Genomic DNA, 229,628 nt, shown 5'->3' on the forward strand with positions numbered 1-229,628 from the left:
AAGAATGGTCAACTTGTTGATGATTTCTTTATTATTCCTGGCAAAAGATCCATTCATGTTTGCAATGCACCGTCTCCTGCTGCGACAGCATCATTAGAGATTGGGAAGATCATTGCAGGGAAAGTGCCTTCGCCTACGAGAAAGATGATTCGATTATCGTGAACGAAAAGCCATCGAGGAAACTCGGTGGTTTATTTTATGGAAGAGGGAAAAGGAGCCTACTACGAGAAGAATACTTCTAGAAGTGGAGGGGTTGGAGCATGTTAGTAACGAAACAATATTGGATTCCAGTGTTTAATGAAGAAAGAACGGTTAGAATTTATTTACCAGATACATATGAACATACGAATCAAGAATACCCAGCTCTCTATATGCACGATGGACAAAATGTGTTTGAAGATAAGGACGCAGTAGGGGGAAGGTCGTTACGTTTAAAGGACTATCTCGAGCAGAGTCATGATCAGGTTATCGTTATTGCGATTGATTCGGGAGCTAATCGGATGGAGGAATATCGCCTATGGGCACCGGGAAAAATGAGCGAAGAACTTACAGGGAAAAGTGATTCTAGGGAAGCGAAGGGTAGGGATTATCTGGATTTTATCGTGAGGGATTTAGTACCGTCAATTAATGCTACGTATCGCATACAGGTGGGATCGAATTATATGGCTGGTATTTCACTTGGCGGTTTGCTTACAGTCTATGCGCTATGTCGCTATCCAACTGTTTTTAGAAGAGGAGCTGGGATCTCTTCCGCTTTTTTTCGTAATCAGGAAAAGTTAGAGCAGTATATCTTAGAATCCGAACAAGTTGCATTTGACGGTCTTTATTTGGATTGCGGCGATAAGGAGTCGGGAGAAGAGCGAATCGATCGAGCGTTTCTGAAATCGAATGAACGGATATTTGGATTGTTAGAGGAAAGAGGAAGTAGTGTTGAATTTAAAGTGATTAAGGATGGCAAGCATCACTATGAGTCATTTTCTCGTAGAGTACATGATGTTCTGACTTTTTTGCTAGGGTGTAGAGGTTACAAGCATTAGTAACTTAAAAAGGACCCTGGATGAGGTCCTTTATTGATAGAATTTACATGAATAATAGTAATCCTGCCGATATTCCAATCGTAAGACCAATCGGGACTAATTGGATTTTCAGTAACAAACCAGATGTACTAGCATAGTGATCAAGTGGATTTTGAACGGGTTCACTCATAAAATCCGCTACTCGGTCTGATTTCTTCTTTTTGAAGGAAAGAGGGGGAACGTCAACGGTGTACTGATCAAGTTGTTCACGCAGTTCTTTCGGTAGCGAATGGTTATTGTGTGAATTCATCGTAATGTCCCTCCAATAAATCTCTTAAACGTTTAATTGCTGTCGATAATCTTGACTTAACCGTTCCAACTGGAATATCTAAAATGTTTGCAGTATCTTCTTGAGTCATGTCGTGATAATAGATTAAGAGGATAACCGCTCGCTGCTTTTCAGGTAGCTGTTTAATCGCCCACTGAATCGTCATCTTCTCCACAGAATCGTTAAAAGAAAATTCTTCTTTTTTGATCAGAAAAGGGAGCAGCGTTTGCCATTTTGCTCTTCGTTTTATTTTGTTAATCATCAGTTGATAACCGATTTTTAAAAGATACGTTTTTAGAGACGCCCGTGTAACGTCATAGCGATCCTGATACTTGTGAAATTTAACGAATGTATCCTGAACAAGATCGATACTAAACTGCTCATCACGAGTATAGCGAAATAAGAAACGGTAGAGTGAATCTTTGTGTGTAAGGTAAATGGTTTCGAACGTCATCGCCAATGATTTCTCGAAAGGAATCGATTCGCGTTCGTTAAAATTCATTTGGCCAGCGCTCTTTTATCCCTTTGTAAGTGTAAGCGAGTCGGAAAATAAACCAGAGAAATGTGAGAAGTGGAAAAACAAAGGTCTGATGCAGAAAGAACTGCACAAATGGATTTTCAATGTTTTCTCCCTTAATTAGAAAAACAAATAAACCTGTAATACATAAGAAAGAATACGCTGAGGAAGCAATCATGACATAATCCCACCGCGACCAATAAAAATAGAGATTTGTCTTCTGAAAATCAATTCTTCCATTTGTTTTGTGAACATGTTTTTGAAGCGTTGCAATTAAGACGGCAAAAATGGTTCCAAGAACTCCTGCCATCACTAACCCCATGATCCAACCGATTGCCATGTATTTCACACCTTTCATTTCTATATTTTCACATATTTATACAAATAAAAGGGAATGAAAGTTCATTAATAAATGAGTTTTTTTTTACTGGATTTTTGATTTAACTTTAAAAAAGAGGCGCGACTAGTTGTCGCACCTCTCATATATGAAGATTAATTTGAAGCCTTTTTAAGAAGCATTTGATTCTTGCATAATTTTATTAATCTCATTTTTGTATAAATCAGATCGCCCACCGAAAATGGCCTGAATGTTTTGATCGACTTTCACAACACCAGCTGCTCCAAGTTCCTTTAGGCGATTTTCGTCAATTGCTTTTACTTCCGCTACTTCTACACGAAGTCGAGTAAAGCAGGCATCAACATGCTTTAAGTTGTTTTCGCCTCCAAGTGCTTCCATGATTTCCAATGCTAGTTCTTTGTTCTTGCCTTTTCCTGGATTTTTCTTGTTGTAGTCTTTTCTGGTGAAGAGTTTGTTCTCTTGTCCACCTCGTCCAGGGGTAACTAAATCCCATTTCTTGATCGCAAAGGAAAACGTGAAATAGTAGATGAAGAAAAAGACAGCACCGAGAACAAGGTTCATCCACCAATTATTCGTTCCGGGAATAGCGTTAACAAGGACAAAATCGATTAATCCAGAACCACCAGCCCAACCAAGATGGACATCTAGCATGTACGTTACGGCGAAAGAAATTCCCGCAAGGATCGCATGCACAAAGAATAGTACAGGCGCTACAAATAGGAAGGTGAATTCGATTGGTTCAGTAATACCAGTCAGGAAAGCAGTACCTGCTGCAGCGATTAGCATCCCTTTGACAACTGGTCTGTTATTTTTATCAGCCTGACGATACATAGCAAGTGCTGCACCTACGAGACCGAACATTATCACAGGGAATTTACCTGCCATGAATCGACCAGCTGTCACATCAACGCCTTCTGCGATTTGAGCAAGAAAAATGTACTGATCACCTGATACCATGCTGCCTGCAACTTCTGTCGTTCCACCAAGTGATGTCCATAGGAATGGCGCATACCAGATATGATGAAGACCTGTAGGAATTAATACTCGTTCTAAAAATCCATATAAACCAATGTATAAGGGATTTGTTGAACCATTTGCAATCACATTTGCGACAGCATTGATGCCAGTTTGGATCGGTGGCCAGACGACCATCATAGCCATGGCTAGGAAGATCGAGGAGAAGACCATTGCAATGCCGACTGAACGATCTCCTGCAAAGAATCCAAGAACTTCAGGAGGATCGAATTCGTGAAATTTGTTATAAATAAATACTGCAAGCAACCCGACAATAATTCCTCCGAGTACACCCGTTTCAAGTGTAGGAATTCCCAGAGCCATTCCATAGGCACCATTTTCAGCAACCATTTCTGGTGTGATCCCTAAGGCAAAGGAGATGGTTTTGTTCATAATGATGTAGCCAAGTAGGGCTGCAAGTGCAGCAATACCGGAGCCACCCGTTAATCCAATTGCCACGCCAATTGCAAATATAATGGCTAGATTATTAAAAATACTAATGCCGATATCTGACATGCCTTGGCCTATAAACTGAATCGTATCATTTTGTAAGAAAGACATTGTATCTGCGAGTGGTCCAGTTAAAGCAGCTCCAAGTCCTAATAAAATACCAGCTGCTGGAAGAAGAGCAACAGGGACCATTAATGACTTTCCGAACCTTTGTAAACTACCAAAGTATTTTTTCACTGAGTAAAGCCTCCTCTGTTCATAAGCAAGCGTTTTCTTATAGTTCTGATAGAAAGACCCGGATCTTAATCCTAGGTCTTTCTGTTATTATTTTGTTTTAACGAGTTCTTTTTTACGATGAAGTTCAGGCCATAGTTCTTTGTTTGTTTCAATTAAGTCATCAAGAATTTGACGAGCCACAGGCGCATCTACAACTGTTCGATTTAATGTTAGGGCCTGAAGTGCTTTCTCATAGCTATTCTCGAAATAAGCGTCTACAACAAGTTTCTCATATGCAAGCTGTCCTTCAATCAATCCTTTGTAGAACGTTGAAATGTGACCTACCGCAAATGGCTTTGGTCCTCGATTCGTCATCATCGCTGGAACTTCGACCATAGCATCGTCAGGTAAATTAGCGATAATGCCGTTATTTTCTACCATTACGATGAAGATATCTCCATTGTTGTAGGCCATTGAAGCAGCTACTCGGATCATATATCGTCCATGGATATCAACTTCGAGTTCAACATTTTTAGTAGAGTTATCCTGAATAATCTGATCCGCTAGGGTGTGAACACGCTTCTCACGGCCATTGATTACCTGACGTGCGCGCGTGTTTGTCACATCTTCTTTCGCTACCATATCAGAAGGATAGAGGTAATATTGCAAATACGTATTTGGTAGATATTCTGGGAAATCAGTTACCATTTTTTCAACCTGTTTGAATGTTTTAATCCAAGATGGGTCGTTTGCAATTTCTGCATCTTCCGGCATGAACCCTTTGTCTGTTATGGCATTTTTAATCGTATCCGTGTGATCGTTACCTTCTTTATCATAGATCTTCGTAAACCATCCAAAGTGATTTAAACCAAAATATTCAGGGACCAGGTCAAATACTTCTTTTCCAAGAATTCCAGCGTAGCTTACCATAATGGCTGCTGGCATATCACATATGTTTAAAATCTTCTTATCATCTGGAAATTCGCGTCGAAGTGCTTCAGCAACAATAGCTGCGGGATTTGTATAATTTAATATCCATGCTTCAGGCGAATACTCACGAATATCATTAACTAACTCAATCATATCTCCAATTGAACGGAGACCATAGGCCATCCCACCTGGCCCACATGTTTCTTGTCCAACTGTGTCGTATTTAAGAGGGATTTGCTCATCCTTTTCTCTCATTTGTAAACCGCCAGTTCGAATTTGGACAAAGACAAAATCTGCATTTGTCAGCGCTGTTTTTTTATCTGTTGTGTAGGAGAAACTCTCAAGCTCAGGGTATTTTTCTCGCAAAATGATCTCAGATGCTTTAGCAACTTTTTCTTGTCTTTCAGAGTCAGTGTCATAAAAAGTAATCGTTTTCAAAGGAAACTGTTTTTTTTCTGCAATTAAACTCATAATCATTCCGATTGTATAAGTACTGCCGCCGCCTACTACTACAAGATTTTGTTTTTTCATATGATTAGCCTCCGATAGGTATTATATTTGTATTAATAATTTTATAATATGAATATAATACATATATTGAATTTGGTCAATATCATTATTGGTTTTTAGTCAGTTTTGGTTATAATATAATGAGAGATCATACTGGAGGAATTTATATGTCTACGCCACTGTACCGAAAAATTGCCGGACAACTTAAAGAAGATATTACTAATGGAACATTAAGGGTTGGAGAAGCTATTCCAACCGAAGCGCACTTGTCTAACCTTTACAAAGCTTCGCGCGTTACGATTCGTCAGGCGATCCAAACCCTTGTAGAAGAAGGGCTATTAGAGAAGGTTCAAGGCAGCGGAACTTATGTAAGCGAGAAGAAAATTGAACACAACATTTTTGAACTGCAGAGTTTTACTGAAGAAATGAAGAGACTAAATAAAACCCCGGTTAACAGAGTGATCGATTTTCAATTAACAGAGCCGTCTGATCAAATAAAACGAATGCTTCAAATTCCAGAGGGCGAAAAAGTATTCTACGTAAGAAGACAGCGTCTGGTTGATGATGTTCCTTATGTTTTAGAGGATACATATCTTCCTGTATCAATGTTTCCAAACCTCTCTTATCAAATTATGAGTGGTTCAAAGTATGACTACATTGAAAAGGAAAAGGGAATGAAAATTAAAGAAAGTTTTCAAGAAATCATTCCGATTTTACCTGACGAAGATATATCCAAATTTCTTGAGGTAGATTCAAATTTACCGATTTTAAAGGTGCAATTGTATAGTATCTTTCAGGATTCTACTGTATTCGAATATAGTGAAATTTATTTTAAGAGTGATGAGTATAAATTTACGTTACGTGCTTCGCGACCTGGGAATTAATGTGAAGGTTACTCATAAATGCGGCGGTGGTGTTAAAGCCCCTGCCGTATTTTTTTGTAATAAATCGCGTTTTACAATGAAAACATAGTTAGTTAAAGGAATGGGGAATCTAATTAAAAAACCGAGGGGAGAATGCAATTTGAAGAAGTTGGGTTTCCTATTTATTTGGACCTTTATGGTTATCAGCTTAGTTGGTTATATGGATAAGGTGTATGCTACGAATCAAATGGAAGCAAGTACGCAAATAGAACGAGATCTCAGTGAAGTTACCTATCTCAAATCAGAAACGAAGAAAGACGCTGCCCTTGAAGAAGCGTTTGCTAAAGAGTTCGGTCTTACGAAGGGGGCAGACTCCATTCGTTATTACTACAATAAAATAGACTTTAACAATGATCAGATACCTGAAACATTTGTCTATTTAGTCGGTCCAATGGTTTGTGGAACAGGAGGATGCAGTGGACTTTTGTTAGAAGAAAAGAACGGGGATTATACGGTGAAGTCTCGATTTTCTTTAGTCAGAACCCCAGTCATCATTCAAAATGAAACAACGAACGGATGGAAGAACATTGTGATGTATGTGGCGGGTGGAGGAATAGAGCCTGGCTATCACAAGCTAAAATTTGATGGAGAAAACTATCCTTCCAATCCATCTGTTCAACCGATTGTGGAAGAGGGTAAGATAAAAGGGATAGGGATCATAAACGATGAAATTGCTGAAGATACTGGCATTGTTTTTTAAAGAGAAATAGAGGACAAATGAGAGAATTTGTCCTCTACTCTTTTTTATGTGTTAAGAGGTTCAGGATGCAGCTCGTATTGCTTGTGAGCATCCTTAAGAGCAGCAGCAAGAGCATTGCCGGCTTTTCCGAGATAGCCCTCTTTTAACTGATGGAGAGGGTCTGTAATACCATCTTTTAAACTGAATCCTTTGAGTAATTGTTTAACGAACTGTTTGCTATGTTCAGTTGCGAGTGTGCAAGATGCGTCGACGATCACGCCATACTTTTTATCAACTTCAAGAGTGAGGGTTAAGGTGTCTGAAATGTTGTTAGCGGCCATGCCAGTTGGGAGTTTTGAGTGGCCGGCGACGAAAAGGGTGTTCATTAATCAAATTATCTCCTTTCATTTGGTAACGTTTTCAATAGTGTAGCATAACAAGACTTGTTAGAGAGTGGTAGAATAGTAGAAAATGTCATTTAGAATGGAGTGGATATGAATGGATCTCAATCTAAAAGGAAAATCAGTCGTCGTAACAGCTGCAAGCAAAGGACTTGGAAGAGCTTCGGCCCTTGCATTTGCGAAAGAAGGTGCGCATGTTATTTTATCAAGTAGAAGTGATGATGAACTAAAAAAAGCATGCGAAGAAATCATCGAAGAGACAGGGAATGAGCACGTTACTTGGATCGTTTGCGATATGACAAAAGCGGATGATATTAATCGATTGATGAAGTTTGCTGCAGAAACGAATGGTACAGTCGAAGTGTTAATTAATAATGCGGGCGGTCCTCCAGCTGGGGGATTTGAGGATTTTAGTGATGATGATTGGCAAAATGCGTTTGAACTGAATCTATTAAGTTTTGTTCGAACGTCAAGAGCAGCTATTCCATATATGAAAGAAAATAGATGGGGAAGGATCTTGAACATTGCTTCATCCTCCATTAAACAGTCACTAGATAACTTGATCCTCTCGAACACATTTCGAGCAGGAATTGTGGGATTAGCTAAAAGTCTTTCCCAGGAGTACGCAGAGCATAATATTCTCGTCAATACCGTAGGCCCAGGACGTATTGCTACGGATCGTGTGGAGCAACTTGATCAAATCAAGGCAGATCAGTTAGGCATCAATGCTGCTGAATTAAAGAGTCAGGCGGAGCAATCCATTCCAATGAAAAGATACGGGGAACCTGATGAATTTGCAAAGGCGATCGTATTCCTAGGCTCAGGAGCAAATACGTATATGACCGGGCAATCACTCGTTGTTGATGGTGGACTTGTAAAGGCACTATAAAGTGGAGAGGAACGCAGCTGATTGCGTTCTTTTTCTTTGTGAATCTCCCCCTAATCATTTTTCTTTTAGGAAGAAACCGATATAATAGAAGAAGATGAAAAATGACTAAATCTGGTATTGCTAAACCCTTTGGTTTCAAAGCAATTGTCGGTACAGGGAGGGTGATTGGATGGTAGATGCGAAAGAACGGATTCTAGAAGCGACGGATATTCATAAAGCAACTGAGATGATCAGCATTGCGACGAATAAGCCGGTAATTATCGAAAATAAAAATTTCGAATTGATTTCATACAGCACGGCGTCAGAGAGCTTTGATCAAACGCAGCAAAAAACCATTTTATATAAAAAATGTCCCGTTTTTATTATTGATCGTTTAAAAAAAGAAGGGATCGTGCAACAGCTTGAGAGCAATGAAGCTCCCATTCGCATTGCCCCTATTGAAGAAATCGGTTTTTATCAGCGTGTTGTGGTGAAAGCCATCTATGAAGGGCGGACAATGGGGTATCTCTGGGTACAAGAAACAAATAGTCCGCTTACGGAAGAAGAGGTTGATTTTCTTACTGAAATCACCCCTCACGTTGGCAAGCTTATTCATGATTCGTATCAAAAAGGGAAAGAGCATGAGGGGAAGCAGGAGAAATTGCTTTGGAACGTGCTTCTTCATGAATATGAAAGTGAAAATCAAATGAGGCGTAAAGCCCAGGTGGCAAGCTTGCCATTGCCTGAGCGCTTTTCTGTACTTGTTATGTCCATTGCAGAGCCATCTCAAGAATCGCTTTTGAATGAAGTGCTCGAGCTTCTATCTCGGTTTAAGCGTCATAAAATTCAGGTGCTGAAAACCGAGCTTCAAGTGGTTGCTGTCATTTCTGGTGATAAAAGTATGAAGGGATCTGCCATTGAGCATACCCGCGAGCTTGTAGAGTACGTGAAAAGTGCGTTAACGCACGAAGAGTTTTATTCTTTCTTGATTGGAATTGGAAAAGAATACGTGGAACTCATTGATATGAGGAAAAGTTTTCTAGAAGCACTGGAAGTCATTGAGACAGCTGACTTTATTGGTCCAAGGCCAGATGTGATGCCGCGAGAGTTCTCGAAGCTTGGCGTATACCGGTATCTTGCCGCTCTTTATGAGAAAAACAATACGGAGCATTACTTTAATCAAAATTTACTTAACTTGATGGAAAAAGACTCGGTTAGCCATTCTAGTTTGTTGAAGACGCTAGAGGTGTATTTATCGAACAATGGTAAGGGTAAAAGCACCGCCGCTGAACTGTTTATTCATCCCAATACGCTGAATTATCGCATGAAACAGATACAGGATTTAACCGACATTGATTTTGATGATTTTAATATGAAAAGTCATATTTATATTGAGTTGTTGTTGTTAAACAACATACCGTCTTACTATAACCGGTACCTTTCGGCTGTAGAGGAGCAGAAAAGTACGACGAAATAGCCGTTTTGAGTGGGTATCTGGCAAGTTTATGGCACAAATTGAGAAGCTGCACAAGGTGCAGCTTCTTTTTCGTAGTTAAAAAGGAGAGAAGTGTGCGTAGTAGCTGGTGTGAGTGTGGGAGGGAGTGGTAAGAGAGTAGGAGGAGAGTGGTTTATTGGCCAAAACTTAGATTTATTGGCCAAAATCAGAATATATTGGCCAAAGTGGAAAATCAGTGACGGCCGTCTCCGCTTTTCCAAGATCCAGCTGCAGTGGGCAGACACTTGGTCACTTCACCATTTCATCCGAACACAAAAAGCGTGTTCAAATGAAATGGCTCCAGTGCCTGTCGTGTCTAAACGGCCACTTCCGCTTCTCCTGAGATCCAGCTACGACTCGCAGAAACTGCGATATTTCACTCTTTCACCAGAACACAAAGGGCGTGTTCCAGTTCAAGAGTTCCAATATCTCCGTTACTAAACGCTCGTCTCCGCTTTTCCCTGATCCAGCTGCAGTGGGCAAACACTTGGTCACTTCACCATTTCATCCGAACACAAAAAGCGTGTTCAAATGAAATGGCTCCAGTGCCTGTCGTGTCTAAACGCCCACTTCCGCTTTTCCCAGATCCAGCTGCGACTCGCAGAAACTCCGATATTTCACTCTTTCACCAGAACACAAAAAGCGTGTTCTAGTTCAAGAGTTCCAATATCTCCGTTTCTAAACGCTCGTCTCCGCTTTTCCCTGATCCAGCTGCAGTGGGCAAACACTTGGTCACTTCACCATTTCATCCGAACACAAAAAGCGTGTTCAAATGAAATGGCTCCAGTGCCTGTCGTGTCTAAACGCCCACTTCCGCTTTTCCCAGATCCAGCTGCGACTCGCAGAAACTCCGATATTTCACTCTTTCACCAGAACACAAAAAGCGTGTTCTAGTTCAAGAGTTCCAATATCTCCGTTTCTAAACGCTCGTCTCCGCTTTTCCTATTGTGTTTAAACCACAAAATCTCTGCTAAACTATTGTGCTTTGACCACGTTGCCAGATGGCCCTTAAAATCGATATAATTTTCACAAGAAAACAAAAACTTTCTTTGGAGTATTACACAAGCTTGATGAATGATTGGAGATATAGGGTGAAAAGGAGCGTGGTAGAGTTGGAAGCCATCAACAAGAGTTTTTTCCTTTTTCTCGCTAGTAGGCCCTCGCTTGATCGGCTCGCGAAACGATGGGGTAGTAAGTTTGGGGCAGACAAGATAGTAGGGGGTGAGACCTTTGAGCATGCGGTGCCTCTTATTCAGAACTTGAATAGTCAGGGGCTTCGGGTCACGGTGGATCATCTTGGGGAATTTGTTTCTTCTGAAACAGAAGCGAAGGAGCGGACCCAGGAGTGCATCGATACAATCCGCATGATTAGTGCTCATCAACTAAATTCTCAGATGTCTTTGAAAGTCACTTCACTTGGTCTTGATATTAGCCATGATCTCGTCTGGCGTAACATGATTGAGATAATGGAAGAAGCGGTGAAACATGATGTGTTCGTTACGATCGATATGGAAGATTCCACACGAACAGAGGCAACGCTTCAGCTTTACAAAGATCTGAAGAGAAAGTACGAAAATATTGGAACGGTTGTTCAGTCTTATTTATACCGATCCGACCAAGATTTAGATGATTTAAATGAAGTTAACCCTAATTTACGTCTTGTGAAAGGGGCGTATAAGGAAGCCGCGAAGGTTGCTTTTCCAGCGAAATCAGATGTCGATCATAATTTGAAGCAGCTGATTAAGAAGCATTTATTGAATGGGAATTTTACAGCCATTGCTAGTCACGATGATGCCATCATTAACTTTACGAAAGAATTCGTGAAAGAGCATGATATTCCGAAAGACCAATTTGAGTTTCAAATGCTGTACGGCATGCGAAGCCAGAGTCAGCTCGATCTTCTAGCTGAAGGTTATACGGTTAGAGTATACCTACCTTATGGGAACGATTGGTATGGGTATTTTATGCGGCGGTTGGCGGAACGACCTGCGAACATCGCCTTTGCTTTTAATGGAATCTTTAAAAAATAAACTTCTTATATTTGAAAGGGGAATTTACTCATGGTAGTACCATACAAACACGAACCGTTTACTGATTTCACTGTTAAGGAAAATAAGAAGGCTTTCGAAGAAGCACTGAAACTAGTAAAAGAAGAGCTCGGAAAAGATCACGATCTTCTCATCAATGGTGAACGTGTCAGCACGGAAGATAAAATTGTTTCCATTAACCCTGCGAACAAAGAGCAAATCGTTGGCCGCGTATCGAAGGCAACGAAAGAGCATGCGGAACGCGCGATTCAGTCTGCAGATGAAGCGTTTGAAGGATGGAGAAAATGGTCGGCTCGCTCTCGTGCTGAACTTCTGTTCCGCGCAGCTTCGATTGTTCGTCGCCGTAAGCATGAATTCTCTGCTTATCTTGTCTACGAAGCAGGTAAGCCATGGAAAGAAGCGGATGCAGATACAGCTGAAGCGATCGACTTCATGGAATACTATGCGCGTCAAATGATTGAGCTAGGTGAAGGCAAAGCGATTGAAAGCCGCCCTGGTGAACAAAACCGTTACGTTTATACGCCAAGTGGTGTTGCACTCGTTATTCCACCATGGAACTTTGCATTTGCGATTATGGCAGGTACGACGGTAGCTCCTCTTGTAACAGGAAACACAGTTCTTCTTAAGCCAGCAAGTGCAACTCCGGTTGTTGCAGCAAAGTTTGTTGAAGTGCTTGAAGAAGCTGGTCTTCCTAAAGGTGTCTTGAACTTTGTGCCAGGTAGCGGAGCTGAAGTAGGGGACTATCTAGTTGATCACCCGAAAACATCGATCATCACATTCACAGGTTCACGTGAAGTCGGTACACGTATTTATGAGAGAGCTGCGAAAGTACAGCCAGGTCAACAACACCTGAAGCGAGTGATCGTTGAAATGGGTGGTAAAGATACGATCGTTGTGGATAAAGATTCAGATCTAGAACTTGCTGCTCAGGCAATCGTTGTCTCAGCATTCGGCTTCTCAGGTCAGAAATGTTCTGCAGGCTCTCGTGCGGTCATTTTGAAAGAGGTATATGATCAGGTTCGTGATCGCGTTGTTGAACTAACAAATGAGCTTACACTAGGTGAAACGACAGGTCCAGATGTGTACATGGGACCAGTTATTGATCAAGCATCATTTGATAAAATCATGAGCTATATTGAAATTGGGAAAGAAGAAGGCCGCCTAGTTGCTGGTGGAGAAGGCGATGATTCGAAAGGGTTCTTCATCAAGCCAACTGTATTTGCAGACCTTGCTCCTAAATCACGCATGCAGCAGGAAGAAATTTTCGGACCGGTTGTTTGCTTAACGAAAGCAGATAACTTCGATGAAGCGATTGAAATTGCGAATAATACAGAGTACGGCTTAACTGGTGCTGTGATCACGAATAATCGTGCACACATTGAGCAAGCGAAAATGGACTTCCATGTAGGTAACCTATACTTCAACCGTAACTGTACGGGCGCAATTGTTGGGTACCACCCATTTGGAGGATTCAAAATGTCTGGTACAGATTCAAAAGCAGGTGGACCAGATTACCTTGGACTTCACATGCAGGCAAAAACAGTTTCTGAAATGTTTTAATCGGATAGGCTAAAAAGGCTGTCACCTTAAGTGGGTGACAGCCTTTGTTTTGTTCTAAAGTAGAAGGGAAAGTGATGAGAAAGGAAGTGGTTTTATATGGGAATTTGGGCGGCTGTTGTGATCATGATTGGGACTATTTTGGTTCGCGTGATTGGTTTCTTTTATCCATCTTTCCTTGAGATAAAAGGAAAACCGTTAACGGAAGGGCAAAAGTATGTTATCGACGCATTAGCGATTGGAATTTTGCTCGTTACGTTTATCATTGTATGGACGTTGTAAGAGGTAGGAAGAGAGACTTAGCTCTCTTCCTTGTGAAGTGGGAGAAAGAGGTTGGCCATTGTACCGGCACCTTTATCAGAATCAATGACGATTTTTCCGTGATGAGCTTTCATAATATCAAAGCAAATCGAAAGTCCAATTCCAAGCCCACTGCTTTTCGTACTAAAAAAGGGCGTTCCGAGCTGTTTCACCTCTTTTTCACTCATCCCCTTGCCATTATCCTTAACTGCAATGATGGCGTGTTGATCTTTTTTAGACAAAGAAACCGAAATTTCTCCACCCTGAGGCATTGCTTCAATAGCGTTTTTGATGAAATTAATAAGCACTTGTTTAATTTGAGAAGCATCCATCCAGACGGTTATTTGTTCCTCTTCGGCATGAAAGTTAATCTCAACATTATGTAGGTGAGCATTGCTTTTCATTAATTCAACCGTTTCACATATGAGAGGATATAATTGGCTGGATTTTCGTTCACTAATTGTTTGTTTTCCCATCATAACGAATTGGTTGACGAGGTTTTTCATTCGTTCAAGCTCAGTTCTAATAATATCGATATAATGGGTTTGTTTTTTATCCACATCCAATAGCTGTGTAAAGCCGATGATGGATGTGAGAGGATTGCGGATTTCATGTGCTAATCCAGCCCCTAATTTCCCGATAGCAGAAAGTTTCTCAGATTGAATGACCTGTTCTTGTAGTTGATAATAAGAGGTCATATCGCGGAACTGAGCAAAAGCACCGCTTAGCCGCTGATTGTGATCATATAGAGGTAAAATATCAAGTAAACACTTGCGTTCATCAAGCCTTGAGAAGGTGATTTCGATATCCTCGATTCCTTTTTCTTTCGTAAGCACATGATCGAAAAATGGTTTAAGAGCAGAAACCTCTGAAATATGAGACCCGATCATGTTTCGCTTATTCATGCCTGTTAGTTGAGCGGCGCTTTGATTAAATTCTCTTATATGACCAGTCTGATCTGAAATAACAATGCCAATTGGCGTGGTGCTCATCAGCATTTGATTGTAGAGATGAAGCTGTTCGTTTTGTTCATGAACCCGAATTTCGCGTTCAATGGTGTCGATTGAAGATGAAAGCAAGCCAAGGTGTAACGGTGAGGCGTGCTCTTTTGGTGTCATAATTGAAATGGTGCCGATCACTTCACCGTTACGATAACGATACGGTGCCGAGTAGCACGCCACCTCGCTAAAACAATAATGGTAATGATCCTCTCCAATTAAATGAAAGGGCCTGTTGTGTTCTAGTGCAAGGGTAATAGCATTCGTACCTGCCGTTTCTTCATCGAATTTAACACCGTTTTGAATGCCGAGTGACGTTGTCATTTGTTTAAGATGCTCGTCTCCATAGGAATCTAATACATACCCCTGGTCATCGGTTGTTACGATAACAGTAGGGATATCGGTTAGAAAGCTTAAAAGCTTTGTCATGAATGTTTGAATAATGGAAAGCGCACGTTCGTAATGGTGCATGCGCTGATTTAACTCTTCTTCCGTTAATAAAACGTGAAGAACAGGAACTGAGTTTGGATCCATATGGTAAACATGCTCGCAGGTGGTTTTTGAGTTTTTGATGTACGTTTCACGTTGCGTCATGGGGCATCCTCTTTTCCTGGTAATAATGATATTAGCTTTATATAAAAAGTATTGAAAGTGTGTTTTTTTATAGATTATCATACTTTTGTATGGGTTGGTTCGTTTTTACCATAAATAAGGATGAATGAAAATCAGGTGAAGGGTGATGGCTCCTTAAAAAAGGATGACAAGATAAGCCAAACATTTACGAAGGAGGAGATAGTGGGTGAGGACAATTCTCTTATTTACTTTAGCAGGTCTTGCTGAAATTGGAGGAGGCTATCTAATATGGCTTTGGCTTCGAGAAGGATATTCAAGCTTACTAGGTTTAGCAGGAGGGCTTGCATTGGTTCTATATGGTGTCATTGCCACCTGGCAAGTTTATCCTGATTTCGGAAGGGTGTATGCGGCATATGGAGGGGCGTTTGTCGTGATGTCCGTTCTTTGGGGATGGGGAATTGATAAAAAGGTTCCTGATCTTTATGACATACTTGGAGGTGCGATTTGCCTTATAGGGGTAGCTGTTATGCTCCTCCCCCGTCACTAGAGGTTATAAATGAGAAAAGGAATTTCATCACATGAAGAAGAATGAAAGAAAGGGGGATGAAAGGAGAGTAAAGATCGATGAAAACCAATGAGCACAATCGCATTGTATGGGATAAAAAAGTGGCCGATGGCGTTTCATATACAAAGCCTGTCACAAGTAAAATGATTGAAGAAAGTAAGAAAGGAAATTGGCACATCACCGTAACGACGGAAAAGCCTGTCCCACGTGAGTGGTTTCCCACTACGCTAAAAGGGGTTAAGATTCTTTGTCTCGCTTCTGGCGGTGGGCAGCAGGGACCGATTCTTGCCGCTGCAGGAGCTGAAGTAACCGTTGTTGATCTTTCTGAGAAACAATTGGAGCAGGATCGTTTTGTTGCTGAAAGGGATCATTTGCAGCTTTCGATCGAAAAAGGAGATATGACGGACTTATCATTTATTCCTAATAACACCTTTGATATGATTGTTCATCCAGTTTCGAATGTATTTGTGGAACATATTTGGCCCGTTTGGAAAGAGGCAGCTAGAGTACTAAAAGACGGCGGCACGCTTATTTCAGGATTTACAAATCCTTTGCTTTACCTTTTCGATGATGAGCAGGAAGAGAAAGGGATTCTTGACGTAAAAAACAGCATTCCGTATTCCCCGCTCGATCAATTAAGTGAAGACGAGCTTCAACTATACAAGGAAAGCAATCAAGCACTTGAATTCGGCCATACGCTAGAAAATCAAATTCAGGGACAGATTGATGCCGGATTTCTGATCGCTGGTTTCTATGAGGATGATTTTGGGGGAAGGCGCCTAATCGATCGCTATACTCAAACGTTTATTGCAACAAAGGCGATAAAAACAAAATAAAGTTGCGAGTCAGATACAATGGACAAGGGGTGATTTAAAATGGAATACGGTGGATCATCGGTGTACGATCATAATGATTTCTATGAGCAATATATGGCCAGGCGCCATCGAGAAGAAAGCCCAAATAAGGTGATCGAATATCCTGCGCTAATGTCTTTACTCGGAGATGTTACCGATCAGACAATTCTTGATCTCGGTTGTGGAGACGCCTCGCTTGGAGAATCATTACTAAGCAAGCAGTGTGAAGAATATGTCGGTGTGGATGGCTCTCAGAACATGGTGAAGCAAGCGGAATTAAAGCTACAAGGGACGAAAGGAAGCGTCGTGCACACATCCTTAGAAACCTATTCTTATCCAGCAGGTGCTTTTGATCGGGTTGTTTCCCAATTAGTCCTACATTACATAGAAGATCTAGAATTGATTGTTAAGAACGTATATGAGACGTTAAAACCTGGAGGGAAGTTCGTTTTCAGCGTTCTTCATCCGGTTATGACGGCTTCTTTCAAAAGCATGACGGGAAAACGAACGGATTGGATTGTTGATGATTATTTTGACACAGGGAAGAGAATTGAACCATGGATTGGGGAACAAGTGGTGAAATACCATCGGACGATTGAAGACTATTTTCTTATCCTTCAGGGCGCTGGATTTACGATACAGGGCTTAAAAGAAGGAACGCCAGAACGAGAGCATTTTCAAAATGAAGAAGAGTTTAAAAGAAGACAGCGTATTCCGTTATTTTTAATCATTTCCTGCATAAAATAACAATTGACAGCGATGAAGAATTGAATTATGATCATCTCAACTAATTAAATAACGCAACTCCTAAAGGGGAGTAGCTTTTACAGCAAAGTCGTCATTCCAGAGCTTGTTAGCTCTCGGCTTTGTTGGCAACATTCGTGTTGTTAGCAAGACCTTTACTTTTACGGTAAAGGTCTTTAATTGTTTCAATAGACCTTTTTGCCAAGCGGCAGAGGTCTTTTTTTATGCAAGATCATTTATTTGAAAAATAAGGGGGATTCAGTAATGGATGTGTCAATGTTGTTGGAATACGGATGGGTTTTGTTACTTCTCATTGCACTTGAAGGGTTGCTTGCGGCAGATAATGCTCTCGTATTGGCGATTATGGTAAAACATTTACCAGAAGAAGAGCGTAAGAAAGCATTGTTTTACGGGCTAGCTGGTGCCTTTGTTTTTCGCTTTGCCTCCCTATTTGCGATTTCTTTTCTCGTTGGTGTATGGCAGGTGCAAGCGATCGGTGCGCTTTACCTTTTATTCATTGCCATCAATCATATCGTTCGAAAGCAGCTGATGAAGAAGGGGAAAAGTGATGTTGAGAAAAAATCCAAAAAGCAGTCAGGGTTTTGGGGAACAGTCATTAAAGTGGAATTAGCAGATATTGCTTTTGCGGTCGATTCTATATTAGCTGCCGTTGCTTTAGCCGTTACGCTTCCCAACACACCTCTTCCACAAATCGGTGGACTAGACGGTGGGAAATTTCTTGTTATCTTTGCAGGTGGGCTAATCGGATTAATTGTGATGCGATTCGCGGCCAATTATTTTGTGAAACTTTTAAAAGCAAAGCCAGGGTTGGAGATTGCTGCTTTCATGATTGTTGGTTGGGTAGGTGTGAAATTGTCTGTTTACACTCTTTCTCACCCAGAATTAAGCATTCTACCTGAATCATTTGCGAAATCACCCGAATGGAAAGTAACGTTCTATGCGGTATTGCTACTCATTGCAATCGGAGGTTGGTTTTTATCTAGTTCGAAAAAATCAGAAGTGTCAAAAGGAGAAACAATGTGATTTACGAGCGCTTTCTCCCAAATCAAGCAGAGAACCTGGTAAATTAGATAAGTAGAAAATGGTAACGATTCAGATGAGGAGGAAGCAAATGATTAGAGTGGACGTGGTGTATACGCTTCTTTATAACGAAAGGGACGATCAAGTGTTAATGGTTCAAAATAAGAAGCATGACAATTGGTCACTCCCTGGTGGAGCTGTCGAAGAAGGAGAGACGCTCGTGCAGGCGGCTAGTCGTGAAATGAGAGAAGAAACGGGATTAACGGTGGAAGTGGGAGGCGTGTTGAGTGTAAATGAAGCATTTATAGGAAATCATCACGCTCACTTCTTTACCTTTCAAGGCAAAATCACGAACGGCACGATCGTCATTCAAGACACAGAAACGATTGCGGATGCAAAGTGGATGAATCGAACTGAAGCGGATGAGTGGATGCCTTATTATCAAGGGGGGGTTCAGACGTTACTTAAAGCGTCTGTACCATACGTCTTTCAAGGTTAAATGGAACAGCGGTAAGGGCAAAACCCTTACCGCTGTTTTTATATAAAAGTTTAAAAACGGAAGGAGATGCTTTCTTCTTTTCCTTCATTTAATGACTTCACGATAATCTTGTTATTCGTTACTTCTTCGTTTCCAATAAGAATGACTTTTTCGATTCCTCTTTTACTCGCTCGTTCAAGAGATTTCCCAATTCTCTTTTCACTCATATCAACTTCAATTCGATAACCTAATTTCCGATAAGTGGAGGCAACCATTAGGGCTTCACGATTGGCATCGATCGGTATGATCATATAATCGGGTTGTGAATCTCTAACGAGTGATGATTCCTTTCCTTTTAATGCTGTGAAAATCACATCAAGACCGAATGAAATGCCAACGGTTGAAAAGGAGTCTTCACTGCCTAGTAAACCAGCAATAGCGCTGTCATAGCGACCGCCACTGCCTATGCTGGATGAGATGGACTGATCACTGAGGAAAATCTCATAAATGGTTCCGGTATAAATATCAAGACCTCTTGCAAGAAATGGGTTAAAGGAGCAATTCTTTAGAACGTTAAGTCCATCCAAATAGGAAGTTAGTTCAGAAAGCTCATTTACTCCTTTTTGCACATTCTCATTCTCGGAGGCAAATTGTTGGAAATAAGTGAGGTCTTGACCGCTCCAGTCTTGCGCGTAGCGCTCAACGTTCCGAATGGCGTCTGCAGAGATGTCTTTTTGTTGAAGTTCTTTTTTAACACCTTCTATTCCAATTTTCTCGAGTTTATCCATTGTCAGGATAACATCGTTTAATCGCGAGGAAGGGATCGATAGGGTCTGTAGCATGCCGGCAAGAAGCTTGCGATTGTTATATTGAATCGTTACGTTAAGTTCAAGTTGATTGAAAATATCAAGTGCCATTTCCATTAATTCAGCTTCTGCCATTTGGGAACTTACGCCGGTGATATCGACATCACATTGAGTAAATTCGCGGAATCGTCCCGGTTTCACAGGTCCATCTCGAAAAACTTTTCCAATTTCATATCGCTTGAATGGCATACGTAAACCTGGATTCATTGCCACTACTTTTGCAAATGGAATGGTAAGGTCGTAACGAAGGGCAAGCTCTCTTTTCCCACGATCGCTAAGTGTGTACATTTCTTCTAGGATTTCATCGCCGCCGGCGTATTTGGAAGCCATTAGTTTTTGTTCATTTAGAATAGGTGTTTCTAGCGGAAGACAGTTATATTGGATAAATGTATCTTCTAGGGTTCGCCTCACTTTTCTACGTATTTGCTCATCCTCCGGTAAATAATCCATTGTTCCTTTTACATTTTGATTTTTTAGCTTTTTCAAAACGCTCATCCCTTCGTTTTTTGAATACAAAAAAACCGCATGAATGGGAGAAGATTTCTTCTCAATTCATGCGGTTACGAGTAATAGCCTTCCTATACGCGATTTTTTATCAATCGGATAGCAAGGCTAACTGTGATGATGAAGTTGTACGATGAATAACTGTTTCATATCGCTCACCTCTTATTGTCAAATATAGTAGCATACGAAAATTATTAAGGCAATCTTTCTTTTCTTCTGAATATTTGATAGGATAATATTTCCTTTAGAAAGGTGGGGGAAAATGCAAAACCTTACAAAAGAAAAAATCATCACAATGATCCCTGGGTTAACTGCAGCGACACTGATTCCAATAACAAAAGGGTATTCGTTTGATTTAAAATACATCACACAATGGAATGGAAAACGAGTATTGCTTCGAATTTATGAGCTGGCTTTAAGTGAGCGCGTACAAGAAAAAGTAGCAAAGATGCGTGCGTTCAGGGAGCGTGGTGTTCGATGTCAGGAAGTGTATGCCTTTGGTGTGATACCGGAAGAAAATTTCTGTTACACGATTTTTTCTTTTCTTGAAGGAGAAGATGGCGAGGTGGCGTTACCTAGCTTAACGGAGGCTGAACAATACAGAGCAGGGTATGAAGCGGGAGTAGATCTTTTGAAAATGCACGAATTGCCCATCGTTTCCTCTAAATCCGAGCATATAGCTTTTTTGAAAACGAAGTTTGAGAAGGCGGTAGAGCGGTATTTGAAGCTCGAAACACGTATTCCACATGATCAAGAGATAATTGATTATGTAAGAAGAAACTTGTCACTTATTGGAGAGAGTAAGCTTGTATTTGCGCATCATGATTATCATGCAGGAAACCTGATTATTCAGCATGGAAAGTATGCTGGTGTGATTGATTTTAACCGATGTGGTGTAAACACAGCTTATTCTGAGTTTGATAAGCTTGAATTGTTTTCGAGTCGCTTGAGCATTCCTTTTTCAAAAGGGATGATTCAAGGATACTTTTCTGATGAAGTTCCTGATCTTTTCTGGAAAATTCGTTCCGTACATATGGCCCAGCTTCTGATCTATCATATGAATTGGGCAACGGATTTCTTTCCGCAAGATCTTTCACTTGCCGAAGAAGCAATAGAATATGTTTTAGAGACGTATAATGGTTTTCATCGAATGGTTCCAAAATGGTATGAAGAAAGCCAGGCATAGGCCTGGCTTATCACATCGCTTCTTTTATCCCCTTTTTAACGAGCCACCAATTTGCTGGATAGCTTGTTGCAAATCCAAGAATCATCGCAATTTGCATCATAAACCAGTATACGGCTGAGTTAGGTTTTGGAGGTTCGGCAAAGAGGACGAAGTGTACGATGGCCATCCAGCCAAACATTCCAACTTCAAAAGCAATTAAGGAAAGCGTGTCTGCTTTGGTGGCTTCTTTAATCGCACTCCACGCGCCATCTTCTTTGTTCATTGGATAAATCGCATAAAATTGAAACAGGATACCGAATCCATATGCCAGTATAAATTCAACGAGATAGTGAGTGTAAAGAATAGAGCCCAGGAGAGCAAATCCAGTTAAGGCAACGATCGGAACGCCGACGGCATCTCCTAATGTGCAACCTGCTGAGCAATGACTCGTAGACATAAAAACTTTTGCAGGTTCACCTCGATGATCGTCATAATCCAGATTTTTTGCTTTCAAGCGTCCCCATTTAAAATATGACCAGATGGCAAATGGACCAAGAAACCACCCGTTAATTGGCCAAACAACGTTCATAATTCGCATCATTTGTGGGTGACGGATAATATCAACAAGAATCACGAGCGATGAGAGTAATCCAATGGAAAGAGCAAGAATTGAAATAAGCTGAAGTGTATTCAAATCAATCATCCCCTTGGAGTATTAAGTCTATATACAAACTTTACCCACTAGGGGTATTTACAAAACAGGGGTTATCCTAATGAATAAAAAAACCGCTCTCGAGACAGTGAGAGCGGTTTTTGAGAGCGAATTATTCGCTAACTTTCGCAACAATCTTACCAGTTACATGACGCTTCGATAACTCAACTAAAGCTTGTGGCACCTCTTCAAGAGATATGGTTTTTGAAATCATCGGATCAAGATGGCCACCTAGAAGAAGTTGAATCATTTCATCCCCCATCATAGCAAGATCAGCTTGTTCTGCTAAGTTAGAGGATTGATACACGCCTCCAAGAGCGATCTGATGGAAAGAGAGGGGTCGAGCGAAAGAGACACCCTGTTGAAAATCTGGGGCACCGGCAATATAGGCAATTTGCCCGTTAAATGTTAAGGTTTCAAGTGATTTTGTCGCATTATCTCCGCTTACAGCATCAAGAACAGCGTGAACGCCAATACCGTTTGTTAGTTCGAGCGTACGTTCCACGAAGTCTTCTTCTTTGTAGTCAATTGCATAGTCAGCACCAAGTTTTTTTACAAAATCGTGATTATGACTTGACGCTGTTGTAATGACGGTTAATCCCATATACTTCGCCATCTGAATCGCAAAGCCACCTACACCACCAGCACCAGCATGAATCAGAATCGTTTGCCCCCGATGAATATGTAGCTTACGGAAAAGGGCCTGGTAAGCAGTGTATCCTGCTGTTGGGAGTGCTGCAGCATCAACGAAAGAAATCGCTTCAGGAAGCTTAGCAATCGTGTGAGCTTGTGCAATCGCATATTCGGCAAATGTTCCCTTTTTCATGAGGTCGCCATGGTACACAACACGATCACCTGGCTTCCAATCCGTTACTTCTTCGCCTACTTCCTCGATCACACCAGCGCCGTCAAGGCCAAGGATATGAGGGTATTCCCAGTTAGGATTTCCGTTAGTAGCGGTCTTATAATCAACGGGGTTTAATCCCGCAGCATGAATGTTAACAAGAACTTCACCTTTTTTGGGTGATGGGGCTTCCATTTCTTGCACTTTCATGGAATCCCATTGATTTTTATCTTTAAGTAAAAGAGCTTTCATCTTAATTCCTCCTCTAGTATGAATATGGATATGATTCACCTGAATTCGTTTTTGTAAACCTAAGCGTTTTGCCATTATAAAACAGATGATTTTTTTTGATAAGTAGGCACTTTTTAGTAACTATGTGAAACAAAACAGCTTGCACAATCGTAGAAAGAGTAGAGAGTTCAATAAGGAGTGAGTAGATGACACTGATCGGATGGGTATTTTGGGGAACAATTGCAGCGTTTCTAGTGGTTGGCTTTCTCTTCCAAAAAGTTTTTGGAACAAAAGCACCGAATCGAACGAATCACGAACTAGCACAAGAAGAAGTGAAAAGCCATACAAGTCAATACGTTCATAATGATTTAAACTAAAGGGTGAATGTTCATGCGAGAATGGATTGGAGCAGCGGCAGTTTGTACAAATGATCAGGGGGATTTGCTGATGATTCAAAATGAGAAGGAGAAATGGGCCGTTCCTTCTGGAGAAGTAGGAAAAGATGAAACCCCTGAGATGTGTTGCATTCGTGAAGTGAAAGAAGAAACAGGCTATGATGTTGCGATTGAAAAGCCACTATTTGTGAAAGATCAGGATGTGAATGGCGTTCATGTCACGACTTATTATTATGAAGTAAATGTGGTTGGAGGCATGATTTCTCTTCCGAAATCTGAACAAGACGTAACTGAAATTGAGTGGAAAACAGTGGAAGAAATGGAAGCGTTAGCTCATGCTTATCCTGAAGACGCTTCTTATTTAACGAATTTCTTATATGAAAAGACTCCTTAACATGGTTTAAGGAGTTTTTTATGTTTCAACCTCATTTTATAAAAGGATGTGAACGATTTGAAGTGGATGATTCCTTTAGTGACCTTCTTTTTAGTGATTGATCTTATAACAAAACGTTGGATTGACTCTGTCCTAACTATCAATGAACGGATTGAAGTGATTGATGGTATTTTAGGGTTCCAGCTTTACTATAACGCTGGTGCCACGATGGGGTTATTAGAAGGATACACGGGCTTACTCCTCTTTCTACAAACAGGGATCATTCTTCTGTTGATTTACGGTTACATACGTGCAACGCCAAAACGTTTTGCCATGCAAATAGCTTTTAGCTTTTTGATTAGTGGTGGGATTGGAAATTTGGTTGATCGTATTCAATATGGTCATGTCATTGATTTTCTTTCCGTGAAGTGGAGTTCAGGTATTTTTAATGTAGCTGATATGTTTATTCGATATGGGTTTATTTTAATCGTTATTCTTTACTTTATGAAGAAATTTAAGATCCAGGGGTTGGATGAAGATCCAAATCAAGAGCCACAAAAAAGCGAGAGAGGGTAATCCTCTCTCGCTTTCATTTATTGCGCTTCTTGAAGAATTTGTTCAAGTTGAAATGCGCGAACTTTCCTCGGTAGGAAGCTTCTTATTTCATCTTCATGGAAACCAACCTGAAGACGTTTCGTATCAAGTAAGATCGGTCGCTTCAAAATGCCAGGGTTTTCTTTAATTAAGCTATAAAGTTCCTGAAGCGTCAGTTCATCGAGCTCTTTATCAAGTGATTCAAACGCTTTTGAGCGCTTTGAGATGATTTCTTCTGTTCCTTTTTCAGTCATACGTATAATCGCTTTAATTTCATCCTCAGAGAGTGGCTTTGCAAACATGTTCCGCTGTTCATAAGGAAGATTGTGCTCTTCAAGCCATGCTTTCGCCTTTCTGCAAGATGTACAGCTTGGTGACGTATAAAGTGTAATCATGTGTTTGACCTCCAAACGGATTTTACATGGTTCATCTCCATGTTAAGTATACTAAAAAAGTGGTTCGCTGACTGTAAGTTATGTTACACATTTTTGACGATTATCTATGTTTGGTTTCATTTCCTAATAATAAAATAGCGAAGTTGATGTAGGAGTAAATGTTGTTTCATTATAGCCAGGTTTTACTAGGGTATACCCACTAACAAGAGCAGGCAAACTACATATGAAGTAGAGATCTTAATGGAGGATGCTCATGGACAATAAAAAGAAGTGGGATTTGATTTCTCTTGCTTCAATTCCACTTGTGATGACGCTGGGGAATTCAATGCTTATACCCGTTCTACCTCTTATTGAAAAAAAGCTAGGCATCACATCCTTTGAAGTATCGATGATCATCACGGTCTACTCAATTGCAGCTATCTTATTAATTCCGATTGCCGGGTATTTATCTGATCGATATGGAAGAAAAAAAGTGATTATCCCTAGTTTATTTATTGCAGGAGCTGGGGGACTGGTGACGGGTTGGGCATCATGGTCTCTAGAAGATCCGTATAGCATGATTCTCATTGGAAGAGTTCTTCAAGGGATTGGGTCTTCAGGAGCAGCCCCAGTTGTCCTTCCGCTTGTAGGAGATTTATTCAAAAGTGATAAAGATGTAAGTGCAGGACTTGGTTTGATTGAAACTTCGAATACAATCGGTAAAGTACTTAGTCCTATACTTGGAGCGCTTCTTGCTTCTTTTCTATGGTACTTACCATTCTTAGCCATTCCGGTTTTCTCACTTATTTCAATATTGCTTGTTATTTTCCTTGTGGAGTCACCAGAGAAAAATGAGAAGCCGCAAACATTTTCATGTTTTTTGTCGTGTTTAAAGAACATTTTTCATAACGATGGAAAATGGCTGACAGCGATATTTGCGATCGGTGGCGTAATCATGTTTGTTCTATTTGGAATTTTATTCTACCTCGCCGGATTTTTGGAAAAGGAGTTTCAAATTGTAGGTGTCAAGAAAGGAGCAATCATTGCCATTCCGCTAGTGGCCCTATCTTTGACTTCTTATATCGCTGGAAAACGAATTGGTGAGAACAAAACGACGATGAAATGGTGTATCTTTGCAGGTCTTTCCTTGCTCGCTGCTGCTACAATAGGTGTATCTTTTACGGAAAGACTGTGGTTCATGTTACTAATATTGTTTGTAGCTGGGATCGGGATAGGGATGTCGCTTCCATGCCTTGATGCGCTTATAACAGAAGGCGTGAAAAAAGAAGAGCGTGGCACGATTACATCGCTTTACAGTTCAACGCGTTTCCTTGGGGTAGCGGCAGGACCACCGATCTATGCCATTCTTATGAAGCAATCGCATGAAATCGTCTTTTATACCTCTGCAGCTGTAGCTGTAGCGGCCATTCTACTTTGTTTTGTTTCGATAAAGCCTGAAGCGGATGTTTAGAGTGCCGAAATAACGGGTAACTATATAATCCCCCACTAAATCCTAAAAAGGGAATCGAAACAAGAGTACAAAGAGAGGGATGAAAGAATGTCATTAGAATTAACTTTACAATTTTTAATGTTAAGCATAGGGTTCATTGCAGTAGCAGCGCTATTTCTAAATGTCGATAAGAAACGAACTCAGAAACGTTTGGAAGTCGAGCTAGCTGAATATGAACAACAGCATGAACAAAATAACCAGAAGCATAAATAAGATGGAGACTCTGAAATGGGTTTTCATCTTTTTTTGTGCTTTCAAATGCGATAATAAATTCAAGCAGAAAAGTTTGATATTTGAGTAGGGTGGAATGTAAAGGTTAGCTAACCAATTCCGCATCGGAACAACTTAATGATAAAGGAGAGTATTCGCTATGAACGATACAGACCATTACTTTGCTAAAAATTACGATGAGTCAAGAGTAACATTCCGCAGTCTTCTCGATAAAATTCAAAAGAAGTGGCCGGATGCAACCTTAACAACAAAAGCGATTGGAAAAGAAGAAAATAACACAATTGATATGATTTATTCAGAAGCGCTAACTTCAAATGATCAGGTGCTTTTTTTTACAACTGGTGAACACGGAATTGAAGGCTATGCAGGTGCAGCCGTTATTCAACTATTCGTGGAAAATTATCTTGACCAAATTGATGCATCCAAAACAGGTATTTGCTTGATTCATGCCATTAACCCGTGGGGAATGCGCCACTTTCGCCGTGTAACCGAAAACAACGTTGACCTTAACCGAAATTATTTCTATGATGAAAATTCCATTCGCAGAGACGTGAATAAAAATTATGCAAAAGAAAGTGACTTATTTTTACCGGATGGAAAAATCACTGATTTAAAAGAAGAAAGGCATAAGTTGTATGCCCAGTTAATGAAAGGTCTAGCAAAAGAAGGATACGCCGGACTGAAAAAGGCAAAGGGAATGGGGCAATTTGAATTTGATCGAGGGGTCTACTATGGCGGTTCTACAGCTGAAGAGTCAGCTGTCTTCTTAAAAAGTATTCAAGAAAAGTTGCTAGGCACTTACCCGAGCGTGATTCATATGGATTGGCATACGGCACTAGGGCCAACGAATGAAATTACGATGGTTATCTCTGAGAATGACGGCAGAAGCATAGATGAACTGAAAGAAGCTTATCAACTTAAAAATGTTGAAACCTATACCCCTGAGAAAGTAAAAGGTGACTCAACAAACCATTTCTATAAGCTCAAAAAAGAAGCGTATCCGGAAACATACCTTCTTTCCGCTCTCTTTGAGTTTGGAACGTTTGGAACGGACAAGCAGGCGGAACTTCGTGAATTTATGACGATTATTTTAGAAAATCACTTGTATCATGAAGGTGCAGAGTCTGTCGATGACATCCAGTGGATTCTTGGAGAGTTTGAAGCGATGTTTTATCCAAATGACGAAGAGTGGAAGAAATCAGTTCTAAATGAAGCGCGTAAAGGTATGGAAGGTGTATTAAAGAAAGAAGGTATCTTAAAATAAATGAAGGAGGTAGCAGATGATCCGCTACCTCCTTTTGCATGTTTATCCAATTGAACTTCGAACTTCATTTACTTGCCCATCAATTGTAAGTGCCTTGTCTTCTCGATCCTCAATCTTAATATTCGTGATTACGCGATCTGACCCTTTCCGAAGCGCACTCGTATGAATGTCTCTCGCCAATTCAAAAAGTTCATCTACGTTTCCTTCAAAAACGGTTGAAGTGGGTCCAATATGGTAAGTGAAGCCTTCTTTTTCAGCGATTTGAATGGCTTCTGTTACAAAATGACTCATACTCGTCTGACTTGTTCCTACAGGTGTTACGCTGATTTCTAAAAGTGCCATATACACTCGCCTCCAGTTTATTCATGATAGTAGACTATTGACTGATCTGGCATTTTTTAAACATTTATTGTTTAAGATCACGTCGAAAGTGCTAAATTCCTTATTTTACAAAAAAATTGAAACGTCATAGGTTTCTTCTTCGTATTAAGAATATAAGCTACAGGAGGGATGCTATATGTGGAACTTTTTTCTTATGATCGCTGTTATTGTTGCTTCTTTAACTGGATTCAATTGGCTGATGGGGTATCGGAAAAACCATCTCCAAATCGATTTGGACGATCGCTATATGGATTACAATGAATACGTGAGAGCCTTAAAAAGTGAACTGAGATCTCAAGGGAAAGACGTGGCCTATTTAGGTGACCGAACGTTTAAAATTGATGGGAAACCGTATATGTTTATTGAACGGAACGTAACAATGGGTGGGGTGCCACTACAGAGAGCAATCTTCAAACCGATAAAATCCTAGCAAGCAAAAAAATTGCTTTGATAAGTTCTTGCCACTATGCTTATCCTATTCGTAAACGAGCATTGGAGGTAAGAAACAGATGGAGCAAATTGCAGTTACCGCTATTTTAAAGCCAAAAGAAGGACAAGAAGAAGCCGTTTTACACGTTCTTCAGGAAGTGTTAGTAGGCTCACGAAATGAAGAAGGAAACATTCAGTATGACGTGCATCAATCAATAGAAGATTCAACGTTCGTGATTTATGAAGTGTGGAAAGATCAACAAGCCATTGAGACGCATATTAAATCGGCTCATTATGAAAAGTATCGGCAGGATATTGGTTCTTTGCTTGAGAGTAGAGAAGTATATAAAATGAAAAAGCTCGACTAACTTCAATATTGTCTCTTTTCATTTCCGCGGAAATAACTGTGAAATCGTGGATAACTTTCGATTTTCGCGGAAAAAATATCGAGATTCGCGGAATAATCTTGATTATCGCGGAATGAACGACTTATTTCATACAAAAAAGCACGCTGGATGGTGATCCAGCGTGCTTTTCTTCTAAATTAGCGTCCTTCTTTCGCAAAACGAGCAATACGTTCTTCGATTTCATCGCGTACGCGCTGAAAGAAGGCCCATTTTTCTTCTTCTGTTCCTTCTGCTTTCGCAGGATCATCAAATCCCCAGTGATCACGTTTAACATGAGGAGGAGTCATCGGACATTTGTCGTTTGCATCACCGCAAAGTGTGACAACGAAATCAGCATTGTTTAACAATTCCATATCAATTTTATCTGATGTTTGCGTTGTGATATCAATTCCTGATTCGTTCATCGCCTTCACAGCATTAGGATTAAGGCCATGTGCTTCAATACCTGCGGAATAAACATCGTACGTGTCACCGAGGTGTTTTTTGCCAAACCCTTCCGCCATTTGGCTTCGGCATGAATTACCTGTACATAAGAAATAGATTGATTTTTTAGTAGACATAGTGAGCTCCTTTTGAATCGGAATTTAAAGTATAAGTAGCCAGAAATAGAGGCCAAGTAACGTAATAAGTAACGTTGGTACAGTTAAGATAACGCCAATTTTAAAGTAGTAACCCCACGATATTTTGACACCTTTTTGCGAAAGGACATGAAGCCATAATAACGTTGCCAGCGATCCAATTGGAGTGATTTTTGGACCTAAGTCAGAGCCGATAATATTGGCATAAATGAGCGCTTCCCGAAGCGTACCTGATGTGGTAGTCGCTTCAATAGCAAGAGCGTCAATCATAACCGTTGGCATATTGTTCATGATCGATGACAAAATCGCTGCGATAAAGCCCATTGAAAGGGTACCAACAAGTAATCCCTGGTCAGCAGCAGCTTGAATCACGTTTGCGAGAATATCAGTTAGTCCTTGATTACGGAGACCATAAACAACCACGTACATGCCGATTGAGAAGAAAACAATCGCCCATGGCGCCCCTTTAATGACCTTCTTTGTTTCTACAGCTTTGCTACGTCTTGCCATTAAAAGAAAGAAGATCGCAACGATTCCGGCTATGATTGAAACTGGAACACCGATAAACTCACTTGCGAAGTAGCCGATCAGAAGTACAGCTAGAACGATCCAAGAAAGTTTAAACATGTGAATGTCCTTAATGGCCTGCTTCGGAATGCGAAGCTCATTGACGTCATAGTTCTCTGGAATATCTTTACGGAAGAAGAGATAGAGCACTAGTATGCTTGCACCAAGTGAGAAGAAGTTCGGCACGATCATTCGCGAAGCATACTCAACGAATCCGATGTTAAAGAAATCAGCCGAGACGATATTAACCAGGTTACTAACAACAAGTGGTAGTGACGTAGTATCAGCGATAAAACCACTTGCCATAATAAACGGAAAAATCATTTTTTCTTTAAAATTTAAATTTCGCACCATTGCGAGAACGATTGGTGTCAAAATAAGTGCGGCTCCGTCGTTGGCGAATAATGCTGCGACAATTGCTCCAAGCAATGAGACGTAGATAAACATCCGAAGCCCATTTCCTTTTGCAGCTTTCGCCATGTGAAGAGCAGCCCATTCAAAGAAACCAATTTCATCAAGAATAAGAGAGATGAGGATAATCGCAATAAATGCAAATGTGGCATTCCATACAATGCCTGTTACTGTGAGAACATCTTGAAAGTCAACAACTCCCACAAGCAAAGCGAGTATAGCTCCCCCGCATGCAGACCAACCAATGCCAAGGTTTTTAGGTTGCCAAATAACAAGCACTAAAGTTAAAACAAAAATAAGTATAGCTAGCGTAACGGTCAAACAAATTCCCCCATTAATCGCAACAAATGCGCAATCCTTTTTTTTCTAGATCATTCAGTTTTTCCATTTGGTCAGGAATGATGGTTAAAATACGCTCAATCAGTAATATAGCTTCATGATCTGGATTTAACGAATAGAATACCCACTGCCCTCTTTTACGCTCCTTGACTAACCCAGCGTCTCTTAGTTTCCTTAAATGCTGACTGATCGCAGGCTGGCTCATTTGAAGAACTTCTACAAACTCGCACACACAGCATTCGCCATCTTTTAATAGTCCCATAATCGTTAAACGAGTTTTATCTCCAAGCAGTTTAAGAACAGAAGCTGCGGGTTCTAGTTCGATCACTGATTTCTCCATCGCTTCACCTCCCTGAATCAGTATATAAGCATACGCTTATATATGCAAGGGGTTTTAATCAGATCAATACCACAAGGAAGAGTTTATGGTCCTTATGAGAAGAAGGAATTGAAAAGTATCGATCAAAACTAAACAAACGCCCATCCATCAGATTGGTTTTTGCATAGTATGTATTAAATCCATGATGGAAAGGAGGTCATACTCCATGGGATACGGTTACGGCAGTGGGTTTGCTCTAATTGTAGTGCTGTTTATTCTCCTTATCATCGTAGGTGCAGCTTTTGTTGGAGGAGGCTACTAATTCTCAAAACATAAGCTGTATTTGACAGAACAACTCTGTTGAAAAAGCACGGGTTGATAAATAAACGCGCAAGAAGGCTGATATCATTCGAGTCAGCCTTTTCTTGTAGGATTTTTTAGGACAGCCTCTTTTAATCGCTCACTGTTTCTAGAAATAGATTTCAAACTTAAGTTATTTCCAAGCGAGCCATAGGTTTTGCGGTTTTTTGGATCAATTAGGTTTGTGTGCCTTTGATAAACACGAGGTGTTTGCCAGAGTGCAATCAATGCTTTCGTCATTGGCATTTCATGGTAACGTTCTGGCCACATTGCTTTAATATGTTGTTTTACCTTTGGATAGTATTTAGGATTCATGCCAGGGAAAAGGTGATGTTCCGTGTGATACGAGAAATTAAAGTGCAGGATATCCACAATTTTCGGCACCGTTACTGTGAGACTGTTAGCAAGTGGATCATTGACAGGAGTCAATGGATTTAATCGATGATTGGTTGAAATGTAAGCCATCACAATAAAGTTCGCGATTAGAAGGGGGACAAGATAAGCGAATAGCCAGTTCCGAAAACCAATGACAAAGATGAGACTAAGCCAAGAGATCCATGGCAAAATCATTTGCATCCAGATATCACGTTGTTTTTTACGATTGAATTCTGTTACATAAGTAAAAAACATTTTCAAAGAATGAGCGCTAAATTGAACTGTAAGTGATGCAAAAGCAAAGAACGACCGGATAAACAGGGGAAGACCATAAATCCACTTAAACATTCTCATTTTTGATATACGCTCGAGTGTTGGCCAGGCGTCAGGATCGTTTTCTTCATGCTGTGTATGGACATGGTGATTGAGGTTGTGCCATTTTCTCCAAAGCGTTGGTCCGGTGTTTAGAGGCCAAAAAGCCATCGCTCCCAAAAGGTCTCGAAGCCACGCTTTTCGTACGACAGTTCCATGTAAAATTTCATGACCAAGAAAACCTAGGCCGGCAAAACAGGCACCAAGGATAAAAGAGAAAATCAGCAAAACGAGTGGATGAAAATCGTTCAAACCAATGAGAGAAATAACAGTAATCGTGATGATGAGATATGTAAGTCCACCGAATAATCTAGTTGGAACGGGCTTAAAGGCTTCGGGTGGAAGAAGCTTTTTAAGTTTAGCAGCATACCAGCTAAATGAATGCAGGTCGTCCATCTTAATCCTCCTAACAATTGTTGAATTGGTGATGTTGTTCTTTTGAATAAAAAACATGTGAGATAAACTAACGTTCTGATGCATGTCTTTTACATTTATTAAGCATGCCCAATTTATTTTGAAATAGCCTTTTTTCATTGATTTGTGGGATATTTCACCAGGGGATCAACCATTATGAAGGTGTAACTTTGTGATATGACTAATTTTAAAGAAGAATAGTATCGAAAAATCATACTTTTTCTCAAATTTCAATATTGTTATTATAAAAGCGTTGTGTATAATTTAAAATATTAGAATATTAAAAAAATAGTTCAGGGGGGAATTTGATGAGAATGTTCACGAAAGGGTTATTGATTACGGTATTAGCGTGCTTGTTAGCGATCATGACGGCATGTGGTCAGAATGAAAGTAGTTCGACAAGCAATTCTGAAGGGGATAGTGAGAAGAAAGAGAAGTTAATTGTTGGGACAGACGCTGCGTTTGCGCCATTCGAATACATGGATAAAGGCGAGATTGTTGGCTTTGATATGGACTTTCTTGATGCTGTGATGAAAGAAGCTGGTTATGAATGGGAACCGAAAAATATAGGTTGGGATCCACTATTTGAAGCTGTGCGCCAGGGGAAAGAAGTAGACATGGCAATCTCAGGAATCACGATTAATGAAGATCGAGAAAAAACATTTGATTTCTCGAACCCATATTTTGAATCAACGCACATGGTGATGTTCAAAGAAGGAACAGATATTCAAACGGCAAAAGATATTGAAGGCCTGACTGTAGGTGTTCAAAACGGAACAACTGGACAAGCAGCAGCAGAGAAGATTATGGGAGATAAGAGCTCTAGTATTAAAAAGTTTGAAAACAACGTTGTTGCCATTATGGCACTGAAAAACAATGATGTTGAAGCGGTAGTAACGGATAATACGGTCGTCAATGAATATGTGAAGAATAACCCGGATGATAATTTCCAAACAATCGAAGATCCGGAAAACTTTGAATCTGAATTCTATGGCTTGATGTTCCCTAAGGACAGTGAATTGAAAGCAGAATTTGATGAAGCGATTAAAAAAGTAATCGAAAGTGGAGAATACGCTAAGATTTATGAAGAGTGGTTTGGAAAAGAGCCCAATACAGATACGTTGCTTGAGCAAGCAAAATAAACGACTAAATCGACTTACTACGGCTTAAGTGATACACCGGCCGTAGTTCATTGTCGGTTAATCATCGCAGAAAATCATAAAGGAGATCGAATATGGGCGTATTTTCATTTGAAATTGTTCGTGAGTATCTTCCTTTCTTTCTGAAGGGAGCTATGGTTACGGTTGGGGCGTCTTTAGCTGGGATACTAATTGGAAGCATTTTAGGATTATTTATGGGAATTGGACGAATCTCAAAATCATGGTGGATTCGCTATCCATTTATCTGGTACATCAATGCTTTTAGAGGAACGCCGTTATTCGTTCAAATACTCCTCATTCATTTCGGCTTAATTCCGTTAATTATGGAGTCAGTTAATCCACTTGTTTCTCTTATTGTTACGTTATCCTTGAATGCCACCGCATATATTGCTGAAATATTCCGCGCAGGAATTCAATCAATCGATCGAGGGCAAATGGAAGCAGCAAGATCGCTTGGCATGACGCATGTCCAGGCGATGCGACATGTGATTCTGCCACAAGCATTTAAGAGAATGATCCCTCCACTTGGCAATGAATTCATTGTGCTATTAAAGGACTCTTCTCTTGGAGCAATCATCGCAGCACCAGAATTAATGTACTGGGGTAGAGCCGCTCAAGGACAATATTATCGCGTTTGGGAACCATACTTAACTGTAGCAATCATTTACTTAATCCTTACCCTTTCGTTGACGTATTTATTGAATTACATCGAAAGGAGATTGGATACAGCATGATTAAAGTCGAACGTCTGAAGAAATCATTTGGTGATTTAGAAGTTTTGAAAGAAATTAATGTCGAAATTAAACCACAAGAAGTTGTCGTTGTGATTGGTCCATCTGGCTCGGGCAAATCTACTTTTCTAAGATGTTTAAATCTTCTAGAATCGATCACTGGTGGCAAAGTGACGATTAAGGATCAGGATTTAACAGCGAAGGGGACAAATATCAATCAAGTGCGGACGAATGTAGGAATGGTTTTTCAACAGTTTAATTTATTTCCTCACAAAACCGTTCTTGAAAACATCATGATGTCTCCCATGAAAGTGAGAAAGTGGCAACGCAAGCAAGCTGAAGAGAAGGGACTTGCTCTTCTTCGTAAGGTAGGTCTTTATGAAAAGGCACATGTTTATCCTGACTCTTTATCTGGAGGACAAAAGCAGCGCGTTGCCATTGCGAGAGCACTGGCGATGGAGCCTGAAATTATGCTGTTTGATGAACCTACTTCTGCTTTGGATCCAGAGATGGTTGGAGAAGTGCTTGAAGTGATGAAAGATTTAGCCAAAGAGGGGATGACAATGGTCGTCGTCACCCACGAAATGGGATTCGCAAAAGAAGTAGGGGATCGCGTTTTGTTTATGGACGGGGGATACATCGTCGAGGAAAATGTACCAATTGAACTATTTGAACATCCTAAGGAAGAGAGAACAAAAGCCTTTTTGAGTAAAGTGCTTTAACTAACACAATATTTGTGAAAAAAGACTTGCTCTTTTGTTCAGTAAGATTTAAGATAAGAAAAAAATAACGTTGCGATGAGGAAGAAGAGTAATCTTCAGTGACACTTTAGAGAGCTGATGGTTGGTGGGAATCAGCGTGTGCGACAGATGAATGGGCTTCTGAGCTTCCGGAACTGAACAATTTAGTATAGGATTCGGCGGAGCGTCTTACCGATACAAGAGACACCTTATCGAAATAGGTTTCTGTAGGGATAAGTGCGTTTACGTCTGTAAACGAATAAAGGTGGCACCACGGGGTCTCTCGTCCTTTTTTTAGAGGATGAGGGGCCTTTTTGTGTTGTACTTAAATGGAGGGGATCTTATGCGGAAGACGATCGTAACAGGAATTAAACCAACAGGACGTGTGCATTTAGGCAATTATATTGGTGCCATTAAACCTGCGTTAGAGCAAGCACGAAATGAGGAGCTAGACCCAGTCTATTTTGTTGCCGATTATCATGGATTAACGAAAGTTCGAGATCAGAAACAGATGCAAGAATTATCATATGGGATTGCGGCCACATGGCTTGCACTCGGGCTCGATCCGGATAAAGTTATTTTCTATCGCCAGTCAGATGTACCAGAAATTTTTGAACTATCATGGGTTCTGGCCTGTTTTACACCTAAAGGTTTGATGAATCGGGCTCATGCGTATAAAGCCATTGTCGAAAAGAATCGTAAGGAAGATCGTGAAGAGGACGAAGGAGTAAACATGGGGCTATTCACTTACCCGATCTTAATGGCTTCAGATATATTATTGTTTCAATCCCAATACGTTCCTGTAGGCAAAGACCAAATCCAACATGTAGAGATTGCACGTGATTTGGCATCAGCTTTTAACCATCAATTTGGAGAAATATTTACAATGCCGGAGCACATCGTCGATGAAAACACATCGGTGCTCCCTGGACTGGACGGTAGAAAGATGAGTAAAAGTTATCATAATACGATACCACTGTTTGAAGAGCCGTCTAAGCTTAAGAAGTTAATTAATCGTATTACAACGGATTCAACCGGGCCAACGGATCCGAAAAATCCAAACGACTCGACTGTTTTTACACTGTATAAGGAGTTTGCAAGTGAAGAACAGACGGTTAAAATGAGAAAGAGATTTGAAGAAGGAATAGGATGGGGTGAAGCGAAAAAAGAGCTTTTTCTCGTAATGAATGATTTCCTTACCGAACCACGCGAAACGTTCCGCTATTATATGTCTCACAAGGATGAACTTGACCGCATCCTTGAAGAAGGTGCAAAGAAAGCAAGGGCAAAAGCGCAACCGTTATTACATGAAGTGAAAAGAAAGCTTGGTATTCGGGGGCACACTTAACCTCTGTTTCGTTTATGCCGATAAATAGACTGAACAGATTTTTTAAAGTCGGAGGCACAGAATCATGATTGAAATGTCAGGACAGTACAATTGGTGGATCGTTTTACTGTCTTTAATAAAAGTAAAGAAACATACGGTTAAGAGCTGGGAGCATTTTGCTGATTTAGCACTAGAGGGGAAAACATTAACAAAAGAACAGGCTTTAACGATTTTATCATCATCAGACGAGCAGTTATTACCCCTTTTACATGCGGCTTTTAGAGTACGAAAGCGCTTCAAAAGAAGCGATGCATCGTAAAGCAGGCACTTACTGTATCGTTATGAGTGGACGCGGTGCAACTAGATAACGTGATAAGTGCCGTCGAGCATATAAAGTCAGAAATGCCGCTAAAGATTTGTGCGTGTCTCGGTATTCTCTCTGAAGAACAAAAAGAGCGGTTAAAACAGGCAGGGGTCGATCGTTATAATCATAATGTTAATACAAGTATAGGGTACCATGAGAAGGTTACCTCAACACATACATATGGTCATCGTGTAAAAACGGTAGAAAATGTGAAAAGATCTGGGCTCTCACCTATGTCATACACATCCTCAACTGTTTCTCCCATGCCAATAATGCAACCCGAGCCGATCATCAGATGATAGAGGATCTTGGATTTGAAATTGAATCATAGACAAAAAGGACTGCCTTTACTTACGGGCGGTCCTTTTTAGTGCTTAATAAGCTCGTATCCAATCCAATTTAAGGCCTGTTGAAGGTTTGATTTCACTACAATTTGATCGAAATCACTCGTGGCATGAACCGCTTTAATCGCAAGTTCTGGACGAATACCGGTTACAATCATCTGAACACCGATCAACTTAAGAGATTGTCCAATCTTTAGCAAGTTTGTTGCACTTTCAGTATGAATATTGACCAGCCCTGATAAGTCGAAGATCAAGTAGTCAAGCTGATTTTTTGCACTCTCAGCAAGTGCTCTTTCCATTAATCGTTCCGTTCGTATCTCGTTCACGTCACCAATAATTGGAAGAATCGCCACTTCCTCTGAGATAGGAACAACAGGGACAGAAAGGGACTCTATTTCTGTATTCGCTCTCTCTAATTCAAGAACATTCCCTAAAAGATTGGCCATCGCTTTAAATAAATCAATATGGTCCTGGGTATAGTGAAATGGTTTTAAATCAAGTCCGCATAACGTACCGTAATTATCGCCATTTCGGTAATAAATTGGTGCTCCGATTAACGAGCCACCACCAAGGTTTTTCGTTACTTCCATATCTTTTGTTGAATCGTGAGTAGCTAAATCATCAATGATAAGGGGTTCACGACCGCCTTTCACAATGAATTGTCAGTAAGAATCTCGATATAGGGTTTCAAAACCTGATTCGAGAACCATTTCATCTCTGTTAAAAGAAGAAATAATATCGACATCCGTTTTATCATTTTTTGCTATAAAAAAAGTATTAACACCTACAAATTTACTGATAACCTCTAGTACATCTCTCGAAGCATCCTCGATCGAAGTATAGGTAGGAGTATTTGACTGAATCACTTCATTCACCTCTCTTCATAAGACCTTATAACACTTATGTCTCTATAGTATCGTATCATTGATAGGATAGATATGAAAAAATAAATCACTATTAATGGAAAACGATTCTTATTAGAAAGAATTGTGCTTGAAATAAATTTTCATTCATTTTAAATTTATAGCTTAAATGTTGATGAATAGGGTAAAAGAAGAAAAGAGAATTTAGAACTTACATAATGGTAGACGAAATTTTCGCGAAAAATGAAGAGAGATCTGAATGTTTTCAATCTGCTTCGTTCGTTATACATAGGAAGTTCATTTTTTGAGAGGTGAGTTAATGAAAAAAGCAACACTTGTTTTTTGGTATAGTCTCATTGTTTGTACGTTAGTTGTGTTATGGGGAGCGATCTGGCCAGAGCATTTACAGTCAGTAACGTCCACAGCAACAGCTTTCATATCAAGTCGATTTGGATGGTATTATCTCCTTATCATCATGGGGATTCTTGTTTTTTGTGTGTACTTGATTTTTTCCAGATTTAAAGACATTAAACTTGGCGGCAAAGATGATCAACCTGAATTCAGCTTACCTACATGGTTTGCGATGCTGTTCAGTGCAGGCATGGGAATGGGAATGGTATTCTGGACGACGGCAGAGCCAATATCCCATGCGTTTAAAAGCAGCCCCAGTGGCGAATTAGGAACGGATAAAGCGATTGTCGAATCACTTCAGTACTCCTTTTTTCACTGGGGTGTTCACGCCTGGGCTGTCTATGCCCTTGTTGCGCTTGTATTAGCTTATTTTAAATTCCATAAAGGGTATCCGGGATTAATTAGTGCTACACTAACGCCTTTGTTTGGAGAAAAACGAATGCAAGGGTCGCTCGGACACATGATCGACACGCTTGCTGTTGTTGCGACAGTTATAGGTGTTGCGGCAACGCTTGGCTTCGGATCAGCACAAATTAATCAAGGACTGAAGTTTTTATTTGATGCTCCAGCAAACTTCTCAGTTCAGCTGCTCATTCTCGTGATTTCAACCGTGTTGTTTATTGCTTCGGCATGGTCTGGGTTAAAAAGAGGAATTAAATATTTAAGTAATATTAATATGATTCTCGGCTTTGCTCTTATGATTCTTCTCCTTATTGTCGGACCAACGCTATATATTATGAATATGTTTACTGGATCTTTAGGTGGTTACATATCGAACTTTTTCGATATGAGTTTTCACATTGAACCCATCAACAACGATCAGCGCTCATGGGTTGATAGTTGGACGATTTTTTACTGGGCATGGTGGATTTCATGGTCCCCTTTCGTTGGAATCTTTATTGCGAGAATTTCAAGGGGGCGTACGATAAAAGAATTTATGCTTGGTGTATTATTTGTTCCTTCGATCGTCTGCTTCATTTTCTTTGCGGTCTTTGGAGTCTCAGCTCTCGACTTGCAACAAAGTGGAATTGCAACGATTTCCGATTATTCGATTGAGACGGCAACATTTGCTGTTTTACAAGAGTACCCTCTTGGTACATTAATGTCGTTTATTACGATTTTTGTTATCGCGATTTTCTTTATTACATCAGCAGATTCGGCAACATTTGTATTAGGAATGCTTAGTACATCAGGATCATTGAATCCTTCAGCAGTGATTAAGATTGTATGGGGCTTATCGCTTTCTGCCATGGCAGCAATCATCGTCTACTTCGGTGGAACGCAAGGCTTGCAAAATATGCTAATCCTTGCCGCTTTACCATTTTCAGTCGTTGTCCTAATGATGGGTTATTCCTTCTATCGAGCGGCGAGTAAAGAAGTATTATCGAAAAGAAAAAGAGCAAAAACACAAAAAGAAGCGGTGTAATAAGATGAAAAAGCTGTGTTCCTCTAGGGGGACGCAGCTTTTTTGCAGGAAAAAAGGAGAAGATCGGGAATTTCTTAATGAAAGGTGACTATGGAAGGAATGAGGAAGTTGAAGCAAATTATCGCGATGGGTGGCGGAGGTTTTTCAATGGAACCCGACAACCCGCTATTGGATCGCTATATCTTAAAGCAAGCTATCAGCAAGCAACCGAAAATCTGTTTTATCCCGACTGCTAGCGGTGATGCAGATGGATACATAACAAAATTCTATACCTTTTTTGAGAAGCAGATATGCGTGCCGTCTCATCTCTCCTTATTTAAACCACATGTGAAAGATATCGAAGGCTTCTTGTTAAGTCAGGATATTCTGTATGTAGGGGGAGGAAACACAAAAAATCTTCTCGTCCTCTGGAAAGAATGGGGACTTGATCAAGTAATGAGGAAAGCATGGGAGCAAGGCATTGTTTCAGCCGGAATAAGCGCAGGGGCGATCTGCTGGTTTGAAGAAGGGGTCACGGATTCATTTGGAGATGAGCTTCACGCGCTGGATTGTCTTGGCTTTCTACCAGGGAGTAGCTGTCCTCACTTTGATGGAGAAGAGAAGCGACGATCTGCCTATCATGATTTGATTGATTCAGGTCACTTGCAACCAGGAATAGCGCTCGACGATGGAGCAGCTGTTCATTATGTGGACGATTCGATGAAGGTGGTCGTAAGTTCACGAAAAGAAGCGTATGCCTATAAAGTTGAGAGACTGCAGGTGGGTGAAGAGCGGTTGAAGACAGTTTATCTCGGAAATGAAAAGGAGAATACATAAAGATGAAATTCCTTGCTACACAAAATGTTTCAGAAGTTGATCTGATGAATCAAGCTTTAGCAAATGAAGGGTTACGTCCTTTATCGGATCACGGTGAAATCCAACTCTTGGGAGAAGGTGCCTGGCACTTTGCCTTTTTTCTGGAGAAGGAACAGCTCGTTCTCCGGATTCCTAAGAAAGTGGCCTATGAGAAAGAGGTCCATTTCCAACAAAAAGAGTTAACGACAGAGTATGCTGCAACAAAAGCTTTTTATCAACATGCTAATCGAGCAAAAGAAGGCGTATGTCCTGAGTTCTTTACATTTTTCGTTCAACCAGAATTAACGTATACGTTAGAATCGTACTTGGGGAAATCTGATAAACTTAGTGATTTGACAACAAACCAATCACGTCAATATGGAAGGGAATTAGGAGACTTTTTTCTCGCTCTAGCATCGATGGAATCTCCCTATAATGGGATTGGGTACTTGAAGTGTGATCAGAATGGTAAGTTAAAAGGTGAGCTAGATATGGATCAAAAAGAGTTCGTTATGGAAGAGACGAGGGAGTATGTTGAGGAGTTAAATCTTTTGCTTGCAAGCGACTATATTTTTGATAAGCAAAGAGTTGAAGCAGTTGGAAGAGAGCTGATCTCTGCTCGTTCCTTAAGCGGTGAAAAAATAACGTTTACGAATCAAGATACATCTCCTGAAAACCTGATCTTTTCAGAAGGTGGCCTTAAGATGCTTGATCCGTATCCCCTTCTTTCTCCAGGTGTTTCGCTAGCTGCGAATCACGTTTTCAATTACCATTATCTCTTTCCTTCTCTTCATAACACGCTTAGATACCGGAAAGGGAATTATCTTCAATCTCTTCCGCAATTAAGAGCTAACGCTGAAGGGTTTAAAAAAGCCTATACTGTCCGTTCGAACCAGGATAACCTGCACATTGAAGTTTTCTTAAAGCTTGTTACGATGACTTATACTCATTATCAGTTAATAAATGAAACATCATTACGTCGTGAACAGGTGATTCGTTATGGTACGCAAGCGCAAATTGAAGAGCGATTCTTCTATTTTTTAAAACAGCTTGAGCAATTTCCTGAATGGTAGAGCAAAGAGGAAAACCTTTCTTTTTTAAACTCAAATTTAAAAACCACACCGAAGTGTAGTTTTAATTTGAGGGTATGATCTCATGTCAGTCGAATAGGTGATCTATCCTTCCAACATTCCAAGAGATTTTAAAGCGCCTTCTAAATTCTGTTTAATTGTAAGGGATTGCAAATCAATTCCCAATGAGACAACGCCGATTGCAACTTCAGAACTAACCCCAGTTACAATGATATCCACACCCATTACTTCTAGTGAATCAACGATTTTGAAGAGGTGTTGGGTCATCATTGTATCAAGTGTTGCGACACCCGATAGGTCAAGAATAAGAGAGCGAATCTTTTTTGCACTGGATTCCATTAATGTTCGTTCAAGAATAAGATTTGCGCGTTTTTCATCAATTTCTCCGATGATTGGGCAAATCGCTACACGAGAAGATAGTTTAATAATTGGTACAGATAATGCATCATCTTGATAGTATTCTGATCGAAGGCTATTTGTTTTTTGTGTTAAATAGCTTTCGGTAAAATGATGAATGAAATAATCAATCAACGGATCGACGATTTTTGTAATGGCAATGATGTCTGAAACCGTAAGCGAGAAAGTATGCTGATTCTCTTCTATATAACTAAGAAGCGATTGTTTAACGGTTGAAATGCTCATTAACACCGTATCCAAATAAGCGGGAATAGCATCCATTTCTTTAAAGCTTGAAATGTGCTCTGTTGGATAAGAAACTTCTTCAGCTTCAATCGATTCACCTAATGGTACGATGATCTGTTCGGTAAATGTGTAAGGCACAATGTCTGGAAGACCCTGTTCTTTGACGGAAATTTCGATTTGATGCCGAGCGTTTGCTGCGATTTGATCTATGTTTTGTAGGATGGATTGCCCTATAGATTGGACATTGTGTGATATGTTTTCGGACATAGAAACTCCCCTCTAACTTTGTAGTTAACTTATGATAAAATAAGGTTATTATATGCTATCTTACTACAATGAACGTTTTTGTGAAGAAGTATATTACTATATACCTGGAGGTGCAGGGGGAATTTGAACAAATCCGTGGAGGATATGAAGACGACGCTTGATGTAGTCTGTGGGAAGTGGAAAGCCGTTTTGCTGCTAGAATTAGTGGAGGAGCCTCTTCGATTTAGTGAGATAAAAAAGGCGATCCCACGCATTCCTCATCAAACGTTAATTAAACATCTCAAAGAACTGGAGCAGGATGGATTAATTAACAGAGTAGAATCGGATGATGTACCGCCAAAAGTCGAGTATTCGTTAACTTCATATGGTTATGCTCTTGAACCATTGCTTCAAGAAATGGAAAAATGGGGAAGAGTTCACCGCTCTCGTTCCGAAGAAACGATTGCAAACTAAAAGGAACGTGCAGATGCACGTTCCTTTTGTATGTTTATCTTGACTCTCTTAGAGGAATATCTGGATTTTTATCCTGGAACCATCTAAGCGCAAAGTCGTTTTGGAACAGAAGAACAGGACGCTTAAGCTGATCGTAAACAAGCATATTACGAACGCTGTCTACTTTCTCTTCTGGATTATCCGTTTCAATCCATCTTGCATGCTGATGCGGCATTGTATCAAATTGAATATCGACGTTGTATTCACCTTTCATGCGATATTCAAAAATCTCAAACTGTAGACGTCCTACTACACCAATGACGATCTCATCCCAGTGAGCGGTACGATAGACTTGGATAGCACCTTCTTCTGAAAGCTGCTGAACCCCTTTGTAGAAATGCTTCTGCTTCATCGCTTTTTGGGCACGAACCTTCGCGAAATGCTCTGGTGGGAAAGTTGGTAGGGCACCGAAGGAATAGACGTTTTTCGAACCAACAAGTGTGTCACCGATTTGATACGTTCCTGAATCATAGAGTCCAACAATATCACCAGGGTATGCTTTTTCTACATTGCCTCGAGAGGAGGCGAAGAAAAGTTGACCTTGTGATAGCTTCAAGCTTTTTGCTGTACGCTCAAGCCAAGCTTCCATTCCTTTTTCAAATGTACCTGACACGATACGTAAGAATGCCACGCGGTCACGGTGAGCCGGATTCATGTTTGCTTGAATTTTAAAGATAAACCCTGAGAACGTTTCGTCATCTGGCTTTACTTCCCCTTCAGAGCTCTCACGAGGTGCTGGAGAAGGAGCTAGATCAAGAAAGTGGTTTAAGAATGTAGGCACACCAAAGCTTGAGATCGCACTTCCGAAGAAGACAGGCGTTTGCTTACCAGATTGAAGGGCTTCTTCGCTATATGTTGCGCCAGCTTCGTCAAGTAGCATCACGTCTTCTTGTAGCTGATTCACAAGTTCTTCACCGGCTTTTTGTTTAAGGACAGGGTCATCAAGATCTGAAATTTGGATCGCCTGTTTGTTGTCGCCTTCTGTATCATAAAATTCGACTGCTTTTTGATGACGATCATAAACCCCCTGGAACGATTGACCGATACCAATTGGCCAGTTCATCGGATAGGACTCAATGCCTAGAACATCTTCAATTTCTTCAAGTAGCTCAAGCGGTTCGCGACCCTGCCGATCCATTTTATTAATGAAGGTAAAAATCGGAATGCCGTGCTCACTAACAACTTTAAAGAGCTTCTTTGTTTGTGACTCCACCCCTTTAGCAGCATCGATAATCATGACCACGCTATCAACGGCAAGGAGGGTGCGGTACGTATCTTCACTAAAATCTTCGTGTCCTGGTGTATCTAGAATGTTAATGGTATGACCTTTGTAGTTGAAGTTCATTACACTGGATGTAACGGAAATACCACGCTGTTTCTCGATTTCCATCCAGTCAGATGTGGCATACTTAGATGATTTTCGAGATTTAACGGTTCCGGTTGAGCGAATCTGTCCACCTAAAAACAACAGTTTCTCAGTTAATGTTGTTTTACCAGCATCGGGGTGAGAGATGATCGCAAAGGTTCGTCTCTTCTTTATTTCTTCTTGTAATTCTTTATGGTTACTCATTATGTCATTTAGTCCTTTCAAAATCACTTCTTATGTAATATAACATATTCTTACGGTTGTTCCTATTGCTTAAAGGGTACGAAAAGAGAGAGAAGGGATTCCGCGAACGGAGCATGAATATGTAAGAGAAAGGAGAGGGAAATAGTATGAGTGGATTTCAAGAATTTTTGGATGATTTTCTATCAAGCTGGCAGAACTCTTCATTAGATGAAATGAAGGTTAAAATAAGCGATTCGTATCAGGCGAGAGAGATCTCCAGTCAATCTGAATTATACGATTTTGGATATGATGAATCGATTGAAGGCTGGGATCAAGCGTTTACGTCCTTTCAAAAAGATGGGACGAAGTGGATTCTAAAGAAGCTGGCCGTTACCCCACTTCGAAGAAATGAAATGCTTGCGATTATCTTTGCTTCTATTGAAGTAGATGGCAAACAAAGTGAAACGGGAAATGTCTTTTTTAATACATTTCGAAAAGAAGTACAAGGAAATTGGAAGCTGGTTAGAAGTTACATTGAAGCCGGGATTCCAGGTGAACATGTAAACGCGTTTGATTTAAAAAAAGAATAGAACACGAACTTAGAACCTCTCGCTAAAATTTAGTGGGAGGTTTTTTGGTGTGCAGCTCTTGATTTGAGCCATTAGGAACTTGTAGGTGCCTATATTACAACAAAGTACGTACTTCTATTATTGTCTAGAAGATTGCATAATCAGTTGTACCGCCGAAAAGGGAGGCGCCTCCCTTTAATCTCGGCACTAAAAAATTCAAGGAGGAATTCGCTTTATGAGTTCTGAAACACATACAATGTCACATTCGAAAGAAAAATCAAGTGGTACTCTTGCTCTTTTAGCCCTCGCTATTAGTGCATTTGGAATTGGAACAACCGAGTTTGTTCCTGTTGGTCTTCTTTCTTCTATTGCAGATGACTTATCGATTTCAATTACACTGGCTGGCCTGCTGATTTCAGGCTACGCCATAGGGGTAGCCATTGGAGCTCCGGTTCTAACGGCTTTAACTGGAAAAATGAATCGAAAAACGCTCCTTATGTCCTTAATGGTCGTCTTTATCATCGGTAACCTTGTAGCGGGGATATCCACATCGTTCGGTTTATTACTCGTCGCCAGGTTTATTACCGCTTTTTCACACGGAATCTTCTTTTCAATTGGTTCAACAATTGCAGCAGACCTCGTTCCAGAAAATAAGCGCGCAAGTGCGATTGCCTTTATGTTTACAGGATTAACCGTTGCCACAGTGACGGGAGTTCCACTTGGTACGTTTATTGGACAAGCGTTTGGTTGGAGAGCAACATTTCTTGGCGTTGCCTTACTAGGTGTGATTGGGATTATCGCGAGTGCGATTCTCGTTCCAAAAGATTTGAAAGAAGCACCACCAGCGAAATTTAGTGAACAGGTGAAGATCTTAACGAACGGAAAACTACTATTAGCTTTTGCAATTACAGCACTAGGTTACGGTGGTACGTTTGTTGCCTTTACGTATTTAGCGCCGCTCCTTGAAGATGTGACAGGGTTTAGTGCGAAATTTGTTAGTGTCATTTTACTTGTGTATGGTGTGGCCGTTGCGATTGGGAATATGATTGGCGGTAAAGCGTCGAATAAAAATCCATTAAAAGCGTTATTCTGGATGTTTGTCCTGCAAGCGATCATTCTTTTCGTAATGACATTTGCACTCCCATTCAAAGTGGCGGGGATTATATCAATCTTCTTTATGGGATTGTTTGCTTTTATGAACGTTCCTGGATTGCAAGTACTTGTTGTTAACCTTGCTGAAAAGTATGTTCCTTCAGGGGTAAACGTAGCATCCGCACTTAATATCGCAGCATTTAACGTTGGGATTGCGATTGGGTCATTTGTTGGTGGGGTCATCGTTGATTCAATTGGGTTAATCCACACCCCGTGGATTGGTGGCATTATGGTTGTAGGAGCGGTCGCTCTTACAGGTTGGCTTCGTGCGAAGGAAAGAAAAGCGTAGAAAGGCTAAATGCTTTTTTTAATTAGTTAATTTTTTGTTGCGTTCCATATGAAGGAATTATGGATGATTTCGTTTCGTTAATTAATGAAAGCCGTTAGGGAATCTCCTTAACGGCTTTTGTTGTGTAACTTAAGCTGAGCTAAATACTGCTCGCCTTCCAATGTAATTTGTGTTCCTGTACGTCCACGTCCTTTTACAATATACCCCTTGTTTTCCAGATCGTTTAATCGCAGTCTGATTTGCTGAGGAGAGAGAGGGTGAGATAAAGTAGCGCTTTCTTTAGAAAGTAAATCTCGACTTGCTGTTTTGCCTTCATCATTTCGGTCTTTCATGATCTGCAAGATGACGTAATGATCCTTCGCATCGATGCTACTTACTGGAAGTGTCGCTGGCTTCTCGTTCATTGGTTCTAAGCGATGATGAGGGAGGTCATCAAGTGTAATCGTAGAGCCGCCTGAGACCACAAGCGCGTAATCAATCATGCTTTTCAGCTCGCGAATATTTCCTGGCCAATGATGAGCCATAAACGCTTCAATCACTTGTTGGTCCACTTTCATCCACGTGCCGCTTTTTGTAACAAAATAGTTTGTGAGTGATTGAATGTCGCTCAAACGTTCACGAAGTGGAGGGATCGCAAGTTGAAGGACATTTAATCGGTAAAATAAATCCGAGCGAAACGTACCTTCTGTAATTTTTTGTTCAAGTTTTTTATTTGTAGCGGCAATGACTCTTACATTAATCGGCGTAATTTTTCTACCACCAATCCTTCTAATTTCTTTTTCCTGAAGAACGCGCAGTAAGTGGGCTTGGACCGTTGGACTAATATCACCAATCTCATCGAGGAAAATCGTTCCGTTATCTGCAAGCTCAAATAGTCCTTTCTTTCCACCGCGCTGAGCTCCTGTAAATGTGCCTTCCTCATACCCAAATAATTCACTCTCTAAAAGACTTTCCGTCAAAGCGCTACAATTAATCGCGATAAACGGTCCGTTTTTTCGAAGAGAGTTACGGTGAATCGCATGCGCGAAAAGTTCTTTACCAACGCCTGTTTCTCCGTTAATCAAAACAGGGTGCTCAGCGATGGCGAGCTTTTTTGCGATACGAACGCGTTCAAGAAGGAGGGGGTGCTCACCAAGAATATCTTCGAAGTCATATTTTGCAGCGAATCCTTTCTTGTGCTGCTCTCGCTGTGCCGTTTTTTCAATTTCAAACGCCTGGTTGACGCTCTTAAAAGTAACAACTGTGGTATGTTCCTCTGGGATTGATTGACGAAAGGCGACAACATCTACCCCGTTCATTGAAACGAATTTATTTTCCTCTAATCCATTAATGATAAAATCTTGAAGATCGGTATCCACTACATATGAAAGATCACGACCAATGACAGCTTTGGCGGGCATCTGGAAGAGTGCCTCAAGTCGGTGGTTAAACAAGGTAATCTCTCTTTCTTTATTGATGGCTAGAATACCATCATCGACGGTATTAACGACATTTTGATAATGTTCTGTTGTTTGAAGCGCCTCTTTCTCAGCACCAAGAATCTTGCGGTGTAAGACGATCATACTTCGAATGTAGCGCTCGGAAACTTTGGAAGAAACGGAATCGTCCAGTTGAAAATAATCCATTACTTTAATAATCGTCGCCATATCAAAAGGTCTTACTCCGATATCAATGATTTGAGGAATATAAGATGGGCATAAGTGCGTTTCGCCAGGAGAAACGGCTACGTGAATATTGTCGTAAAACATTTGTCCTCGTTTAAATGGAAGAAACGTCACGTGGTTAATGCCAAGTTGGTAGAGTGATTCAATAACATCAACTGTGGACGGATCGTCATCATTCACCATTAAGACTCTTTCGCCATGCGGAATCGTAAGGAGACGATCGATATAGTCATGGCGAATGGTTCGTTTGCCTACAATGGATTCTTTTCCTGAGATGTTACTTATCGTAGCAGCTTCCGTTTTAGTTGCTTCGGAAGAATACAAGATAACGTGATCTTCAAGTTGATGTGGTAACGATTCGTCAATCGCAAAAGCTCTTACGACGATGTAATCGCCGGCCAACTGATGCAATTGATCATAGAGTACTTTTTTCGTTTGGGTACTTCCGGCAATTAGCGTTAAGGTAGGTCGCTCCAAGTGGTTCACATCTTTTCTATTTTTGGTTTTATTGTAACACCGATAAGAACTTAAAAGAACCAATTCCGATCTTTATTTAATGATTTTTCGGACAATTCATATCTTCATCAAGTTGGCATGAAACTTGCTTCTCTATAGAGTAGGTAATGATGATTAAATCGGAAAGAAGGGGAAGTATGGAACAAGAAAAGAGAAAAAAAGAAATGAAGATGCCTCATACGTTTGTGATTGTATTTTTTGTCGTACTTGCTGCTGCTGCTTTAACGTACTTTATTCCAAAAGGAACGTTTGAAACGGAGGATGTAACGTATGTACAGCAGGGAGAGGAGCAAACGAAAACGGTTCTTGTCCCGGACAGTTTCAAGTATGTAACGGACGATGGTGGAGATGCGGTCCGAGAAGGGGTTTCACTATTTGAGCCTTATGGTGGTGCGGGTTTTCTTAATTATGTGTTCGAAGGGCTAGTATCAGGAGATAAATGGGGATCTGCTGTAGGTGTTGTCGCTTTTATCTTAATTATTGGTGGTGCATTTGGGATCATCATGCGCACAAAGGCGATTGATCAAGGAATTCTCTCCATTATTGATAAAACAAAGGGTCGAGAAGTGCTTATTATTCCGATTATGTTCTTTTTATTTTCGCTTGGTGGGGCAGTTTTTGGTATGGGGGAAGAGGCGATTGCCTTTGCGATGATACTCATACCACTTGTCGTAGCTCTCGGGTATGACGCTATTACAGGGGTAATGATAACGTATGTTGCAACACAAATTGGATTTGCCACTTCGTGGATGAACCCGTTTAGCGTAGCGATTGCTCAGGGAGTATCCGGCATTCCAGTTTTGTCAGGGTCACCATTCCGAATGGTAATGTGGGGAGTTTTTACGATTATAGGTATTGCGTACACAATGTGGTATGCGAATGGTGTTCGTAAGGATCCAAGGAAATCGCTTAGTACAGATGCGAATCGCTACTTTAGGGAGTACAATCAGAATCAAGACCTAGCTACCAAATTTACGCTTGGCCATGGACTTGTTGTCCTCACCCTTGTAGCAGGAATTGGCTGGATTATATGGGGTGTTATTGAACATGCTTATTACATTCCGGAGATTGCAACACAGTTCTTTACAATTGGGATCATTGCTGGTGTGATTGCTGTGATCTTTAAGTTAAATGGCATGACAGTAAATGATATTGCAGAGGGCTTTACAGACGGTGCAAAAGATTTGCTTCCGGCCGCGTTAATCGTTGGGATGGCCAAAGGAATTGTGATTATTCTTGGTGGCGATGCTGCTGGTGAACCTTCTGTATTAAATACAATGTTATATAGTGCAGGAAATTTAGTTGATGATTTTCCAGCTGCGCTATCAGCGTGGTTTATGTTTGTCTTCCAGTCTGTCTTTAATTTCTTTGTCGTTTCTGGAAGTGGGCAAGCGGCCCTCACAATGCCTCTTATGGCCCCACTCTCTGATATTGCAGGGGTTACGCGTCAGGTTGCTGTTCTAGCTTTCCAGCTAGGGGACGGACTGACAAACATTATTGTTCCTACATCAGCGGCGCTAATGGGTACACTTGGTGCAGCTAGAATGGATTGGGGTACGTGGTTTAAATTTATTATTAAGTTTCAAATTGTGCTGTTTGTTCTCGCGTCTGTCTTTGTGATTACAGCTTCGCTCATGAACTTCCAGTAACAACCGTTTGGAGGAAAGACAATGTTTACAGTCATAAGAAATGCCGAGATTTATGCGCCGGATCATATAGGTAAGAAAGATATGCTAATCGCGTTTGATAAAATCGCGATGATTGAGGATCAAATTAAACTACCTGATTCGATTCCACATGAAGTAATCGATGCGATTGGGAAGATGATCTTTCCGGGATTCATTGACTCTCACGTTCACATTACAGGTGGTGGCGGTGAAGGAAGTTATCGAACAAGGACACCGGAATTAACGTTATCGAAAGCGACGAGTGCTGGGGTAACGACGATTGTTGGAGTGATTGGAACAGATGGCACAACACGTACAATGCCTGACCTCATTGCAAAAGCGCGAGGACTAGAAGAAGAAGGCATTACGTGCTATGTGCATACAGGAAGTTATCAAGTACCGGTAAAAACGTTAACTGGAAAAATTGAGGATGACATTATCCTGATTGATCGCGTGATCGGAGCGGGAGAGATTGCGATTAGTGATCATCGCTCTTCTCAGCCAACGGTAGAAGAAATGGCCAAGATCGCTTCGGCTGCAAGAATTGGTGGAATGCTTTCTGGAAAAGCGGGCATCGTCAATATTCATCTTGGGGACAGTCCGTCTAAACTATCGCTCCTTGAGCAAGTGGTGGAGACGACGGATATCCCGATTAAGACGTTTCACCCAACGCATATCAATCGGACAGAAGAACTTTTCGAAGCCGGGGTCGCCTATGCGAAAAAAGGTGGGAACATTGATTTCACGACAAGTACCATTCCTCAATTTCTTGAAGAAGGCGAAGTGAAATGCAGTACGGGGTTGAAGCGTGCTCTTGAGGCTGGTGTTCCCGTTGAGCGGATTACGTTTACATCAGACGGACAAGCAAGTTTACCTGCTTTTAATGCTTCAGGTGAGTTTGAAGGGCTACAGATCGGTTCTGTGGCTTCACTTTATAAAGAAGTGCGAGATGCTATTGTTGAAGATGGCGTACCGATTTCGGATGCGATTAAAGTGATAACGAAAAATCCGGCATCGCTATTGAAGTTAAGTCAAAAAGGTGAGATTGCGGTGGAGAAAGATGCGGACCTTGTGATCGTAGACTCGGATTTTCAGATTGATACTGTTTTTGCGAGAGGACGGAAGATGGTTGAAGCACAAGAGTGTCTTGTAAAAGGAACATTTGAATAGAATCGGAACGAAGCGATCCCCCTCATTTCTAAGTGAGGGGGATCGTTTATTCATTGATACTGACTTAAGCCTTGCTTGAATGCAGCCAGATGGTTTTTTGAAGCGTCTCCAAGCCTGACCATGACGGATTGTACATCCTGCGGCAGATCAGGCAAATTAGCTAATTTTTGGTACATGGCAATGTTATCAATTTCTCCTTGTACGCCAGCTTCGAACGCTTCTTTGAGCGTTTTTGGTGTTGTTGTATACTGACTAGCCTTATTTTCTGGAACGCTAATGTTGTACCTTGTAAATAAGGGAAGAAGTGCAGTGATGTGCCTTTGTTCTGCCACTTTTATTTGCGTAAAGGGTCTAATCTCGCCATATTCTTTAATAATGTCATCGTATCGCGCCTGAGCGAGGTATTCATCTTCCAATGCATAAGTTAATGCTTCTTCAAGCGTAATAGAAGAGTCTTGTAATGCTCCTTTTGCACCGTAGTTTTCTGGAAGTGCTTCTGCCTTGACTTCAAGAAGATTGAAGTTGAAGAAAATAAAGCTGATGATCGCAACAATCGCAACTTTTTTCACTTTACTCACCTTGCCTTTTTGTTGATTAACCTTCCTATAAAGGTGGAGTTTTATGTAATTTTTATCAGTCGAAGTCATTTTGTTTGATTTCCCTTTAAGAACAGCTTATGATCTTAACTGTAAAGTTCATAATTACAGTAGGAGGAACAGTCATGAGCAAACGTATATTAATGGTTGTTACAACCGCAGATACAATGAATGAAGGACATAAAACAGGTTTATGGTTATCGGAGTTTGGGGAAGCGTATGTCGAATTTGAAAAGCGTGGTTATCAAATCACAGTGGCAAGTCCTCTTGGCGGAAAAGCGCCTGTTGATGAACGGAGTCTTGAAGGTGGAGAAACACCTCAAAAAATTCTAGATACTGCGAAATACCTTGAAGATACAGAGAAGCTAGAAAAAATTGTTGGTGCATCTACTTTTGATGCGATCTTTATGCCTGGTGGACATGGCACAATGTTCGATCTTCCAGAAAATGATAAGCTCCAGCACTTGATTCGTGAATTTTATGAGTCCAACAAAATTGTTGCTTCTGTCTGCCATGGTCCTGCTGGGCTTGTTGGTGTTACTCTCTCTGATGGTACGCCATTAGTTTCAGGTAAAACAATGACGGCGTTCACAGACGATGAAGAAAGAGAGACAACTCTTGATCAATTCATGCCTTTCTTGCTTGAATCACGCCTTCGTTTACTAGGTGCCAATGTTGTGACGAAAGAGAACTGGGCTGAGCATATGCAGATTGATGGAAATTTAATTACTGGTCAAAATCCTCAATCTACCACAATGGTTGCAAAGGAAGTTACAAAAAAACTAAGTTAACTTATTAATGATTAGCAAGATAAGCGAAAAGGACTCCAATATGGAGTCCTTTTCGTATTTATTCTTACTCTTTCTCTTTTTTCTTTCCAAATACTTTTTTAGATGCGCCTTTCATAATATTTGAAGCCGTATCCACTGACTTTCCAACTACTTTATTCCCTGTTTTACTTACATTTTTGACAAAGTCAGTGGAAGCATCAGCGGCTTTACCAACAAGGCCACCTTCTCCGCTTACTGACTTTACAATATCGTTCGCTGTGTCAGCGGATTTATTCACAAGATCACTTGCGGCTTTAGATGTCTTCTTTACGAGGTTTTCTTCCTTCGTTGAATTTTTTTCAGACATCGCAATCCCCTCCCTAAGCGAATTTGATACATCTCTATGCTTATGAAATGGATTGTTCGAATATGTAATGGATTTTTCAGATAGGAGTTATTTAGGAGCGAAAAAAAGAAATAAACCCGCATATGCTGCGGGTTTGTGCTTTAAAATGACAGGGTTTGACCGTCGTCAGGAATGAGAACTTTATTAAGAAGATCTTTTTCTTTGATGAATTGCTTTAATTCGTCCCGTGTTAACAGACAGTGATTGAGTGACTCCATATGCACGGCAATGATCGTTGCATCTGGCGCTTCTTGATACGTTTGCACGACGTTTTCTTTTGTCATTGTAATGGGACCACCTTCAAGAAATTGGGCAGCACCAGCATTCACTACAATGATTTCTGGTTTATGTTTCTGAATCGCTTCTTGAACATCTTCGTTGAAAAGAGTATCTCCAGCAATATAAACGGTTTTTTCATTTGGATGTGAAAATGATAGTCCGGATACTTTTCCCGTCTGCTTTAAAATTTCACCTGCTCCGTGCTTCCCGTCTGTACGTGATATAGTAACATCTGCAAAAGAGGATTCTATCTCAAGGGAAACGACGTTTGGAAAACCTTCTTCTTTTATCACTTCGACATCTTCTTGGTTTTGCGCATAGATCAGGATCTCTTTTGGAAGAACCTGTTTCGCTTTCTCGTCAAAGTGGTCAGGATGCAGGTGAGTGACGATCACTGCGTCAACATCAACGATTTCATTGATTGATGTTGGTAAATCGACAGTAGGGTTTGAAAGGTGCTGGTTTGCTGTGTTTGGGAAAGGCGGCATTGCTCCTTTATCAGATAGGAATGGATCAATTAGAAATTTTTTATCAGCATAATGAAGAACGATTGTTGCGTTACGAACAAATTGAATTTTCATTGTATCTTCCTCCTTTTGATCTGGGTCTCTTATAGGATAATATAGATGTGGACAAGGAATACATAGATGAATTCAAGTCTTTAAGATAAGATACTTGAATTGTGAAAGGAGTTGATGGAATGATCGATCAAACGGACCTACGGATTATTAAAGAATTAACGAAGAACGGTCGCATCACAATGAAAGAGCTTGGTGAAAAAGTTCATTTAACGGGTCAGGCCGCTTCATCTCGAGTGTTGAGATTAGAAGAAGAAGGTATTATAGAAGGTTACTCAATTAAAGTAGATAAGTCGAAAATGGGTTACGCTGTGCACTGTTTTCTGACGATCTACACCCGAAACATTCCTCACACCACATATCTTTCTTATATCAAGACAAAAGAAGAATATGTTCTCAAAAACTATAAAATCAGTGGTGATGGATGTTATTTGCTAGAATGTCGTTTTCCTTCCAATAAAGAACTTGATGAATTTCTTGTTCAATTAAATGAGCACGTGAATTATAAACTGTCGATTGTGATTAACGAAGCAGCCGCTAGTCTTGATAATCTCCAAATTAAATGGAAACATTAAAAAAAGGTTTGTTTACTTCTTTCCAGGGTAGTAAGAAGAAGTATTTAAAACTTTGAGGAACGGTGGCTACTATGGGGTTCATTTACTATATAAAGAAATATTTAAAAATGTCGAGGCGACAGCGGAAAAGCGAATTGAACTCAACCATTTGGTTTATGCCGTTTTGGTATATTGTTGGAGCGATCGCTCTTTCTGCTTTTACCTATTATCTCGATTATGTGGTGGATGTTAGCTTATATTTACCGATCGGGATCGGTTTCAGTGGACAGACACTGCAGGTGCTTCTAAGTGCACTCGTTGGAGGGGTGCTAACGTTAAGTGCCTTTACACTTAACTCTTTGCTCGTCGCACTCACGACGTTTAGCGGTCAGTTCTCTTCCAAAATGCTAGTAAACTTCGTCAGTGACCGGGCAACCCAACACGTACTTGGTATCTTTAATGGAAGTTTTATTTATGTACTCTTAAACTTTTTATATGTGACACATGGGGAAGAGGAATACGTTGTTGCGACACCGGTATTATCCATTCTGACAGCTATTACAGCTGCGGTAACCTTTATTTATTTTATCAACCATACAGCAACCTGGATGCAAGTTCATAACATCAGTTTTAATATGAATGTTAAGTCGAAATCCGTGCAGGCTTCCCTAGAAAAAGAATTAAACTCTTACCATCTTGAGAAGGAAGTGGAAAGTGAATCTCTTCCTCTTGAGTCTGATGGAAAGGTAATGAAAACAAGTCAATCTGGTTATTTTCAAGTCGCTGACTTTGCGAAACTTATTAAACAAGCGAATAAAGACAACTGCCTTTTAAGGTTTGATGTTAGAATTGGCGAATTTGTAGTAGAAGGAACGCCGCTACTTACTTATTGGGAATATGGACAAAGCATAAATCCTGAACGCTACGTTAAGTCTATTGAGATCGGAGTAAAACGTACAGAAATTCAAGATTTGGAGTATGGATTAATGAAGCTTGCCGAAGTAGCGATCAAGGCTTTAGGCCATAATGACCCGCTTACGGTTACGAATACAATTCATCAAATTGCTGATTTGTTGAAAAGCATTGGACAGTCTACGAACTTTTCTCCCTATCTTTTCGATCAGGAAGAGGAGCTTCGCGTTATCTTAAATCAAAAGAATTTTCCTTATTACCTTCATAAGGGATTCGCATCTATTCGTGAGTATGCAAATCAAAATTCTACAGTGATGACGGAGCTTTTAACGATGATCTCCCTTCTAAGTAAAACGTTGGATAAGGATGTACACGAAGATCTATGGGAATTTGCCCGCCAGACGATTTTAGGATTTGATAACTATAGTCTGTATGAAAATGATTGTTTGTATATTTTAGAGCAACTGTCCGATCTTGCTAAAAACACAGGCAATCAGGAGGATTATCTTTTCTTGCTTGAATATATGCTCCAGAGAGTTAGTTCAAAGAGTGCCTCTAAGGTGCTGAATAATCCTAATAAGGAATAACCATAGGCTATTTTAGCAATATGGCGGTAACATACATGATGAGCATTTTCCTATAAGGAATTTGCTCATTTTTTAGGTTGTTTTTGGGTCGGTTAAACAACCAGATAAACGTGACCAAAAGAAACTGGCCTTTACATTACGGTGTTCCTCAGTTGGAATGAAACTTGCATAATAGTTTGATAACAATGAAAAAGGGAGTGTGGAAGTTGGGAAAATGGAAGCATGTTATCGCTGTTACAGCAATGCTCGCAGTTTGTATGGTGTTAGTCATCCTAGGGAAGCAGTTGGAAACGAATGCCACTGGCGCAAATGAAACAAAAGGATCACTGGTAATAGTAGGAGGGGCTTTAAGCCCGGATAATGAAGAAGTATATGACTCGTTTCTTTCATTAGGGATGGATTATCGAAACAAGACAAAGGATAAATTGAAAATTGGCATTATGCCAACTGCCAGTGCAACGCCAATAGAAAGTGCATCTTCTTACAAAGCAGACTTCGTACGCTATGGTGTTAGTGAGGAGAATATTGATATTCTACCTATTGCTGTAAGTGATGATCCGTCTACAGAAGAAGATGAATCGAAGTGGAATGATGGTGCATACAATGAAGATCTTGCTGACAAAGTGAAGAAGTATGATGCAATTTGGTTTGTAGGGGGGAATCAGTTAGATTATACGAAGACTCTTATAAATGATGGGGAGGACACTCCTGTCTTAGCTTCAATCAGAGAGACCTATCAAGATGGTGCCGTTTTAGGTGGTTCTAGTGCTGGGGCAGCGATTATGAGTGATCCGATGATTGGCGCAGGGACAAGCTCTGGTGCGCTAAATGAAGGGGTCACCTATGAAGATAACTATGGTGATGCTGATGACAATCGCGTTTTCCTTACACAAGGGCTTGGTTTCTTTGAGGGGGGTACGGTTGATCAGCACTTTGTGAAGCGTGGCCGCTTTGGGCGACTAATCGTTGGGGCATGGGATGCTGGTAACGAAATGGGCTACGGTATTGACGAAAACAGTGCAATGATTGTTCATAATGACGATCAATCAATTGAAGTTGTTGGAGAAAGTGGGCTTGTCGTCGTTGATCTTTCTAATGCTAAGAAAACAACAGATTTTCCGACGGCGATGAAAGATGTGAACATTAGCTACATTGAAAAAGGAGATCGGTATTTCTGGGAATCAAAAACGTATGAGATCAACGAGGACAAACCGCTTATCGAACTACCTTATTATCCGGAAAGCGCTACGAATACAGGGATTTTTGGTGAAGATGCACTAAAACAAGTTCTTACGTATGATCTCGTTGATAGTGACTCCAATGAAGCGATCGGCCTCGCTTATGAACTGACTGGCGACAAGAGAGGAGAAGGGTTTAAGCTTGTCTTCTCAGAAACGAGACAAACGAAAGGGTACTGGGGGAAAATCAACGGCGAAGAATCTTATGCGGCGATTAACGTTTCCCTTGATGTAACACCAATGAAAGTGAAGTTAAAAATCGATAAAGTAAATGAAAAGAAAATGGAAAAATTTTAGAAGTTCGTTTATGAAAAGAAGGATGTGCCAACGCACATCCTTCTTTAGTATTCTACTCGTTCGCCATGTTTTTGCCAGTTTTGAAAAGGCTCGTTCTTTTCTTTCATCTCAATATGATGGAACGGGATGGTTCTATGTTCAGGTTTTTTCTCGATTTCATCATAGATGACAGCATCATCAAATCCGGCATCGGCAGCTTCGTGTCTTGAAGCTGCGAAGTAAACGCGATCAGGCCGTGACCAGTAAATGGCGCCAAGGCACATTGGACATGGTTCACAGCTTGCGTAAATGACACAGCCGTCAAGCTGATGCGTCCCGAGTTTTTGGCAGGCGTTTCGAATAGCGACAACTTCTGCATGAGCAGTTGGATCGTGGTCGCTTGTCACTTGATTGAACCCTTCCCCAATCACAACGCCATCTTTTACAACGATAGCCCCAAATGGACCACCACGATAATCTGTAACACTTTTTGATGCTAACTGAATGGCATGTGTGAGCCAATCTTTCTCTGTCATTTCACCACACTCCTATCTAATAGGTATTAGACATATCTATCATCATTCCCTTTCAGCTTAGAAAATTTCAGGGAAAGAGCCGAAAAATAATAAATCGGTAGTCTCGTTTATAAGTAGTGATATGCTAAAATCAGTTTTAGGCTATCGCTGTCTGTGATAGACCTTCATTCAACAGGAGGTTTATATGATTTCCTTTCTTCTGACGTTAAAGAGAATGCTATCCGCATTATGGTGGGCTATTAAAGATAAAGAATTTCAGGTGCTATTCTTTTTAACAACGATCACCCTCGTCTCAGGAACGATTTTCTATCACACGGTAGAGAGTTGGTCTGTGTTAGATTCGCTGTATTTTAGTGTTGTTACTCTAACGACCGTAGGCTTTGGTGATTTTAGTCCACAAACCGATTTTGGTAAGATTTTTACTATCTTATATTTGTTTACTGGAATTGGCCTTATTTTAGGATTCATTAATAAGCTTGCTTTACATATGGGAAGAAGTAAATCAAGAAAACAAGATGAACGTGAAAGGAAGGGCTTAAACAAAAGGTAATCTCTTCCGAAGTTCTCTTTCTTGCGTTATAACGAATAGAGGCTTATAATACAAAACGTAATTATTACGATTTATGAAAAGTGATTGATCATTATAAGTTGTGGATAACTGCTTAGTGCTCAAATCGCAACGATTATAATAGAGAAAGGAATGCATTTATTTGGCTAAGAAGTCGAAAGTAGTAAAAGAACAAAAGCGTCAGGAGCTCGTCTTGAAATATGCTGAGCTTCGTCAGGAGTTGAAAGCGAAAGGTGATTATGAAGCTATGCGTAAATTGCCACGTGATTCTTCACCAACTCGGTTAAATAATCGCTGTGAAGTGACTGGTCGTCCGAAGGGGTACTTACGAAAATTTAAAATGTCTAGGATTGCGTTTCGTGAATATGCTCATAAGGGGCAGATCCCTGGAGTGAAGAAGTCAAGCTGGTAAAAGGGTAGGGGAAGATGAATGGAGTGCAATGAATATTTATTGAAGATGCTCGTTCGTGATATCGTGGCAAAACTCCCGGAGAAGGAGAAAGCCCTCTATCAGTTCATTGATGAATTAGAAGTAAGGTTGATTGAAGCGGCTGCAACACCCGATCAATACCTGAACCTTCTAAAAAAATATTCTCCTTATCATGAAGCAGCGAATCAATTTGACATCTCTCCATATAAGGCGAGAACAATGATGCATCGAATTGAATGGAAAATTGCCGCGAAATTGGAAGAGAAACTTCAGCATATCAAGTGGTTGGAGCACCCTTCTCACGGAAAAAGAGTGAAAAAAGGATATCTAGTGTTTAAATGAAAAGAGCTGCGAATCATTGATGTATTCGCAGCTCTTTTTAAGTTCACAATCACGCTGTTTTTTCATCAATACCCTTATAACACAGTGAACGGATCAAAAAACGAAGAGGAAGTATAACGTTCTACTGTACAGTTCACGCATTTTAACTTAAAATGATGGTGAGGTGATCAATCTTGGGGTGTTGTTAAAAATAGGGGAGTTAGCTGAATTGTGCCATGTTTCGAAACGGACAGTTGACTATTATACCAAAATGGGATTATTGCAGTGTGAGCGCTCGGAAACGAATTATCGCTTCTATGGGGCAGATGCGATTGATGATATTAAATTCATTGAACAATGCAAAGAAATGCAAATGACGTTAAATCAAATCCAACAACGTCTAACGGTAAAAAAGTCTAGTCAAGTTGATACAGAAATGATTCATAGTCAGGTGAAACAAGTAATTGATAAAATGGAATATTTAGGGGCAGAATTAAAGGACATTTACGAAAATGTTGAGAAATTAGATGAAGAAGCTCAAACGAAGATTAAGAAAAATCTTTCGCCTCAAACTGTCGCACTTATTCAATCGTTACTTCTTTACTCAACTTGACCGGGTGAAAAGTAGAAATGCAATTTTAAAAAAGTTAGGATAAACAACAACTCAGGAGAGTGAAATTTTTTGAATGATATACCACTGGATTCGATTCTTTTATTAGGTTCCTTATTACTGTTATCTGCTTTTTTCTCATCAGCTGAAACAGCCTATTCGAGTGTTAACAAGATTAGGTTAAGAAATTTCGCAGATGAAGGAAGGCGTGGAAGTAAAAGAGCTTTAGCCATTGCTGAGAACTTTGATAAAGCCTTATCAACGATTCTTATCGGAAACAATATAGTCAATATTGCTGCTGCTAGTATTTCAGCTGCTGTAGCAACTGAAATATTTGGCGGGAATGCTGGCCTCGTGATTAGTACGGTGTTCATGACTATTTTAGTCTTGATCTTTGGTGAAATACTTCCTAAATCGTTAGCAAAGGAACACGCAGAATCTTATTCATTAATGATCGCAACGGTGTTATATGTTCTCATTAAGCTGCTTGCACCTCTCAATTTCTTTTTTGTTAAATTGAAAGTGTGGGTATCAAGTCTTTTTGCGAAAAACAGCACAATGCCATCTGTTACAGAAGAAGAGTTAAAAGTAATGTTAGACATTAGTGAAGAAGAAGGGGTCATCGATAAAGAGGAAAGAGACCTCATTCATCGATCGATGGATTTTGATGATACGCTTGCAGGTGAGGTTTTAACACCGCGAATTGACATTGTGGCCATTGATATTGATCAATCCGTAGAAGAAATGAAAGAAATCTTCTTTGAAGAGAGGTTTTCAAGAATACCTGTCTATCAAGATAGTATTGATAATATTATTGGGATTTTAACGGAGAAAGAATTTTTTACTCACTTGATTAAGTATCAAACTGTTGATATTAAAGAATTAATTCGAGAGCCTCTGTTTGTGGTAGAATCAATGAAGATTTCCACTCTGTTACCAAAATTGCAAAAGGAAAAGGTACACATGGCCATTGTGCTAGATGAATTTGGTGGTACGTCAGGAATCGTTACATTAGAAGACGTACTAGAAGAGATTGTGGGAGAAATCTGGGATGAGCAAGATGAGAAATTCAGTACGATGCAGCGAATCTCTGATAGCAACTATCGTTTTGATGCTCAATTTCAGCTAGATGATTTCTTCGATTTAATGGAGGCGGCTACACCTGAAAGTTCTTATCACACGATAGGTGGATGGGTCATTGAGAATCTCGGAACAGTTCCTAGTAACGGGGATTCCTTCTATTATGAAAATCTTAAAATTATCGTCGAACAAGTTGAAGAGCGTCGCGTAAGAAAAATACTGGTAGAAGTGCTTCCAAAAGATCAAACATACGAAGATATGATGGTAAGAGTTTAGATTCTTATTCATCTCACATAAAAAACAACAAGAGCAGCTGATCCAAATGGCTGCTTCTTTTAATGGGGTAAGGTATGAATAACTGGAGAAGGCGATTGAAACACCTTTATCGTTTTTTTATCGATCGACCCTACAAGCCGCAGTTTCTTATTGCTAATCAATATGACGTGAAGCGTGTTATTGGGATGGGAAGTTACGGAATAACTTATCTCTGTAAAAATAAAAAAACGAGAGAGCGATGTGTCGTAAAGCAAATACGTCCAAGTAAACTGAAAAACAGTGACACTTCTTTCTATCAAATGGAGGCAGAGATACTGGCTTCTTTAGACCATATTAGTATTCCTAAGCTTCATGATGCTTTTCATTTTAACAGGAATCAATTTTTAGTAATGGACTACATTGAGGGTGTGAATCTAGAAGACGTCCTGTTTGATCAGTACAATCAATTCAATGAACTGGAATCTCTGGAGTTTCTTAAAGGTTTGATTGAGAGTGTCGTTTATCTACATACGCACGGAATAACTCATGGTGATCTACGAATACCGAATGTGATGGTGAAAAACGCTCAGATTTATGTTATTGATTTTGGATTAGCAGTCTCATTGAAAGATAAGTCAGATCAGGAGGCGCTTGAGCTCATTCAAAAGGATTTATACGATCTAGGTGATTTTCTACTCTTCTTGCTTTACTCTTCTTACGATCCCATCAGTAGAAAAGACCGTCCATGGACAGAAGAACTAACCATTCATCCCGCTACGGAACATTTCATAAAGCGACTGCTACAGATTGAGACTAGATTTGAAAGTATCGATCAGGTTCGCGATCACCTTCATAAAACAATAAGTATCATTCCTAATAATAAAACCAGCACCTGATCAATTAACCAGGTGCTGGTTTTATTATTAGCTACTACTACTTGAGCCTTTACGCTTATAACGATGACTGCCGCCATAAGGCGAATGTTTCCGCCCGCTTGAGCTGCTTCTATGATAATGTTTTCTTTTGTGGCTACTCCCACTCGACTTCTTGATTTGTTTTTCGACTCGTTTTAATATTTTTTTAAACATGATCCTTGGTCTCCTTTCAGTTTCAAATCGTGTTCGCATACAGAAAAGAAAGATAGACTAGATTCTTTATAGCTTATCATAGAGTTACTAAAATCCATACAACGAATATGGGCGTTTATCCTAACGGTGAAATAATTTCATCAAATTTTCATATAACCTACTTATACTAAATTCTTAGATACAGTTAAATGGAGGAACGACGGATGGTGAATGCAAGCAAATTAATATCAATTGGCATCTTTAGTTTAAGTCTAATGATCGGACTTGGAACCTTCTATGTGATAAGTGATCTATCGAAGCAAAAGAGAAGAGAACATATCGAAGAAATCGTGTCACAACTGATTAATTTTATTCTCTACATTTGGATGGGGAAAATTATTTTGAATTTTTCTCTGTTTATTAAAGATCCACTGGCAATATTAGCTTACCCGAGTAATTCACATGCTTTTTATTTTGCGATTCTACTTAGTACACTTGTCAATCTCTTGAAATCCAAGTACCCGTCTAAAAACAAGCCCCACTTTATAGAATCTCTTGTATTTGTTTTATTAGTAATGACATTTGCATATGAATTTATCCAAATGTTTTGGAATAGTAATGCCTATACTTATGAAACCTTAATTGTTGTTGGTTTTCTCCTCGTCTTATTCATTAGCTTGCGGGAAAAAATAGCATCCTCTACGCTACTCATCGTGACGATAACGGCGTGGTCAGGAGGAATGGTGTTACTAGATTTCATTCAACCAATAGTAACTTTGTTTGGTTATATAATCACTCCATGGTTTGTTGGATTATATTACTTAATTAGTATGTTCATCATCATAAATAAGAGAAGGAGGGAAAGACGTGGTAGGAATTGAAGCAGATACAGCTCTACTTGTAGGTCTGTTCCTCGCAATGGGAGCAGGAGCTTTATCTTTTTTATCTCCCTGTGTATTACCAATTTTTCCAGCCTACCTGTCGTACATAACTGGAATAAGTGTGAATGAGTTGCAAGGAAATAAGAATTCGAAGATTCGTAGTCAATTAATGAGCCATTCGTTATTTTTCTTATTAGGGGTATCACTTGTCTTTATTAGTTTAGGTGCTAGTGCATCATTATTAGGTCAATGGGTTCAAAACTTATTACTAGGTGACTCTGGTTTATTAATTCAGCGTTTTGCGGGAATTTTTATTATCCTCATGGGATTTTTTGTTGCAGGATGGATAACGATTCCAGCTTTAATGAAAGAAAGACGTATTCGCTACTCTAAAAAACCGGTTGGATACCTGGGCACTTTTTTTGTAGGGCTTGGTTTTGCTGCTGGTTGGACTCCTTGTATCGGCCCTATTTTTGGATCAATTCTATTATTGGCAGCAAGTAATCCAGGGCATGGCATCGTTTATACGGTGATGTATGTAATTGGATTTTCTCTACCTTTTATTGTTTTAACATTCTTTCTCGGTTCTACCAGATGGATCGTTCGACATAGTGAGGTCATTATGAAGTTCGGTGCTGTGATCATGATTCTTATGGGAATGGTATTATTTTTTGGGCTATTGCCGCGAATAACCGGCTTTCTGCTTGATTTAGTACAAAATACATGGTTATCAGAATTAGGATAAAGGGGGATGAGGAATGAGAAGAACACTTCTTATTATCGTTGTTATAGGTATGGTTGGTTGGGCGGTATATGATTCTACTAGCTCTACTGATGACGCTGAAGGAGAAAATAGCAGTAGTGATCAGGTAGCCGACTCTCAATTTTCAACTCAAGCGGTTGAAGGTGATGATTTAGTAGAATCAAATGATGTTGGGATAAATAAAGGGCAGATTGCTCCTAACTTCAAACTGCAAACGTTAAATGGAGAAGCGGTGCAATTATCTGATTATAGAGGGAAGCGAGTAATCGTGAACTTCTGGGCTACCTGGTGTCCTCCTTGTAGAGCAGAAATTCCTGATTTTCAAAAACTGTACGAGAAAAAAGATGTCGAGATCTTAGCCGTAAACCTCACAGAAACAGAAGAGAGCACTGAAGGAGTGGAAGAATTTGTAAAAGAATTCGAAATGACCTTTCCAGTTGTGATGGATGTGAATTCTGATGTTTCTAATACGTATCAAGTGAGTGCATATCCAACTTCATATATGATCGATTCAAATGGTCGAATCCAATTCGTTGCAATGGGTGCATTAAATTATGACCTCATGATACAGGAATATGAAAAGATGAAATAGTCTTTCATATAGTACAATAGCCAAGAGGTGAGTTTGGTGAAACAGACAATTTTAGTCGTAGAAGATGATCAAATGATTCGAAACCTTATCGCGATCTATCTGAAAAATGCTGGCTATGAGGTAGTAGAAGCTGCAAACGGTGAATTAGCGAAAAATGTTTTCTTAGAACACCACCCGTGTCTAGTCGTTCTTGATTTAATGTTACCCCTTTTACCTGGTGAGGAATTTTGCAAGTGGGTACGGGAGCAAGAACGGAATGAGGTTTCGATTATTATGCTATCAGCCAAAGCGCGAACAGAGGATAAAATCAAGGGATTAAAAATAGGAGCAGATGATTATTTGACGAAGCCGTTCGATCCAGAAGAACTTCTTGCTCACGTTGAGGCCGTTTTGCGACGTACGGGACAGTTTTGTCAAAAAGTCACTTACAAAGGGTTATGTATCAAACCTCGAAACGGTGAGGTATTTCTTTACGATAAACAGATAAACTTAACAAAACACGAATTCAATCTACTCTATCATTTTATGGAAAACCCAAATGTTGTTAGATCAAGAGAAGATTTGATTTTACAATTATACCCCTATGTCGATAAAACGGTTATGGATCGGACGATTGATGCCCATATTAAGAAACTACGAGCGAAAATTGAGGTTAATCCTGGTATTCCTGAACGTATTCAAACAGTTCGAGGAATGGGGTATAAATTTGTTGTGGAATAATAAACGAGCAAAGACCTTCCTTCCAAATAAACTTTTATTACGTCTGACATTTGTTAATGTCATTGTCGTTGGTATATTTATCGCATTAAGCAGTTGGGCGATCTATCATACTGCCTGTTCTTTGGCTAATGGATTGGGATCGTGGAATGACCAGAAACAACAACTATTTAACTCCATTCTTTTTCAATATTTATGGATATTTAGTATAGCTGCCATTTTAATTGGAAGTTTAATACATTATCGCTTGGTAAAGGAAATCATACGACCGTTAAAAGAGCTAATTGAATCAACGAAAAGAATGAAAGCAGGTCATTATCCCAACCCCATTATTGTGAATACGAGAGATGAAGTTGGAGAATTAATTGGTCATTTTAATGATCTGGTGAAACAATTAAAAGAGATGCAACAACATAGAAAAGAGCTGGTTTTGGATTTTTCACATGAATTTCGTACCCCATTAGCTAATTTGAACGGTTATTTGGGCGCTTTGAAAAATGGTGTGATTGAAGGAGATCAACAAATATACCATTCTCTTCAGAAGGAATCGGAACGACTTATTCACATGGTGGAACAGCTTGAACAAGTGAAGGAATGGGATTATCTATCTAAACAGACGTATACCGAGAAAGAACCAATCGATATGCAATTTCTAATACATCAATCGGTTGCAATGTTTCGTTGGTCATTAGAAAATGCAGGAATTAACGTGGAGGTACAGACTGAATCTGGTGCAGTGAATGTTTCTACTGAGGGGATTTCGCAGGTGATCAGTAATTTAATTGATAATGCAATTAGATACTATCAAGGAACAGGACCAATAATGATAAAAGGAGAATTAGTAGAAAGTCACTATAGGCTATCGATCTCCGGTCCTGGACAAGCAATTCCTATTCAAGAAAAAGATAGAATTTTTGAAAGGTTCTATCGTGCAAATTCTTCACGCGAAAGAGATAATACAGGCGGAACAGGACTTGGACTTGCGATATCCAAAGAAATTATTGTACACCATCAAGGGCAGATTGGATTAAAGTCAGAGGGAGAGACTCACACCTTTTGGATTACACTACCGCTTATCTAGTTGGTCAATTTAAAAGACGGAGATCCTGATGACCTTGGCGAAAATTAACTAAGTTAAGAATGAACATAAGCGGCATCTCAACTCCTGCGTAAGGGAGGAAGGTGCCGCTTATTTTAAAATCATTATAGTAATACTAGTGTATTTAAACGTGGCATGAACATAAGTTTGACGATAGCGTATGAAAAGCCACTATGAAAGTGACTTGAAATAAGTACAAACGGTTTCGATGCCTTTTGTGAAATTATCAATATGAAAATGTTCATTAGGCGCATGTAAATTTTCTGATGGGAGTCCGAAGCCCATGAGCACAACAGGCGCTTCAAGAACACGAGCAAATACTTCAACGATTGGAATCGATCCACCCTCTTTAGGAAAGAGAGCACGCACGCCATATACCTTTTCATAAGCATCAGCCGCTTTTTGAATCATCGGATCGTTTGAATCAAGCGAGACGGGACGGGCCTGAATAAATTGATTTATGGTTATGGTTGTACCGACTGGTTGATGATCAAGAAGGTGTTTTTCGATACGTTCATAAATTTGTTGTGGATCTTGATCTCCGACGAGACGACAGCTAATTTTACCTGTGGCTTCTGAGGGGACGATTGTCTTAATGCCGTCACCCTGGTATCCTCCTGAAATCCCGTTCAATTCAAGCGTTGGACGAATACCCGTCTGTTCCTTGAAAGTGAATCCTTTTTCTCCAAATAAAGAAGTTAATCCGAGCTCTTGCTTCATTCCTTCATCATCGGACGGAATCTGAGCGATTTCTTCTTTCAATTCCTCTGTAAGTTCTGGCACACCTTCGTAAAATCCATCCACGGTAATGGCGCCATCTTCGCTGTGAAGACTATCGAGTAGACGAACAAGGGAATGAACTGCGTTTGGAACCCCACCGCCGTACACGCCAGAATGGAGATCCGTATTCGCTGTTTTCACCTTCACCTCCATCGCAAGGGCCCCACGTAAAGATGTACAAATCGCAGGTAAGCCTTCTTTAATAAAGGAAGTATCTGAAATCACAACAGCGTCAGCAGAAAGTTTCTCAGTATTTTTTTCAATAAAAGGTCCAAGGTGTGGGCTGGCAATTTCTTCTTCCCCTTCAATACAGAACTTCACATTAACGGGGAGCTTGCCACCTTCTTGCATCAAGAGTTCCATCGCCTTGATATGAATAAACAGCTGACCTTTATCATCTGTTGCACCGCGCGCATAGATTTTGTTGTCGCGGATAATAGGTTCAAATGGTGGCGTTTCCCAGAGGTCGAGTGGATCAGCGGGCTGCACATCATAATGGCCATAGATCAGAATCGTTGGTTTACCTTCTGCATGAAGCCAATCAGCGTAGACGATCGGATGACCGTCTGTTTCGATAACTTCAATGTTTTCCATGCCGGTCTTTTCCAAAGAGTTGGCTACCCATTTAGCTCCTTTTTGAACATCTGATTTATGGGCAGGTACGGCTGAAATGCTTTGGATTTTCAGAAATTCCTCTAGTTCTTTCAGGTAAGAATCTTTATGTAATTCGATGGTATTTTTCATAAGTATAACCTCCTTAGTTAGGTTGTCTTTATTATAATCCAGAGACGAAGATTTGCACATGAAACGCGCGATTTATATTGGGAAATTAAGGCGATTTAATATCAGGACATTAACTTTTATATTAAAATTATGACATTGCAGTTAAGTGGTTGTCATATAAGGTGGGTCTAAATGCCTCTGTGTGGAATCGATTCCTGATTCTAAAGAACTATTTATTTTTGCGATGAAAGCCTTTTCGATAACCAGTTGATAACCGCTTTCTTGATTGACAGAATAAGGTTTTCCTATCTAAAGACCTGCAAGATTTCTGCTTTTTCGGGCGTGTTGACGGGTTCACATATTTTCCATACAGTTATGGCGAATGAAACATTTTACTAAATTTTGAGGAGTGTGGCAGATGGGGAACGTGAAAAAGTCTTCTGTTTTTAAGGGGATTGCACTATCGACAATTATGCTTGTAAGTGGATTTGCAGGCATGCCGTTATCTACGAATGCGGCTGAGGAAGCTGAGACAGCAGTTTGGTCTCGTCAAGATGCACAGGGTTATGATTTATCGAAAGACAACACTGCACCTAACATCGACAACGTGGATGAAGTGGCTCCAGATTATTGGGTTTGGGACACATGGCCACTACGTAATCGTGATGGATCGATTGCACAGATAAATGGTTACCAGGTTGTCTTTGCTCTTACAGCTTCTAAAGAATATACATGGAGCGGTCGTCACGACGAAGCTCAAATTCGCTACTTCTACTCGAAGAACGGAAAAGATTGGAAAATGGGCGGACTTGCATATGAATCAGAAGATGCACTAGGCGCTCGCCAATGGGCAGGATCAGCAATGATGGATGACGATGATAAGGTTCACCTTTTCTATACAGCAACTGGACGTAAAGGTGAAGAACAAACAACATTTGAACAACGTCTTGCGAAAACAACGTTTGATATTGAAGCAGATAAGAAATCTAAATCTGTTGAGCTAAGCAACTTTGGTGAGCATGAAATCCTTGCTGAAGCTGACGGTGAGTACTATGAAACGCAAGAACAAAAAACAGGAAATATTATTTATTCATTCCGTGACCCATGGTTCTTCCAGGATCCTAAAACAGGAAAAGAATACTTAATCTTTGAAGGAAATACAGCAGGAGACGATAAGTCACTAGACCCAGAAAACATTGGTGATGCTGATTTCCGTGAAACTCACAATGTACCAGCTGGCGCTGAAGATTACAATGGTAACGTTGGAATTGCTGAAGCACAGAATGAAGATCTAACAGACTTTGAATTGCTTCCACCACTACTTGAAGCAAATGGTGTCAACCAGCAGCTTGAGCGTCCACACATCCTTGTTAAAGGTGGAGAGTACTACCTCTTTACAATCACACATAAATTTACGTTCGCTCCTGGATTAACGGGCCCTGATGGTCTTTATGGCTTTACGAATGATTCTCTTCGCGGTGATTACGAGCCACTTAACGGCAATGGTCTTGTTGTAGCAACCCCTGAAGATGATCCATTTATGACATACTCTCACGCAGTTATGCCGAATGGTACAGTGATCAGCTTTGTGAACGAGTATCGTGATGAGAACGGTGAGCTTCAGTTTGGCGGTACGTTTGCTCCGACGCTTAAACTTTCGATTCATGGTGATGAAACAAAAGTAACTGGCGCACTTAAGCCAGGCCAAATCATGCCTTCACACTAAAACTGGGAAACCAGACTAAAGGAGACTTACCCACATGAATAAGTTTTCAAAAACAGTAGCGACTTCCGTTCTCGGATTCGCTACCCTGTTTTCAAGTTTTGCCCCTGCAACAAGCTTTGCAGCAGAGAGTGAAACATCGAACTGGACAAGAGAAGATGCATCTAAAATTGTTCAAAACAAAGATAATACGGCTCCAGAAATTAACACAAAAGACCTTGAACAAATTGCGCCAGAGTACCATATCTGGGATACGTGGCCACTACGTAACAAAGATGGTTCGATCGCAACATTAAACGGTTATAAAGTGATTTTCTCGCTAACAGCTCCAAGTGATGTATTACCTGGTAAGCGTCATGATATCGCTGAAATTCGCTACTTCGTTTCAAAGAACGGGAAAGATTGGAAGCTTGGCGGTACCGTTTTTAATGAAGAGCAGGCACTAGGTTCCCGTCAATGGGCAGGTTCAGCTATGATTGAAGATGGCGAGATTAATTTCTTCTATACGGCAACAGGTCGCAAAGGCGAAGAACAGCTAACTTATGAGCAGCGTCTCGTAAAGGCTTCTGCTGATGTGGATGCTTCAAATAAGGGAATCGAATTCAATAACTGGTCTGATCATGAAGTGATTCTTGAGCCAGATGGCGAATACTACCAGACAATGGAACAAAGTAAGCAGGGAGACATTGCTTATGCATTCCGTGATCCGTGGTTCTTTGAAGATCCTAAAACAGGCGAAGATTACATCTTGTTTGAAGGGAACTCTGGCGGTACACCTGCCGAACGCTCTGTTGAACAGGAGCACATCGGTTCTGAAGACTTCGCTACAGTAGACGAAGTACCTGAAGAATCAAAACTCTTTAACGGTAATATCGGAATCGCAAAAGCTGAAAACGATGATTACACAGAGTTTGACATCATGCCTCCACTGATGGAAGCGAACAGCCTCAATCAGGAGCTTGAACGTCCGCATATCGTAACAAAGGGAAATAAATATTATCTTTTTACTGATACGCACAAAAACAAGTTTGCTCCAGGAATAACTGGTCCAGATGGTCTTTATGGCTTTGTATCGGATTCTCTAACATCAGACTATGAGCCTCTTAACGGAAGTGGTCTTGTTGTTGCAAATCCAGAGAATGAGCCTTATCAAACCTATTCATGGATGGTTATGCCGAATGGTACAGTGATTAGCTTTGCTAACTTCTATGACCTAAACGGTTTAACAATCAATGAACTTGGCGCGCAGTCAGAGCAATATCAATTTGATCACTTTGGCGGCACATTAGCTCCATCTCTTAAACTTTCGATTCACAATGATGAAACGAAGATTACAAAAGAAATGGATGCTGGCGTATTTAAATAAGAGTGATGGTAACTGTCGAGGATAAGCTTCGACAGTTACTTTTCTATTTAGAGGCATTATTCGTTTGACAGACAGGAGAGCTGGATACTATGAGAAAATGGTTGCTAGCTGTAGGCGTTTTTGTCGTGATTGGCATTCTTATCTTTGCGAGCTTTAATGGCAAAAATGAATCGCCACAACAAGAAGAGAAAGAGCCTGAGATACCAAAAGAATACAATCAGTCGCTACGTCCCCAGTTTCACTATACGCCAGAACAAAATTGGATGAACGATCCAAACGGGATGGTGTATGTTGAAGGGAAATACCATTTGTTTTACCAGCATAATCCTACAGGAAATGAATTCGGAAACATGGGTTGGGGTTATGCGGTCAGTGAAGATCTTTATCACTGGGAAGAAAAACCGATGGCGCTAGAAGCGGATGATCAGGGGATGATTTTCTCTGGTGGCGCGATTTATGACAAAACCAATACGAGCGGCCTTTTTGCAGAAGGAAAAGCGGGTCTTGTGGCTTTTTATACAATAGCGGGCGAAGAACAAACGCAGGGTCTCGCTTATAGTGAAGATGGTGTAGAAACGTGGAAGAAATACCGGGGGAACCCGATCCTTCCGAACCCTGGGATAAAAGATTTTCGAGATCCTAAAGTGGTCTGGCACGAGGAGTCTGAAAAGTGGATCATGCTTCTTGCAGCAGGAAATAAAGTCATTTTCTATGGCTCAGATAATTTGATCGACTGGGAGAAATTAAGTGAATTCGGCGTTGATCAGGGCGCACAAGGTGGCGTTTGGGAGACGCCAGAACTTTTCCAATTACCGGTTGATGGCGAGTCTTCTAATGAGAAATGGGTATTGCAGGTGGATATGAATCCAGGAAGTATTGCTGGCGGATCGGGTGGACAATATTTTATCGGTGATTTCGATGGAAAGACGTTCACGAGAGAAGGGGCAAAAGACGACATTAACTGGGTTGATTATGGAACCGATTTTTATGCGGCACAAGCTTTCAGCAACCATGAGGGCAATCCCATATGGTTTGCCTGGATGAGTAACTGGATGTATGCGTCTGATTTACCGACTGATCCATGGAAAGGTGCCATGTCTTTACCACGTGAGGTTTCTTTGAAAGAAGTGAACGGAGAAACGCGTCTTATCCAAGAGCCGGCGGGTGAGGTTGAGTCGAATCGTTCTAAGAAGTTAGTGGATTTATCCGATAAAGAAGTGGAAGGTCGAATGCCGCTTGATGATTTTAAGGCAGATACGTATGAAGTCGTTGCCGAATTCGATTTAGATACGTCAGGTGAATTCGGCTTCCGCGTTCGAAAGGGAGACGAAGAGGAAACGATTGTAGGATATGATTCAAAAAATAATCTTGCATTTGTTGATCGACAGAATAGTGGCGATACAAGTTTTCATGAACAGTTTCCTGGTGTGTACAGGGCACCGTTAGAACCAACGGAAGATGGAAAAGTAAAGCTTCACCTGTTTGTCGATCGCTCTTCTGTTGAGCTGTTTGCGAATGATGGAAAACGTGTCATGACAAATCGAATTTTCCCATCAGAGGATAGTGATGGTTTTGAAATCTATGCAATGAATGGAAAGGTGACGCTTGAATCTCTAGAAGTGTATGAGCTTGAATCATCTTGGAAGACGAGTGAAAAAGAGTAAGAATTTATATTGAGAGCGGTCATCTGCAATAAAGATGACCGCTCTTTCTTATACGTGATCTTTTGTTGAGAGTAAGAACGCGTTATTTCCGCGAATTTCGGAATATATCCGCGATATTTATTTTTATTCCGCGAAAACCATGATAATTCCGCGATATTCTCAATAATTCCGCGAAATGCTCGATAATCGAAAATAAATAGGTCCTTAGAAGTGGTTTCCTTTTCCTGGATTGGGGAACAAATAGCTATCTTGTAAATAATGGGGGATGTATGGAAATGGAAACATCATTTTCAAATTCAGAACAGCAAAAGTTTGTCAGGACTCTTCAGTCATTCAAGGAAAATCGCCAGAATCCAGTTGTGTTAGAAGAATTGTTATCAGACGCTGCCGTTCTCATTGACCAGAATAAGCTCGAATCCCTTTATCAACTTGCTGGTGACTATGATAAGGCGGGCATTTTTGAAGGTGGACCATGGGAAGAACCTCGTAAATTACAACCGCCTCTTGTAGGTGGATCATTTAAAATAGACGGAAACTATTCGATCTTTGAAGTACTAAGTGAGCTTCGTATGCTTGCAATTGCGAAAGAGGACTATACACATCCAGATGTTTCACGCGAGCAAGCCCGCACTTTTCTAAACAAAGTGATGGCGCTGAATCTCCAAATGATTTTTCCAGCTGAGACGGAGGAAGCAAGAATTAATCAAGGGCAAGAACAAAAGAGAGGCATCCTCCTCTTTCAATTTTTAGCTGAAAAAATGTCGCTCGGATCGCTATCAGCTACGTTTGTTGATGAAATCGACCGATTGACTGCTCAGCGCCCGATTATGGTGAAACGAATTAAAGAGATGATCGGCTATGCTGAAAATCTCTTATCTTCGGAGGACTTAAGCGTAGAAGGACGTGAAAGCATTCAGCGCTACCTTGATAGCGTGCACGCACCAACAGAACTGAGCAAGAAATACCCTAACTTTGCTGACTACCAAAATCAATTCAATGCGTTATCTGAGATGGAAAAAGAATTAGAAGCGGAGCGATTTGCAGAAGTGATGCGTGATACTGGCCTCGTCTCACCGGTTCATGCCAAACTTGCACGTACTCTTGCAGAAGAGGACGCGTCTCATTTACTCGTCTTAACACTTGGGTTGACTGAAAAAGGGGAAGCGAACTTAAATGAGCATTTTTCCTTAGTGAAAGAGTTGGCTTCATTAGCGATTTATCCTGTCACTGCTCAGTCGCTTTACGGACTTGCGCGCATGCTTGAGCGCGGCGTATTATCCTCTCCGCCTGTTATTCCAGGACTGGAGCGTATAGTTGAAATTGAGATGCTCCCTGAAGTCGAAAAGGATTTACTCGCATCACGTGATAATCCAGAGGACATCACACCGGTAGGTATTCTATTATCAGGACTTCTAAGCGTATTGGGACAACCGCTTGGTATTGGACAGGGAATGAACCCAACCTGTCAATCAGCCCGAGGCATCAGCCTCTGGTCACAGCACGATCCAGGATTTTTGCTAGAGCTTGTAGCAAGAGCGTGTCGAGATGGGGAAATTGATATCTCGTTTGAAGGTGCTGAAATTAATTCGTCGCTTATCGCGGGAGGCCTTGCCCCGGATCTTCATAAAGAGCTTGATGCTGTTTCACTTTTTCTCGTTCCGCATCTTGATCGCGTTTACGATGAAATGATGAAGCGAAGCGCTCTACGTGGTGAAGATGGTCATAAATTTGTGAATCCGGAATTTTATGGTCAGTGGATTTCTAAGGAGTTTTCATCCGTTATTAATCCGGTAACCGGAGCCGTAACAAACTATGAACAGTTTGCACGACTCTTTTATGCAACGCATCATCCGGATTACAATGAAGGTCATCAGCTGATTTACCCAAATCCGGTCGGGATCTTCGTCACTACAGCGAACGCCGATTTACTCGGTCTTCATGCGATTAGCATCCAGCGAATTGATGCTGATCCATCTGGAGAAACGAGAGTCTACTTTTATAATCCGAATAATGATAGCGGACAGGATTGGGGCCAGGGCATTAAGTCAACGGTCCGAAATCATGGGGAAGAGGAAGGAGAAGCCTCTCTTCCATTTGATCAGTTTTTATCCCGTGTGTATGCCTATCATTATAATCCGAATGAAATGGGAGCCGTCGAAACGGTTCCACAGGAGATCATTGATCGGGTAACGACGCTCGCAAAAGAAAGCTGGGGACAAAAATACCAGTGGACCGATTTAGCTAATCCGTTTTTAATTTAAAAAGGCATGGGTTCCCTTCTTATACTATAGAAGGTGGACCCTTTTCTTATTAAGGGTTAAAGTAGAGAGAATAGAAGATTCACTAATCAGGAGGTACAGTTTATGGAAGCAAAACTAGTCATTGATGCACGCGCAATACTCGGGGAGGGACCCTGCTGGGATGATCAGAGTCAGCTTCTTTATTGGGTTGATATTGAAGGAAAGAAGGTTCATGCCTACAACCCGATGACGGCAGGTAATATCGAGATGAAGCAGGAGCAAATGGTTGGAACGATTGCACCACGTGAATCAGGTGGTCTTGTGATGGCGATGGCTGGGGGATTTTACGCTATGAATCTTTCAACTGAGAACGTAGAGGCGATTACCGATCCAGAGAGTCATTTGCCTGATAATCGCTTTAATGATGGAAAATGCGATCCTGCTGGGCGATTCTGGGCAGGAACGATGCATATGGAAGGGTTAAAAGGGGAAGGCGCGCTCTATTGTCTTGAAGAAAACCTTGAAGTGACAAAAAAAATCGATCATGTGAGTACGTCCAATGGACTCGCCTGGTCACCTGATACGCGCTATTTGTATTTTATTGATACGCCGACGAAAAAAGTCGTTCGCTATGACTACGATCTTTCCACAGGCGATATCCGAAATCCTGTTGAAGTGATTACGATTCCTGATGGCGAGGGTATGCCAGATGGTATGACGAGTGATGAAGAAGGAAATCTATGGATCGCTCACTGGGGAGGTTCTAAGGTAACAAGATGGAACCCAGATACTGGAGAAAGACTGCTAGAAGTTAGCGTACCAGCGTTGAATGTGACGTCATGCGTCTTTGGCGGAAAAGAGCGAAATGAGCTCTATATCACCACAGCGCGAACAAATACGAGCGAAGATGAACTGAAGCAGTTTCCGTATGCCGGCGGAGTGTTTCGTGTGAAAACAAATGTAAAAGGAAGTCGCACTTACGCATTCAAAGGATAACCTGTTTCCCTTTCTTCCTGTCTTAAAGTCTTTTATAATAAGAGGAAAATAATAGAAAAAGAGGGGCAGAGTGTGAAACTAAAATCATTTATCTCAATGGGGCTATTTTTACTGTTTTTAGCGGGCTGTTCGGATCAACCATCAGCGGTTGATGCGTTCGATACATACGTAAAGGACTGGAACAAGCAGGAGTTTAGTAGCATGTACGATCAATTATCTCCAGCAACACAAAAATCGATTTCGCAAGACGAATTCGTCGAGCGGTATCAGTCTATTTATGATGATGTAGAAGTTGAAGATTTGAAAGTAAGCTTTGAAAAACCTGAAGAAGAGGCTCAACCAAATGAGGAAGGAGAAGTGACCTTCCCTTTTTCAGTGTCGATGCAAACACTAGCTGGTGAAGTTTCATTTGATCATGAAGCAACGCTTGTCCTAACTGAAGGAGAAGATACAGACTCTTACGGCGTAAACTGGGATCCTTCGTTTATTTTTAAGGAATTAGAAAAAGGCGATGAGGTTGCGATTCGTTCTTCTGTTCCGGTTCGCGGTGAAATCACCGATCGGAACGGTGAAGCGTTAGCCGTTAATGGTACGGTTAAGCAAATTGGAGTGGTGCCGCAAGCCATTGAATCTGATCAAGAAAAGATTGTGGCTGAGCTTAGTGACGCTTTGAAGATGAGCGTAGAAGATATTGAGAATGAGCTTAATCAGGGCTGGGTGCAGTCTGATCCAACGCAGTTCGTTCCGCTAAAAAGCGTGATGGAAACAGAAGAAGAGCTTATTGCTGACGCTAGGGAAATTACAGGTGTGCAGATTAATGATACGACTGAAAGGATTTATCCTTTTGGTGAGAGTGCTGCTCATTTAACGGGGTATATTCGACAAATGCAGAAAGAAGATCTCGAGAAGTATGCAGGACAGGGCTATTCCAGCTATGAGAGCATTGGAAAAGCTGGCCTTGAGCAAGTGTATGAAGATGAGCTTCATGGTGTAACAGGCTGGTCCATTGAAGTGAAGGGAGCAGATCCTAAGAAAGTGATCGCTAGTAAGGAAAAGGTTGATGGTGAGAACATCCAGGTTACGATCGATGGCTCAATTCAACAGGAATTATTTGAGCAGCTTGGAAAAGATCCAGGTACAGCGGTGGCGCTCCATCCAACAACGGGTGAGACGCTTGCGTTAACAAGTTCACCTTCCTATAATCCAAATGATTTTACACTTGGATTTGACGAAGGCGAGTATGCGAAGTTAGCTGATAATAAGGACCTCCCATTTTCAGCTAAGTTTAATAAAACGTATTCACCAGGCTCAACGATTAAGCCGCTTACTGCTTCGATCGCACTTCGAGATGGTGATTTAGATCCGAAAGCCGTTGAGAAAATTGATGGTTTGAAGTGGCAGCCAGACTCAAGCTGGGGCGGATATAAAGTGACGCGCGTGAAGCCGGCAGATCCGGAAGTCACACTTGAAGAAGCGCTTATGCATTCGGATAATATTTATTTTGCACGAAAAGCGCTGGATCTTGGCGCTGAAAAGTTCCAAAAAGGTTTGGAATCATTCCAAATTGGTCAGGAAGTCGAGTTCCCTTTTCCAACCGAAAACTCGTCAATCTCTAACGGAGGTCTTGGTGAAAATGACATTCTTTTAGCAGACTCTGCCTATGGACAGGGAGAGCTACAGATTTCTCCCTATCAGCTCGCTATGACGTACACGACGTTTGCTAACGATGGCGTGATGCTGAAGCCAACGCTTCGAGTGAGCGAAGAGTCCGCTGAAGCGTTTGAAGTCATCTCATCTGAAATTGCCTCAATTGTGAGCGATGATCTTGGGAAGGTAGTTTCAGATCCTGAGGGTACCGCTTATGATCCAGTAGTAAAAGGTATTTCGCTCGCTGGTAAGACAGGAACGGCCGAGTTAAAGGCGGCGGGTGAAGAAGAAGGCCCTGAAAATGGACTTTTTGTTGCGTATAACACGGATGAGAAGGACTTGTTAATCGCGATGATGGTTGAAGGCGCCTCAAGTCACGATATTACAGGAAAAGTGAAAGACGTTTTCGTGGAAATGCAGTGATTTCTTTGGTTGCTGTGGTGTCGGGAGGACGGCTGTTCGACGTTTATTGCCCAAATTTCGGATATATTGGCCAAACTGCGTTTTTATTGTCCAAACTGCGTTTTTATTGTCCAAAATTCAATTATATTGTCCAAAACCAGATTTTATTGGCGAAACACACAAAAGCCCTCGATTCTATGCTAGGATCGAGGGCTTTTTCTGGGAAAGTAAGGAACTAAAGAGGGATTTTCGACTCTCCTATGGAAAGTAGTAAGAATAAGCTACATTTGATCAAAAGGAGGAAGTCGAACGATGCCACATCATGATCTTTGTATGATTGATCGTAAGAAAGGCTTTACGCCTGAGATTGGTAGGTTAGTGTCGATGATGGATTATGCCAGACACACAACAGAAGAGGCAATCAGAGGCTTAGCGGTTGATCAACTCGATTTTCACATGGATGACAAGAGTAATTCCATTGGGATGCTCCTTCATCATATGTCTTCAATCGAAAGAGCATTTCAAATCATGACGTTTCAAGAGCGGGAATTAAATGATGCGGAATGGGAGGAACTTGAAACAGGCATTGAGCTTGGAGAAAAAGCGAGAACCGTGATTCAGGGGCGCGACCTTGATTATTATTGGAGTGAGCTTAGTCTTGTTCGTGCTAAAACGCTTGCTGATTTAAGAGAAAAAGACGACACCTGGCTAGAAAAAGTAACGCCTTTTGGCTGGGATGAAAAGGCGAATCATTATTTCAAATGGTTCCATGTTATGGAGGATGAAATTAGCCATCGTGGCCAAATCCTCATGATAAAAAGAAGACTAACGACTTAGAGGAAAAACAAGGTACATAACGGAAAACGGATGACAAGACGAGACAAAGTCTTAAGGTGAAAAAAGAGGAGAATAGGAACATGTTTACATATCAACTTAACGAGGATCTTTATTTACGTATGTATACAATTAACGATGCAGAAGCGCTTTATCACTTGATTGATGAATCAAGAGATCACTTAAAAAAGTGGCTTGCATGGGTCGATTACAATACGGATGTTGAGGCTTCCCGGGACTTTATCCAAAGTACGTTAAATGGTGTTAGTGAAACAGGAGGGTATCCGAAAACGCTCGGCATCTTTTATAAAGGTGAGCTTGCAGGAACGGTGGGTTTTAATGAAGTGAATCAAAACCATCAATACGCTACGATTGGCTACTGGCTTAGTGAGAAATTTCAGCGGAAGGGGATTGTGACTGAGGCGTGCCGGGGAATGATTCATTTAGGATTTAAGGAAATGGGATTAAATCGAATTGAGATCCGTGCGGCGTCTGCCAATAAGAAAAGCCGTGCCATTCCTGAACGACTTGGGTTTACGAAAGAAGGTGTGCTTAGACAGGTGGAAATTGTAAACGGAGAATTCTATGATCACGTTGTCTATAGTATGCTGGCGAGTGAGTGGTTGGAAAAGGGTAGATAGTTGCACAAAAAAACATCTCCGGCACTATCCTCTGGAGATGTTATGGTAGCTCAACCATATGAACAAGTCGTTCTAATTCTTCCATTGTGCATTCATAAAGTTGTTTGTCTTTTAATTTATATACACCGCGGTCTAATAAACGTTGAATGAATGATTGTTTTTGTTGGGGATCATGTTGTTTCATTAGGTGTGACACGTTTCATTCCTCCTGTTAAGTATATCCAGGTAATATGTTCCACTATAGTGTGATGTTTAAACCTCGATTTGCACATTGTTATAAAGGGATAAAGCGCTTTCGTGACGAATAACAAAATTCATTAGGAGGGATTTAAATGGAAAAACACGCTGTTCAGCAAGGCGCAGAGCCTTTTTACTTTGAAGGAAATCAAACAGGCGTTTTGGTTCTTCATGGTTTTACAGGCTCAACGCAAAGCATGCGTTATCTAGGAGAGCAACTGGCTTCGGAAGGTTACACGGTATGTGGCCCAAGATTAAAAGGGCACGGGACACATTATGAGGATATGGAACAGAGTACATATGAAGAGTGGATCGAGTCCGTTGAAGAGGGCTACCAATGGTTGAATGAACGGTGTGATACGCTTTTCATCACTGGGTTATCAATGGGCGGTACGCTAACGCTTTATTTAGCTAGCAAACACCCAGAAGTAAAAGGGATTATGCCGATTAACTCAGCAATTGACTTGCCTGATCTAGAACAAATGAGAGGAAAAACAGAGCCGCGCTTCCTTGGTGCCATTGGATCAGATATTAAAGCGGTAGGCGTCGACGAACTTGCTTATGAGAAAACGCCGACAAAGTCCATTCAAGAGATTTTGAAGCTAGTAGAGATAACAAGAAAGGATCTTTCAAACATTAAGATGCCAGCGTTAATCTTTAAATCAATCGAGGATCATGTTGTACCGCCAGAAAATTCGACTACTATTTATGAAGAAATTGCTTCAACGAATAAAGAAGTGATTGAGTTGAATGATAGCTACCACGTGGCTACACTCGATCATGATAAAGAATTCATTGTAGAAAAATGTAAGGCATTTATAAAAGGACTCGTGTAAGTTAAGGAGGTTTTGACATGGAAGTAAGACAGTTAACAGCAAATGATGCAGAAGCTTATTGGGAGCTTCGGTTAGAAGCATTAAAGAAAAATCCTGAAGCGTTCGCGTCAAGTTACGAAGAGGCGATCCTAAAGGATGACCCGATTAAAAGCACAGCGAGAAACATGGAATCAGGCGCTACTTTTGGCGCTTTTGATAAAGAGACGTTAGTTGGTGTGATTACGTTTGTCAGAGGGTCTGGGATTAAGGTTCGGCACAAAGCGGATTTATTTGCTGTCTACGTTACACCGGAATATCGTGGCAAAGGGGCAGGCAGAGCGCTTTTATCTCGCGTCATTGATTATGCAAAGAACCAGGATGCGCTGCTTAAATTAAGTGTATCTGTCGTATCAACGAATGAACGAGCAAAGCATCTGTACAAGAGCTTCGGTTTTAAAACCGTTTATATTGAAGAGAAGGCTCTCTATGTGCAGGGTCGGTTTCTAAACGAAGAGCATATGGTTCAATATTTCTAATCATAAGCAGACGTCTACGAGGCGTCTGCTTTTTGATTGATCAATCCAGAAGCTAACGTGTTGAGAAAGTATCGTTATACAGGGCAACGCTGTAAGGAAAAAGCTCTGCTGTCATAATCCCTTCTCGTACGGCAGGATCACTGTTCATTAGTGCTTCTGCCTCATCTTCTGAAGGGACTTGAATGACAACAATTCCGAATGAAGAAGGGTCATTGTTTAGGGTTCGTCCTGCCATAATGAGCGTATCATTTTTCAACAGATGTTGAAGGGCGTGAAAATGCTCTGAGACGATGTTGTTTTCTTTGTCGGTCCAGTTGCTTTCTTCAAGTAGTTCAGGAATTAACGTAAGCTTGTATAGAAATTGCTTCATAAAAAAAACCTCCATTTGTTCGTTGTACTTTACTTCTCTCCTGATTAAACGAAATCCTTTTTAGATGTGGGAGAGGTGAGAAGGTTGTGTCGGCGGTATAACTGAACGATTGGCTGGACCAAATCAACTAAAGGAGAAAGTCGCTACTCGATAAGGGGAGCGGCTTTATTATGTTATGGTTAAGAAAGTGACCGTCGAGCCCATTCTGGTTCATATTCATGATTTTGTATATAATGAAACCTGATACGAGAAATGATTTCGTGATTTACAGGAAAATGGGAGGGGAAGCGGAGTGGATGAACTACTATATTTAAGCGTTTTCCTCATTTATACCATTGCCATTCTTATTCTAGGAAAGCATGGGTTTGATAAAACGGACGAATTGAAGGGATATTTTCTAGCAGGAAGAAATCTTCCCTTATTTCCAAGCGTGGCTTCCTTCTGTGCAACATGGTTTAGTGCAGCCTCTTTACTTGGATTGCCGGGATTGATTTATGAAGGTGGGGTTTCGGTCATTTGGACGACTGCCGTTGCCTGGTTACTTGGACTTGTCGGGTTGTTTTTTCTCGCTTCTAAACTTTATACATATAACGTGGTTACCGTTCCGGAATTTTTTCTCGTGCGCTATGATTCAAAGCTTCTTCAAATTTGGGTCGGCATCATTCTGAGCGTGAGCTACCTTCTCTATGTTGTGATTCAAATTCGAGGATTCGGGATTGTGGTTAGCCAGATGCTTGAAATTCCTTATACGGTTAGTGTGTTTTTAATTTATCTTTTCGTTCTCTATACGACGTTTGGCGGTCTTCACTCTGTGGCACGAACCGATATTTTTCACTTTTGCTTAATTCTCTTTGGAACCATTCTAGGTGCCGTTTTTATTGTTGGAGAAATTGGCGGGCTTGGAGAAATCACGAGTGGTCTTTCAGCTTTAGACCAAAATGGATCCACCTCTTATTTGGCGCTTTTTCCTGAAGGCGGCTTATCTTTTTGGGCGTTGTTAAGTGCATTCTTTTCGCTTGGACTTGGCGTTGCGGCGAACCCTCAATATGCGGTTCGTATTCTTTCCGCGCGCTCGAAACAGGTGGCGCTAAAAATGGTTGGCACCAGTACTGTTTTTCTTGTCCTTATCTATTTTTCTATTTTTGTGATTGGAATTGGGTCACGTGTGCTTGATCCTAGCGTTCCATTCAGGAGTACGGATGAAATCTATCCGTTCATTATTGCTTACCTACTCGAAACACCGTTAAAAGGCGTACTGTTAATTAGCGTTGTCGCAGCTGCCATTTCAACAGCAAATTCACAGCTGTTGATCATGGCGACGAGCTTTGTCTATGATATCACGCTCCCTATACGGAAAAAGAATACCGTTGATCTCAAAGTGATTTCCTGGACGCGATGGATGATTTTTATCTTTGCGACCTTTTCTCTTATGATTGCCTTTACACCACCGCAGGGGATTGTCCAATTCAGTGGTCACATATGGGGAATTATTGCGGTATCCTTGTTCTTTCCGCTATATGGAGGTCTTTATACGAACGTCGATCATCGTCAGGCACTTCTCTCGACATTTGGCGGATTGATCACGTATGTACTGGCTTTCCTCCTTATTCCAAATGCGCTACAGCCAGTGTTTCATCCCGTTCTCCCTTCGCTTGTGGTAGCAGGCATTCTTTTCTTTCTAAAAGGAAGGGGGCGATCATATGCGTCACTCCATTGAACGAAAGATTTTAGTGCCCTTCTTAATTATTGTACTCGTGCCGATTTTCATTATAGGTGCCGTCTCTATGTGGTCAAGTTATCAATCAGAAAAGCAGTTAAAGCAGGCGACGGCTCAAGAACACTTAACGAGTCTTGGTCGGTATGCGGAGAAACTTGATGATCGTGTGAAAAGCGGGAGTATGGACGAAGAAGAAGCTAAATCACTCATTAAAATCATGATCAATGAAACGAAGAGTTTGTACGTGGAAGAAGCCGATGGCACCCTTTCATCTGAAGGAGAAGTTGTTCAAGCAAGTGAACTTGATTGGTATAATGGCGAAGTGAAAACGAGCTTTTCCACCGAAAGTACGGTGCTTACAGAACAAATTGAGCAGTGGAATTGGACGCTTTACCAGCCGATGTCTTTTTCCTTTTATTCAGGTTCACTTCCTAATATTCAGAAATACACCCTTCTCATCAGTATTTTTACTGGTGTGATTGCGGTTCAATTTACGATTATTCTTTCTTATCATCTGTCAAAACCGATTAAGAATTTAGCGGCTTTTTGTAAGCAAATTGCGTTAGGAGAGAGAACGAAGCACATCGAGATGAATGATAATCGGAAAGATGAAATAGGCGTACTTTCCTCATCATTGAAAGAAATGGTGGAAACGCTTGATGAGCGTAATGTGCAAATTGATAAAATCAAAAAGCTGAATGAGACGATACTAAATAGCGTTCACGTTGGCATGGTGCTTGTGATTGAAGGAGCCAATTCCGTTTATAATGAAGCAGCACAGACAATGATGAAAGAAGATCCGCTATTAAAAGAACGGCTTGGCAAGTTAACGATTCATGAAACGAAAAGAAGAAGCGAGGAAATTTGGGATCATAAACGGAAGGAAGAGAAAGTGTTCTATGCCGTAAGTTACAAAGTATTGGGGACGTCAGAAAAGCAACGTTCCATTATTACCTTTGAAGATATTACGCATCGACGAAAATTAGAGCAGCGCGTGGAAAGAATGTCCCGTCTTGCCTCATTAGGTGAAATGGCTTCAGGTATTGCCCATGAGATTCGAAACCCACTTGCAGGCATTAAAACAACGACGGAATTATTAACACGCAGGCTTGAGCTAACAAAGGATCAGCTTACATTAACGGAAAATATGCTGCTGGACATTGATCGTGTGAATAAGATCATCACCAATATTCTACAGTTTTCAAGGCCAATGGAAACAAATCCTTCTGTGTTGAAAGTAGATGAAACACTCCATTCTCTCGTGTTACTCATGAAAACGATCGCGAATGAAAAAAATGTGGTCCTTCATCATTTCGAAAACGATACAGAGGTTTTCGTGGATCGTGATCATCTTCGGCAGATTCTGTTAAATCTTATCCTAAATGGGATGAACGCGATGCCAGAGGGCGGAGAACTGATTCTTTCAAGTTATCAAAGGGATTGTGACGTAACGATTATGATAGCAGATACGGGTGTTGGAATGGAGGATACTGTGATGGAAAAGATTTTTGATCCATTTTATACAACTCGTGCAGAAGGAACGGGGCTTGGTTTGTCAATTGTTCATCAGTTAGTCGTTCAAAACAATGGAGAAATTGATGTAAAGAGTATACGTGGAAAAGGGACGGAGTTTTCGATCACATTTGCAACAGGAAGGGAGGAGAAATAAGTGGCTGTAAAAGTAGGCATTATTGACGATGAAACAACGCTTCGGCTCACGCTACAAATGTTTTTAGAAGATGAAGGGTACGACGTAAGAGCGGCAGCAACGCTTGAAGAAGGATGGCACATGCTTGATGAATTTAGTCCGCACGTACTTTTATTAGATATTCGCTTACCTGATGGAAACGGGCTCGACTCGCTCCATGAATTTAAAGAACGCTACCCTGAAATGGCCGTGATGATGTTAACGGCGTATGGTGATGCAAAAACAGCCGTTCGCTCGATTAAAGAAGGCGCTTTTGATTATTTAACGAAGCCCTTTGAGTTAGAGGAGCTAAAGATCATCCTTCAAAAATGGATCAAACAGCACCATCTCGAGAAGGAAGTCGAACGCTATCGAGAGGAAGAGCGACGGACGAAACTTGTTCAAATGATCGGTGAAAGTAAGCAAATGCACGAGTTAAAAGATAAAATTTCCTTAATCTCTGAAAGTAATGATACGACGGTTTTAGTTCGAGGCGAGACAGGTACGGGGAAAGAGCTTGTTGCAAGAAGCATTCATCAGCAAAGTAAGCGTCATGAAGGGCCGTTTGTTGCCGTGAATTGTGCCAGCATTCCAGCGGACTTAATTGAAATTGAGCTTTTCGGTCGAGAAAAAAATAGCGTGACAGAACAAGTGAATCCGAAAGTTGGCTTAATGGAGTGGGCCGATGGAGGGACATTGTTTCTTGATGAAATTGGAGATCTTTCACTGGATATTCAAGTGAAGCTTCTTCGTTTTCTTGAAGATAAGAAAATTAAGCGCCTTGGAAGTGTTCACGATATTGAGGTTGATGTACGCGTCATTGCCGCCACCAATCGATCGCTCGAAGAAATGATTCAAGAGAAGACGTTTCGATCCGATCTCTACTATCGCTTGAATGTCGTTCCAGTAAAGTTAACGCCTTTGCGTGAGCGAGGCGATGACATTGTGATGCTAACAGAACATTTTCTCCATGAGTTCTGTCAGCAAATGAGAAAGGAAAAACCAGCATTACGAGCTGATGCGAAAAAGCGTTTAGTGAGCTACGATTGGCCCGGAAATGTCAGGGAACTGAAAAATACAATTGAACGAATCGCGATTCTTCACCAGGAAAAAGAGTTAGCAGCTTATCACTTTGATTTTCTAAATCCGGTTGAAGGATACGTAGAGGGTTCTAAATCAGTTGACGACGTCGTCTTCGATGATCGCTTTTCATTAGAAGACCATATTGAAGCGATTGAAAAGAAATACATCGAGAAAGCCATTCAAGATGCGAGGTGGAATATCACGCAGGCTAGTAAGTTATTAGGGATGAGCCGCTACGCCCTTCAACGTAGAATTGATAAATATGAGATTACATGAGCGAAATCGCCCGAAATGGGCGGTTTTTTTGTGCGGAATCTTATAAAATTATCTGAAAATTACGTGATATCGTAGAGGTAAGAGAAAAAACGCATCGATTCAAGCAAAGAATGAATCATATAGAAAAAGGGGGAATTTGATGGGTATTGAAAAGCAAAAGCCAACAGAGTTAGAGGGCGGTCCAACGAAAAGCAAATGGGGCGTTATCCTCGGTGCCGCCTTCTTAATGGGCTCATCTGCAATCGGACCAGGCTTTTTAACACAAACGGCTGTCTTTACTGAGCAGCTACTCGCAAGCTTTGGATTTGTTATTTTAATGTCAATTATTTTAGATATCGGGGTTCAAGCGAACATCTGGCGGATTATTGCTGTTTCTAAGAAAAAGGGACAAGACATCGCGAACATGGTTGTTCCTGGACTCGGTTATTTTCTCGCGTTCGCAGTAGCACTTGGCGGACTGGCTTTTAATATCGGTAACGTCGGTGGGGCAGGACTTGGGATGAACGTTCTCTTCGGCATTGATCCACGGATTGGCGCAGCGATTACCGGAGTCATTACAATCGGGATTTTCCTTTCAAAAGAAGCAGGAGTAGCGATGGATAAAATCGCACGCATCCTCGGTGGAATTATGATTTTACTAACATTGTACGTTGCTTTTCAAAGTAATCCGCCAGTCGGAGATGCGATTGTTCATACATTTGCACCAGATAAAATCGATGTTTTTGCGATTATTACACTCGTAGGTGGAACAGTAGGAGGCTATATCACGTTTGCTGGTGGACACCGTTTACTTGATGCAGGTATTTCAGGGAAAGAGAATTTACATCAGGTAACGAAAAGCTCGGTTTCAGGCATTCTAATTGCGTCGATTATGCGCGTCTTTTTATTCCTAGCGGTGTTAGGTGTTGTGGCCACAGGGTTTAAACTAGACCCAGCAAACCCACCAGCATCTGTTTTCCAACAAGCAGCTGGAGCAGTCGGATATAAAATGTTTGGTGTTGTTCTTTGGGCAGCAGGAATTACGTCAGTCGTTGGTGCGGCGTATACATCCGTTTCGTTCCTTAGAACGTTATCCAAAAAAGTGGATCGTCATCACTCAGGTGTAACGATTGGGTTTATCGCCGTATCAACCATCATTTTCGCGTTTATCGGTAAACCGGTTCTGTTACTGATCCTTGCCGGAGCTTTTAATGGATTGATTTTGCCCGTTGCTCTTGGAACGCTTCTTGTAGCGGCGTATAAGAAATCCATTGTCGGAGACTACAAACATCCGCTATGGCTCACGATCTTTGGCGGTTTTGTCTTCCTTATTACCGCTTACTTAGCGATCGTGACGCTAATTGATAAAGTACCACAGCTTTTTTCTTAATGATTAGGAGGAACATGTGTGAAACTTGATTATTATCCTCTTGGGGATACAGGCATTCAGCTTGTATTTGGTACCGAGATTTCAGAAGAAACGAATCAAAGAATTAGAATGTTTGCTAATGAGTTAGCGCAACATCCGATTGACGGAGTTGTGGAATGGGTACCAGCGTATACAACGCTAACGATCTATTATTTGCCGAATAAAATTTCTTATCATACGTTGAAAGAAAAGCTAGAAGAGATGAAAGAACAACAACATGGAAGAGAAGCAGATGCTGCTTCTCTTGTTTATATCATCCCAACTTATTATGGCGGCTCAGATTTAGCGTATGTAGCGGAACATAATGGATTGAGTGAAGAAGAAGTGATCTCGATTCACGCCAATAAAGATTATCTCATTTATATGATGGGATTTGTTCCCGGCTTTCCTTATCTAGGGGGAATGCCGGAAGAAATTGCAACGCCGAGACGTGAAAATCCGCGTGCTGAAATTGAACCAGGATCCGTTGGGATTGCTGGAGCACAAACAGGGATCTACCCACTTGAATCGCCTGGAGGCTGGCAACTTATTGGGCAAACTCCTGTTAAACTATATGACCCAACAGGAGAGAGACCGATTTTACTCGAGTCAGGTCATTATTTGCGGTTTGTTCCGATTAGTAAAGAAGAGTTTTTAAACATAAAAGAAGCGATTAAACGTGGAGAATATGAAGTCGAAACCGAAGAAAAGAAGGTGAGCGTACATGAAGTCGGTTGATTTAAATAGCGATTTGGGAGAAAGCTTTGGAGCTTACATGATTGGAAACGATGAGAATGTACTCGAATTTATTTCATCAGCAAACATTGCCTGCGGATATCATGCAGGCGACCACAATGTCATGATGAAGACAGTGGGACTAGCGAAAGAGCTTGGCGTTAGCATTGGTGCACATCCGGGATTTCCTGACCTTGGAGGATTCGGCAGGCGTGAGATGAAACTGTCACCTGAAGAGGTGTTCAACCTCGTTGCTTATCAGATTGGGGCCATTCAGGGTGTTGCGAATGTTCACCAAACAAAAGTCCACCATGTGAAACCGCACGGAGCGCTTTATAATCTAGCAGCGAAAGATCCAGCCATTGCAAAAGCGATTGCAAACGCTGTCTATGCAGTGAACACTGAGCTGATCTTGTATGGTTTAGCAGGGAGTGAACTGATTAAGGCAGGACGAGAGCGAGGACTAACGGTTGCGCAGGAAGTTTTTGCAGATCGTACGTATCAGCCTGACGGTACCCTCACACCAAGGTCTGAACCGAACGCCATGATCCACAATGCCGATCAAGCGGTTGAGCGTGTCATTCGCATGATCAATGAGCAGCAGGTGAAAGCCGTAAATGGAGAAGACATTGCCATTCAAGCCGATACGATTTGTGTGCATGGCGATGAGCCTGAAGCCCTGAAGTTTGTACAACAGTTAAGAGAGCGCCTTATGGATGAAGGCATTCATATTCAGCGGGTTGGAGTGAATGCCCATGTCTAGACCAATTTTTAAAGTTAGAAAATCCGGCTTACTTTCAACAATTCAGGATAGTGGAAGGAAAGGCTACCAACAATACGGAATTGTTGTATCCGGTGCAATGGATCCTTTTTCAATGAACGTTGCGAATTTCCTTGTAGGAAACAAAGGCGATGAAGCTGTTCTTGAAATCACGGTTATGGGGCCAGCTTTCGATGTGCTTGATGATGCAGTGATTGCTATTTGCGGCGGCGATCTTTCACCGAAAGTGAACGGAGAAAAAGCACCAATGTGGAAAAGTTTTACTGTGAAAGAAGGCGATCGGCTGGAGTTTGGTCAGCCTCTCTCTGGTGCTCGTTCATATATTAGTGTCGCAGGTGGTTATGATGTACCGCTTGTGATGGGAAGTAAGTCGACCTATTTGAAAGCTGGAATTGGTGGCGTCGAAGGACGAGCACTTGTAAAAGGAGATGTCCTTCAAACTTCTGGAAAGGTAAAAGGAATCAGCGGACGTGCTCTTCATCCGGATGAAGTTCCTTCTTATAAAAAAGAATTAACCGTCCGTGTTGTACTTGGACCGCACCAGTCTGCATTTACGGAGGAGGGGGTTCAAACATTCCTTTCAACACCATATGAGGTAACGCCTCAGTCCGATCGAATGGGCTTTCGTTTAAAAGGGGAAAAGGTGGAGCACGCAACGTCTGCTGATATCATTTCGGAAGCGATTCCGCTTGGCGGGATTCAGGTTCCGGCAAACGGTGATCCAATTATTCTGATGTCAGATCGGCAAACGACCGGTGGCTATACGAGAATTGCCACGGTCATCTCAAGTGATATTCCGTATTTAGCGCAAGCGATGCCAGGTTGTACAATCCATTTTCGTGAAGTGACCGTTGAGGAAGCTCAGGAAGTATTTGAAACGAATGATCGTTTTCTTCGAACGTTAGAAAAAGTATCTGTGAGATAAAGGGAGGACACAGCATGTTAAGTTCAAAAGAAATCATTGAGATTATTAAATATGTCGATGGGTCAACAGTTGATGAAGTGCATTACGAGCATGATAGCTTTGTCGTTAAGGTGAAAAATCAGAATCCGGAGAGTGAGAAAAGGGAACCACAGGAAGCCCAGGTTCCAATCGCTGTTGCAGAGCGAGGACAGGAGGATCTAACTCCTGAGGTGGAGGCGCCGCAGGAGACACCTGAAGCACACACGGTGAAAGCCCCTATGGTTGGCATGTTCTATTCATCCCCTTCTCCGGATGATCCAGCTTTTATTCAAGTAGGAGATGCGGTGAAGGAAGAAACCGTCGTTTGTTGTCTGGAAGCGATGAAAATGTTTAACGATGTGCAGGCAGATGTGAACGGTGAAATCACTGAAATTTTAGTAGAAAACGGAGATCTTGTTGAATTTGGCCAACCGCTCTTTATTGTCAAACCAGCTTAGGAGGGAATCACATGGGAATCAAAAAAGTACTGATTGCAAATCGCGGTGAAATTGCTGTGCGAATTATTCGTGCCTGTCATGAGCTAGATTTAACTGCCGTCGCCGTCTATTCTGAAGCAGATCGTGATGCCTTGCATGTGCAATTAGCAGATGAACGTTATTGTATCGGTCCTACATCCTCTAGCGATAGCTACTTAAACGTAGGAAATATCATGACAATTGCTACGAATAGTGGCGTTGATGCCATTCACCCAGGCTATGGCTTTCTTGCTGAAAATGCGGACTTTGCTGAGATGTGTGAGGATTGTAACATTGCTTTTATCGGTCCAAGCAAAGAATCGATTCGTCAAATGGGGATCAAGGATGTCGCAAGAAAGACGATGCAAGATGCGAACGTCCCGGTTGTTCCAGGTTCAAAAGGCATTATTCAAAGCAAAGAAGAAGCGCTTGAACTAGCTAATGACATGGGGTTCCCGATCATCATTAAAGCAACAGCAGGCGGTGGCGGTAAGGGGATTCGCGTTGTAAGAGAAGAAGAAGAACTAATTAAAGCGATTAACATGACCCAGCAGGAAGCAGAAAAGGCATTCGGCAATCCTGGTGTTTATATGGAAAAGTTTATCGAAGACTTTCGTCATATTGAAATTCAAGTGCTTGCGGATCTTTATGGCAACGTGATTCACCTCGGGGAGCGCGACTGCTCGATTCAAAGACGGATGCAAAAGCTTGTCGAGGAAACGCCATCTCCTGCCCTAACAAAATCGATTCGATCGGAAATGGGAGAAGCCGCTGTTCGAGCAGCGAAAGCCGTTAATTATGGCGGCGCTGGAACAGTCGAATTTATCTATGACCAGGATGGAAACTATTATTTTATGGAAATGAATACGCGCATTCAGGTCGAACATCCTGTCACGGAAATGGTCACGGGTGTTGATTTAATTAAAGAACAGATTAAAATCGCTGACGGCGAACGACTATCCCTTACGCAAGAGGAAGTGGAGATGAGCGGATGGTCGATCGAGTGTCGCATTAACGCAGAAGATCCGGATAACGGCTTTATGCCTTCTCCAGGAAAAGTCGAAACGTATCTCCCGCCAGGTGGCTTTGGCGTTCGAGTGGATTCGGCCGTTTATCCAGGATACGTAATCCCGCCATTCTATGATTCGATGGTAGCGAAGCTGATTACATACGGCGCAACTCGGACAGAAGCGATGCAGCGCATGAAGCGTGCGCTAAGTGAATTCAAGATCGAAGGCGTAAAAACAACGATTCCGTTCCATCAGAGATTATTCAACCATGAGAAGTTTGTAGAAGGCGATTTTAATACAAAGTTTCTTGAAATCTATGAACTTAAGGAGATGGTCTAATGGAAACGCCTCATACACAGCGACTAAAGTATCGCGACAATCTTGAAAGTGGCACAACATCAGGCGTATGTGATGGCTACTTGCAGGCGAATATGATTACACTACCTTCAAAGTACGCTTTCGAGTTTCTCTTGTTTTGTCAGCGCAATCCGAAGCCCTGTCCGATTGTGGATGTTCTTGAAGCGGGTCAGGTCACACCTCGCATTGCGGATGCAGACATTCGAACGGATCTTCCGAAATATCGCATTTATAAAAATGGGGAATTGGAGCAGGAGCCGCTTGATCTTAAGGACGTTTGGCAAGATGACTATGTCACGTTCCTATTAGGATGCAGCTTTACATTTGAGAAAGCGCTTGTGGAACGCGGCATCAGTCTACTTCACCAGGAAATGGATCTTGTAGTGCCAATGTATCAAACAAACATCCCTTGCGAAGAAGCGGGGCAGTTTAACGGGAATATGGTCGTTAGCATGAGAGCGATTCGAAAAGAAGAACTTGATGAAACCATTGCGATTACATCAAAGTTCCCTCATGCGCACGGTGCACCTATCCACGTTGGTCATCCTTCTGAGATTGGAATTAAAAACATTGAAAAACCGGATTACGGAGAATTCCCTCCTTTTGATGAAGAAGAACGAATCCCCGTGTTCTGGGCGTGCGGAGTCACACCTCAGTATGTTGGCTTGAACGTAAAACCAGAGATCATGATCACGCATGCGCCGGGGCATATGTTGATTACAGATCAAAAAGAATAGCCCGTGAAAGCCGTTTAGTCGAGATTTGCTTCTGACTAAACGGCTTTTTTGTACAGAATAAATACTTAGAGACGTATGATAAAATGAAGGGATAATCGCGTTGATTTAAGTAGGAGGAAAGTAGACCATGACAATCGTTAGCTTCTTACTTATAGCTTGGATTTTAAGCTGGTTTAAATTTGAACAGCTATTTATTCAAGCTTTTCAAGAGCTTTTCAACAAATCGATAACCAAAGCAAGCTATTATTTTATCTTTTTTTGTATCGGCGCCCTGGGAGACATCGTGCTTCTATTGAATGGAACGTTTTATGATAAGTTGTAATTGTTAAAAGGCTGAAGGTGTATCTTTAGCCTTTTTTTTGCGTTAATCAATAGTCATTTTTAAAAACAGATGACAAAGCTGCCTGGAAGTGAAAAAATGGAAATAGATGATGAGCATTATTGAAAGAGGGGCGCTCTAAAAAATGAAAAAAGCAAATCGACTGTCATTACTTTTATTTAGCTTGATGCTATTGAGTTTAGTTGTAATGGCCTACTCTGTGTATTGGAATGATTCCTATCCATATGGCACAGAAGTAATTATTGGGTGTTTAGCTTACTTTTTCCTGTCCATTCTGTACTTCCTTGTTATGGCGGTATGGAATACGACAAAGCTAAACAAGTACGAAAGGAAGGAGAGAGTCGGTACATTTATCAAATGGTTTGCCGGGCTAAGCGGTATTCACGTGCTCGTCTCATTACTCACTTCCTCCAGTATTAACGGGTATCAATTGTTTACTTCCTTTGGGCTAGCAGCGGGTATTGCATTTAGCGATATGATGTTTCAAAAGAAGAGGTCTTACAAAACCACATTGTGAAGGGAGATGAGTAAATGAATGTAACTCTTCGACTGATTAAAGAAGAGGATCTTCCACATATTCAACATTACTTATCCATAGAAGGTGTTTCGAGAATGACAAATGTACCAGAACCTTACCCAACAAATGGAGCAAGAGAATGGTATGAGATGGTTTCGGAAGAACATCAGGCAGAAAATCACTACCCCTTCGCAATCATAGCTGATGGTGAATTTGCAGGAAGCATTTCCGTTAGACGTGAACAAGGTGATATCGGCGCAATCGATTATTGGGTGGCTCCTCCCTTTTGGAAGAAGGGAGTTGGAACACAAGCTGCTGAACAAGCCGTAGACTTTGGTAGAAATGAGTTAGGATTTAAAAGCTTTGAAACGTGCTGTCTTATTGAAAATAGAGGATCTGTCCGTCTTCTCGAGAAGATTGGTTTTCAGAGAGGGAAAGAATTTCTGATTGGAAGTGGAGAAAAGCATGGAGGGAAAATGGCTAGGGTGTATTATTTGAAATGAGGGGTTAGTAGTGTTCCGTAATCCGGGCAGGATTGTTGAAGACTCAGTTTCGAGATAATAATGTCATTTCTATCTTTTTGACTGAATATTGAGTAATTATGTTACTATTGGTAATATGTTCAAATTGGAGGAGGTTTTTAAATTGTTATCTAAAAAACAGGCATTAGCAGGAATACAACAACATCTCATTGTTGATGAAATAATTGAAGATAGTATTATGACTCATTACAAAGCTGAAAGTGGATTTTCTGGACTAGCTGGTAATGCTTCTACTTCAGGAGTACCGGTTAAAGGCGTACTGGCATCTACTAATCTACGAATTTTATTCTATGGAGAATTGGCTCAAGAATTACCTGTTTTTCGAGAAGTGTATTATAAAGATGTTACTGATATAAAGGAAAAGAAAGAACCGTTCGCTTTATTCAAATCTATTCCTGTTTATATTATTTCACACAAAGACAGAGATACATTTACCTCAAGAGGTTATCCTGATGAGTTAACAAAACTCCAAGCCTTTTTTAAAAAGGTTCAAGATAATCATTTGAAGCAAGAAGAAAATATTTAATATCCATAATGAGATATTACATAATCTCGGAGCTTATCTTTAATAAGATAGGCTCCTTTTAGTGCGAAAGAAAAGATTGAGCCGTTAGCAAAAATTTGGAATATTTGGTATTGAAGATATGGGGGATTTACAGTTTAATGGAATAATGCAAGAAGGTATATCAATTCATCCGTTTTGTAATCAAATATTGGAGATGTGGAAAGATATCAATATAACAGAGGTGACTTACTTGCTAAAAGAAGAATTAAAGAAGCGTGCAAAATCTCTGGTTCAAATTCCTAGCCATTTTCAGCCTCTCATAGAGGAGTATGTTGAGGGAGAGAATGGAGAAGAGAAAGCGATGTTTTTATGGGCAAATGAAGGCCAAGATGAGGGTATTACGTTAAATCTGGATTCCTCTGGAAATTTGACAAGGCTATCAATTGAGATGAATGATATATATTCAAATGTAGTCCCTCTAAATAAAGAGCAAAAAAGAGAATATGCAGAACAATTTTTACTTAGCCATTATCCTGCAGCATTAAAAGATTTAACCTATTATAATTCAAAAGAACTTACTGGTGCAGACCGTTTTTACTATGCACAACTCGTAATGAACTTACCGTTAGAACATGCAGGTTGTTATATTGATGTAGACTCTGGAGGAGGTATTGTTACTTTTACATATGAAGGTGTGAAAACGGCTCCTGAAATTCCCGAAATGTTGATTTCAAAAGAGAAATTGGTTAAGCACGTACAAAACAGTCTTGATTTTCAACTGACAATTGTAAATTTGTATATGGATATTCATAATGTAGCAGAAGATGGACTTTGCCTTGTGTATGAATCTGAGCAATATTTTATGAAATATAAAGCGGATGTTTTGAAACCAACGTTAACGATTGTACATGACGAAGACGTGCCGCAAACTTATGTCTCGCCTCCTCCTCATTCGAATACAACAGTACATAAAGATTTATCTATTGAAGATATCATTGGTATTACCGAGAAGATGGAAGTCATTCGAGAAGTAGATATGGGAGAAGAAACAGGTATAGTTTGGCGTGATCGTAATTGGGGGGAGAAGGAAAAAGATTTGTCTATAAATGGCTTTTTCACAACACAGTCAGGAGATACAGTTAAAGCCTTCATTTCAAAGAAAACTGGTAAAGTCCGAAGCTTTATGTGGTTTAATGAACGAAGTGGTCTTCTACGTCTTAGTCGTGAGGAATGTTATCAAAAAGCCATTGCTTTTTTACAAATGATCGCTCCAGATTATTATCAGTACCTGCAACTAATCGTTCAACAAAATGAGGAAGATGAGGACGATTCTTCAACGAAAGAATCATTTACCTTCCATATGTATAATAGTCATGGTATACCAATTCAACTAGAATTAGTTGTGGTTGCTGTTAATCGTCAAACAGGACAGGTTGATCATTATAGCGGACCGAGTTTTGATCTAGAACAATTGAACCGAGTTCCTGTTGAACCGGTGATATCTAAAAAAGAAGCAAGTGAAATCTTTATCAATAATTTGGATTTTGAATTAGTTTGGAATAAAGATTATGCTAGTGAAACAGAATCCTATATCCTTGTTTATCAAGCATGTGATCGGCATTCTAGGAGGCCAATTCGGTACATCGATGCCAAAACTGGCGCAGTTATTACCAATAAAGATAATTAACCTATTTTGATGTTGAAATAAAATGATTTTTTATATTTATTTCACAATCTCAGAGCGATGGTTTAAATAAAAAATAAACCTTCCTTAGAAGTTGGATCAGGACTAAAAACCTCTGATTTGGATATTTTTCCGTGTAAGGGCGGGGTACATATATTTGGTGTAGAGAAAGGGTTTCGTATAGAAACCATTCTCAAAAAAGCAGGCATTCTGAACGAGTGCCTGCTTTTTTATTGACTATAACGTTACTTATTTGTACAATGTGTTACATAGTTGTAACGTCGAGGGGTGAAGAAATGAACAAAACACAAACCAACATCGTGAACGTCGCAATTGATGTTCTTTCAAAAGACGAAAGCGCATCGATGGAGACAATCGCGGAACAGGCGAGCGTAAGTCGAATGACGATTCACCGTTATTTCAAGAACCGCGAGCGATTGTTTTCTTCCATACATGAGGTGCTGATTGAAAGGACGTTAGTTATTTTCAATGAATCGATAGACAGATTTGAGGATCCGCTGGAGCAGATGGAATCGATTATTAAGACGAATGCGGGAAAACAAGGATTTCATCTTTTATTCCGTGAGCATGGGCATCATGAAGAGCATGATCCGGAAACGTGCAAGTTTTCAAAGGTCAACCAAGGGCTGTATGAATTGATCGGTCGTATGAGGGAAGCAGGGCATATTGATTCTTCTATGCCAGATGCGTGGGTGTTCCATATGTATGACGGGGTGCTGTTGACGGCTTGGGAGACGTTGCACAACGGGACGGTGGCTCCTAGAGAGATCCCGGAGCTTGCATGGAGAACATTTAAGAAGGGATTGTTGTCATGAGTTTTGACGAGGAATATCAACAGAACAAAACGCGTTGGACCAGACCAGATGAGCGGGTTGTTGAATGGCTGGAGGCTGTTCCGGCAGGGCGTGCGCTTGATCTCGGTGCCGGGGAAGGCGGCAATAGTTTTTGGTTGGCGCAGCAGGGATGGAACGTGACGAGTGTCGATTTTGCTCCGGCGGCTGTTCAGTTCATCGAGGAACATTCTCGGGAAAAGGGATATTTGATCGAAGCGGAAATAGCCGATGCACTCAAATACACGGGCGAAGGAAAGTTTGATTTGGTTCTTCTCTCGTTTGTCCATTTTTCGAAAGAGGAACGGGAGATGCTTTTCTCAAGATTAGAAAAGCAGCTTGCGGAAGGCGGTCTGCTCGTGTATCTTGGGTTGGTCAAAAATGAGGACGAGCTTCCACCAGGAGGGCTCTTGGAGGAATTTCCATCATCTGAGAAAGTGGCGGATGAAATGAAGACTCCTCCTTCTCTCGTCGTCCTAAATCTAGGAGACCAGGTGAGAGAACTGCCAATAGGGGTTGCGGAAGGTACGTATGAAGCGAAAACAGCAAGTGTGAAAGCTAGAAAGGGGAGAGGATAAGTTGGAACAATATGAAGTGATTGTAATAGGGGGAGGGGCTGCTGGCTTAAGTTCAGCGCTTGTGTTTGGACGATCAAAGCGGAAGGTGCTTGTACTGGATGCCAACGCTGCTCGGAACCGTGTGACGCATGCATCGCACGGATATTTGACACGAGACGGTGTGAAGCCTGAATCGTTCAAGTCGATCGGTTTGAGTGAAATCAAGGCTTATCCGACGGTAAGCTATGTTGAAACGAAGGTTACGGCACTTGAAAAGGAAGAGGGCGTTTTTACCGTTCAGACAGATAACGGGGAAAGCTATGTAAGCCGGCGGGTCGTTGTGGCAGCGGGGATGAGAGAGGACCTGCCTGCGATCATAGGACTACAGGACGTTTACGGCTCCACAGTTTTTCCATGTCCGTATTGTGACGGCTGGGAGCGGAAAGATGAGCCATTGGCGATTTTCGGAAACGAACCTTGGCTTATTCATTACGTAAAATTGATTTATAACTGGAGTCAGGATCTAATCGTTTTTACAAACGGTGCAACAGCGCTTTCGGAAGAAGACCGGAAAGATTTACGAGGGCATGGTGTGGAGCTTGTGGAAGAGGCGATTGAAGAACTTATTTCAACCGAGGGTCAGCTCCAGCAGGTCGTGATGGTGTCAGGGGAGGCGTACCATCGATCTGGCGGATTTATCATGGATACGGGTGAATCCCAGGCGTTTTCTCTCGACCATTTTGGCGTCGACTATACAGACATGGGGGGAGTCGAAACTGAAGAAGGAGCGAAAACTGCTGTGAAGGGATTATATGTTATCGGAGACACGAAGAATGTGTTCTCTGGATTGCTGAAGGCAGCGAGTGAAGGGTATGAAGTCGCTGCTGAAATCAATCATGAAATGGCGATGGAAGATTGGGAACGCGGTGGAGTATCATGACGAAACCAGTCTACGATACGCATTATCAAGAACAGCATTATTTCGGAAATCCCTACCCTGGACTCGTGGAATTCTTTGAGGCGTATGAACCGAAAGGGCATGTACTAGATCTAGGATGCGGACAAGGCAGAGATTCATTAAGCTTAGGAAGGTTAAGGTACACAGTGACAGGCGTCGATATCTCCACTGTCGGGCTCGATCAAATGAATCAAGTCGCCTGTGACGAGCAGTTGAACGTGACCGGGAAAGTAGGAGATGTTTACACGTACCCAGTAGGTGCGGAGCACGATATTGTCCTGTTGGATTCGATGCTGCATTTTAATAAAAGGGATGTCGAGAGCGAAACGAAACTGGTCCAGCGTATTGCTGCTGAGCTGAAAAAAGGTGGGGTGTTGGCCATTTTTATGATGCAAGGGCAAAAGAGGGAGACATACTTGAAGCGTGTGATGGATGAGACGGAAAACGAGTGGGAAGTACTTGCTGACCGCTATACTGACTACCCGGAATTCAATGCGCACTATCATATGTATATCGTGAAAAAAGGCAGTTGAGTGTACGGTAACAAGTCAGTTAAGGCGAGAACAACTAAGTGATCTAGCATTCCTGAATTCCGTATTTCAGAATATAGATAGGCAACAAGTTCAATATTCTGTAGCGATAAGGCGAGTGGGTATTAATCTGGAAACTAAATGGATATTAGATTGGGATTTGTAGATCATTATATGAATTGGGAGCAAGGTTCTACAAGAGCTAATGATCAATGTGAAAGGTGTGGAGAAGTTAAAAGAGTTATGAGGGGAAAGTAGAAAAAATATTTATCTCTAAGCAAGTCTTCCACAATCTCGGAGCTCATCTTTAATAAGATAGGCTCTTTTAATTATGAAGTTGAGATTGAGTTCTGTGTACAGATTTGAAATAATTGGTATTAAGTGATGCTTTTTTGTGGGGATTGTTCTATGTTTATAGTAAACGTAGAAGTTCACATAGAGCGAACGGTGAATGGCTTTTAAACTTGAGAAGTAAAAATAAAGAATACGCTGGGGTCGTCAGGGAAAAAGGCTTAGTTTTATAAATCCGCATTTATTTATCAAAGGGCCCCTAACTAATGTAGATAATCCTATTGTATAGAAAGATATCGGAAAGGAACACCAAAAATCGGAAATACATAATAAAAAGTAAATCTCATATAGAGGTGGAATTACATGCCGAAAATTGACAATATGTTAGCAATTCTATGGATGCTTCGTTCAGGTGTAAAAATGACCGCAAAACAAATTTCAGAAAAGTTAGAGATGAATATTAGGACTGTGTATCGTTATATTGATACAATTTCAACTAGTGGTGTACCAATCATTTCAGAACCTGGACATAACGGTGGATATTCTTTATTGAACAATTTTATTGAGGCTCCTCTTTTTTTTGATTTTGAGGAGCAAACGTCACTATATCACGCTGCTGTTTTTGCAGAAGAAGCCGGATATTATGGAGGGGAAGCATTAAATAGGGCTATTTCAAAACTAAGTAACTACTCAAGCCAAGAGCAGGAAACAAAGATAAACCAACATTTAACTAGTCTAGAAGTAATAAGTCGATTAGGTTCACTCTCTGTGGAACCTCTTTTGAAAGAGTTGGAGCAGGCCGTAGCTGAAGGGTACTCAGTAAAAATTCTTTACCATAAAAGTAGCGAAAAGCAATCAAATGATAGATTGGTCGATCCGTACAGAATTATCTATTGGAATAATAAGTGGTATGTGATTGGATTTTGTCATCTTAGGAATGATATCCGTAGTTTTCGAGTCGATCGTATGGAAAGTCTAAGGCTCACCGAAAATAAGTTTAACCGACCAGAAAATTTTTCAGCACGTAACTTTTTTATGAAAAATCTTCTTCCAACTATAGAAGATAAGGAAGGGATTATTTCATTGGTTATTCAAGGGGATAAAAGTGTATTGGCAGATATTTGCCAACATTGGTTTTTAGGACATTATTTACAAGAACGGACTTCAAATCAAGCCGTTTTTCTTCTTGAAAAAGATGTGATTCATACATATGTACCTTATTTACTTTTACCGTACAATCAAGCTATTAAAGTGATTGAACCAATCAGTCTAAAGAAACGACTTGTTGATGTGCTGTCGGAATTAATAGAATTTCATCAAGTAAAATAACTTCCCTGACGTTAACTGTCAGGGAAGTTTTATTATACTGGCTATATCAAATGTGATGGGAGTGTTTTTGGGTGCAAACAAAAAAAGTTTTTCTATATGTTTTTAATACAATGTCGGACTGGGAATATGGATATTTAATTGCTGAACTAAACTCAGGAAGATATTTCAAAAAAGGTATAGCACCTTTAAAAGTCATTACAGTAGGAGCTAGTAAAGAAATGATTACTACTATGGGAGGACTGAGCATAAAGCCAGATATTTCCCTTAATGAGTGTACGCTTGAGAGTAATGATCTTTTAATTTTACCAGGAGGGACTAATTGGAAAGAAGAAATTCATCAACCTATCTTGGAAAGAGTTGGCCAAGCTTTAAAGCTTGGCACTGTTGTAGCTGCAATTTGTGGTGCAACTGAGGGCCTTGCGAATATGGGATGCTTAGATAGTAGAAAGCATACAAGTAATAACTTAGACTATATTAAAATGGTATGTCCTAACTATAAAGGAGAAAAGTTTTATGAGTTGGGATCTGCCGTATCTGATGCGAATTTAGTTACTGCAACAGGGATAGCTCCTCTGGAATTTGCGATGGAAGTGCTGAAAAAAATAGATGTATTTACACCAGATGGATTACAATCATGGTATAACCTAAATAAAACTCATAAACCTGAATACTTCTTCCAGTTAATGAATTCAATAAATAGCTGAGCTAAAAAGTCAGTTTTATATTAGTTCAAATAAAATAACAAATTAACTGAAAAGCTCACTATCTCTATTTTGTTTTGCAGAGAAATTGTGCTTTTTAATTCGTGAAAAAGTCTATTTTTAAATATCAAATAGACATCGTTATGTGAGGGGGGCTTATTTGAAGAATACAATTTCTATTCTCTGTTTACTGTTGCTGTTATTAGTAGGGTGTAATCAGAATAATATTCAACGTAATAAAGACTTGGAAAATTCTATTCATACGATTGTGGCAGATAAAAACCAGAGTGAGATAAGGGTTAAGTCGCTTACCAATTTCGAATGGGAAGAAGCGTTTCTTTTCACGCCGTACAGTACACAAGGCAGTATAGAAAAACAATTAGGTTTTAATTTCAAAGATCCGAGCAATCTCGAAATGAGAGACGATATTTATCTTATGGTTTTTGTGAACGGTGGTAAAGTAATTCAATATGTTGAGTTAGATCGTCACACGTCTGACTTTTCAATTGGAGACAAGGATCATCTTACTCCCAAAAAAGACGTGATTAGTATTGAAAGGAATAAATAGCAGCTTTTTCTTTAGTGAAGAAAATAGTAATTTAGAAAAGGTTATTTAATAATCTTGGAGTCGTTTGTTTAATGAAATGTAAGCGCTCCATGTCGTTTAAGGGCAAGTTGGTAAAAAAGGGAATTTACATAGTAATAACGAATTGTTGATGAATAGAGTATGAAGGATAGTGATGAAAATGAAATTGAGACCTTGTAGAGACATTCAATAGTGACAAATTTTATTTATAGGATGATAAGTTGATGATTGGAATAAGTATAGCAACGAAGTGGGAATATGAAGCGGCATTGGAATATTTTGGCGTAAAAGATAATGAACGTTTCGGTTATTCTTATGGCGAGTATTTCATAAGAACAATTAACGATACCGACCTTGTTTTTTATATTACTGGTGTAAGAAAAGTAAATGGTGTTGGTGGTAATCAGTATATGATTTCTAAATATAATTTGACTAAAGTAATCGTTGCTGGAACATGTGCAGGAATAGATGACAGGTTCAGTAATTTGGATATTTTTGTACCCAATGAAGCCGTTCAATATGATTGCACAGTAAAAGAAGTCGAGCCTCTGATTAAACAATCCTTCATAGTTAATATGGATCTATTAAAATATGGCGATGATTTCTATACCGGAACGATTGGCACCGCTGATAAAGCAGTCGTTATGTGGAAGGACTATTTAGAACTGAAAGCAAACGAAATCACAATAGCCGATACAGAAGCGGGTGCAATTGCTTATATCTGTCAGAAGAATGATGTTGAATGTATTATTATTAAAGGAATATCTGATTTTCCAACAGATGAAAGAAACTCTGATAAATTCGGCTCAAACATTGAACAAATGAATGTTTATTTAGAAAACACTCCCAAAGTAATGTACAAAATATTTGGCGAATATTTAAAACGATTTATATAAATCGATTTAAAAGAAGACTATATGAGATATCTGAAGTTCGATGTCCTAACTTTAGAGGGGATGAGGTGGCTAAGGACGCAATCATGAATAGATCAATGTAAGTTAACTCGGAATGAGTAATAAATCGCTTTTTACTATTTAATTATTTTAGAAGATAAAACATAAGTATTGGGGCTAAAATCATGAGGGGATTGGGAACGCTCTACTTTTTCTGTGGAAAAATGGGTGCAGGAAAATCAACTAAATCAAAACAATTCGCAATCGATCATCACGCGGTACTTTTGTCTGAAGATGAATGGCTTTCCTCTCTTTATCCTAATCAGATTGCCTCATTTGATGACTATTTAACATTCTCAGCGCAACTCAAGCCATTGTTGAAAAAGCATGTTCAAAACATATTAAGTGTCGGGACAGATGTAGTGATGGATTTTCCGGCGAACACTCAAAAACAGCGGAAGTGGTTTTTGGATTTGGCATCTGAGATTAATGCAAACCATCAATTAATTTATCTTAATCGATCTAACGAGCAGTGCTTACGTCAGATCGAACAAAGGCGTAAGGAACAGCCTGAAAGAGCAGCTTTTGATACGGAAGCGGTATTTCATCATGTGACGAACTTTTTTGAAGCACCAAAAGCATCCGAGGGTATTCATATTTTGGAGTTTACTGAGAAAGGTTAGCAAGGAACTTCTCGCGAAGCTTTTACAAAATAGTGAGGAAAGAGAGCTTATCTTCAATAAGATCAGTTCTCTTTTTTGAAGCAGTTTAGTACGACCTCTTCGTATAATCAGAAGCTCTAAAACTTGTACCTAAAAGAATGTCCGACCACTTACCTTCATAGACTTAGAGAAAAGAAGGGAAGTGATCTCAATATTTGGATGGAGTGCCGTTGTCGTAGCCGCCGCGTTTGTGATTCTCGTCGTTTATTTGATTTTGACGTTACGAAAAGTGATGGCAACACTGGCAGAAACAAAAGAGACGTTGTCGGGTGTCCGGAATTCGGTTAACGGCATTACAGATGAAGCAGAAGAACTGATTCATACCGCCAACCAAATTTCCGATGATGTTAAAGGAAAAATGGAAGCCGTGGATCCATTAATCGAGTCTGCTCATGATGTGGGGGATATGATACACGATGTAACGAGCAACATAAAACGTACGGCTTTGCAAAAGAGTAGTCGGAAAACCATTCGTACACAGGAAAGCAAGCCCGTGCAGGTGAAATTGAAGTAATAAGCTAAGGCAGAAGGTTTTCTTGGAAGAGCCGCACCTAGCAAGTTGATATAACTACGAAAAGAAGCCTGGATGGGCTTCTTTTTCTTGAGTTACAACTCGTATTTTGAAATAATTGGTAGTAGGGTTTTTGAGATTGTAAGGAATACATGTCGACATTTAGAGGAGGCATCCCGGTGTATGCTTCACTTTGGGTTATTATTGGTTTCTGTACAATCGGATTGATTGTCCTTATGTCTATGAAGAAAACGATGGAAAATAGGCTAGCTACTATAAAAGTAAATGGGGAAAGTAAAGAAAGTGCACGAGCAAGTCGGTCTATTATTTGGTGGGTCGTGAGTACAGTAGCATGGGGAATCCTGAGTATTAGTCTTTTTATATGGTGGTTAAATCAATACTTTGAAATGAGTGGTTAGAAGTTTAATAGCTCCTTCAATTAGAAAAGGGTGGATGTTCTTATTAAATCAATTGCAAATGCAACTATGTCAGTGATTTTTATGTCTTTAGGGTTATTGTTTGGTCTAATTTCATTTGCCTATAAAATGTTAATCATATCGGATATTCCTGTATCCTTTGCAACGACTGAAGCGCTTTTTTCACAGCTGTTGTTTTTTATTGCAACATTATTCTTCGCACTTTTTTTAGCTTCTATAAAAAAGAATAGTGTTAAAGGAATTTCAATTGGGTTTCTCATTCTGGCATTTTCATTTAATCTGCTAGTGTTTAGAACTGATTTAGCAAATGATTCTCCCGCGCTAGCACAACTGCAAATCGCGCCTGTCTTACATTTAGGCTTTTTAGTCGTGTTGAATCTTTTTTTACTTATTAAAAACTGGAACAAAAGTTACTCATTAAATTAGGAGGATTTTTCGATAGGAAGTGATCATGTGGGTATGGGCGGAATGAGTATAGCATTCATCTCACTAGTTCTAATTGTTTTAATCCTGATTGTTATCCTATTTGTCATGCGAAAAAAGGAGATAAAAGTTTTAATTGACTATTTCATGCATTGCAGGAACGAAATATCCACCTAACTCGTAAGTATTGTAAAAGGCAAGGCAATTGGGAGGCAAATAGATGAAGCAACTTTATATCAAGCAGAAGGTCTTCAGTCTTAGTGGGAAATATACAGTGAAAGATCAGCAAGAGAACGATCGCTATTATGTGGAAGGAAGCTTTATGCAAGTGCCAAAGACTTTCTCCATACTGAATACTTCAAGAGAGGAAGTAGCTCTTATTGAGAAAAAAGTCTTCACCTTGTTACCCAAATTTTTTGTGGAGGTAAATGGTCAGGAGATATTAACTATCAAAAAGGAATTTTCTTTCTTGAAAGCACGCTATACCATTGATGCGGCAGGAATTGAAGTGAATGGTAATTGGTGGGATATGGATTTCCAAGTGTTGCAGGATGGTGAAATCATAGCGGAAGTGGGCAAGGAATGGTTCACCTGGGGCGATAGTTACAAGGTACAAATCCTAGATGATGAGATGGAAACGATGATCATTGCGCTCGTTGTGGCGATTGATTGTGTGAAGGCTGACCAGGCAGCTGCTGCTTCAGCATCGATGTAGTAGGCAGAAATAGAGTGAGGAGCTTATCCGTAATAAGCTTCTCTTTATATGTCATAAGAAACGAAAAGTTAGTTTAAAATGAAGGAGGGGTTAGATGAAGAAAAAACTAAAAAAAGTGATCTTACCTGTTCTGCTATTATCTTTCGCTTTGAATGTCTTCTTCATTTCTTACTATTTTTACGAAAAGAAGAGAGAAGAAGAAAGGTTGGGCCAGGCAATAAATTACATCATGTTCAATATGAATGAATCCGTAAATCTTATAAACGATATTGATAAAAACCACCCTGAATATAAGAACCGTCTGATCTTAGCTCAGAATAAGGTTGCAGAAAATGAAGGGTTGATAAATGCACATATAAAGGAAATGCCACAAAATCTCGTTTCCTGGAATGGTGGAATAGGAGTCGGGTTGGGTAACGGAATATATGGAGTCAGTGAAAAAGGTGCAGCAGAAGCAGTAGAAGACATTTTAAATTTTAAAAAGGGATATGACAAAGAGATTCAACACGTTAATCCAGAAGACCAGCCTTATGAAGCGATACAAGTGATTGAAAATGTTCTTAGTAGCAAGAAATATATGGGGGAGCGTTTTATATATAAATAAGGGAAGTGTGTCGATATGTTGGATTTCAAAACCATCAACCTCTCGAAACATCGTGACGTAGTCATAAAATTTCGTAGAGATTCCTTTCTCGTCAGTTTTGGCGATCTTAAAGGGTTTGGAGATGAAAATGAATACGTCAAAAGACTAGAAGAAAAGATAGATGAATTCCCAAATGGTTTCGTTATGGTAGAAAAAGAAGGCGAATGTATAGGACAGCTTGAATTGTCCGTAAAAGAATATGAAGGCAGAAAAATTCGGTATGTCAACCTATATTATTTGGTTCCTGAATTTCGTGGGAATGGAATAGGCAAAGAGTTGCACCAATATGCTTCAAATTTTTTTACTGGGAACGATCTAAACGAATTTCATTTAAGAGTATCGCCTTCCAATTCAGCTGCATTAAAATTCTATCATAAACTTGGTATGGAAAAGATAGGGACAGAATTAGATGGCAAAGTCATTAGGTTGAGAGGATTTCTCTAATAGTGGCGTTCAATTAAACAATATGGTACGTCAAATATGAGATACATAGAAAAAGAGAGACTGATGTGGTCTCCCTTCACTTATTTTATTTATCCATAGCATAGGTAGCTAAAACAACAGCGATTTCATCTTCAATATCCTTGATATCATCCTCTTCAACAAATTGATTCAGCATAATCGAAAACACAAGTCCATTGCCCTGTTCCACATAGCCCGAAAGAGAAGAAACGCCAGTTAAGGAACCAGTTTTCGCGTGAACGACTTGTTCTGCAGCAGTATCTCTCATGCGATAACGAAGGGTACCGCCCTCAGATCGATCTGAATCGCCTGCTACGGGAAGTGAATGATAAAACGAATCAAACCAGCTTTTATCTTGTACGTGATACAGGTAGTCAGACAGCTGATTAGGCCTAATTAACGAAACGTGGGAAATGCCTGATCCGTCTCTTAGTCGCATCTCGTCCGTATCCAGTCCAACCTCTTCTAGAAAATCGTTCATGACTTCCAATCCTGCATCCCAGCTGCCTTCCTTTTTCTTTATTTTTCCCATTTCTTTTACTAATATTTCTGCATGGCCGTTATTACTTAGCTTCATGAAAGGAATAAGAAGTTCTGATAACGGCATTGATTTCTTTTCAATGAGAAGTGTTGCGTCATCAGGTGTTTTGTGAAGCGCCATGTCGCCTTTAAATTGAATGCCAGCTTCTTTTAGGGCTTGCTTCATTAAACTAAGCGCATATTCCGCTGGATTCCACACCGCAATCCATTCGCGCTTACGCGTTGCATCCACAGATATTTCCCCTTCGACTAAGATCGTATTTGAACCATGTTCACGTGTGATGCTTAATTCCGCATCCTCGTCTGCACTGACTGTTTTCGCATGGTTCTGTACTTCGATCACATCAGATGAAGGTGACAGACGAACATCTACTGGATCGCCAGGGTTTTTGCCAGGGTAAGCTTCTACAATGACCGTACCGGCATCGTAATCTTCATTTGGTGAAGCAGTTAGTGCTGAAACCTTGGCACCGTAGTAGTTATCTTCATCTGACCAGGAAAGATCCTGTGACAGAGCTTCATCTTCATACCAGCTGTTATCTCCAATCAAATCACCTTTAATTTTATGTACACCTTTTTCTTTTAGCGAGTTTGCGAGTTCATCGAAATCTTCTTTCAGGAGAGTAGGGTCGCCTTTTCCTTTAAGGTATAAATTCCCTTTCAAAAATTTGTTTTTCACTTCTCCATCCGTTAAAAGTTCGGTGGTAAAACGGTAATCCGGTCCAAGTGTTTCAAGGGCAGCACCAGCCGTAAATAATTTCATATTCGAGGCAGGGGTGAGGCGGGTCTCGCTGTAATTCTCATAAATCAGTTCTCCAGAGTTTGCCGATCGTACGCTTATTCCGGCAATGGCGCCATCAAGGCGTTCATCTGAGAGGATCTCATTAAGCTCGGTGGAAAGATTACTATTTGTTTTGTCGGCACTGACATCCTGGTTTGATGATAAAGGAGGAAGGATCAGAAGAATTAGCAGCAAGAGGACTAGGCCGGTTTTTAAAGTTTGTTTCAATTCATCAGCTCCTCGTTGTTTAGTATGATCCAATAGCCTATTGCCTAAAAGGTATGAAAAAAGATTATGTAAGCTCACCTCCTGAAGTAGTAACTGAATATTCATCCTAAATTAAACCTTCGTTTATCGCATTCAAATCCCCTTTGATTTCAATGTAAGTTGAAACTTTTTACATATAGGAAAAGAAGAGAAGTAGTTCATTAAGCCTATGCGAACAGAACATAAAAAAGCAGCTGCATGATCGCAGCTGCGCTTCTTAATAAACTTTATCTCCATTAAAAATCGAGTTCTTGACGACAACGTAATCGACTGTACGAATGGATTCAAGCTTGTCTCCACCAGAATAAGAGATAGCCGACTGAAGATCCTGTTCCATTTCTGTTAGGGTATCTTGAAGGTTCCCTTTATGTTCCACAAACATTTTCTTACCTTCCACATTTTTCTTCTCGCCTTTTTGGAATTCAGAAGCTGATCCAAAGTATTCTTTGAATCGCTTTCCATCGCGTTCAACGGTTTCTCCGGGAGATTCTTCATGACCTGCAAAAAGGGAGCCAATCATGACCATCGAAGCTCCAAAACGTACGGATTTTGCGATATCGCCGTGCGTGCGAATGCCGCCATCAGCAATAATCGGCTTCGTTGCAGCTTTTGCACACCAGCGAAGTGCCGCTAGCTGCCAGCCACCAGTTCCAAAACCGGTTTTAATTTTTGTAATACACACTTTTCCGGGACCAATTCCAACCTTTGTTGCGTCCGCTCCAGCATGCTCGAGCTCACGGACTGCTTCCGGAGTCCCAACATTTCCTGCAATGACAAAGCTATCAGGCAGGTGGTTTTTAATGTGACCAATCATTTCGATAACCGCATTCGAATGACCGTGCGCGATATCAATCGTAATATAGTCAGGTGTAAGTCCTTGTTCTTTAAGCTGTTCGATAAACGCGTATTCCTCGTCTTTTACACCAACGCTAATCGATGTGATTAGCTCACGTGCATTCATATCTTGAATAAAAGTCATCCGCTTTTCTGGTTCAAAACGATGCATCACGTAGAAGTAGCCTTTTTCAGCTAACGTAACCGCAATCGTTTCATCAATAATTGTCTGCATGTTTGCAGGTACAACTGGTAGTTTAAATGTATGCTTGCCAAGTGTAACCGAAGTATCACACTCTGATCGACTGTTTACGACACATTTAGCGGGAATTAGTTGGATATCTTCATAATCAAATACGTTTTCCATGAGATTCACTCCTAAAAACGAATAATACGTTTTAATTTTATTTAAACGTTCGTCCATTTGATAATTTACAGCAATTTCTTATTGTTGTCAAAGACTTTTTTTATATCCATTTCTTAACTAGTATTAAAGTTGGAAGGGATTTCATACATGTTTATGGAACAGTACATTTAAGAAAATGTACTAAAGGAGATGATGTGATGAAGCAGTCCCTGCTTCGCATCGGTTCTACTTATTTACCTGTTATGGATGTTAAACGAGCGACAGAGTGGTATGTATCGAATTTAAATGCGGAGCTTAGCTATCTAGATCAGGATAAAGCGATTTTGAATATGGCGCATCAAAGTATTTTTCTAGTCAAAGCCCAAGAGAAGGAATGTGCCAATTTCTATGATCGTGAAGGAAAAGAGCACTTTTCTTTAACGTTTGAAGTGGATGGTCTTCGGGAGCTTGAAATGCTTCGAGAGGAATTTTTGTCAAAAAATATGAAGGTCGGTGAACTGGAAAACAGGGGGCATACGGGTAGAAACTTTGTCTTCTATGATCTAGATGGAAATATGTTTGATGTGTGGAGTGAAATCAGTCCGGAATTCAAAGAACGTTACCTCGTTCCAGATCCCATTAGTGAGGAGTCCACAGAATGATGGGAGAGCGAGACGTTCATATTGAAACTCTGGATGAGCTTTATCTTGTCGGTATCAGAGTTCGCTGCCCGGCAGAGGAATATCTATCAGAAATCGCCCAAGCAGCAAAGCAATTAGAGGATCGGATGGATGAGATCTCATATGTCATAAACCCTACAGAGCAAATGGGTGCCTTTGTCGTAGAAGCTTCTTCTGAAGATGAGGAAGGGTATTGGGTTTCGTACCAAGTATTAAAAGTAGAGCATGTTCCAGAGGGGATGGTTGCCATAACAATTACTTCTCAAACCTATGCGGTTATGAAGCATATGGGGTCGAACAAGGCGATTTTACATACGTATGATGAACTTCATAACTGGATTGAAAAAAGTAGTTGGACTAGGAGATTAAGTGCCTGGCATCTTGAGCGCTTTCATCATTTTAAAACGATCGAAAAGATCGATGTTGATTTATTGGACACGGTTCAGTAATTGAATATAAGGGAGATGAGTGTATGATTCGTATTGGTAGCGTATTTATTCCGGTGACAAATCTAGTAAAAGCAATTGCATGGTATGAAAAGCACCTTGGCGTTCAAAAAATTGAGGAGTGGGGAGACGGCGTTGGTAAGGGAGCTGGTTTTTACTTTCCAAACAGTCCCACCCAGCTTGGGTTAGTTCAGGTTGAATCCGCTACGTCTACAGAGTTTCAAGTAAAAGGCGAACATCGAAATAGCTATTTCAATTTCCTTGTAGAGGACATTCATGATTTTTATCGTAAGCTGAACGATGCAGGTGTAGAAACGACTGAACTTGAAGATTTCGGAGGCATGACGTGTTTTGATTTTTATGATCTTAATGGGAACCCGTTTAGTGTCGTAAATGAAGTGAAAAACTCTCCATTTCATTCAGATGAAATCAAAAAGCTTCAGGCTCAGGCTGAATTTTAGAAGAGGAACTAATACGGCGCTTTGGATGAACTTACCCGTTAAAGATGTAGAAAAAATCATTTTTTCATCACATTGGTTTGTCCGTAAAGGCCATTAGAGATGGTGTTTATTCATTTAGATGGTTAACCGGTGGAACGTCCTTTAGATCTACCGTATGCAGGTAACTCATAACGAGTTACCTTTTTGTTGTTTGAAACTTTCTAGCATAGTTTATCGTACTTATTAGTAGAGATAAAAACCAAGAAATGAGGGATAGAATGAGAAGTATACGGCTAACGTTAGCGTTGGTTCTTCTTCTAGCGGCCGGCTGTTCGAGTGGCGTAGCGAGCGATCAAACTGCCATTAAAACGATGGATGACGTTCAGTATGAATCGATACTTCCATACAGCGGAACCTACGTGGGCAACAATTCTGACGTACTCGCTCTACTCAGTCACTTGCCAGGCGGAGTAACAGTCGGGAAGGTTGATCTATCAGATGAAAAGATAAACGTTACATACGAAGTGAAAGGTGATCGTTCAGAAGAAATGTATCATGATTACTGGTTCTCTGACAACAAGAATGGCCTAAAATCAATGCATTACAACGCGATTTATTTAAGCCTTCTCGTTCCAAATGCAGAAGGATATGAGTTTCATGTGCAAGAAAAGAATAGGAGCTTTACGAGAGATGAAATCACGACGATTCTTGGAGATGAATTTCCTGATCTTCCGAATGAAGATGAACTTATGGACGATGAGACTGTTGAGGCATTTGTGACAAAACATGAGGATGAGTTAGAAATGATTGCAAACAACTTTGAGGACTATTTTAATGAAAAATAAAATGGGTTCTAGGCGTATAAAAAAGATTACTTTATTATTGCTTCTCCCACTTGGCTTCTTTTTTATGATTGAGGTGGGATCGTATTTTAATCATCAAGTTATAGAGACAGCCGTTGAAGGATGTGAAAAATTAGGAGGAGAAGTGAATTTGGAAAAAGATATCCTTGCGATAAACTGGAGCTTTTCTTGTGAAAAATAAGAGATCAAGGAGGTTTGGTTATGCCAACTTGCCAGAACTGTGGATACATCTGGCGGTGGAAGGAAGCGATGAGACTAATCTATCGTTCAAAAGCCACCTGTCCAAACTGTGAAACAAAACAATTTCTTTCTGCGAAGTCGAGAAAGCGATCAAGCTATACATCGATGCTCGTCGTAATCCCACTTGGCATCACTACGATATACAATCTATCATTATGGTTGTATTTAGGTTTTTCATTTGCCATTCTCGTCCTGATTCTTCTTCTATCTCCGTTTTACTATACGTTAAGTAATGAAGAAGAACCGCTTTGGTGAAGGAGCTACAAAAATCACATACATAAAGAGAGGTCGCCTATCAAAAGAGGATGGCGACCTTTTTTGTGGATAAATTTTAAATTCAATGTTGAAAGACGATCCTTAAAATCATCGTTCTTGTCATACACACTATTAGATTGATGGAAATAGGGTAGTTTATAAACAACAGAATCGAATATGCGGAGGGGAGGGGTTCAATTGAAAAAGATCGTGTATCGAGGCGTGATCGGCTTGCTCAATTCTAGAAGGTTAGGCTATTTCATTAATAAAATGAGCCGAACTCGATTCAGCAAGTGGCTGATTCCTATATACGTGAAGTTGTTTAACATCCAAACGAACGAGCTGGATTTAAGTCTGAAGGAGTTTACATCATTAGAAGCATTTTTTGTAAGAAAACTTAAATCTGGTTCACGTACTGTTAAAGGAAGAGGTAGCGATATTGTCAGTCCTGTTGATGCGAAGTTAGAGCAGTTTGGTGAGATCGATGACACGTTAATTAAAGTGAAAGGAATTAGGTATTCAATTGAGGACTTATTGCAGGATAAGGAAATGATTGCTCGATATCGGCATGGTGTATTCCTTGTGTTATATCTTAGTCCCAGAGATTATCATCGGATTCACGCTCCTGCTGATGCAGTTATAGGAAAACAGTATGAACTTGGTGGAAAGTCTACTCCAGTCAATAAGTTAGGTATGACTTTAGGAAAGTCGCCCCTCTCGACAAACTACCGAATTGTGTCTGAATTAAGACAAGAAGACGGGATGTTTATGGCTCTCGTAAAAGTGGGAGCAATGTGGGTAAATACGATTGAATTAACACACCCTACCTTAAACCTAGAAAAAGGAGAGGAAGTGGGCTTTTTTAGTTTTGGTTCCACCGTGGTGCTCCTGTTTGAAAAGGATAAGGTCTCTCTTTCTCCAAGTTTAGAGCGGCAAACTTCGATCAAAGCCGGTGAGCCATTGGCAAGAAAAAGGGATTCAGAAGATAAAGATTCTTCATTTGAGGAGTAGTCGTAAGAAAAAAATGAAAATATTTTCCCTACCCTTTTTTTACAAAATATAGTAAACTATAACATGGACTGTTTTAAATGAACGACTTCGATAGCGTTGGATACGATAGTTGGTCGTGATTTTGTTCGGGTGAAGGAAGACCTTTACGTTCACTCACTCCTTAATATCCACTTATAGAACGCTGTTTAAATCTACTTCTGTTTCTACTACATTCATTAAGGAAGGGAAGCGTTGAAATTGCCTATACAATGTTACACGAGATCAAATCTTCTAGCTCTCATTGATCAGAAAAAAGTAGTTTTAACATCAAAAGTGTTAGCGCATGGATTTACACATAAACAAACTGTCATGGCCAGTCAAGAGCTTGATAAGCTTCTTAATCGCTATCAATTTGGACAATATGAAGGAAGTCAATCGAGGTATCTAGCTTAATTGCTATTATTTCATTTTATTTGCAATAAGAAAGAGCCAGGAAGCAGATGATGCCTCCTGGCTCTTTGAAGTATAAACGTCTATTTTTAAGCGTGAGCTCCAAGCAATGCATCGTTTGCTGAAACGTAGTCATAGCCAAGGTCTCTTGCTACAGCTTCGTACGTGATTGCGCCGTTTGCTACGTTCAATCCTTTTTCGAGTGCCGGGTTGGTTTGGATTGCAGTCGTTACACCTTTATTGGCAATTTGAAGCGCATAAGGAATTGTTACGTTTGTAAGTGCGATTGTTGATGTTCTAGGAACAGCCCCTGGCATGTTCGCAACTGCGTAATGAACAACCCCATGCTTTTCGTATGTTGGGTTATCGTGCGTCGTGATGTGATCAACTGTTTCGATGATACCACCCTGGTCAATGGCAACATCAACAAGAACAGATCCTGGTGTCATGCTCTTCACCATTTCTTCTGTCACAAGCTTCGGTGCTTTTGCTCCTGGAATTAACACCGCGCCAACCACAAGGTCCGCTTCTTTAACAGCTTGAGCGATATTAAGTGGGTTTGACATTAGCGTGTTAATCGCATTTCCGAAAATGTCATCAAGCTGACGTAGGCGCTCAGCGCTTAAATCAAGAATTGTTACGTCTGCTCCAAGGCCCATTGCGATCTTCGCTGCGTTTGTTCCAACAACGCCACCGCCGATAATCGTTACTTTGCCGCGTTTCACTCCAGGAACGCCGCCAAGAAGAATCCCTTTTCCACCTTTAGGTTTTTCAAGGATTTGTGCGCCGATTTGTGAAGCCATACGTCCAGCTACTTCACTCATTGGTGTAAGTAGTGGAAGTGTTCCACGATCCACAACTGTTTCATAAGCGATTGCCGTTACGCCGCTATCTTTAAGCGCTTTTGTTAATTCAGGCTCTGCTGCTAAGTGAAGGTAAGTGAAAAGAATCAGTCCATCACGGAAATAAGCATATTCAGAAGAAAGTGGTTCTTTTACTTTCATCACCATTTCTTGGTTCCAAACGGATGCAACATCTGTTGCAATCGTTGCGCCTGCTTCGCGATAGTCAACATCTTCGAAACCGCTTCCAATTCCTGCTTCAGTCTCAACTGTTACGTGATGTCCAGCCTTTGTTAGTGCGATGACGCCTGCTGGTGTAATCGCTACGCGATTTTCATTATTTTTAATTTCCTTTGGAATTCCAATATACATGATTTCATCCCCTTAGACAGTATTAAATGATCAAGTACCTCCGATTATAGACGTCCTTTTTTCATTTCACATTGTGTAAATAAGAGAAAAGGTCATAGGGTGTTTGTGTAATTACACAAACACCCTATGATTTCATTTGTTCAATTTGTAAATCTAGGAAAAGCGTAACTTTTTGATTGGCATTTTTTAAGTCAAGGTTCGCCACATCAGCGATGCGTTTGAGGCGATAGTTCAAGGTATTGGTATGCACGTGAAGAGCGTGAGCGGCTGCTTTTACATTGCTATCCTGCTTTAAATAAGCATCGAGCGTTTCCAGTAGCTGCGTATGATGAATGGTATCATACTGCTTTAATTTCTCGATATAGGGGTTTTGATAATGCTGACGCTCTTGATAGAGGAGGTCAATAAATTGATAAATCCCAAGATCCTGATAGCTATAGACCCCCGTAACTTCTCCTTTAAATCGTTCTTTTATTGACAGCACATGAAGCGCTTCGCGGTAGCTGTCTTTTATCGAAAGTGGAGTTTGATAGAGGGCGCCTGCCCCGCCTTTTAATGTATCAACACCAAGGCGATTGCTAATTTTCTCAACAAAAACTTGGACAAAACTCGTGAGCTGTTCAGCTGTGTTGAATTGGTTTGAAGGACGAACGAGTAAAATGAGCTGGTTTTGATCCAACGTACTGTAGGTCAATTCGATTTGGTGTGAAGCCTGAATGTAATAGTTCATATGACGTTCAAGCGACTGCTGTATTTCTTCACTAAATTCAAAGATGACGATCGCCATCTCGCCCTTTACTTTTAGCTGATACATGGAAGCTTGCTGTTGGATGTGCTCTTCTTTTGTATAATGACCCGTTAATAATTTCCAGAAAAACTCGCGATGCCCTTCTTCTGAATGACGTTTCTTAATGTCTAATTTCAGAATTTGGTTTTTAACCACTTTCGCGGCTTTTTTTAGAAGCGCAAGCTCCTCTTGAGTCACTTCCCAATTTAATTGAGCCCAAATAAAGCCAAGCAGCTCTTCATTTTTTCGAACTGAAATCGCGACTCTTTGGCCAAGTCCTACCTCTGGAATGGCAGGGATGATCACGGGGTCATCACTTTCAAAGAGCTGTGGAATGATGCCTTTTTTCCAGAGGCTTTTGATCACCTCTTCTGGTACTTTTCGTTTCATAATGGTGGCAATACGCGCTGGGTCCACATTTTCATCATGCGAACTATACGCGAGAATGCGATGATCTGAATCTTCTATGGTAACTGGACAACCGAGGTTCTCTCGGATACAGTCAGCTAAATCTTCTAATGTACGGAATGGTCCCTGAAAAGGGTTATGACTTTCTTGATCGGTATGCATTTACAACCACTCCTTTCCTAATCTCAATACTCGTTTGGCGTTTAATTAAAAGTATACAAGAAAATCACCCCCCTTTGTGGGATTTCACAAAGAGAAGTTAAGAAATTGTTAAGATTCACAATTGAAAGAAGGCGTGGAACTTAACACAAAATGGAAAAAGTGACAGACTTAAGAACAAAAGATCATAATTAAACTATTTAAAATAAATAGTATGACATAATTGAATTAATGTGTTATTCTAATAATCGAATCTAGTAGGGAGGCGTTGGATAAATGGTGGAGCAAAGTGCGATTCGATGGTTTCATGAAATAAGAAAAGAGGATATTGCTCTTGTTGGTGGTAAGGGAGCAAATCTGGGAGAGCTTACGCAGAGTGGTGTACACGTACCACCTGGTTTTTGTGTAACGGCTGAAGCGTACGCAACGTTTATCTCGGAACGGGAACTTGATCAGTCGATTACACAAAAAATGAAAACGCTTGATTATGAAAATAACAATCAGCTTAATGAAGTGAGTGCTGAAATTAGAGAATGGATTCTGCAGACAGATATGCTTGAATCGCTTGAAGTAGAGATTCGCAATGCCTATGAAGCATTTAGTCAGGATCTTAATGTAACCGATCCATTCGTAGCCGTTCGAAGCTCGGCGACAGCTGAAGATCTTCCAGAAGCTTCTTTTGCAGGTCAGCAAGATACATATCTTGAGATTTCTGGAATCACAGAGCTTCTTTATCACATCAAGAAGTGCTGGGCATCCTTATGGACAGCACGAGCCATTTACTATCGCGAAAAACAGCAGTTCAACCATTTTGATGTCTCCCTTTGTGCGGTCGTTCAATTAATGGTGAATAGTGAAAAATCAGGTGTGATTTTTACAGCGAATCCGATTACAGGTGAACGCGAGCAGATGATGATTAACGCGAGCTGGGGTCTTGGGGAAGCGGTTGTTTCTGGGATGGTTTCACCAGATGAGTACATCGTCGATAAAAGAACGTTTAAATTAATCGAAAAGCACGTAGCCGAAAAGAAAGTGCTTGTCGTAAAGAAAGTAAATGCAATCGGAACGGATACGGTTGCGGTGAAAGAATATTTAAGTGAGGAACATGTGAACCAACAGTGCTTAACACAAGCTGAAATCGCTCAGCTTTCACGTGACGCTGTTCGAATTGAAGACCTTTATCAAACGCCTCAGGATATTGAGTGGGGCCTTGATTGCCAAACAAATGAACTTTACATTCTGCAAGCACGTCCAATAACAACACTAAAAGAGGAGGAAACAAAAGTGGTTGAAAAGGTAGAAACGCCAAAGAAGATGCTGGTTCGAGGATTAGCTGCCTCTCCTGGGTCTGCTAGCGGAAAAGTCCGTAAGATCAAAGATATTAGTGAAGTTTCCCTTGTAGAAGAAGGCGACATTCTAGTGACCATTATGACGAATCCGGATATGATTCCTGCTATGAAAAAAGCGGCAGCACTCGTTACAGATGAAGGTGGCCGTACTTGCCATGCCGCCATTGTTTCACGTGAGTTTGGCATTCCATGTATTGTTGGATCTTCGATTGCGACAGATGTGTTAATGGATGGAATGGAAGTGACGGTTGATGCGACGCGTGGAGTGGTATATGAAGGAATTCTAAAAGAAGCTGAACCAGTGAAAAAGAAAGAAGCGGCTAACGAAGCGACGAACAGCATTGAAGGATTCAATGAAGCGCTTCTTCATCAGCTGGCTCCGATCACAGGGACAAAAATTTATATGAATCTTGGAGAGCCTGAACTAATCAGTAAATACAAACATCTGCCGTTTGACGGCATTGGCTTAATGCGAACGGAATTTATTTTTTCAAATATCGGTATTCACCCGATGCATTTGCTTAAAACCGGACAGGAAGAGATGTTTATTGAAAAAATGTCGGAAGGAATCACGAAGGTGGCGCAGGATATCTATCCAAAGCCGATGGTTGTTCGTTTGAGTGACTTCCGCTCAAATGAATTTCGTGGACTCATTGGTGGAGATGAAGTAGAGCCAGTTGAAGCAAACCCTATGATCGGATGGCGCGGGGTTTCTCGCTATATTTCCCCACAGTATGAAGAAGGCTTTCGTCTAGAATGTCGAGCGATTAAAAAAGTGCGCGATGAGTACGGCTTAATTAACGTTTGGACAATGCTTCCATTCGTTCGGACAACGTGGGAAGTGGAGAAAGTGAAGAAGATTATGGCAGAAGAAGGCCTGATTCAAAATCAGGAATTCAAGATTTGGATTATGGCAGAAGTGCCGTCTGTGATTTTTGAAGCAGAGGAATTCGCGCAGCTTGTGGATGGATTCAGCATCGGAAGCAATGATTTAACACAGCTTATTTTAGGATCTGACCGTGACTCTGGCATCCTAAACAGCATGGGCTACTTTGATGAGCGTAACCCTTCTGTAAAACGTGCGATTAAACAGCTGATTCATGGAGCGCATAAGTATGGCAAAACCGTCTCGATTTGTGGACAGGGACCGTCGACTTACCCAGAATTTACAGAGTTCCTCATTAAAGAAGGAATCGATAGCGTGAGCATCAATCCAGATACGGTGGCAGCAACAAGAAGATCGGTTGCGTCTGTTGAACAGCGCATGATTTTAAATAAAGTCAGAGGGTAAGCATTTACAAGGTGTAACTGTACTGGTATTATATAACAAAATCAAGTGCGATGATGAGAAGAGTAGATCATGCGACCTTACACAGAGAGCTCCGGTAGCTGAAAAGGAGTAAAGGTCACACGATTGAACCAACCCTCTGAGCTGTACACCGGAACCGAACGTGGGGATGGTGTAACGGGAGCTCCCGTTATAGAGCTAGGGTATAAGCAGCTTCTGCCGTACCTAATAAGAGTCATGTGGTGACACATGACTGAACCGGGGTGGCACCGCGATAAGCAATCTCGCCCCCGGGACATTACGTCCTGGGGGTGAGATTTTTTTATTGGTTCAAATACTTATCGCGAACGGAGCTGACTTGTCATGAAACGTCTTAGTGCTATTCGAAAGAACGACCTGCTGTTGCTTACATCAATGGGGATTACAAATATCGGAGGATGGGTTTATCATATTGCCCTTAATCTCATCCTATTAGATCAAACGGGTTCAGCACTCGCTGTGACAGGACTGTATTTACTCAAGCCGTTCGCCACTCTGTTCACAAATCCTTGGGCGGGCAGCTTGATTGATCGCGTGAACAAACGAAGGCTAATGATTTTAGTGAATACCGCTCAGGCATTGGTGATGTTTATTCTCCCACTACTATCCAGTCTATGTATGATTTATGTCCTTGTTTTTCTGATTAACATGGGTAGCTCGATTTTTCATCCAACATCAATGACTTACATGACGAAACTTGTTCCTAAAGAAAGGCGAATCCGTTTCAATTCCCTTCGAAGCCTGGTCGATTCAGGTGCATTTGTGATCGGACCAGCGATTGCTGGTGTGTTATTTATCATCGGAACGCCAACCAATGCCATTTACCTTAATGCAGGAGCATTATTTCTTGCTGGACTGCTGTTTTTATTGCTACCTGATGTAGAAACAGGAAGTCTCATGAATCGATCAGGTACGATTTCATTTCAAATGATGAAAGAAGATTGGGGCATTGTATACACGTTTAGCCGAAGCGCCATTTTTGTTATTTTGATTTACTTTCTAGTGAGTACAGTTGGCATAATGAGCTGGGGAGTAGATTCACTTGAAGCAAGCTTCGCAACAGATGTCCTTCATCTGGCAAACACCGAATATGGATTTCTCGTAAGTATTGCTGGAATTGGAGTTCTTCTAGGAGCCATTCTCAATACCGTTATTGCAGAAAAAGGAGAACCGCTTTCGTTAATAGGAGGTGGAGCGATCGTGCTTTCCGTGGGGTATCTGATATTTGCTTTGTCGTCATCATTTCAGTTGGCTGCAATCGGCTGCTTTGTTCTTTCTTTTTCCCTCTCATTCATGAATACGGGTTTTTACACTTTTTATCAAAACAATATTCCTGTTGACGTCATGGGAAGGATTGGCAGTTTGTTCGAATGGATTGAGGCGATTTTTGTTATCGCTGTGATGGTGGGTTGCGGAATAGCGGCAGAACTCATATCGATACGATTTAGCGTGATAGTAGGCTCAAGTGTGATGCTAAGCTTTGCTTTCCTACTTCTAGGAGTAGTTATGGTCAAACGTACGAGTATGAGGTCCGAGGTAGAACACCGGTTGGCTAAATAGTAGCCATCACCCAAATGTTTTTTAATCAAAACCGCAATAAAAAAACGATCAAAAGCACAAAAGTCAAGGCAGAACCCCTGTCTTGACTTTAATGTGAATATTGTTTCTATTCTTACTGAGAAAGTTCATGGAATATCCAAAACTGTTTCTAAGTTGGCATTGAATTCACTTTAAGTGTTTTTCATAATGGAATTATGCTGTTGAGGAATGTGATGATTTGTTAATTATTCACACATTTTATCATGTGTTGTTTATCCGATTCATTCTGTTTACATGAAACGGATGAACCTTGCTGCTCACAGAAATAAACAATGGAGGATCGATCATGAAAAAAATAGTAGTATTAACGATTGCATGTCTACTCACGTTTGGGAATTTAACATACGCCCACACTGGAATAGAAAGTTCTAACCCAGAGGATGGAAGTACGATCACAGAGGAGCTAACCACAGTAACGCTCACTTTCGAAACAGAAATTGAGGAAACAAGCTCATTTGAATTACAAAATGCAAGTGGTGAAACTGTAGCTGTTGATAACATCACTGTTGAAAACAATACGATGACTGGGACGTTTGATCAGCCAATTGCAAACGGAGACTATGAAGTGCCGTGGAAAATTATTGGCATTGATGGTCATCCGATCGAAGGAACGTTTTCTTTTTCAGTAGACGCGCCTGAATCAGAAGTGGCGGAAGAAGAGTCAACTTCTGAAGAAGCGACGAACGATTCAGAAGCAGAAGATACGGAAGAACAAATGGATAAAGAAGAAGAGACAAAGGCAGATACGGCTGAAGAGGAAAGTTCTAATGGTACGGTAATTGGGATCATTATTGCTGTCCTGGTTATCGTACTCATTGGAAGTGTTATGTTGATGAGGAGGAAAAAATAATCCATGTTGATTCTAACAGTAATCAGTGAAGCGCTGCTTTATATTAGCTTTGCGCTACTGATTGCGGATTATCTTTTCACATTTATTTCAAATGATAAAAAGCCGGTTATTCATGTGCCTAAAAAAGTTCGGCTTTTGGCTGCAGGAGGGATTGCGCTATTTTCCTTCATGCCGATTTTGGATTTACTTCTTTATTTATATGAGGACTATGGAATAGGACAAGCACTGTCGTCGGTATTAGTTACATTTAAAGTAGGTCAGGCTTGGAGTTTTACGGTTGTTCTGTCTATTATTTTAAGCCTATATATTCTTTTTGTTGATGATGGACAGGAGAAGAGATATCCATTCATCGGTGTGGTTCTTCTTCTGTTTCTCATTCTAGGACTAGGATGGGCGAGCCATTCAAGCTCTCTTCATCCAGTTAAAGGATTCATCATTCACACAATACACTTTACGGCTGTCATTACCTGGGTAGGAGTACTTTTTGTCATAAGCTGGTTTTCAAAAAACGCGGCAAACTGGACGCAATTTTTGAAGTGGTTTCATCCGACCGCTATCATCTGCTTCACAGTAGTAGGGATCACAGGGTTATTGTTAATGCAGTTTGTTATTCCATTACAAGATTATCCTGATACATGGATGGTTTCTTACGGACAAAGCTTATTAATCAAACACTTGCTCATTGTTCCACTGCTTGGATATGCCTTCCTGAATGGCGTCATCATGAAGAAAAAGCTTAAAGAGAGCAATGCATTTGATCCTAGACCGTGGACAAAAGTAGAATCCGTGATGGTGTTACTGATTTTTGCCGCTACGGGAGCGATGAGTCACTCTTCACCTCCAAACAATCTGGCTTCTCTCATTAGTCTTGAAGGCGTATCTCCGCTGTTTACGGTATTCACAAACGGCTTAGTTCCACCTGGTGCCTCTGTTGAATTAGTCGTTAACGTGAATGCACTATTGCTTGGCGCTTTAGCAGTAGTGTTTATGGTGGTGATGCTTGCTGCATTTATAAAAAAGATGGCACCACTTTTTTCGTTTCTAATGAGCGTATTGTTTATCATATCAGGCTATTTAGCGTTGCTACAAAGCGTACAAATTATGTAATAATGAACCCCCCGAGAGCACTGCTCTCGGGGGGTTCGTATTCAATCTATCTATTCGCTATAATTGCTCTATTTTTTTGGATTTACTTCTTTAACTAAAAGCGGGAAAGTAGGTTGAATGAAAAAGCACGCGTTGAATCAAATAATGGTTCGACGCGTGTTAAGTAAGACGAACTATACCTTAAAATGCTTATTGTCGAGTAGAAGCACTTTTTCAGTCGTTTGGTTGGCTTGTTTTTTCGTATGCTCAACGAGATCATAAATGAGCGGACTGCATTTTTTCGCTCCTTTAATGAGTAGCGGTACGCCGAGAGCATCGATGCCAAGCCCTCGAGAGAGACCGCCTCCTATTGACATAACGAACGGTACGGTTGGTGACGTATTTGAGAGGATAACTTGATCTTCTACTTGAAAATGACCAAAAAGCATCATCGTCATATCGTATAGGGCGGGCACAATCAGTTTCGACGATTTTTTACCGATTGTGTAGACTTTATGGCCATCTGAATCCTTACCGTGAAAAATAAGCCGTCCCTCATCCTTTTTCGTTAGTTTGTTAAAAAAAGGCACGTTAAGCACCTCTTCACTCGTTAATGGAAGAGAAGAGGGCTTTAAAAGGTGTAAATGAAAAGCGGCTGCAATGGAGGTGGTGTGTGTGCCACCGTAGTCATGGTAAATGTAAATCATATGCTCATCCCTGTAATCGAATTTACTAACAAGTATGACCTGATTAGGGGGAAACAATCCTGTATACTATTTTTAAACTAACAACCGCTCAGTCAAGAGACTGAGCGGTTGTTTCAAAAAAAGTCTTTACGCATTAACTGACTTAGGTTCATTGCGATTGTTTCGAATCGGCGCTTCATTTGTTTTCTTGTATTCTTGTTCAGGTGCGTTCTTTTTTACAAAGAACGAAAGCCCAAGAGCGAAAATGGACAGAACGAGAATGACGAGGAAGGCCATATTTACGCCATGAATATCTGGTCGGGCGATAGACGGCTGTTTCTGAGCTGTTTGAGCTGTAGTCGTCATAACTGTCACAAGGATCGCTGTGCCGACTGATGCAGCGATCTGTCGCATCGTATTGTTCATGGCTGCTCCGTGCGGAATAAGGTGCTTCGGCATTTGATTCAAACCAGCCGTTGTGACCGGCATCATCACCATCGATAAACCAAACATACGAATCGCATACATCACCGTTAAGAATGTAATAGTTGTCGATGTGTCTAGAAATGAGAACCCGAGCGTTGCGCCGGTTACAATTGTTAAGCCAACAATTGCCAGGAGGCGCGCACCGATTTTATCAAAGATCCGTCCTGTAATCGGCGACATAAAGGCTGTAATAACCGCCCCTGGGAGTAGAACAAGTCCGGACTCAAATGCGGTGAAGTCTCTCATATTTTGCATATAAAGTGGGATCAGCGTTTCGGACCCGATTAATCCAAGAAACATCATCATCCCGATAATGGTCGTAATCGTGAAAGTCTTATCTTTAAACACTCGAAACTCAAGCATCGGCTGTGAAAGGCGGAGCTGTCTTAAAATGAAAACTGTTAGCGTCACGATACCAACGATAAGAACAACGATGGTTCTCATGCTGCTCCAGCCAATGTTTCCTGCACTCGTGAACGCATAAAGTAATCCTCCGAATCCGATTGATGAAAGAATAATTGAGATCGGATCAACTTTTGGAAACGTGAGCTCTGTTACATTTTTCATAACGAAATGAGCAACTGCAATAATCATAATAGCGAGTGGTAACATCGCCCAGAATAGTAGGCGCCACGAATAGCTTGCTGTAATCCAACCCGATAAGGCCGGACCAATAGCGGGTGCAAAGGAAATGACGAGTCCAATATAGCCCATGGCAGCACCGCGTTTATTCACTGGAAAAATCATAAGAAACACGGTTTGCATAAGTGGAAGCATCACGCCAGCCCCGGCGGATTGAATGACACGGCCAATTAACAATACGCCAAAGTTCGGGGCAAAACCGCCAACAACTGTTCCGACGGCAAAAATACTCATCGCGGAAATAAATAGTTGTCGCGTTGTAAATCGCTCAAGAAGAAAAGCGCTGATCGGAATCATAATTCCGTTTACAAGCATAAAGACGGTTGTCAGCCATTGTGCTGTGTTCGCTGTAATGTTCATTTCCTCCATGATCGGTGGTATCGCAGTAATCATAAGGGTCTGGTTTAAAATTGTAATAAACGCTCCAGCCAGTAGAAGGGCTGAAATTAACACTTTATTATAAGGTTTGGTGGTCACGATAGGACCTCCTCTCGTAATCTCTTATTATTTTCATTATTAGTAGTTGAGTAGTTTTGCCTCAATCAATTATCAAATTATACTCTCATCATCGCCTCGTTACAAACGTCTTGATTGTAAATTTTCATTACGGTCGAGTAGGATGATATTCCATATAATGGTATAATTGGGTGGAATGATTCTAGTTAGCTAATAAAAATTGATTTTGGCCAATATATCCCGAATTTGCCCAATAAAATCGCATTTTGGCCAATAAATCTTGAATTTAGCCAATAAACCTTCCGTGGGCACGCTCTCGCAGGCGGAATATATGCTCTGACGTGTTTTTGGAAGGTTCCTCGCTTTGGGATCTAGAAGTATATCAAAAGCGGAGTCTTCAGGGAGGCCTGGTATTTTCGGAATAGAAGCTACGTGCGATTTTTCAACAGGATTTCGAGCCAATTGAAATGAAAGAGATGAAACGAGTCGATACTGAAAGCGGCACATTTGGCGTAGATGGTCTCTTGACCGCACGATTTAGACTCCGGAGTAGGTAAGAAGGGGTGAAAAAAGAGTGAGAAAAGTGGAAGTGCAGGAATTTAAAGAGATCTGGCGTGAACTTTTTTTGTTAGAAGCGAGAAAGATCGAGCAAGTGTTTGGCGATAATATGATCGAAATTCATCATATTGGTAGCACGGCAGTTGAAGGGTTGAAAGCGAAGCCAGTGATTGATCTATTGCCTGTCGTGAACGATCTTATATTAGTCGATCAAAAAAATCCTGAGATGAAAAAGCTTGGCTACGAAGCGCTTGGTGAAAATGGATTGACTGGGCGCCGCTTCTTTCGAAAGGGTGGGGATCAGCGGTCACATCATGTTCATCTTTATGAAAAAGGAAACCCGGATATTGATCGGCATCTGGCCTTTCGGGATTATTTAATCGCGCATCCCGAAGACCGATTACGCTATGGTGAGAAAAAGGCTAAGCTAGCTGAACGTTATCCTACTGATATGGAAGCTTATATCATGGGAAAGAATTCACTTGTAAAAGAAATAGAAATGAAAGCACTCGATTGGTATGTATCAAAATAAGATAATGGATTTAACAAAAGAGAGAAAACGAGCCGTAGATTTGGCCGCGTTTCTCTCTTTTTTATTTGCATTCATTTCTGATGAAAAGACATAAATAGGTTGCACGACACAGTGATAATGATTATCATTATAAATTAGATGCGTATGGTAAGAGCGATTTAGCCAAATCTAGTAAAGGGAAGAGTGAGATGAAAAAAAGGTATATAATCAGTGTATTTATTTTATTATCATTTATATCCCTGTTTATCGGGGTGAAAAGCATGTCGCCACTCGAGGTGTTTAAGCTTACGGATGAACAGAGTCAGGTGTTTTGGATTAGCCGTGTTCCAAGACTCGTCAGTATAATTATCGCTGGGGCAAGTATGAGTATTTGTGGACTTATTATGCAGCAGCTTAGTCGAAATAAGTTTGTCTCTCCAACAACGGCAGGGACGATGGATGCTGCTAGACTTGGGATTCTCGTTTCTCTTATTTTGTTTTCCTCTGCAAGCTTAATGCAAAAAATGATGATTTCGTTTTTGTTTGCTTTAGCAGGTACGTTCCTTTTCATGAAGGTGCTCGACCGAGTGAAATATAAAGATGCTATTTTCATTCCTTTAGTTGGCTTGATGTTCGGGAATGTGATCGGATCAGTGACCACGTTTTTCGCATATAAATACGATTTAATGCAGAGTATTGGATCGTGGCTGCAGGGCGATTTTTCTGTCGTAATAAAAGGACAGTATGAACTATTATACATAAGCGTTCCAGGTCTTATCATCGCCTATATTTACGCCAATCGATTTACGATTGCTGGAATGGGAGAAGATTTCTCGGTAAACCTTGGCTTAAAGTATAAACAGATTGTTAACATCGGTCTCGTTATCGTTGCTTTGGTGACAACCATTGTCATGTTAACAGTAGGAGCCATTCCGTTTCTCGGTTTAATAATCCCTAATATCGTCTCGATCATGATGGGGGATAACCTGAAAGCTAATCTGTTTCCAACTGCCATGATGGGGGCTGTATTTGTGTTAATCTGCGATATCCTTGGACGAGTGATTATTTATCCCTATGAGATATCCATTGGTCTTATGGTCGGCGTCATTGGAAGTGTTTTATTTATTTACTTGTTGTTAAGGAGAAGAGCTTATGTCTAAACGTATGAAAAACAGTCTCCTTTTTGTGCTCAGTCTACTGCTCATTAGCGCGTTTCTATTGTTCGACTTGGGAGGAAATGTAGGCTATATTTTGCCGAGGCGTGCGATTAAAATTGTGGCTATTATTGTAACAGGAAGTGCCATTGCATTCTCTACGGTTATCTTTCAAACAATCACAAATAACCGAATTCTAACACCTAGCATTATTGGACTTGATTCTCTTTATATGCTGATCCAGACCTTCATTATTTTCTTATTTGGATCAATGAACATTCTTATCCTGAATAAGAACATCAATTTTCTTCTATCAGTAGTTTTGATGATGATGTTTGCAAGTCTATTATTTAAGCTCCTTTTTCGAAAAGAAGGACAAAATATCTACTTCCTGCTTTTAATTGGCTTAATATTCGGCACGTTGTTTGGTAGTCTCTCCTCGTTTATGGAAATGCTTATTGATCCGAATGAATTCCAGGTTGTACAGGATCGAATGTTTGCGAGCTTCAATAATGTGAACACAGATGTCCTGCTGATCTCGATTGCTGCTTTCGTCATTGTATTGATCTATGCCTGGAAATACATCAAGTATTTGGACGTGCTTTCACTAGGGCGTGATCACGCTGTGAATCTTGGCGTTGATTATGATTACATCGTGAAGCGATTGTTGATTGTCATTTCAATCCTTGTTTCGGTATCAACCGCATTAGTTGGACCCATTACATTTCTCGGATTGCTCGTAGTGAATGTGGCACATGAGTTTCTTAGAACGTATCGACATAGCTATATAATTTCAGGTTCTATCTTTCTTAGTGTCATTGCTTTAGTTGGAGGACAGCTGATCGTCGAACGCGTATTTACGTTCTCAACATCGATTAGCGTCATCATTAATTTTATTGGCGGCGTGTACTTTATTTACCTTCTACTTAAGGAGAGAAAATCATGATTGAAATTAAAAATGTCTCAAAATCATACGGTAAGAAAAAAGTCGTTCAGAACGTCTCGCTCACCGTTCAAAAAGGTACCATTACTTCTTTTATTGGTCCAAATGGTGCAGGGAAAAGTACGCTTATTTCAATGGTGAGTCGCTTGCTTTCATGCGATGAAGGAGAGATCTTCATTGATGGGAATAACGTCACAAAAACCAAAAGCAATGAGCTCGCAAAGAAAATATCCATATTAAAACAAGCCAATGAGTTAAACGTTCGGCTCAAGGTGCGGGAATTGGTTTCATTTGGCCGTTTTCCTTATTCACAGGGCCGGCTGACGAAAGAGGACTGGGCGTATGTAGATGAAGCGATTCGCTATATGGAGCTAGAAGAAATCCAAGATCAATTTATTGACCATTTAAGCGGTGGCCAGAAGCAGCGGGCTTTTATAGCGATGGTGATCGCTCAGAATACGGAATACATCATTCTTGATGAGCCGTTAAATAATCTTGATATGAAGCATTCTGTTCAAATTATGAAGGTATTAAGACGCCTGGCTGATGAATTGGGGAAAACCGTCTTAATTGTGATTCATGATATTAACTTTGCATCGGTTTATTCAGACCAAATAGTTGCGCTTAAAAATGGATCGCTAATAAGAGAAGGGCGAACCGAAGAGATGATTATGACAGAAGTTCTGCAAGAAATTTATGATATGCATATACCGATTGAGCAGTATGGTGCTCATCGAATTGGCATTTATTTCTCATAAATACAAAATAAACGTTGACAAATGATAGTGATAATCATTATCATTAAGTCAGATGATTCCGGTCATTCTTTTTTATAAGTTTGGTTGATAATCATTATCAGTGGTTAGTTCTTCAAAAAAGAATTAAGGGGAGAAAAAGAATGAGAAAGTGGATTTTAATTTTAACGCTATCAGCGTTAGCAATGATTGTAGCAGCGTGTGGTACGAATAACTCAGCAGCAACAGAAACGAATGCTGAAGCGACAGTATCTTCTGAAACAGAAGAAGTGATGGTGAAGCACGAGCTCGGAGAAACAACGGTTCAAAAAAATCCCGAGAAGGTCGTAGTCTTTGATTTTGGTACATTAGATACACTGGATAAATTAGGTGTTGAAGTTGCAGGAGTACCTCAAGCGAATATCCCGTCATACCTTTCCAAATATGAAGCAGATACATATGAGAATGCTGGCGGTTTAAAAGAGCCAGATTTTGAACAAATCGCAGAAATGAACCCGGGGTTAATTATTATTTCTGGCAGACAATCAGATGCCTATGAGGAATTAAGTAAGATTGCCCCAACGGTTTATATGGGCGTTGATACAACGGAGTATATGTCTTCGTTCAAAGAGAATGTGACGACTCTCGGTGAGCTTTTTGGTAAAGAAAAAGAAGCAGAGGAAGAGCTAGCGAAGATTGATCAAGAAATCAAAGCGGTTCAAGATCTAACTACTGAAATGGATGGTAAAGGATTAATTACACTTGTAACAGGTGGTAAGGTAAGTGCTTACGGAGCTGGCTCACGTTTCGGACTGATTCATGATGTTTTAGGAGTACCTGAATCAGACGGGAATTTAGAGGCATCCACACATGGAAAAAGTATTTCATTTGAATATATTGCAGAAAAGAATCCAGCATACCTCTTTGTAGTCGATCGTGATGCGGTTGTCGATGGAGGAGAAACTTCTGCGAAAGAAGTAATTGAAAATGAACTCGTGAAAAATACAGATGCTTATAAGAATGATAACATTGTCTATTTAGATCCGAACTACTGGTATTTATCTGGCGGGGGACTTCAATCCGTTACAGAAATGATTAGCGAAATCAAAAAAGGAATTAAATAACTTGAAAGCCCCCTTCGAATGTTCGAAAGGGGCTTTTGATTAAGGGTGATACACCTTTCCGTCTGCATCAATGTAAACCGTGTGAAGAATCGTTCGCTCTAATGACGCTCCTTTTTCGGTATCGCCATTTACATCGAGCATGATATGATAAACGCCTTCTCCTGCATTTTTAATAGGGAAGGATTTTTGAGCATTCAATTTCTCCTGTGAGACTTTCTTTTGCTTCATTTTTCCGTTTTTACTATATTGAATCACGATCGAACCTTCAATGGATTTCTGATCAATCTTTGTTTTGTCTACTTGAAGCTTCACTTCTTTCGCGTTATTCATTTCTATCTGAAGGTCCTCGTTTAGCTCACTTTCATAAGCGACCTGCATTAAATAACTTTCTTTCTTGGGCTGTTTCACCTTTAGTTTCCATGTACCTGCCGTCGGGTTGTTCACTTTCATTTGATGATGAAACGCTCCTTCAAACATGCCGTCATCTTGAGATGTGTTTGTTACCGCATACGTTTTTTGATCAGGTCCTTGAAGGGTAATTACTGAATCTTTGTTTTGACTCATCCAATCAATTGCGATGCTTTTTGTGTTTGGTTCGATCTGTACCTTTTCTACTTTTGTCCCGTTAAATTCACCACCCCTAATGAGAACACTGGCTTCCTCAGAAGCAGACGTTTCATTGATAGAAGTGAGCGGAGCAAAGGCAGGGAGTGACTGCGTTAAGTAAGGTTCAAATAAATTAAGCGTAGCGCTTCCTGTTCGAATGGAAGAGTGATCCCAATTTCCAACGCGAACCTCATTTCCATAGGGGAGTCTGGAGCTAGTAACGGTAACAGCCCCGTCGTTGGGACCATACGGCCTCAAATACAATCCACCCCAGTAGAGCGCGCCGCCAAAGCTACCCCAACTCGTTCCTCCAAATGTATAGTAAGGGGTAGCAGATATATTCGGTTTCGAATCAGTTACGGAGCGGAAATAGCTCATGTAGCCAGTCTGAAGTGAATAAGTGGCGTCATTTCGATTTCCAATGATGGCAGCTAACCACCCGGCCCAGCTGCTGTGGGCGAGATCAGCTAGCTGTGATCCTTGATGAGGCGTGGAGAGTGTGATGACTTTATCAACATACTGCTCGGCATTTGCATGAATGATGGCAGCCTGGGCATCAACACCGCCTTTACTGTGCGTCACAAGAATGACTTTCTTTCCAAAATAAGCGTTCATTTCTTTCAGTTTGCTAGCAAGCAGCTGTCCGTTATCCCACATGTTTCTTGTCGGATATAAATCAATGTAAGCCGTTTGGTAGTTCTTGCTGTATGTAAGTTCGTCCATGTCATTTTGGTCAATCCATGTCTTTGAGGAGCTGTTTAGACCATGTACAAATACGAGTGGAAGGGAGCCAGACTTAACCGACGTGGGTTCATCTCCAATGTACCATTCGCCGGGTGTTCCGGTTGCATCACCTTTCCCGATAATACCGGCTTGTGCATCCTGGGCGAAGGGGGGAGCAAGTAAGAACGTCACCACCAATAGCGACACCAACCATTTCTTCATAAAACCCTCCTATTTGAAATGAGTTTATACCTCTTCAACTATAAGAATATTCTGTCTATTAATCAAGGAACCATTTCACTAACTTTCTTAGTTGGAGAATAGGTATATAGAATGGTAACCGCTGTTCATTCGACGGGTTTCTCTGAAGTTCTTAATCATGCTTATTCTCTCTCAAAAAAGCTGTGTCAAAGGTACTATAAGCCACAAAAAAACGATCCAGACCTTTAGATGTCTGAACCGCCAATTCATTCGTTTCTACTCGTTACCTTTTTCAAGACCATTCTTCTCAATAATATCATCAGAAAGGCGAAGTTGCTCTGCTACCTTTTCGATTTGATCTTTACAGTTATCAAACGCTACTTTCTTTTCACTAGAAACGTTATAGCACGTGCCGTTTCCAGCTTCTTCTGTTAAATCAGCTTCGTAATAATAATCTTTATAGCGGAAAGACCCATCTCGAAATGCGGTTAAATTGGATTCGTCATCAAGAAGAGATCTCCCCATCATATAAGGCATATCCATATTTAATACGTCCAGGATCGTTGGAGCGATGTCAATTTGCCCACCATTTTCTTTTACAACCTGCCCACTACTGTCATTCGGTTGCTTTATAAAAAGTGGCACCTGACGATCAAGTTCAAACGCATCTACAGCACTTTCAACATTGGCTTCCTTTCTCATCTCGCTGCCTTCGTTCGTCAGGCCGCTATCATGGTCACCGTAGAAAATGATAAGGGAATCTTCCCACATTCCTTTCTGTTTCAACTCATCAATCATTAATCCGACAGCCTGATCGACATAATTAATTGTTTGATAATATCGTTTTAACATTGGGTCCTCATATCCTGATAAATCAAGTTCTCTCTCATCTTTAGGTATCTCATACGGCGTATGGCTCGTTAATGCCACCATAAACGCAAAGTAAGGTTCTTTTAACGTTTCCATATGTTCTATTGATGTAGTGAGAAAGTTTTTATCGTTCAAAGCCATGCCGATTTTTTTCTTGTTCGGATAGTCTTTGTTGCTAAAGAAGTGATTGAATCCAATGTTCTCATACACTTTATCACGGTTCCAAAATCCTTTGTCATACGCATGCATGGCCGCTGTGTCGTAGCCATTTTCTTTCAGTAACTCCGGTAATGACCCGAATTCATTTTCTGGAAAACGTGTATAAACGGAGCCGGATTTCAATGGATAGAGCGACGTATTTGTTATAAATTCAGCATCAGACGTTCTTCCTTCATGCGTTTGATGATAGAACGAAGAGAAGTATAGCGTTTCTTCTTTTAACTGATTTAAATTGGGAGTAAGCTCTTTGCCGTTGATTTTCTGTCCAATTAGTGACCCTTGGAACGATTCCAATTGAATCAAAAGGATATTTGGTTTCTTAGGAGAACCTTCTGTGTTTTCTGAAGCATTTTTCTCGAGCATTTTTTGTTGTGTCGCGGTTAAATCATCATCAGCATCAAAAACTCTGACCACACCTCGCCAAAGATCAACGCCGTGATAGCCCCAGAAGCCAAGCTGGTAATAATCACGCATATCTGAAATGGAGTGCGTCACTAGCCATTGGTCATCTTTAACAGCGCTATAGGTTAACGGTGTCGCAAACAGAACGATCCCGATAAGAAATGTAACGCCTGCCGTTATTTTCCGTTTCTTCTTTGTTACTTCATACGTCTTCTTTCTCGTGAAAAAGAGGATCAAAAGAAAAATCACCACATCAGCGAAAAGGAAAAAGTCTTGAAAACGGATGAGCGCCATAAATCCTCCGCCCACATCGCTCATCTGAAGCATCTGAGAAAGAAGAGAAACAGAGAGCATATCTTCAAAATAGCGGTAGTACCAGAGATCGGATATTAAAAGTAGACTATGTAGAAACAAAAGCGTGAGCCATATCCAGCGGCGTTTCTTCCATTGAATGAGAAGTGTCCAGCTTGATAAAAGTAACATGCCGGCAAGGTTCATAAGAAGAAACTGCAATGGAAAAGCCGTATTGGTATAGAAGCTAAATAGCACAAATTTTAGAATGGCTAAAAGTAAATAGATAGCATAACCGAAAAATATCATGGGATCCTCCTAACGTCTGTCATCATTGTCGACTAATCTTTACCCTGAAACACACAGGAAGGAACGTTAGAATGTGTTAGATTTGTATTTTTTCCAACAAGTGTAAGAAGATTACCTCTTCTTTAAAAGGTTTCATTATAATAGAAAATAACAAGACGAGGAGGGGATCATATGACACTTTCTTTACCGTTACAGGAAATCGCCTGGAAACGGGTCGTATTCTTTTTGTTCATTATCATTGTGCCGAATTATCTTGTAATGCAAACGCAAGTGGTTGGCCCTATCGATGATCGAGTGGGTATTGGAACGGCGCTTGACCTTAGCATCATTTTACCGTTGTTACTCTATTTTTTTGGGTTTCGAAAAAGAGTTTCATGGATTCTGTTGTGTGGATTGGTATTCTTTGGGGTGTTGCTTGCCAATTGGATGATCCCCTCTCATGCGGATGCACACCTTACGTATTTTAATGTCATGGTCATTGTCCTTGAAGTAGGTGTCATCGCTTTTGAGTTCGTTCTTTTTATTGCCATTCTTAAAAGGATTCCCATATTAATAAAAAACTATCAAATGGAAAAGACGATTCATCATCATTTTCTTCTAAGCTTTTCACGAGCGATCCAACAAACGTTTACCTTTCAAAACAAACGACTAAATAAATTCGGTTTTCTATTGCGATTAGTAGCGACGGATCTTGCTGCTATTTACTATTGTTTATTTAGCTGGAGAAAGAAAAGGCAAGCAAACGTTGAACATGTAAATTCATTTACGTTCCATACAGATGGAGGTTACCTTGGTGTATTTTACATGCTAGTTCATGCCATGGTCATCGAGATAATTGCCGTTCACATGATGGTTGCACAGTACAGTCATGTAGCGGCCTGGATCGTGACATTTTTTGATCTTTATGCGCTCCTATTTATCATCTCAGATTACCAGGCGATTCGATTATCTCCTGTTATCCTTAGTGAAAAAGGCATTCATTTTCAAAAGGGCATTCGGCAATATGGATTTATCGAGTGGAATGCTGTAAAAGCAATATCAGAAAACAAGAAATCTCCTGAAGAAGTGAAGCAGGATCGAGCAAGTGTTGAGTTTGCGCTTCATGGACTTGAAAGAGAGCAGGCTCCATTCGTGATTGAACTGAATCGAACGGTGGAAATGAATCAGGTTTTTGGCTTTAAAAAAAGCATTGAGCATGTGTATGTGAAAGTGGATAAGCCTTATGCGTTTCGAGATAAGGTTAATCACTATCTAGGATCGTGAAAGAAGAGAGTTAAATGAACTTGCATTGTTTACGGTAAGGAACATACTGGGAATACCCTCCAAAAAGGAGTGGTATCGATGGCTTTTAATTATGACCTCGATTTTGACAATATTAACTTTCGAGAGCAGCCTGAAAAGTACCGCGTTGGTCGCGGGGAGCAGGGTGTTCTAATGGTAGAACCTTATAAAAGTGAAATCCTCCCACACTGGCGCTTTAAAACACCTGAGATCGCAAAAGAATCGTCAGAGAAAATTTATCATATGTTTCGCGAGTATCAAGAAAACGATGATTTCGTAGGGATGGACATGGCTCGTAAATTTATTCAGATGGGTTATACAAGAGCTCGTCGATATGCGAATTATAAAGGTGGTAAGAAATACGATAGCGACGGTGATGTGAATGAGCGGGATATTGATGAAGAAAAAGCCGAATCAGCAAGGATTTTGAAGAGAAGTGGAAGATTGTTCGTACGGATCAAGCTTATTTAAAGAAGAAGAAGGAGCACCAGAAGAAATATGGGTGATTGCCGCGTTTATAACGGTTTCGCGGAATTATGTTAAATATCGCGGAAAAAACGCGGAATTAATTTGATTTTCGCGGAATTCTCGACGAATAGGAAGTTCTTTTAATTAACTCAGCTCATGGCGGCTGAGTTTTTACTATGTTTGAGCCACTTTCTTAAAGGATTTTCATTCTTATATTGTCTCAATATGGAAAATAAGGTATTGTATATGGAAATATCTGAAAAAAGGGAGGGTTCGAGCTATTAAAATGAATCGCCTACACACTACATGGTGCGTACATAGAATAGGAGAGACAGAAAATGAGATTCAGAGACTTTCACAAAAACATTAAAATACGTCTAATTGAAAACTTTATAAGTCGCTTTATCGGAAGTATGATTTTTCCGTTTATGTCAATTTACTTAGCGGTCCATTTTGGAGCCAAGGTCGCAGGGCTTCTTTTGTTAGTGAATGTGTTTATCGGGATCGGCATTAACTTTCTTGGCGGTTATTTCGCAGACCAATTTGGTCGAAAGAAAGTGATGCTGTTTGCGGAAACGCTTCGTTTTCTCGCTTTTTTAACAATGATGATCTGCAATTCACCGTGGTTTGAATCAGCAGCCATCACATTTGCGATGATGACTGTGAATAGTATTTGTTGGGGACTCGCAGGCCCAGCGAACCAGGCGATGCTGATCGATGTAAGTACCCCGCCGCAGCGGAAGCTGATGTATTCCATTTCGTATTGGGCAAATAACCTCTCCATCGCCGTAGGGGGAATACTTGGCGCTTTCCTATTTAAAGACTACTTGTTTGAACTTTTTCTATCTCTTAGTCTTGCAGCGGCAGTTACAGCATTCTTAGTTGCCTTCTTCATTGATGAAAGTCATAAACCAGTTGTGGAAGAGCTGAAACCTGCTCAACATGTCATGCAATTATTATCCACTTATAAAAGAGTGTTTCAGGATCGGTTGTTTGTGCTCTTTACGATCGCGGGCGTTCTTATTCTTTCCATGGAATTTCAGCTAACAAACTACATAGGCATTCGCCTAAGTGAGGAAATGCCAACTCAGCAATTTCTTCTTTGGGAGTTCGATGGTGTTCAAACGATGGGGTTTTTAAGAAGTGAGAACACAATTATGGTTGTTATTCTGATGCTGTTTGTTACTAGAATTCCGCATTCATTAAAAGATAAATCGGTCCTTGTTTGGAGTTGTTTCTTCTTTACAATCGGATACGGTGTTTTAGCGTATTCCAATAGCTTAAGGCTTCTTTTTCTAATGATGGCGGTACTAACAATTGGAGAAGTTTTCCGCGTCCCTGTTGAACAATCGTATATGGCAGCCATTCCACCGGACGATGCAAGGAGTTCCTACATGGCGTTTGGAGGATTAAAGTTCAACCTTTCGATGCTCGTTGCATCCGTAACGGTTTCGCTTGGTGCGGTTTTTTCTTCGATGTTGATGGCGATCGTGATTACGAGTATTGGTTTAATTGGCACGCTCATCTTTTTCATGATTTCTCCTGAATTAGATGCAAGAAAGCAGCAGGCGGAATTAAGACAAGCGGGATAAAAGTCATGTAAATTCATTTATAACAGAAAACACTGACATTCATTTCCTGGAAAATTTATAATGGAATTATTCAAACCAAAGGAGATGATGAAGCTGAAAAAAAGACCTGAAGTGGTAATCAACGTATTTGCTTCAATGGATGGAAGAATGACGACAGCGCCAGGACATAATGTGATGGAATGGACGTCATACGGTGTGGACGGTAAGGCGAATGATGAAGCTCATAAACTATACGATGAATTAAATTGTGATGCGCTCGTATCAGGAAGTGAAAGTTTAATTGTGTGGAGCTCAGATTGGGTAGAGCTTGAGAATCCAATTACGACGCCACAGAAATCGAAAGCATATATTGTTTTTGATGGGAGAGGCCGAATGGATTGGGCGCAAACCGAGGGACTAATCGTTGTCACAAGAGAGAATGTGAGTCAGGCCTATATTGAGCAGCTAGACACGAAGGGCATTACATACATTAAAGCAGGTGATGGAGAAAAAATCGATTTTGAACTTGCTCTTGAACAACTTTATGAACTAGGATTTAGGCGCCTTGCCATTAGCGGAGGCGGAACGATCAATGGCGCTTTCTTAAGAGCGGGCGTTGTGGATGAAATTAGCGTTGTACTTGCACCGTTAGCAATTGGAGGTCGAACGACGCCAACGATCTTTGACGGTGAGAATTTGGAGTCCATTCAACAAGCTGTTCCACTTCAACTGGTGGAGGTAAAGCCTATCGGAAATAAGGGAGCAGTTTGGCTTTATTATCGTGTGAAAAAGCAGGTCATGAGCTAAAAACGTACTATTTCAAGTCCTCGAAGAAAATTCGAGGATTTTTTTATTCACACCTTTAGAGAAAAATTAAATAGTGGTAACATATGTAAAAGATTCAATTGAAAAAATGTTAAGTTAGAAAGGAGGTTACCGATGCTTTCTAACTACCCTTATTTACGTATGAAAGAAGAATCCATTTTGAAAAGTCAAAGCAGAGAATACAGCCTTTATGCGGAGGAGCGTTTTATAGGTAGGATTGAAGAAATGAAAACGTCAATAGAGTTAAAGAATCAACTATTGAAATGGATTAATCTGCATGCGGTGGCGAGTAAGCATTTTTACGTGAGTGATGTTAACGGAAAAGTGGTTGCTCAACTTAAAAAAGCCAGAGGTTTCAATAAGGACGTAGAAGTATTTGAAGCTGATGGTAGATTACTTGCGATTCTAAAGCAAAAGTTAGGAATGAAAACTCAGACCATTTCGGCTCAGCTACCTGAAGGAAAGTCTTACATAAAAGCGGTTGGAGAAAATGGTTCCTTCCACTTAACCGTTAAAGATGAAGGAACGATAAAAGTAATAGCCTCCATTCAAAAAAAGTCGACTCGATCAGCAACAATAAAAGAGGCCTTGTTTTCTGGTGGGGAGTACCACATTCAACATACCAAACCCCCCAATCAAGTAGAGCAAATTATCCTGATCGGAATGGCAGTAGTATTAAATGATCAATTACATCATGCTTAAGTTCTTTGGTGAATTTAGGGTTGAATTGGAGATTTTCTCATGACCAAAACAAAATGGGTATTGGTGCTTTTAGCAGCAATGGACATGCTTCTGATTGCAAAGCGTTTAAATCCGATAAAAAAAGAGACCCTCATCCTTCGTTTATTAGAATAAGCCTCCGTATTACTTTTACTGATTTGGGCAGGAAGCTATTTACTAATGATTCTCGATAAAGCATAGAAAAAAGCCACATCCCGATTGAAATCTGGATGTGACTTTTATTTGTTATCGTCTTAATTTTTGTAGCAAATGAAGAATCTCAATATACAACCATACGAGCGTCACCATGAGTCCGAACGCACCGTACCATTCCAGGTGTTTTGGAGCGCCGCGGTTTGCACCGTTTTCGATAAAGTCGAAATCAAGCACGAGGTTGAGCGCTGCGATCGCGACAATGAACAAGCTAATGCCGATTCCAACAAGGCCGTTTGAGTGCAAGTAAGGAACGTTGGCATTTAAGAAAAGGTTGAGGCCAAGATCAATGATGTATACGACGAAAATCGCAAGCGTAGCGGAAACGATCATTAATCGGAAGTTCTTTGTTACCTTAATAATTCGAGCAGCATATAAGAAGAGCAGAACGCCCATAACGGAAAAGGTAAGAGCGGCGGCCTGAATGACGATACCAGGGTAGCGTGATTCTAAAATGGCTGATATCCCACCAATCGCAAAGCCTTCAAGCGTTGCATAGATCGGGCCAGTAATTGGGGCAGCACGATGAAAGAAGGTGGTGATGAGGGCGAAAATCAATCCGCCGATTGCGCCAATAACCATCATCGTGTACACATCTTCTCCTTGCGCATAGCGATACCATGTATAGATGGAGGAACCAAGCAGGAAGAGAAAGAGGAAGAATGTTTTCGCAACAGTTCCTCCAATCGTCATTGCTTCTCCTTGATCACGCGTTCTGTTAAATGTGTTGTTCTTTAAAACGGGGTTTCCGCTTCGCATCATATAAACTTCATCCTTTTTTAAGTAATAGGTCTATCTTAATAAGTATGTTCCCATTTTTGATTCTAACCTAACTTACGATGAAGCGTTTTGAAAAGTTTCAGGTAGTTTTTTCCTCATTAAAACATGGGGGATGCCGTCCTCCATAAAAACGTCTGAACGAGTTTCGTAGCCAAGCTTATGATAAAAACCTTCTGCTTGAACTTGACCATGCAGTTTCACGTTCGTTATGCCTTTCTTGATCGCGAGCTCTTCAAGCTTATGTACGATTAAATTGCCGATTCCGAGTTTTCGATGTGAAGCGAGAATACAAATGCGTTCAAATTTCCCTTCGCCCTCTACAATCCGCCATCTAGCTGTACCAACAGCTTTTTCTTCATCTAAAACGAGAATATGTTCTGCTGTATCGAGCGTATCAAATTCATCGTATTCTTCATCCTCAGGTGTTCCTTGTTCATCGATGAAAACGTCTTTTCGAATACGAAAAGCTTCCTCTAAAGCTTCTTCTGTTTCAATTCTGACTGCGATCATGATTCTTGTGCCTCCTTGATGGATCAGTTCTATAGATTGAGTATAATCATTCATGACGCTTTCTGTAAATGGAGGAGTATTTAATAAAACGAGATAGATGGAGGGGAGGGTCAAGGAGGAATAAAGTGGATCGTGTATAATTACAGCGAGATTCGTGCATTCCTTATATAAGGAGTGAGCGAAAATGGTTTTTAACTTTGTTGCGGCGTTTCTAATTCCGTGGATTGCTGGCATTTATCTCGTAAAAAAGGATGTTAGGCTTTTTCTTTTAATTGCCCCTTTTGCTGCGTTTGTGGCGGTTATTTTTGATGTGCTCGGTTTTCATTTTGGCTTTTGGCGAATAGATCCCGAATATGATACCGAGCCGATCGCAGCAATGCCAATGTATTTTGGCATATATCCGATTTTAGCAGGGTATTTGTTCCTAACCGTCCAACGTCTGCGCTTTCATCCATTGGTCGTTATCCTTTTCTTTTCATTGATTACAACCATCATTGAAGGTACTGGTGTTTGGATTGATCTTGTACACTACGCCAACGGTTGGACCATTTACTGGACCTTTGTTTCCTACTTAGTTGCATATGTGGTGTGTTATGGTTACTATTTATTATTAAAAAAATATGTACCTCTATAGAAAAAAGCAAAGCCCTTCTTCATTTATTGGAAGGGCTTTGCTACTTGGTAAAATGAATTAAAGCTTTACTTTAAGTTCCTGGAGTCCACGCAGTAAAAACATATTGCGCCATTTCGGATCTTCAGCCAGCTGAATGGCAGGAAAGGCTTGAAGTAACTTTTGATAAGCAATTTTCCCTTCCAATCTAGCAAGAGGAGCGCCGAGACAGAAGTGAATGCCATATCCAAACGCAATGTGTGGATTTGGTTTGCGGGTAATATCGAACTTGTTAGGGTTCTCAAATTTTTTCTCATCGCGGTTGGCAGATGAAATTGACGCGAGAACCATATCACCTTTTCTAAGCTGAACTCCTTTAAATTCAAAATCCTCTTCAGCCCAGCGAGCGGTTGAGAAATCAACGGGACTATAATAGCGAAGCGCCTCTTCAATTGCTCCCTCTATTAAAGAAAAATCATTTTGCAGTAGCTCTAGCTGATCGGGATGTTCGAAGAGCGCAAGCATGCCATTTCCAATTAAGTTCACTGTGGTTTCATGACCGGCAATAATCAATAGAAAGACCATTGAATAAAGCTCGTCTGAACTTAATTTCTCCCCATCTTCTTCGTGTTTAATGAGATTGGAAATTAAATCATCTTGTGGATCAGCTTTTCTCTTTTCAAAAAGAGAGGTGAGGTATTCGGTAAACTCCCGAACATCGTTCATAAATTCACCTTCCATGTTATCGGAAGCAGAAACGATGGAGTTTGACCACTTTCTAAATTTATCACGGTCTTCCGTTGGAACACCAAGCAATTCAGAGATAACAATAATAGGTAATGGAAACGCAAAATCGTCGATTAAATCAGCGCTGTTTTTTTGTTTCATCTCATCAATTAATTGATCAGCGATCGCTTCAATCCGAGGAGCGAGGTCCTTGATTGCTTTTGGGTTAAAACCAGGTTGTACCAGTTTACGTAAACGCGTGTGGTCGGGAGGATCGACATCGAGCATCATATGATGAAAAATCTTCGTTTCAAGCGGCTCTTCTTCGCTACGAGCACTTTTTGAAAAAAGTTTTGATTGATCTTTAATAAAGGAAGGACGTTTTAGTAATGCAAGGACATCGTCATAAGTCGTAACGAGCCAGGTGTTGTTTCCATTTGAGCTTCCAATGGATGTAATAGGCTCGTCTTTACGCAAATTTTCATAGAATTCATATGCGCCTTCTTTAAAGTTTGATTGGTAAACAGTTTCAACAGATTGCATACGATGTTCCTCCTTTAATATTCATAACCAAATGTAACTGACTGGTCAGTCAACACACTTAGTATAGAGTAAAAGGAAATGTTTCTCAACAAACAGTATGAATTGTCACACTTTTTTTGGGTTTCATAGTGATGTCGTTTTCATTTTGACAAAACGGAAACAAGTTATCGGTGTGTGTTGTTGAGGGGAGCGTTCAGTCTTACAATAATGGTAGATAATGTGAAGTATTGAACATGTGAATGGAGATGAGGGAGATGGAAGAAGAAACAATCGAGAAGATTTGTACGAGTGCCATTTCGAAGCGAGATTTGCTTAAGGCGAGTATGCCTCATTACTTGCTTCGCGCGATGTTAGCAGGAGCTTATATAGGGTTTGCCTTAGTGTTAAGCTTTACGGTTGGCCAGTTTTTCTATGAAGTTCATTCACCAGCTACCTATGTCATGACGGCACTGTTTTTTGGGATCGCTTTTATCCTCATTGTCTATGGGGGAGGGGAACTGTTTACATCGAATACAATGTATCTAACCATTAGCACTCTAAAAAAAGTAACGTCCTGGAAAGAAACGTTTCTCATTTGGATAACGTGCTATGGTGGGAATTTCCTTGGTATTCTTCTATTTACGCTATTGCTTTACTTTAGCGGTGTTTTTCAAACCATTGGAGTGGATCATTTACTAGTAACGGTGGCAGAAAAGAAAGTGACACTTCCAACTTCTTACTTGTTTTTTAGAGCTATTTTTGCCAATTGGCTCGTGTGCTTAGCGGTGTGGTTACCGCTACGTGTGAAGGGAGATACAGCCAAGATCATTATTATGATGCTTCTTGTTTTCACTTTTTTTACATCTGGGTACGAACACAGCATAGCGAATCTCGCCGTTTTTCTTATTTCATATACTTCTCCCCATTCTGAACTGATCAACGTAGCCGGATTTATGCATAACCTTGTTCCCGTTACCCTTGGTAATATCGTAGGAGGAGGATTCTTTGTAGGTGTACTGTTTTTCTTCTTGAACGAACCTATAAAAAGGAAGGAAATCCAGTCAAATCCAGTTTTAATCGCTTCCACAAAAGTTTTTAATAATAAATTGTAAAAATTCAGTTTTTCTTGTTGGAACGTGACAATAAGAGTGGTAGGTTTAAGTATAAGGGAGAGATGCTCCTCTCTACTCTCATCCAGGAGAGGAAGTGGCCGACGCTCGATGAGTCAACAGCTATTAAGCAAATACACAAAAGTCTTGTATCAGGCAATGGTAGCCATTCAATTCATTAAGCAGCATAAGGAAAAGGCATGTGACATACGACAAATTTCCATACTGACAGGCTTTTCAGAAGAAGCCATATTGGAGGCGATGGAATTTGGGGAATATGAACAGCATAATCGGCACGGAAAAGCTCTTTAACAAACGATCAGGATGAGGAAGAGAGTGAGCGTCCTCCTAATGGAAGGAATGTTTTCTGTCGAGGCGTATAAGCTAATGGAAGGGGGAGTTACTATCAGAAATTGATTGTAACTCTTTTTTTTGATGCGGAAGAGGTGAAAGAATAAATGACAACGCACATCTTTTCGACAGAACGACTCGTTTTACGAAAAATGATATCGGAAGACGTGGATTCCCTTCTTGAAATTTTCTCAGATAAAGAAGTGATGAAGTACTATCCGTCCTGTAAAAATCGAAATGATACCGTGAAGTGGATTGAGTGGACATTACATCACTACAAAATCTATGGTTTTGGAATGTGGATCGTTGAAGACAAAGAAAGTGGTCAGGTGATAGGACAGTGTGGCCTTGTTCTACAAAAATTAGTTCACGGTGTTGAAGTGGAGCTCGGTTACCTTTTTGCCAAACAACACTGGGGAAAAGGGTATGCGACGGAAGCAGCTTTCGCATGTAAGAAATATGCCTTCAATGAGTTAGGGGTTTCCAAGCTTATTTCATTAATTGATCCACAAAATAAAGCTTCGCTAAAAGTAGCGAAGCGGATCGGCATGACATATGAGTGTACGGTTATAAAGTGGAATAAAGAGCTCGATCTATATGGTTGTCAATAAAGTAGGAAATAGCATTGTTATACTTAGCCTCTCCCAGCCTGAAAAGCGGGATAAAGTTTCATTCCACCGTCGGCAAATAACGTAATGCCAGTCACATAGCTTGCTTCATCTGAGGCTAAAAAAGCAGCGATGGAAGCAATTTGAGCTGGTTCCCCAATTTCTTTCATAGGAATCATGGATAGGACGTCTTTTTTTGTCTTAGGATCTGAAAATTTTTCTTCATTAATAGGCGTATTAATGGCTCCGGGACCAATGTTATTCACACGGATGCCGTATGGCGCATATTCAAGCGCAAGCGTCTGAGTAAGCATCTTCATCCCACCTTTGCTTGAAGCGTAATGAACAAAGTGAGGCCAGGGCACAACTTCATGAACGCTAGACATGTTGATAATCGATCCTTTAATTTGATGTTTGATCATATAGTTAATCGCTTTTGTAGAGCCAAGAAACGTCCCGGAGAGATTAACCGAGATCACTTGATTCCAATCGTCTAGCGTCATTTCATGTGAAGGAATTTCCTTTTGAATGCCAGCATTGTTCATCATCACATTCAGCGTTCCATAACTCTTATGCGCAGCCGTGATTAACCTCTCAACGTCCGCTTCTTTTGAAACATCTGCTTGTACGGCTATTGCCTCTCCACCAGAGCTTTTGATTTCCTCCACAACTTTTGTAGCCTCTTCTTCTTTTGATAAATAATTTACGACGACTTTCATCCCTTCCTTACCAAAGCGAATTGCAATCGCTTTTCCAAGACCAGAAGCGGCACCGGTAACAATCGCCACTTTTCCATGTAACTCCTTATACACCAATTGTGCGAACCTCCTTATTTTTTCGTGAAGCCAAGCATGACTCCCCCAACGATAATCAGAATGGATCCGAGGATAACAAATATGAGTTGTTTTTTCGTTTTTCGTTCACCTAGTAAAAAAATTCCCCCAAGAGTCGAAATGATAATACCGGTTTGACTAAGCGAAAAGCTAGTCGCCGTCCCCACGCGAGGTATGGAGAGGAGAAGAGCAAGGTTTCCACTCGCCCACATGAGACCAGGTATCCCGTTTCGAAACGTATATTTATTAAAGGGTTTATGATGAATACTTTGCAGGAGTGCGCCAACGACCATGCCAATTGCTTGAGGGAGAATAGCGGTCCAACCGTCAATCGAAAACCACCTGATGATTACCACGTAGCCGACATATCCCGCAGTTGAGAGAAGCAAGATCGTAAAACCTTTTGCTAAATCACTTTTTCCTTCCGCTTCCCTTTCTTCAGACTTCTCATAAGAAGTAAAAATTACCCCGGCTACAATGAGAACCAGTGCACCGATTCCTATCGTTAGCTTTGTCGTAGAAGACCACTCGCCAAATGCAATAACTCCGAACAAAGAAGTACCGACAAGCTGAAGTCCAGTAGAAATGGGGAGTGTTTTTGATACGCCAAGAAAGGCGACAGCTTTGAATTGATTCATTTGCCCGACAGACCAAAATAAGCCTGATATAAAGCCAACGATTAAGGCGGCTGTTGTAAAATTGGGCGTTGTAAAAAAGTACACCACAATCGAAAAGAGAAGGGCACCAATAGTGGTACCAACAACCTGGTTGTATGGTTCGCCGCCAAGCTTTGTGCTAACAAGTAGAATACTTCCCCACATGACTGCCGGAATGAGAGCAATTAGAATTTCGACCATGTAACCACCTGCTTATTTAGAAAAGGATGGGATAGCATTCTTAACGTCTCACTTTTTTAACATTTTTATCCGTTCTTTATAGGAGTGATCGACACGATATGGAATGGCAATAAAATACATGTGGAAAATAAAGAGGACTTCAGGCATGAAAAAAAGAAATTTACTATGACTAACTTACTAATTTCAAAAGTGTGGTGATGCTTTCAATGCTACTTACAGCCAAAAATTTACTTTTAAATCTCTTACTTGTTTTCGCTCCGCTAAGTATTATTCAAATTCTATACTTATTGAAGCACACAAACTTTTTGAAAAAATCGTCCGGTTGGCTACTTACATTATTTCCTGGCGTAGCGATTATATTGTGTATGGTTTATCCCGTTGTTGTTGATGATAATTTCATCTTAGATTTTAGAAGAATTCCTTTTATTCTAGGTGCATTATACGGAGGTAAGTGGGTTGCGTTTTCGTATCTCTTTATCACACTGGCCTATCGATTTACGTTAGGAGGTACTGGGTTTTATTCGACCTTGCTCTCTTTTACTCTTCTTACAATTGTTGCTTCCATCGTTTCCTCGAAATTTCTTAAATACAGTTTGAAGAAAAAACTTCTCGTTGCAGCAAGTATCGATTTGATGGTAGGTGTATCCTCTACAATCATTTCCTTAACATTCTTTGACACGCAAATTTATACCTCTTCCTGGGTTCTTTTTAATCTGACTAGTCTTTTGGGATTGCTACTAGCCACGCTTGTCTACGAAGTTTTTCTAAATCAGTTTAAATTATTGCAGTCGGTGATGGAAGGTCAGAAGTTAGAAGTCGTCAGTCATCTAGCTGCTAGTATTTCTCACGAAGTTCGAAATCCATTAACCGTTAGTCGAGGGTTTCTTCAGTTAATTGAAAGTGACCTTAAAAGCAAACAAACGAAAGAATATATGGAACTTGCGATAAATGAACTCGATCGAGCGACTGAAATCATTAATGATTATTTAACCTTCGCAAAACCGTTTCCTGAAAATATAGAGGAAATTGATGTCGCAAGCGAAATCGCCTATAGTGTAAGTGTTATTACTCCTCTCGCGACGTTAAAAGATGTGACCATTACGACGAAAATCGATATGCCACCAACCATCATTCAATCAGAAAAGCGCAAATTTCAGCAGTGTTTGATGAACATTTTTAAAAATGCGATTGAAGCGATGCCAGACGGGGGGACACTTACCGTTACGACAAAAATAGAAAAGAAAAAGCTGGAAATTAGTATAGCGGACACGGGAATTGGTATGACGGAAGAGCAATTAAGCCGCATGGGACAGCCTTTTTTTACAACGAAAGAAAAGGGGACAGGACTTGGAATGATGGTTTCTCATAGCATTGTCCAAGCGATGAAGGGGGAAATTATTTATGTTAGTACACAAGGTGAGGGAACGACCGTACATCTTGTGTTTGAAATATAAAAAATAAGGGGAAATTGAAACTTTCTTGTAAGTGATTCGTAAACAATAGAAGAAACGATTGGAGGCTATTATCATGAAGAAATTTTATAAATCGACAACGAATAAGCAGTTATCAGGTGTTCTTGGAGGAGCAAGCGAAATCTTTAACATTGATGCAAGCATGCTAAGAATCGCTTATTTTGCTTTATCTCTCTTTACTTCAGGACTCTTTGTGCTCATCTATATTGCAGCAGCGATTATTTTGCCAACGGATAAGGAAGTACAAAATAATCAGTAAAGGCGCGTACGGAGGATAATATGAAGAAGACTGGATTTTACAATGTCGTGGCTATGGTTAGCTCCTTTTTTCTATTTTGTACAGGGCTAATCTCTTTATTTGGGTGGATGGTGTTATTCTCTACGCCAATTTCTGCAATCTTCGCAGTCACCGGTTTTTTCGGTGTTCTGACAAATAGCTGGCAGTTGAAGAAGTATATACAGAGTAGGTCGTATAACTCGTAATACACTTCATTTATTATTGGTAAGATGAAAAAGAGCGATGTACTTCGATGCATCGCTCTTTTGTTTTGAATTATCTAATAAAAATTAATTTCATATGAATGATACAATTAAAAAATTAGTAATCGTAAATTTGTGAAAGGAAGGATTTCTCATGACCAAACATAAGATCTATACAATGAGTGTCGCAAGTGTCTATCCACACTATGTTACAAAGGCGAAAAAAAAAGGACGTACGAAAACAGAAGTCAATGAAATTTTCTGTTGGTTAACAGGGTATAGCCAGAAAGAGCTAGAAACTCAGCTGGAAAACAAGACAGACTTTGAGACCTTCTTTGCGGAAGCTCCTCAACTCAATCCTTCACGAACCTTGATTAAGGGTGTCGTCTGTGGTATACGAGTGGAAGATATTGAAGAACCAACTATGCAGGAAATTCGCTATTTGGATAAGCTGATTGATGAGTTAGCAAAGGGAAAAGCGATGGAGAAGATTTTGCGGAAAGCATAAGGTCTATAAAAAAAGCGCAATTCTTTATTGAATCTGCGCTTCTTTCCTTTTTGTCTCTAACAAAGAATTCGGATAGTACACTTAACTAGGATTCACTTTTACTACGGGCTTTTCCCATAATAAAGCTCACGATTAACACTAAAATAATTGCTCCTATGATAGCGGGGATAATGTTGAATCCACCAATATCTGGTCCCCAGCTACCAAGAATAAGCGTACCTAGCCACGCACCAACAAATCCAGCAATGATATTTCCTATAATTCCACCCGGAACATCTCGACCTGTAATTGCACCAGCTAGCCAACCAATAATACCGCCAACGATTAAACTCCAAATAAACTCTATCGGAAACACCTCCTACATACAAAATCCTTCTGTATTGTTTTATCCTAAAAATGTAATTCTATCCTTAATCATAAATTCCTCATGGGGTGTCTCGATAAAGCCATAATCGAATAGGAGAACTAAAAAAACCGTATCTCATTCCCAGGGGGATAAAGACACGGCTTTTCATATACAATCACATAGGGATTAATCTCTTGTTAACGTTGCTTCCGAAGAAATAGCCTGAGCAAGGTTAGATGTAATGCGTATTTCACCAAAATCAATTCCAAGCTGAACGGCCGTTTGCGCTATTTCAGGGCGAATACCGGATAAGGTTGCCGTTACTCCAATTAATTTGAGTCCTGTGATTAACTGGAATATTTGCTGCGCGACTCTTGTGTCAACAAGGTAGACCCCCGACAAATCAATGAAAAGGTGGTCAACTCGTTTCGTTGTACAACCTTCTAGCGTATTTTCGAAAATAGCTGTTGCTCGATCTGAATCGATGTCACCAACAAGTGGAAGAAGCGCCTTTCCATCTGGAAGGTCGATTAGCGGGGAGCTAAGTTCATTAATCGTTTGCTGCTGTTCCTCAATGCGAGCATTTAAATGCTTAGATTTTTCCTCTACGACACGCGTCATCACAACATCAACCGCTTCAATGATGGCGTATTTCCAGATATCAAGACTTTTTTGTGACACGAGGTCTTCCGTTGTTTTGGAATACTCTTCGATAAAATCCATGTATTGTTCACGTACGCGCTGGAATTCTTTCATAATAAGATGAGTAGGCGTATTTAAGTGTTCAGGATCCCGTCCAATTTCCTGAACCCAATCAACAAATTCAGCAAAAAAAGCGCTTTTCTCCATTATGAATATTTTGCATAAGTGCTGATGAAACTCGAAATTTTGTGATTTTAATTCACGAATAACTTCAGGATCAGTTGAGGCATAGACGCCCGTTCCACTCTTGTCTAATGACGCATACCAATCTTCAGTTAGCTGTTCTGCTTTCGTTAATAAAAATTGATGAAGTTCTTTGTTACGTTGCATGCAAATATGCTCCTCTCGACACCTAAATTCGTTCTTATTTTAGTAGTGTGTATCATTTCATCCACTCATATATGCGTCCATGATGATGGCATCTTTTAGGTGGGAACAGTATAACAGCGACAGATAGTCACTACCTTTACATATGTTATAAAACCATTATAACAACCTTTTACAAAATCCACGAACTTAATTACGTTTTTGAAAATAACAATTGTGTAACAGGCCGAAAGTTGAGAAGTAAAAAGGGGAGAAGATCCATTTTAAAATGAAGGAAAAATGACACCAGAACTGTTCAACCATGTGTTGAGGTAACGGTAGTAAAAGGTGATTTTGATAATGTAAGGCAGAGCTTTGTTATGGCAATAGAAAGGTGTTTTTCTCTGCTAAGGATACTTGGAGAATACCAGATCGTGTGGAAAAGATGGGTAATGATTTGCTCATGATCGTTAGGATCTGTCCCGGAATTTGTGAGTAGGTGTGAAAGGTGAAGAATATACGTATCATACAATTCATTCAATGAGCTTTGATCTTTCTCGACTAGTCGTTGAATGATCTGTTTCTGAGTTTCCATGTCGGTTCTCCTTATTTTGTAAGTGGTAGTTTTTTCAATACCCCACCTTAATTATTTCAAACTAATAATTCTCGAATTAAAGATATTATCAGATGTAGAAAAATACAAAAGTAAATATCGGGGATCTATGCCATTAACATAAGCGACTGAATTTTCTTGCTTTTTGGATGGGCGTATTGGTATAGTTAAATTGGAGATGAGTGGAAAGGGGACTGTGAACATGTGTGGACAAATCCTGTAAACGTTGAACAATTGATTAGCCTATTTAAAACGATGGGATAGGTCTGTCAATGTAACGAAGACAGGAGGTTCACCACGTTCATGATTGATTAAACGAACTTGACAGCTACCTGAAGAAGGTTCTGTCATTTTTTATGATCATCTCCTTTCACGAGTGTGCGGGTGTTCCTTCATAAGGGAGGAAGAAAACATGAATCAAGAGAGACGAATTGCGATTGTCACTGGTGCAAGCCGTCCGAACGGGATAGGGGCTGCGCTTTGTCGTGAACTAGCTCAGGAAGGCTACAATCTATTTTTTACTCATTTTTCACCATATGATTATAAAACGGGGTACAACGATGCAGAAGCGAACTGGGCCGAGGTATTTGAGAACGAATTAAGGGACCATGGTGTGAGAGTGGAATCGATGGAACTGGATTTAAGCAAAAGCGATGCCCCTGCTCAACTTTTGGAACGCGTGTTAAAAATGCGAGGACAGCTTTCTATTCTAGTGAACAATGCCACCCATTGTGTCGAAATGAGTCATGAAGAATTAACCTCAGGCGTTTTGGATGAGCATTATGCGGTAAATGTGAGAGGTACGTGCATGCTGTCGGTTGCATTTGCAAAACAATTAAAAAAGGACGATCTCGGCGGACGGATTATCAATTTTGTTTCAGGGCAAGACAAAAGTCCTCAGCCTGGGAATCTTCCCTATATTACGACCAAAGGGGCGATCTCTGCTTTTACGACTTCGTTTGCAACCGAGGTCGCTTCCCAACATATTACGGTGAATGCGATTGACCCTGGTCCGACGAATTCAGGGGCAATGGATCGAGCGACGCAGGACTTCTTAAAACCTAAGTTCCCGACCGGACGAATTGGAAGGCCAGAAGATGCAGCGCGCTTAGTGAATTTCCTTACGAGTGATGCAGCGAACTGGATAACGGGGCAAATCATTCATTCAGATGGTGGCTTTCGCGATTAAGAGAAGAACTGAAAAAAAGCGTGCTGACATCGTGTCAGCACGCTTTCCTTTTTAGAATAAAACATATGAAACAACGACATAGAGCAGAGTCATGACGAGCGATGGAGCAGCATAGCGCCATGAACTACGCACAGTTGATGGTCGAAGGAGCAAGTACATAATCACGAACGTCATCAACAGTCCGAGACAAGCGATGAAGATATGAGACATATCAACCGCAGCAAGGATAGGGCCATCTCGATAAAGCAAATCTGTGAGGGCGAGAAGTTGGATGTTGAATAAGTTACTACCAAGTATCGAACCAATTGCCATATTATAGTTTGCTAGTTTAAAAGCTGCGAGCACTGTTACGAGCTCTGGTAAAGATGTCGAGGCAGCGATGAGAAAACTACCTACAAAGCTTGCATTCATACCCGTTGCTTCAGCTAAGCGATCTCCTGCAATGGAAAGAATACTACCGGATACGAAAACAATTAACGCGGCAACAATGAAACCAATTACAGCCGTGCGCAGCGAGATATCTTTCGTAGGAATGTCTTCTTGTTCACCGTCATCACCTGAGATGTACTTCATCGATAGAACATATAGGAAAACAATGACGATCATCTCAATCCCAATTCCAAAGATGGAAATGGAGCCTGGTATTAGTAACGAGACAATTAAAATGACGAGAAAAAGGAGACCGACGAGAGCAGAAGGTACGTTTGCCTTCGTGTTTACCTTCTGAAATAATCTCCGTCTTCTGTAAATCAAGTCAACAACCGCTAGAATTAACAGGTTAAAAACATTACTTCCAAGCATATTTCCAACTGCAATATCGGGGTTATCAATATAAACGGCTGTTAGACTCGTTGTTAATTCAGGTAATGACGTTGCTCCTGCAATAAGGAATGTCCCGACCACAGCCCCACTTAAAGATGACTTCTTACTAATCACATCACCGAACTGATTCAGGTAAATAGCGGCACCGACTACTACGGCTGCTGCAAGAAGAAAGATCAAAATAATCATGTGTAACTCCTCTCCGCCAGCGCATACAAAAAAACCCTGGCACAACAAAATTGTACCAAGGTCTTGCGTACTAAAATCTTAGCCCGATGAACCAGGTATAAAAATACCGTATTGATGACTCATCAGCCGTTACCGGTCGCTACTCCCCTTGTTAAGTTAACTATAGCTCGGTTTAGTTTTAAAGTCAATTAAAAGGGCATGGGCAAATGATTGTTTAATAGGAGCTGTCGCTTCCAAAAACGCAGTGAACCTGTCCCCAAAACTTTTGAAACAGGTTTGTTAAATTCATTAATAAGGATCAGAAGGATGACTTCTTTCCTCTGCATTCTGAACAGCTTCATCCATCTTTTCTTCGGTAGAAGTGCGAAGTGCTTTCAGTCCTTCTGTGACACGCATTCCATAACCCTTATCGCATTCCGTTAACATCGAAATCATACGACTCTGGATTTCCTCACGGCAGTCTCCGAGCGCAATGACGAGATTTGAGATCAAATCATCTCGCTCCCAATCCTTCATTCTTCGATACGTTTCACCCGCTTGTCCGAAATTGTTTTCTATTGAGATTTTATTTCGCTGCAGCTTTCCTTCGACGTATGGTTCATACTCTTTTCCAGGATTAACCGCTTCCTTTAGTCCTCCAATCAAGGAAGGCTCATAATTCACGTGAGGATTTTGATGCTGCGCATAATCTTGCCTGAAATCCATTTGGCCTGCACTTTCATTGGTAGCCACGTGCTTTGCCGGCTTATTAATTGGTAACTGTAAATAGTTTGAGCCGACGCGATACCTCTGTGTATCTGAATACGAATAGGTTCGGCCTTGAAGAAGCTTATCATCAGAGAAATCAAGCCCATCCACAAGGACGCCCGTACCAAACGCTGCCTGTTCCACTTCAGCGAAATAATTTTCTGGGTTTTTATTTAAAACCATTTTACCTACTTTGTGCCATGGAACGTCTTCTTTGTACCAGAGTTTTGTAGGGTCTAGTGGGTCAAAGTCTAAATCAGGATGTTCGCCATCTTCCATAATCTGAACGTAAAGCTCCCATTCAGGGAAATCTCCATTTTCAATCGCTTCGTACAGATCCTGTGTGGCATGGTTAAAGTTCGTGGATTGTATCTGATCCGCTTCTTGTTGAGTAAGATTACGAATTCCTTGTACAGGCTCCCAGTGATACTTCACTAGGACTGCTTTCCCTTCTTTGTTCACCCATTTGTAGGCGTGCACACCTGACCCCTGCATATGTCGGAAGTTTGCCGGAATACCCCATGGTGAGAAAAGAAACGTGACCATCTGCATTGATTCAGGCGTTTGACAGAGAAAATCAAACATCCGCTCCATATCTTGCCTATTTGTAACGGGATCTGGTTTAAAGGAGTGCACCATATCTGGGAACTTAAGCGGATCGCGAATAAAGAAGATTTTTAAGTTATTCCCTACTAAATCCCAGTTTCCGTCTTCTGTATAAAACTTTACCGCAAATCCTCTTGGGTCACGTAGCGTTTCAGGGGAATGAGTCCCGTGAACGACGGTAGAGAACCGGACGAATACAGGTGTTTGTTTGCCAACTTCAGTGAATACCTTCGCCCGTGTATAGTTTGAAATCGGTTCATCACCTACTTTTCCATAGGATTCAAAATAACCATGGGCACCTGCGCCGCGGGCATGCACAACTCGTTCAGGGGTACGTTCACGATCAAAATGACTGATTTTCTCTAAAAAATCATAGTTCTCAAGTGTCGTAGGACCGCGATTTCCAACCGTTCGAACATTTTGATTGTCTGTAACCGGATGACCTTGACGGTTGGTTAGTGTTTCATCCGCTTCGTGTTTTTCATTTTGTTGGTTTGGATCTTTGTTCATGGCAAATCCTCCTTCTATATATCGTTCAAATTATCCCCAAAGAAATCGTCCTTATACTGTTTATATAGTTAAATTTTGGTTATGGGTTTGCACGGAAATGAAACCCTAGCGTCTGTTTAATCGTAAAGAAAGAAAGCGGTTTACTATGAAAGGAGAAAACGAATGCTTGAGATCATCTTAACGATTGTGTTTGCGATCGTTTTTATAATTGGGATCTATGTACAGGTGACAAGAAGAAAACGAGCTGGGTTAACCGGGGTGAAATCAGCTATTGCACCCATTTGTTTTATGATTAGTGCTGCTCTTAATCCATTGGGGTATTGGTTCGGGTTCCTTGGTTTAATTAGTTTACTAGGTTCGATGCTGTTTCTATTTCTTGGCGCTTATTATGTGAAAGAGATGCAGGTGGAAGAAGTATCTAAAAAGGGGGGATGAAATGAAATTGAAATCTTTATTGGTGATCCTGTTCCTCATATGTATGACAACGGTGACCATGGCCACTATTTATTTGATTCACAATAAAACGACCGAGCTCGATATTCCGGTAATTGTCTCCATGGTAGTTGGAGGCATGTTCGTGATACTAGGAATGGTGAGAAGAAAACATAAGGAAGAAGGAAGAGGATGAAGTACATAAGAGTCATGATCTTACTGGTAGCTATTATGGCTGCAAGCAGCATCGTGTGGCTTGGGTTTACAGGCGGCCATGAAGCTTTGTTCCGTCTGTGTATTAGCATTGCCGTTTTCGCCTCGCTCTGCTTTGTTTATATTGAAGAGAAAAAGAAGAAGCAGAAGAAGATCACGCTGATGTTTATAGGACTTAGTCTTCTTTCAATTAGTGCTGGGATCATTCAACTAATGAGCTGGTAGCATCGAAAAATAACCAAAAATAGCATACCAATGATTCTCAACATACAAAAAGGACGATACCCCAAATGGTTTCGTCCTTTTTCACGTTTCGTTACTGTCCGTTTTGAAACTGTTGATCGATCTCTCGCAATTGATCATAGGATTCTTTTAAATCGTCAGGAATCAACTTCCGCCCTTGTTCCCAGGCGTTTTCTTCAATTTCTGCGAGAAGTTCCTGCTGAACCTCTTCATCTTCATACATTAAGATGCGAAGGTCGTGCCGGTGTTTCTTAAAATCTAAATAGTACCCAATTTCGTGATACAGAAGGATCAAAGCGATGTTTTCTTCCGTTTCTTTTAGTTTAAAGTTCACTTTTGCTTGATAGCCGTTCATTTGTAAGTAATTAAACTTGATCGTATTGGTCGATACGTTATAGCTCATTGGAGCGGCTAGCTCGTTGTTAAACTCATAGTTAATCGATAGCTTATGCTCTTCTAGCGTGTCTTTGATGATTTTTTCGACGTCCCATATATATAACATGTTTTTTATCACAGTCCTTTTAATGTCTTCAATCGAATCTTGCGCTGATTCTTTGGGAGATTCAACCCTTTATTTTAAAGGATTCATCTTGAAACGGCTACCATTCTGGCAAGATCGTTACGAGATTTACCCGCTAAACTTCATTTCTTTCACCTTACATACATCATTTTCACACATTTATCCCATATTTTTGTGAAATTTATTCGTTATTGTATGAATTGAGGCGTTTGAATTGTTGGAAAGGGTGAAAGTTGATGAAAAAGAATGTAACACTATCGTTATTCGTTACTTCCTTGCTGGTTCTTGGGGCATGTCAAAATTCAGCACCAGAAACCGAATCAGGTACAGCGGAAAGTGATCGTAATGAGGCAATCGTTTCTTTGGTGAAAATGAATGATTTCTACATTGGCGAAACGTTAAATGATCAGTCTCTTATCCATTCCTTTATTCCAGAAAATACGGATAAGTCACCGGTTATTATGGTGCCAGGCCTTGGATTAGCCGCTTCGATTTATGAAAGCACGCCAGATGATCGGAATGGCTGGGCCTATGATTTTGTAGCTGCAGGTTATCCAGTCTATACCGTTGATACCTCTGATCTTGCGAGTGCAGGTCTTTCCGAAAAAGAAGCTGAAGCAACATTATCAAAGTGGGATTCGGAATCGATTTGGTCTCGATGGGGATTAGGTTCTGGGCCAGGGGAGGCTTATGAGGATGGCCAATTCCCTGCTGATCAATTTGATCAATTTTATTCTTCCATTCCAATGCAAATAAAACTAGCGAGTAATGATTCTTCAAGCGAAGCTACTGGAAAAACTGGCAGTAGATCGGGAAGTGGGGATGAGGCAGGTAAGAGTAGCGGAGGAAACACTCAGGAAGTTGAAAATATGATTCAGCTTTTAGAAAAAACGGGTCCTTCGATTCTTCTTAGCTGTGCAGACAACCTCTAACATCATTGAAGATAACGGAGGCACGTCAGATGTTATTGAGTTAACTGAAGAGGGGATTACTGGAAATTCTCATCTCATGATGATGGATCAAAATAGTGATATGATTGCAGGGAAAATCACCGACTGGCTTGATTCAGCAATTCAGTAAGAAAAAAGGGACTTTCCAATTGGAAAGTCCCTAGTCTGTATTAAAGAAAGATGAAATAAAGAATAAATAAGCCACCGAGCGTATACATAATCGGGTGAACTTGCTTCCATTCTTTTTTCGCAATCATCGCAAAAGGATAAAGAATAAAGCCAAGTGCAATCCCTGTAGCCACGCTGAATGTAAGAGGCATCATAATGATTGTTACAAATGCTGGGATAACCACTTCTAATCGGCTCCAATCAATCTGCTTTACCTCAGTTGCCATAAGGGCCCCGACGATGATTAGGGCTGGAGCGGTCACTTCAGGTGTTATGACGCCAAGAATAGGCGAGAAGAACAGCGCAATGAAGAAGCAGGCTGAGATAACGACAGATGTGAACCCAGTTCGGCCACCAACGGCAACCCCGGCAGAAGACTCTACGAAAGATGCAGTTGTTGATGTACCAAAGATCGCACCGACAACTCCTGATGTTGAGTCCGCAAGTAGGGCGCGCCCTGCATTCGGGATTTGGTTGTCTTTCATAAGACCAGCTTGACTGGCAACGGCGATAAGAGCGCCTGCCGTGTCGAAGAAAGCAACGAATAAGAACGTAAAAATAACGGCTAGAATCTCAGGTGTGAAAATATCTCCTAAATGCTGAAAGACAACGCCAAATGTTGGCTCAAGGCTCGGTACCTGTCCAACCACCGAAGTAGGAACTTGCACAAGGCCGATGATCATACCAATGATCGTTGTAATCACAATTCCATAAAAGATACCACCGCGAATACCGCGAATCAGCATCATCAGCGTAATAATAAATCCGAAAGCAGCTAACGCCGTTGTAGGCGTTGTCAGCTGCCCAATTGAAATAAAGGTGGCTTCATTCCCCACAACAATTCCCGCATTTTTAAGACCAACGAAAGCAATAAAGAATCCAATCCCGGCGGCAATCGCATGCTTCAGATCTTTCGGGATAACATTAATAATTTTCTCACGGATTTTAAGTAAGCTCAAAATCATAAAGATAATACCGGCAATAAAGACGCCTGTAAGAGCTATTTCCCAATCAATTCCCATTCCAATAACAACGGAGAAGGTGAAGAAAGAGTTAAGTCCCATACTTGGAGCGATACCAACAGGGAAGTTAGCAAGAATTCCAATAAGCAATGAGCCAACGATCGCGGATAGAGCGGTGGCAGTAAAGAGCGCCCCTTTATCAATGCCGGCTTCACTTAAGATAATCGGATTAACAACTAATATATAAGCCATGGATAAAAAGGTTGTTATCCCGGCTAACGTTTCTTTTCGATAATTCGTTTCCCGTTCTGTGAACTGGAAAAAGTTTTTCATGATAGACCCTCCTGATTCAAATAAAAAAACTCTGGCCAGAAACCAGAGCATCATCACAAGGAAATATGAAAAACTTCATAGTTCCTTGTAGACAAGCCATTCTCGGTAGCTGGTAGAAACGTTCAGGCCCTATTCCTGAACTTATACAAGGTTTAGTCATATGATAAATTTATAACGAGAATCATAACAATGAAGAAAAGACGGGTCAATCGTTTTCGTTAATGTTTCAGTATTCATTGTTTTCTAATTTGCATTACAAATATAAAAATAAATAGGGAAATGTTAAAAATTATGTAATTTGTAAGAATACAAAACATTGAAGCCTATTATATGGTAATGTAAATATAAGACATATATAAAGGGAGAGCGCTATGTTGCTGCAGAATCTAGAAACCGAAATTCAGACGTTGCGAATGGTGCTTTATGATCTAGGACAAGAAGTAGATGACTACTCAAGCGGGAAAATTCTCCTTTTGAGTAAACGATTAGACGAGAAAATTATTCAGTATCAGAAGCTGAAAAAATACAAGTGCCATCATTAATAAACTTTCCAGAAAACGCGAAAAGGAGCACCCTCTACTATGAGGATGCTCCTTTTTGTTTTGTTCTATTTATTCATGTAGCGATCAACTTCCCATTGGCTTACCATAAGGGAATATTCAATCCACTCTTTTTCTTTTTCTTCGATATACACTTTAGAAGTATGGTCACCTAGAGCTTCCATAACAACTTTATCTTCACGAAGTGACTTGATCGCTTCCTTCAAGTTTGTTGGAAGTGTTGGCACATCATCTGTGTCTACTTCATAAAGGTTACGTGTTTCTGGCGCACCAGCATCAAGATCGTGACGAATCCCTTCAAGACCTGCATGAATAACAGCAGCAAGCGTTAGGTAAGGGTTAGCTGTTGGATCCGGGTTACGAATTTCAAAGCGAGTACCCATTCCACGCGTTGTTGGAACGCGAATCATACAGCTTCGGTTAGAGTGAGACCATGCCACACTGACAGGTGCTTCATAACCAGGCACAAGACGCTTATAAGAGTTTACGTTCGGGTTCGTAATGGCTGCTAGGCCATTTGCATGTGAAAGGATACCAGCCATAAACTGTTTCATTGTTTTGGAAATGCCTTCTGGATCGTTTTCATCGTAAAACGCGCTCTCGCCATCAGTGAATAGAGAAAGGTGACAGTGCATACCAGAGCCATTTTCACCAGCGATTGGCTTCGGCATAAATGTCGCATGGTAGTCGTGGCTTGTCGCAACGTCTTTTACAACGTTTTTAAACGTTTGGATGTTGTCAGCCGCTTTAATGACGCTATCGAAACGGAAGTTAATTTCATGCTGTCCTTGAGCTACTTCGTGGTGAGAAGCTTCCATTTCAAAACCGAATTTCTTAAGTGTACGAACGATATCACGACGTACTTGATCACCTTTATCTTTAGGTGAAGCATCGAAATAACCTGCGCGGTCATTCATTTTGCGAATAGGATAACCGTCTTTATCTAGCTTGAAAAGGAAGAATTCTGGTTCCGGACCAACGTTAACGGTATAGCCCATATCCTCTGCTTCCTTCATCGCTCTTTTCAAAATGAAGCGTGGGTCACCTTCGAATGGTTCACCGTCGGGAGTATGAATGTCGCAAATAAAGCGAGCGATACAATCCTGATCAACAGCGTCCGGTAGGACTTTGAATGTTTCAAGGTCAGGGAAGAGGTACATATCACTTTCCTGTATATCAGAGAAACCAGCAATGGAAGAGCTGTCAAACATTGCTTCGTTGTTCATAACACTTTCCAATTCTTCTATTGGAAGTTCAACGTTCTTTGTTTCACCAAGCATGTCCGTAAATTCAAGACGAATAAATTCGACTTTCTTTTCTTTTGCTTCCTTCATGATGTCCTGTTGAATACTATTCTTTGTTAATGTCATGGATTAAATAACCTCACCTTTAATTTTTTTGTTAGTGTTCATTTTAATGATATTTACAGATAATTGTGTTTTTATGTAAGGAATCCTAACATAAAAGTTAAACACGAATTGATGACTTGAATATGTGTGTATTAATAACCTTAGTGAGAGTGGAATAAACCACTTTTTCATATGAAACTTTTTCTAAATAGTTTTGAAAACGCTGACAAAACCGTGTTAATAGCGTTTTAAGCAATCTTAAATTCTTGATATGACATAGACAAGAAGGATGGAAGGTGCTATCATTCTAAATGATAATGAATCTCAATATCACTTAGGGGGTACATACAATGAAAGTTACAAACAAGAGGATTACTCTTATTCTGATGTTAATGCTCGTTCTTATACTTGCTGCTTGCGGAAATGAGAACGAAAAGAACGAATCAAGTGAAGGGGAAAAGAAAGAAGAGATGAAAACCTTCACATTACCGGATGGGCAGGAATTTGATATTCCTAAGAGTCCTGAGCGAATTGTAGCGACGGATTACGTTGGTTATTTTCTAGCCCTAGGAATTACACCGGTTGGGGCTCCAGATCAATTTGTTCTTGATAATCCTTATTTTACTGAAGAGCAGATTGCAGACATTGAAGATATCGGCACGCCACCTTCAGTAGAGAAAGTTACGTCATTAGATCCAGATTTAATTATCGTTACGGATCAAGAACAATATGATTTACTATCAAAAATTGCGCCAACTGTGCTTATGCCGTTTGGAACATATGATTCTCTAGATGAAGAAGTAACCGCTATGGGTGAAATTGCAGGCAAAGAGCAAGAAGCGAAAGAGTGGATCAAGCAATTTGATGAAAAAGCAGCAGCAGCACGGGAAGAATTAGACGGCGTCATTGGTGAAGATGAGACGGTCGGAATATATGAAGTGCAAACAAAGGATTTCTATGTATTTGGTGATAACTTTGGACGCGGTGGTCAGGTCATTTATGATGCACTAGAATTAAAAGCTCCTGAGAAGATTCAAAAGGACGTCATCGAAGGCGACAACTGGAAAAAGATATCACTTGAAGTATTACCCGAATACGCGGCAGATCATATGTTTTATACCGAGTATGCCACTCGGGATAATCAAGATGTGCTGAAGGAAACGAAAGAAAGTGCGCTTTGGCAGAATCTAGACGCTGTGAAGAACGGTCACCTCTATGAAATGAAATTTGAGGACATGTATTATTATGATCCAATCGCCGTTGAAGGACAGCTCGATTTGATCGTCAACACGTTAAAAGAAAATAATAAGTAAATAAGAAATCCTGGTGCCTGGCACCAGGACTTCTTTTCAATACATAAAGCAAGGAGTCATCACATGTCTAAGAAAGTTGAACCGATGGCAGATACAATAGAAAATCAGCTCGCCGTTCAATCACGACCTGTCACGGCAATGCTCATTCTTGTGGCAGGAAGTGTAGGCCTCATTCTAAGTCTTGGGCTTTCGATCGCACTAGGGGCTGCAGATATTAAATTAATGACAGTTTGGCAGGCGATGTTTCAATTTAACCCAAATTCAACCGAACATTCGATCATTCGTGAGTTTCGAATGCCTCGATCTGTTGCCGACATCTTAATTGGCGCAAGTTTCGCAGTAGCTGGAGCGATCATGCAGGGAGTGACTCGAAATCCTCTTGCAGACTCGGGGTTACTTGGTTTAAATGCTGGGGCAACCTTGATGATTGCGCTTAGTTTTGCCTTTTTCCCGGGACTTTCCTATACCAACCTGATGTTATTTTCTTTCATTGGTGCTGGGATCGGGGCTGCACTTGTATTCGGTATCGGTTCTCTCTCTCGAAATGGTCTATCACCGATTCGTTTAGTCCTAGCAGGGGCTGCGGTTAGTGCACTTTTTACTGCAGTTAGTGAAGGCGTTGCCATACATTTTCAACTTTCACAGAATCTTGCCTTTTGGTTTGCAGGAGGCACAGCTGGTTTGAAATGGCCGCAAATTCAAATTTTATTGCCGTGGATCGTGATTGCGCTTATTGTGGCACTGTTTCTTTCGAAGTCTATTTCGCTACTCAGCCTTGGGGAAGATGTAGCTGTAGGTCTTGGGCAGCGCACAAAATGGATTAAAACACTTGCTGCAGTTGTTGTACTTGTACTTGCGGGAGCTGCCGTATCAGCAGTTGGTCCAATAGGGTTTGTAGGTCTTGTAATTCCTCATATTGCGAGGTTTCTTGTTGGAGTAGATTACCGGTGGATTGTTCCATGCTCGGCGGTTCTAGGAGGACTATTTATGATTGTTGCTGACATGGGAGCAAGGCTAATTAACGCCCCATATGAAACGCCGATTGGGGCGATTTTCGCTCTTGTCGGTGTCCCTTTCTTTCTATACGTAGCAAGACGTGAAGGGAGGGAGTTGTGATGAATATTGACTCTTTATTTCATGTACAGCGGAAAAGAAACCGCAGGCGCTATGTGATCATGGCCATTTTCCTCTTTCTTATCATTGCAACCTTTTTTATTAGCTTAAATACAGGGTTAACGAAATTAAGTCCTGGCGAGGTCGTGAAAACGTTGTTTGGCAGTGGTACAGAGAAGCAGTCATTAATCTTATTTGAATTTCGCTTGCCTCGAATCGTTATTGCCATTCTTGTTGGCGCTGGGCTAGCGGTATCTGGCTGTATCCTTCAAGGGATTTCACGTAATGCTCTTGCAGATCCAGGTATACTCGGAATCAATAGTGGGGCCGCTTTAATAGTTGTTCTATTTATCTCCTTTTTCCCGAAAACGACGGATGCCCCTATTCTCCTTATGCCGTTCCTAGCGTTAATTGGCGGGTGTGTCACGGCAATCGTCATTTATGCGCTTTCGTACAGCAAAAGAGAAGGGTTAATGCTTCAGCGATTAATTTTAAATGGGATTGCGGTCGCCGCCGGGATTAGTGCTCTTATCACCATCTTAACGCTTCGCATGGATCCGTTCGACTATCAGTTTATCGCTGTCTGGCTTGCGGGGAAGATCTGGGGGACAACGTGGGTTCATGTTCTGACGTTACTGCCTTGGATCATCGTTTTATTTACGTTCATTTTCTATAAAGCAAGAACGCTAGATGGATTAAACTTTGGTGAGAAGCTTGCGACTGGAATGGGAGTGAAGGTAGAGAAAGAGCGCTTCTTGCTCCTAGGTGCATCGGTGGCACTTGCGTCTGCCTGTGTGTCAGTTAGTGGAGGAATAGGTTTCGTTGGCCTTGTTGGTCCACATCTTGCTCGACAGTTAGTCGGAAATGATCACCGATTCCTATTGCCGTTGTCAGCTCTTGCTGGTGGTCTTGTTCTTTTAGTAGCGGATACGATTGGCCGAACAATTCTAGCACCATCTGAAATTCATGCTGGTATTATGGTTGCGATTATAGGAGCTCCATACTTTTTATATTTACTTGCTAGAGCAAAAGCTTAGGAGGCGAACGATGTGAAGAATGAAATTTATGATGTGACGATCATTGGCGGAGGGCCAATTGGGTTATTTACAGCTTTTTATAGCGGTATGCGTGAGCTTAAGACGAAAGTCATTGAATACCTTCCGCAAGTTGGTGGGAAAGTGACCTACTTCTATCCTGAGAAAATTCTACGAGACATTGGAGCGATTCCAGGCGTCTCCGGAGCTGATTTGATTAAGCAGCTTGAAGAACAGGCGAGCACATTTGATCCAACAATGGTGTTTGGGGAACGAGTAGACGATCTTGAGCGAGCAGAGGACGGAACCTATATCTTAACGAGTCATAATGGAGAAAAGCATTACACGCGGACCGTTATTTTAGCGATTGGACATGGGACGCTTGGGGTGAAAAAGCTTCCAGTTGATGGTGCGGAGTATTTTGAAGGAAAGAACCTCTACTATGCCGTGGATCGTGTAGAAAGCTTCAGAGGCAAGCACGTTCTGATTTCTGGAGGAGGCGATTCGGCGATTGATTGGGCGAATCGACTTGAACCAATTGCAGATAAAGTAACGATTGTTCATCGCAGAGAGGCTTTTAGTGGTCATGAAAGTAGTATCACGGAGATGAACAACTCGGAAACGCACGTCAAATGTTCGTGTTACGTATCTGACGTGATCGGTAAGGAGCGCATTGATCAGGTTGTTCTTACTCATGTCGACACAGGTGAAAAAGAAGTAGTTGAAATCGATGCACTCCTTGTTAATCATGGATTCAATCTCGACTTAGGCGGCATCCAAAATTGGGGAATGACGATGAACGATGGAAAAGTAATTACCGATGCAAAAATGGAAACGAGTATACCTGGTATTTTCGCAGTAGGAGATATCGTCACCTATCCACATCGTTTAACGCTCATTGCTGGCGGTCTTGCGGAAGGACCAAAAGCATTGAATAGTGCGAAGGCCTATCTTGATCCTGAGGCAGAAGCGATGGCGATGTATTCGACGCACCATAAAGATTTTGTTGAAGTATAAGCGGAAGGAGTAAGAGTTGTGATTGAAACAGAAAATCTTATAATCGGTTATCAAGAAAACATCATTGTGGATCAGTTGAATCTATCCATACCTGAGGGTGAGATTACAGCTCTTGTTGGGGCGAATGGATCAGGGAAGTCGACCATTCTTAAAACACTTTCTCGATTAATGAAGCCAAAAAGTGGAACGGTTTACCTGGATGGAAGGGCGATTCATGAGCAAAAAACGCGCGACCTTTCGAAAGAATTAGCGATCCTTCCTCAAAACCCCACGGCTCCAGAAGGGCTAACGGTTTTAGAACTTGTTACATACGGTCGCTTTCCTCATCAAAAAGGCTTGAAAGCTCTCACGGTGGAAGACAAAGAGAAGATTGCCTGGGCAATCGAAATGACGGGGATTGGGGAATATGCCAACCGTCCGATTGATCAACTGTCAGGTGGACAGCGCCAGCGTGCCTGGATTGCGATGGCTCTTGCTCAGGATACGAAAATTCTTTTTCTAGATGAGCCAACAACGTTTCTCGATATGGCGCATCAGCTTGAGGTGCTGGAGCTTTTGCAAAAGTTAAATGTTCAAGAAAAGCGAACGATCGTCATGGTCGTGCATGATTTAAATCACGCCAGTCGGTACGCAGGTCATATGGTGGCGATTAAAAAAGGAAAAGTGATGAAAACAGGAACACCGATTGACGTGATGAAGTCCGATATATTAGAAGAAGTGTTTGGCGTTCGGAGTGATATTATTTATGATCCACGGTCAGGTCAGCCGCTCTGCTTACCGTATGGGCTATGTGCAAGTCTATGAAATGTCGAACTATTCTGCTCCTTATGATGGAGCAGTTTTTTTGTGAAAGGATCATCTTCTTTTCTAGCGAATACGTAGTTATCGATGATCCATAGGAGGGCATGATGATTAAAGAAATGAGATCAATAGAACAGCGGCGTGAAGCATTTCAAGTGATGCAAGAGCTACGGCAACATTTGGATGAGAAAACTTATCTTGATTTAGTAGAAGAAGCCAATCAGAAAGACATGTATCGGCTGTATGCGCTTTATGATGAAAACGAACTTGTAGCGGTTACTGGATTTAAGCCAATGATTACGCTCTATTATGGAAGGTTTGTCTGGGTTTGTGATCTCGTCACAAGCGAACAGCATCGTTCAAAAGGTTATGGAGAAAAGCTTCTTACGTTTGTTGAAAACTGGGCTCTGGAGAACGGGTATCAATCTGTGGCTCTGTCTTCCGGTGTTCAAAAGAAAGAAGCCCACCGTTTCTACAAAGAAAAGATGTCTTATGATCAGGTTAGCTTTGTATTCAAAAGGGGATTAACTCCGTAGAAGCATGATCTTAACCTATAGCTGTTGCCTGGTGCTATACTTGGTGCAAGACAAATGAAGGATGTGGCGTAAACGTGAGGAAACTAGGTCAAACAAATTATGAGATCTCTCCAATCGGACTTGGAACATGGCAGTTCAGTCAGGGGAGTGGCTTAATTGGCAGTTACTTTTCGACGATATCTGAAAAAGACATGGACGCGATTGTGAAAATGAGTCTTGATGGTGGGATTAACTGGTTTGATACAGCAGAAGCTTATGGAAAAGGAAAATCAGAAGAAGCTCTTTCTGGTGCATTGAAACGACTCGAAGTTGAAGAGAAGGATGCGCTCATTGCAACAAAGTGGTGGCCCCTTCTTCGAACAGCTGGTTCTATTTCAAGCACGATCCAAAAGCGTAAAGATGCCTTACATGGTCGTCGAATTGACCTTTATCAGGTGCACCAGCCGTTTTCTTTTTCTTCTCCAGAAAAAGAAATGAAGCAAATGGCATCACTCGTCAAAGAAGGTCATATTGGCGCGGTGGGTGTGAGTAATTTTAATCGAGATAAAATGGACCGAGCCATTCAAGAATTGAAACGTCATGGTGTGAATCTTGCATCCAATCAAATGAAATATAGCTTACTCGATCGACGAATTGAAACGAATGGGGTGCTGGACCTTGCTAAGCAAAATGGCGTCACGATCATTGCGTATTCTCCGCTTGAGCAGGGGATTTTAACAGGAAAGTTCCATCAAAATCCTGAACTTGTCGCAAACCTCTCAGGTCCACGTAAACACATGTCCCAATTTAAACCGCAGGGGTTAGCGAAAACAATGCCGTTAATCGACTTATTAAAAGAGATTGGTCATTCATACGGCGTCGGAGCCGGTCAAGTTGCGTTAAACTGGCTCGTTCATTTTCACGATCAGACGGTTGTAGCGATTCCTGGCGCCTCGAAGTTAAAGCATGCCGAAGATAATGTGAAGGTACTTGGATTTAAACTAACGCAGGATGAAATGAAGCGAATTGATGAGGAATCAAGGAAAGTAGCGAAGATGTAAAGGGACAAAAGCCGCAATCAGTCAGATTGCGGCTTTAATCTGCTATTCTTTTTCTATTAATTCAAAGCCAATGTAGTCAAGAGCAGCTTCAAGGTTTTGGACAGTTTTAAAATGAGGAAGCTGCTCGTTGGCTACTTCTTGGTGAGCGATAGCTGGTGTAACCCCGGTAATGATTGTTTCGATCCCCATCAGTTGAATGGATTTAAAGAGGTCTCCAAGAATCGCTGGAAAATAACCATCAATAATTTTTAAGCCTGATAAATCAACAATAAAATGATTGATTTGTTGATTCGCACCATATTGAAGGACTTGTTTGATAATGTTCTCTGCTCTTCTTTCATCGATCACGCCCTGCAACGTTAAGATGGAAATCCCTTTTGTAATTGGAACAATTGGAACGCTTAAGAAATCCATATTATACTTTGTTTGATCGAGTTCGATTATATAGGAAAGAATTTCAGCCATAGATTTTAAATAAGAAATATCATCTTCACTGAATGACTTCTCTTCCTTATCCATCACACAAAGTGTACCGAAAACCTTTCCATTGGTATCCGTCAAAGCAACTCCGAGAAATCCTTTTACCTTGAGTTGAGAGGTAACCTCTAGCTCTCGCGTAAATTCATCATGTTCCAAGTTAGCTGTATGCATGACGCTATCCCTATCATTAATAATTAATCGACAATATGTACCGCTATACTCGACAGCGTATCCTTCTGGAATGATTTCTTCTTTTTCATTGTAAGAGCTTACAACGGTCATGGCATTTTCTCCACGCTTCGTAACATAAGCGGTATTCACATTTAAACGATCGCTGATTAACTTAAATAATCGTTTAGAAGCGTTTTTTAGTGAATAAAACTCCGTAGAGTCTAAATTATATTCATTCGGCATAGACAATAACTCTCCTTAAAACGATTATGTGTCACTTGATCCTGTCCGTTATATTTTATAGTAAGGAAAGGAATAGAAGCAAATAGTGGGAACTTTCCATTTAGGTCATACGTAAAACGAGTAGGGAAAGGAGAGATTGCGTATGGAAAAAAGACCACGAATTGAGGTTGATAAGACGTTAATTCAAAAAGGGTTTGAGTTGGCGACACTTACATTTCTTTTTCTAAGCATCGTTTATCTTTCTTTGGAATGGTCGGGCATACCTAATCGCGTTCCCATCTATTTTAATGCGACTGGTGAAGCGGATAATTGGGGTTCAAAAACGGCGATCATTCTTTTCCCAATGCTTGGTATGTTGATCTGGGGATTTTTCACTGTTCTTGAACGTTATCCTCATAGGTATAATTATGTGGTGAAAATCACAGAGGGTAATGCAGCTCTACAATATCGAAGTGCCGTTGTACTCATGCGTTTTTTGAAAAATACGATCGCGCTTTTGTTTGCTTATTTAACAGTGGAATGTGTGCAGATTGCAAAAGGGGTTGGAGAAGGTCTGACTTGGTGGGTGATGCCACTCTTTCTTACGATGATCTTTAGTGCGATTATTCTTTATATTGTGCATTCGATTAGGTGGAGATAGAAAATAATCTGTGGAAACTTCTATTGAAAAAAGTAAAGCGCATACAGGTTAAATTCGTGAACAATTCGATGATTTTTCGATGAAAATCCAAAAAAAATCTACAGAAATTGCCCTTCTGTGTATGGTATAGTGGAGAAGAAGTTTAAACTAATTACATATGTATGTAATCCATACAGTTAATCGAGTGAGGTTGCCTTAAGTAAAGGTCATTAAGGCTAGCTGAACCAATCGGGATAAACGAAAGATAAAGGAGCTACGCTATGCTACGCCATGAAGAAGATGTGAAAGTGTTCGCTTTAAACTCAAATCCGGAGTTGGCTCAAGAAATTGTTGAGACGCTTGGAATTCAAGTTGGGAATTGTTCCGTTAAGCGATTTAGTGACGGTGAAATCCACATGAACGTTGAGGAAAGCATCCGTGGTTGCGATACATACCTTGTCCAATCCATCGCAGGCTCAGGAAACGACTATTTGATGGAACTCTTGATCATGATTGATGCATTAAAACGAGCATCTGCTAAAACGATTAATGTTGTTTTACCTTATTACGGGTATGCGAGACAGGATCGTAAAACAGGACCAAGACAGCCAATTACCGCAAAGTTGATTGCGAATATGCTAGAGCGTTCTGGTGCAACTCGCGTGTTAACCATTGATTTACATGCCAATCAAATTGAAGGCTTTTTCAATATCCCAGTTGACCAGGTTTCTGGTATTCCAATCCTTGCTGAATACTTTGAGAACAAAAATTTGGAAAATGTTGTTGTTGTGGCACCTGATAATAGCAGTGCGCTTCGTGCACGTAAATTAGGGTCAATGCTAGATGCACCAATCGCTCTGATTGATCGTCGCTCTTATGACACAGGAGAACCATCCACTGTGAACGTCATTGGCGATGTGAAAGGAAAAACAGCCATCATCATTGATGATATGATTGATACTGGTCGAAACGTAACGTTCACCTCTCGCATTCTTGAGGAAAACGGTGTGAAAGATGTGTACGCTACATTTACCCACGCTGTTCTTTCTGGTCATGCAACGGAAGAAATTGCTGAATCAAACATTAAAGAAGTGGTTGTAACGAATACCATCTCTCTTCCAGATTCAGAAGATCTTGATAAAATTAAAGTTCTATCGATTGCTCCGCTACTTGCTGAAGCGATTCGAATCGTTCAGGAAAAGCTTTCGATTAGCCAAATTCGATAACATGATGAAGGGAACTGTTTAGAAGCAGTTCTCTTTTTTATTGGTGCAAGCGAAATTTAATAGGAAGTGACTCATGATGGCGAGTCACTTCCTTCATTGATTTGAATTAAGCTTGCCTGAATGATGTACCGATCTGGTGCAGAGCCGAGGTAATCAAACGGATAGCACGTGGTGAGTGTGAGAGTGGGCGAATTCTTTTCCACAATGACGCTACGATCATGCTCGTCTGTAATCCACGTTTTGCGGATTTGATATTCATACGTTGTATCGTCTAATGTGAGGTAGAGACGATCGCCTTTTTTAAGTTGGTCAAGACCGTCAAAAACGGTATCACGGTGTCCTGCAAGGGCGGTGTGGCCTGCTTGATTTGGTAAAGTAGTGAAAGCTGTGTCATACATACCGACTCCCTGTTTCAACGTTTGTTCATCCGTTCCCCAGTAGATCGGGTAAAGGTATCCTAGTTGAGGGATCGTTAATTCACCGATTTTTTCTCCAGTTTTCGCTTTCATCTGTGGCGTGACGTCACTCGTCTGAACCACTTCTCGGTTCACTGTCTCTTGATAATCGGTTTCCTCCCAGTCTCTTGAAATAGCTTGAGCTTTTTCAGGTTGAAACGTAGCAGCACTCTTCTGAGTCCACCATTCATAGCCGCTCCATCCGGTCACGGTCATGCCGATTATAATGAGTAGAATACTGAGTTTCTTAACCACCATCAATCACCTTCTTTAGAAATCGAGATAGGCGATGGTCGCCTATCTCGTCGGGATGGTATGTGTCTTAAGAATGAACGCGTCTTTTTAATAGTACCAGAGAACCGAATGCTGCGATGGCAAGTCCAAGCAACATATAAACCGGATAGCTTGTCGCTGTATCGGCCATTTCAGCGCCTTCGCTGTCAGCTGCTTCTGAGCTTTCTTCGCTTGTCATTTCGTCATCGGAAGCTTCGCCGCTGGACGCTGTTTCTTCGTCAGAGGAATCGGAGCCGCTATAAGAAGAACCTTCACATGCCTGTCCATCATTGTCACGGTCTAAGCCGCTTGGATCCGCATCAGGGTCATTGCTTTCATAATAATTTTGCGCTTCTTCTTGAGAAGAGAAGTCATCACAATTCTTATCATCAGCTGCATACCCTACGTTTGTAAAGCCAAATACCAATAAGAAAGTTGCTAACAAAGAAACGAGCTTTTTCATCTTCTTCCTCCCCGGATTAAGTATTTTATTGCCATCCCTTGTTATATGGTAACAGCTTCCAAAGGAAAGATCATGTAATTTGTCAGAATTGATTGAATAAAGAGAATATTTTACTATAAGAGGGAAATAAATTTCACGAAGTTATGTGAAGGCAAGATATTTCATTTTTTAATTGATAGGTATGATTCAATTAGGCGATCGATTCGTTAGCTTCATATAAAGAGAAGTTAGTTGGATAGGAGAGAGAGAATGAAGAAAGGACTAGTTCCTATAGGAATTGCCTGTTTATTAGCGCTCGGCGGAGGATCAGGCAGACGATCGTGAACATGAGGAAGGTCATGAGCATGGTCATGTAAGCATCTCACTTAAGAATGATGTGATGGATCCAGCTGTTCTTGTGACAACCGTAACCGAAGCAGGGGAGCCATTAACTGAAGCGAATGTGCGTTTTGAATACTGGCTAGAAGGAGAGAAGAAACATACCTACACAGATGCGGATGAGAACAGTGAGGGTGTGTATGAGGGATCTCAGAGATTTCCGAGCCAGGAACGTACACGCTGAAAGTTCATGTAGAGAAGGGGGAAGAGCTTCATACGCAACCTTATGTGCTTGAAGTCGCGGAGAAGTAGTAGTGAAAGAAAGGCGAAGTGGAGAAACTCCACTTCGCCTTTTTTCGACATTAATTGAGCTCGATCGGGTGGTGACAGGCACCATTACACCATTACCCCTTCAGCACGTGATCAATTGCGTGAGCAACGCCGTGCTCGGTGTAGTCTTTTGTGACCCAGTTCGCTGCTTCTTTGACGCGGTCTTGCGCATTGCCCATGGCAACGCCAAAGCCCGCTTCGCGGATCATCGCAATGTCGTTCATGCTATCTCCAACGGCCATTACGTTTTCCATTGAAAGATCAAGCCAGTCACAAACTTTCATAAGTGCAGCAGCTTTATTAACGCCAGACGGATTAATTTCAAGGTTTGTAGGGCTTGAATTCGTTACCTCGAAAGATTCATTCGCCATTACTTCATCTGTAATAATTTTGCGGATATCATCATCTTTAATATCAAAGCCAAATTTCAACCACGTGTAGTCATTGATTTCACGATCAAATGGTTTTTGCGTATTGAATACACCTTCTGTTGTAGAAGACCAGAAATACACGTCATGCTTTACTTTTAATTCCCACAAACGTTCGACAAGCTGATAATCAAGGTGCGTGCTGTCGACAAGGTTTAATTCCTTATCATAGATCTGTCCGCCGTTTACTGTAACGAGATAAGCAGAATGACCAAGCTGTTCTGCAATATCACGACAGAACGGTAGGGAGCGCCCTGTACTTAATACGACATGAAGGCCTTTTTCTTTCGCTCGTTGAACAGCGGCTTCGTTTTCCTCTGACACCTCTCCGTCATGATTGACGAGTGTGCCATCCATATCTAATGCAATTAGTTTGATCTCTTTGTCCATCTCTACCACTCCTATTTTTATCTACTCTCAGTTTAAACTAAATTGATGTCGAACTGTAGTATTTGCAACTTGGAACTTTTTTCAGATTTATCGATTATACCATAGATCGCCAGAATCATTTTTTGACAAAAAGAGGAAGTGAACGAGATTGCTTCAGCTAATTATGTGCACTAAAAAAATTTATAAGGAATTTCCAAAAATAAGTTTTACCGTTTGAAATTCGAGGAACTGAAAAAGTGGACTGTTCGTATCACCAATTTGGTGAAGCAGCTGCCTCAGAAGCTGAGGAAACATATCGACCAAAGAGGTGAAAGAAAATGAATCCAGAACAAATCGGATTCGCGTTGTTGTATATCGGTGTTTTTCTTCTAATAGGGAAGATCATTCGTTTGAAAGTAAAGGTCTTACAGAACTTATTCTTACCTTCCTCCATTATCGGAGGATTTGTCGCATTGCTTCTCGGACCACAGGTGCTCGGGAAGATCATGTTAAATTTTGTTTCGGAAGATCATTTTCTTGCGAGTGGAATGATGACAAATACAATTATAGAAGTATGGTCTGCATTGCCAGGGTTAATGATTAACGTTGTCTTTGCCTCATTATTTCTTGGTGCAACGATGCCAAAGCTACGTGATATCTGGACGTTCGGTGGACCCCAGCTAGCATTCGGCTGGGCAATTGGCTGGGGCCAATACGTAATCGGGCTGCTCGTAGCCATTTTTATTCTTACACCGTTTTTCGATATTCCAGCAATGGCTGGAGCATTGATTGAAGTTTCGTTTGAAGGTGGACACGGCACCGCAGCAGGGATGGCAAGTACGTTTGAAGAGCTTGGCTTTGAAGAAGCTTTTGACCTTGCGATCGGTCTTGCGACGGTAGGTGTTCTTTCTGGTGTTGTTTTCGGTATTATTCTCATTAACTGGGCAGTACGTCGAGGCAAAACCAAGGTGATCAAAGATGTGAATGGTTTCTCTGACCTTCGTAAACAGGGAATCATGGAATACCAAAATCGTGAACCAGCAGGTAAAATGACGACTCGTCCTGAGTCGATTGAACCTCTATCGTTTCACTTATCAATTGTGATGCTTGCGATACTGATCGGTTGGTTAATTCTTCAGGGGTTAATCGGTCTAGAGAGTATTACGATTACAAACTGGACGGGCTCAAGTTTTATGAAGTATATCCCGCTCTTCCCAATCGCGATGTTCGGGGGAATTATTCTTCAAGTCTTCTTCAGTAAGAAAGATAAATACAACCTTGTCGATCGTCGCATGATCAATCGAATTCAAGGACTTGCACTTGATGTATTGATCATCACTGCGATCGCCACAGTGTCGCTCGACGTGATTGGTGAATACCTTGTGCCATTCCTTATTCTTGCGGTTGCAGGAATAAGCTGGAATTTATTCGGCTTCCTAATGCTTGCGCCGAAGATTATTCCTGACTACTGGTTTGAACGAGGCATCGGTGACTTTGGTCAATCGATGGGTGTGACAGCAACAGGCTTGCTTCTTATGCGGATCGTTGATCCTGATAATGAATCCCCTGCATTTGAAGCATTTGGTTACAAACAGCTTGTTTATGAACCATTCCTAGGAGGAGGATTAGTGACGGCACTATCCGTTCCGTTCATCGTGCAGTTCGGTGCGGTAACAGGACTGATCTTCGCTGTGGTTATGGTGATAGTCGGGATTGTATCGGGTATTTATTATTTCGGTAAAGGAAAGCATATTAAAAATAACTAATAGATGACGCCATTTCTGACTTCAGGAATGGCGTTTTCGTTTTTTTTGAAATGGAAGGAATTAGTGTTTTTTTAGGAAAGCAGAAGGGAAATGACGTTATGAAAAGAAGATGGTATAGAAGTATGATTGGGCTTGGATTTCGTCAGGAGGGATTCTTTGGGTACACCAGAACTTAGTCGTGATGACTTGAAACTTACGGAATTAAGCTATGTGAAAATAAACGCGCTAATTTTATTGATGATTTTACCTTTATCGATGATTGGGTATCAATTTGCTGTTTCGAATGAGGAGATGTTTTTCGTCTATGAGTGGTCGCTTGTTGTTCTAGTCTTGATTTCTTTTATACTTGCAGGAACTACGAGTATCATTTACAACAGTTCTAATACATGGCTTTCTTACGCCATTCTTAGTTTTGACCTCCAATTTGCTGTTTTTGGTTTATTTATGGGGCCATACACCTCTTATGAACTCTTCTTTGTTTATTATCTTTGTGCAGCGATCGCACTAATCATTTTTATCATAACATTAAATAAGGTGAAGGTATTTCGATATGTTATTGTCATTTTTATTATCGTCACGGTTCTTTTAACGAGCTACATGCTGCTACTTCAAAGCTTGTGGGGGATGAATTGGATGTAAGAAAAAGATTCAGAAAGGGTGATATAAAATGGCGACAGCAAAGGAAAACTTTCTAAGGGCGTTCAATGAAGCGTTTATTAGCGGGGATCGTGACGTTGTGCTCGCGAGTGTGACAGATGATGTCCAATGGCACCTCATTGGTATGGAGAAGATCGAAGGGAAGAACGATTTTGAAAAGGCATGGGATCGTATGCCTCCACAAGATGAAGCGAAACTGATGATCGATACCATCATCACCCATGGTGTTACTGCAGCAGTCGAAGGGAAAATTCAGGTGGGTGAAAAAACCTACGCCTTTTGCGATACGTATCGTTTTAATCAATTTAAAGATGGGATTATTAAGCAAATTCATTCTTTTATCATCGAAGAGCGGGAGGGGATCTGAAGCATATGTTGAACAAATCATGGGTGAACTATCTGATCGGGTGCTTATTACTCCTATCATCTGCGAGGTCTTTGGATTCGCTCATTCATAAAGGGTACGGATTATTAGGATTTCATTTCATTTCGTTTACCGGATGTCTCCTAGCAGGTTTCTATTATTTCTATGAAGGCTATTGTCTTTATAAGAAAAATCGCAGTGAAACAATGTAAGTAAAAGGCGAATCTTTTAGTCTAGTAAAGTAGTACAAAATTCGACCTTATTTATTAGAATCTTCTAAACTATTGTTTAAAATTCGTAAAAATCGGTTAAACTGTAATTAATCGCATAGAAAACGTAGAAGCGTTTCTATCAATATGAATGGAGGATTGGATGATGGAGAATCGAAAAGTCTACCAAAATCAGATTTCGGAAAAAAGACAGGAAATGGTCGCGCAACTACTCGAACACATCAATGCTTCCAGTATCGAACAAAAACAAGATATATTAAAAAAAGAAATTGACCAGGCGCTCGATTGTCGCGACCGTGAAACGTTTATGCAGTTAACTGATCGTCTTAATTCACTCACATAATGAAAAAGTTGGTATATATGTTAAACCGCTTGCTTATAATCTAGTAATCAAACACTCAGGAGGAGATGTTGATGCTAGATTTAGCGGCGGTTTTTTATGTTGTGATGGAATGGATAAATGAAAATAAAGGGTACAAGCTCCAATCCGTCTTTCTTTTCGGTGGCCTTGGTCTATCATTTGTGACATATTTTCTCTGGTTCATAAAAAAGGGCTATAAAACGGTCGGAATCGTTAAGAATGGCTGAGATGAGTGCGTATTTCGTCGTATGGGAGAGATCGATTTCCGCGATATTTTCGTTAATTCCGCGAAAACATCCAGTAATTCCGCGAAAACATCCAGTAATTCCGCGGAAAAATCATTTATTCCGCGAAACGACAAAAAAGACACCCTGAAGGGCATCTTTAAAAAGGCACGGTGATCGATTGGCCCTTCGTTAGCGTTTCTTCCTTTTTGTCGAACACATCACTTGTTTGAATTGTTAGGGCATCCAGTTGCGCTAGGTCAGTCGTATTTAGAACAAAGCCGAGCTGCCCGGTTTTTTCTTCCCCGGGTGCGTAATCTCCGTAAAGGTTCTCGAGGTAAAAGTCATCATCGAATCCTTTCTTCTCACCATCACTCGTTTCAAGTGTTGAAATTGGTGCAAAGTTAACGATTTGATCCGACGTGTTCTTTACATGGACGCGAATCTTTACATAGTTGAATTTTGTCTCATCGTTCGAATAGCCATGAAAAAAATCGATTAAGTCAGGGGAAGGCGCATACGCCATTACCTTCACATCTGAAACGGTTAGCTCAACATCCCCAATCGTCGTTTTTTCGTTAAAATCAGAGCTTGCTTTTAACGTAATAGAGCCGTCTGCATCCTGATAAGTTTGGCCAACTTCAGTTAGTGAGCTGTCATCAGGTGCCTGTGGACTATCGATTAATCCTTTATTTTCGTTTTGAGCGGCATTTGTTTCATCTTCTTTTGTTATAGATGTCGTGTGTTCTGATTGTGAACTAGCTTGCTGATTCGCATTGTCAGCGCACCCCCCAAGAAAAAGAGAGGCAGTACATAGAGTGATTAGTATGTGCTTCATGTAAAATAACCTCCTCAATCAGAAAGAAAACTCCCGTTGCTTTTTGAAGCAACGGGACATTTTTTACTTGTCTTTTTTGTGATCATCGTCCTTTTTTCCGTGATCCTTTTCTTGCTTTGCGTTAAGAAGGTCCATCACCAATTGACCTGTTTCATTGTTATCATGAAGGCCGGCGAATTTTTCGGATTGTGGGCCGTACGCATACACATTCACGTCAACACCTGTGTGTCCGCCAGTTGTCCAGCCAGTTCCTGAGCGGATATCAAAGATCTTTTCAATCGCATTATCAATTTCCACCACGTCGCCTGTTTCAGTCGCTTTTTCGACAGACGCGATTTCCTCTGATGTTAATTCAAGATCGATGTTTTCAGTCAGTGTTTTTTCCACATCTGCACCTTCAGCAATCTTTGCTGCCATGTAATCAGGTGTCTTTTTGGCTGCTTTAAGTGGAGCTGGATCCCACTTGTATTCTCCGTCGCGTCCCATCGCAAAGCCACCGGTAGAGTGGTCAGCTGTTGTGACGACGAGCGTGTGCTTGTCCTTTTTCGCAAATTCAATCGCCGCTTCGTAAGCTTTCTCGAAATCTTCCATCTCACTCATTGCAGCAACAACGTCATTATCATGACCAGCCCAGTCAATTTGGCTACCTTCGACCATAAGGAAAAAGCCGTCTTTGTCGTCACTTAGGCGCTCAAGAGCTGCGTCAGTCATTTCTTCAAGAGAGGGTGCATCTTCCGTACGATCAATCGCTTTGTCCATTCCTTTAGGTGCAAACAGGCCAAGAATTTGTTCGTTATCGTCTTGAGCGAGTTCATCTTTTGAAGTGACATAGCTATAGCCATCATTTTGAAACTCTTCTGTTAGGTTGCGGTCAGAGCGCTCAAAGTAAGAAGTTCCTCCGCCAAGCAATACGTCCACTTTATGCTCACCATTGATCATCTCATCATAATAGTCGTCTGCAATGTCATTGTAATTATTCCGCGATTCATCATGAGCACCGAATGATGCTGGCGTTGCATGATTAATTTGAGAAGTAGAAACAAGTCCAGTAGCTTTGTTCTTTTCTTTTGCTTCTTCAAGAACGGTCTTCACTTCATTTTTATCCATATCAACGGAGATTGCGCCGTTGTAAGTTTTGATTCCAGCAGCCATCGCCGTACCCGCTGCTGCTGAGTCTGTTACGCTCTCTTCTGGATCCCATGAATAGGTTTCTTGAGCGCCAACGAGATATTCATCGAAAGCTGTTTTTTCCATATAAGGCGTTGTTTTGTCATCCATATACGAACGGTAGGCCGTTGTATAGCCCGGTCCCATGCCATCACCGATTAAGAAGATGACGTTCTCGATTTCGTTTTTAGGGTTTTTACTTTTTTCGGATTTTGCTTCTGTGTCCGTACCAATCCCTGCAAATCCAGCTACAGCTAGTGATGAAATGACAGCGAATGGAATAAGCTTCTTTTTGGCATTTTTACTAAACAAATTGATTTCCCCCCGGTTCATGTTTTCTCACAAATCATAGTTTACTTGTTTAACGTGAAGGTGATGTTAATCGATTGTAAGGATCATTTTAAGATAATAAGGTCGATCGTCATGGTCGGAAAAACGTGGAATCGCTCGAAAAAATCGCGTTTCTTATTATGCGCACATCTCGTGTTTCTGTCTATGATCGTAATGATAGCGAAACCATTTTACAAGAGCTTTTGGAAGAATTAGGTCATAAGAGCGAGGGATGAGGGATTGTTAATTGGTAGGAGAAGCATATTAATGTCTATTCTCACACGACCATTTTCATAGAAGAAAAAGAGAGAGGAGTGAGACAGCAGTCTTAGGAATAGGCAATGATTCTACGAAACTGTTAAAATTATCATTATAATAAAAAAATTAAAAAGGGGAGATTGAAATGGACTTAGTTATGAATGATTCGGTGATCTATGATTTTAACAAAACGCATAAGCCTGTGAAGATCGTACCATCAGGAACTAGCGTTCAAATCGTGACGTATGACTGCTTTATGAATCAGCTTCAAACGGAGGAAGATGAGATTACTGGAATTGATTGGAACCGAGTGAATCCTGCAACTGGCCCAATCTATGTGAAGGATGCACAACCTGGAGATGTGTTAAAAGTTTCGATTGAAAAGCTTGAAATTGGAGATCAGGGCGTCATGGTCGTTGGGCCAGATCTTGGGGTTATGGGACATCGTTTAAAAGAAATGGAGTCAAAGATGATTCCAATTCAAGATGGGGCTGCTTGTTTTAATAACCTTAGCATTCCGTTAAATCCAATGATCGGCGTAATTGGTGTCGCACCAGAAGGCGATGGTGTTTCATGTGGCACACCTGGTGCGCACGGCGGAAATATGGATAATAAAATGGTTACGGAAGGAGCGGTGCTCTATTTTCCAGTGTTTGCGGAAGGTGCACTGTTCGGATTAGGTGATTTTCATGCAGCGATGGGAGACGGTGAAGTGAGCGTTTCAGGAATTGAAGTTCCTGGTAAAGCAACAGTAAAGCTTGAAGTGATCAAGGGGGAGTCAATCGTTCAACCGATGCTAGAAAACGCTGAAGTTGTTACCCAAATTGCTTCAGCTGCCACACTTGATGAAGCGGTAACACTTGCAACCGAGCTAATGGTCGATCGCGTTATGGAGAAAAGCGGAATGTCGATAAGTGAAGCAACCATGCTGATGAGTGCAATTGGACAAGTTGAAGTGTGTCAGGTCGTGGATCCACTACTAACGGCGAGATTCGTTGTACCGAAATGGTTAGAGCAGCAGCTAGGCGTACGCCTTATCTGATTCGACATATGCTGACATCGTTCGGGTGGTGCCTGTCACTCGCATGAGATATACTTGGTGACGCGGACACGGTCGGGGTGCCTGTCACTTGTCGAATTTGCTAAAATAATTGGAGGAATATGAGTATGATTCGTTTTGGAGTTGTGGGAACAAATAAGATTACGGATAATTTTCTTGAGGGGGCGACTGAGCTTAGCGATTTTAAACTTACGGCGGTCTATTCTCGAACGGAAGAGAAGGCGCAGGCATTTGCTGAGAAGCATGGGGCAGAGGCGACGTTCACAAGTCTTGAGGAAATGGCGAACAGCGCGCTCATTGATGCCGTCTACATTGCGAGTCCTAACTCGTTACATGCAGAACAATCAATCATTTTCATGAACGGTGGGAAGCACGTGCTTTGTGAGAAGCCGATGGCGTCAAATAAACGTGAGGTCTTACAAATGGTCGAGGTTGCCTCAAAAAAAGGCGTTCTACTAATGGAAGCGATGAAATCCACCGTGATGCCGAACATGCAGATGGTGCGAGAGAATTTGCATAAAATCGGTCAAATTCGTCGCTTTGTTGCGAATTACGGTCAGTATTCGTCGCGTTATGATGCTTATAAAGAAGGAACAGTGCTAAATGCGTTTAACCCTAAGTTTTCAAATGGGTCACTGATGGATATCGGCGTATATGGCGTTTATCCTGTCGTATCCATGCTTGGCATGCCCCAGTCGATTAAGGCAGAAGGCGTCATGCTTGAGTCGGGGGTTGATGGAGAAGGCAGTATTTTACTTGGATATGAAGACAAAGAAGCAGTGATTATGTTTTCAAAAATCACAGATTCTCATCTTCCATCCGAAATTCAAGGGGAGAACGGGAGTATCCTGATCGACAAGATCGGTTCACCGATGGATGTGAAAATCTATTATCGAGATGGATCGATTGAAGACCTGTCGCAGTCGCAATCCCATACGATGATGTATGAAGCGAAGGAGTTTATTGAACTAATCCAGGCCGGTAAGGATCAGTCTTCGATCAACTCACATGAAAACTCTCTCCGTTCGATTGAAGTAATGGATGAAGCACGGAAGCAAATCGGAGTTGTTTTTCCGGCTGATCATCACTAATAAAAAATGAAGTAGTTCTCAGCCGTCACATGCATATTGCGCTAGTGACGGCTTTTTTTATTTCACCTAGTAAAAAAACGTAAGCCTTTTCATCCAGCCCGTTTGAACTAGTTTCAAAAGGGTACGATATTAATAGAATAGAAAAACATGGAGGGATGAAATTGGCTAGTAAATATGGAGAAGTTGTACAGGAGTCGTTACATGCACTACTCGAGGATCAATCGTTTTTACCAAATTTCAAGGATGAAGATCGAGAAAATGCGTTCAAATCCCTTGAATCGATTCTCTCAACCCCGAACCAAATTCAAAAATCATTTCTCCGCGTTCCTCTCGAGAACGGGAAAATTTTACGAATTCCTGCTTTCCGCGTTCAGCACAATAATGCGGTAGGGCCTTATAAAGGCGGGATTCGCTTTCACGAAACGGTCGAGGAAGATGAAGTAATTAATCTGGCAACTTTAATGACGTTAAAGAATGCGCTTCATGATGTACCATTTGGTGGAGGGAAAGGTGGCGTGGTTATTAACCCACGTGAATTTTCGGAAAAAGAACTACATACGATTTCAAAAACATACGTTCAAAATTTCTGCGATATTTTAGGCCCAGATAAAGACATCCCAGCACCGGATGTTGGAACGGGTGAACGAGAGATGGACTGGATGATGGGTGAATATAAAACGATCCATCCCGGACGCCCGTATCGCGGAAGTTTCACAGGGAAAAGTCAGGTGAACGGCGGTTCGCTTGGTCGAAGAGAAGCAACAGGAAAAGGCGTCTACTATACGCTTCGCTACATGCTTCATAATTTTGTGAAAGAAAATGAAGAGTGGTTTAAGAGAAATGATAATCGCTTTGCCAAAACAGCACTTGAGCATTCCGATCGTCCGTTAACGATTGGAATTCAGGGATTTGGTAATGTTGGATCCGTTGCAGCACTTGAATCGTATAGCTGCAACTACCTCGATACGAAAGTCGTTGCGGTAAGCGATCGAAACGTCACGCTTTATAATGGTGATGGCCTTGATATAAAAGCACTAATTGAGTTTACGTCCAATCATGAAGGTGATTTGCCTACGACAGAGGAAGCGTTGTCTGAGCATGAAATCAAAGCGGATATTCAAGAACGAGAAGATGTTCTTTACCTTGATACGGACGTGCTGATTTTGGCAGCGCTTGAAGATCAAATTCATGAGGATAATGTTGATCAAGTAAAAGCGCGCATGATTGTGGAAGGTGCAAACGGCCCCATTACACTTGGTGCGGATCGAAAACTAAGTGAAGACGGTGTGCTCGTTATTCCAGATATACTTGCGAACGCAGGTGGTGTCATCGTTTCTTATTTCGAATGGCTTCAAGGAAGGGAAACGCAATTCTATAGTGAAGAAGAAGTCTTTTCTCTTCTTTTTAAAAAAATGAAGGAAACGATGGATGAAATTTACCCACAGTTTTTCAATGATCCATTTGCTCTCAGACAGAATTGCTACATCCATACGGTGATGAAGCTTTCAAATATTCTTTATCGTCATGGTAAGCTCTACTAAAGCGAAAAGCCCCCTCCTATTGAATAGGAGAGGGTTTTCCTTATGGGGATTAAGAAGTTGGTAACGTTTCTTTGAACTCCGTCATTTTCATCATCGTTTCATCAATTAGCTCGGTCATTTTGTCCGTATCAGGCTCATCTTTTTTTCCTTCATCAATGAGAGGATAAAGGCTTTCTTCAATGTTCTTGTATGCATCCGGGAATTCTTCTTCTACTTGAGATTCCATTTCGTCCCAGTTTTCCTCGAGCGTCATCGTCTGCTCATTAATCGTTTCGACATCATCGCTACTATTTTCGATCGTTGTTTTAAGTTCCTCAAGGTTCGATAATGCCGTATCAACGCCAGCTTCAAGATTGGTCATTTCTTCTGAACCGCTATCGCCCGAGTCGTTCATTCCTTCGTTTGTTCCTTCATTCGTTCCTTCATTTTCTGAAGCGCCGTTTTCTTCCATGGTTGAGTTGTTGGCTTGATTACCTGTGTTATCCTCAGCACCGTTTGATCCGCAACCTGCGAGAAGAGAACCTGAAATGAGGCAAGAAGCAAGAAGAATAGGGAATTTCTTTTCCAACAATATCCACTCCTTTCAATTACAATTATTGGTTCCCAGTAAGCGTTTTATTCAAACGAAGTCAAAAGTAGTGTTTTTTTCTGGGGGGATGGTATGAAGGAAGATCGTCTTAGGACAATTAGGATGTTTTTTTCTAACGACATGATTGTCGTCATGATCCCAGGGCATTCATGGTGGTTTTCTTTGAGTGCGAAGGTCCCGTTTCCGGTAAGATATATTCATTTCTCAAATTAACACACCATCTTTCTATATCCTATCGTTCAATCCCTCTACTACTATCTTGAGTAGGAAACTGTTATACTATCCAACAAGGTGACAAATTGTGACAAATTACGGGAGGTGACAGGCACCATCATGAAAGCAGTTCAAGTAATGGGTTATGGTGATGTGGATCAGTTAGAAGTCGTAGACCAGGAGATTCCTGTTCCGAAAGAGAATGAGGTACTCGTTAAGGTAAAGGCATGTGCGATTAATAATACGGAAATTTGGATGCGTGAAGGGGCATATGGAACAGGAACGAAATCAGGATGGCGTCCTGAAGGTGTTCAGTTTCCTAGAACACCAGGATCGGATATTACCGGTACGATTGTGAAAGTCGGTCAGCAAGTGAATGAGGAGATGATCGGCAAGAACGTCGTGCTCTTTCCTTTTACTTCGAGCGGAGAGCCAGGGTCTGAACATATCTCAGAAGATATGTCTTTCATTGGATCAGAGTATGACGGAGGATATGCGGACTATGTTGTATGGCCAGCAGAACTCTGTTTTGACATGCCTCTTGCTGACTATACAGAGAGTGCCGTGTTCTCTGTTAGTGGGATGACAGCGTGGCATATGGTTGAACAAATTCAGCCTAAGCAGGGCGAGACTGTTATGGTTACAGGAGCAAACGGTGGAGTAGGTTCTCTGAACGTTCAAATTGCGTCTCGTGTGTTTGGTGCTAATGTAATCGCGATTGTAGGCGATCTCGCTTTGGAAGATCAGTTGAAGAACCTTGGAGCAACGCACGTACTTTCCTACAAATCGGATCAGCTTGCTGAAGAAATACTTGAAGTGAATGGTGGACCGATTGACTCAGTATTAGATGTTGTTGGAGATGCCTTGTTTTCAACTTCGCTTCATGTTTTAAAGAAAGGCGGCAAGTTTTGCACGTCTGGTTCTGCTGGTGGACAGAAAACAGAACTTGATTTTAGAACATTGTATTTGAAGCACATAACACTCTATGGCTCTGTTCTTGGTACAAGGGAAGAGTTTAAGCGGATGCTTAAAGCGATAGCTGATGGGAAGATCACACCAGTGATTGATCGAACATTTCCATTAGAACAAGCGAGAGAGGCTCAACGTTATTTTAAAAAAGCGGGTAAACTAGGAAAAATTGTGCTACTTCCTGAAGAGTAAGTTGAATAATTGAACCCCCTATTTCCTAACTGGAGATAGGGGGTTTCCTATGTCGAGTGAGCCCATTAAAACAAAGGACGGGCTCACCACTTTTAGGGAAATACAGGAATAAGCGATGCGGCTAACGAATATGTAATGTATAAAATCATAGAGGTGATGGTGTGAAGAAAAGGGGTTTCTTCAAACTTTACTCGATGCTTTGTCTGCTTAGTGTTTTTGGATATTCCTACTGGGCCACTTCCTGGACGGCAAGTCAATTGCCGGCACTGTCGAATTGGAAAAGCCATCTTATTTTCACGCCGAGGACGGTTGTAGCTTCTAAAGACATTTATGAAATTGATATGTTTTTGTATGCTCTTAAGGTAGTACCTCTAATGGCAAGTGTTTGTCTTCTTTCTTTGTTAATGATGATTGGAATTGGGATATATTATGTGAAAAAGCAGCTGTCATACGTTGGTGAAAAGAAGATAACAAGTTCATAAGGAATGAAGAGCGGGGCAGCCCCGCTCTTTTTGTTTTGGAAGATGTTATGAGTCACGGTTATAAATCGCGTCTGATAAGTTCAGATTTGTTCGACTTTAATTGACGTTTTTCGAGCAAAAGCGGGCGGTGACAGGCACTCGCGCATTTTCTTAAATGCAAATGAACCCATTCATAAAAGAAATTGGTTTTATTGCTCATTTAAACGGGTAACATCATTCGAGTGAATTCGAGTAAATATGGGTGGTGACAGGCACCCAAGAGTCGGCTTTTGTCGATTTAGATTTGCCAGGATTGGACATAGTAAAACAGACAGAAGATATTTGAGGAGGCAAATCAGCTATGATTAGTATTATTGTTGGTCTCGCTCTCTTAATGCTCCTCGCTTACCTAGGGTGGTCGATTATTTGGATCGCGCCATTGGTATCTGGAATTGTTGCATTATTGAGCGGAATGAATATTCTTGAGTCCTATACAGGAACGTATATGGAAGGATTCGTTGATTTCGCGAAAGCGTATTTCCCAATTTTCTTATTTGGAGCGATTTTTGGGAAGTTAATGGAGGACACAGGGGCAGCGCAGTCGGTTGCTTATAAAATTTCAAACTTAATCGGAGAGAAACGTGCGATTCTTGGGATGTTGATCTCAGCAGCGATTCTTACATACGGAGGCGTTAGTCTCTTTGTTGTTGTATTCGCCGTTTATCCACTCGCCGTGGCAATGTTCCGCCAGGCAAACGTATCACGTAAGCTTCTTCCATCGACGTTTGTGCTAGGTGCTTTTACATTTACGATGACAGCACTGCCAGGTACACCACAAATTCAAAACATCATACCGATTAATACGTTTAAAACATCGACGATGGCGGCACCGATTCTTGGAATTGTTGCTGGTTTAATTATGGCCGTTGGCGGTTATTTCTATCTGAAATTCCGTGAGAAACAGCTAACGAAAAATGGTGAGGAATTTACAGAGCCTAAAGGATCAAACGAAGTAAAAAGTATTAATGAAGATGAGCTTCCGAACTGGATTCTTTCTGTAATTCCATTGATCGCTGTTGTTGTAACGCTAAATGCCTTTGAAAATTTAAGCATTTTGATTGCACTTGGCATCGGGATTCTTCTCATCATGCTCTTTAATATTAAAAATTACAAGCAGTTCATTAAAGCGATCAATGGCGGGGCATCTGGCTCTGTAATGGCAACAATCAATACAAGTGCTGCCGTTGGTTTCGGTTCAGTCGTCACAGCTTCCCCTGGTTTTGAAGCAGTGAAAGATCTGATCTTCGCGATTCCACTTAGTCCGTACTTTTCAGAAGCCTTTGCTGTTCAGCTTTTAGCGATGATTACAGGCTCAGCTTCTGGTGGTATGGGAATTGCGCTTGAAGCGCTCGGTAGCGAATACTATGATATTGCAATTAGTAACAACCTTAGTTTAGAAGCGTTCCACCGTATCACAGCCGTTGCTTCTGGGGCATCAATCCTGCCGCATAACGGTGCTCTTTTAACGCTATTTACGGTTACCGGACTAACGCACAAAGACTCCTATAAAGATGTGTTTGTGGTTGGTTTAATCATTCCAATGATCGCTACGATCGCGATTATTTTCCTTGCGATGATGGGCATTAACTAATTCATCCGATCATAAGAAAATCCCCCTCACATCTTTACCATAAAGGTGAGAGGGGGATTTTTTGTGCTTATTGAGCGGTATAACCACCGTCAATCACAGCAGCTTGACCTGTAATGCTTTTCGCTTTCTCACTCACTAGGAAAATGGAGTAGTCAGCGACTTCTTGTACCTGGATTAAACGCTTCTGAGGAACGAGTGGATAAATGACTTGTTCTAACGCTTTCTCTTTTTCGATGTTACGTGTTTTTGCAAGGTCTTCTAATTGATTTTGTACGAGCGGTGTATCAACGTACCCCGGGCATATCGCATTTACGGTAATGCCGTAGTCTGCGCCTTCTAGGGCTGCTACTTTCGTAAGGCCAATGACGCCGTGTTTTGCGCTGTTGTAACCGGCTTTTCCAGCAAATCCAATCAATCCATTGATGGAAGCCATGTTTAGGATACGGCCATATCCTTGTTCTTTCATTATAGGAAAAGCATATTTGATGCCATAGAATGGGCCCTTTAGCATAATATCAAGAATTAACCCGTACTTTTCACTTGGGAATTCTTCGATTGGCGCCACATGCTGGATCCCTGCATTGTTAACAAGAATATCAATACGTCCAAATTTCTTGACGGTTTCTTCAATAGCATTCTTCACATCTTCTTCTTTCGCAACGTTCGCAACCACCCCTTCAACAGTGAAACCTTGAGATGTTAGGCTTTCAACCGACTCCTTAAGGGTGTCTTCATTAATATCATTAAGCATAACCTTCGCTCCGGCTTTTGCAAACTCAGTAGCGATTTCTAGCCCAATTCCTTGACCAGATCCTGTAATTAACGCACATTTTCCTTCAAGCATAGTTGTGTCCTCCTTAAGTATAAGTAACTCAGCTCTTAGGATACCCAATTCTGCTTAAGATATTTCGACTTCGTTCGACGCATAACGGGTGGTGACAGGCACCATTTAACAGGCACCATTAAAAAGGCCCTCTCCCCAAAGGGGAGAGGGCCAGACACATTATTTAATGATTTTCTGATCTCTTGCCATTTCCCTCGCTACTTTAGGTGCGAGCCAAACCATTGGCAGAAGGATAAGCGAGACTGGAACAGCTGTTACAACAATGAAGTTCTGTAACTGCGTAATGCCGCTGTCTCCTGTAATAAGTAGAATGACTGCGACAGTTCCCATAAGAATTGCCCAGAACACGCGAAGCCATCTTTGAGGATCGCCTTCGCCCGTAACTGCCATTGCAATTGTATAAGACATGGAGTCACTTGTTGTTACAACGAAAAGAATCGTTAGAATCAAGAACAGTGGTGAAACAATGCTTGCAAGCGGGAATTGCTCAGTAATGGCGAACATGGCTGCTGGGTTACCAGCTGCATTCAATGCTTCTGAAATCGAACCAGGATTTGAAAGTTCAAAGAAAATTCCAGATCCTCCGAGTACTGTAAACCAGAATGTTGAGATAACCGGTGCAAAAATTGAAACAGCAATAATAATGTCTCGAATCGTACGTCCTCGTGAAATACGACTAACAAGAATCGCCATCATTGGACCGTATCCGATAAACCAGCCCCAGAAGAAGACTGTCCAGAATGAAAGCCAACCGGTATCACCACGGAATGTGCTCATCGTAACAAATTGATCCACATAAACACCAAATCCAGAGATAAAGTGATTGAAGATAAAGCCACCAGGGCCAAAGATAACGATAAACGCCATTAATCCAATCGCAAGACGAACGTTAAAGCTACTTAAGTATTGAATTCCTTTGTAAAGTCCTGTAACTGCTGAAATCGTAGAAACAATCACGACAGCTAAAATAATCGAGAACTGTGTGCTGAACTGATTCGGAATGCCGAAAATTTCCTGCAAACCGTAACTTGCTTGTAAGCCTAAGAAACCAATTGGTCCAATTGTACCTGCGGCAACCGCAATAACGGAAAACGCATCAATCAGAGTACCAAACCAGCTGTGACGCAGCTTTTCACCGAAAATCGGATAAAGAAGCGTACGCGGCTTCATCGGCATGCCTTTATGATAATGTCCGTACATCATCACAACAGCACTGATTGTACCTAGAATGGCCCAGGCAAGGAAACCCCAATGCATAAAGCTTTGGGCAAGTGCAGTATCAATTGCACCTTGAGTTCCAGCTTCAATGCCTTTTCCATCTTGAGAAGGAGGAACGGTTAAGAAGTGGTACATCGGTTCTGCCGCTGCCCAAAACACACCGCCACCGGCAAGTAGTGTCGCCATAATAATGGATAACCACTTATATAGGCTAAGCTCAGGTTTATCCATACCACCTAATTTAATTTTTCCGTATTTAGAGAAGGCCAATCCAATTCCTACAAAAAATGTTGCTAGCATTAAAACTTGCCAGAACCCACCGAAAAACCTCGCAGACCAGGCAAAGCTTGAGCTAACCAAGTTTTCAACCAATGAAATATCAAAAAGTGCAAGAATCACGAAGAGGATCAATACCCCACCGCTTATACCAAAGACGGGCCAATCAATACGCCCAGTTTCTTTATTGTCCATACAAGACTCCTTTAATCGCTTTTTAAACACAATTACTTACTCTACCACTACCGTTAGTATGGTGTAAAGAGAGAAGTTTTAATCTGCTTCAATACGTAATAATTTTAGGATAAATTACCAGGTAATCGATTCCATTAACCCCCCTTTTTTTGTAAAATAAAATCGAAATTAGTCGAAATTGTGTTTTCAATTTTTAAATACCCCATGAAAATAAAATGAAACCGGAAAGAATGGGGGATTCTTTCCGGTTTCGAATTCGTATTCTAATCTTTGTAAACCGAGTGGCATCGACGTCTGATAAAGGATCTTTATTTCGACCAGTAACCGTCTATGATAACCAAGCCGCTTCATTCTAAAATAATAAACCCCGAGAAGCAGCACAAAACTAAAGAAAAAGTTAATAATCGTAAGGATAAGTGCTGATAGTAAACCTGAATCGTTACCAACATAATGATTAATGAAGAAAAAAATAAACGCAGGAATGCCAACAAGCCAGGGGTGTTTCTTCATATTGAATTTGCGATCAGTAGGTGTAAGAAATTTCTCATCCGACTGTTTGATGGTGCGCCTTGAAATGTATGCTAGAAGAATGAGGAGGATTAAGGAAATCGGAAACCCGATGTTAAACCCTAAATAGTAAAAGGATAGGAAGGCTCCGCCGAAAAAAATAAACATGAAAAGAAATGACAGAAGAAATTCCTTGCCGGGCGAGCGTGCTTTTTTCTTTAACATAAACTCTGCCTCCTATTTGAAAAGATTATTATTGTTATTGCACCAGTATCTCCATAGAAAAAACACGCTATAGAACGTGAGTACTCCAAGGATGATGGCAATGTTTTTTGATGAAATGACAGGTTCATCTTTCATAACGGATAGAACGAAGAGTACTGCAATCCCTACCATGACCCCGAAGCTGAACATTTTCCAAGTGATGACCATCATAAGCATCCTTTCTTAGTTGTTAATCAATACCTGTTAACGCCGCAAGATAAACCAATTTTTTACATAAAAAAACGCCCGTGACGGACGAATTTTTTAGGGAAGAATACGGATGAAAGTGAAATCATAACGACGTACGAGTACAAATACTACTTTACGAAAGGTTGAATTTTGAAAATCTAAGCGTAAAGGAAACTTACTGATTAAACGCCACATAAAAAGGATGGTGTTCTTCGTTTAAACAATATTCCATGCGCTGTCGAAAATTTTTCCAAGTAACCATTTCAAGTGCTTGATCGATAGGGAAGAATCCAACTTCAAGGCTCTCCGAGGATGTTGTGAGTTTACCCCCAACATAGTTAGCGAGAAAGAGGTTATTCGAAATAGAAGACTTCACGTTTTGAAATACGCCGCAAAATTTCATTATTTCAACATCAGCACCGGATTCTTCCTTCGCTTCTCGAATTGCGGCGTCGTGTAATGATTCGCCTTCTTCCACTTGACCTCCAGGGAATTCCCAACCTCTACGTGGGCCTTTGATTAAAAGGACTTCATCTGCTTCATTTAAAATAATGGTAGCTGCTGAAACGATGTGTTTTGGAGGATGATACGCGTAAGGTTCGGCTGTTGACGTTAGAAAGTCCTGGATACTTTCAAGATAAAGGTTCCCTAGATCACGCTGTTTCGCCTTCTGATGTAACGCGCTTTTTCGAATTTGCTTTTCGATCTCTTCATAGTGATTCATACTTTCATATTGCCAGGTCGCGGTTATTTCATTCTGGGTTTCGTTAACCCAACGCCCAACCAATTTGGCACCATGTTTTAGTTGATTTGGATAAAGATAAGTATGGAAAAACTCGTTAAATTCATCTAATTTTTCAGGTTGAATGGTATAGGTTTTTCTTCGATAAATCATTTTTTCTCGCTCTCCATTTCAAAAGGATTTACTAGTGCTATTGTGTCAAATTATTAATATTTTGACAATTATTGTTTGAATCTTCTTCATTGGTGATTTCTAAATTGCTCCTGTAAGCTAAACCTATCTAAAGACGAAGGAGAGAATAACATGCCAGATCTACACGATCGAGTGATCTTAATCACCGGAGGAAATCGAGGTCAGGGAAAAGCAATTGGTGAGCATCTTGCTTCATTAGGAGCAAAAGTGATCATTGGAGCACGCCGCTATCAAGATGCTGAGACAGCAGCAAGTTTGATTGGGGCTTATCCTGTGCAGTTGGATGTAACGAAAGAAGAGCATTGGAAATTAGTGCTTGAAGAGATCCAATCTGAATTTGGTCAGTTGGATGCGCTTGTAAACAATGCAGGGATACTAAAAAGAAAACCATTTACAGATTTATCGGTAGAAGAATATCAAGAGTTAATGAACGTAAACCAGCTTGGTGTGTTTATGGGAATGCAAGCGGTTGTTCCGTTAATGGAGAAACAGCGAAAAGGGGCGATCGTGAATAACGTATCGATCTCAGCGTTTGCTCCGATCGGTCAGTCTGCTGCCTATGCGGCTACAAAAGCAGCTGTCGTTGCGATGTCTAAAGCAGCGGCAATCGAATTAGGTCCGAAAGGCATTCGGGTAAACATGATTCATCCGGGAGGAGTTGAGACGGAGATGGCGACCCAGGGAGAGGGTGTGCCAGATTTCTATCAGACGATTCCGCTCGGTCGTATTGGACAACCTGTGGAAATTGCCAGGGCCGTGGCTTTTCTTGTTTCTGATGAAAGTTCCTATTGTACGGGAACAGAAATTGTCATTGATGGAGGTATGACGCTCGGATCAGCTGATGTATAAAGTGGAGTGAAATGGTACCTGCTGCGCCAGGTGAATTAATATGTTGAACACGTTACTTTTTGCAAATCTGTTGAAACATCATCATAGAGAGTGATTTTTTTTGAAATCCGTGCTAAATAGTTCTGCTGTCGCTTTACTTCACGTTCTACTTTTTGTTTATGATTAGAAAGAAGTGTTCTTCTTTTTCGTATAGTCGAATCACCCTGTTTGTAAAGATGAACGTATCTTTTTATTTCAGCAATCGGCATATTTGTAGAACGAAGAGCTAGAATGAAATGAAGCCACTCTAAGTTATTCTCGGTATATCTTCGAACGCCATTTTCATCGCGTTCGATAAAGGGAAGAATTTCTTCCTTTTCATAGTATCGGATCGCGGATGCAGACTGGTTTGTCATCGCGGTTATTTCCTTCATCGAATAGTATTTCATTTGTTTGTGCCTCCCTTTAAGTCGCTTTATTTGTGTTAAACCGCACTTTAACCTATAAAGTATGGTTTATCAATTAAAACGATTGATAATCCAACTGTGGAGGTTTTTTAAATGGCAAAAGAAAAAGTCGTCATCATTACTGGAGCATCAAGCGGTATTGGAGAAGAAACAGCAAAGTTACTCTCCGAAAAAGGAGCAAAGCTCGTTTTGGCAGCTCGTCGTGAAGATCGATTAAAAGAGCTTAAGAAGAAAATAGAAGACAATGGTGGAGAAGCGATTTACCAGGTAACAGACGTAACATCATCTGAAGAGATGGAGTCACTAGCTCAATATGCGTATGATACGTTTGGAAAAATCGATGTGATTGTGAATAACGCCGGTTTAATGCCACTTTCCCTTTTACACAAGAAGAAATACGATGAATGGGATAAAATGATTGATGTTAATATTAAAGGTGTTCTTTACGGTATCGGAGCCGTTCTTCCTTATATGAGAGAGAAAAAGGAAGGGCACGTTATTAACATTTCATCTGTAGCTGGTCATGAAATTTCACCAGGAAGCTCAGTCTACAGTGCTACAAAGTTTGCAGTAAGAGCCATCACTGAAGGACTAAGAATGGAAGAGTCCGTTGGTAATAATATCCGTGCTACGATTATTTCACCGGGAGCAGTTAGTACAGAACTTACTGAAACCATTACGGATGATGATGTGAAATCTTCGATTGATGCGGTTTATAGCGGTGCAATTAAAGCTGACAGCATTGCTCGTACAATTGTTTTTGCGATTGAAGAACCGGCTGAAGTAGCCATTAATGAAATTCTAGTACGTCCAACAAATCAAGAGTGGTAAGAAAGAAGGAGAAGCCAACATCTGGCTTCTCCTTCTTGATTTTTTTCGGTGTTCAGGAGTACAATGGGAAGCTGAGATTGAAATAGAATGTTCGGTCTTTTACTGCACGACTTTCACGATCTCGTGAACTTGAAAACGAGAGGTATGCGAGCGGATAATGAGCTCATTTCGTTCAACACAAAATTGAATGACCATATAAAAGGTAGCAATGATCTGAACAATTAGCGTCAGACATAAGCCGAAAAGGAGAAAGATTCCTTTTCGGCTTTTTTTTGTGTCTTTACACCTGTGTTGAATCAATGAAGAAAAAATGACTGGAGGTTTTCGGTGTTTACTTTAAGTGATATTCCCATGTTTTTTGTGAATTTCTTTATTATTCTTCCGATCGTAACATTGGTGCATGAGGCTGGACATGTCCTCGTAGCGAGAGTATTTGGGGGACGGATCAAATTTTGCATCGGTACAGGGAAAAAAATAGTCGATATAGGTCCGTTGGAGGTAAGGAAAAAATACTTCATGGAAGGATGGTGTCAGTACGATAAGTTAACTTACGATAAAACGTGGGCGCATGTGTCGATTTATCTAGCGGGCAGTATGTTTAATTTAATTCTTATTTTAATCATTAACTATCTGATTCTGACAGAGGTGCTACCAGAAGCTCTAGTATTTAGGCAATTTGTTTATTTCTCTTTCTACTTTATTTTCTTTTCTTTAATGCCTTATAAAAACGAAGATGGGAAGCCAAGTGACGGCATGGCCATCTATGATGTCATTCGCTATGGGAAAGCAGAAGACCCAATCGACTAAGTTCGACACAAAGCGGGCGGTGCCAGGCACCGCCCGCTTTGTGCTTACTTTTCTTCGTAGAACGTTATCCGATTTAGAAACGGGTCGGTGACAGTCATTTCGATGGTTTTCCAGGAGGTATGCCTCATCCCTGGATTGGAATAGGCATATTCTTTTTGTGAAAGGATGTGATGATAGTCTTCGACGTTATCTAGCTTTACGCGTATCGAACTTCCTGGTGAAGCGTCTCCATGATGCTCGGTTAAATGAATAAGAGCGTTATGAAACGAAACTTGAATGTATTCAGGCATATTTTCTTCATACTGATGTCGCCAATCAATCGTAAACCCTAAGAAATCCCGATAAAAGTCAGTGGCTTTTTCCGTGTCAAAGATGCGAAAAATCGGTGTAATCATAAGGAGAAAGAACCTGCCTTTCCTTTATAGTTTTTCAACCTTTTGATTCATCAAGGTAAAGCAATCCGACAAGGCTGACTGGCGTACATTCATCATATAACGAATTCATCTCTATAAAAAGGGTATCTGTAAAAAAAGGGTAAAGAAGTTTGGAAATGTGAAATCCCTTAGTAAAAAAGCTCATGAACAGAAAAAAAGAGTCCGGTTCAGTGCCGGACTCTTAAAACAGCGATATTATCCAATCGCTTCCTCTTTTTCAACGTCATCTTCTTTCTCCATTTGATCCTCTACCCAGGCATCTGCATTGTGAATCCCTAGCTTAGTAGGATTAAACACAGGGTTTTTCCCTTGTTTCCGCTGATTTTCATAGTCTTTTAAAACCTTAAAGGCGATTTTTCCTAACAAACCAATTGCAATCAAGTTAATCACCGTCATCAGTGCCATAAAGAGATCGGCCATTTTCCATACGAGACTTAAGCTTGAAATCGAGCCGATCAGCACAAATGCCATCGTAGCGAGACGGAACAGAAAAAGTGTTCCTCTGCTTTTTTTAATAAACTCAATATTGGTTTCGCCATAGTAGTAAGAGCCAATAATCGAACTGAAAGCGAACAAGAAAATCGCTATGGAGATAAAAATACCCGACCATCCACCAATATGAGAGTTTAGTGAGTTTTGAAGTAATTCAATTCCTGTCACTTCAACTGTTCGAAACACAGGAGCTAGTAAGATAATGAAGGCAGTGGATGAACAAACGAGAATGGTATCGACAAATACCCCAAGAGATTGAATAAGCCCTTGTTTCGCTGGGTGTGAAGTAGTAGAAGTTGCAGCCGCGTTTGGCGCACTCCCCATACCGGCTTCATTCGAAAATAGTCCTCGTTTTACTCCGTTCATAATGGCTGCACCAATCGCTCCCCCTACTGCTTGTTCAAATCCAAAAGCACTTCCTACAATGAGGGCTACGATTGATGGTAGTTCTGCCAGGTTCATAAATAAAACAAACAGGGCAATGACAATATAGAGAATCGCCATAACAGGTACGATCACACTTGATAAGTTTGCAATTCGATGCACGCCACCGAAGATGACAACCCCAGTCAAAACCGTAATGATAACACCAATAACTAATGGATTTATACCAAATGCATTTTCAAACGCTAGTGCGATCGTATTACTCTGAACCGAATTGAAGATAAGACCAAACGTAATGGCAATCAAAACGGCAAAAACAATCCCTAACCATCTTGCTTTCAGACCTTTTTCAATATAATAAGCGGGGCCGCCTCGAAAGGCGTTTTCACCTTTCACCTTGTAAACCTGAGCAAGTGTGCTTTCAATGAAAGCTGTGGCTCCACCAAGCAGGGCAACCATCCACATCCAGAAAACAGCTCCTGGCCCACCTAGCGTGATCGCCACTGCAACCCCTGCTAAGTTTCCTGTACCAATCCGCGTAGCGGCACCGACACAGAAAGATTTAAAAGGTGAAATGTTTTTGGCTCCATCCTTATAATCAGGTTTTTCTCCTAATACGCGAAACATTTCGCCGAAAAATCGAAATTGAACAAATCGTGAAGCAATCGTGAAGTAAATGCCAAGTCCAAGTAATCCGGCAATAAGTACGTAACTCCAGAGAATGTTGTTTGAACCATCAATGATACTCGTTAGAAATCCTTCCATAGGCTGAGCAGCTCCTCTAGTTGTAATTTGATTTATTTTTCTGAAAATTTACCGTTAATTATCATTATACATAGGTTCGACAAATTAACAATCTATTTCGACAAATTACAACATTTATACAATTTGTAGAAATCCTTACCAGTGGCGTTTTATTTATGTACAGAAAAAAGAACCACTTCCATTTTTGGAAGCGGTACCCATGGGATTAAACATAACTATTTAAGTGGATTTTTTAGCTCGTTGACCTCATAAGCAGCCCTTAGCCCTGATTCAATCGCACCTTCCATCCACCCGTGAAAGGAAGAAGTATGCTCTCCTGCAAAATGGAGCTTTCCTTCCGGCTGTTTGATGACCTCACCAAGGTTGTTTTCTTGACCGGGAGTGAAAAGGGTGAAGCAGCCAGCAGAATAAGGGTTATGACTCCAATTAAAGGGAACGGCTTTGATAAATGCCGTATACACTTCGTTTCCATAGATCTTGGCTAGATCTTTAAGTAGGATACGAGTCAGTTCATCTATCGGTAAACTTCCCCAGAGCACGGCGTCTTCTCCCCAGCTATAGCTAGCTAATAGTGCGGCTGATCCGTTTGAACCGATTCCTTCCCCAGGAACATAACTAAACCGAATCGGTAAATCCGTTAGCGCATTCCCCACATTGTTTTTTTCCCAAAAGCGATAACTAAATTCAATACCAATTTTAACAGCAGGCACATTAATGAGCTCACGAATCGCCTGCCATTTTTTAAATGAAATGGAATGATAGGGAGTAATGTCGATAAATTGGAGAACGGAGAAAGGAACGGCGACAATTGCGACGTCTCCTTTCAGACGAAACTTTTCCTGTGTTTTAGAATTCAGCGTTGTTATAGTAACGCCGCGGTCCGACTGCTTTATTTTAATCACTTTCTGATTTAGAAAAATGTGATGCTTCAGTTCTTCAACGAATGAATGGGGCAGGCGATCGTTACCACCATCAATTTGATGAAACGTTACTTCTTTGCTGAAAATCGGATAGATAATATCCGTTAAAATGTCTGTAAACGCGAACTCTGGAAACCCTTCAATGCCAAGCATGACGCCTATTGAGCGAATAGCATTAAGGGATAATGGTTTCCCAAGCGGATTGTAGTGGAGAAATTCTCCCATTGAATATTCCCCGTATTTTGCTACAAGTTCTTCTTGTTCTTCTTTCGTGCTCGATTTGTAAAGGTCGATAAAGGGCTGGGTTGCTTCAAGAAAAAGTTCTGTCGCCGTTTTTCCTTTTTCACTTTCATTCACTGGAAAGCCAAGAATGTCTGGATTCTTTTCATATTCTTCTTTCGTTGTTAGCACATTATTTACAAATAGAAGGTCTTTCGGGGAGGCGTTTAAAAATGGGTGGAGGGGCAGGTTAAAATGACGAATGTATTCATGTACAAGAGCATGGTTATCAGGTATTCTCATAGCGCCTGCGTCCATGTACTGGTTTAACGAAAACGGCTTTCGTAAAGTATACACCCGACCCCCAATGCGATCATTGCCTTCTAAAATCGTCACGTGATGACCACTCCGTTTCAGCAATGACCCCGCTACGAGCCCTGACAAGCCTGCTCCAATGATAATGACGTGTTTTGGAGGACTTTTTCCTGGTAACCCATTTTGAATAAGTGAAAGCAAATCTTCCGGATACTGTAATGAAGAAAATGGTTTGGCCATAGACAGCCTCCTTGTCTCGTAAACGTCCTTACTCACCAGGAGAAGGATTCACCTTATTAATCTATGTCTAACAAAAAAAGGATATGAAATGTGAAATTTTTCTTTCTGTAGCGGAGAGAATGGTTAGAAAGAAGAACCGTTTCCTGGGCGCAAACATAAACTACAAAAAACAAAACAGATGCGGGACGGACTTGTCTTAAAGGAGGAAAGAAATGAATCGGAATAAGCCTCTACCCTCACTGTTTACGTGGTCTAAGAAGCCGAATTTTCTTATCTTAATTGATCAGCCGTGTGATGGCGATCAATCGGATGATAAGAAAAACCTCTTCATGCAAGAACTTTTGCTGAACGGCTTTGAATTTCAAAATCATTATGTTGGTAGCTCCGCCTGCTCCCCTAGTAAAATGACGCTTTATACAGGTCAGTATCCTTCCCTGCATGGTGTAACACAAACGAGAAGTTCCAATCAAATGCAGTTGAACGTTACAACCATTCCTATAATGGAAGATTACTTTAGAAAAGCAGGTTATCAAACATTCTGGAAAGAACTCGTTGACCAGGTTAATGATGAAAAGGATCAACGTTTGCCTTCACTAAATAAGAATGATGAGATTTGTGAGGATCGAGTAGTGGAACTGCTTGAAAAACTTAATCGAAAAGAAGTGGAAGAAACACACCAATGGGTGATTTTTAGCTCGTTTTGTTCAAGACAACGTTACGGTGGGATGATGAACGTATTTCAGATGTTGAAGAAGACGGCGTTTTATCAGAATACGATCGTTCTTTTTACGTCGATTATGGGGCAGAACAAAGACACGGATACAACGCCTAAGCGAAACAACGTCTATGAGAAATATATTCACGTACCGATGATGATTCATAATCCTGGCCTTTTTCATGGTAAAAAAAGCACATCGATGCTAACAAGTCATGTCGACATTTTACCAACGATGTTAGGCCTAGCAGGAATTGACGAGGAAGAGATTCACACGTTGCTAAGCATGGATGATGCTGAAGTTCGTCCGCTTGTAGGAAGAGACTTAACGCCGTTGCTTCTTGGTAGGAAGAGATTTTATCGGGCAAACGAACCGCTTTATTTTATGACAGATGAAGAAGAAAGACGAGAACTTAGTGACGCTGGAGAATTAGTTGAATCACTCATGCAGCCGAATCATATTGAAGCTGTAGTGACCACATTGCGTACTGGCGAAGAGAATGAGCAGGAAGTGTGGAAATACGCGCGCTACTACGATGACCCACAATTTTGGAGAGTTCCAGGCGTATCAGATGTGATCATGACACAAGAGAAGGATGTGGTACCTGAAGCAGAGGAACGATTATCGAAATGGGTCACCTTAACGAAGACCTCGCCCGCTCCAGATGAATTTGAGCTATATAATCTAACTCGTGATCCATTAGAAGAAAAAAACCTGGCTGATGCAGAATTTGAAACGACTGAAACGAAAGCTATTAGGAAAGTATTGTCGCTCATCTTAGAAGAGCAACGTCGTCAGAAGCGATTGATATCTAGGAGTGATGCGGGGAATGTCGCTATGTGAGTAACAGAATGAATAAGAATGGAAGATATCGAAAGCGGAAGCGCAGGAGCGCTTCCGCTTTCGACTTTTTATGACAAAAAACGGGTGGTGACAGGCACCTCAGTGCTCTAGGTCTTAATGCTTAACTTTATTAGCTAAAAATTCTTTTTAGTAGCTAATGAAACTCGGTTAAAATATGTCTAAATAACTACACAAAAGTTATTAAATGGTATTTGTGCGAGGATATAGACACGCACAGAAAAGCACCATAAGCACCTCCAAGTAATAATTTTAACGCTTTATATGACACACTTGTTGGATCTATACTGTGACGGTAAACAAAACAGCTAGGAAGGAGTGAACACATATGAAGAACATTCTATTGATTAATGGACATGAGTATTTTCCGAAGTCAAAAGGTGAGTTAAATAAAACAATTTTTAATGAATGGAACGAGGTGCTCTCCTCAGACTATGAAGTGAAAACAACGATCGTTGATGAAGAGTACGATGTCGATCAAGAAATTGAAAAGTGGCAGTGGGCAGACGCGATCATCATGCAAACGCCGATTTACTGGTTTAGTATCCCAGGTAACTTTAAGAAATACATCGACCGCGTTTACATGGACAAGATCTTCTTCATCGGTTCAGATCGCTATGGTCAGGGTGGAATGTTTACAGACAAGAAATACATGTTCTCTCTTACATGGAACGCACCAGAAGCAGCGTTTGGAAATGAACAGAGCTTCTTTGAAGGACGAGATCTTGATCAAGCAATCGATCACCTTCATAAAATGAACCAATATATAGGTATGCGTCCGCTACCAACTTACTCAATTCACAATGTGATGAAGGAAACAAATATGGCGCACTATAAAACAAAGCTTCACGATCATTACCGAGAAGTGTTTGGGAAGTAAAACACTTTTTCCACAACGAGATGGTTTAAAATTTATTTTTCGGGAAAACCAATAAAGGACTTTTGAAAGGAGAATTAATTATGACTGTACAAATGAAAACATTAAATAATAATATCGAAATGCCTGAACTAGGTTACGGCGTATTCCGCGTTGAACAAGGTCAGGAATTGGTTGAAGCTGTGAAAACAGCGATTAAAAAAGGCTATCGCAGCATTGATACAGCAGCGATCTACGGTAACGAGGAAAGTGTAGGTCAAGGTGTTAACCAAGCGATTGAAGAAGGTCTTGTAACGAGAGAAGAGCTTTTCATTACTTCAAAAGTATGGAACGACGGTCTATCTTATGATGAAACGATTCAAGCTTATGAAACAAGCCTATCGAAGCTAGGTCTTGATTATTTAGATCTTTACCTGATTCACTGGCCAGGTGATAATAAATACCAGGAGCCATGGAAAGCACTTGAAACGTTATATAAAGAAAAACGAGTACGTGCAATTGGTGTAAGTAACTTCCAGGTAAATCACCTTGAGGATCTTCGCAAAAACTTTGAAATTACACCGGTGATTAACCAAATCGAATTCCACCCACGCTTAACGCAAGAAGAAGTGAGAACATATTGCAAAGAGCACAACATTCAAGTGGAAGCATGGTCACCACTTATGGCTGGTGAGCTGTTGGACAATGAAACGATCGCAGGCATTGCTGAGAAATATAACAAGTCTGTAGCACAGGTTATTCTTCGCTGGGATCTGCAGCATAACGTGATTACGATTCCAAAATCAATGAACGAAAAGCGCATTGAAGCGAATATTGATCTCTTTGATTTTGAACTCACATCAGAAGAAATGAAGCAGCTTGATGGATTGAACGACAATGCTCGTAGCGGTCCTCATCCTGATGAATTTGATTTTAAAATGTAAGACCGATGAAGGATCTTATCTGTTGATAAGGTCCTTCTTTTTGATTTCTAGTAGTAATGGCAAGTCTACTAGTAGTCATTATCAAAAAGTGATAACTAGCAAAGCCGATCTCATTTTTGGGATCGGCTTTTTCTCATTCTAAAATTTATTTTCTCCGCAATGCCCCTTTTTCCACTTTCCAAGCGATATATAAGGTGAAAGGAGGTGATCAGCATGGCAACCTCATCCCTTATGGATACGCAGCTTCGCATGGTACTCGAAGTTGGCGTGGACGAAAATGGCAAATCCATTTTCCGCAGCAAGAACTTCAACAACGTGAAAACATCCGCGACACCTGATGCGCTTTTCGCCGTCGCACTAGCGCTAGCACCGCTTCAGCAACACAATTTGTTCGCAGTGGAGCGCAATGATTCGTCTGATCTTCAGGCGTAACGAACTTAAAATTTCTAAGAAAGGAGGAAATCCAACATGGCAAAAACACTCGAACTTCAGTTCAACACGCGTGACAATAAGCCGTTTTCAATCACGTTAAGCGATCCAGTCGAGCCTGTAAACCCGGCTGCTATTGCAACTGCGATGGATACGCTTCTTGCGCAAAACTGTTTTACGACAAGTGGAGGCGATCTTGTTTCAAAAAAAGGCGCTCGTATCATTGAGCGCAATGAGAACGACATTATCATCGGTTAATGGATTGAAAAGAGGAAGGGCACTTGTCCTTCCTCTTTAGCAAGGCAAATAAACGAACAGGGAGGGAGAACGAATGGAGTCCTGGATGTCTTTGATCAGCGATGTTGGCTTTCCGGTTGTGGTCACACTTTACTTGTTGCACCGCATTGAACAGAAACTCGATACGCTGAACGATACCATTCTGCAGCTGCCAGATCACTTAAACGCTCGAAGTTCGAATCAAAAAACAGGGTGATCCCTGTAAAAAGGAGAGAGGGTTCGCTAAGTGAGCCCTCTCTACAATACATAAGCCTCACCCAACTTCATATGGATCAGCGGCTTCCCATTCTCTTTTTTAATTCGGAGATGGTGAGGTTTCTTCAAGTGCGCCGCTGCTCAGAACGTGGAACGCCTACCACACGTTCGAAAACAAAACTTGTCAGGTGAGCTGAAGCCGATGCAGAAAATTCAGCGTTCTCAAACATACACAGTTCCCGGTTTCTGTGGTGAGAAGCTATGGCGTGAACGGCCGTTAACGGTTCGGGTAGGTAACCAGGCGTACTACGGTACGGTAGCAGCGCGCAGATGGCGCACATTGGGCTGGTTTAATGTGTAGAAAGCGCGGTGTTGAAGAAATTCAAGCGTTCAAATCGGGTGATACGGTGGAAACCTCAGAAGGTCTCAGTATACTTCAGTTGAAAGGACGGCTACTTTTACAGCGCTGATGTTTTTCGTCAGCGCTGTAAAGGTAGTCATTCTCTGTCCAATGTTTCCTATCTGATCTAGTGCCTTCAGTGTTCAAGGGCACAAGGGCACAAGAGCACAAGAGCACTTGTGCTTAAGGAAGATAAAGACGAAGAAAGAGAAGGATGGGGAAAGTGATAGGGGGTTGGGGAGAGCGGGTCAGAGTTTGACGTTAGGGTTTGATACGAAGAGTAAGATCGATTGCCATATAAAGCTTGGCATACCGTTCGACATCAAGTAACAATACTCGGGTGGTGACAGGCACTATTAAAGAAATTGATCAACCATCCTACTAAACTCGTCTGCAATCCCTTTATTCGCACTATAATAAAACGTATTTCGCTCATCCTTAATATGAATATTCACTAATCCAGCCCCTCTTAAAATGGAAAGGTGATGGTGGATATTGCCTTTCGCCATCCCAATTTCAGAAACAATGTCAGTGAAAGTATGAGTCCCGTGAGACAAAAATTCGAGGATCTTTAATCTCTTTTCATCACCAAGTGCTTTTGTAAAACGAAGAAGTTCATTTCGTTCATTGTTAGGATTTTTCACCGAATAAGTAATATAAAGCTTATCTTTCAAATGATCGAGAAATGCCATCGGTTGAATGTGTAGAGAAGGGATTAAGCAAACGTTCTGAACCGTTTCTGACTCCACGATAAAACGGCTTGCATGTAATATCACTTTTTCTCTTGCTTCTTCTTCCAGCATCTTTCGTTTAATCTCTGCATCAGCCGTTAATTGCTCCAAAACTCCCTCGCGATGAAACTGGAAATATTCCTTGTCCCATTCCTTTAACAACTTAAGCGACCGATCTCGCTGCGCTAATAAATTTGTAGGAATCGCCCTTTGATCGTCGAGCGAAGAGGCGATCCGCTCAAACAATTCACCGGCCGACATCTCTCCTAACCATTCAAAAAAAGAATCGATTTCATGTTTATAAGGAAATTGTTCAATGAACAGCACGAGTAAATCTTCAAAGAATAGATTCTCTTTTGAAGCAATCGCCTCTTTCAATTCAGGTGATAGAGATTCTTCCACATCCCCTGGCCACCTCGATCCTAGATCCAAATACTTCATAAGAGTTTGTCTCTTATATAAAGAAAAGCTTAATAAAAGCTCATGTACTGGGGAGACTAGTACGCTAACGTTATAGGTCATTGAAATTCCTCCGTTCATATAACTTTCTTATCAGCTTAACATATTGAGTTCCAAATTAGAATAATCTAAAATATTATAATGTATTCATTGACTATATTAATTTGTTCAATTAATATTGAACTAATTCGAATGAGTGGGAGGTTTTTACAATAACGTTCATTGAACTGCAAAGACAGGTAATTGATCTTGTTGAAAAGAAAGCCAATAAAGAAGCTTTGTCATTGATGGAACAAGCAAAAGAAAAGTTCCCTCAGAAACGTGACCGTTTGGGACATTGGATCGCAAGTTTGTATGTTTTAGAAGGGAAGCATCAGGATGCTCTGGCTGAACTTCATGATGTGATTCAGCATGGATTATGGTGGAATCCAGAAATTTTGTCATCAGATCCTGAATTGAGCGCATTGAAACCCTATGCTGAGTTCAATACGATTTTGCTAGAATGCAAGAGGATGTATGAAGCCGAAAAAAAATCTGCCCATGCTCATTGCAGTACTCTAGGTAACCAGGAGGCAGAGACGGTTCTCTTCCCACTGCACTGGAAAGGATCGAATATCGAAGAGTTTTCGAAGCAGTGGTCTCATCCCGAAATTACAAACCATTACTTTATGGGTTTTCCTCAATCATCTCAGCTTTTTAGCTACCAATGCTACTCATGGGATGATGCAACAATGGCAATGAATGAAGTGAGAAGTACCTATCAATCGTTCATTCAACAGCATCATCTCTCTGAAAAAGTCCACATCATTGCAGGGGCATCACAAGGAGCGAATATCGCTACTCAAGTGAGTTTGCGAGCTGATGTAGAAGAGTTTCACAATTTTTTTGGGATTGCTCCAGCTTTCGATCTTAAGGCACTTCAAAAAATACTAAAAAATCAGCTGAATCCTCGTGCAAGAGGCTGCATTATTACAGGCGATCAAGATCCTTTCTATGAAACTGTATTGGCGGCGGTTCAACTTTTTGAAACGTATCAGATTCCGTGCAAACTCATTGTAAAAGAAGGAATGGGGCATGAATTTCCAAGTGATTTCCCAGGTGTGTTAGAAGAGGCCGTTCAATATGTAACAGAACGAGATACAAGCAGGGATGCCCTTTCTGGAAAATGAAACCAAATCTCTGGCGAATCGTACTAGTAAGAGAGAGTGAAAAATCGAAATGGGGAGATTGGAAATGGAGCCTAACAAAAATCTATTGTTAAAACCCTACTGGATTATTAATTTGCTCGGCCTCTTACTTTTTGTCCTAATCGGAATGATCCTTGTTGTGAACGACCATCTAACTGCGTTCACCATCGTTGCAGTTTGCTATGGGTTTTTTATGTTAATTGGTCATTCACTGTATCGTTCTTATCGAAAGTAACGTGAATCAGCTGACTCCTTCGTAATCTGAGCTCTTGATTCTTACAAAAAAGGTGCTTGTTATCATGAAAAAAAGCTGGATCGTCTCAACGGCCATCATCCTATTCGGCGTGGGAAGTGTAAGAGGTTTTGCGTCGATGCTTCTTATCAGCATTGTTGCAGGGTTTCTAACATGCTATGCGCTATTGCGACTTCTTCTCTATATGATCGGAGAAACAAAAATTGTGGAATGGAATAAAGTAAGACATCATAAATGGAGAGCGCTTAAGGAGAAAAGCTAATATTTTTTCTTCTTAAGCGTATTTTTTTCACCTATTGTTAAAAAAGGATGCGGTCCAATAAATAGTGTTTTTTGGAAAATGTGATAAATAGGTTAAATATAGGAGAAATTAAACGTATCATAGGTTAGTTAAGAGGATGGACTTTTCGTGGACAATTATAAAAGCGATAATACCGCAAGAAGATATAAGGCACATGTCAGTATACTTGGTACGACCCAAATCCATTTAAGAAATCCTTATATCATAGCCTGGTGGTCTGTCTCTTTTCCGGGGTTTGGGCATTTGCTACTATCCAAGTATATAAGAGGATTTCTTCTATTGGCTTGGGAAGTGGTGATCAATTTAAAGGCTCACGTAAATCTTGCTATGATTTATTCTTTTCAAGGAAATATTTCAATGGCAAAAGAGGTATTAGATACCAGGTGGCTTCTTATTTACATACCAGTTTACATTTTTGCCATTTGGGACAGCTACCGCACAACGGTTGATATGAACAATGTCTATATCCTTGCTGAGCGAGAAGATCATGAGATTAACTCCTTTAGTATAGGTGCATTAGAAATTAATTATTTGGATAAAAGAAATCCTTTTTTAGCAGCACTTTGGTCATTTTTCATGCCAGGACTCGGACAACTTTACATTCATAGAATTGTTACAGCATTTGTGGTCATCATTTGGAGCGTCATTTTCTTTTATTACTCCCACATGCTAGAAGGCGTCTCCTTGCTTTTTTTAGGAGAGGTTAAGAAGGCAACTAGTGTTCTTGAACCTGAGTGGTTACTTATGTTTCCCTCTCTCTATGGGTTCGCTATATGTGATGCTTACATGAACACAGTGGAAAATAATAAGTTGTATGAAAAAGAGCAAAGGCGTTTTCTTAAGAGAAAATATCAATCCAGGGCGTTTCGCGTCTTGAAAAGGAAAGAGCGTATATGAGTATGCAGATATTTTCAACCTTTGAAAATAATATCTTTTTAGAAATTGCAATTTCAAATTTAGAGAAAATTGGGATTAAGAGAGAAAATATCTACGCTGTTCCGCTTGATCATCGGGAAGAAACCAGGAAAATCTTTGATACTTTACATCGATCAGACGGTATCTCTCTCATTGACATTGCGATGCCATTGGCCACAGCCTCTTCTGTTATTACAGCTAGCCTCGGTTTTGAACTAAAATGGGGACCGATTTATTGGGGACTGATTGGCGCCGTCGGTGGCTTTATGATTGGATTAGCGGTTCGTTTGTTGATTGTTTTGATAACGAATAGGAAAACACAACAGTTAAAAGGAAAACAGTCGGAAGTTGTTTTAATTATCGAGTGTGAAGAGGAGAAAGGTGAGTTGGTTGAAAAAATCCTTTGGGAACACTTGGCGATTGGTTTAGCAAAGGTCATGGAATAGGTGGTTAAGGCAGTTTTTTATCTAGCAAATGAAAAAGAAAGAGTCTGATTAAATAGCTAAATCAGACTCGGAAATCCTCTTTATTTGATTTTTATAAACGATTAACAGAATCAGTTCGTTTTACTGGGAAGACTTTGTGTCTTGCTGATCGTCGTTGTCCTCATCATCTTCATCATCCACTTCAACTTGTAAAACCTCACCGCTCATCCCATCAATCTCCACTTCTGTTTCACCAGTATCTGTCTTGATGTCGAACTCATAAACAATCGTTCCGTTTTCTTTCTCAACCTCTTTCTCAGTTACTTCTCCAGAAACTTCTTCCTTCGCTATCTTTTCAGCTTCAGCTTCTGAAATTTTTGCTTCCTCGATTAGTTTACTTTCACTCACGTTGGTTGAAGCAAGCACATTCTCCATCCCATCTGTTCCTTGATAGAAAAACGCACCTCCTGCAAGTCCTAGTGCAGTACCGCCTATAATCAATGTTTTTTTGAATTTCATCATGTTTCCTCCTTTGTTTTGTATGACATCCTCTATGATAAGGAAACAATCTAATAAAAAAAGGACAGCAGCATGAGAAAAAAATGAGCATTCTCTCATGAAATTCTCATTTTTCTATTGCTGTTAGGGAAGGTACAATAAAGAAAGAAGAAATTAAGAGGTGAAAAACATGGAGAAAGAATCCATTCTTCTTGTAGAAGATGAAGTGAACGTCATTCAATTTATGCAGTTAGAACTTGAACACGAAGGATACGAGGTAACAACGGCGAAAGATGGAGACGAAGCGATGGCTCGATTTAAAGAGAAGGAATGGAGCGTGATTCTCCTTGATTGGATGCTTCCGAAGCTTGATGGTCTTGAAGTGTGCAGGCGGATTCGAAAAACGAGTCAGGTACCGATTATTATCTTAACCGCAAGAGATTATGTCGGGGATAAAATTCTTGGCCTTGATCGCGGTGCAGATGATTACATTACAAAACCGTTTGAAATTGAAGAATTGCTGGCACGAATTCGTGCAGTATTAAGACGTTCTCAGGCTCAGGGGGAGAAAGCGAAAGAAGATAAGTTAGCGATTGAGAACCTTGAAGTGAATTTGAAAAGTCGTCGCGTTACTCGTGAAGGTAACGAGATTGAACTCACACAGCGTGAGTTTGATTTGCTTGTTTTTCTCATGAAGCATGAAGGGGAGGCACTTAGTCGTGAATGGCTTCTTTCCGCTGTTTGGGGGTATGACTTTGTGGGAGAAACGAATGTCGTCGATGTCTACATTCGCTATCTACGAAACAAATTGGACCGCGACTATGAGCCAACGCTTATTCATACGGTAAGAGGAATTGGCTATATCCTTCGTTCTTCATAAAGCCAGGAATTGGAGATGGAAAATATGAGAAAACAACGAAGTCAATCACTACTAAAACAATTCACTTCCTGGTATGTGTGGCAGTTCATTATTGCCCTAATCATCATAGGTATCGTCGTATTGGGGGCGATCGGATTTTTCTTGCTTGAAGGAACCCAGGATGAGGTCGAAGCGATAGAAGAACAGCTACTCGAAGTTATTGAGAAAAATGATGTTCAGCAGTCGCTAGAGGAAGTTCTTTATCCTGACAATACGGACTATTATGTTGAAATTTTTCAACGTGGAGAAATTTTAGCACAAGTAGGGGATGAGGAAGAACTCGATCTGAAAGATGAAATGGATGTGCCCTGGTTGGATCACTACATTTGGAATAAAGAAGAAGGATTATTTTATAAGAGCGATGTAACGTTTGGCAGTGGTGTCATACATGTCAAAGTACCACTGGAAGAAGAGCTTGAATTCCTTCAGCTGATCTTCACCATTCTTCTCGTTACCGGACTAGTAAGCATTCTTCTAGGATCCATTCTTATTTATCAATTTACGAAAAAAAGACTGCGTCCGCTCCTGAATATAACAGATGAAGTGAGTGGAATCGAAGGATCATCAGATTTGCAAAAACGAATTTCTGAACCTTCGAATCCGAAAGAATTGAAAGAACTTGCCAATACGTTTAATCAGTTACTTCAGCAGCTGGAAGAGCAGTTTGAGCGGGAGAAAAGCTTCGTCTCGAATGCTTCTCACGAATTAAGAACGCCACTAACTTCTTTTCGTGGTCATTTAAATTTGATTAAAAGGTGGGGGAAAGACGATCCTGCCGTATTGGAAACATCCATACAAGCCTTGGATGATGAAAGTAACCGTATGAAGCACATTTTAGAACAAATGCTCACCATCGCTCGAAATGAACATTTGGAAACAACTCTTGAAAAAGTGAATCTGACCGAAATTGTTCAGGGAGTGATTGCGCAATTCGAAGCACGTTCACGTGTACCGATATCTGTAAATCTTGAGCAAAATGTCTTAGTATCAGGTGATCGTGAACAGCTTAGGCAAGTGGCGGTCATAATAGTAGAAAATGCAGAGAGGTATACAACGGAAGGCAAGATTACCGTCCTTTTAAAAGAGGCAGAGAACACAGTCATGCTAAGCATCTCGGATACAGGAATCGGTATTCCACGTGAAGAAATACCGAAGATTTTTTCTCGCTTTTACCGTGTGGACAAAAACCGTTCACGAGAAACAGGTGGGACGGGACTTGGTCTATCGATCGCGAAGGAAATCGTCGAGAATCATCAAGGCAAGATTGAAGTGGAAAGTGAAGAAGCGATTGGTAGCACTTTTACAGTATTACTACCAGTGATTTCGAAATAAAAAGTCTTAAGAAGGGTCGCCGGTTTTTAAGCGAGTGATAAAACAACCTATAATTGGATAAATATGTTAAAGTTATTTTGATAAATGTTTTGTAGTAAATCATTCAAAAGGAGTTGGAGAAGTGTCAATCCTTATTGCCTTATTTCCATTGTTTTTATGGTTAAGCATTGTTGGAGCGATCATCTATTTCATCGTTAGAAAAGTAAAACGTTCACGAAAAGCGCTTGAGGAACGTATTGAAGTTCTGGAGCAAAATCAAGCAGTGGTAAAAGATAAGAATGAGTTTTAAGGCAGTTCATGTTCCACTGAGTTTACTAGTGATTACTTTTGTGATTCTTTTTATCGGAACCTTCTATCAAATGTTTGCAATTTCTGAGATGGTATTATTTTCTCTTCTTCTAATTTTCTTAATAATGGTTATTCGTGATGTTCAACGCTCTTCACTTAAAGAGAAAAACGCAAAATGGCCACGGAAGTACATTTTAATGAGCGGCGCGTTCATACTTGTAAGCTTTCTCTCTTGAGGGAAAGCTTTTTAACATGTGTTGATAAAAAGAAGGTGCCTTCTCTTATTTATCGAAAAAGTAAAATAGACCGTTAAACAGACGAACAGGAGGCAACGTATGAAATCAAATCGCGCACTTTTAATCGTTGATGTTCAAAAAGCGTTCGAGGACGAAAAATGGGGGGAGCGAAACAATCTTCAAGCAGAAGTGAATATACGTAAGCTGTTAGGCGCATGGAGAGCGAATGGAGATCGTGTCATTTACATTCAGCATCGATCCGATGATCCAGCGTCTGTATTCTACCACGGACAGAAGGGCTATGAGATAAAAAATATCGTTAAGCCTGAAGCTGAAGACTGTATTTTTACAAAGAAGGTGAATAGTGCTTTTATCGGTACGACTCTAGAAAACTACCTCCACGAAAATAACCTATCAGAGGTGGTGATCACAGGATTAACGACACCACACTGCGTATCCACGACGACAAGAATGAGTGGGAATCTGGGATTTAATACTTATTTGATTTCAGACGCCACAGCAGCTTATGGACTCACAGATGAGAATGGACGTTACCATGATCCTGAATTGGTTCACATGCTGACCTTAGCGACATTACATGAAGAATTTGCGACGGTTTTGACGACGGAAGAGCTATTGAAAACCTTTGATCTTGTATCGGAGCGTTAAAGTATCACCAGGTTTGTATTGGAGGTGGTTTCATTGATAAAAGGCATCAATCACTTCTTATTTTCAGTTTCAAATCTGGAACGATCAATTGCATTCTATCAAAATGTTTTTGATGCTAAGTTACTTGTGAAAGGAAAACGAACAGCTTACTTTGATCTGAATGGAATGTGGCTTGCACTGAATGAGGAGGCAGACATTTCGAGAAATGAGATTGCTCAGTCTTACACGCATATCGCTTTTACTATTGAAGAAGAAGACCTTATGAAAATGACACAAAAATTAATGAACCTTAACGTGAATATTCTTTCAGGGCGTGAGCGAGACCAGCGTGATAAGCAATCGATTTATTTCACTGATCCGGATGGACACAAATTCGAATTTCATACTGGAACGTTAGAAGAACGGATACGTTATTATAAACAAGACAAGGCATATATGGATTTTTATGAGTGAATCGAGTTAATTGTAAGGTAGTATATGGGTTTTGCAACATAGAGAAAGTGACCATAAACCAATAAGAGTTTTATAGGTTTAGTAAACCCTTGAAGAGGAATACATAGTAGATGGAATAGGACGTTAGAGTGGGCGAACTTTAGATTACAGGAGGCAATACAATGAACGTATTAAAAGAGCAGTATGATTTGATCAAGCATACGCGTAAAGTTCTCTTTCACTTTTGTGAAAAAATCGAACAAGAGGATTATATAAAAGAAGTCGATGGATATGGATGGGGCTCGATCCGAAACCTGCATGTACATATCGCTGAATGCTACCAGAGCTGGATCGGTCGATTTGCTCTTGAAACATCAGAACCTGTCGTGAATGAGTTAGAAGTGACAAGTGTTAATGAGATGAGGAAGGTGTTTGAACAGGTTGATGAGCTAGTTTATCGTTTTCTAGACGAATATGATGAGCGCTTCGATGAAAAGATTAGTCGGGAAGTTTCCTGGAAAGAAGAGGAAGAAGAACTTTCTCCGTTATGGTTACTCACACACACAATCACCCATGAATTTCATCACAAAGGGCAGATTGTAATACTTGCTCGTGCTCTTGGCTATGAGCCTGTTGAGACGGATCTATTAACCCCATCTGATATAAACAGATATTTAGACTACCCTGAACAAGGCTAGTTGTATAGCTATAGAAGGAAGACGACTTGTGCATGCACAAGTCGTCTTTTTTTATTTGATTTAATCCGGGTGATAGACGACTTTGTTAATAATGGTAAATAAGGGAAACAAACTTCTAAATAAATGGTAAAATCAAGGTGAGGTTTAGGAGGGATAGTTTGAAAATAGTGTCGGTTGCTTTTCTATGTTTGTTTGGTAGCATTTTACTTGGACTACATATTGAAAGCTTTGGTGAAGCAGGTAATGTGATTATGCGTTTTGTCGGAATGATAAGTGTCATCGCAAGTATTCGCCTAGCAGTGCGTAAATACGCGTAAGGGGCAGGTGTACATATGGGAGATATCGTATTTCAACTGATTTCGTTTTCTTTAATGTTTGGGGTAGTAGCGGGGATTGTCTTTTTAATCGTAAGTATGAAAAAGAGAAGTTCGAAGCTTGATCGTGTCGAAAAAAAGGTCGATCAGCTGCTTGAACGAGAAAAATCGCAGTCTGATCGATAGGGGGGATGGCTATTTTATCTAGGATTTTAGATGGTGTTTTGTTTCTTTTCATTACACTATTACTCATCTATGACTATTTTCCAACGTTCTTTTTAAACGAAGTTCTTCCTGAACATGTAATTTTTTTGTTGTTTCTTGGTATGTTTTTCATAAACGTTTTCAACAAAAACAAGCAACCCTTCCCTGAGAAAGACTCGTTCAAGTCACAGCTTTTTGTCCTCCTCTATGTTTTCATGCTGATGTTTGTCTTAAACTTGGCTGGTGGGGAATCGACGGTAGGATTATCTTTTGAAAATCGAATTTTCTGGATCGTGGTGTTCATCGCGCTCATTCAACTAGTGGTTCAATGGAAACGGATGAAGCGGGAAGGTCTGGAAAGAGACCAAGGAAACAACGTGTTGGGCTGAGATACTTACTTGATAGAAAAAGGAGAGGAGATCCACTGAATCGAGTAAAGCACTTTTCCTTCGTTTTCATTTTATATAGTTTGGTTATTACTGTTCTTTGTCCGGTGCTATTTTTCAATGGTATGTTCCTAATGAATGATGGGGTTGTTGTTAGCAGAGGGGTGGAAAGTAGCATATTGGTAAAGCTATACCTTTTGTTAATGCTGCCAAACGTTGTGATTCTTTTTGTTCTTCATAAAAGGTACATCAATTCGCAATTTATCCGGATGGTTAACCTGACCTTTTTTGTCGCGGTAATGGTAGTGTTTGGATACTTTTCAATACACTTCCCGTTTGATCTGATGCAGCAGTTTGATTAAGAAGTTTGTTGCGAAAAGGAGGGAGTACATGAAGAAAGCACAAATGATCATTGCGATTCCCTCAGGTTTTCTACTAATTTTCTCACTTTTAACCAGCTATAAAGCGGGGCAGTTCTTCGCGATGGCTGGTCTTTTTATTACTCTTTTGGTGAGGCAAGTTCGACTATGGAAATATGGTACGATCCTTGACCATCCGAGTCGGCGATACGATGGGGAAGTAGAAAAAGAGTTGGACGGTGGGGATTCGGAGGAATAGGTTCAGAGAGGATGGAGGTGTTCAAATGAGTCAAATGCAAGGAATACTGCTTGGTGTCGTAATAGGCATTGCGCTTGCGATTGGGTTTAATGTTGGAATGGCAGTGACTGACAATATCGTAATAAGCATTGTGATCGCTTTAGTCGCGGGATTACTCGCTAGAGTGGTTGGGAAGCTTATCATCAAAGGGATGAAATAGATTGAATCGATAGAAAAGAGATGATTATGAAGGAGAATAGTTGGTCAAAGAAGAGTAGAAAGATTGTAAGAGGGCTGATTTATGTCGCGCTCTTTATCGGAGCTGTTCAATTTTTGTTTGATCCGGATCCTTTTAATGATTACATAGGTTGGGGATTTTTACTCATGTTTTGGGTGATTCGAATGGTACATAGTGCGGTTAGAAATCTGAACGATGATCACAGAAATTGGGCTATGTTGGATGTCGGCATGGCAATTATGTCCGGTCTAGCTGTTGCTGCAGTAGGGGTCACTTATTTCATCGGTTTCTAAGTGAACCGGTAAGCTATGACTAATCCATTCTTACCCTTTTTGTTTGGATTCGCTTACAAATGTTTACACTTTTTTCATCCGTGGTATCTCAATAAAACAGCATCGTTTAACCATTATGGAAGAAAAAAGGAGAGATACACCGTGAGCAAAAACGGACAACCAAAACAAACGCAGCCAGAGCAACCCGGTATTGAATCGCAAATGACGCCTAGACCGGATCAACCACATGAATACATAGGCAGTCACAAACTGGACAACAAAGTGGCGCTCATCACAGGGGGCGACAGTGGAATTGGTCGCGCGGTCGCAATTGCTTATGCGAAAGAGGGCGCACACGTTGCGATCAACTATCTTGAAAAGGAACAAAGTGACGCGGATGAAACGAAGAAATTTGTTGAGGATGAAGGCGTCAAATGTCTATTGATTCCAGGAGATGTATCGGAAGAGAAAGAATGTAAGGATCTTATCGACAAAACGCTTGATCACTTTGGCAAGCTCGATATTCTCGTCAATAACGCGGCGATTCAATTTCCAACAGAAAGCATTGAAGACATTTCTTACGAGCAGTGGGATCAAACGTTTAAAACAAATGTGTATTCCGTCTTCAATATGACGAAGTACGCGGTGCCGCATCTGCAAAAAGGAAGCTCGATTATTAATACAACATCGATTAATCCATACACAGGAAACAAAGTGTTAATTGACTATACGTCAACGAAAGGTGCCATTGTGGCGTTTACACGCAGTATGGCAGCGAACCTTGTGGATAAAGGCATTCGTGTGAACATGGTGGCACCAGGACCAATCTGGACGCCGCTCATTCCATCTACGTTTGATGAAGATTCTGTGGCGGAATTTGGTACCGACAATCCGATGGGACGCCCAGGTCAGCCATCTGAACTGTTTGGACCATATGTTTTATTAGCCTCTGATGACGGTTCTTACATGACTGGCCAGTGCATTCACGTAAATGGCGGAGACTTTATGTCTTCCTGATCGCTTTAGGCGGTGAGGGCGGCGGTCGAAATGGCCGTTTATTGGCCAAAACTGAGATATATTGGCTTAAACCACAATTTATTGGCCAAACCGCGCGTTTACCAAAAAGTTCGCTCGCTCATGGATCATCATTCATGAGGGAGCGGCATTCAGTTTGCATGATCAGTAAAACGGTTTCTGCCCCCGCAGGAATCGTTTTTAATTTTCCGAATGAAATCATATCGATTGTATTGGAAATGATGGTTTGCTAGAATCAGATGAACGTGTAACTAGAGAAGAGAAAGGTGTCACTTTTATGCTTCATAACCCAACAGGAAAAGAACGGATCGGACTCGCTTTACTACTAGGGATGCTCGGAATTATGGGGCCATTAAATATTGATATGTACCTCCCAAGTTTTCCGGGGATTGCGAGTGATTTAAATGCGAGCGCCTCGCTCGTTCAACTAAGTTTAACAACCTGTCTCATTGGACTTGCGATCGGGCAAATTGTCATTGGTCCTTATAGTGATGCACAGGGAAGACGTAAGCCATTATTAATTTTTATTTTCTTATTTGCGGTTGCCTCCATTCTTTGTGCAGTCGCACCGAACATTCTGACACTCGTGATTGCCCGTTTCCTTCAGGGCTTTACAGCATCAGCTGGTGTGGTGCTCTCACGTGCAGTTGTTCGTGATGTGTTCAGTGGACGAGAGCTCACGAAGTTCTTCGCGCTTTTGATGGTGATCAATGCAACGGCACCGATGATTGCGCCAATCGCAGGTGGAGCGATTTTACTTCTGCCATTTGCGACGTGGAATACCATTTTTTATTTCCTAGGCATTCTTGGATTGATTATCGTAACGGTCATTGGCCTTCGATTACCAGAAACGTTACCGCCTGAAAAAAGGTTGCCAAGCACGGTGAAGCAATCTGTTCGCACGATGGGAAGTCTGCTGAAAGACCGTTCCTTTATCGGATATGCGTTAACGATTGGATTTGTACACGGTGGTAGCTTTGCCTACGTTTCCGGAACGCCTTTCGTTTACCAGGGGATTTACAACGTGTCCCCTCAAGTGTTTAGTTTTTTATTTGGGATCAACGGACTTGCGATCATTTCAGGTAGCTTCATGATCGGCAAGTTAAGTGCTTATTTTCATGAGCGGAGCTTGCTTCGAACAGCAGTGATTACGGCGGTATCTGCTACGTCCTTCCTTTTAATTATGACGATTATTGAAGGACCGCTTGCGACGCTTGTGATCCCGATTTTCATTTACATGACTGCGATGGGGATGGTGCTTACAAGTACGTTTACCCTTGCGATGGATAAGCAGGGACACAGGGCAGGTAGTGCCAGTGCCGTACTTGGCATGCTGCCACTGTTATTCGGTTCAATGGTTTCACCGCTTGTTGGAATTGATGAATCAACCGCCGTTCCAATGGGGGCGATTTTGTTTACAACGTCTTCGATTGGGGCGATTACATTTTTTACACTTACGAAAAAAAATCGTGGTGAAGCGACTTCCTAATGGGAGTCGCTTTTTTTGACTTCGATTCAAGCGGAAAATGAACTTGGTGTCATTTGCTTTTCACATAGAGAATTAGATAGGATAAAATCAACTTACTTAAGACTTATTTATAAATGAGGTCATGAGATGCAGAACAAATTTACGATTGGACAAATGGCGAAGTTGTATCACATTCCTGTGAAAACACTGAGGTACTATGATGAAATCGGACTTTTTCAACCTTTTGAAGTGGATAAACAAACAGGTTATCGCTACTACTGTTCAGAGCAGTTTCAAGTGTTGGATACAATTTGGTATTTAAGGACAATGGGTGTGCCATTGAAAGAAATTAAGAAGAAGGTCGAGCACAGTACAGTGGATGAATTTATTGAGACATTAATGGAATATGAAAAAATAAATACAGAGAAAATGAACGAGTTAAGAAATATGAATGAGAAATTGCAAGCAAAAATTAAAGAACTAAGACAAGCTAAACGAATTAATACCGTCCACAAACCAACACTTTCTTTCATCCCAGAAAGAAAAGTGATAGAAGTAAAAGGGCAATTTCAGTCTTTAAATGATATCGAAGACGTCCTTCGAAAGTTAAAGAAGAAATTCAATCACATTACCCCTGTCATGGTAGGGAAAGTCGGATTAACGCTATCTGTTGATCGAGTTAAAGATGGGGATTTAAATGAATTTGAAGGTGTCTATATTCTACTGGAGGAGAATACTGACGTTACTCACGATCTTATTGTTACTTTTTCAAAAGGCTCATATGTCACGATTTATACAAGAGATGAGGGTCGCAACCAAACCGATTACGATCGGATTTTATCCTACATCGAGGAGACGGGGTATGAACCTTGTGGACCGTTCCTCCTTCGTCAAATTGTCGATTCATTCATTTCTCACCAAGAAAAAGAGCGGCTAACAGAAATTCGAATTCCAGTGATGAAAAAGGATAGGTAAGCCTTAGAAAAGTAGGATCATGCATACAGTTCAGTTTGGGGTATCTTCCATCATAGTTGGATTCCACTACTGGACTTTATTTGATTGAGCATCACACAAGGAAAACTTCCTAATTCTTACTGTGCTGGAGTTAGTGAAACTAAATGTAGATCTTCTTATTGACCCTACAGTTACTGGAGGGTTTATGCTTATTTTCGTTGAAAAGACGAAAGGAGCGTTTTTATCTATGAATCAAGCGAATGCAACAATAAATGAAAATACGACGAATCGCTATTTGTATTTGATGATTGTTATTTTAGGAGCGTTAAGCGCATTTGGTCCATTAACGATCGATATGTATTTACCAGCTTTACCGGCTCTTTCGGGAGAATTACACACGAGCACATCCCTTGCGCAGCTAAGTTTAACGGCTTGCTTAATTGGGTTAGCGCTCGGCCAAATTGTTGTCGGGCCTTATAGCGATATTCACGGGAGAAGAAAGCCGCTTATTATTTCACTATTGCTATATACAGCTGCCTCTCTTCTGTGTATCTTCACAACCTCAATCTGGGCCTTGATCGGATTACGATTTATCCAAGGTTTGGCTGGAGCTGCTGGAATGGTCATTTCTCGTGCTAGTGTAAGAGATGTGTTCTCAGGATCAGAGCTAACGAAATTTTTCTCAATGCTTATGTTAGTGAACGGTCTGGCTCCCATTCTTGCACCTGTTGCAGGAGGGCAGCTTCTTCAGGTGATGTCTTGGAGAGGTGTTTTCGGCGTATTAGCCGTTATTGGAGCAGTTATGGTATTCGCTGTGGTCTTTGGCTTAAAAGAAACCCTTCCAACGAACCAACGTAAAAGTGGTGGGCTAAAAGAAGTGATCACAACATTTGGGATGTTATTAAAAGACCGTGTTTTTGTTGGTTATATGCTCGCACAGGGATTTGTGATGAGCGCGATGTTTGCCTATATTTCTGGTTCAACATTCGTCCTTCAGGAGATTTATGGTCTTTCTCCACAAGCGTTTAGTCTTGTGTTTGCCCTGAATGGAATTGGAATAATCGTAGCCACTCAAGTGACAGGAAGGTTATCAGGTAAAGTGAAGGACGCTACGTCGCTCGTATGGGGACTATTGCTAGCACTTGTGAGCAGTATGATTTTGATCCTTCTTTTTGCAATTAATGCCTCTGTTGTATTTGTCTGTATCATGTTATTTTTCATTGTTTCTAGCGTTGGAATTGTCAATACGACTGTCTTTTCGCTTGCGATGGAGAATCAGTCGCGAAATGCTGGTAGCGCATCTGCCCTGTTAGGATTACTACCCTTTCTTCTCGGTGCAGCAGTAGCACCGCTAGTAGGTCTCGGAGAAGGAGCATTGCCCATGGCCTTAGTGATCGCTGCGTGTGAGCTCATTGCGTTTGGTTCTTACTTTGTTTTAGTGCGAAAAAAGCACCAATCAAATTCATTCGCTAGCTAACGCCATGTCATGATAAAAAGAAGTGATTTTCTTCATGTGAGGAGATCACTTCTTTTAAGGTTACTAGACAAAATGAACAAGGAAGATTAAAAGAAGTAACCAGGATGGCGAAATTCTCTTTTCTCCATTTGCCTTGATTGCTTTCATCTCGGTTAGAAAAGGGCTTGCCCTTGTTGTAGCGATGTTATAGAGTGTTCGAAGGTATTTGGCGCGACCCTGTCTCGACTTTTCCTATAGATTATGAGTTAGGAGAATGTAATCAACCATTAGGAAGCAAGAGACGATCATCAGCCTAAACATTCTCTATAGCAATTACTTACTTGCTATAGGGCCTCTTTAGGCGAAGAAAAGATTGTATTCAATCACTTTAAACTCTATAATTGATAATGGATCTCAATTGTGATAAATAGCATTGATTTAGGGGGGATTTATTTGCTCAAACGCTTCTTTTCTTATTACAAGCCATACAAATGGCTATTCATTCTTGATTTCGTATCCGCCATCATTGTTGGTGCGTTGGAGCTTGCTTTTCCACTTGCGGTGAATCAGGTCATCGATCGGTTGCTACCCGAAGGAAATTGGGGCATCATTCTTCTCGCTTGTGCAGGATTGCTCCTTATTTACTTAATCAATACCGGCCTGCATTTTATCGTTACTTACTGGGGGCATAAGCTCGGAATCAACATAGAAACAGATATGCGTCAGAAGCTGTTTACCCATATGCAAAAGCTATCATTTGGTTACTATGATAATAGTAAAACTGGTCACAGCATCTCAAGACTTACAAAAGATCTCGAGGAAATTGGTGAAGTAGCTCATCACGGCCCAGAGGATGTGTTTGTGGCAGTTATGACGCTTCTCGGTTCATTTGGATTAATGCTGATGATTAACTGGAAGCTTGCTGTGCTCTCTTTCATTGTCATCCCGCTGTTGATTATTCTTGCGATCTACTTTAACAAAAAGATGACAAAAACGTTTAGGCGCATGTTTCAGGATGTCGCTGAAATTAATTCACGAGTAGAAGATAGCATCGGGGGGATTCGCGTCGTTCAGGCGTTTGCGAATGAACATCATGAACAAGAAAAGTTTCGTCAAAACAATGAGAGCTATCGCTCAACAAAGCTTCAATCGTATAAAATCATGGCGCAGAACGTGATGTCGAACTATTTATTAATGAGAGTCGTTACGCTATTCACGCTGCTGTTCGGTACTTTTTTCGTGATTTCAGGTGAGCTCACGTACGGTGAGTTCGTTGCGTTCATTTTATTATCAAACATTCTCATCGGGCCGATCCAGAAGATTAATGCTGTCATTGAAAGTTATCCGAAAGGCATTGCCGGATTTAAGCGGTATACGGAGATTATAGATACAGATCCGGACATTCAAGATTCCGAAGATGCGATTGAAATGGAGCTTAGCGGAGAGATTCGCTATCAAGATGTTTCGTTTGGCTATGAAGGCTACGCGCCTGTGTTAAAAAAGATCAACTTATCCATACAGCCTGGTGAAACAGTGGCGTTTGTAGGGCCATCAGGAGCGGGCAAAACAACATTATGTAGTTTGTTGCCTCGCTTTTATGAAATCCAGGGCGGTGCGATAACGATTAATGGCATTGATGTGAGGGAACTAAAGCTATCCTCTCTCCGGAGTCAGATTGGGATCGTGCAGCAGGACGTTTTTCTTTTTTCAGGAACGTTCCGCGAGAACATCGCTTATGGAAACCTTTTAGCTGCAGATGAAGAAATCCTTGAAGCAGCGCGGAAAGCAAAGCTAGATGAGTTTATTTATAGTCAGCCAGACGGGTTGGATACGGTGATCGGTGAAAGAGGTGTGAAGCTTTCTGGAGGACAAAAGCAGAGGCTTGCGATCGCGCGCATGTTCTTGAAAAATCCACCGATCCTGATTCTTGATGAAGCAACTTCTGCACTCGATACCGAAACGGAAGTCGCGATTCAAAAATCACTTGAAGCGTTAACAGAAGGACGTACAACGCTTGTCATTGCCCACCGTCTTGCTACGATTAAGAATGCTGATCGGATCATGGTGGTGACGAAAGACGGGATTGCTGAGCAAGGAAATCATCAGGAGCTTATCGAATCAAGCGGTATTTACAGCCGTTTGCATAAAGCCCAGTTTGGGTGATATATGAAACGATCCCTATTATACGTAGGGATCGTTTTTTTATTTCCATGACCACAGTGGATTCATTGCAACTATTCTTTGCTCTTTTCGTCATTACTAGCAAAGGACATGGGAGGAGCTTCATGAGAAATATTCTTCATTTGGTGACGGTCATATGTAGCATCATTCTAATTGATAGCGTTGCAAGCTTGTTTCAAAATGGAAGGAACTTCAGCTTCGCTTTCTTGCACAAGTACTCGAAAATGTAAAAAGCCTTGTCAACTTTATTCAATTAATCTATGAATCTCCAGTAGGTAGCGGAGTGGAACGCTCGATCTTTTCGCTTATTTTGAATACTATAGTTAGTCGCTTATTATTTTGATGATAAGCTTACCGGTAATCGATGAGATTTCGCAAAAGAAAAAGGCAAATCAGATGGTTTATCACCTTTCTGCATTTGCCTTGTTTGATATCATTTCGGTCGGGAAAGGGGTCTGTTTTTGTTTTGAATCATCCTCCTCATCCTTGGAAGCATTAGCCGTTTTGTAGCGCTGCTGCTGTCGGTATCCATACGTTGACGAAAGAACGACTTCCTCATTTTCAAGTGCAGACCCAAGCGAGCCAATAATGATTGAAATACTCGTAGCTGTCCACGTGATGTAGAAGTAGTTATCATACCCAACTGGTCCGGATAATTGCGATTCTAACAGCCCCATTGGAATAAAGGCTAGAACGGCTAAGCCAAACATAAAGAATAAAATAATGTAATAAATCGCTATCGTGACGAGTAACGTCAAAATCGTGGCGGTGTTATAGAGCTTTCGAAGGTATTTTGCGCGATCCTGTCTTGGTTTTTCCCATAAATTATGAGCCATGACAATCCACCCGACCATCAAAAAGGAAGACACGACCATTAGCATGAACATTCTCCATAGTCCGTAGCTGTTACTTAATTGCCAGAGAGTGGGGAAAACAAGTGCGTAAGAGCCCGTCGCAAAGGCAAAAATAATCACCTTTTTAAAGGCGGGGAAGATGGCCCATGGACGGTTGGCGCGAACCATGCCGGTTAATATGCGTAATGCACCACTGATACGGGATTTCACAATATACTGTACATCAATGGGGGAATCTTCTCCTTTTGTCACTCGTTTAATTGGAGAAAATCGTTCAAAGCTTCCCCTTTTAAAAAGTTGCTTGGAGCCTTTATTTTTTAACTTCTCGTTTTTCTGGTCGCTTTTCGCTTGGATTCGCTGTTGTGCCTTTTCACGATCGCTGTCAGGACTTCCATAATACATTTCATTCACTAACTGCAGGATCGATTGCCGAATACGTTTCACCATCGGAGTAGATCCGAGGCCTGGAAGACTGATGATAGCCACTTTGCGATCAGTAGATGCTTCAGCTAAAATGGGTTTCTTTCCATCAAAGAAGGGCAGGTCCGTTAAACAAACGATATAATCCCAATCTTCGTTTTCTTTTCTTTTACAGCCCGCTTCTAATACTTCTTCAGGGTTTTCCGTAACGCCAGTGAGCGGATCCACCCTTGAATCTACGTTCCATTCGCATTCATCTCTCACGTAATAGCTTAGTAGCTCAGGTAACTCGCCGCTTAATTGTTCACTAAGCTTTTTGGGGTATCCGGGTGGTGTGACCAAACCAACCGATAATGTTCCTTGACTCAAGTTCTTTTCCTCCCACACCAATTTTTATGATAAGGAATAGATTCCCTATTTCATTGGGGTAAAACGGATTTTTTGTCAGAAAATGAATTGAATCCAATCTTGAGTTTATTTCCAATATTTGAAATAATTGTATCGGTTATATGGAAAGGAGCATTTTCTTGTTTGAAATCATTGATGCACTTGTGCCGACAATTATCGCGTTCGGTTTCCCGCTCGCTGCTTACATCATCGGCTACGCGAAGATGTCTGAGACAGAACGTAAGGAAGTGAGAGAAACTTTTCTTACATTAAAATCTCTGTTTACAGGAGGATTCATTGGCTTAGGTTTATTTGTTGTCGCTATAGGAGATGCCCTAACCATCAGTAGTTTGAAAGTGGTTGGCCTTCTTTTTCTTATTCCTGGCACGGTTTTTACGAGCGTGATCGTATGGAAAAGAAGCAAAGTAAAAGGGGTGACGACTGTGCTTTTTTTAAGTGTGGTTATTTATTTTTGGGGACTGCCAGTGTAAGGGGGGAGGAATGAATGAAACAAAAAACAGTTTTATATGCTAGTTTGATTTGTTTGGTCTTGCTTGCTGCGTCCATTGCATACAATTTCCTCAATGAGGAAGATCCTTATCTTGGCTTTACGGGATTAGGAAATACGATTACTCTCTCAAATGATGACCGGTACGTCTATTTTTCCTACTTTCAAGATGGTAAAGAATCGATCTATCGCGCAAATACCGATGGGAGTGAAGTAGAGCAACTCACCTATCCGGATGAGGAACGGCACCGAAAGCCAGCCTTATCTCCAAACGGAGAGAAGTTGCTCTATTTGTCTGAAAATAGCGATCGCATTCAATCATTATACATCGCGGATTTGAATGGAGAGAGTCCTAAGAAATTAACGGATGATACGATTCATGTCGAAGAAGTAGTCTTTTCTGAGAACGAAATCTATTTTGTCGGAATGCCCGCAGAGGCAGTGGGAAAAGCAGAAGGGGAAACGAAAGAGGGATTTGATCTCCATTCGGTCGATTTGGATGGTGAAAATGAGCGGAAATTAACCGATCAAGATCATTTTACAATGAACCATCTTGCCATCTCGACTGATGGTTCAGAGCTCTATTACACGTTATTTAATGGCAATAGTGATAAAATCTACGCTTATCATGTGGAAGATAAGAGAGAAAGCAGGGCGGATTGGGTACCGACTGAAGTTGGTTCCTTATACGACTGGGATTATGATGAAGAGAACCAAGCGTTCGCTTATACAGATGTGTCAGAGGAATCCGACAGCTCGTTATTCAAATATGAACTCTACTATCGAGATTTAAATGAGGATAAGACAAAACAGCTCACGACATTAGAATCTTCTGTCGTGTCACCGAATTTTTTTCATCAGTCTGATAAAATCGCCTTTCTCGACTATACGAATTGGTCCGATCATCCAGAAAAGTATCAATTGAAGACGGTGGATATCGATACGAAAGAAATCAAGAACGTTACGATGGATCTTCCGGAATCCGCAAAGAGCCACTGGCTGAGAGAAGCGCTGAACATTTTCACGAGCTCTACGGCAATCGCGATTTTGTATACCGTCTTGCTTTGTTTGATCACGCTTTATTCCTATAATAAGTCAGGAAAGCAATACCGGACGGGGCTGATTAGCTTACTACTAGCAGTCGCTGTTTTTATTAGTAGCTTTATCATCGCGATGTTGACGAATCCATGGGTAGGTATTGCCATTAGCATTGTAGCCATTGGCATGGTGCCAAGTAGTTTAATTGCATTGATTGTAGGATTTTTGATGGGGAAATTCTCGAAGAAGCAAAAGGGCCGTCTCCTTTAATGGAGCGGCCCTTTCACTTAGGTGCAGACAACTTCGATGCGTCCATATTCATCGACCCAGAGGCCAATCACTTGTACGGGTAACCCCCAGGACCTTACAACCTGAGTGGACGTAGCAATGTCTTTAAAATGTTGGCACTTACTAACAGGGTTCGCGGAACAGTCAAAATGGCCAACAACCGCAATGACTTGAGAAGTGTGTGCAGTTAAGGACACGATGGTGTTTTCTCTTAATCGGGCAACTTCGTAGGCAGGGCCATGAGACAGCACCCGGTCCATGCCTGGCTCTGTAATCAGGTCAATGTAATCAAGCTGGTAATGCGCTTTAAGCCACTCTGTTACTGGAATTTGTGTTCGGCCGTCAATACAATTCAATGCGGTACCAAATCGGTATCTCATTTTACACCTTCATTTCTCGCTAATATCCATGGTATGTGCGATGGCTGTGATGTAATCGATAATATGTGGTTTGCCCATGGTGATTGCCATAGCTAGGGTGATAACTCCCGTGCGAATGATGATAGCTGAATCCAGGATGAGCACTTACATGTCCATGATGATAACCAAATCCAGGATAATCGCTTCCATAGCCAGAACGATAAAGTGGTCTTTGCAACGTCAGTTCCCCCTTCAGCAGTTGTACGTTAGTGTATGTAATCAGATTAAGTGGCGTATAGGCATGGAATTTCGCTACTATGATAAAATGAAACAACCATATGAAAAAGGATCGGGATGACATGGATCGTAAAATCGGCAATAAGCTTATAAAAAAAATGTGTGGGGAACGCTCTTTTAAAAAGGGGGAGTCTTATTTCTACTCCAATAAAGTGACGCTTCACCACGATCACTCGATGAGATATGAAGCGACAGTTCACGGAATGGAAGACTTTTATGTCACGGTAACGACAGATGCAAATGGACACATCGAAGCAGAATGTAGCTGTCCATCGCTTGCAACCTTTCAAAAAGATTGTCAGCACATTGCGGCCGTTTTAATTGGCATCCGTCACATTCAACAAAAAGAAACGGCCGTGCAGGATGAGCACAGTCTGACAGAAGATTTCATGACGCTATTTACCGACAAATTAACTCCAGAAAGCGGTCACCAACGCTTTTTTGAAAAGCGAAAGGTGCTTGATGCGGGGTTTACATTGAAGCCTGTTTCACTTAGCGACCAGGATTTACTCGGGGTTGAAGTTGCTGTCGAACACGTGAAAGTTTCTTCGATTCGCGACTTTCTTCACGATGTACACGAGGGGAACGTCAATGAAGTCTCGCCTGACGTGAACTATCATCCGGACAGTCACTGCTTTTCAAATGAAGTAGATGCCATTCTCCATCATTTAATCCGCGTAGCTCGTGATGAAAAAATGTTGCTTCAATCGCTCCCTATTTGGCGTGACGATCAGCGGTCCGATACGTTACTGATTTCGCCCTCTTCATGGAGCAGTTTGATCCCATTCATCACCAGCGCTGACAATGTCAAAATTGCACATCGAGGATCTTTGTTTGAACACGTAATAGTAGAAAAAGGCTCGCCCCCGATTCGCTTTTTGATTGACGTAAGGGATGAGAAACACTGTCGCATTACGATTAAAGGTTTTGAGCGGATGACGCTTTTACATAGCTATCAATCGCTTTTATATAAAGGAACTATCTTTCAATTAGATAGACAAGACTTTGCCCGCATGGCCGAGTTAAAGAAGATGCTTCCGGCAGGGACCAATCAGATTCCAATTCCGTACGAACAAATGGATCAATTTCTTGAAAAAGTTGTTCCTGATTTGAAGCGAATGGGGCATGTGGAACTTTCAAAAGCATTTCGTGAAACGTACATGAAGACACCGTTAAAGGCACGGCTCTATCTCGATCGATTGAAAAACCGACTACTGGCAGGGCTTGAATTTCAGTATGAAGAAGTGGTTATTCAGCCGTTAGAACGGCGGGATGCCCCAGGTTCCATGATCATTCGAGACATCGAGCGGGAAGAAGAAATCCTGAACATGATGGAAGAAAGCGGATTTTCAAAAACAGATGGCGGCTACATGATGCAAAATGAAGAACTTGAGTACGAATTTCTTCATCATACTGTTCCAAAGCTACAGTCCATGTTGAAGCTATACGCGACAACAGCCGTTCGAAATCGACTCGTTCGAAAGAAGCACTATCCGAAAATAAATGTAAAGCTGAAGAAACGAGAGCGAACAAATTGGTTAGAATTCACCTTTGAAATGGATGGCATATCTGATAATCAAATTCGGGAAATATTAGCGGCATTGGAAGAAAAGCGTAAGTATTATCGCCTGCCAAATGGATCGCTTTTGTCCCTTGAAACGAAAGAAATGGAGGATATGCATGAGTTTCTAACCACGGTCCCCCCGCAGGAACAGTTTGAACCATATTTTTCGCTTCCGGTTAAAAAAAGCGCCAGTTTAATGGGGACAATTGAAGCGAATAGCATCTTTCTAGCAGACGCATCGTTTCGTAACTTTCTAGACACGATGCGTCTTCCGAATCAAGATGAGTTTAAAGTGCCCGAATCGTTGGATCACATTTTGAGAGATTATCAAATACAGGGCTATCAATGGATGAAAACCTTAGCGAGCTACGGGTTTGGCGGTGTGTTAGCGGATGATATGGGACTTGGAAAAACGCTGCAAAGCATCACGTATATCGTGTCTGAGCTTAACGCTATTCGTGAAGAGCATAAACCGGTTCTGATCGTATGTCCTTCCTCGCTTACGTATAATTGGTTCAATGAAATAAAGAAGTTTGCTCCGGAGCTTCAAGCGCAGATTATTGATGGCAATCAACAAACGCGAGATAAGCTTCAGCAGACGAGCAAGGAAATGGATGTGGTGATCACGTCTTATCCATTACTTCGTCGCGACATCAGCTGGTATGAAAAGCAAACGTTCCATACGGTCTTTTTTGATGAAGCTCAGGCGTTTAAAAATCCTTCAACGCAAACGGCCAGAACGGTTAAGAAAATCAAAGCGGATCACCGGTTTGGTTTGACGGGAACGCCGGTTGAAAATGCGATTGAAGAGCTTTGGTCGATTTATCACGTTGTCTTTCCAGAGCTTTTTAAAGGGATCAAAGCCTACAGCAACTTAACAAAGAAAACGATCGCAAGGAGAGTACAACCCTTTTTATTAAGAAGAATGAAAGAAGACGTTCTGGCAGAGTTACCAGAAAAGCTTGAATCACTTGAATTAACCGAGCTATTGCCTGAACAGAAGAAGCTTTACGCTGCATACCTTGCGAAGCTAAGAACCGATACGTTAAAGCATCTCGATCGCGACACGATTCGTAAAAATCGCATTAAGATTTTGGCTGGGTTAACGCGACTGCGCCAGATTTGCTGTCATCCGTCTTTATTTGTGGACGGCTACAAAGGGAGTTCGGCTAAGTTCGAGCAGCTGCTTCAGATTATCGAAGATTCGAGACGATCCGGGAGAAGAATGCTGATTTTCTCTCAATTTACGAAAATGCTTCAGTTGATCGGAAGGGAGCTTGCAGCAAGAGGACAAAGCTTTTTCTACCTGGATGGGGAGACGCCCGCTGAAGAAAGAGTGGAGACGTGCGATCGATTTAACGATGGCGAACGGGATGTGTTTCTTATTTCTTTAAAAGCTGGTGGAACGGGTTTGAATTTGACCGGAGCGGATACGGTCGTTCTTTATGATCTTTGGTGGAATCCAGCGGTTGAAGAACAAGCGGCAGACCGAACGCATCGAATCGGTCAGGAAAAGGTAGTCAATGTGATCAAGCTTGTATCGCGGGGCACGATAGAAGAAAAGATGAATGATCTTCAGGAGAAAAAGCGCGAGCTCATTTCAGAATTGATTGATTCAGAAGAAAAAACAAATACTTTCTTAACCGAAGAAGATATTCGTGAGATTTTAATGGAGTCGTAGAAAAAAATGAAAAGAGCCTGGGCTAGAAACTGCTTCAGGCTTTTTTAGCTTTTCTTTTTCTAACAACCACCTCTTTACGAAAAAACAATTTCTTCCTGCAGGTTTTACGTTTTGAATGAGAGGGAATTGAGGTTTTAAAATGTGAGATTTGGTGGAGGTTAGGAAAATGAACGGAGTCGCCGTTGGTCATAAAATACAGTGCAAGTCCGAATATACAACTCTCAAAAACGTGATGGTTGTAAAACCATCGTTTATGAGAATTACAGAAATTATCAATGAAACACAAAAGCATTATGAAAATAAAAACATTAACATCCCCCTAGCCCTTCAGCAACATGAGGCATTTGTGGAAGTGTTAGAAGCGAACGGTGCTAACGTAAGTGAACTTCAAGCTGAATATAGTCTCCCTGAGCAAGTTTTTACTCGTGATATTGGCTTTACGATTCACGATGAACTATTCGTTGCGACGATGAATGAACAAGTTCGAAAGCCAGAAGTGAATACGGTAAAAGCGTTCCTGCGAGAGAATGATATTTCTTATCAGGAAGGATTACCAGGTTCAATAGAAGGTGGCGATGTCGTGGTGGACGGTTCCACGATTTGGGTTGGAAATAGTGGCCGAACGTCACAAGTCGCGATTCAAGAACTACAAAAGCGTTTGCCAGCTTATACCGTTGAACCATTGTCGTTAAGAGAGGATATCCTTCACCTGGATTGCGTATTTAACATTATTAGTAAAGATATCGCGCTTGTTTATCCACCTGCTTTTACAAAAGATGATTTAAGAAAATTGGAAGCGCGATTTCAGTTAATTCACGTTACAGAGGAAGAACAGTTCTATATGGGACCGAATGTGCTTTCAATTGGAGAGGGGAAGATCGTCAGTCTTTCGCAAAATAAACGCTTGAATCGCATCTTAACGGCGCATGGGTTCCGCGTTCTTCCGGTTGATTTCTCTGAGATTATTAAATCTGGTGGGTCCTTTCGCTGCTGTACACTTCCGCTAGAACGAAGCTGATCTTCTAGCGGGAGTCGATTTTGTCGCTAGCCAACTCAAAAAAGAGGAGACGTGAGGATGTTAAAAACAGAAAGTCGCTACTTGTTAACGAAAGAGG

Annotated in this window: 258 protein-coding genes, 2 pseudogenes, 1 riboswitch and 2 other annotated features (2 of these 263 running past the window's edge); of the genes and pseudogenes, 189 read left to right on the top strand and 71 right to left on the bottom strand. The window is 40.9% G+C overall.

What is annotated here, in order from left to right:
- Together lhgO and ATG70_RS00565 are read left to right on the top strand one after the other, a co-directional pair.
- Window positions 1–162, top strand: partial view of an L-2-hydroxyglutarate oxidase gene (gene lhgO / locus ATG70_RS00560; protein WP_098442455.1) — the final stretch only. It extends 1,050 nt beyond the left edge of the window; only the last 162 of its 1,212 coding nucleotides appear in the window; its start codon lies off the left edge, out of view; the stop codon is at window positions 160–162.
- Window positions 163–260: 98 nt separating this feature from the next.
- Window positions 261–1,037, top strand: a complete 777-nt coding sequence (locus tag ATG70_RS00565) for an alpha/beta hydrolase (RefSeq protein ID WP_098442456.1) — start codon at window positions 261–263, stop codon at window positions 1,035–1,037.
- A gap of 43 nt (window positions 1,038–1,080) precedes the next feature.
- Here ATG70_RS00565 and ATG70_RS00570 read toward each other — a convergent pair whose 3' ends face one another.
- The 5 genes from ATG70_RS00570 to ATG70_RS00590 form a co-directional block, all read right to left on the bottom strand.
- On the bottom strand, window positions 1,081–1,326 hold the full coding sequence (locus ATG70_RS00570; protein ID WP_098442457.1) for a hypothetical protein: 246 nt from the start codon (window positions 1,324–1,326) through the stop codon (window positions 1,081–1,083).
- Window positions 1,310–1,846, bottom strand: a complete 537-nt coding sequence (locus tag ATG70_RS00575) for an RNA polymerase sigma factor (RefSeq protein WP_257147566.1) — start codon at window positions 1,844–1,846, stop codon at window positions 1,310–1,312. Before ATG70_RS00575 ends, ATG70_RS00570 begins: the two co-directional genes overlap by 17 nt.
- Window positions 1,836–2,201: a hypothetical protein gene (locus tag ATG70_RS00580; protein ID WP_098442458.1), complete on the bottom strand. Its 366-nt coding sequence runs from the start codon at window positions 2,199–2,201 to the stop codon at window positions 1,836–1,838. Before ATG70_RS00580 ends, ATG70_RS00575 begins: the two co-directional genes overlap by 11 nt.
- A gap of 168 nt (window positions 2,202–2,369) precedes the next feature.
- Complete coding sequence (locus tag ATG70_RS00585) at window positions 2,370–3,920, bottom strand: PTS transporter subunit EIIC (protein ID WP_098442459.1); 1,551 nt, start codon at window positions 3,918–3,920, stop codon at window positions 2,370–2,372.
- 87 nt (window positions 3,921–4,007) lie between these two features.
- Entirely contained in the window at window positions 4,008–5,360 is a 1,353-nt protein-coding gene (locus ATG70_RS00590) for a 6-phospho-alpha-glucosidase (RefSeq protein ID WP_098442460.1), read from the bottom strand.
- A 146-nt stretch (window positions 5,361–5,506) separates the two neighbouring features.
- Here ATG70_RS00590 and ATG70_RS00595 point away from each other — a divergent pair, with 146 nt between their 5' ends.
- Together ATG70_RS00595 and ATG70_RS00600 are read left to right on the top strand one after the other, a co-directional pair.
- Window positions 5,507–6,223 carry a GntR family transcriptional regulator gene (locus tag ATG70_RS00595; protein WP_098442461.1) on the top strand — a complete coding sequence of 239 codons (717 nt, stop codon included), beginning with the start codon at window positions 5,507–5,509 and terminating at the stop codon, window positions 6,221–6,223.
- Between the two features lie 139 nt (window positions 6,224–6,362).
- Window positions 6,363–6,962 (top strand): hypothetical protein, encoded by a 600-nt coding sequence (locus ATG70_RS00600; protein WP_098442462.1) that lies wholly within the window; start codon window positions 6,363–6,365, stop codon window positions 6,960–6,962.
- A gap of 44 nt (window positions 6,963–7,006) precedes the next feature.
- Here the strand turns inward: ATG70_RS00600 and ATG70_RS00605 are convergent, their stop codons facing one another.
- Entirely contained in the window at window positions 7,007–7,327 is a 321-nt protein-coding gene (locus ATG70_RS00605; protein WP_098442463.1) for a DUF3870 domain-containing protein, read from the bottom strand.
- Between the two features lie 112 nt (window positions 7,328–7,439).
- On the opposite strand from ATG70_RS00605, the gene ATG70_RS00610 reads away from it, so the two are divergent.
- The 5 genes from ATG70_RS00610 to ATG70_RS00635 all read left to right on the top strand — a co-directional run bounded on the left by ATG70_RS00610 (window position 7,440) and on the right by ATG70_RS00635 (window position 13,592).
- Complete coding sequence (locus tag ATG70_RS00610) at window positions 7,440–8,231, top strand: SDR family oxidoreductase (protein ID WP_098442464.1); 792 nt, start codon at window positions 7,440–7,442, stop codon at window positions 8,229–8,231.
- A gap of 169 nt (window positions 8,232–8,400) precedes the next feature.
- Window positions 8,401–9,687 carry a PucR family transcriptional regulator gene (locus tag ATG70_RS00615; protein WP_098442465.1) on the top strand — a complete coding sequence of 429 codons (1,287 nt, stop codon included), beginning with the start codon at window positions 8,401–8,403 and terminating at the stop codon, window positions 9,685–9,687.
- 1,130 nt (window positions 9,688–10,817) lie between these two features.
- Window positions 10,818–11,735, top strand: coding sequence for a proline dehydrogenase family protein (locus tag ATG70_RS00625; RefSeq protein WP_098442467.1), 918 nt, complete (start codon window positions 10,818–10,820; stop codon window positions 11,733–11,735).
- A 30-nt stretch (window positions 11,736–11,765) separates the two neighbouring features.
- On the top strand, window positions 11,766–13,313 hold the full coding sequence (pruA, locus tag ATG70_RS00630; RefSeq protein ID WP_098442468.1) for an L-glutamate gamma-semialdehyde dehydrogenase: 1,548 nt from the start codon (window positions 11,766–11,768) through the stop codon (window positions 13,311–13,313).
- 96 nt (window positions 13,314–13,409) lie between these two features.
- A complete protein-coding gene (locus tag ATG70_RS00635; protein WP_098442469.1) occupies window positions 13,410–13,592 on the top strand; it encodes a hypothetical protein in 183 nt (60 codons plus the stop codon).
- 17 nt (window positions 13,593–13,609) lie between these two features.
- Here ATG70_RS00635 and ATG70_RS00640 read toward each other — a convergent pair whose 3' ends face one another.
- The gene (locus tag ATG70_RS00640) at window positions 13,610–15,202 is read right to left on the bottom strand and encodes an ATP-binding protein (protein ID WP_179886121.1); all 1,593 of its coding nucleotides are present in this window, start codon (window positions 15,200–15,202) and stop codon (window positions 13,610–13,612) included.
- A 205-nt stretch (window positions 15,203–15,407) separates the two neighbouring features.
- On the opposite strand from ATG70_RS00640, the gene ATG70_RS00645 reads away from it, so the two are divergent.
- The 5 genes from ATG70_RS00645 (at window position 15,408) to ATG70_RS00665 (ending at window position 18,884) form a co-directional block, all read left to right on the top strand.
- On the top strand, window positions 15,408–15,728 hold the full coding sequence (locus ATG70_RS00645; protein WP_098442471.1) for a YnfA family protein: 321 nt from the start codon (window positions 15,408–15,410) through the stop codon (window positions 15,726–15,728).
- A gap of 77 nt (window positions 15,729–15,805) precedes the next feature.
- A complete protein-coding gene (locus ATG70_RS00650; protein ID WP_098442472.1) occupies window positions 15,806–16,582 on the top strand; it encodes a class I SAM-dependent methyltransferase in 777 nt (258 codons plus the stop codon).
- Window positions 16,583–16,621: 39 nt separating this feature from the next.
- Window positions 16,622–17,347 (top strand): class I SAM-dependent DNA methyltransferase, encoded by a 726-nt coding sequence (locus ATG70_RS00655; protein ID WP_098442473.1) that lies wholly within the window; start codon window positions 16,622–16,624, stop codon window positions 17,345–17,347.
- Window positions 17,348–17,608: 261 nt separating this feature from the next.
- Window positions 17,609–18,388, top strand: coding sequence for a TerC family protein (locus ATG70_RS00660; protein WP_098442474.1), 780 nt, complete (start codon window positions 17,609–17,611; stop codon window positions 18,386–18,388).
- 88 nt (window positions 18,389–18,476) lie between these two features.
- The gene (locus ATG70_RS00665; protein WP_098442475.1) at window positions 18,477–18,884 is read left to right on the top strand and encodes an NUDIX hydrolase; all 408 of its coding nucleotides are present in this window, start codon (window positions 18,477–18,479) and stop codon (window positions 18,882–18,884) included.
- Window positions 18,885–18,934: 50 nt separating this feature from the next.
- On the opposite strand, the gene ATG70_RS00670 is transcribed toward ATG70_RS00665, so the two are convergent.
- Window positions 18,935–20,215, bottom strand: coding sequence for a histidine--tRNA ligase (locus ATG70_RS00670; protein WP_098442476.1), 1,281 nt, complete (start codon window positions 20,213–20,215; stop codon window positions 18,935–18,937).
- A 280-nt stretch (window positions 20,216–20,495) separates the two neighbouring features.
- Here ATG70_RS00670 and ATG70_RS00675 point away from each other — a divergent pair, with 280 nt between their 5' ends.
- Window positions 20,496–21,419, top strand: a complete 924-nt coding sequence (locus tag ATG70_RS00675) for an aminoglycoside phosphotransferase family protein (protein WP_098442477.1) — start codon at window positions 20,496–20,498, stop codon at window positions 21,417–21,419.
- A gap of 10 nt (window positions 21,420–21,429) precedes the next feature.
- On the opposite strand, the gene ATG70_RS00680 is transcribed toward ATG70_RS00675, so the two are convergent.
- Both ATG70_RS00680 and ATG70_RS00685 read right to left on the bottom strand, forming a co-directional pair.
- Window positions 21,430–22,092: a DUF4396 domain-containing protein gene (locus tag ATG70_RS00680; RefSeq protein WP_257147567.1), complete on the bottom strand. Its 663-nt coding sequence runs from the start codon at window positions 22,090–22,092 to the stop codon at window positions 21,430–21,432.
- Window positions 22,093–22,222: 130 nt separating this feature from the next.
- Window positions 22,223–23,206 carry a zinc-binding dehydrogenase gene (locus ATG70_RS00685; protein ID WP_098442479.1) on the bottom strand — a complete coding sequence of 328 codons (984 nt, stop codon included), beginning with the start codon at window positions 23,204–23,206 and terminating at the stop codon, window positions 22,223–22,225.
- Window positions 23,207–23,391: 185 nt separating this feature from the next.
- Here ATG70_RS00685 and ATG70_RS22225 point away from each other — a divergent pair, with 185 nt between their 5' ends.
- From ATG70_RS22225 to lspA, 3 genes are all read left to right on the top strand, one after another.
- Window positions 23,392–23,562: a hypothetical protein gene (locus ATG70_RS22225; protein ID WP_179886122.1), complete on the top strand. Its 171-nt coding sequence runs from the start codon at window positions 23,392–23,394 to the stop codon at window positions 23,560–23,562.
- A 13-nt stretch (window positions 23,563–23,575) separates the two neighbouring features.
- Window positions 23,576–23,974: an NUDIX hydrolase gene (locus ATG70_RS00690; protein WP_179886123.1), complete on the top strand. Its 399-nt coding sequence runs from the start codon at window positions 23,576–23,578 to the stop codon at window positions 23,972–23,974.
- Between the two features lie 66 nt (window positions 23,975–24,040).
- Window positions 24,041–24,529: a signal peptidase II gene (gene lspA, locus ATG70_RS00695; RefSeq protein WP_257147756.1), complete on the top strand. Its 489-nt coding sequence runs from the start codon at window positions 24,041–24,043 to the stop codon at window positions 24,527–24,529.
- 17 nt (window positions 24,530–24,546) lie between these two features.
- Here the strand turns inward: lspA and spxA are convergent, their stop codons facing one another.
- Window positions 24,547–24,942 carry a transcriptional regulator SpxA gene (spxA, locus tag ATG70_RS00700; RefSeq protein ID WP_098442482.1) on the bottom strand — a complete coding sequence of 132 codons (396 nt, stop codon included), beginning with the start codon at window positions 24,940–24,942 and terminating at the stop codon, window positions 24,547–24,549.
- 253 nt (window positions 24,943–25,195) lie between these two features.
- Between spxA and ATG70_RS00705 the strand changes: the two genes are divergently transcribed.
- From ATG70_RS00705 to ATG70_RS00710, 3 genes are all read left to right on the top strand, one after another.
- Window positions 25,196–26,392, top strand: coding sequence for an MFS transporter (locus ATG70_RS00705; protein ID WP_098442483.1), 1,197 nt, complete (start codon window positions 25,196–25,198; stop codon window positions 26,390–26,392).
- Between the two features lie 87 nt (window positions 26,393–26,479).
- Entirely contained in the window at window positions 26,480–26,644 is a 165-nt protein-coding gene (locus ATG70_RS22230; protein ID WP_160920315.1) for a hypothetical protein, read from the top strand.
- A gap of 157 nt (window positions 26,645–26,801) precedes the next feature.
- The gene (locus ATG70_RS00710; RefSeq protein WP_098442484.1) at window positions 26,802–27,926 is read left to right on the top strand and encodes a M14 family metallopeptidase; all 1,125 of its coding nucleotides are present in this window, start codon (window positions 26,802–26,804) and stop codon (window positions 27,924–27,926) included.
- A 42-nt stretch (window positions 27,927–27,968) separates the two neighbouring features.
- On the opposite strand, the gene ATG70_RS00715 is transcribed toward ATG70_RS00710, so the two are convergent.
- Entirely contained in the window at window positions 27,969–28,268 is a 300-nt protein-coding gene (locus tag ATG70_RS00715; RefSeq protein ID WP_098442485.1) for an MTH1187 family thiamine-binding protein, read from the bottom strand.
- Between the two features lie 175 nt (window positions 28,269–28,443).
- Between ATG70_RS00715 and ATG70_RS00720 the strand changes: the two genes are divergently transcribed.
- Both ATG70_RS00720 and ATG70_RS00725 read left to right on the top strand, forming a co-directional pair.
- A complete protein-coding gene (locus ATG70_RS00720; RefSeq protein WP_098442486.1) occupies window positions 28,444–28,737 on the top strand; it encodes a hypothetical protein in 294 nt (97 codons plus the stop codon).
- A gap of 79 nt (window positions 28,738–28,816) precedes the next feature.
- Window positions 28,817–29,104 carry a putative quinol monooxygenase gene (locus ATG70_RS00725; protein ID WP_098442487.1) on the top strand — a complete coding sequence of 96 codons (288 nt, stop codon included), beginning with the start codon at window positions 28,817–28,819 and terminating at the stop codon, window positions 29,102–29,104.
- 176 nt (window positions 29,105–29,280) lie between these two features.
- On the opposite strand, the gene arsC is transcribed toward ATG70_RS00725, so the two are convergent.
- Genes arsC through ATG70_RS00740 form a run of 3 tightly spaced genes read right to left on the bottom strand, consistent with a single transcriptional unit; the run spans window position 29,281 to window position 31,378 of the window.
- A complete protein-coding gene (gene arsC / locus ATG70_RS00730) occupies window positions 29,281–29,703 on the bottom strand; it encodes an arsenate reductase (thioredoxin) (RefSeq protein ID WP_098442488.1) in 423 nt (140 codons plus the stop codon).
- Between the two features lie 24 nt (window positions 29,704–29,727).
- Window positions 29,728–31,020, bottom strand: coding sequence for an arsenic transporter (locus tag ATG70_RS00735; RefSeq protein ID WP_179886124.1), 1,293 nt, complete (start codon window positions 31,018–31,020; stop codon window positions 29,728–29,730).
- A 13-nt stretch (window positions 31,021–31,033) separates the two neighbouring features.
- Window positions 31,034–31,378, bottom strand: coding sequence for an ArsR/SmtB family transcription factor (locus tag ATG70_RS00740; protein ID WP_098442490.1), 345 nt, complete (start codon window positions 31,376–31,378; stop codon window positions 31,034–31,036).
- A gap of 181 nt (window positions 31,379–31,559) precedes the next feature.
- On the opposite strand from ATG70_RS00740, the gene ATG70_RS00745 reads away from it, so the two are divergent.
- A complete protein-coding gene (locus ATG70_RS00745; RefSeq protein WP_084006477.1) occupies window positions 31,560–31,679 on the top strand; it encodes a YjcZ family sporulation protein in 120 nt (39 codons plus the stop codon).
- A 92-nt stretch (window positions 31,680–31,771) separates the two neighbouring features.
- Here ATG70_RS00745 and ATG70_RS00750 read toward each other — a convergent pair whose 3' ends face one another.
- Window positions 31,772–32,860: a fatty acid desaturase family protein gene (locus ATG70_RS00750; protein ID WP_098442491.1), complete on the bottom strand. Its 1,089-nt coding sequence runs from the start codon at window positions 32,858–32,860 to the stop codon at window positions 31,772–31,774.
- A gap of 326 nt (window positions 32,861–33,186) precedes the next feature.
- Between ATG70_RS00750 and ATG70_RS00755 the strand changes: the two genes are divergently transcribed.
- The 6 genes from ATG70_RS00755 (at window position 33,187) to ATG70_RS22890 (ending at window position 37,499) form a co-directional block, all read left to right on the top strand.
- Window positions 33,187–34,020, top strand: coding sequence for a basic amino acid ABC transporter substrate-binding protein (locus ATG70_RS00755; protein ID WP_373560747.1), 834 nt, complete (start codon window positions 33,187–33,189; stop codon window positions 34,018–34,020).
- A gap of 92 nt (window positions 34,021–34,112) precedes the next feature.
- Window positions 34,113–34,772, top strand: a complete 660-nt coding sequence (locus ATG70_RS00760) for an amino acid ABC transporter permease (protein WP_098442492.1) — start codon at window positions 34,113–34,115, stop codon at window positions 34,770–34,772.
- The gene (locus ATG70_RS00765) at window positions 34,769–35,491 is read left to right on the top strand and encodes an amino acid ABC transporter ATP-binding protein (protein ID WP_098442493.1); all 723 of its coding nucleotides are present in this window, start codon (window positions 34,769–34,771) and stop codon (window positions 35,489–35,491) included. Before ATG70_RS00760 ends, ATG70_RS00765 begins: the two co-directional genes overlap by 4 nt.
- A gap of 66 nt (window positions 35,492–35,557) precedes the next feature.
- Window positions 35,558–35,803 (top strand) — a binding site (T-box leader).
- A 49-nt stretch (window positions 35,804–35,852) separates the two neighbouring features.
- Window positions 35,853–36,857: a tryptophan--tRNA ligase gene (locus ATG70_RS00770; protein ID WP_098442494.1), complete on the top strand. Its 1,005-nt coding sequence runs from the start codon at window positions 35,853–35,855 to the stop codon at window positions 36,855–36,857.
- Window positions 36,858–36,921: 64 nt separating this feature from the next.
- On the top strand, window positions 36,922–37,155 hold the full coding sequence (locus tag ATG70_RS22885) for a hypothetical protein (protein ID WP_098442495.1): 234 nt from the start codon (window positions 36,922–36,924) through the stop codon (window positions 37,153–37,155).
- Between the two features lie 35 nt (window positions 37,156–37,190).
- The gene (locus tag ATG70_RS22890; RefSeq protein WP_098442496.1) at window positions 37,191–37,499 is read left to right on the top strand and encodes a radical SAM protein; all 309 of its coding nucleotides are present in this window, start codon (window positions 37,191–37,193) and stop codon (window positions 37,497–37,499) included.
- 68 nt (window positions 37,500–37,567) lie between these two features.
- Here the strand turns inward: ATG70_RS22890 and ATG70_RS00785 are convergent, their stop codons facing one another.
- Complete coding sequence (locus ATG70_RS00785) at window positions 37,568–38,197, bottom strand: STAS domain-containing protein (protein WP_257147568.1); 630 nt, start codon at window positions 38,195–38,197, stop codon at window positions 37,568–37,570.
- A gap of 9 nt (window positions 38,198–38,206) precedes the next feature.
- Entirely contained in the window at window positions 38,207–38,410 is a 204-nt protein-coding gene (locus ATG70_RS00790) for a hypothetical protein (protein ID WP_098442497.1), read from the bottom strand.
- 316 nt (window positions 38,411–38,726) lie between these two features.
- Here ATG70_RS00790 and ATG70_RS00795 point away from each other — a divergent pair, with 316 nt between their 5' ends.
- From ATG70_RS00795 to ATG70_RS00805, 3 genes are all read left to right on the top strand, one after another.
- Complete coding sequence (locus ATG70_RS00795; protein ID WP_098445662.1) at window positions 38,727–40,244, top strand: BCCT family transporter; 1,518 nt, start codon at window positions 38,727–38,729, stop codon at window positions 40,242–40,244.
- A gap of 108 nt (window positions 40,245–40,352) precedes the next feature.
- On the top strand, window positions 40,353–41,060 hold the full coding sequence (locus ATG70_RS00800; protein ID WP_098445663.1) for a peptidase E: 708 nt from the start codon (window positions 40,353–40,355) through the stop codon (window positions 41,058–41,060).
- Window positions 41,061–41,062: 2 nt separating this feature from the next.
- On the top strand, window positions 41,063–42,151 hold the full coding sequence (locus ATG70_RS00805) for a hypothetical protein (RefSeq protein WP_098442498.1): 1,089 nt from the start codon (window positions 41,063–41,065) through the stop codon (window positions 42,149–42,151).
- A gap of 102 nt (window positions 42,152–42,253) precedes the next feature.
- On the opposite strand, the gene ATG70_RS00810 is transcribed toward ATG70_RS00805, so the two are convergent.
- Window positions 42,254–43,078, bottom strand: a complete 825-nt coding sequence (locus ATG70_RS00810; RefSeq protein WP_098442499.1) for an STAS domain-containing protein — start codon at window positions 43,076–43,078, stop codon at window positions 42,254–42,256.
- 123 nt (window positions 43,079–43,201) lie between these two features.
- Between ATG70_RS00810 and ATG70_RS00815 the strand changes: the two genes are divergently transcribed.
- On the top strand, window positions 43,202–43,531 hold the full coding sequence (locus tag ATG70_RS00815) for a winged helix-turn-helix transcriptional regulator (protein WP_257147569.1): 330 nt from the start codon (window positions 43,202–43,204) through the stop codon (window positions 43,529–43,531).
- A gap of 34 nt (window positions 43,532–43,565) precedes the next feature.
- Here the strand turns inward: ATG70_RS00815 and ATG70_RS00820 are convergent, their stop codons facing one another.
- Window positions 43,566–45,140: a peptide chain release factor 3 gene (locus ATG70_RS00820; protein WP_098442500.1), complete on the bottom strand. Its 1,575-nt coding sequence runs from the start codon at window positions 45,138–45,140 to the stop codon at window positions 43,566–43,568.
- Between the two features lie 146 nt (window positions 45,141–45,286).
- On the opposite strand from ATG70_RS00820, the gene ATG70_RS00825 reads away from it, so the two are divergent.
- Entirely contained in the window at window positions 45,287–45,709 is a 423-nt protein-coding gene (locus ATG70_RS00825) for a flavoprotein (protein WP_098442501.1), read from the top strand.
- 214 nt (window positions 45,710–45,923) lie between these two features.
- Entirely contained in the window at window positions 45,924–47,129 is a 1,206-nt protein-coding gene (locus ATG70_RS00830) for an MFS transporter (protein WP_179886125.1), read from the top strand.
- 107 nt (window positions 47,130–47,236) lie between these two features.
- On the opposite strand, the gene ATG70_RS00835 is transcribed toward ATG70_RS00830, so the two are convergent.
- Entirely contained in the window at window positions 47,237–49,270 is a 2,034-nt protein-coding gene (locus tag ATG70_RS00835; RefSeq protein ID WP_098442502.1) for a sigma-54 interaction domain-containing protein, read from the bottom strand.
- Between the two features lie 176 nt (window positions 49,271–49,446).
- On the opposite strand from ATG70_RS00835, the gene yfcC reads away from it, so the two are divergent.
- A complete protein-coding gene (gene yfcC / locus ATG70_RS00840; RefSeq protein WP_098442503.1) occupies window positions 49,447–50,958 on the top strand; it encodes a putative basic amino acid antiporter YfcC in 1,512 nt (503 codons plus the stop codon).
- 21 nt (window positions 50,959–50,979) lie between these two features.
- The gene (gene iadA, locus ATG70_RS00845) at window positions 50,980–52,146 is read left to right on the top strand and encodes a beta-aspartyl-peptidase (RefSeq protein ID WP_098442504.1); all 1,167 of its coding nucleotides are present in this window, start codon (window positions 50,980–50,982) and stop codon (window positions 52,144–52,146) included.
- 50 nt (window positions 52,147–52,196) lie between these two features.
- On the opposite strand, the gene ATG70_RS00850 is transcribed toward iadA, so the two are convergent.
- A complete protein-coding gene (locus ATG70_RS00850; RefSeq protein WP_257147570.1) occupies window positions 52,197–52,793 on the bottom strand; it encodes a ferritin-like domain-containing protein in 597 nt (198 codons plus the stop codon).
- Window positions 52,794–52,867: 74 nt separating this feature from the next.
- Between ATG70_RS00850 and ATG70_RS00855 the strand changes: the two genes are divergently transcribed.
- Window positions 52,868–53,533 (top strand): type 1 glutamine amidotransferase domain-containing protein, encoded by a 666-nt coding sequence (locus ATG70_RS00855; protein ID WP_098442505.1) that lies wholly within the window; start codon window positions 52,868–52,870, stop codon window positions 53,531–53,533.
- A 64-nt stretch (window positions 53,534–53,597) separates the two neighbouring features.
- Here the strand turns inward: ATG70_RS00855 and ATG70_RS00860 are convergent, their stop codons facing one another.
- Complete coding sequence (locus ATG70_RS00860) at window positions 53,598–53,879, bottom strand: hypothetical protein (protein WP_098442506.1); 282 nt, start codon at window positions 53,877–53,879, stop codon at window positions 53,598–53,600.
- Window positions 53,880–54,019: 140 nt separating this feature from the next.
- Window positions 54,020–54,778, bottom strand: coding sequence for an MBL fold metallo-hydrolase (locus ATG70_RS00865; RefSeq protein ID WP_098442507.1), 759 nt, complete (start codon window positions 54,776–54,778; stop codon window positions 54,020–54,022).
- A gap of 119 nt (window positions 54,779–54,897) precedes the next feature.
- Between ATG70_RS00865 and ATG70_RS00870 the strand changes: the two genes are divergently transcribed.
- The 3 genes from ATG70_RS00870 to ATG70_RS00880 all read left to right on the top strand — a co-directional run bounded on the left by ATG70_RS00870 (window position 54,898) and on the right by ATG70_RS00880 (window position 58,363).
- Window positions 54,898–55,350, top strand: coding sequence for an Lrp/AsnC family transcriptional regulator (locus tag ATG70_RS00870; protein ID WP_098442508.1), 453 nt, complete (start codon window positions 54,898–54,900; stop codon window positions 55,348–55,350).
- Window positions 55,351–55,484: 134 nt separating this feature from the next.
- Complete coding sequence (locus tag ATG70_RS00875) at window positions 55,485–56,828, top strand: DUF2254 domain-containing protein (RefSeq protein ID WP_179886126.1); 1,344 nt, start codon at window positions 55,485–55,487, stop codon at window positions 56,826–56,828.
- Window positions 56,829–57,034: 206 nt separating this feature from the next.
- Window positions 57,035–58,363: a cyanophycinase gene (locus ATG70_RS00880; protein ID WP_179886127.1), complete on the top strand. Its 1,329-nt coding sequence runs from the start codon at window positions 57,035–57,037 to the stop codon at window positions 58,361–58,363.
- A 44-nt stretch (window positions 58,364–58,407) separates the two neighbouring features.
- Here the strand turns inward: ATG70_RS00880 and ATG70_RS00885 are convergent, their stop codons facing one another.
- The gene (locus ATG70_RS00885) at window positions 58,408–58,878 is read right to left on the bottom strand and encodes a nucleoside deaminase (RefSeq protein WP_098442511.1); all 471 of its coding nucleotides are present in this window, start codon (window positions 58,876–58,878) and stop codon (window positions 58,408–58,410) included.
- Window positions 58,879–59,062: 184 nt separating this feature from the next.
- Here ATG70_RS00885 and ATG70_RS00890 point away from each other — a divergent pair, with 184 nt between their 5' ends.
- The 11 genes from ATG70_RS00890 to ATG70_RS00940 all read left to right on the top strand — a co-directional run bounded on the left by ATG70_RS00890 (window position 59,063) and on the right by ATG70_RS00940 (window position 67,243).
- Window positions 59,063–59,428 carry a potassium channel family protein gene (locus ATG70_RS00890; RefSeq protein ID WP_098442512.1) on the top strand — a complete coding sequence of 122 codons (366 nt, stop codon included), beginning with the start codon at window positions 59,063–59,065 and terminating at the stop codon, window positions 59,426–59,428.
- A gap of 160 nt (window positions 59,429–59,588) precedes the next feature.
- Window positions 59,589–59,858: a 30S ribosomal protein S14 gene (gene rpsN / locus ATG70_RS00895; protein WP_098442513.1), complete on the top strand. Its 270-nt coding sequence runs from the start codon at window positions 59,589–59,591 to the stop codon at window positions 59,856–59,858.
- An 18-nt stretch (window positions 59,859–59,876) separates the two neighbouring features.
- Window positions 59,877–60,218, top strand: a complete 342-nt coding sequence (locus ATG70_RS00900; protein ID WP_098442514.1) for a hypothetical protein — start codon at window positions 59,877–59,879, stop codon at window positions 60,216–60,218.
- A gap of 178 nt (window positions 60,219–60,396) precedes the next feature.
- A complete protein-coding gene (locus ATG70_RS00905; protein ID WP_179886128.1) occupies window positions 60,397–60,810 on the top strand; it encodes a MerR family transcriptional regulator in 414 nt (137 codons plus the stop codon).
- 69 nt (window positions 60,811–60,879) lie between these two features.
- Entirely contained in the window at window positions 60,880–62,163 is a 1,284-nt protein-coding gene (locus ATG70_RS00910) for a hemolysin family protein (RefSeq protein ID WP_098442516.1), read from the top strand.
- 74 nt (window positions 62,164–62,237) lie between these two features.
- Entirely contained in the window at window positions 62,238–63,038 is an 801-nt protein-coding gene (locus tag ATG70_RS00915) for a lipopolysaccharide core heptose(II) kinase RfaY (RefSeq protein ID WP_098442517.1), read from the top strand.
- A 395-nt stretch (window positions 63,039–63,433) separates the two neighbouring features.
- Window positions 63,434–64,090 carry a hypothetical protein gene (locus tag ATG70_RS22235; protein ID WP_179886129.1) on the top strand — a complete coding sequence of 219 codons (657 nt, stop codon included), beginning with the start codon at window positions 63,434–63,436 and terminating at the stop codon, window positions 64,088–64,090.
- Window positions 64,077–64,835, top strand: coding sequence for a cytochrome c biogenesis CcdA family protein (locus ATG70_RS00925; RefSeq protein ID WP_098442518.1), 759 nt, complete (start codon window positions 64,077–64,079; stop codon window positions 64,833–64,835). Before ATG70_RS22235 ends, ATG70_RS00925 begins: the two co-directional genes overlap by 14 nt.
- Window positions 64,836–64,848: 13 nt before the next feature.
- Window positions 64,849–65,445, top strand: a complete 597-nt coding sequence (locus ATG70_RS00930; RefSeq protein ID WP_098442519.1) for a TlpA family protein disulfide reductase — start codon at window positions 64,849–64,851, stop codon at window positions 65,443–65,445.
- A gap of 36 nt (window positions 65,446–65,481) precedes the next feature.
- On the top strand, window positions 65,482–66,165 hold the full coding sequence (locus tag ATG70_RS00935) for a response regulator transcription factor (RefSeq protein ID WP_098442520.1): 684 nt from the start codon (window positions 65,482–65,484) through the stop codon (window positions 66,163–66,165).
- Window positions 66,152–67,243, top strand: coding sequence for a sensor histidine kinase (locus tag ATG70_RS00940; protein ID WP_257147571.1), 1,092 nt, complete (start codon window positions 66,152–66,154; stop codon window positions 67,241–67,243). The genes ATG70_RS00935 and ATG70_RS00940 overlap by 14 nt, the downstream gene beginning before the upstream one ends.
- Before the next feature lie 189 nt (window positions 67,244–67,432).
- Here ATG70_RS00940 and ATG70_RS00945 read toward each other — a convergent pair whose 3' ends face one another.
- Window positions 67,433–68,785, bottom strand: a complete 1,353-nt coding sequence (locus tag ATG70_RS00945; RefSeq protein WP_098442522.1) for a dipeptidase — start codon at window positions 68,783–68,785, stop codon at window positions 67,433–67,435.
- A 397-nt stretch (window positions 68,786–69,182) separates the two neighbouring features.
- Between ATG70_RS00945 and ATG70_RS00950 the strand changes: the two genes are divergently transcribed.
- The 8 genes from ATG70_RS00950 to ATG70_RS00985 all read left to right on the top strand — a co-directional run bounded on the left by ATG70_RS00950 (window position 69,183) and on the right by ATG70_RS00985 (window position 80,277).
- Window positions 69,183–70,490 (top strand): glycoside hydrolase family 68 protein, encoded by a 1,308-nt coding sequence (locus tag ATG70_RS00950; RefSeq protein WP_179886130.1) that lies wholly within the window; start codon window positions 69,183–69,185, stop codon window positions 70,488–70,490.
- Window positions 70,491–70,524: 34 nt separating this feature from the next.
- Entirely contained in the window at window positions 70,525–71,853 is a 1,329-nt protein-coding gene (locus ATG70_RS00955) for a glycoside hydrolase family 68 protein (protein WP_098442523.1), read from the top strand.
- A gap of 89 nt (window positions 71,854–71,942) precedes the next feature.
- Window positions 71,943–73,517, top strand: coding sequence for a glycoside hydrolase family 32 protein (locus ATG70_RS00960; protein ID WP_098442524.1), 1,575 nt, complete (start codon window positions 71,943–71,945; stop codon window positions 73,515–73,517).
- Between the two features lie 275 nt (window positions 73,518–73,792).
- The gene (locus ATG70_RS00965) at window positions 73,793–75,778 is read left to right on the top strand and encodes a hypothetical protein (protein WP_257147572.1); all 1,986 of its coding nucleotides are present in this window, start codon (window positions 73,793–73,795) and stop codon (window positions 75,776–75,778) included.
- A gap of 102 nt (window positions 75,779–75,880) precedes the next feature.
- A complete protein-coding gene (locus ATG70_RS00970) occupies window positions 75,881–76,753 on the top strand; it encodes an SMP-30/gluconolactonase/LRE family protein (RefSeq protein ID WP_098442526.1) in 873 nt (290 codons plus the stop codon).
- 72 nt (window positions 76,754–76,825) lie between these two features.
- A complete protein-coding gene (locus tag ATG70_RS00975) occupies window positions 76,826–78,823 on the top strand; it encodes a penicillin-binding transpeptidase domain-containing protein (RefSeq protein ID WP_257147573.1) in 1,998 nt (665 codons plus the stop codon).
- A 291-nt stretch (window positions 78,824–79,114) separates the two neighbouring features.
- Window positions 79,115–79,639 carry a DinB family protein gene (locus ATG70_RS00980; protein ID WP_257147574.1) on the top strand — a complete coding sequence of 175 codons (525 nt, stop codon included), beginning with the start codon at window positions 79,115–79,117 and terminating at the stop codon, window positions 79,637–79,639.
- A gap of 80 nt (window positions 79,640–79,719) precedes the next feature.
- The gene (locus ATG70_RS00985) at window positions 79,720–80,277 is read left to right on the top strand and encodes a GNAT family N-acetyltransferase (protein ID WP_098442527.1); all 558 of its coding nucleotides are present in this window, start codon (window positions 79,720–79,722) and stop codon (window positions 80,275–80,277) included.
- A gap of 40 nt (window positions 80,278–80,317) precedes the next feature.
- Here the strand turns inward: ATG70_RS00985 and ATG70_RS00990 are convergent, their stop codons facing one another.
- Window positions 80,318–80,473 carry a Fur-regulated basic protein FbpA gene (locus ATG70_RS00990; protein ID WP_098442528.1) on the bottom strand — a complete coding sequence of 52 codons (156 nt, stop codon included), beginning with the start codon at window positions 80,471–80,473 and terminating at the stop codon, window positions 80,318–80,320.
- Window positions 80,474–80,609: 136 nt separating this feature from the next.
- Here ATG70_RS00990 and ATG70_RS00995 point away from each other — a divergent pair, with 136 nt between their 5' ends.
- Both ATG70_RS00995 and ATG70_RS01000 read left to right on the top strand, forming a co-directional pair.
- On the top strand, window positions 80,610–81,350 hold the full coding sequence (locus ATG70_RS00995) for an alpha/beta hydrolase (protein ID WP_098442529.1): 741 nt from the start codon (window positions 80,610–80,612) through the stop codon (window positions 81,348–81,350).
- A 17-nt stretch (window positions 81,351–81,367) separates the two neighbouring features.
- Window positions 81,368–81,865 (top strand): GNAT family N-acetyltransferase, encoded by a 498-nt coding sequence (locus ATG70_RS01000; RefSeq protein ID WP_098442530.1) that lies wholly within the window; start codon window positions 81,368–81,370, stop codon window positions 81,863–81,865.
- Between the two features lie 52 nt (window positions 81,866–81,917).
- On the opposite strand, the gene ATG70_RS01005 is transcribed toward ATG70_RS01000, so the two are convergent.
- Window positions 81,918–82,235 carry a YciI family protein gene (locus tag ATG70_RS01005; RefSeq protein WP_257147575.1) on the bottom strand — a complete coding sequence of 106 codons (318 nt, stop codon included), beginning with the start codon at window positions 82,233–82,235 and terminating at the stop codon, window positions 81,918–81,920.
- Window positions 82,236–82,527: 292 nt separating this feature from the next.
- Here ATG70_RS01005 and ATG70_RS01010 point away from each other — a divergent pair, with 292 nt between their 5' ends.
- From ATG70_RS01010 to ATG70_RS01155, 30 genes are all read left to right on the top strand, one after another.
- Window positions 82,528–83,952: a sodium:solute symporter family protein gene (locus ATG70_RS01010; RefSeq protein ID WP_098442532.1), complete on the top strand. Its 1,425-nt coding sequence runs from the start codon at window positions 82,528–82,530 to the stop codon at window positions 83,950–83,952.
- Entirely contained in the window at window positions 83,936–85,621 is a 1,686-nt protein-coding gene (locus tag ATG70_RS01015; RefSeq protein WP_098442533.1) for a sensor histidine kinase, read from the top strand. Before ATG70_RS01010 ends, ATG70_RS01015 begins: the two co-directional genes overlap by 17 nt.
- The gene (locus tag ATG70_RS01020) at window positions 85,622–86,998 is read left to right on the top strand and encodes a sigma-54-dependent transcriptional regulator (RefSeq protein ID WP_098442534.1); all 1,377 of its coding nucleotides are present in this window, start codon (window positions 85,622–85,624) and stop codon (window positions 86,996–86,998) included.
- 139 nt (window positions 86,999–87,137) lie between these two features.
- Window positions 87,138–88,367 carry an NRAMP family divalent metal transporter gene (locus tag ATG70_RS01025; RefSeq protein ID WP_098442535.1) on the top strand — a complete coding sequence of 410 codons (1,230 nt, stop codon included), beginning with the start codon at window positions 87,138–87,140 and terminating at the stop codon, window positions 88,365–88,367.
- A gap of 18 nt (window positions 88,368–88,385) precedes the next feature.
- On the top strand, window positions 88,386–89,123 hold the full coding sequence (pxpB, locus tag ATG70_RS01030) for a 5-oxoprolinase subunit PxpB (protein ID WP_098442536.1): 738 nt from the start codon (window positions 88,386–88,388) through the stop codon (window positions 89,121–89,123).
- Window positions 89,110–89,883, top strand: coding sequence for a LamB/YcsF family protein (locus ATG70_RS01035; RefSeq protein ID WP_098442537.1), 774 nt, complete (start codon window positions 89,110–89,112; stop codon window positions 89,881–89,883). The genes pxpB and ATG70_RS01035 overlap by 14 nt, the downstream gene beginning before the upstream one ends.
- A complete protein-coding gene (locus ATG70_RS01040; protein ID WP_098442538.1) occupies window positions 89,876–90,826 on the top strand; it encodes a biotin-dependent carboxyltransferase family protein in 951 nt (316 codons plus the stop codon). The genes ATG70_RS01035 and ATG70_RS01040 overlap by 8 nt, the downstream gene beginning before the upstream one ends.
- Before the next feature lie 14 nt (window positions 90,827–90,840).
- Window positions 90,841–91,302 (top strand): acetyl-CoA carboxylase biotin carboxyl carrier protein, encoded by a 462-nt coding sequence (gene accB / locus ATG70_RS01045; protein WP_098442539.1) that lies wholly within the window; start codon window positions 90,841–90,843, stop codon window positions 91,300–91,302.
- An 11-nt stretch (window positions 91,303–91,313) separates the two neighbouring features.
- The gene (gene accC, locus ATG70_RS01050) at window positions 91,314–92,669 is read left to right on the top strand and encodes an acetyl-CoA carboxylase biotin carboxylase subunit (RefSeq protein ID WP_098442540.1); all 1,356 of its coding nucleotides are present in this window, start codon (window positions 91,314–91,316) and stop codon (window positions 92,667–92,669) included.
- The gene (locus ATG70_RS01055; protein ID WP_098442541.1) at window positions 92,669–93,424 is read left to right on the top strand and encodes a putative hydro-lyase; all 756 of its coding nucleotides are present in this window, start codon (window positions 92,669–92,671) and stop codon (window positions 93,422–93,424) included. The genes accC and ATG70_RS01055 overlap by 1 nt, the downstream gene beginning before the upstream one ends.
- Before the next feature lie 127 nt (window positions 93,425–93,551).
- Window positions 93,552–93,746: a hypothetical protein gene (locus tag ATG70_RS01060; RefSeq protein WP_098442542.1), complete on the top strand. Its 195-nt coding sequence runs from the start codon at window positions 93,552–93,554 to the stop codon at window positions 93,744–93,746.
- Between the two features lie 142 nt (window positions 93,747–93,888).
- Window positions 93,889–94,281, top strand: a complete 393-nt coding sequence (locus tag ATG70_RS01065; protein ID WP_098442543.1) for a hypothetical protein — start codon at window positions 93,889–93,891, stop codon at window positions 94,279–94,281.
- Window positions 94,282–94,295: 14 nt separating this feature from the next.
- Window positions 94,296–94,784, top strand: coding sequence for a GNAT family N-acetyltransferase (locus tag ATG70_RS01070; protein WP_098442544.1), 489 nt, complete (start codon window positions 94,296–94,298; stop codon window positions 94,782–94,784).
- A 142-nt stretch (window positions 94,785–94,926) separates the two neighbouring features.
- Complete coding sequence (locus ATG70_RS01075; protein WP_098442545.1) at window positions 94,927–95,349, top strand: hypothetical protein; 423 nt, start codon at window positions 94,927–94,929, stop codon at window positions 95,347–95,349.
- A gap of 118 nt (window positions 95,350–95,467) precedes the next feature.
- Window positions 95,468–97,015: a DUF4901 domain-containing protein gene (locus tag ATG70_RS01080; RefSeq protein ID WP_257147576.1), complete on the top strand. Its 1,548-nt coding sequence runs from the start codon at window positions 95,468–95,470 to the stop codon at window positions 97,013–97,015.
- Between the two features lie 293 nt (window positions 97,016–97,308).
- Window positions 97,309–97,848 carry a TetR/AcrR family transcriptional regulator gene (locus ATG70_RS01085; protein ID WP_179886131.1) on the top strand — a complete coding sequence of 180 codons (540 nt, stop codon included), beginning with the start codon at window positions 97,309–97,311 and terminating at the stop codon, window positions 97,846–97,848.
- On the top strand, window positions 97,845–98,441 hold the full coding sequence (locus ATG70_RS01090; RefSeq protein ID WP_098442547.1) for an SAM-dependent methyltransferase: 597 nt from the start codon (window positions 97,845–97,847) through the stop codon (window positions 98,439–98,441). Before ATG70_RS01085 ends, ATG70_RS01090 begins: the two co-directional genes overlap by 4 nt.
- A 1-nt stretch (window position 98,442) precedes the next feature.
- Window positions 98,443–99,360: an NAD(P)/FAD-dependent oxidoreductase gene (locus tag ATG70_RS01095; RefSeq protein ID WP_098442548.1), complete on the top strand. Its 918-nt coding sequence runs from the start codon at window positions 98,443–98,445 to the stop codon at window positions 99,358–99,360.
- Window positions 99,357–99,911 carry a class I SAM-dependent methyltransferase gene (locus ATG70_RS01100; RefSeq protein ID WP_098442549.1) on the top strand — a complete coding sequence of 185 codons (555 nt, stop codon included), beginning with the start codon at window positions 99,357–99,359 and terminating at the stop codon, window positions 99,909–99,911. The genes ATG70_RS01095 and ATG70_RS01100 overlap by 4 nt, the downstream gene beginning before the upstream one ends.
- Window positions 99,912–100,562: 651 nt before the next feature.
- Window positions 100,563–101,528 (top strand): helix-turn-helix transcriptional regulator, encoded by a 966-nt coding sequence (locus tag ATG70_RS01105; RefSeq protein WP_098442550.1) that lies wholly within the window; start codon window positions 100,563–100,565, stop codon window positions 101,526–101,528.
- 71 nt (window positions 101,529–101,599) lie between these two features.
- Complete coding sequence (locus ATG70_RS01110) at window positions 101,600–102,232, top strand: type 1 glutamine amidotransferase family protein (protein WP_098442551.1); 633 nt, start codon at window positions 101,600–101,602, stop codon at window positions 102,230–102,232.
- Window positions 102,233–102,389: 157 nt separating this feature from the next.
- Window positions 102,390–102,797, top strand: a complete 408-nt coding sequence (locus ATG70_RS01115) for a hypothetical protein (RefSeq protein ID WP_257147577.1) — start codon at window positions 102,390–102,392, stop codon at window positions 102,795–102,797.
- Window positions 102,798–103,039: 242 nt separating this feature from the next.
- Window positions 103,040–103,711, top strand: coding sequence for a 5'-methylthioadenosine/S-adenosylhomocysteine nucleosidase family protein (locus ATG70_RS01120; protein ID WP_098442552.1), 672 nt, complete (start codon window positions 103,040–103,042; stop codon window positions 103,709–103,711).
- A gap of 182 nt (window positions 103,712–103,893) precedes the next feature.
- Entirely contained in the window at window positions 103,894–104,391 is a 498-nt protein-coding gene (locus tag ATG70_RS01125) for an AAA family ATPase (protein ID WP_098442553.1), read from the top strand.
- Between the two features lie 181 nt (window positions 104,392–104,572).
- Window positions 104,573–104,944: a DUF948 domain-containing protein gene (locus ATG70_RS01130; protein ID WP_179886132.1), complete on the top strand. Its 372-nt coding sequence runs from the start codon at window positions 104,573–104,575 to the stop codon at window positions 104,942–104,944.
- Between the two features lie 176 nt (window positions 104,945–105,120).
- Window positions 105,121–105,360 carry a hypothetical protein gene (locus tag ATG70_RS01135; protein WP_098442555.1) on the top strand — a complete coding sequence of 80 codons (240 nt, stop codon included), beginning with the start codon at window positions 105,121–105,123 and terminating at the stop codon, window positions 105,358–105,360.
- A gap of 30 nt (window positions 105,361–105,390) precedes the next feature.
- A complete protein-coding gene (locus tag ATG70_RS01140) occupies window positions 105,391–105,804 on the top strand; it encodes a hypothetical protein (RefSeq protein WP_142329530.1) in 414 nt (137 codons plus the stop codon).
- Between the two features lie 217 nt (window positions 105,805–106,021).
- Window positions 106,022–106,516 (top strand): LURP-one-related/scramblase family protein, encoded by a 495-nt coding sequence (locus ATG70_RS01145; protein WP_098442557.1) that lies wholly within the window; start codon window positions 106,022–106,024, stop codon window positions 106,514–106,516.
- A 94-nt stretch (window positions 106,517–106,610) separates the two neighbouring features.
- Window positions 106,611–107,120, top strand: coding sequence for a hypothetical protein (locus ATG70_RS01150; protein ID WP_098442558.1), 510 nt, complete (start codon window positions 106,611–106,613; stop codon window positions 107,118–107,120).
- A 15-nt stretch (window positions 107,121–107,135) separates the two neighbouring features.
- Window positions 107,136–107,603 (top strand): GNAT family N-acetyltransferase, encoded by a 468-nt coding sequence (locus ATG70_RS01155; protein ID WP_098442559.1) that lies wholly within the window; start codon window positions 107,136–107,138, stop codon window positions 107,601–107,603.
- 85 nt (window positions 107,604–107,688) lie between these two features.
- Here ATG70_RS01155 and dacB read toward each other — a convergent pair whose 3' ends face one another.
- Together dacB and guaC are read right to left on the bottom strand one after the other, a co-directional pair.
- Window positions 107,689–109,170 (bottom strand): D-alanyl-D-alanine carboxypeptidase/D-alanyl-D-alanine endopeptidase, encoded by a 1,482-nt coding sequence (gene dacB, locus ATG70_RS01160; protein ID WP_098445672.1) that lies wholly within the window; start codon window positions 109,168–109,170, stop codon window positions 107,689–107,691.
- A 256-nt stretch (window positions 109,171–109,426) separates the two neighbouring features.
- Window positions 109,427–110,410, bottom strand: coding sequence for a GMP reductase (guaC, locus tag ATG70_RS01165; RefSeq protein WP_098442560.1), 984 nt, complete (start codon window positions 110,408–110,410; stop codon window positions 109,427–109,429).
- Between the two features lie 197 nt (window positions 110,411–110,607).
- Here guaC and ATG70_RS01170 point away from each other — a divergent pair, with 197 nt between their 5' ends.
- From ATG70_RS01170 to ATG70_RS01205, 8 genes are all read left to right on the top strand, one after another.
- Complete coding sequence (locus tag ATG70_RS01170; protein WP_098442561.1) at window positions 110,608–111,051, top strand: VOC family protein; 444 nt, start codon at window positions 110,608–110,610, stop codon at window positions 111,049–111,051.
- Window positions 111,048–111,518 (top strand): GyrI-like domain-containing protein, encoded by a 471-nt coding sequence (locus tag ATG70_RS01175; RefSeq protein WP_098442562.1) that lies wholly within the window; start codon window positions 111,048–111,050, stop codon window positions 111,516–111,518. Before ATG70_RS01170 ends, ATG70_RS01175 begins: the two co-directional genes overlap by 4 nt.
- Window positions 111,519–111,541: 23 nt before the next feature.
- Window positions 111,542–111,976, top strand: a complete 435-nt coding sequence (locus tag ATG70_RS01180; RefSeq protein WP_098442563.1) for a VOC family protein — start codon at window positions 111,542–111,544, stop codon at window positions 111,974–111,976.
- Window positions 111,977–112,233: 257 nt separating this feature from the next.
- Window positions 112,234–112,800, top strand: a complete 567-nt coding sequence (locus tag ATG70_RS01185) for a DUF4825 domain-containing protein (RefSeq protein WP_179886133.1) — start codon at window positions 112,234–112,236, stop codon at window positions 112,798–112,800.
- Window positions 112,790–112,999 carry a hypothetical protein gene (locus ATG70_RS01190; RefSeq protein ID WP_098442565.1) on the top strand — a complete coding sequence of 70 codons (210 nt, stop codon included), beginning with the start codon at window positions 112,790–112,792 and terminating at the stop codon, window positions 112,997–112,999. Before ATG70_RS01185 ends, ATG70_RS01190 begins: the two co-directional genes overlap by 11 nt.
- Window positions 113,000–113,019: 20 nt before the next feature.
- The gene (locus tag ATG70_RS01195; protein WP_098442566.1) at window positions 113,020–113,313 is read left to right on the top strand and encodes a TIGR04104 family putative zinc finger protein; all 294 of its coding nucleotides are present in this window, start codon (window positions 113,020–113,022) and stop codon (window positions 113,311–113,313) included.
- A 198-nt stretch (window positions 113,314–113,511) separates the two neighbouring features.
- Window positions 113,512–114,324, top strand: coding sequence for a phosphatidylserine decarboxylase (locus ATG70_RS01200; RefSeq protein ID WP_179886134.1), 813 nt, complete (start codon window positions 113,512–113,514; stop codon window positions 114,322–114,324).
- A gap of 231 nt (window positions 114,325–114,555) precedes the next feature.
- Window positions 114,556–114,756, top strand: coding sequence for an aspartyl-phosphate phosphatase Spo0E family protein (locus tag ATG70_RS01205; RefSeq protein WP_098442568.1), 201 nt, complete (start codon window positions 114,556–114,558; stop codon window positions 114,754–114,756).
- A gap of 86 nt (window positions 114,757–114,842) precedes the next feature.
- On the opposite strand, the gene ald is transcribed toward ATG70_RS01205, so the two are convergent.
- Together ald and ATG70_RS01215 are read right to left on the bottom strand one after the other, a co-directional pair.
- Window positions 114,843–115,967 carry an alanine dehydrogenase gene (gene ald / locus ATG70_RS01210; RefSeq protein WP_098442569.1) on the bottom strand — a complete coding sequence of 375 codons (1,125 nt, stop codon included), beginning with the start codon at window positions 115,965–115,967 and terminating at the stop codon, window positions 114,843–114,845.
- A 124-nt stretch (window positions 115,968–116,091) separates the two neighbouring features.
- Complete coding sequence (locus tag ATG70_RS01215) at window positions 116,092–117,324, bottom strand: PucR family transcriptional regulator (protein WP_098442570.1); 1,233 nt, start codon at window positions 117,322–117,324, stop codon at window positions 116,092–116,094.
- A gap of 273 nt (window positions 117,325–117,597) precedes the next feature.
- Between ATG70_RS01215 and ppsA the strand changes: the two genes are divergently transcribed.
- The 4 genes from ppsA (at window position 117,598) to ATG70_RS01235 (ending at window position 123,553) form a co-directional block, all read left to right on the top strand.
- Window positions 117,598–119,961 (top strand): phosphoenolpyruvate synthase, encoded by a 2,364-nt coding sequence (gene ppsA / locus ATG70_RS01220; RefSeq protein ID WP_098442571.1) that lies wholly within the window; start codon window positions 117,598–117,600, stop codon window positions 119,959–119,961.
- Window positions 119,962–120,002: 41 nt separating this feature from the next.
- Window positions 120,003–120,253: a binding site (T-box leader), on the top strand.
- 68 nt (window positions 120,254–120,321) lie between these two features.
- Window positions 120,322–121,557, top strand: a complete 1,236-nt coding sequence (locus tag ATG70_RS01225) for an MFS transporter (protein WP_098442572.1) — start codon at window positions 120,322–120,324, stop codon at window positions 121,555–121,557.
- 325 nt (window positions 121,558–121,882) lie between these two features.
- Window positions 121,883–122,446: a copper resistance CopC family protein gene (locus tag ATG70_RS01230; protein ID WP_098442573.1), complete on the top strand. Its 564-nt coding sequence runs from the start codon at window positions 121,883–121,885 to the stop codon at window positions 122,444–122,446.
- A gap of 3 nt (window positions 122,447–122,449) precedes the next feature.
- The gene (locus tag ATG70_RS01235) at window positions 122,450–123,553 is read left to right on the top strand and encodes a copper resistance D family protein (RefSeq protein ID WP_098442574.1); all 1,104 of its coding nucleotides are present in this window, start codon (window positions 122,450–122,452) and stop codon (window positions 123,551–123,553) included.
- Window positions 123,554–123,726: 173 nt separating this feature from the next.
- Here the strand turns inward: ATG70_RS01235 and ATG70_RS01240 are convergent, their stop codons facing one another.
- Both ATG70_RS01240 and ATG70_RS01245 read right to left on the bottom strand, forming a co-directional pair.
- Window positions 123,727–124,239, bottom strand: coding sequence for a DUF3189 family protein (locus ATG70_RS01240; protein ID WP_098442575.1), 513 nt, complete (start codon window positions 124,237–124,239; stop codon window positions 123,727–123,729).
- A gap of 126 nt (window positions 124,240–124,365) precedes the next feature.
- Window positions 124,366–125,823 (bottom strand): MDR family MFS transporter, encoded by a 1,458-nt coding sequence (locus ATG70_RS01245; RefSeq protein ID WP_098442576.1) that lies wholly within the window; start codon window positions 125,821–125,823, stop codon window positions 124,366–124,368.
- Between the two features lie 553 nt (window positions 125,824–126,376).
- Between ATG70_RS01245 and ATG70_RS01255 the strand changes: the two genes are divergently transcribed.
- From ATG70_RS01255 to ATG70_RS01275, 5 genes are all read left to right on the top strand, one after another.
- On the top strand, window positions 126,377–126,892 hold the full coding sequence (locus ATG70_RS01255; protein WP_098442578.1) for a GrpB family protein: 516 nt from the start codon (window positions 126,377–126,379) through the stop codon (window positions 126,890–126,892).
- 188 nt (window positions 126,893–127,080) lie between these two features.
- Complete coding sequence (locus tag ATG70_RS01260) at window positions 127,081–128,031, top strand: ABC transporter permease (RefSeq protein WP_098442579.1); 951 nt, start codon at window positions 127,081–127,083, stop codon at window positions 128,029–128,031.
- Complete coding sequence (locus ATG70_RS01265; protein WP_098442580.1) at window positions 128,024–128,971, top strand: iron chelate uptake ABC transporter family permease subunit; 948 nt, start codon at window positions 128,024–128,026, stop codon at window positions 128,969–128,971. Before ATG70_RS01260 ends, ATG70_RS01265 begins: the two co-directional genes overlap by 8 nt.
- Complete coding sequence (locus tag ATG70_RS01270) at window positions 128,968–129,726, top strand: iron ABC transporter ATP-binding protein (RefSeq protein WP_098442581.1); 759 nt, start codon at window positions 128,968–128,970, stop codon at window positions 129,724–129,726. The genes ATG70_RS01265 and ATG70_RS01270 overlap by 4 nt, the downstream gene beginning before the upstream one ends.
- Window positions 129,727–129,866: 140 nt before the next feature.
- Window positions 129,867–130,826, top strand: a complete 960-nt coding sequence (locus ATG70_RS01275) for a siderophore ABC transporter substrate-binding protein (protein ID WP_098442582.1) — start codon at window positions 129,867–129,869, stop codon at window positions 130,824–130,826.
- 39 nt (window positions 130,827–130,865) lie between these two features.
- On the opposite strand, the gene ATG70_RS01280 is transcribed toward ATG70_RS01275, so the two are convergent.
- Window positions 130,866–132,377 carry an esterase/lipase family protein gene (locus tag ATG70_RS01280; RefSeq protein WP_098442583.1) on the bottom strand — a complete coding sequence of 504 codons (1,512 nt, stop codon included), beginning with the start codon at window positions 132,375–132,377 and terminating at the stop codon, window positions 130,866–130,868.
- Window positions 132,378–132,632: 255 nt separating this feature from the next.
- On the bottom strand, window positions 132,633–134,447 hold the full coding sequence (locus ATG70_RS01285; protein WP_098442584.1) for an LTA synthase family protein: 1,815 nt from the start codon (window positions 134,445–134,447) through the stop codon (window positions 132,633–132,635).
- A gap of 171 nt (window positions 134,448–134,618) precedes the next feature.
- On the opposite strand from ATG70_RS01285, the gene ATG70_RS01290 reads away from it, so the two are divergent.
- The 5 genes and pseudogenes from ATG70_RS01290 (at window position 134,619) to ATG70_RS01310 (ending at window position 139,294) form a co-directional block, all read left to right on the top strand.
- Window positions 134,619–135,710: a hypothetical protein gene (locus ATG70_RS01290; protein ID WP_098442585.1), complete on the top strand. Its 1,092-nt coding sequence runs from the start codon at window positions 134,619–134,621 to the stop codon at window positions 135,708–135,710.
- A 78-nt stretch (window positions 135,711–135,788) separates the two neighbouring features.
- Window positions 135,789–136,234, top strand: a pseudogene (locus ATG70_RS01295) (DUF4385 domain-containing protein).
- A 300-nt stretch (window positions 136,235–136,534) separates the two neighbouring features.
- Window positions 136,535–137,788 (top strand): MDR family MFS transporter, encoded by a 1,254-nt coding sequence (locus ATG70_RS01300; RefSeq protein WP_098442586.1) that lies wholly within the window; start codon window positions 136,535–136,537, stop codon window positions 137,786–137,788.
- A gap of 60 nt (window positions 137,789–137,848) precedes the next feature.
- A complete protein-coding gene (locus tag ATG70_RS01305; protein ID WP_098442587.1) occupies window positions 137,849–138,574 on the top strand; it encodes a RibD family protein in 726 nt (241 codons plus the stop codon).
- A 132-nt stretch (window positions 138,575–138,706) separates the two neighbouring features.
- Complete coding sequence (locus ATG70_RS01310) at window positions 138,707–139,294, top strand: hypothetical protein (protein WP_098442588.1); 588 nt, start codon at window positions 138,707–138,709, stop codon at window positions 139,292–139,294.
- Window positions 139,295–139,558: 264 nt separating this feature from the next.
- Here the strand turns inward: ATG70_RS01310 and ATG70_RS01315 are convergent, their stop codons facing one another.
- Both ATG70_RS01315 and ATG70_RS01320 read right to left on the bottom strand, forming a co-directional pair.
- Window positions 139,559–140,284, bottom strand: a complete 726-nt coding sequence (locus tag ATG70_RS01315) for a Bax inhibitor-1/YccA family protein (RefSeq protein ID WP_098445673.1) — start codon at window positions 140,282–140,284, stop codon at window positions 139,559–139,561.
- 75 nt (window positions 140,285–140,359) lie between these two features.
- Window positions 140,360–140,815 (bottom strand): GNAT family N-acetyltransferase, encoded by a 456-nt coding sequence (locus tag ATG70_RS01320; RefSeq protein ID WP_098442589.1) that lies wholly within the window; start codon window positions 140,813–140,815, stop codon window positions 140,360–140,362.
- Between the two features lie 184 nt (window positions 140,816–140,999).
- On the opposite strand from ATG70_RS01320, the gene ATG70_RS01325 reads away from it, so the two are divergent.
- A complete protein-coding gene (locus ATG70_RS01325) occupies window positions 141,000–141,449 on the top strand; it encodes a CBO0543 family protein (protein ID WP_098442590.1) in 450 nt (149 codons plus the stop codon).
- A gap of 57 nt (window positions 141,450–141,506) precedes the next feature.
- On the opposite strand, the gene ATG70_RS01330 is transcribed toward ATG70_RS01325, so the two are convergent.
- Complete coding sequence (locus ATG70_RS01330; RefSeq protein ID WP_098442591.1) at window positions 141,507–142,694, bottom strand: cytochrome P450 family protein; 1,188 nt, start codon at window positions 142,692–142,694, stop codon at window positions 141,507–141,509.
- A gap of 254 nt (window positions 142,695–142,948) precedes the next feature.
- Between ATG70_RS01330 and ATG70_RS01335 the strand changes: the two genes are divergently transcribed.
- From ATG70_RS01335 to ATG70_RS01345, 3 genes are all read left to right on the top strand, one after another.
- A complete protein-coding gene (locus ATG70_RS01335) occupies window positions 142,949–143,785 on the top strand; it encodes a formate/nitrite transporter family protein (protein WP_098442592.1) in 837 nt (278 codons plus the stop codon).
- A gap of 108 nt (window positions 143,786–143,893) precedes the next feature.
- Entirely contained in the window at window positions 143,894–144,094 is a 201-nt protein-coding gene (locus tag ATG70_RS01340) for a hypothetical protein (RefSeq protein ID WP_098442593.1), read from the top strand.
- 146 nt (window positions 144,095–144,240) lie between these two features.
- Window positions 144,241–144,744 (top strand): GNAT family N-acetyltransferase, encoded by a 504-nt coding sequence (locus ATG70_RS01345; protein ID WP_098442594.1) that lies wholly within the window; start codon window positions 144,241–144,243, stop codon window positions 144,742–144,744.
- Window positions 144,745–144,767: 23 nt separating this feature from the next.
- On the opposite strand, the gene ATG70_RS01350 is transcribed toward ATG70_RS01345, so the two are convergent.
- Entirely contained in the window at window positions 144,768–145,553 is a 786-nt protein-coding gene (locus tag ATG70_RS01350; protein WP_098445674.1) for a glucose-1-dehydrogenase, read from the bottom strand.
- A 17-nt stretch (window positions 145,554–145,570) separates the two neighbouring features.
- Window positions 145,571–146,431, bottom strand: a complete 861-nt coding sequence (locus tag ATG70_RS01355; RefSeq protein WP_098442595.1) for a GRP family sugar transporter — start codon at window positions 146,429–146,431, stop codon at window positions 145,571–145,573.
- A 206-nt stretch (window positions 146,432–146,637) separates the two neighbouring features.
- On the opposite strand from ATG70_RS01355, the gene ATG70_RS01360 reads away from it, so the two are divergent.
- The 3 genes from ATG70_RS01360 to ATG70_RS01375 all read left to right on the top strand — a co-directional run bounded on the left by ATG70_RS01360 (window position 146,638) and on the right by ATG70_RS01375 (window position 148,891).
- Complete coding sequence (locus ATG70_RS01360; RefSeq protein ID WP_179886135.1) at window positions 146,638–147,885, top strand: ATP-binding protein; 1,248 nt, start codon at window positions 146,638–146,640, stop codon at window positions 147,883–147,885.
- 73 nt (window positions 147,886–147,958) lie between these two features.
- On the top strand, window positions 147,959–148,162 hold the full coding sequence (locus ATG70_RS01365; RefSeq protein WP_098442597.1) for a PspC domain-containing protein: 204 nt from the start codon (window positions 147,959–147,961) through the stop codon (window positions 148,160–148,162).
- 375 nt (window positions 148,163–148,537) lie between these two features.
- On the top strand, window positions 148,538–148,891 hold the full coding sequence (locus ATG70_RS01375; protein ID WP_098442599.1) for a DUF2200 domain-containing protein: 354 nt from the start codon (window positions 148,538–148,540) through the stop codon (window positions 148,889–148,891).
- A gap of 85 nt (window positions 148,892–148,976) precedes the next feature.
- Here the strand turns inward: ATG70_RS01375 and ATG70_RS01380 are convergent, their stop codons facing one another.
- The 3 genes from ATG70_RS01380 to ATG70_RS01390 form a co-directional block, all read right to left on the bottom strand.
- A complete protein-coding gene (locus ATG70_RS01380) occupies window positions 148,977–149,237 on the bottom strand; it encodes a GlsB/YeaQ/YmgE family stress response membrane protein (protein WP_098445675.1) in 261 nt (86 codons plus the stop codon).
- A gap of 186 nt (window positions 149,238–149,423) precedes the next feature.
- The gene (locus tag ATG70_RS01385) at window positions 149,424–150,269 is read right to left on the bottom strand and encodes an STAS domain-containing protein (RefSeq protein WP_098442600.1); all 846 of its coding nucleotides are present in this window, start codon (window positions 150,267–150,269) and stop codon (window positions 149,424–149,426) included.
- A 292-nt stretch (window positions 150,270–150,561) separates the two neighbouring features.
- Window positions 150,562–150,840 carry a hypothetical protein gene (locus tag ATG70_RS01390; RefSeq protein ID WP_098442601.1) on the bottom strand — a complete coding sequence of 93 codons (279 nt, stop codon included), beginning with the start codon at window positions 150,838–150,840 and terminating at the stop codon, window positions 150,562–150,564.
- Between the two features lie 430 nt (window positions 150,841–151,270).
- On the opposite strand from ATG70_RS01390, the gene ATG70_RS01395 reads away from it, so the two are divergent.
- On the top strand, window positions 151,271–152,047 hold the full coding sequence (locus ATG70_RS01395; protein WP_098442602.1) for an SDR family oxidoreductase: 777 nt from the start codon (window positions 151,271–151,273) through the stop codon (window positions 152,045–152,047).
- Between the two features lie 51 nt (window positions 152,048–152,098).
- Here ATG70_RS01395 and ATG70_RS01400 read toward each other — a convergent pair whose 3' ends face one another.
- Window positions 152,099–153,058: a sodium:calcium antiporter gene (locus ATG70_RS01400; RefSeq protein WP_098442603.1), complete on the bottom strand. Its 960-nt coding sequence runs from the start codon at window positions 153,056–153,058 to the stop codon at window positions 152,099–152,101.
- Window positions 153,059–153,346: 288 nt separating this feature from the next.
- Complete coding sequence (locus tag ATG70_RS01405) at window positions 153,347–154,921, bottom strand: catalase (RefSeq protein ID WP_098442604.1); 1,575 nt, start codon at window positions 154,919–154,921, stop codon at window positions 153,347–153,349.
- A gap of 162 nt (window positions 154,922–155,083) precedes the next feature.
- Between ATG70_RS01405 and ATG70_RS01410 the strand changes: the two genes are divergently transcribed.
- Genes ATG70_RS01410 through ATG70_RS01420 form a run of 3 tightly spaced genes read left to right on the top strand, consistent with a single transcriptional unit; the run spans window position 155,084 to window position 155,791 of the window.
- Window positions 155,084–155,356 carry a hypothetical protein gene (locus ATG70_RS01410; RefSeq protein ID WP_098442605.1) on the top strand — a complete coding sequence of 91 codons (273 nt, stop codon included), beginning with the start codon at window positions 155,084–155,086 and terminating at the stop codon, window positions 155,354–155,356.
- Window position 155,357: 1 nt separating this feature from the next.
- On the top strand, window positions 155,358–155,549 hold the full coding sequence (locus ATG70_RS01415; RefSeq protein ID WP_098442606.1) for a hypothetical protein: 192 nt from the start codon (window positions 155,358–155,360) through the stop codon (window positions 155,547–155,549).
- Window positions 155,546–155,791, top strand: a complete 246-nt coding sequence (locus ATG70_RS01420) for a hypothetical protein (protein ID WP_098442607.1) — start codon at window positions 155,546–155,548, stop codon at window positions 155,789–155,791. Before ATG70_RS01415 ends, ATG70_RS01420 begins: the two co-directional genes overlap by 4 nt.
- A gap of 91 nt (window positions 155,792–155,882) precedes the next feature.
- Here the strand turns inward: ATG70_RS01420 and ATG70_RS01425 are convergent, their stop codons facing one another.
- Entirely contained in the window at window positions 155,883–156,311 is a 429-nt protein-coding gene (locus ATG70_RS01425; RefSeq protein WP_098442608.1) for a hypothetical protein, read from the bottom strand.
- A 254-nt stretch (window positions 156,312–156,565) separates the two neighbouring features.
- Here ATG70_RS01425 and ATG70_RS01430 point away from each other — a divergent pair, with 254 nt between their 5' ends.
- Window positions 156,566–157,261: a hypothetical protein gene (locus ATG70_RS01430; protein WP_098442609.1), complete on the top strand. Its 696-nt coding sequence runs from the start codon at window positions 156,566–156,568 to the stop codon at window positions 157,259–157,261.
- On the top strand, window positions 157,245–157,409 hold the full coding sequence (locus ATG70_RS22240) for a hypothetical protein (protein ID WP_179886136.1): 165 nt from the start codon (window positions 157,245–157,247) through the stop codon (window positions 157,407–157,409). Before ATG70_RS01430 ends, ATG70_RS22240 begins: the two co-directional genes overlap by 17 nt.
- A gap of 40 nt (window positions 157,410–157,449) precedes the next feature.
- Here the strand turns inward: ATG70_RS22240 and ATG70_RS01435 are convergent, their stop codons facing one another.
- Window positions 157,450–158,742: an NCS2 family permease gene (locus ATG70_RS01435; RefSeq protein WP_098442610.1), complete on the bottom strand. Its 1,293-nt coding sequence runs from the start codon at window positions 158,740–158,742 to the stop codon at window positions 157,450–157,452.
- A 68-nt stretch (window positions 158,743–158,810) separates the two neighbouring features.
- Window positions 158,811–158,911, bottom strand: a riboswitch (purine riboswitch).
- 202 nt (window positions 158,912–159,113) lie between these two features.
- On the opposite strand from ATG70_RS01435, the gene ATG70_RS01440 reads away from it, so the two are divergent.
- The gene (locus tag ATG70_RS01440) at window positions 159,114–159,284 is read left to right on the top strand and encodes an aspartyl-phosphate phosphatase Spo0E family protein (RefSeq protein ID WP_098442611.1); all 171 of its coding nucleotides are present in this window, start codon (window positions 159,114–159,116) and stop codon (window positions 159,282–159,284) included.
- 65 nt (window positions 159,285–159,349) lie between these two features.
- Here ATG70_RS01440 and glnA read toward each other — a convergent pair whose 3' ends face one another.
- Window positions 159,350–160,672, bottom strand: coding sequence for a type I glutamate--ammonia ligase (gene glnA, locus ATG70_RS01445; protein ID WP_098442612.1), 1,323 nt, complete (start codon window positions 160,670–160,672; stop codon window positions 159,350–159,352).
- A 329-nt stretch (window positions 160,673–161,001) separates the two neighbouring features.
- Here glnA and ATG70_RS01450 point away from each other — a divergent pair, with 329 nt between their 5' ends.
- The 7 genes from ATG70_RS01450 to ATG70_RS01480 all read left to right on the top strand — a co-directional run bounded on the left by ATG70_RS01450 (window position 161,002) and on the right by ATG70_RS01480 (window position 167,505).
- Window positions 161,002–161,964 (top strand): iron-hydroxamate ABC transporter substrate-binding protein, encoded by a 963-nt coding sequence (locus tag ATG70_RS01450; protein ID WP_098442613.1) that lies wholly within the window; start codon window positions 161,002–161,004, stop codon window positions 161,962–161,964.
- A 63-nt stretch (window positions 161,965–162,027) separates the two neighbouring features.
- A complete protein-coding gene (locus ATG70_RS01455; RefSeq protein ID WP_098442614.1) occupies window positions 162,028–163,080 on the top strand; it encodes a FecCD family ABC transporter permease in 1,053 nt (350 codons plus the stop codon).
- Complete coding sequence (locus ATG70_RS01460) at window positions 163,080–164,114, top strand: FecCD family ABC transporter permease (RefSeq protein WP_098442615.1); 1,035 nt, start codon at window positions 163,080–163,082, stop codon at window positions 164,112–164,114. The genes ATG70_RS01455 and ATG70_RS01460 overlap by 1 nt, the downstream gene beginning before the upstream one ends.
- A 12-nt stretch (window positions 164,115–164,126) precedes the next feature.
- The gene (locus ATG70_RS01465; RefSeq protein WP_098442616.1) at window positions 164,127–165,128 is read left to right on the top strand and encodes an NAD(P)/FAD-dependent oxidoreductase; all 1,002 of its coding nucleotides are present in this window, start codon (window positions 164,127–164,129) and stop codon (window positions 165,126–165,128) included.
- Between the two features lie 18 nt (window positions 165,129–165,146).
- On the top strand, window positions 165,147–165,932 hold the full coding sequence (locus ATG70_RS01470; RefSeq protein WP_098442617.1) for an ABC transporter ATP-binding protein: 786 nt from the start codon (window positions 165,147–165,149) through the stop codon (window positions 165,930–165,932).
- A gap of 101 nt (window positions 165,933–166,033) precedes the next feature.
- Window positions 166,034–166,465, top strand: a complete 432-nt coding sequence (locus tag ATG70_RS01475) for a GNAT family N-acetyltransferase (protein ID WP_098442618.1) — start codon at window positions 166,034–166,036, stop codon at window positions 166,463–166,465.
- 74 nt (window positions 166,466–166,539) lie between these two features.
- Window positions 166,540–167,505, top strand: coding sequence for an aldo/keto reductase (locus ATG70_RS01480; protein WP_098442619.1), 966 nt, complete (start codon window positions 166,540–166,542; stop codon window positions 167,503–167,505).
- A gap of 42 nt (window positions 167,506–167,547) precedes the next feature.
- On the opposite strand, the gene ATG70_RS01485 is transcribed toward ATG70_RS01480, so the two are convergent.
- Window positions 167,548–168,399, bottom strand: a complete 852-nt coding sequence (locus ATG70_RS01485) for an STAS domain-containing protein (protein WP_098442620.1) — start codon at window positions 168,397–168,399, stop codon at window positions 167,548–167,550.
- 142 nt (window positions 168,400–168,541) lie between these two features.
- On the opposite strand from ATG70_RS01485, the gene ATG70_RS01490 reads away from it, so the two are divergent.
- Both ATG70_RS01490 and ATG70_RS01495 read left to right on the top strand, forming a co-directional pair.
- On the top strand, window positions 168,542–169,039 hold the full coding sequence (locus ATG70_RS01490; protein ID WP_098442621.1) for a DUF1648 domain-containing protein: 498 nt from the start codon (window positions 168,542–168,544) through the stop codon (window positions 169,037–169,039).
- 260 nt (window positions 169,040–169,299) lie between these two features.
- Entirely contained in the window at window positions 169,300–170,244 is a 945-nt protein-coding gene (locus ATG70_RS01495; protein WP_098442622.1) for a ribose-phosphate diphosphokinase, read from the top strand.
- Between the two features lie 71 nt (window positions 170,245–170,315).
- Here ATG70_RS01495 and ATG70_RS01500 read toward each other — a convergent pair whose 3' ends face one another.
- Window positions 170,316–170,957, bottom strand: coding sequence for a class D sortase (locus ATG70_RS01500; RefSeq protein ID WP_257147578.1), 642 nt, complete (start codon window positions 170,955–170,957; stop codon window positions 170,316–170,318).
- Between the two features lie 64 nt (window positions 170,958–171,021).
- A complete protein-coding gene (locus tag ATG70_RS01505; RefSeq protein WP_098442623.1) occupies window positions 171,022–171,435 on the bottom strand; it encodes an excalibur calcium-binding domain-containing protein in 414 nt (137 codons plus the stop codon).
- A 379-nt stretch (window positions 171,436–171,814) separates the two neighbouring features.
- Between ATG70_RS01505 and ATG70_RS01510 the strand changes: the two genes are divergently transcribed.
- Window positions 171,815–171,997 (top strand): hypothetical protein, encoded by a 183-nt coding sequence (locus ATG70_RS01510; protein ID WP_098442624.1) that lies wholly within the window; start codon window positions 171,815–171,817, stop codon window positions 171,995–171,997.
- A 160-nt stretch (window positions 171,998–172,157) separates the two neighbouring features.
- Here the strand turns inward: ATG70_RS01510 and ATG70_RS01515 are convergent, their stop codons facing one another.
- Window positions 172,158–172,916: a Cof-type HAD-IIB family hydrolase gene (locus ATG70_RS01515; protein WP_373560774.1), complete on the bottom strand. Its 759-nt coding sequence runs from the start codon at window positions 172,914–172,916 to the stop codon at window positions 172,158–172,160.
- 302 nt (window positions 172,917–173,218) lie between these two features.
- Here ATG70_RS01515 and ATG70_RS01520 point away from each other — a divergent pair, with 302 nt between their 5' ends.
- The 6 genes from ATG70_RS01520 to ATG70_RS22245 all read left to right on the top strand — a co-directional run bounded on the left by ATG70_RS01520 (window position 173,219) and on the right by ATG70_RS22245 (window position 176,485).
- Window positions 173,219–174,646 carry a sodium/glutamate symporter gene (locus ATG70_RS01520; protein WP_098442626.1) on the top strand — a complete coding sequence of 476 codons (1,428 nt, stop codon included), beginning with the start codon at window positions 173,219–173,221 and terminating at the stop codon, window positions 174,644–174,646.
- A 156-nt stretch (window positions 174,647–174,802) separates the two neighbouring features.
- Window positions 174,803–175,285 carry a hypothetical protein gene (locus ATG70_RS01525; protein ID WP_098442627.1) on the top strand — a complete coding sequence of 161 codons (483 nt, stop codon included), beginning with the start codon at window positions 174,803–174,805 and terminating at the stop codon, window positions 175,283–175,285.
- 28 nt (window positions 175,286–175,313) lie between these two features.
- Window positions 175,314–175,670: a nuclear transport factor 2 family protein gene (locus ATG70_RS01530; protein WP_098442628.1), complete on the top strand. Its 357-nt coding sequence runs from the start codon at window positions 175,314–175,316 to the stop codon at window positions 175,668–175,670.
- 5 nt (window positions 175,671–175,675) lie between these two features.
- Window positions 175,676–175,879, top strand: a complete 204-nt coding sequence (locus ATG70_RS22105; RefSeq protein WP_142329531.1) for a hypothetical protein — start codon at window positions 175,676–175,678, stop codon at window positions 175,877–175,879.
- A 163-nt stretch (window positions 175,880–176,042) separates the two neighbouring features.
- Window positions 176,043–176,240, top strand: coding sequence for an IDEAL domain-containing protein (locus ATG70_RS01535; protein ID WP_179886137.1), 198 nt, complete (start codon window positions 176,043–176,045; stop codon window positions 176,238–176,240).
- A gap of 71 nt (window positions 176,241–176,311) precedes the next feature.
- Window positions 176,312–176,485 (top strand): hypothetical protein, encoded by a 174-nt coding sequence (locus ATG70_RS22245; RefSeq protein ID WP_160920443.1) that lies wholly within the window; start codon window positions 176,312–176,314, stop codon window positions 176,483–176,485.
- 157 nt (window positions 176,486–176,642) lie between these two features.
- Here the strand turns inward: ATG70_RS22245 and ATG70_RS01540 are convergent, their stop codons facing one another.
- Window positions 176,643–177,320 carry a DUF4352 domain-containing protein gene (locus tag ATG70_RS01540; RefSeq protein WP_098442630.1) on the bottom strand — a complete coding sequence of 226 codons (678 nt, stop codon included), beginning with the start codon at window positions 177,318–177,320 and terminating at the stop codon, window positions 176,643–176,645.
- 63 nt (window positions 177,321–177,383) lie between these two features.
- Window positions 177,384–178,799: an alkaline phosphatase gene (locus tag ATG70_RS01545; protein ID WP_306472670.1), complete on the bottom strand. Its 1,416-nt coding sequence runs from the start codon at window positions 178,797–178,799 to the stop codon at window positions 177,384–177,386.
- A 421-nt stretch (window positions 178,800–179,220) separates the two neighbouring features.
- Between ATG70_RS01545 and ATG70_RS01550 the strand changes: the two genes are divergently transcribed.
- From ATG70_RS01550 to ATG70_RS01560, 3 genes are all read left to right on the top strand, one after another.
- A complete protein-coding gene (locus tag ATG70_RS01550; RefSeq protein WP_098442632.1) occupies window positions 179,221–180,117 on the top strand; it encodes an acetamidase/formamidase family protein in 897 nt (298 codons plus the stop codon).
- Between the two features lie 125 nt (window positions 180,118–180,242).
- On the top strand, window positions 180,243–181,226 hold the full coding sequence (locus ATG70_RS01555; RefSeq protein WP_098442633.1) for a Gfo/Idh/MocA family protein: 984 nt from the start codon (window positions 180,243–180,245) through the stop codon (window positions 181,224–181,226).
- Window positions 181,227–181,381: 155 nt separating this feature from the next.
- Window positions 181,382–182,767 (top strand): Glu/Leu/Phe/Val family dehydrogenase, encoded by a 1,386-nt coding sequence (locus tag ATG70_RS01560; protein WP_098442634.1) that lies wholly within the window; start codon window positions 181,382–181,384, stop codon window positions 182,765–182,767.
- A gap of 49 nt (window positions 182,768–182,816) precedes the next feature.
- Here the strand turns inward: ATG70_RS01560 and ATG70_RS01565 are convergent, their stop codons facing one another.
- Window positions 182,817–183,335 (bottom strand): hypothetical protein, encoded by a 519-nt coding sequence (locus tag ATG70_RS01565; protein ID WP_098442635.1) that lies wholly within the window; start codon window positions 183,333–183,335, stop codon window positions 182,817–182,819.
- A 354-nt stretch (window positions 183,336–183,689) separates the two neighbouring features.
- Between ATG70_RS01565 and ATG70_RS01570 the strand changes: the two genes are divergently transcribed.
- The 3 genes from ATG70_RS01570 to ATG70_RS01580 all read left to right on the top strand — a co-directional run bounded on the left by ATG70_RS01570 (window position 183,690) and on the right by ATG70_RS01580 (window position 186,842).
- Window positions 183,690–184,730 carry a zinc-binding dehydrogenase gene (locus tag ATG70_RS01570; RefSeq protein WP_098442636.1) on the top strand — a complete coding sequence of 347 codons (1,041 nt, stop codon included), beginning with the start codon at window positions 183,690–183,692 and terminating at the stop codon, window positions 184,728–184,730.
- A gap of 161 nt (window positions 184,731–184,891) precedes the next feature.
- Complete coding sequence (locus tag ATG70_RS01575) at window positions 184,892–185,212, top strand: DUF4306 domain-containing protein (RefSeq protein WP_098442637.1); 321 nt, start codon at window positions 184,892–184,894, stop codon at window positions 185,210–185,212.
- A gap of 340 nt (window positions 185,213–185,552) precedes the next feature.
- A complete protein-coding gene (locus tag ATG70_RS01580; protein WP_179886138.1) occupies window positions 185,553–186,842 on the top strand; it encodes a GntP family permease in 1,290 nt (429 codons plus the stop codon).
- A 67-nt stretch (window positions 186,843–186,909) separates the two neighbouring features.
- Here the strand turns inward: ATG70_RS01580 and ATG70_RS01585 are convergent, their stop codons facing one another.
- From ATG70_RS01585 to ATG70_RS22690, 6 genes and pseudogenes are all read right to left on the bottom strand, one after another.
- A complete protein-coding gene (locus ATG70_RS01585; protein WP_098442638.1) occupies window positions 186,910–187,686 on the bottom strand; it encodes a 3-hydroxybutyrate dehydrogenase in 777 nt (258 codons plus the stop codon).
- Between the two features lie 159 nt (window positions 187,687–187,845).
- A complete protein-coding gene (locus tag ATG70_RS01590) occupies window positions 187,846–189,375 on the bottom strand; it encodes a BCCT family transporter (RefSeq protein WP_098442639.1) in 1,530 nt (509 codons plus the stop codon).
- Between the two features lie 186 nt (window positions 189,376–189,561).
- Complete coding sequence (locus ATG70_RS01595) at window positions 189,562–190,107, bottom strand: hypothetical protein (RefSeq protein WP_098442640.1); 546 nt, start codon at window positions 190,105–190,107, stop codon at window positions 189,562–189,564.
- 12 nt (window positions 190,108–190,119) lie between these two features.
- Complete coding sequence (locus ATG70_RS01600; protein ID WP_098442641.1) at window positions 190,120–190,314, bottom strand: hypothetical protein; 195 nt, start codon at window positions 190,312–190,314, stop codon at window positions 190,120–190,122.
- 196 nt (window positions 190,315–190,510) lie between these two features.
- Window positions 190,511–190,963: an NUDIX hydrolase gene (locus tag ATG70_RS01605; protein WP_257147757.1), complete on the bottom strand. Its 453-nt coding sequence runs from the start codon at window positions 190,961–190,963 to the stop codon at window positions 190,511–190,513.
- Window positions 190,964–191,020: 57 nt separating this feature from the next.
- Window positions 191,021–191,230: pseudogene (locus ATG70_RS22690) on the bottom strand (NIPSNAP family protein); the annotation flags it as partial.
- A 150-nt stretch (window positions 191,231–191,380) separates the two neighbouring features.
- Here ATG70_RS22690 and ATG70_RS01610 point away from each other — a divergent pair.
- Window positions 191,381–192,118 carry an SDR family NAD(P)-dependent oxidoreductase gene (locus ATG70_RS01610; protein ID WP_098442642.1) on the top strand — a complete coding sequence of 246 codons (738 nt, stop codon included), beginning with the start codon at window positions 191,381–191,383 and terminating at the stop codon, window positions 192,116–192,118.
- Window positions 192,119–192,153: 35 nt separating this feature from the next.
- Here ATG70_RS01610 and ATG70_RS01615 read toward each other — a convergent pair whose 3' ends face one another.
- A complete protein-coding gene (locus tag ATG70_RS01615) occupies window positions 192,154–192,546 on the bottom strand; it encodes a MerR family transcriptional regulator (protein ID WP_098442643.1) in 393 nt (130 codons plus the stop codon).
- A gap of 111 nt (window positions 192,547–192,657) precedes the next feature.
- Between ATG70_RS01615 and ATG70_RS01620 the strand changes: the two genes are divergently transcribed.
- Together ATG70_RS01620 and ATG70_RS01625 are read left to right on the top strand one after the other, a co-directional pair.
- A complete protein-coding gene (locus tag ATG70_RS01620) occupies window positions 192,658–193,395 on the top strand; it encodes an SDR family oxidoreductase (protein ID WP_098442644.1) in 738 nt (245 codons plus the stop codon).
- Between the two features lie 327 nt (window positions 193,396–193,722).
- Window positions 193,723–194,202, top strand: coding sequence for a site-2 protease family protein (locus ATG70_RS01625; protein WP_257147579.1), 480 nt, complete (start codon window positions 193,723–193,725; stop codon window positions 194,200–194,202).
- A 44-nt stretch (window positions 194,203–194,246) separates the two neighbouring features.
- Here the strand turns inward: ATG70_RS01625 and ATG70_RS01630 are convergent, their stop codons facing one another.
- The 3 genes from ATG70_RS01630 to ATG70_RS01640 form a co-directional block, all read right to left on the bottom strand.
- Complete coding sequence (locus tag ATG70_RS01630; protein ID WP_098442645.1) at window positions 194,247–194,597, bottom strand: glyoxalase superfamily protein; 351 nt, start codon at window positions 194,595–194,597, stop codon at window positions 194,247–194,249.
- A gap of 234 nt (window positions 194,598–194,831) precedes the next feature.
- Window positions 194,832–196,277, bottom strand: a complete 1,446-nt coding sequence (locus ATG70_RS01635; protein ID WP_098442646.1) for an alanine/glycine:cation symporter family protein — start codon at window positions 196,275–196,277, stop codon at window positions 194,832–194,834.
- A 215-nt stretch (window positions 196,278–196,492) separates the two neighbouring features.
- A complete protein-coding gene (locus ATG70_RS01640) occupies window positions 196,493–197,971 on the bottom strand; it encodes a flavin monoamine oxidase family protein (protein ID WP_098442647.1) in 1,479 nt (492 codons plus the stop codon).
- 212 nt (window positions 197,972–198,183) lie between these two features.
- Here ATG70_RS01640 and ATG70_RS22255 point away from each other — a divergent pair, with 212 nt between their 5' ends.
- The 7 genes from ATG70_RS22255 to ATG70_RS22110 all read left to right on the top strand — a co-directional run bounded on the left by ATG70_RS22255 (window position 198,184) and on the right by ATG70_RS22110 (window position 202,630).
- Window positions 198,184–199,530, top strand: coding sequence for a sulfatase-like hydrolase/transferase (locus tag ATG70_RS22255; RefSeq protein WP_179886139.1), 1,347 nt, complete (start codon window positions 198,184–198,186; stop codon window positions 199,528–199,530).
- Window positions 199,531–199,876: 346 nt separating this feature from the next.
- The gene (locus ATG70_RS01650) at window positions 199,877–200,428 is read left to right on the top strand and encodes an NAD(P)H-dependent oxidoreductase (RefSeq protein ID WP_098442648.1); all 552 of its coding nucleotides are present in this window, start codon (window positions 199,877–199,879) and stop codon (window positions 200,426–200,428) included.
- 80 nt (window positions 200,429–200,508) lie between these two features.
- A complete protein-coding gene (locus ATG70_RS01655) occupies window positions 200,509–201,348 on the top strand; it encodes an aldo/keto reductase (protein ID WP_098442649.1) in 840 nt (279 codons plus the stop codon).
- 213 nt (window positions 201,349–201,561) lie between these two features.
- Window positions 201,562–201,780: a DUF1659 domain-containing protein gene (locus ATG70_RS01660; protein ID WP_098442650.1), complete on the top strand. Its 219-nt coding sequence runs from the start codon at window positions 201,562–201,564 to the stop codon at window positions 201,778–201,780.
- Between the two features lie 36 nt (window positions 201,781–201,816).
- Window positions 201,817–202,035: a DUF2922 domain-containing protein gene (locus ATG70_RS01665; protein WP_098442651.1), complete on the top strand. Its 219-nt coding sequence runs from the start codon at window positions 201,817–201,819 to the stop codon at window positions 202,033–202,035.
- Between the two features lie 73 nt (window positions 202,036–202,108).
- Window positions 202,109–202,270, top strand: a complete 162-nt coding sequence (locus ATG70_RS01670; protein WP_098442652.1) for a YvrJ family protein — start codon at window positions 202,109–202,111, stop codon at window positions 202,268–202,270.
- A 147-nt stretch (window positions 202,271–202,417) separates the two neighbouring features.
- On the top strand, window positions 202,418–202,630 hold the full coding sequence (locus tag ATG70_RS22110) for a hypothetical protein (RefSeq protein WP_142329532.1): 213 nt from the start codon (window positions 202,418–202,420) through the stop codon (window positions 202,628–202,630).
- Between the two features lie 395 nt (window positions 202,631–203,025).
- On the opposite strand, the gene ATG70_RS01675 is transcribed toward ATG70_RS22110, so the two are convergent.
- Window positions 203,026–203,802 carry an ArsR/SmtB family transcription factor gene (locus ATG70_RS01675; RefSeq protein WP_179886140.1) on the bottom strand — a complete coding sequence of 259 codons (777 nt, stop codon included), beginning with the start codon at window positions 203,800–203,802 and terminating at the stop codon, window positions 203,026–203,028.
- A 284-nt stretch (window positions 203,803–204,086) separates the two neighbouring features.
- On the opposite strand from ATG70_RS01675, the gene ATG70_RS01680 reads away from it, so the two are divergent.
- The 5 genes from ATG70_RS01680 (at window position 204,087) to ATG70_RS01700 (ending at window position 206,961) form a co-directional block, all read left to right on the top strand.
- A complete protein-coding gene (locus ATG70_RS01680; protein WP_373560775.1) occupies window positions 204,087–205,028 on the top strand; it encodes a hypothetical protein in 942 nt (313 codons plus the stop codon).
- Window positions 205,029–205,092: 64 nt separating this feature from the next.
- On the top strand, window positions 205,093–205,281 hold the full coding sequence (locus tag ATG70_RS01685; RefSeq protein WP_098442655.1) for a hypothetical protein: 189 nt from the start codon (window positions 205,093–205,095) through the stop codon (window positions 205,279–205,281).
- 64 nt (window positions 205,282–205,345) lie between these two features.
- Window positions 205,346–205,561 (top strand): hypothetical protein, encoded by a 216-nt coding sequence (locus tag ATG70_RS01690; protein WP_098442656.1) that lies wholly within the window; start codon window positions 205,346–205,348, stop codon window positions 205,559–205,561.
- A 147-nt stretch (window positions 205,562–205,708) separates the two neighbouring features.
- Window positions 205,709–206,497, top strand: a complete 789-nt coding sequence (locus tag ATG70_RS01695) for a hypothetical protein (protein ID WP_098442657.1) — start codon at window positions 205,709–205,711, stop codon at window positions 206,495–206,497.
- Complete coding sequence (locus ATG70_RS01700; protein ID WP_306472671.1) at window positions 206,494–206,961, top strand: hypothetical protein; 468 nt, start codon at window positions 206,494–206,496, stop codon at window positions 206,959–206,961. Before ATG70_RS01695 ends, ATG70_RS01700 begins: the two co-directional genes overlap by 4 nt.
- A 120-nt stretch (window positions 206,962–207,081) precedes the next feature.
- Here the strand turns inward: ATG70_RS01700 and ATG70_RS01705 are convergent, their stop codons facing one another.
- Window positions 207,082–207,459: a PepSY domain-containing protein gene (locus ATG70_RS01705; RefSeq protein ID WP_179886141.1), complete on the bottom strand. Its 378-nt coding sequence runs from the start codon at window positions 207,457–207,459 to the stop codon at window positions 207,082–207,084.
- A gap of 169 nt (window positions 207,460–207,628) precedes the next feature.
- Between ATG70_RS01705 and ATG70_RS01710 the strand changes: the two genes are divergently transcribed.
- The 18 genes from ATG70_RS01710 to ATG70_RS01780 all read left to right on the top strand — a co-directional run bounded on the left by ATG70_RS01710 (window position 207,629) and on the right by ATG70_RS01780 (window position 221,099).
- Window positions 207,629–208,318 (top strand): response regulator transcription factor, encoded by a 690-nt coding sequence (locus ATG70_RS01710; protein ID WP_098442659.1) that lies wholly within the window; start codon window positions 207,629–207,631, stop codon window positions 208,316–208,318.
- Between the two features lie 24 nt (window positions 208,319–208,342).
- The gene (locus ATG70_RS01715) at window positions 208,343–209,689 is read left to right on the top strand and encodes a HAMP domain-containing sensor histidine kinase (RefSeq protein WP_179886142.1); all 1,347 of its coding nucleotides are present in this window, start codon (window positions 208,343–208,345) and stop codon (window positions 209,687–209,689) included.
- A 121-nt stretch (window positions 209,690–209,810) separates the two neighbouring features.
- Complete coding sequence (locus tag ATG70_RS22260) at window positions 209,811–209,978, top strand: hypothetical protein (RefSeq protein ID WP_179886143.1); 168 nt, start codon at window positions 209,811–209,813, stop codon at window positions 209,976–209,978.
- On the top strand, window positions 209,968–210,213 hold the full coding sequence (locus tag ATG70_RS01720; protein WP_098442661.1) for a hypothetical protein: 246 nt from the start codon (window positions 209,968–209,970) through the stop codon (window positions 210,211–210,213). Before ATG70_RS22260 ends, ATG70_RS01720 begins: the two co-directional genes overlap by 11 nt.
- A gap of 99 nt (window positions 210,214–210,312) precedes the next feature.
- A complete protein-coding gene (locus ATG70_RS01725) occupies window positions 210,313–210,882 on the top strand; it encodes a cysteine hydrolase family protein (RefSeq protein ID WP_098442662.1) in 570 nt (189 codons plus the stop codon).
- A 33-nt stretch (window positions 210,883–210,915) separates the two neighbouring features.
- Window positions 210,916–211,335, top strand: coding sequence for a metallothiol transferase FosB (gene fosB, locus ATG70_RS01730; protein ID WP_098442663.1), 420 nt, complete (start codon window positions 210,916–210,918; stop codon window positions 211,333–211,335).
- 161 nt (window positions 211,336–211,496) lie between these two features.
- Window positions 211,497–212,012: a DinB family protein gene (locus tag ATG70_RS01735; RefSeq protein WP_098442664.1), complete on the top strand. Its 516-nt coding sequence runs from the start codon at window positions 211,497–211,499 to the stop codon at window positions 212,010–212,012.
- 158 nt (window positions 212,013–212,170) lie between these two features.
- Window positions 212,171–212,329, top strand: a complete 159-nt coding sequence (locus ATG70_RS22265; RefSeq protein ID WP_179886144.1) for a hypothetical protein — start codon at window positions 212,171–212,173, stop codon at window positions 212,327–212,329.
- Between the two features lie 15 nt (window positions 212,330–212,344).
- Window positions 212,345–212,512, top strand: a complete 168-nt coding sequence (locus ATG70_RS01740; protein ID WP_098442665.1) for a DUF4083 domain-containing protein — start codon at window positions 212,345–212,347, stop codon at window positions 212,510–212,512.
- A 5-nt stretch (window positions 212,513–212,517) separates the two neighbouring features.
- Window positions 212,518–212,919: a hypothetical protein gene (locus ATG70_RS01745; protein ID WP_098442666.1), complete on the top strand. Its 402-nt coding sequence runs from the start codon at window positions 212,518–212,520 to the stop codon at window positions 212,917–212,919.
- A 387-nt stretch (window positions 212,920–213,306) separates the two neighbouring features.
- Window positions 213,307–213,534, top strand: a complete 228-nt coding sequence (locus tag ATG70_RS01750) for a hypothetical protein (RefSeq protein WP_098442667.1) — start codon at window positions 213,307–213,309, stop codon at window positions 213,532–213,534.
- A 25-nt stretch (window positions 213,535–213,559) separates the two neighbouring features.
- Window positions 213,560–213,733: a hypothetical protein gene (locus ATG70_RS22270; RefSeq protein ID WP_179886145.1), complete on the top strand. Its 174-nt coding sequence runs from the start codon at window positions 213,560–213,562 to the stop codon at window positions 213,731–213,733.
- Between the two features lie 26 nt (window positions 213,734–213,759).
- Window positions 213,760–214,044: a hypothetical protein gene (locus ATG70_RS01755; RefSeq protein ID WP_098442668.1), complete on the top strand. Its 285-nt coding sequence runs from the start codon at window positions 213,760–213,762 to the stop codon at window positions 214,042–214,044.
- 141 nt (window positions 214,045–214,185) lie between these two features.
- Window positions 214,186–215,040 (top strand): SDR family oxidoreductase, encoded by an 855-nt coding sequence (locus tag ATG70_RS01760; RefSeq protein WP_257147580.1) that lies wholly within the window; start codon window positions 214,186–214,188, stop codon window positions 215,038–215,040.
- Window positions 215,041–215,335: 295 nt separating this feature from the next.
- Window positions 215,336–216,547, top strand: a complete 1,212-nt coding sequence (locus ATG70_RS01765) for a Bcr/CflA family efflux MFS transporter (RefSeq protein WP_098442670.1) — start codon at window positions 215,336–215,338, stop codon at window positions 216,545–216,547.
- Between the two features lie 126 nt (window positions 216,548–216,673).
- A complete protein-coding gene (locus ATG70_RS01770) occupies window positions 216,674–217,501 on the top strand; it encodes a MerR family transcriptional regulator (RefSeq protein ID WP_098442671.1) in 828 nt (275 codons plus the stop codon).
- A 157-nt stretch (window positions 217,502–217,658) separates the two neighbouring features.
- A complete protein-coding gene (locus ATG70_RS01775; protein WP_373560776.1) occupies window positions 217,659–218,957 on the top strand; it encodes a multidrug effflux MFS transporter in 1,299 nt (432 codons plus the stop codon).
- Window positions 218,958–219,389: 432 nt separating this feature from the next.
- Window positions 219,390–221,099 carry an ABC transporter ATP-binding protein gene (locus tag ATG70_RS01780; RefSeq protein WP_098442673.1) on the top strand — a complete coding sequence of 570 codons (1,710 nt, stop codon included), beginning with the start codon at window positions 219,390–219,392 and terminating at the stop codon, window positions 221,097–221,099.
- A 422-nt stretch (window positions 221,100–221,521) separates the two neighbouring features.
- Here ATG70_RS01780 and ATG70_RS01785 read toward each other — a convergent pair whose 3' ends face one another.
- Window positions 221,522–222,760 (bottom strand): APC family permease, encoded by a 1,239-nt coding sequence (locus ATG70_RS01785; RefSeq protein WP_179886146.1) that lies wholly within the window; start codon window positions 222,758–222,760, stop codon window positions 221,522–221,524.
- Window positions 222,761–222,918: 158 nt separating this feature from the next.
- Between ATG70_RS01785 and ATG70_RS01790 the strand changes: the two genes are divergently transcribed.
- On the top strand, window positions 222,919–223,269 hold the full coding sequence (locus ATG70_RS01790; RefSeq protein ID WP_098442674.1) for a hypothetical protein: 351 nt from the start codon (window positions 222,919–222,921) through the stop codon (window positions 223,267–223,269).
- Between the two features lie 14 nt (window positions 223,270–223,283).
- Window positions 223,284–224,594: a DUF5050 domain-containing protein gene (locus ATG70_RS01795; protein WP_098442675.1), complete on the top strand. Its 1,311-nt coding sequence runs from the start codon at window positions 223,284–223,286 to the stop codon at window positions 224,592–224,594.
- 17 nt (window positions 224,595–224,611) lie between these two features.
- Here ATG70_RS01795 and ATG70_RS01800 read toward each other — a convergent pair whose 3' ends face one another.
- Entirely contained in the window at window positions 224,612–224,992 is a 381-nt protein-coding gene (locus ATG70_RS01800; RefSeq protein WP_098442676.1) for a carbonic anhydrase, read from the bottom strand.
- 19 nt (window positions 224,993–225,011) lie between these two features.
- Window positions 225,012–225,209 carry a hypothetical protein gene (locus tag ATG70_RS01805; protein WP_257147582.1) on the bottom strand — a complete coding sequence of 66 codons (198 nt, stop codon included), beginning with the start codon at window positions 225,207–225,209 and terminating at the stop codon, window positions 225,012–225,014.
- A gap of 121 nt (window positions 225,210–225,330) precedes the next feature.
- On the opposite strand from ATG70_RS01805, the gene ATG70_RS01810 reads away from it, so the two are divergent.
- The 3 genes from ATG70_RS01810 to ATG70_RS01820 form a co-directional block, all read left to right on the top strand.
- Window positions 225,331–228,513: a DEAD/DEAH box helicase gene (locus ATG70_RS01810; RefSeq protein ID WP_098442677.1), complete on the top strand. Its 3,183-nt coding sequence runs from the start codon at window positions 225,331–225,333 to the stop codon at window positions 228,511–228,513.
- A gap of 166 nt (window positions 228,514–228,679) precedes the next feature.
- Window positions 228,680–229,531, top strand: coding sequence for a dimethylarginine dimethylaminohydrolase family protein (locus tag ATG70_RS01815; protein WP_098442678.1), 852 nt, complete (start codon window positions 228,680–228,682; stop codon window positions 229,529–229,531).
- Between the two features lie 57 nt (window positions 229,532–229,588).
- A protein-coding gene (locus tag ATG70_RS01820) for a YqcI/YcgG family protein (RefSeq protein WP_098442679.1) crosses the window boundary here: on the top strand, window positions 229,589–229,628 show its start. The gene runs 695 nt beyond the window's last position; 40 of the gene's 735 nt are visible here — the first part of the coding sequence; the start codon lies at window positions 229,589–229,591; its stop codon lies beyond the right edge, outside the window.

Origin of the sequence: Bacillus sp. es.036 (genome assembly GCF_002563635.1) — a bacterium.
Lineage (GTDB): Bacteria > Bacillota > Bacilli > Bacillales > Guptibacillaceae > Guptibacillus.

Coding starts and splice junctions, on each gene's coding strand:
- ATG70_RS01035 (WP_098442537.1), top strand. CDS start 89,110: ATGAAGTCGGTTGATTTAAATAGCGATTTGGGAGAAAGCTTTGGAGCT.
- ATG70_RS00860 (WP_098442506.1), bottom strand. CDS start 53,879: ATGTCTGAAAAAAATTCAACGAAGGAAGAAAACCTCGTAAAGAAGACA.
- ATG70_RS00610 (WP_098442464.1), top strand. CDS start 7,440: ATGGATCTCAATCTAAAAGGAAAATCAGTCGTCGTAACAGCTGCAAGC.
- ATG70_RS01795 (WP_098442675.1), top strand. CDS start 223,284: ATGAAACAAAAAACAGTTTTATATGCTAGTTTGATTTGTTTGGTCTTG.
- ATG70_RS01610 (WP_098442642.1), top strand. CDS start 191,381: ATGCCAGATCTACACGATCGAGTGATCTTAATCACCGGAGGAAATCGA.
- ATG70_RS01105 (WP_098442550.1), top strand. CDS start 100,563: ATGCCGAAAATTGACAATATGTTAGCAATTCTATGGATGCTTCGTTCA.
- ATG70_RS00850 (WP_257147570.1), bottom strand. CDS start 52,793: ATGACTTCGACTGATAAAAATTACATAAAACTCCACCTTTATAGGAAG.
- ATG70_RS01315 (WP_098445673.1), bottom strand. CDS start 140,284: ATGCGAAGCGGAAACCCCGTTTTAAAGAACAACACATTTAACAGAACG.
- ATG70_RS00745 (WP_084006477.1), top strand. CDS start 31,560: ATGATGGAAAGGAGGTCATACTCCATGGGATACGGTTACGGCAGTGGG.
- ATG70_RS00675 (WP_098442477.1), top strand. CDS start 20,496: ATGCAAAACCTTACAAAAGAAAAAATCATCACAATGATCCCTGGGTTA.
- ATG70_RS01535 (WP_179886137.1), top strand. CDS start 176,043: ATGGAGAATCGAAAAGTCTACCAAAATCAGATTTCGGAAAAAAGACAG.
- ATG70_RS01615 (WP_098442643.1), bottom strand. CDS start 192,546: ATGAAATACTATTCGATGAAGGAAATAACCGCGATGACAAACCAGTCT.
- ATG70_RS00995 (WP_098442529.1), top strand. CDS start 80,610: ATGGAAAAACACGCTGTTCAGCAAGGCGCAGAGCCTTTTTACTTTGAA.
- ATG70_RS01550 (WP_098442632.1), top strand. CDS start 179,221: ATGGACTTAGTTATGAATGATTCGGTGATCTATGATTTTAACAAAACG.
- ATG70_RS00655 (WP_098442473.1), top strand. CDS start 16,622: ATGGAATACGGTGGATCATCGGTGTACGATCATAATGATTTCTATGAG.
- ATG70_RS01215 (WP_098442570.1), bottom strand. CDS start 117,324: ATGCATACCGATCAAGAAAGTCATAACCCTTTTCAGGGACCATTCCGT.
- ATG70_RS01150 (WP_098442558.1), top strand. CDS start 106,611: ATGAAGAAAAAACTAAAAAAAGTGATCTTACCTGTTCTGCTATTATCT.
- ATG70_RS00855 (WP_098442505.1), top strand. CDS start 52,868: ATGAGCAAACGTATATTAATGGTTGTTACAACCGCAGATACAATGAAT.
- ATG70_RS01080 (WP_257147576.1), top strand. CDS start 95,468: ATGGGGGATTTACAGTTTAATGGAATAATGCAAGAAGGTATATCAATT.
- ATG70_RS01145 (WP_098442557.1), top strand. CDS start 106,022: ATGAAGCAACTTTATATCAAGCAGAAGGTCTTCAGTCTTAGTGGGAAA.
- ATG70_RS01400 (WP_098442603.1), bottom strand. CDS start 153,058: ATGATTATTTTGATCTTTCTTCTTGCAGCAGCCGTAGTAGTCGGTGCC.
- ATG70_RS00565 (WP_098442456.1), top strand. CDS start 261: ATGTTAGTAACGAAACAATATTGGATTCCAGTGTTTAATGAAGAAAGA.
- ATG70_RS01490 (WP_098442621.1), top strand. CDS start 168,542: ATGGAAAAAAGACCACGAATTGAGGTTGATAAGACGTTAATTCAAAAA.
- ATG70_RS01455 (WP_098442614.1), top strand. CDS start 162,028: ATGTCTAAGAAAGTTGAACCGATGGCAGATACAATAGAAAATCAGCTC.
- ATG70_RS01120 (WP_098442552.1), top strand. CDS start 103,040: ATGATTGGAATAAGTATAGCAACGAAGTGGGAATATGAAGCGGCATTG.
- ATG70_RS01685 (WP_098442655.1), top strand. CDS start 205,093: ATGGAGCCTAACAAAAATCTATTGTTAAAACCCTACTGGATTATTAAT.
- ATG70_RS22270 (WP_179886145.1), top strand. CDS start 213,560: ATGAGTCAAATGCAAGGAATACTGCTTGGTGTCGTAATAGGCATTGCG.
- ATG70_RS01395 (WP_098442602.1), top strand. CDS start 151,271: ATGAATCAAGAGAGACGAATTGCGATTGTCACTGGTGCAAGCCGTCCG.
- ATG70_RS00570 (WP_098442457.1), bottom strand. CDS start 1,326: ATGAATTCACACAATAACCATTCGCTACCGAAAGAACTGCGTGAACAA.
- ATG70_RS01555 (WP_098442633.1), top strand. CDS start 180,243: ATGATTCGTTTTGGAGTTGTGGGAACAAATAAGATTACGGATAATTTT.
- ATG70_RS01325 (WP_098442590.1), top strand. CDS start 141,000: ATGGTTTTTAACTTTGTTGCGGCGTTTCTAATTCCGTGGATTGCTGGC.
- ATG70_RS00980 (WP_257147574.1), top strand. CDS start 79,115: ATGCCACATCATGATCTTTGTATGATTGATCGTAAGAAAGGCTTTACG.
- ATG70_RS00615 (WP_098442465.1), top strand. CDS start 8,401: ATGGTAGATGCGAAAGAACGGATTCTAGAAGCGACGGATATTCATAAA.
- spxA (WP_098442482.1), bottom strand. CDS start 24,942: ATGATTACACTTTATACGTCACCAAGCTGTACATCTTGCAGAAAGGCG.
- ATG70_RS01190 (WP_098442565.1), top strand. CDS start 112,790: ATGAAAAATAAAATGGGTTCTAGGCGTATAAAAAAGATTACTTTATTA.
- ATG70_RS00955 (WP_098442523.1), top strand. CDS start 70,525: ATGAATAAGTTTTCAAAAACAGTAGCGACTTCCGTTCTCGGATTCGCT.
- ATG70_RS01800 (WP_098442676.1), bottom strand. CDS start 224,992: ATGAGATACCGATTTGGTACCGCATTGAATTGTATTGACGGCCGAACA.
- ATG70_RS01810 (WP_098442677.1), top strand. CDS start 225,331: ATGGATCGTAAAATCGGCAATAAGCTTATAAAAAAAATGTGTGGGGAA.
- ATG70_RS00740 (WP_098442490.1), bottom strand. CDS start 31,378: ATGGAGAAATCAGTGATCGAACTAGAACCCGCAGCTTCTGTTCTTAAA.
- ATG70_RS00685 (WP_098442479.1), bottom strand. CDS start 23,206: ATGAAAGCTCTTTTACTTAAAGATAAAAATCAATGGGATTCCATGAAA.
- ATG70_RS00865 (WP_098442507.1), bottom strand. CDS start 54,778: ATGAAAATTCAATTTGTTCGTAACGCAACAATCGTTCTTCATTATGCT.
- ATG70_RS00945 (WP_098442522.1), bottom strand. CDS start 68,785: ATGAAAAATACCATCGAATTACATAAAGATTCTTACCTGAAAGAACTA.
- ATG70_RS01345 (WP_098442594.1), top strand. CDS start 144,241: ATGACAACGCACATCTTTTCGACAGAACGACTCGTTTTACGAAAAATG.
- ATG70_RS00900 (WP_098442514.1), top strand. CDS start 59,877: ATGGAGTGCAATGAATATTTATTGAAGATGCTCGTTCGTGATATCGTG.
- ATG70_RS01715 (WP_179886142.1), top strand. CDS start 208,343: ATGAGAAAACAACGAAGTCAATCACTACTAAAACAATTCACTTCCTGG.
- ATG70_RS01600 (WP_098442641.1), bottom strand. CDS start 190,314: ATGGTCATCACTTGGAAAATGTTCAGCTTCGGGGTCATGGTAGGGATT.
- ATG70_RS22235 (WP_179886129.1), top strand. CDS start 63,434: ATGGTGAATGCAAGCAAATTAATATCAATTGGCATCTTTAGTTTAAGT.
- ATG70_RS01000 (WP_098442530.1), top strand. CDS start 81,368: ATGGAAGTAAGACAGTTAACAGCAAATGATGCAGAAGCTTATTGGGAG.
- ATG70_RS01175 (WP_098442562.1), top strand. CDS start 111,048: ATGATGGGAGAGCGAGACGTTCATATTGAAACTCTGGATGAGCTTTAT.
- ATG70_RS01750 (WP_098442667.1), top strand. CDS start 213,307: ATGAAGAAAGCACAAATGATCATTGCGATTCCCTCAGGTTTTCTACTA.
- ATG70_RS01365 (WP_098442597.1), top strand. CDS start 147,959: ATGAAGAAATTTTATAAATCGACAACGAATAAGCAGTTATCAGGTGTT.
- ATG70_RS00810 (WP_098442499.1), bottom strand. CDS start 43,078: ATGTCCGAAAACATATCACACAATGTCCAATCTATAGGGCAATCCATC.
- ATG70_RS01580 (WP_179886138.1), top strand. CDS start 185,553: ATGATTAGTATTATTGTTGGTCTCGCTCTCTTAATGCTCCTCGCTTAC.
- ATG70_RS01735 (WP_098442664.1), top strand. CDS start 211,497: ATGAACGTATTAAAAGAGCAGTATGATTTGATCAAGCATACGCGTAAA.
- ATG70_RS00805 (WP_098442498.1), top strand. CDS start 41,063: ATGAAATTCCTTGCTACACAAAATGTTTCAGAAGTTGATCTGATGAAT.
- iadA (WP_098442504.1), top strand. CDS start 50,980: ATGTTTACAGTCATAAGAAATGCCGAGATTTATGCGCCGGATCATATA.
- ATG70_RS01755 (WP_098442668.1), top strand. CDS start 213,760: ATGAAGGAGAATAGTTGGTCAAAGAAGAGTAGAAAGATTGTAAGAGGG.
- ATG70_RS01040 (WP_098442538.1), top strand. CDS start 89,876: ATGTCTAGACCAATTTTTAAAGTTAGAAAATCCGGCTTACTTTCAACA.
- ATG70_RS00960 (WP_098442524.1), top strand. CDS start 71,943: ATGAGAAAATGGTTGCTAGCTGTAGGCGTTTTTGTCGTGATTGGCATT.
- ATG70_RS01700 (WP_306472671.1), top strand. CDS start 206,494: ATGAGTATGCAGATATTTTCAACCTTTGAAAATAATATCTTTTTAGAA.
- ATG70_RS22225 (WP_179886122.1), top strand. CDS start 23,392: ATGACACTGATCGGATGGGTATTTTGGGGAACAATTGCAGCGTTTCTA.
- ATG70_RS01530 (WP_098442628.1), top strand. CDS start 175,314: ATGGCGACAGCAAAGGAAAACTTTCTAAGGGCGTTCAATGAAGCGTTT.
- ATG70_RS00795 (WP_098445662.1), top strand. CDS start 38,727: ATGAAAAAAGCAACACTTGTTTTTTGGTATAGTCTCATTGTTTGTACG.
- ATG70_RS01410 (WP_098442605.1), top strand. CDS start 155,084: ATGCTTGAGATCATCTTAACGATTGTGTTTGCGATCGTTTTTATAATT.
- ATG70_RS01060 (WP_098442542.1), top strand. CDS start 93,552: ATGACAATCGTTAGCTTCTTACTTATAGCTTGGATTTTAAGCTGGTTT.
- ATG70_RS01485 (WP_098442620.1), bottom strand. CDS start 168,399: ATGCCGAATGAATATAATTTAGACTCTACGGAGTTTTATTCACTAAAA.
- ATG70_RS01300 (WP_098442586.1), top strand. CDS start 136,535: ATGAGATTCAGAGACTTTCACAAAAACATTAAAATACGTCTAATTGAA.
- ATG70_RS01475 (WP_098442618.1), top strand. CDS start 166,034: ATGATGATTAAAGAAATGAGATCAATAGAACAGCGGCGTGAAGCATTT.
- ATG70_RS00605 (WP_098442463.1), bottom strand. CDS start 7,327: ATGAACACCCTTTTCGTCGCCGGCCACTCAAAACTCCCAACTGGCATG.
- ATG70_RS01330 (WP_098442591.1), bottom strand. CDS start 142,694: ATGCAATCTGTTGAAACTGTTTACCAATCAAACTTTAAAGAAGGCGCA.
- ATG70_RS01230 (WP_098442573.1), top strand. CDS start 121,883: ATGAAAAAAATAGTAGTATTAACGATTGCATGTCTACTCACGTTTGGG.
- ATG70_RS22245 (WP_160920443.1), top strand. CDS start 176,312: ATGCTAGATTTAGCGGCGGTTTTTTATGTTGTGATGGAATGGATAAAT.
- ATG70_RS01340 (WP_098442593.1), top strand. CDS start 143,894: ATGAGTCAACAGCTATTAAGCAAATACACAAAAGTCTTGTATCAGGCA.
- ATG70_RS01570 (WP_098442636.1), top strand. CDS start 183,690: ATGAAAGCAGTTCAAGTAATGGGTTATGGTGATGTGGATCAGTTAGAA.
- ATG70_RS01450 (WP_098442613.1), top strand. CDS start 161,002: ATGAAAGTTACAAACAAGAGGATTACTCTTATTCTGATGTTAATGCTC.
- arsC (WP_098442488.1), bottom strand. CDS start 29,703: ATGTCTACTAAAAAATCAATCTATTTCTTATGTACAGGTAATTCATGC.
- ATG70_RS01745 (WP_098442666.1), top strand. CDS start 212,518: ATGGCTATTTTATCTAGGATTTTAGATGGTGTTTTGTTTCTTTTCATT.
- ATG70_RS01385 (WP_098442600.1), bottom strand. CDS start 150,269: ATGCAACGTAACAAAGAACTTCATCAATTTTTATTAACGAAAGCAGAA.
- ATG70_RS00590 (WP_098442460.1), bottom strand. CDS start 5,360: ATGAAAAAACAAAATCTTGTAGTAGTAGGCGGCGGCAGTACTTATACA.
- ATG70_RS01180 (WP_098442563.1), top strand. CDS start 111,542: ATGATTCGTATTGGTAGCGTATTTATTCCGGTGACAAATCTAGTAAAA.
- ATG70_RS01590 (WP_098442639.1), bottom strand. CDS start 189,375: ATGGACAATAAAGAAACTGGGCGTATTGATTGGCCCGTCTTTGGTATA.
- ATG70_RS01585 (WP_098442638.1), bottom strand. CDS start 187,686: ATGCTTGAAGGAAAATGTGCGTTAATTACAGGATCTGGTCAAGGAATT.
- ATG70_RS01290 (WP_098442585.1), top strand. CDS start 134,619: ATGACACTTTCTTTACCGTTACAGGAAATCGCCTGGAAACGGGTCGTA.
- ATG70_RS00660 (WP_098442474.1), top strand. CDS start 17,609: ATGGATGTGTCAATGTTGTTGGAATACGGATGGGTTTTGTTACTTCTC.
- ATG70_RS01520 (WP_098442626.1), top strand. CDS start 173,219: ATGAATCCAGAACAAATCGGATTCGCGTTGTTGTATATCGGTGTTTTT.
- ATG70_RS00635 (WP_098442469.1), top strand. CDS start 13,410: ATGGGAATTTGGGCGGCTGTTGTGATCATGATTGGGACTATTTTGGTT.
- ATG70_RS01495 (WP_098442622.1), top strand. CDS start 169,300: ATGCTACGCCATGAAGAAGATGTGAAAGTGTTCGCTTTAAACTCAAAT.
- ATG70_RS00890 (WP_098442512.1), top strand. CDS start 59,063: ATGATTTCCTTTCTTCTGACGTTAAAGAGAATGCTATCCGCATTATGG.
- glnA (WP_098442612.1), bottom strand. CDS start 160,672: ATGACATTAACAAAGAATAGTATTCAACAGGACATCATGAAGGAAGCA.
- ATG70_RS01355 (WP_098442595.1), bottom strand. CDS start 146,431: ATGGTCGAAATTCTAATTGCTCTCATTCCGGCAGTCATGTGGGGAAGT.
- ATG70_RS01500 (WP_257147578.1), bottom strand. CDS start 170,957: ATGGTGGTTAAGAAACTCAGTATTCTACTCATTATAATCGGCATGACC.
- ATG70_RS00765 (WP_098442493.1), top strand. CDS start 34,769: ATGATTAAAGTCGAACGTCTGAAGAAATCATTTGGTGATTTAGAAGTT.
- ATG70_RS01630 (WP_098442645.1), bottom strand. CDS start 194,597: ATGATTACACCGATTTTTCGCATCTTTGACACGGAAAAAGCCACTGAC.
- ATG70_RS00580 (WP_098442458.1), bottom strand. CDS start 2,201: ATGGCAATCGGTTGGATCATGGGGTTAGTGATGGCAGGAGTTCTTGGA.
- pruA (WP_098442468.1), top strand. CDS start 11,766: ATGGTAGTACCATACAAACACGAACCGTTTACTGATTTCACTGTTAAG.
- ATG70_RS01390 (WP_098442601.1), bottom strand. CDS start 150,840: ATGGAAACTCAGAAACAGATCATTCAACGACTAGTCGAGAAAGATCAA.
- ATG70_RS00915 (WP_098442517.1), top strand. CDS start 62,238: ATGAATAACTGGAGAAGGCGATTGAAACACCTTTATCGTTTTTTTATC.
- ATG70_RS01560 (WP_098442634.1), top strand. CDS start 181,382: ATGAAATTGGCTAGTAAATATGGAGAAGTTGTACAGGAGTCGTTACAT.
- ATG70_RS00985 (WP_098442527.1), top strand. CDS start 79,720: ATGTTTACATATCAACTTAACGAGGATCTTTATTTACGTATGTATACA.
- ATG70_RS01070 (WP_098442544.1), top strand. CDS start 94,296: ATGAATGTAACTCTTCGACTGATTAAAGAAGAGGATCTTCCACATATT.
- ATG70_RS00760 (WP_098442492.1), top strand. CDS start 34,113: ATGGGCGTATTTTCATTTGAAATTGTTCGTGAGTATCTTCCTTTCTTT.
- ATG70_RS00705 (WP_098442483.1), top strand. CDS start 25,196: ATGGACAATAAAAAGAAGTGGGATTTGATTTCTCTTGCTTCAATTCCA.
- ATG70_RS01025 (WP_098442535.1), top strand. CDS start 87,138: ATGGGTATTGAAAAGCAAAAGCCAACAGAGTTAGAGGGCGGTCCAACG.
- ATG70_RS01335 (WP_098442592.1), top strand. CDS start 142,949: ATGGAAGAAGAAACAATCGAGAAGATTTGTACGAGTGCCATTTCGAAG.
- ATG70_RS01710 (WP_098442659.1), top strand. CDS start 207,629: ATGGAGAAAGAATCCATTCTTCTTGTAGAAGATGAAGTGAACGTCATT.
- ATG70_RS00725 (WP_098442487.1), top strand. CDS start 28,817: ATGGAGCAAATTGCAGTTACCGCTATTTTAAAGCCAAAAGAAGGACAA.
- ATG70_RS01090 (WP_098442547.1), top strand. CDS start 97,845: ATGAGTTTTGACGAGGAATATCAACAGAACAAAACGCGTTGGACCAGA.
- ATG70_RS00965 (WP_257147572.1), top strand. CDS start 73,793: ATGGAAACATCATTTTCAAATTCAGAACAGCAAAAGTTTGTCAGGACT.
- ppsA (WP_098442571.1), top strand. CDS start 117,598: ATGGTGGAGCAAAGTGCGATTCGATGGTTTCATGAAATAAGAAAAGAG.
- ATG70_RS00885 (WP_098442511.1), bottom strand. CDS start 58,878: ATGACAGAGAAAGATTGGCTCACACATGCCATTCAGTTAGCATCAAAA.
- guaC (WP_098442560.1), bottom strand. CDS start 110,410: ATGGAAAACGTATTTGATTATGAAGATATCCAACTAATTCCCGCTAAA.
- ATG70_RS00830 (WP_179886125.1), top strand. CDS start 45,924: ATGAGTTCTGAAACACATACAATGTCACATTCGAAAGAAAAATCAAGT.
- ATG70_RS01430 (WP_098442609.1), top strand. CDS start 156,566: ATGAAAAAGAATGTAACACTATCGTTATTCGTTACTTCCTTGCTGGTT.
- ATG70_RS01265 (WP_098442580.1), top strand. CDS start 128,024: ATGTCTAAACGTATGAAAAACAGTCTCCTTTTTGTGCTCAGTCTACTG.
- ATG70_RS01705 (WP_179886141.1), bottom strand. CDS start 207,459: ATGAAATTCAAAAAAACATTGATTATAGGCGGTACTGCACTAGGACTT.
- ATG70_RS00755 (WP_373560747.1), top strand. CDS start 33,187: ATGAGAATGTTCACGAAAGGGTTATTGATTACGGTATTAGCGTGCTTG.
- accC (WP_098442540.1), top strand. CDS start 91,314: ATGGGAATCAAAAAAGTACTGATTGCAAATCGCGGTGAAATTGCTGTG.
- ATG70_RS01420 (WP_098442607.1), top strand. CDS start 155,546: ATGAAGTACATAAGAGTCATGATCTTACTGGTAGCTATTATGGCTGCA.
- ATG70_RS01655 (WP_098442649.1), top strand. CDS start 200,509: ATGACTGTACAAATGAAAACATTAAATAATAATATCGAAATGCCTGAA.
- ATG70_RS01510 (WP_098442624.1), top strand. CDS start 171,815: ATGGATCCAGCTGTTCTTGTGACAACCGTAACCGAAGCAGGGGAGCCA.
- ATG70_RS01170 (WP_098442561.1), top strand. CDS start 110,608: ATGAAGCAGTCCCTGCTTCGCATCGGTTCTACTTATTTACCTGTTATG.
- ATG70_RS01740 (WP_098442665.1), top strand. CDS start 212,345: ATGGGAGATATCGTATTTCAACTGATTTCGTTTTCTTTAATGTTTGGG.
- ATG70_RS01770 (WP_098442671.1), top strand. CDS start 216,674: ATGCAGAACAAATTTACGATTGGACAAATGGCGAAGTTGTATCACATT.
- ATG70_RS01720 (WP_098442661.1), top strand. CDS start 209,968: ATGAGTTTTAAGGCAGTTCATGTTCCACTGAGTTTACTAGTGATTACT.
- ATG70_RS00595 (WP_098442461.1), top strand. CDS start 5,507: ATGTCTACGCCACTGTACCGAAAAATTGCCGGACAACTTAAAGAAGAT.
- ATG70_RS01065 (WP_098442543.1), top strand. CDS start 93,889: ATGAAAAAAGCAAATCGACTGTCATTACTTTTATTTAGCTTGATGCTA.
- ATG70_RS01320 (WP_098442589.1), bottom strand. CDS start 140,815: ATGATCGCAGTCAGAATTGAAACAGAAGAAGCTTTAGAGGAAGCTTTT.
- ATG70_RS22255 (WP_179886139.1), top strand. CDS start 198,184: ATGAATCGGAATAAGCCTCTACCCTCACTGTTTACGTGGTCTAAGAAG.
- ATG70_RS01440 (WP_098442611.1), top strand. CDS start 159,114: ATGTTGCTGCAGAATCTAGAAACCGAAATTCAGACGTTGCGAATGGTG.
- ATG70_RS01505 (WP_098442623.1), bottom strand. CDS start 171,435: ATGAAAAAGCTCGTTTCTTTGTTAGCAACTTTCTTATTGGTATTTGGC.
- ATG70_RS01155 (WP_098442559.1), top strand. CDS start 107,136: ATGTTGGATTTCAAAACCATCAACCTCTCGAAACATCGTGACGTAGTC.
- ATG70_RS01665 (WP_098442651.1), top strand. CDS start 201,817: ATGGCAAAAACACTCGAACTTCAGTTCAACACGCGTGACAATAAGCCG.
- ATG70_RS01305 (WP_098442587.1), top strand. CDS start 137,849: ATGGAATTATTCAAACCAAAGGAGATGATGAAGCTGAAAAAAAGACCT.
- ATG70_RS00710 (WP_098442484.1), top strand. CDS start 26,802: ATGAACGATACAGACCATTACTTTGCTAAAAATTACGATGAGTCAAGA.
- ATG70_RS22885 (WP_098442495.1), top strand. CDS start 36,922: ATGATTGAAATGTCAGGACAGTACAATTGGTGGATCGTTTTACTGTCT.
- ATG70_RS01225 (WP_098442572.1), top strand. CDS start 120,322: ATGAAACGTCTTAGTGCTATTCGAAAGAACGACCTGCTGTTGCTTACA.
- ATG70_RS01670 (WP_098442652.1), top strand. CDS start 202,109: ATGGAGTCCTGGATGTCTTTGATCAGCGATGTTGGCTTTCCGGTTGTG.
- ATG70_RS00950 (WP_179886130.1), top strand. CDS start 69,183: ATGGGGAACGTGAAAAAGTCTTCTGTTTTTAAGGGGATTGCACTATCG.
- ATG70_RS01015 (WP_098442533.1), top strand. CDS start 83,936: ATGCGTCACTCCATTGAACGAAAGATTTTAGTGCCCTTCTTAATTATT.
- accB (WP_098442539.1), top strand. CDS start 90,841: ATGTTAAGTTCAAAAGAAATCATTGAGATTATTAAATATGTCGATGGG.
- ATG70_RS01125 (WP_098442553.1), top strand. CDS start 103,894: ATGAGGGGATTGGGAACGCTCTACTTTTTCTGTGGAAAAATGGGTGCA.
- ATG70_RS01765 (WP_098442670.1), top strand. CDS start 215,336: ATGCTTCATAACCCAACAGGAAAAGAACGGATCGGACTCGCTTTACTA.
- ATG70_RS00825 (WP_098442501.1), top strand. CDS start 45,287: ATGAGTGGATTTCAAGAATTTTTGGATGATTTTCTATCAAGCTGGCAG.
- ATG70_RS00650 (WP_098442472.1), top strand. CDS start 15,806: ATGAAAACCAATGAGCACAATCGCATTGTATGGGATAAAAAAGTGGCC.
- ATG70_RS01195 (WP_098442566.1), top strand. CDS start 113,020: ATGCCAACTTGCCAGAACTGTGGATACATCTGGCGGTGGAAGGAAGCG.
- ATG70_RS01620 (WP_098442644.1), top strand. CDS start 192,658: ATGGCAAAAGAAAAAGTCGTCATCATTACTGGAGCATCAAGCGGTATT.
- ATG70_RS01540 (WP_098442630.1), bottom strand. CDS start 177,320: ATGAAGCACATACTAATCACTCTATGTACTGCCTCTCTTTTTCTTGGG.
- ATG70_RS01725 (WP_098442662.1), top strand. CDS start 210,313: ATGAAATCAAATCGCGCACTTTTAATCGTTGATGTTCAAAAAGCGTTC.
- ATG70_RS00715 (WP_098442485.1), bottom strand. CDS start 28,268: ATGGCACTTTTAGAAATCAGCGTAACACCTGTAGGAACAAGTCAGACG.
- ATG70_RS22105 (WP_142329531.1), top strand. CDS start 175,676: ATGTTGAACAAATCATGGGTGAACTATCTGATCGGGTGCTTATTACTC.
- ATG70_RS01185 (WP_179886133.1), top strand. CDS start 112,234: ATGAGAAGTATACGGCTAACGTTAGCGTTGGTTCTTCTTCTAGCGGCC.
- ATG70_RS01235 (WP_098442574.1), top strand. CDS start 122,450: ATGTTGATTCTAACAGTAATCAGTGAAGCGCTGCTTTATATTAGCTTT.
- ATG70_RS01650 (WP_098442648.1), top strand. CDS start 199,877: ATGAAGAACATTCTATTGATTAATGGACATGAGTATTTTCCGAAGTCA.
- ATG70_RS00970 (WP_098442526.1), top strand. CDS start 75,881: ATGGAAGCAAAACTAGTCATTGATGCACGCGCAATACTCGGGGAGGGA.
- ATG70_RS00665 (WP_098442475.1), top strand. CDS start 18,477: ATGATTAGAGTGGACGTGGTGTATACGCTTCTTTATAACGAAAGGGAC.
- ATG70_RS00820 (WP_098442500.1), bottom strand. CDS start 45,140: ATGAGTAACCATAAAGAATTACAAGAAGAAATAAAGAAGAGACGAACC.
- ATG70_RS00690 (WP_179886123.1), top strand. CDS start 23,576: ATGCGAGAATGGATTGGAGCAGCGGCAGTTTGTACAAATGATCAGGGG.
- ATG70_RS01425 (WP_098442608.1), bottom strand. CDS start 156,311: ATGTTATATATATGGGACGTCGAAAAAATCATCAAAGACACGCTAGAA.
- ATG70_RS00930 (WP_098442519.1), top strand. CDS start 64,849: ATGAGAAGAACACTTCTTATTATCGTTGTTATAGGTATGGTTGGTTGG.
- ATG70_RS01635 (WP_098442646.1), bottom strand. CDS start 196,277: ATGGAAGGATTTCTAACGAGTATCATTGATGGTTCAAACAACATTCTC.
- ATG70_RS00750 (WP_098442491.1), bottom strand. CDS start 32,860: ATGGACGACCTGCATTCATTTAGCTGGTATGCTGCTAAACTTAAAAAG.
- ATG70_RS01100 (WP_098442549.1), top strand. CDS start 99,357: ATGACGAAACCAGTCTACGATACGCATTATCAAGAACAGCATTATTTC.
- ATG70_RS01660 (WP_098442650.1), top strand. CDS start 201,562: ATGGCAACCTCATCCCTTATGGATACGCAGCTTCGCATGGTACTCGAA.
- ATG70_RS01435 (WP_098442610.1), bottom strand. CDS start 158,742: ATGAAAAACTTTTTCCAGTTCACAGAACGGGAAACGAATTATCGAAAA.
- ATG70_RS01405 (WP_098442604.1), bottom strand. CDS start 154,921: ATGAACAAAGATCCAAACCAACAAAATGAAAAACACGAAGCGGATGAA.
- ATG70_RS00870 (WP_098442508.1), top strand. CDS start 54,898: ATGATCGATCAAACGGACCTACGGATTATTAAAGAATTAACGAAGAAC.
- ATG70_RS22230 (WP_160920315.1), top strand. CDS start 26,480: ATGTCATTAGAATTAACTTTACAATTTTTAATGTTAAGCATAGGGTTC.
- ATG70_RS01815 (WP_098442678.1), top strand. CDS start 228,680: ATGAACGGAGTCGCCGTTGGTCATAAAATACAGTGCAAGTCCGAATAT.
- ald (WP_098442569.1), bottom strand. CDS start 115,967: ATGTATATTGGAATTCCAAAGGAAATTAAAAATAATGAAAATCGCGTA.
- ATG70_RS01005 (WP_257147575.1), bottom strand. CDS start 82,235: ATGAAGCAATTTCTATACAAGCTTACGTTAATTCCTGAACTACTTGAA.
- ATG70_RS01270 (WP_098442581.1), top strand. CDS start 128,968: ATGATTGAAATTAAAAATGTCTCAAAATCATACGGTAAGAAAAAAGTC.
- yfcC (WP_098442503.1), top strand. CDS start 49,447: ATGGAACAAGAAAAGAGAAAAAAAGAAATGAAGATGCCTCATACGTTT.
- ATG70_RS00640 (WP_179886121.1), bottom strand. CDS start 15,202: ATGACGCAACGTGAAACGTACATCAAAAACTCAAAAACCACCTGCGAG.
- ATG70_RS00720 (WP_098442486.1), top strand. CDS start 28,444: ATGTGGAACTTTTTTCTTATGATCGCTGTTATTGTTGCTTCTTTAACT.
- ATG70_RS01595 (WP_098442640.1), bottom strand. CDS start 190,107: ATGTTAAAGAAAAAAGCACGCTCGCCCGGCAAGGAATTTCTTCTGTCA.
- ATG70_RS01055 (WP_098442541.1), top strand. CDS start 92,669: ATGGAAACGCCTCATACACAGCGACTAAAGTATCGCGACAATCTTGAA.
- ATG70_RS01460 (WP_098442615.1), top strand. CDS start 163,080: ATGAATATTGACTCTTTATTTCATGTACAGCGGAAAAGAAACCGCAGG.
- ATG70_RS01375 (WP_098442599.1), top strand. CDS start 148,538: ATGACCAAACATAAGATCTATACAATGAGTGTCGCAAGTGTCTATCCA.
- ATG70_RS01285 (WP_098442584.1), bottom strand. CDS start 134,447: ATGATATTTTTCGGTTATGCTATCTATTTACTTTTAGCCATTCTAAAA.
- ATG70_RS01360 (WP_179886135.1), top strand. CDS start 146,638: ATGCTACTTACAGCCAAAAATTTACTTTTAAATCTCTTACTTGTTTTC.
- ATG70_RS01085 (WP_179886131.1), top strand. CDS start 97,309: ATGAACAAAACACAAACCAACATCGTGAACGTCGCAATTGATGTTCTT.
- lspA (WP_257147756.1), top strand. CDS start 24,041: ATGATTCCTTTAGTGACCTTCTTTTTAGTGATTGATCTTATAACAAAA.
- ATG70_RS01240 (WP_098442575.1), bottom strand. CDS start 124,239: ATGATTTACATTTACCATGACTACGGTGGCACACACACCACCTCCATT.
- ATG70_RS01640 (WP_098442647.1), bottom strand. CDS start 197,971: ATGGCCAAACCATTTTCTTCATTACAGTATCCGGAAGATTTGCTTTCA.
- ATG70_RS01260 (WP_098442579.1), top strand. CDS start 127,081: ATGAAAAAAAGGTATATAATCAGTGTATTTATTTTATTATCATTTATA.
- ATG70_RS01690 (WP_098442656.1), top strand. CDS start 205,346: ATGAAAAAAAGCTGGATCGTCTCAACGGCCATCATCCTATTCGGCGTG.
- ATG70_RS01310 (WP_098442588.1), top strand. CDS start 138,707: ATGCTTTCTAACTACCCTTATTTACGTATGAAAGAAGAATCCATTTTG.
- ATG70_RS01280 (WP_098442583.1), bottom strand. CDS start 132,377: ATGAAGAAATGGTTGGTGTCGCTATTGGTGGTGACGTTCTTACTTGCT.
- ATG70_RS01275 (WP_098442582.1), top strand. CDS start 129,867: ATGAGAAAGTGGATTTTAATTTTAACGCTATCAGCGTTAGCAATGATT.
- ATG70_RS01415 (WP_098442606.1), top strand. CDS start 155,358: ATGAAATTGAAATCTTTATTGGTGATCCTGTTCCTCATATGTATGACA.
- ATG70_RS00770 (WP_098442494.1), top strand. CDS start 35,853: ATGCGGAAGACGATCGTAACAGGAATTAAACCAACAGGACGTGTGCAT.
- ATG70_RS00575 (WP_257147566.1), bottom strand. CDS start 1,846: ATGAATTTTAACGAACGCGAATCGATTCCTTTCGAGAAATCATTGGCG.